184 protein-coding genes and 31 pseudogenes (2 of these 215 cut by a window edge) are annotated in these 230,686 nt (G+C 59.7%); 123 read left to right on the top strand and 92 right to left on the bottom strand.

The window, feature by feature from the left end:
- Positions 1–702 (top strand): annotated as a pseudogene (locus RW095_RS38115) (M3 family metallopeptidase) (its annotated part extends 63 nt beyond the left edge of the window); the annotation flags it as partial.
- Positions 703–738: 36 nt separating this feature from the next.
- On the opposite strand, the pseudogene RW095_RS38120 reads toward RW095_RS38115, so the two are convergent.
- Positions 739–2,006: pseudogene (locus RW095_RS38120) on the bottom strand (amidohydrolase family protein).
- A 571-nt stretch (positions 2,007–2,577) separates the two neighbouring features.
- Between RW095_RS38120 and RW095_RS38125 the strand changes: the two are divergent.
- Positions 2,578–3,936, top strand: a complete 1,359-nt coding sequence (locus RW095_RS38125; RefSeq protein ID WP_317020824.1) for an O-antigen ligase family protein — start codon at positions 2,578–2,580, stop codon at positions 3,934–3,936.
- Here the strand turns inward: RW095_RS38125 and RW095_RS38130 are convergent.
- Positions 3,898–5,136: a hypothetical protein gene (locus RW095_RS38130; protein ID WP_317020825.1), complete on the bottom strand. Its 1,239-nt coding sequence runs from the start codon at positions 5,134–5,136 to the stop codon at positions 3,898–3,900. The two genes, RW095_RS38125 and RW095_RS38130, sit on opposite strands and share 39 nt — an antisense overlap.
- A 141-nt stretch (positions 5,137–5,277) precedes the next feature.
- Entirely contained in the window at positions 5,278–5,547 is a 270-nt protein-coding gene (locus RW095_RS38135) for a tyrosine-type recombinase/integrase (RefSeq protein ID WP_317022813.1), read from the bottom strand.
- Positions 5,548–6,104: 557 nt separating this feature from the next.
- Here RW095_RS38135 and RW095_RS38140 point away from each other — a divergent pair.
- A pseudogene (locus RW095_RS38140) lies at positions 6,105–6,368 on the top strand (transposase); the annotation flags it as partial.
- Positions 6,369–6,498: 130 nt separating this feature from the next.
- A pseudogene (locus RW095_RS38145) lies at positions 6,499–7,182 on the top strand (galactose oxidase-like domain-containing protein); the annotation flags it as partial.
- A 65-nt stretch (positions 7,183–7,247) separates the two neighbouring features.
- On the opposite strand, the gene RW095_RS38150 reads toward RW095_RS38145, so the two are convergent.
- From RW095_RS38150 to RW095_RS38165, 3 genes are all read right to left on the bottom strand, one after another.
- Positions 7,248–7,883 carry an FMN-binding negative transcriptional regulator gene (locus tag RW095_RS38150; RefSeq protein ID WP_317022815.1) on the bottom strand — a complete coding sequence of 212 codons (636 nt, stop codon included), beginning with the start codon at positions 7,881–7,883 and terminating at the stop codon, positions 7,248–7,250.
- Positions 7,884–8,337: 454 nt separating this feature from the next.
- Complete coding sequence (locus tag RW095_RS38160; protein ID WP_394365176.1) at positions 8,338–9,774, bottom strand: hypothetical protein; 1,437 nt, start codon at positions 9,772–9,774, stop codon at positions 8,338–8,340.
- A 195-nt stretch (positions 9,775–9,969) separates the two neighbouring features.
- Positions 9,970–11,448 carry a hypothetical protein gene (locus RW095_RS38165; RefSeq protein ID WP_317020827.1) on the bottom strand — a complete coding sequence of 493 codons (1,479 nt, stop codon included), beginning with the start codon at positions 11,446–11,448 and terminating at the stop codon, positions 9,970–9,972.
- A 355-nt stretch (positions 11,449–11,803) separates the two neighbouring features.
- Here RW095_RS38165 and RW095_RS38170 point away from each other — a divergent pair, with 355 nt between their 5' ends.
- On the top strand, positions 11,804–12,172 hold the full coding sequence (locus RW095_RS38170; protein ID WP_317020828.1) for a hypothetical protein: 369 nt from the start codon (positions 11,804–11,806) through the stop codon (positions 12,170–12,172).
- A 189-nt stretch (positions 12,173–12,361) separates the two neighbouring features.
- The gene (locus tag RW095_RS38175) at positions 12,362–13,777 is read left to right on the top strand and encodes a UbiA family prenyltransferase (RefSeq protein ID WP_317020829.1); all 1,416 of its coding nucleotides are present in this window, start codon (positions 12,362–12,364) and stop codon (positions 13,775–13,777) included.
- 1,303 nt (positions 13,778–15,080) lie between these two features.
- Here the strand turns inward: RW095_RS38175 and RW095_RS38180 are convergent.
- The 5 genes and pseudogenes from RW095_RS38180 to RW095_RS38205 all read right to left on the bottom strand — a co-directional run bounded on the left by RW095_RS38180 (position 15,081) and on the right by RW095_RS38205 (position 19,930).
- A complete protein-coding gene (locus tag RW095_RS38180) occupies positions 15,081–15,296 on the bottom strand; it encodes a hypothetical protein (RefSeq protein WP_317020830.1) in 216 nt (71 codons plus the stop codon).
- A 94-nt stretch (positions 15,297–15,390) separates the two neighbouring features.
- Positions 15,391–15,699 carry a DUF4148 domain-containing protein gene (locus tag RW095_RS38185; RefSeq protein ID WP_317022816.1) on the bottom strand — a complete coding sequence of 103 codons (309 nt, stop codon included), beginning with the start codon at positions 15,697–15,699 and terminating at the stop codon, positions 15,391–15,393.
- A 174-nt stretch (positions 15,700–15,873) separates the two neighbouring features.
- Positions 15,874–16,197: a DUF4148 domain-containing protein gene (locus RW095_RS38190; protein ID WP_317020831.1), complete on the bottom strand. Its 324-nt coding sequence runs from the start codon at positions 16,195–16,197 to the stop codon at positions 15,874–15,876.
- A gap of 537 nt (positions 16,198–16,734) precedes the next feature.
- Positions 16,735–18,497: pseudogene (locus RW095_RS41790) on the bottom strand (IS91 family transposase).
- Positions 18,498–18,610: 113 nt separating this feature from the next.
- Positions 18,611–19,930 carry a sigma-54 interaction domain-containing protein gene (locus RW095_RS38205; RefSeq protein WP_394365177.1) on the bottom strand — a complete coding sequence of 440 codons (1,320 nt, stop codon included), beginning with the start codon at positions 19,928–19,930 and terminating at the stop codon, positions 18,611–18,613.
- 385 nt (positions 19,931–20,315) lie between these two features.
- Here RW095_RS38205 and RW095_RS38210 point away from each other — a divergent pair, with 385 nt between their 5' ends.
- From RW095_RS38210 to RW095_RS38230, 5 genes and pseudogenes are all read left to right on the top strand, one after another.
- Positions 20,316–21,182 carry an MBL fold metallo-hydrolase gene (locus tag RW095_RS38210; RefSeq protein ID WP_317022818.1) on the top strand — a complete coding sequence of 289 codons (867 nt, stop codon included), beginning with the start codon at positions 20,316–20,318 and terminating at the stop codon, positions 21,180–21,182.
- A gap of 39 nt (positions 21,183–21,221) precedes the next feature.
- Positions 21,222–22,889, top strand: a complete 1,668-nt coding sequence (locus RW095_RS38215) for a TIGR01244 family sulfur transferase (protein WP_317020833.1) — start codon at positions 21,222–21,224, stop codon at positions 22,887–22,889.
- 32 nt (positions 22,890–22,921) lie between these two features.
- Positions 22,922–23,706: pseudogene (locus RW095_RS38220) on the top strand (sulfite exporter TauE/SafE family protein).
- A gap of 283 nt (positions 23,707–23,989) precedes the next feature.
- Positions 23,990–24,478 carry a DsrE family protein gene (locus tag RW095_RS38225; RefSeq protein ID WP_317020834.1) on the top strand — a complete coding sequence of 163 codons (489 nt, stop codon included), beginning with the start codon at positions 23,990–23,992 and terminating at the stop codon, positions 24,476–24,478.
- A gap of 380 nt (positions 24,479–24,858) precedes the next feature.
- Positions 24,859–25,485 (top strand): tyrosine-type recombinase/integrase, encoded by a 627-nt coding sequence (locus RW095_RS38230; protein ID WP_317020835.1) that lies wholly within the window; start codon positions 24,859–24,861, stop codon positions 25,483–25,485.
- Positions 25,486–25,594: 109 nt separating this feature from the next.
- Here the strand turns inward: RW095_RS38230 and RW095_RS38235 are convergent, their stop codons facing one another.
- A complete protein-coding gene (locus tag RW095_RS38235) occupies positions 25,595–25,780 on the bottom strand; it encodes a hypothetical protein (protein WP_449406543.1) in 186 nt (61 codons plus the stop codon).
- Positions 25,781–25,847: 67 nt separating this feature from the next.
- On the opposite strand from RW095_RS38235, the gene RW095_RS38240 reads away from it, so the two are divergent.
- Positions 25,848–26,546: a transporter gene (locus tag RW095_RS38240; protein WP_394365231.1), complete on the top strand. Its 699-nt coding sequence runs from the start codon at positions 25,848–25,850 to the stop codon at positions 26,544–26,546.
- Positions 26,547–27,143: 597 nt separating this feature from the next.
- Here RW095_RS38240 and RW095_RS38245 read toward each other — a convergent pair.
- Entirely contained in the window at positions 27,144–27,497 is a 354-nt protein-coding gene (locus tag RW095_RS38245; RefSeq protein ID WP_317020837.1) for a hypothetical protein, read from the bottom strand.
- A gap of 124 nt (positions 27,498–27,621) precedes the next feature.
- Between RW095_RS38245 and RW095_RS38250 the strand changes: the two genes are divergently transcribed.
- The 3 genes and pseudogenes from RW095_RS38250 (at position 27,622) to RW095_RS38260 (ending at position 31,526) form a co-directional block, all read left to right on the top strand.
- Positions 27,622–27,810 carry a PliI family lysozyme inhibitor of I-type lysozyme gene (locus RW095_RS38250; RefSeq protein WP_317020838.1) on the top strand — a complete coding sequence of 63 codons (189 nt, stop codon included), beginning with the start codon at positions 27,622–27,624 and terminating at the stop codon, positions 27,808–27,810.
- A 583-nt stretch (positions 27,811–28,393) separates the two neighbouring features.
- Positions 28,394–29,780, top strand: a pseudogene (locus tag RW095_RS38255) (IS1182 family transposase).
- Positions 29,781–30,110: 330 nt separating this feature from the next.
- Positions 30,111–31,526: an IS1182 family transposase gene (locus RW095_RS38260; RefSeq protein WP_317020839.1), complete on the top strand. Its 1,416-nt coding sequence runs from the start codon at positions 30,111–30,113 to the stop codon at positions 31,524–31,526.
- Positions 31,527–31,793: 267 nt separating this feature from the next.
- On the opposite strand, the gene RW095_RS38265 is transcribed toward RW095_RS38260, so the two are convergent.
- Complete coding sequence (locus RW095_RS38265) at positions 31,794–31,976, bottom strand: hypothetical protein (protein WP_317020840.1); 183 nt, start codon at positions 31,974–31,976, stop codon at positions 31,794–31,796.
- Between the two features lie 112 nt (positions 31,977–32,088).
- A complete protein-coding gene (locus tag RW095_RS38270; RefSeq protein ID WP_317020841.1) occupies positions 32,089–32,556 on the bottom strand; it encodes a DUF4142 domain-containing protein in 468 nt (155 codons plus the stop codon).
- Positions 32,557–33,322: 766 nt separating this feature from the next.
- Here RW095_RS38270 and RW095_RS38275 point away from each other — a divergent pair.
- The 9 genes from RW095_RS38275 to RW095_RS38315 all read left to right on the top strand — a co-directional run bounded on the left by RW095_RS38275 (position 33,323) and on the right by RW095_RS38315 (position 42,441).
- Entirely contained in the window at positions 33,323–33,829 is a 507-nt protein-coding gene (locus RW095_RS38275) for a ferritin-like domain-containing protein (RefSeq protein WP_317020842.1), read from the top strand.
- A gap of 723 nt (positions 33,830–34,552) precedes the next feature.
- Positions 34,553–35,788, top strand: a complete 1,236-nt coding sequence (locus RW095_RS38280; RefSeq protein WP_317022819.1) for a DUF2252 family protein — start codon at positions 34,553–34,555, stop codon at positions 35,786–35,788.
- Between the two features lie 73 nt (positions 35,789–35,861).
- Positions 35,862–36,176: a transposase gene (locus RW095_RS38285; protein WP_317016305.1), complete on the top strand. Its 315-nt coding sequence runs from the start codon at positions 35,862–35,864 to the stop codon at positions 36,174–36,176.
- A complete protein-coding gene (locus tag RW095_RS38290) occupies positions 36,173–36,832 on the top strand; it encodes an IS3 family transposase (protein WP_317020843.1) in 660 nt (219 codons plus the stop codon). Before RW095_RS38285 ends, RW095_RS38290 begins: the two co-directional genes overlap by 4 nt.
- Before the next feature lie 300 nt (positions 36,833–37,132).
- Entirely contained in the window at positions 37,133–38,767 is a 1,635-nt protein-coding gene (gene istA / locus RW095_RS38295) for an IS21 family transposase (protein WP_317020844.1), read from the top strand.
- Positions 38,764–39,534 (top strand): IS21-like element helper ATPase IstB, encoded by a 771-nt coding sequence (gene istB, locus RW095_RS38300; RefSeq protein ID WP_317020845.1) that lies wholly within the window; start codon positions 38,764–38,766, stop codon positions 39,532–39,534. Before istA (RW095_RS38295) ends, istB (RW095_RS38300) begins: the two co-directional genes overlap by 4 nt.
- 119 nt (positions 39,535–39,653) lie before the next feature.
- Positions 39,654–40,739, top strand: a complete 1,086-nt coding sequence (locus RW095_RS38305) for an IS110 family RNA-guided transposase (RefSeq protein ID WP_317020846.1) — start codon at positions 39,654–39,656, stop codon at positions 40,737–40,739.
- 322 nt (positions 40,740–41,061) lie between these two features.
- Entirely contained in the window at positions 41,062–42,111 is a 1,050-nt protein-coding gene (locus RW095_RS38310; protein WP_317014819.1) for an IS110 family RNA-guided transposase, read from the top strand.
- Positions 42,112–42,129: 18 nt separating this feature from the next.
- Positions 42,130–42,441 (top strand): IS3 family transposase, encoded by a 312-nt coding sequence (locus RW095_RS38315; RefSeq protein ID WP_317020847.1) that lies wholly within the window; start codon positions 42,130–42,132, stop codon positions 42,439–42,441.
- Between the two features lie 555 nt (positions 42,442–42,996).
- Here RW095_RS38315 and RW095_RS38320 read toward each other — a convergent pair.
- A complete protein-coding gene (locus tag RW095_RS38320) occupies positions 42,997–43,482 on the bottom strand; it encodes a ferritin-like domain-containing protein (protein WP_317020848.1) in 486 nt (161 codons plus the stop codon).
- A 362-nt stretch (positions 43,483–43,844) separates the two neighbouring features.
- Between RW095_RS38320 and RW095_RS38325 the strand changes: the two genes are divergently transcribed.
- The 5 genes and pseudogenes from RW095_RS38325 (at position 43,845) to RW095_RS38340 (ending at position 47,116) form a co-directional block, all read left to right on the top strand.
- Positions 43,845–44,084: a DUF6723 family protein gene (locus RW095_RS38325; RefSeq protein WP_317022820.1), complete on the top strand. Its 240-nt coding sequence runs from the start codon at positions 43,845–43,847 to the stop codon at positions 44,082–44,084.
- Between the two features lie 284 nt (positions 44,085–44,368).
- The gene (locus RW095_RS38330; RefSeq protein ID WP_317020849.1) at positions 44,369–44,650 is read left to right on the top strand and encodes a DUF6566 family protein; all 282 of its coding nucleotides are present in this window, start codon (positions 44,369–44,371) and stop codon (positions 44,648–44,650) included.
- 78 nt (positions 44,651–44,728) lie between these two features.
- Positions 44,729–44,890, top strand: coding sequence for a ParB-like protein (locus tag RW095_RS41615; RefSeq protein ID WP_394365178.1), 162 nt, complete (start codon positions 44,729–44,731; stop codon positions 44,888–44,890).
- Positions 44,891–45,556: 666 nt separating this feature from the next.
- Positions 45,557–45,661 (top strand): annotated as a pseudogene (locus tag RW095_RS38335) (response regulator); the annotation flags it as partial.
- 336 nt (positions 45,662–45,997) lie between these two features.
- Positions 45,998–47,116 (top strand): sensor histidine kinase, encoded by a 1,119-nt coding sequence (locus RW095_RS38340; RefSeq protein ID WP_317022822.1) that lies wholly within the window; start codon positions 45,998–46,000, stop codon positions 47,114–47,116.
- Between the two features lie 316 nt (positions 47,117–47,432).
- Here RW095_RS38340 and RW095_RS38345 read toward each other — a convergent pair whose 3' ends face one another.
- Entirely contained in the window at positions 47,433–48,353 is a 921-nt protein-coding gene (locus RW095_RS38345) for a hypothetical protein (RefSeq protein ID WP_317020850.1), read from the bottom strand.
- Positions 48,354–49,243: 890 nt separating this feature from the next.
- Here RW095_RS38345 and RW095_RS38350 point away from each other — a divergent pair.
- Positions 49,244–49,696 carry a RidA family protein gene (locus RW095_RS38350; RefSeq protein ID WP_317020851.1) on the top strand — a complete coding sequence of 151 codons (453 nt, stop codon included), beginning with the start codon at positions 49,244–49,246 and terminating at the stop codon, positions 49,694–49,696.
- Between the two features lie 332 nt (positions 49,697–50,028).
- On the opposite strand, the gene RW095_RS41620 is transcribed toward RW095_RS38350, so the two are convergent.
- From RW095_RS41620 to RW095_RS38375, 6 genes and pseudogenes are all read right to left on the bottom strand, one after another.
- A complete protein-coding gene (locus tag RW095_RS41620) occupies positions 50,029–50,193 on the bottom strand; it encodes a glutathione binding-like protein (RefSeq protein ID WP_394365179.1) in 165 nt (54 codons plus the stop codon).
- Between the two features lie 25 nt (positions 50,194–50,218).
- On the bottom strand, positions 50,219–50,710 hold the full coding sequence (locus tag RW095_RS38355) for a glutathione S-transferase family protein (RefSeq protein WP_317020852.1): 492 nt from the start codon (positions 50,708–50,710) through the stop codon (positions 50,219–50,221).
- Positions 50,711–51,456: 746 nt separating this feature from the next.
- Positions 51,457–52,110, bottom strand: a pseudogene (locus RW095_RS38360) (IS110 family transposase); the annotation flags it as partial.
- A 60-nt stretch (positions 52,111–52,170) separates the two neighbouring features.
- Positions 52,171–53,306 (bottom strand): IS3 family transposase gene (locus RW095_RS38365; protein ID WP_394364999.1). Its coding sequence is split into 2 segments (ribosomal slippage): positions 52,171–53,042 and positions 53,042–53,306, totalling 1,137 coding nucleotides; the frame shifts between segments, so codons are not numbered across the junction.
- Between the two features lie 82 nt (positions 53,307–53,388).
- A pseudogene (locus tag RW095_RS38370) lies at positions 53,389–53,767 on the bottom strand (IS110 family transposase); the annotation flags it as partial.
- Positions 53,768–54,757: 990 nt separating this feature from the next.
- Positions 54,758–55,560, bottom strand: a pseudogene (locus tag RW095_RS38375) (IS5 family transposase); the annotation flags it as partial.
- 149 nt (positions 55,561–55,709) lie between these two features.
- On the opposite strand from RW095_RS38375, the pseudogene RW095_RS38380 reads away from it, so the two are divergent.
- A pseudogene (locus tag RW095_RS38380) lies at positions 55,710–56,163 on the top strand (transposase); the annotation flags it as partial.
- Positions 56,164–56,289, top strand: a pseudogene (locus RW095_RS38385) (IS5/IS1182 family transposase); the annotation flags it as partial. It lies immediately after the preceding pseudogene.
- A 7-nt stretch (positions 56,290–56,296) separates the two neighbouring features.
- On the opposite strand, the gene RW095_RS41625 reads toward RW095_RS38385, so the two are convergent.
- Positions 56,297–56,434, bottom strand: a complete 138-nt coding sequence (locus tag RW095_RS41625) for a helix-turn-helix domain-containing protein (protein ID WP_394365180.1) — start codon at positions 56,432–56,434, stop codon at positions 56,297–56,299.
- A gap of 735 nt (positions 56,435–57,169) precedes the next feature.
- Between RW095_RS41625 and RW095_RS38390 the strand changes: the two genes are divergently transcribed.
- Genes RW095_RS38390 through serC form a run of 3 tightly spaced genes read left to right on the top strand, consistent with a single transcriptional unit; the run spans position 57,170 to position 59,686 of the window.
- The gene (locus tag RW095_RS38390) at positions 57,170–57,355 is read left to right on the top strand and encodes a hypothetical protein (RefSeq protein ID WP_317020853.1); all 186 of its coding nucleotides are present in this window, start codon (positions 57,170–57,172) and stop codon (positions 57,353–57,355) included.
- On the top strand, positions 57,352–58,590 hold the full coding sequence (locus RW095_RS38395) for an ATP-grasp domain-containing protein (RefSeq protein ID WP_317020854.1): 1,239 nt from the start codon (positions 57,352–57,354) through the stop codon (positions 58,588–58,590). The genes RW095_RS38390 and RW095_RS38395 overlap by 4 nt, the downstream gene beginning before the upstream one ends.
- Position 58,591: 1 nt before the next feature.
- Entirely contained in the window at positions 58,592–59,686 is a 1,095-nt protein-coding gene (gene serC, locus RW095_RS38400; RefSeq protein WP_317020855.1) for a 3-phosphoserine/phosphohydroxythreonine transaminase, read from the top strand.
- A 131-nt stretch (positions 59,687–59,817) separates the two neighbouring features.
- On the opposite strand, the gene RW095_RS38405 is transcribed toward serC, so the two are convergent.
- From RW095_RS38405 to RW095_RS38445, 9 genes and pseudogenes are all read right to left on the bottom strand, one after another.
- Complete coding sequence (locus tag RW095_RS38405) at positions 59,818–60,066, bottom strand: hypothetical protein (protein ID WP_317020856.1); 249 nt, start codon at positions 60,064–60,066, stop codon at positions 59,818–59,820.
- Positions 60,067–61,258: 1,192 nt separating this feature from the next.
- Positions 61,259–61,411 (bottom strand): annotated as a pseudogene (locus tag RW095_RS38415) (IS3 family transposase); the annotation flags it as partial.
- Between the two features lie 174 nt (positions 61,412–61,585).
- Positions 61,586–62,470: a hypothetical protein gene (locus RW095_RS38420; RefSeq protein ID WP_317020858.1), complete on the bottom strand. Its 885-nt coding sequence runs from the start codon at positions 62,468–62,470 to the stop codon at positions 61,586–61,588.
- 186 nt (positions 62,471–62,656) lie between these two features.
- Complete coding sequence (locus RW095_RS38425) at positions 62,657–63,076, bottom strand: hypothetical protein (RefSeq protein ID WP_317020859.1); 420 nt, start codon at positions 63,074–63,076, stop codon at positions 62,657–62,659.
- A gap of 608 nt (positions 63,077–63,684) precedes the next feature.
- Positions 63,685–64,345: pseudogene (locus RW095_RS38430) on the bottom strand (rod shape-determining protein).
- Positions 64,346–64,403: 58 nt separating this feature from the next.
- Positions 64,404–64,573, bottom strand: a pseudogene (locus RW095_RS41630) (rod shape-determining protein); the annotation flags it as partial.
- 82 nt (positions 64,574–64,655) lie between these two features.
- Positions 64,656–64,862 (bottom strand): hypothetical protein, encoded by a 207-nt coding sequence (locus tag RW095_RS38435; protein WP_317020860.1) that lies wholly within the window; start codon positions 64,860–64,862, stop codon positions 64,656–64,658.
- Between the two features lie 329 nt (positions 64,863–65,191).
- Positions 65,192–65,350 (bottom strand): hypothetical protein, encoded by a 159-nt coding sequence (locus RW095_RS38440; RefSeq protein ID WP_317020861.1) that lies wholly within the window; start codon positions 65,348–65,350, stop codon positions 65,192–65,194.
- A gap of 219 nt (positions 65,351–65,569) precedes the next feature.
- Positions 65,570–65,785, bottom strand: a complete 216-nt coding sequence (locus tag RW095_RS38445) for a hypothetical protein (RefSeq protein WP_317020862.1) — start codon at positions 65,783–65,785, stop codon at positions 65,570–65,572.
- A gap of 656 nt (positions 65,786–66,441) precedes the next feature.
- On the opposite strand from RW095_RS38445, the pseudogene RW095_RS38450 reads away from it, so the two are divergent.
- The 7 genes and pseudogenes from RW095_RS38450 (at position 66,442) to RW095_RS38480 (ending at position 71,785) form a co-directional block, all read left to right on the top strand.
- Positions 66,442–66,774: pseudogene (locus RW095_RS38450) on the top strand (hypothetical protein).
- 320 nt (positions 66,775–67,094) lie between these two features.
- The gene (locus tag RW095_RS38455; protein WP_317020863.1) at positions 67,095–67,304 is read left to right on the top strand and encodes a hypothetical protein; all 210 of its coding nucleotides are present in this window, start codon (positions 67,095–67,097) and stop codon (positions 67,302–67,304) included.
- Between the two features lie 164 nt (positions 67,305–67,468).
- Positions 67,469–67,723, top strand: coding sequence for a DUF2513 domain-containing protein (locus RW095_RS38460; RefSeq protein ID WP_317020864.1), 255 nt, complete (start codon positions 67,469–67,471; stop codon positions 67,721–67,723).
- Positions 67,724–68,174: 451 nt separating this feature from the next.
- Complete coding sequence (gene tnpA, locus RW095_RS38465) at positions 68,175–68,594, top strand: IS66-like element accessory protein TnpA (protein ID WP_317020865.1); 420 nt, start codon at positions 68,175–68,177, stop codon at positions 68,592–68,594.
- A gap of 203 nt (positions 68,595–68,797) precedes the next feature.
- Entirely contained in the window at positions 68,798–70,045 is a 1,248-nt protein-coding gene (locus tag RW095_RS38470; protein ID WP_317020866.1) for a tyrosine-type recombinase/integrase, read from the top strand.
- Entirely contained in the window at positions 70,039–71,007 is a 969-nt protein-coding gene (locus tag RW095_RS38475) for a tyrosine-type recombinase/integrase (RefSeq protein WP_317020867.1), read from the top strand. Before RW095_RS38470 ends, RW095_RS38475 begins: the two co-directional genes overlap by 7 nt.
- 328 nt (positions 71,008–71,335) lie before the next feature.
- Complete coding sequence (locus RW095_RS38480; protein WP_317020868.1) at positions 71,336–71,785, top strand: hypothetical protein; 450 nt, start codon at positions 71,336–71,338, stop codon at positions 71,783–71,785.
- Between the two features lie 1,223 nt (positions 71,786–73,008).
- Here RW095_RS38480 and RW095_RS38485 read toward each other — a convergent pair.
- Positions 73,009–73,494, bottom strand: a complete 486-nt coding sequence (locus RW095_RS38485; RefSeq protein ID WP_317020869.1) for a type II toxin-antitoxin system HicB family antitoxin — start codon at positions 73,492–73,494, stop codon at positions 73,009–73,011.
- 47 nt (positions 73,495–73,541) lie between these two features.
- Complete coding sequence (locus tag RW095_RS38490; protein WP_317020870.1) at positions 73,542–73,814, bottom strand: hypothetical protein; 273 nt, start codon at positions 73,812–73,814, stop codon at positions 73,542–73,544.
- Between the two features lie 1,046 nt (positions 73,815–74,860).
- On the opposite strand from RW095_RS38490, the gene tnpA (RW095_RS38495) reads away from it, so the two are divergent.
- The 6 genes from tnpA (RW095_RS38495) to RW095_RS38520 all read left to right on the top strand — a co-directional run bounded on the left by tnpA (RW095_RS38495) (position 74,861) and on the right by RW095_RS38520 (position 80,604).
- A complete protein-coding gene (gene tnpA / locus RW095_RS38495) occupies positions 74,861–75,325 on the top strand; it encodes an IS66-like element accessory protein TnpA (protein ID WP_317020871.1) in 465 nt (154 codons plus the stop codon).
- Positions 75,326–75,716: 391 nt separating this feature from the next.
- The gene (gene istA, locus RW095_RS38500) at positions 75,717–77,228 is read left to right on the top strand and encodes an IS21 family transposase (RefSeq protein WP_449406524.1); all 1,512 of its coding nucleotides are present in this window, start codon (positions 75,717–75,719) and stop codon (positions 77,226–77,228) included.
- Complete coding sequence (gene istB / locus RW095_RS38505) at positions 77,225–78,058, top strand: IS21-like element helper ATPase IstB (RefSeq protein ID WP_317014949.1); 834 nt, start codon at positions 77,225–77,227, stop codon at positions 78,056–78,058. Before istA (RW095_RS38500) ends, istB (RW095_RS38505) begins: the two co-directional genes overlap by 4 nt.
- 190 nt (positions 78,059–78,248) lie before the next feature.
- The gene (locus RW095_RS38510) at positions 78,249–79,493 is read left to right on the top strand and encodes a tyrosine-type recombinase/integrase (RefSeq protein ID WP_317020872.1); all 1,245 of its coding nucleotides are present in this window, start codon (positions 78,249–78,251) and stop codon (positions 79,491–79,493) included.
- Positions 79,487–80,401, top strand: a complete 915-nt coding sequence (locus RW095_RS38515; RefSeq protein ID WP_317020873.1) for a tyrosine-type recombinase/integrase — start codon at positions 79,487–79,489, stop codon at positions 80,399–80,401. Before RW095_RS38510 ends, RW095_RS38515 begins: the two co-directional genes overlap by 7 nt.
- Positions 80,398–80,604, top strand: coding sequence for a site-specific integrase (locus tag RW095_RS38520; RefSeq protein ID WP_317020874.1), 207 nt, complete (start codon positions 80,398–80,400; stop codon positions 80,602–80,604). The genes RW095_RS38515 and RW095_RS38520 overlap by 4 nt, the downstream gene beginning before the upstream one ends.
- Before the next feature lie 199 nt (positions 80,605–80,803).
- Here RW095_RS38520 and RW095_RS38525 read toward each other — a convergent pair.
- Positions 80,804–82,007 (bottom strand): annotated as a pseudogene (locus RW095_RS38525) (IS3 family transposase).
- Here RW095_RS38525 and RW095_RS38530 point away from each other — a divergent pair.
- The 12 genes and pseudogenes from RW095_RS38530 to RW095_RS38585 all read left to right on the top strand — a co-directional run bounded on the left by RW095_RS38530 (position 82,006) and on the right by RW095_RS38585 (position 98,717).
- The gene (locus RW095_RS38530; protein ID WP_317020875.1) at positions 82,006–82,710 is read left to right on the top strand and encodes a tyrosine-type recombinase/integrase; all 705 of its coding nucleotides are present in this window, start codon (positions 82,006–82,008) and stop codon (positions 82,708–82,710) included. The pseudogene RW095_RS38525 and the gene RW095_RS38530 overlap by 2 nt on opposite strands.
- A 107-nt stretch (positions 82,711–82,817) precedes the next feature.
- Positions 82,818–83,105 (top strand): IS66 family insertion sequence element accessory protein TnpB, encoded by a 288-nt coding sequence (tnpB, locus tag RW095_RS38535; RefSeq protein ID WP_317022824.1) that lies wholly within the window; start codon positions 82,818–82,820, stop codon positions 83,103–83,105.
- Between the two features lie 89 nt (positions 83,106–83,194).
- A pseudogene (tnpC, locus tag RW095_RS38540) lies at positions 83,195–84,666 on the top strand (IS66 family transposase).
- A 54-nt stretch (positions 84,667–84,720) separates the two neighbouring features.
- A complete protein-coding gene (locus RW095_RS38545) occupies positions 84,721–85,977 on the top strand; it encodes a tyrosine-type recombinase/integrase (RefSeq protein WP_317020876.1) in 1,257 nt (418 codons plus the stop codon).
- A 393-nt stretch (positions 85,978–86,370) separates the two neighbouring features.
- Positions 86,371–87,480, top strand: coding sequence for a DUF2252 domain-containing protein (locus tag RW095_RS38550; RefSeq protein WP_317020877.1), 1,110 nt, complete (start codon positions 86,371–86,373; stop codon positions 87,478–87,480).
- A 66-nt stretch (positions 87,481–87,546) separates the two neighbouring features.
- Positions 87,547–88,701, top strand: a complete 1,155-nt coding sequence (locus RW095_RS38555) for an IS110 family RNA-guided transposase (protein ID WP_317020878.1) — start codon at positions 87,547–87,549, stop codon at positions 88,699–88,701.
- 457 nt (positions 88,702–89,158) lie between these two features.
- The gene (locus RW095_RS38560; protein ID WP_317020879.1) at positions 89,159–89,518 is read left to right on the top strand and encodes a DUF2252 family protein; all 360 of its coding nucleotides are present in this window, start codon (positions 89,159–89,161) and stop codon (positions 89,516–89,518) included.
- 322 nt (positions 89,519–89,840) lie between these two features.
- Positions 89,841–90,956 carry an AI-2E family transporter YdiK gene (gene ydiK, locus RW095_RS38565; protein ID WP_317020880.1) on the top strand — a complete coding sequence of 372 codons (1,116 nt, stop codon included), beginning with the start codon at positions 89,841–89,843 and terminating at the stop codon, positions 90,954–90,956.
- A 278-nt stretch (positions 90,957–91,234) separates the two neighbouring features.
- A pseudogene (locus RW095_RS38570) lies at positions 91,235–93,973 on the top strand (MGH1-like glycoside hydrolase domain-containing protein).
- A gap of 10 nt (positions 93,974–93,983) precedes the next feature.
- Positions 93,984–95,462 carry an alpha-amylase family glycosyl hydrolase gene (locus tag RW095_RS38575; protein ID WP_317020881.1) on the top strand — a complete coding sequence of 493 codons (1,479 nt, stop codon included), beginning with the start codon at positions 93,984–93,986 and terminating at the stop codon, positions 95,460–95,462.
- Positions 95,463–95,856: 394 nt separating this feature from the next.
- Positions 95,857–96,807: an EAL domain-containing protein gene (locus RW095_RS38580; RefSeq protein WP_317020882.1), complete on the top strand. Its 951-nt coding sequence runs from the start codon at positions 95,857–95,859 to the stop codon at positions 96,805–96,807.
- Positions 96,808–96,821: 14 nt separating this feature from the next.
- Complete coding sequence (locus RW095_RS38585) at positions 96,822–98,717, top strand: diguanylate cyclase (RefSeq protein WP_317020883.1); 1,896 nt, start codon at positions 96,822–96,824, stop codon at positions 98,715–98,717.
- Positions 98,718–98,731: 14 nt separating this feature from the next.
- Here RW095_RS38585 and RW095_RS38590 read toward each other — a convergent pair whose 3' ends face one another.
- Complete coding sequence (locus tag RW095_RS38590; protein ID WP_317022825.1) at positions 98,732–100,183, bottom strand: aminotransferase-like domain-containing protein; 1,452 nt, start codon at positions 100,181–100,183, stop codon at positions 98,732–98,734.
- A gap of 544 nt (positions 100,184–100,727) precedes the next feature.
- On the opposite strand from RW095_RS38590, the gene RW095_RS38595 reads away from it, so the two are divergent.
- From RW095_RS38595 to RW095_RS38620, 6 genes are all read left to right on the top strand, one after another.
- The gene (locus RW095_RS38595; RefSeq protein WP_317020884.1) at positions 100,728–101,984 is read left to right on the top strand and encodes an EAL domain-containing protein; all 1,257 of its coding nucleotides are present in this window, start codon (positions 100,728–100,730) and stop codon (positions 101,982–101,984) included.
- A 63-nt stretch (positions 101,985–102,047) separates the two neighbouring features.
- Positions 102,048–103,487 (top strand): aminotransferase-like domain-containing protein, encoded by a 1,440-nt coding sequence (locus tag RW095_RS38600; protein ID WP_317020885.1) that lies wholly within the window; start codon positions 102,048–102,050, stop codon positions 103,485–103,487.
- A gap of 392 nt (positions 103,488–103,879) precedes the next feature.
- On the top strand, positions 103,880–104,422 hold the full coding sequence (locus RW095_RS38605; RefSeq protein ID WP_317020886.1) for a tyrosine-type recombinase/integrase: 543 nt from the start codon (positions 103,880–103,882) through the stop codon (positions 104,420–104,422).
- Between the two features lie 83 nt (positions 104,423–104,505).
- Complete coding sequence (locus RW095_RS38610; RefSeq protein ID WP_317020887.1) at positions 104,506–105,414, top strand: LysR family transcriptional regulator; 909 nt, start codon at positions 104,506–104,508, stop codon at positions 105,412–105,414.
- A gap of 134 nt (positions 105,415–105,548) precedes the next feature.
- Positions 105,549–106,391 (top strand): class II aldolase/adducin family protein, encoded by an 843-nt coding sequence (locus tag RW095_RS38615; RefSeq protein ID WP_394365232.1) that lies wholly within the window; start codon positions 105,549–105,551, stop codon positions 106,389–106,391.
- Between the two features lie 84 nt (positions 106,392–106,475).
- Positions 106,476–107,780 carry an MFS transporter gene (locus RW095_RS38620; protein WP_317020888.1) on the top strand — a complete coding sequence of 435 codons (1,305 nt, stop codon included), beginning with the start codon at positions 106,476–106,478 and terminating at the stop codon, positions 107,778–107,780.
- A 382-nt stretch (positions 107,781–108,162) separates the two neighbouring features.
- Here RW095_RS38620 and RW095_RS38625 read toward each other — a convergent pair whose 3' ends face one another.
- Positions 108,163–110,658: a two-partner secretion domain-containing protein gene (locus RW095_RS38625; RefSeq protein WP_449406544.1), complete on the bottom strand. Its 2,496-nt coding sequence runs from the start codon at positions 110,656–110,658 to the stop codon at positions 108,163–108,165.
- A 388-nt stretch (positions 110,659–111,046) separates the two neighbouring features.
- Here RW095_RS38625 and RW095_RS38630 point away from each other — a divergent pair, with 388 nt between their 5' ends.
- The 4 genes and pseudogenes from RW095_RS38630 to RW095_RS38645 all read left to right on the top strand — a co-directional run.
- Positions 111,047–111,850: a hypothetical protein gene (locus RW095_RS38630; RefSeq protein WP_317020889.1), complete on the top strand. Its 804-nt coding sequence runs from the start codon at positions 111,047–111,049 to the stop codon at positions 111,848–111,850.
- A 268-nt stretch (positions 111,851–112,118) separates the two neighbouring features.
- Positions 112,119–112,640: pseudogene (locus RW095_RS38635) on the top strand (IS110 family transposase); the annotation flags it as partial.
- 125 nt (positions 112,641–112,765) lie between these two features.
- Positions 112,766–113,784, top strand: a pseudogene (locus tag RW095_RS38640) (IS110 family transposase).
- Positions 113,785–114,067: 283 nt separating this feature from the next.
- Positions 114,068–114,676 (top strand): annotated as a pseudogene (locus RW095_RS38645) (IS110 family transposase); the annotation flags it as partial.
- Positions 114,677–115,307: 631 nt separating this feature from the next.
- Here the strand turns inward: RW095_RS38645 and RW095_RS38650 are convergent.
- From RW095_RS38650 to RW095_RS38665, 4 genes and pseudogenes are all read right to left on the bottom strand, one after another.
- Positions 115,308–116,479: pseudogene (locus RW095_RS38650) on the bottom strand (IS91 family transposase).
- Positions 116,480–116,494: 15 nt separating this feature from the next.
- Positions 116,495–117,373: a tyrosine-type recombinase/integrase gene (locus tag RW095_RS38655; RefSeq protein WP_317016493.1), complete on the bottom strand. Its 879-nt coding sequence runs from the start codon at positions 117,371–117,373 to the stop codon at positions 116,495–116,497.
- Positions 117,374–117,660: 287 nt separating this feature from the next.
- Positions 117,661–119,589: an ATP-binding protein gene (locus RW095_RS38660; RefSeq protein ID WP_317020891.1), complete on the bottom strand. Its 1,929-nt coding sequence runs from the start codon at positions 119,587–119,589 to the stop codon at positions 117,661–117,663.
- A 609-nt stretch (positions 119,590–120,198) separates the two neighbouring features.
- Positions 120,199–121,329: an IS110 family RNA-guided transposase gene (locus RW095_RS38665; protein WP_317022830.1), complete on the bottom strand. Its 1,131-nt coding sequence runs from the start codon at positions 121,327–121,329 to the stop codon at positions 120,199–120,201.
- A 247-nt stretch (positions 121,330–121,576) separates the two neighbouring features.
- Here RW095_RS38665 and RW095_RS38670 point away from each other — a divergent pair, with 247 nt between their 5' ends.
- Complete coding sequence (locus RW095_RS38670; protein WP_317016493.1) at positions 121,577–122,455, top strand: tyrosine-type recombinase/integrase; 879 nt, start codon at positions 121,577–121,579, stop codon at positions 122,453–122,455.
- A gap of 15 nt (positions 122,456–122,470) precedes the next feature.
- A pseudogene (locus tag RW095_RS38675) lies at positions 122,471–123,642 on the top strand (IS91 family transposase).
- A 515-nt stretch (positions 123,643–124,157) separates the two neighbouring features.
- Here RW095_RS38675 and RW095_RS41635 read toward each other — a convergent pair.
- Positions 124,158–125,059 (bottom strand): annotated as a pseudogene (locus tag RW095_RS41635) (AAA family ATPase); the annotation flags it as partial.
- 22 nt (positions 125,060–125,081) lie between these two features.
- Positions 125,082–125,690, bottom strand: a pseudogene (locus RW095_RS38690) (integrase core domain-containing protein); the annotation flags it as partial.
- A gap of 551 nt (positions 125,691–126,241) precedes the next feature.
- Here RW095_RS38690 and groES point away from each other — a divergent pair.
- Together groES and groL are read left to right on the top strand one after the other, a co-directional pair.
- A complete protein-coding gene (gene groES, locus RW095_RS38695; protein WP_008923887.1) occupies positions 126,242–126,532 on the top strand; it encodes a co-chaperone GroES in 291 nt (96 codons plus the stop codon).
- A gap of 52 nt (positions 126,533–126,584) precedes the next feature.
- Complete coding sequence (gene groL, locus RW095_RS38700; protein WP_027801988.1) at positions 126,585–128,225, top strand: chaperonin GroEL; 1,641 nt, start codon at positions 126,585–126,587, stop codon at positions 128,223–128,225.
- Between the two features lie 196 nt (positions 128,226–128,421).
- On the opposite strand, the gene RW095_RS38705 is transcribed toward groL, so the two are convergent.
- From RW095_RS38705 to RW095_RS38720, 4 genes and pseudogenes are all read right to left on the bottom strand, one after another.
- Positions 128,422–129,369 (bottom strand): FkbM family methyltransferase, encoded by a 948-nt coding sequence (locus RW095_RS38705; protein WP_317020894.1) that lies wholly within the window; start codon positions 129,367–129,369, stop codon positions 128,422–128,424.
- Between the two features lie 750 nt (positions 129,370–130,119).
- Complete coding sequence (locus tag RW095_RS38710; protein WP_317020895.1) at positions 130,120–131,685, bottom strand: hypothetical protein; 1,566 nt, start codon at positions 131,683–131,685, stop codon at positions 130,120–130,122.
- 1,957 nt (positions 131,686–133,642) lie between these two features.
- Positions 133,643–134,250: pseudogene (cysC, locus tag RW095_RS38715) on the bottom strand (adenylyl-sulfate kinase).
- Positions 134,251–134,566: 316 nt separating this feature from the next.
- On the bottom strand, positions 134,567–135,427 hold the full coding sequence (locus tag RW095_RS38720) for a hydroxymethylpyrimidine/phosphomethylpyrimidine kinase (protein ID WP_317020896.1): 861 nt from the start codon (positions 135,425–135,427) through the stop codon (positions 134,567–134,569).
- A 286-nt stretch (positions 135,428–135,713) separates the two neighbouring features.
- Between RW095_RS38720 and RW095_RS38725 the strand changes: the two genes are divergently transcribed.
- From RW095_RS38725 to RW095_RS38755, 7 genes are all read left to right on the top strand, one after another.
- The gene (locus RW095_RS38725) at positions 135,714–135,884 is read left to right on the top strand and encodes a rubredoxin (RefSeq protein ID WP_006047743.1); all 171 of its coding nucleotides are present in this window, start codon (positions 135,714–135,716) and stop codon (positions 135,882–135,884) included.
- A 244-nt stretch (positions 135,885–136,128) separates the two neighbouring features.
- Positions 136,129–137,538 (top strand): hypothetical protein, encoded by a 1,410-nt coding sequence (locus tag RW095_RS38730; RefSeq protein WP_317020897.1) that lies wholly within the window; start codon positions 136,129–136,131, stop codon positions 137,536–137,538.
- Between the two features lie 228 nt (positions 137,539–137,766).
- Entirely contained in the window at positions 137,767–138,345 is a 579-nt protein-coding gene (locus RW095_RS38735) for a YqgE/AlgH family protein (RefSeq protein ID WP_317020898.1), read from the top strand.
- Between the two features lie 10 nt (positions 138,346–138,355).
- Positions 138,356–138,796, top strand: coding sequence for a Holliday junction resolvase RuvX (ruvX, locus tag RW095_RS38740; RefSeq protein WP_317020899.1), 441 nt, complete (start codon positions 138,356–138,358; stop codon positions 138,794–138,796).
- Positions 138,783–139,322: a bifunctional pyr operon transcriptional regulator/uracil phosphoribosyltransferase PyrR gene (gene pyrR, locus RW095_RS38745; protein ID WP_317020900.1), complete on the top strand. Its 540-nt coding sequence runs from the start codon at positions 138,783–138,785 to the stop codon at positions 139,320–139,322. Before ruvX ends, pyrR begins: the two co-directional genes overlap by 14 nt.
- A gap of 87 nt (positions 139,323–139,409) precedes the next feature.
- Complete coding sequence (locus RW095_RS38750; RefSeq protein ID WP_020069825.1) at positions 139,410–140,435, top strand: aspartate carbamoyltransferase catalytic subunit; 1,026 nt, start codon at positions 139,410–139,412, stop codon at positions 140,433–140,435.
- A gap of 93 nt (positions 140,436–140,528) precedes the next feature.
- On the top strand, positions 140,529–141,809 hold the full coding sequence (locus RW095_RS38755) for a dihydroorotase (protein ID WP_317020901.1): 1,281 nt from the start codon (positions 140,529–140,531) through the stop codon (positions 141,807–141,809).
- Between the two features lie 320 nt (positions 141,810–142,129).
- Here the strand turns inward: RW095_RS38755 and rffA are convergent, their stop codons facing one another.
- From rffA to RW095_RS38800, 9 genes are all read right to left on the bottom strand, one after another.
- The gene (gene rffA, locus RW095_RS38760) at positions 142,130–143,290 is read right to left on the bottom strand and encodes a dTDP-4-amino-4,6-dideoxygalactose transaminase (RefSeq protein WP_317020902.1); all 1,161 of its coding nucleotides are present in this window, start codon (positions 143,288–143,290) and stop codon (positions 142,130–142,132) included.
- Positions 143,291–143,455: 165 nt separating this feature from the next.
- On the bottom strand, positions 143,456–143,800 hold the full coding sequence (locus RW095_RS38765; protein ID WP_317020903.1) for a hypothetical protein: 345 nt from the start codon (positions 143,798–143,800) through the stop codon (positions 143,456–143,458).
- Positions 143,797–144,213 (bottom strand): GtrA family protein, encoded by a 417-nt coding sequence (locus RW095_RS38770; RefSeq protein ID WP_317020904.1) that lies wholly within the window; start codon positions 144,211–144,213, stop codon positions 143,797–143,799. The genes RW095_RS38765 and RW095_RS38770 overlap by 4 nt, the downstream gene beginning before the upstream one ends.
- 7 nt (positions 144,214–144,220) lie before the next feature.
- Complete coding sequence (locus RW095_RS38775; RefSeq protein ID WP_317020905.1) at positions 144,221–144,901, bottom strand: acetyltransferase; 681 nt, start codon at positions 144,899–144,901, stop codon at positions 144,221–144,223.
- Positions 144,889–145,875, bottom strand: coding sequence for a glycosyltransferase family 2 protein (locus RW095_RS38780; RefSeq protein ID WP_317020906.1), 987 nt, complete (start codon positions 145,873–145,875; stop codon positions 144,889–144,891). The genes RW095_RS38775 and RW095_RS38780 overlap by 13 nt, the downstream gene beginning before the upstream one ends.
- On the bottom strand, positions 145,875–146,564 hold the full coding sequence (locus RW095_RS38785; protein ID WP_317020907.1) for a WbqC family protein: 690 nt from the start codon (positions 146,562–146,564) through the stop codon (positions 145,875–145,877). Before RW095_RS38785 ends, RW095_RS38780 begins: the two co-directional genes overlap by 1 nt.
- The gene (locus RW095_RS38790; RefSeq protein ID WP_317020908.1) at positions 146,561–147,733 is read right to left on the bottom strand and encodes a hypothetical protein; all 1,173 of its coding nucleotides are present in this window, start codon (positions 147,731–147,733) and stop codon (positions 146,561–146,563) included. Before RW095_RS38790 ends, RW095_RS38785 begins: the two co-directional genes overlap by 4 nt.
- Positions 147,734–148,006: 273 nt before the next feature.
- Complete coding sequence (locus RW095_RS38795) at positions 148,007–149,134, bottom strand: tyrosine-type recombinase/integrase (protein WP_317020909.1); 1,128 nt, start codon at positions 149,132–149,134, stop codon at positions 148,007–148,009.
- Complete coding sequence (locus tag RW095_RS38800) at positions 149,124–149,333, bottom strand: excisionase (protein ID WP_317020910.1); 210 nt, start codon at positions 149,331–149,333, stop codon at positions 149,124–149,126. The genes RW095_RS38795 and RW095_RS38800 overlap by 11 nt, the downstream gene beginning before the upstream one ends.
- A 165-nt stretch (positions 149,334–149,498) precedes the next feature.
- Between RW095_RS38800 and RW095_RS38805 the strand changes: the two genes are divergently transcribed.
- A complete protein-coding gene (locus RW095_RS38805; protein ID WP_317022831.1) occupies positions 149,499–150,596 on the top strand; it encodes an IS5 family transposase in 1,098 nt (365 codons plus the stop codon).
- A 372-nt stretch (positions 150,597–150,968) separates the two neighbouring features.
- Here RW095_RS38805 and RW095_RS38810 read toward each other — a convergent pair whose 3' ends face one another.
- The 3 genes from RW095_RS38810 to RW095_RS38820 form a co-directional block, all read right to left on the bottom strand.
- Positions 150,969–151,997, bottom strand: a complete 1,029-nt coding sequence (locus RW095_RS38810; protein ID WP_317020911.1) for an acyltransferase family protein — start codon at positions 151,995–151,997, stop codon at positions 150,969–150,971.
- An 87-nt stretch (positions 151,998–152,084) separates the two neighbouring features.
- Positions 152,085–152,774 (bottom strand): hypothetical protein, encoded by a 690-nt coding sequence (locus RW095_RS38815; RefSeq protein WP_317020912.1) that lies wholly within the window; start codon positions 152,772–152,774, stop codon positions 152,085–152,087.
- Positions 152,775–152,776: 2 nt separating this feature from the next.
- Positions 152,777–153,076, bottom strand: coding sequence for an XRE family transcriptional regulator (locus tag RW095_RS38820; RefSeq protein WP_317020913.1), 300 nt, complete (start codon positions 153,074–153,076; stop codon positions 152,777–152,779).
- Between the two features lie 243 nt (positions 153,077–153,319).
- Between RW095_RS38820 and RW095_RS38825 the strand changes: the two genes are divergently transcribed.
- The 8 genes and pseudogenes from RW095_RS38825 (at position 153,320) to RW095_RS38865 (ending at position 157,141) form a co-directional block, all read left to right on the top strand.
- Positions 153,320–153,568: a hypothetical protein gene (locus tag RW095_RS38825; RefSeq protein WP_317020914.1), complete on the top strand. Its 249-nt coding sequence runs from the start codon at positions 153,320–153,322 to the stop codon at positions 153,566–153,568.
- Position 153,569: 1 nt separating this feature from the next.
- Positions 153,570–154,027: pseudogene (locus RW095_RS41640) on the top strand (glycoside hydrolase family 73 protein).
- Positions 154,024–154,422, top strand: a complete 399-nt coding sequence (locus tag RW095_RS38840) for a hypothetical protein (protein WP_317020916.1) — start codon at positions 154,024–154,026, stop codon at positions 154,420–154,422. Before RW095_RS41640 ends, RW095_RS38840 begins: the two are co-directional and overlap by 4 nt.
- Positions 154,423–154,479: 57 nt before the next feature.
- Positions 154,480–154,923, top strand: coding sequence for a hypothetical protein (locus RW095_RS38845; RefSeq protein ID WP_317020917.1), 444 nt, complete (start codon positions 154,480–154,482; stop codon positions 154,921–154,923).
- A complete protein-coding gene (locus tag RW095_RS38850) occupies positions 154,920–155,204 on the top strand; it encodes a hypothetical protein (protein ID WP_317020918.1) in 285 nt (94 codons plus the stop codon). The genes RW095_RS38845 and RW095_RS38850 overlap by 4 nt, the downstream gene beginning before the upstream one ends.
- Positions 155,205–155,245: 41 nt before the next feature.
- Positions 155,246–155,686: a YajG family lipoprotein gene (locus tag RW095_RS38855; RefSeq protein WP_317020919.1), complete on the top strand. Its 441-nt coding sequence runs from the start codon at positions 155,246–155,248 to the stop codon at positions 155,684–155,686.
- Positions 155,683–156,063: a DUF1353 domain-containing protein gene (locus tag RW095_RS38860; RefSeq protein WP_317020920.1), complete on the top strand. Its 381-nt coding sequence runs from the start codon at positions 155,683–155,685 to the stop codon at positions 156,061–156,063. Before RW095_RS38855 ends, RW095_RS38860 begins: the two co-directional genes overlap by 4 nt.
- Before the next feature lie 118 nt (positions 156,064–156,181).
- Complete coding sequence (locus RW095_RS38865) at positions 156,182–157,141, top strand: hypothetical protein (RefSeq protein ID WP_317020921.1); 960 nt, start codon at positions 156,182–156,184, stop codon at positions 157,139–157,141.
- A 103-nt stretch (positions 157,142–157,244) separates the two neighbouring features.
- Here the strand turns inward: RW095_RS38865 and RW095_RS38870 are convergent, their stop codons facing one another.
- Together RW095_RS38870 and imuA are read right to left on the bottom strand one after the other, a co-directional pair.
- Entirely contained in the window at positions 157,245–157,436 is a 192-nt protein-coding gene (locus RW095_RS38870) for a hypothetical protein (RefSeq protein WP_317020922.1), read from the bottom strand.
- Between the two features lie 47 nt (positions 157,437–157,483).
- Positions 157,484–158,188 (bottom strand): annotated as a pseudogene (gene imuA / locus RW095_RS41645) (translesion DNA synthesis-associated protein ImuA).
- Positions 158,189–158,410: 222 nt separating this feature from the next.
- Between imuA and RW095_RS38880 the strand changes: the two are divergent.
- Positions 158,411–159,250 (top strand): lysophospholipid acyltransferase family protein, encoded by an 840-nt coding sequence (locus RW095_RS38880; RefSeq protein ID WP_317020924.1) that lies wholly within the window; start codon positions 158,411–158,413, stop codon positions 159,248–159,250.
- A 12-nt stretch (positions 159,251–159,262) separates the two neighbouring features.
- Here RW095_RS38880 and RW095_RS38885 read toward each other — a convergent pair whose 3' ends face one another.
- The gene (locus RW095_RS38885) at positions 159,263–160,147 is read right to left on the bottom strand and encodes a symmetrical bis(5'-nucleosyl)-tetraphosphatase (RefSeq protein ID WP_317020925.1); all 885 of its coding nucleotides are present in this window, start codon (positions 160,145–160,147) and stop codon (positions 159,263–159,265) included.
- Positions 160,148–160,350: 203 nt separating this feature from the next.
- Between RW095_RS38885 and RW095_RS38890 the strand changes: the two genes are divergently transcribed.
- The 11 genes from RW095_RS38890 to RW095_RS38940 all read left to right on the top strand — a co-directional run bounded on the left by RW095_RS38890 (position 160,351) and on the right by RW095_RS38940 (position 173,274).
- Complete coding sequence (locus RW095_RS38890) at positions 160,351–161,274, top strand: GDP-mannose 4,6-dehydratase (protein WP_317020926.1); 924 nt, start codon at positions 160,351–160,353, stop codon at positions 161,272–161,274.
- Positions 161,275–161,733: 459 nt separating this feature from the next.
- On the top strand, positions 161,734–162,786 hold the full coding sequence (rfbB, locus tag RW095_RS38895; RefSeq protein ID WP_317020927.1) for a dTDP-glucose 4,6-dehydratase: 1,053 nt from the start codon (positions 161,734–161,736) through the stop codon (positions 162,784–162,786).
- Complete coding sequence (gene rfbD, locus RW095_RS38900; RefSeq protein WP_317020928.1) at positions 162,779–163,720, top strand: dTDP-4-dehydrorhamnose reductase; 942 nt, start codon at positions 162,779–162,781, stop codon at positions 163,718–163,720. Before rfbB ends, rfbD begins: the two co-directional genes overlap by 8 nt.
- Positions 163,721–163,751: 31 nt before the next feature.
- Positions 163,752–164,633: a glucose-1-phosphate thymidylyltransferase RfbA gene (gene rfbA, locus RW095_RS38905; protein WP_317020929.1), complete on the top strand. Its 882-nt coding sequence runs from the start codon at positions 163,752–163,754 to the stop codon at positions 164,631–164,633.
- Positions 164,630–165,181: a dTDP-4-dehydrorhamnose 3,5-epimerase gene (gene rfbC / locus RW095_RS38910; protein WP_317020930.1), complete on the top strand. Its 552-nt coding sequence runs from the start codon at positions 164,630–164,632 to the stop codon at positions 165,179–165,181. Before rfbA ends, rfbC begins: the two co-directional genes overlap by 4 nt.
- Positions 165,182–165,203: 22 nt before the next feature.
- Entirely contained in the window at positions 165,204–166,334 is a 1,131-nt protein-coding gene (locus RW095_RS38915) for a DegT/DnrJ/EryC1/StrS family aminotransferase (RefSeq protein WP_317020931.1), read from the top strand.
- Positions 166,331–166,840 (top strand): GNAT family N-acetyltransferase, encoded by a 510-nt coding sequence (locus RW095_RS38920; protein WP_317020932.1) that lies wholly within the window; start codon positions 166,331–166,333, stop codon positions 166,838–166,840. Before RW095_RS38915 ends, RW095_RS38920 begins: the two co-directional genes overlap by 4 nt.
- Positions 166,827–167,639 (top strand): ABC transporter permease, encoded by an 813-nt coding sequence (locus tag RW095_RS38925; protein ID WP_317020933.1) that lies wholly within the window; start codon positions 166,827–166,829, stop codon positions 167,637–167,639. Before RW095_RS38920 ends, RW095_RS38925 begins: the two co-directional genes overlap by 14 nt.
- Complete coding sequence (locus RW095_RS38930) at positions 167,636–168,388, top strand: ABC transporter ATP-binding protein (RefSeq protein ID WP_317020934.1); 753 nt, start codon at positions 167,636–167,638, stop codon at positions 168,386–168,388. Before RW095_RS38925 ends, RW095_RS38930 begins: the two co-directional genes overlap by 4 nt.
- 67 nt (positions 168,389–168,455) lie before the next feature.
- Entirely contained in the window at positions 168,456–172,289 is a 3,834-nt protein-coding gene (locus RW095_RS38935) for a glycosyltransferase (RefSeq protein WP_317020935.1), read from the top strand.
- Position 172,290: 1 nt separating this feature from the next.
- Positions 172,291–173,274, top strand: coding sequence for a glycosyltransferase family 2 protein (locus RW095_RS38940; protein WP_317020936.1), 984 nt, complete (start codon positions 172,291–172,293; stop codon positions 173,272–173,274).
- A 266-nt stretch (positions 173,275–173,540) separates the two neighbouring features.
- Here the strand turns inward: RW095_RS38940 and RW095_RS38945 are convergent, their stop codons facing one another.
- Positions 173,541–174,773 (bottom strand): glycosyltransferase family 2 protein, encoded by a 1,233-nt coding sequence (locus tag RW095_RS38945; protein ID WP_317020937.1) that lies wholly within the window; start codon positions 174,771–174,773, stop codon positions 173,541–173,543.
- Between the two features lie 2 nt (positions 174,774–174,775).
- Positions 174,776–175,375, bottom strand: a complete 600-nt coding sequence (gene pseH / locus RW095_RS38950; RefSeq protein WP_317020938.1) for a UDP-4-amino-4,6-dideoxy-N-acetyl-beta-L-altrosamine N-acetyltransferase — start codon at positions 175,373–175,375, stop codon at positions 174,776–174,778.
- Between the two features lie 798 nt (positions 175,376–176,173).
- Between pseH and RW095_RS38955 the strand changes: the two genes are divergently transcribed.
- From RW095_RS38955 to RW095_RS38975, 5 genes and pseudogenes are all read left to right on the top strand, one after another.
- Positions 176,174–177,019, top strand: coding sequence for a glycosyltransferase (locus RW095_RS38955; RefSeq protein WP_394365233.1), 846 nt, complete (start codon positions 176,174–176,176; stop codon positions 177,017–177,019).
- On the top strand, positions 177,016–177,960 hold the full coding sequence (locus RW095_RS38960; protein ID WP_317020939.1) for a UDP-glucose 4-epimerase family protein: 945 nt from the start codon (positions 177,016–177,018) through the stop codon (positions 177,958–177,960). The genes RW095_RS38955 and RW095_RS38960 overlap by 4 nt, the downstream gene beginning before the upstream one ends.
- 8 nt (positions 177,961–177,968) lie before the next feature.
- Entirely contained in the window at positions 177,969–178,991 is a 1,023-nt protein-coding gene (locus RW095_RS38965) for an MraY family glycosyltransferase (protein WP_317022834.1), read from the top strand.
- An 11-nt stretch (positions 178,992–179,002) separates the two neighbouring features.
- Entirely contained in the window at positions 179,003–180,886 is a 1,884-nt protein-coding gene (locus tag RW095_RS38970; RefSeq protein ID WP_317020940.1) for a polysaccharide biosynthesis protein, read from the top strand.
- A gap of 2,322 nt (positions 180,887–183,208) precedes the next feature.
- Positions 183,209–183,421, top strand: a pseudogene (locus RW095_RS38975) (ATP-binding protein); the annotation flags it as partial.
- Between the two features lie 515 nt (positions 183,422–183,936).
- Here the strand turns inward: RW095_RS38975 and RW095_RS38980 are convergent.
- A complete protein-coding gene (locus RW095_RS38980) occupies positions 183,937–185,070 on the bottom strand; it encodes an integrase domain-containing protein (protein ID WP_317020941.1) in 1,134 nt (377 codons plus the stop codon).
- A 780-nt stretch (positions 185,071–185,850) separates the two neighbouring features.
- Here RW095_RS38980 and RW095_RS38985 point away from each other — a divergent pair.
- A complete protein-coding gene (locus RW095_RS38985; RefSeq protein WP_317020942.1) occupies positions 185,851–186,513 on the top strand; it encodes an NERD domain-containing protein in 663 nt (220 codons plus the stop codon).
- Between the two features lie 461 nt (positions 186,514–186,974).
- Here the strand turns inward: RW095_RS38985 and RW095_RS38990 are convergent, their stop codons facing one another.
- Positions 186,975–187,811, bottom strand: a complete 837-nt coding sequence (locus tag RW095_RS38990; protein ID WP_317020943.1) for a hypothetical protein — start codon at positions 187,809–187,811, stop codon at positions 186,975–186,977.
- A 1,351-nt stretch (positions 187,812–189,162) separates the two neighbouring features.
- Here RW095_RS38990 and RW095_RS38995 point away from each other — a divergent pair.
- The gene (locus RW095_RS38995) at positions 189,163–189,870 is read left to right on the top strand and encodes a nuclease-related domain-containing protein (protein WP_317020944.1); all 708 of its coding nucleotides are present in this window, start codon (positions 189,163–189,165) and stop codon (positions 189,868–189,870) included.
- Positions 189,871–190,143: 273 nt separating this feature from the next.
- On the opposite strand, the gene RW095_RS39000 is transcribed toward RW095_RS38995, so the two are convergent.
- From RW095_RS39000 to RW095_RS39020, 5 genes are all read right to left on the bottom strand, one after another.
- Positions 190,144–190,437: an IS3 family transposase gene (locus RW095_RS39000; protein ID WP_317014817.1), complete on the bottom strand. Its 294-nt coding sequence runs from the start codon at positions 190,435–190,437 to the stop codon at positions 190,144–190,146.
- A gap of 18 nt (positions 190,438–190,455) precedes the next feature.
- The gene (locus RW095_RS39005; RefSeq protein ID WP_317014819.1) at positions 190,456–191,505 is read right to left on the bottom strand and encodes an IS110 family RNA-guided transposase; all 1,050 of its coding nucleotides are present in this window, start codon (positions 191,503–191,505) and stop codon (positions 190,456–190,458) included.
- Positions 191,506–191,827: 322 nt separating this feature from the next.
- Entirely contained in the window at positions 191,828–192,913 is a 1,086-nt protein-coding gene (locus tag RW095_RS39010) for an IS110 family RNA-guided transposase (protein ID WP_317020945.1), read from the bottom strand.
- A gap of 191 nt (positions 192,914–193,104) precedes the next feature.
- Entirely contained in the window at positions 193,105–193,764 is a 660-nt protein-coding gene (locus RW095_RS39015; protein ID WP_317020946.1) for an IS3 family transposase, read from the bottom strand.
- Complete coding sequence (locus RW095_RS39020; RefSeq protein ID WP_317016305.1) at positions 193,761–194,075, bottom strand: transposase; 315 nt, start codon at positions 194,073–194,075, stop codon at positions 193,761–193,763. Before RW095_RS39020 ends, RW095_RS39015 begins: the two co-directional genes overlap by 4 nt.
- Before the next feature lie 930 nt (positions 194,076–195,005).
- On the opposite strand from RW095_RS39020, the gene RW095_RS39025 reads away from it, so the two are divergent.
- From RW095_RS39025 to RW095_RS39050, 6 genes are all read left to right on the top strand, one after another.
- A complete protein-coding gene (locus RW095_RS39025) occupies positions 195,006–195,476 on the top strand; it encodes a hypothetical protein (protein WP_317020947.1) in 471 nt (156 codons plus the stop codon).
- 695 nt (positions 195,477–196,171) lie between these two features.
- On the top strand, positions 196,172–197,269 hold the full coding sequence (locus tag RW095_RS39030) for an integrase domain-containing protein (RefSeq protein ID WP_317020948.1): 1,098 nt from the start codon (positions 196,172–196,174) through the stop codon (positions 197,267–197,269).
- Between the two features lie 9 nt (positions 197,270–197,278).
- The gene (locus tag RW095_RS39035; protein WP_244145912.1) at positions 197,279–197,728 is read left to right on the top strand and encodes a hypothetical protein; all 450 of its coding nucleotides are present in this window, start codon (positions 197,279–197,281) and stop codon (positions 197,726–197,728) included.
- 122 nt (positions 197,729–197,850) lie between these two features.
- Positions 197,851–198,537 carry a hypothetical protein gene (locus RW095_RS39040; RefSeq protein WP_317020949.1) on the top strand — a complete coding sequence of 229 codons (687 nt, stop codon included), beginning with the start codon at positions 197,851–197,853 and terminating at the stop codon, positions 198,535–198,537.
- A 1,002-nt stretch (positions 198,538–199,539) separates the two neighbouring features.
- Positions 199,540–200,481 carry a hypothetical protein gene (locus RW095_RS39045; RefSeq protein ID WP_169740557.1) on the top strand — a complete coding sequence of 314 codons (942 nt, stop codon included), beginning with the start codon at positions 199,540–199,542 and terminating at the stop codon, positions 200,479–200,481.
- Positions 200,482–200,725: 244 nt separating this feature from the next.
- Positions 200,726–201,016: a FitA-like ribbon-helix-helix domain-containing protein gene (locus tag RW095_RS39050; RefSeq protein WP_042320191.1), complete on the top strand. Its 291-nt coding sequence runs from the start codon at positions 200,726–200,728 to the stop codon at positions 201,014–201,016.
- A gap of 385 nt (positions 201,017–201,401) precedes the next feature.
- Here RW095_RS39050 and RW095_RS39055 read toward each other — a convergent pair whose 3' ends face one another.
- Positions 201,402–202,502 carry an MraY family glycosyltransferase gene (locus tag RW095_RS39055; RefSeq protein ID WP_317020950.1) on the bottom strand — a complete coding sequence of 367 codons (1,101 nt, stop codon included), beginning with the start codon at positions 202,500–202,502 and terminating at the stop codon, positions 201,402–201,404.
- Positions 202,503–202,757: 255 nt separating this feature from the next.
- Between RW095_RS39055 and RW095_RS39060 the strand changes: the two genes are divergently transcribed.
- From RW095_RS39060 to RW095_RS39075, 4 genes are all read left to right on the top strand, one after another.
- Positions 202,758–204,389 (top strand): methyl-accepting chemotaxis protein, encoded by a 1,632-nt coding sequence (locus tag RW095_RS39060; protein WP_317020951.1) that lies wholly within the window; start codon positions 202,758–202,760, stop codon positions 204,387–204,389.
- Positions 204,390–205,138: 749 nt separating this feature from the next.
- Positions 205,139–206,077, top strand: coding sequence for a glycosyltransferase family 2 protein (locus RW095_RS39065; protein ID WP_317020952.1), 939 nt, complete (start codon positions 205,139–205,141; stop codon positions 206,075–206,077).
- A complete protein-coding gene (locus tag RW095_RS39070) occupies positions 206,074–206,460 on the top strand; it encodes a GtrA family protein (protein WP_317020953.1) in 387 nt (128 codons plus the stop codon). The genes RW095_RS39065 and RW095_RS39070 overlap by 4 nt, the downstream gene beginning before the upstream one ends.
- A 20-nt stretch (positions 206,461–206,480) precedes the next feature.
- Complete coding sequence (locus RW095_RS39075; protein ID WP_317020954.1) at positions 206,481–208,157, top strand: hypothetical protein; 1,677 nt, start codon at positions 206,481–206,483, stop codon at positions 208,155–208,157.
- A 907-nt stretch (positions 208,158–209,064) separates the two neighbouring features.
- Here RW095_RS39075 and galE read toward each other — a convergent pair.
- The 4 genes from galE to RW095_RS39095 are packed head-to-tail and all read right to left on the bottom strand — an operon-like array spanning position 209,065 to position 213,394.
- Entirely contained in the window at positions 209,065–210,087 is a 1,023-nt protein-coding gene (gene galE / locus RW095_RS39080) for a UDP-glucose 4-epimerase GalE (RefSeq protein ID WP_317020955.1), read from the bottom strand.
- Positions 210,088–210,099: 12 nt separating this feature from the next.
- A complete protein-coding gene (locus RW095_RS39085; RefSeq protein ID WP_317020956.1) occupies positions 210,100–211,248 on the bottom strand; it encodes a glycosyltransferase family 4 protein in 1,149 nt (382 codons plus the stop codon).
- A 53-nt stretch (positions 211,249–211,301) separates the two neighbouring features.
- Positions 211,302–212,135: a glycosyltransferase gene (locus tag RW095_RS39090; RefSeq protein ID WP_317020957.1), complete on the bottom strand. Its 834-nt coding sequence runs from the start codon at positions 212,133–212,135 to the stop codon at positions 211,302–211,304.
- A complete protein-coding gene (locus RW095_RS39095) occupies positions 212,132–213,394 on the bottom strand; it encodes an oligosaccharide flippase family protein (RefSeq protein WP_317022836.1) in 1,263 nt (420 codons plus the stop codon). Before RW095_RS39095 ends, RW095_RS39090 begins: the two co-directional genes overlap by 4 nt.
- Positions 213,395–213,654: 260 nt before the next feature.
- Here RW095_RS39095 and RW095_RS39100 point away from each other — a divergent pair, with 260 nt between their 5' ends.
- The 4 genes from RW095_RS39100 to waaA all read left to right on the top strand — a co-directional run bounded on the left by RW095_RS39100 (position 213,655) and on the right by waaA (position 218,680).
- Positions 213,655–215,049, top strand: a complete 1,395-nt coding sequence (locus RW095_RS39100; RefSeq protein ID WP_128585066.1) for a phosphomannomutase/phosphoglucomutase — start codon at positions 213,655–213,657, stop codon at positions 215,047–215,049.
- Positions 215,050–215,297: 248 nt separating this feature from the next.
- A complete protein-coding gene (gene waaC / locus RW095_RS39105; RefSeq protein WP_317020958.1) occupies positions 215,298–216,299 on the top strand; it encodes a lipopolysaccharide heptosyltransferase I in 1,002 nt (333 codons plus the stop codon).
- Between the two features lie 49 nt (positions 216,300–216,348).
- The gene (locus tag RW095_RS39110) at positions 216,349–217,233 is read left to right on the top strand and encodes a Kdo hydroxylase family protein (protein ID WP_128585065.1); all 885 of its coding nucleotides are present in this window, start codon (positions 216,349–216,351) and stop codon (positions 217,231–217,233) included.
- A gap of 139 nt (positions 217,234–217,372) precedes the next feature.
- On the top strand, positions 217,373–218,680 hold the full coding sequence (gene waaA / locus RW095_RS39115; protein WP_317020959.1) for a lipid IV(A) 3-deoxy-D-manno-octulosonic acid transferase: 1,308 nt from the start codon (positions 217,373–217,375) through the stop codon (positions 218,678–218,680).
- A 33-nt stretch (positions 218,681–218,713) separates the two neighbouring features.
- Here waaA and ureG read toward each other — a convergent pair whose 3' ends face one another.
- From ureG to urtB, 15 genes are all read right to left on the bottom strand, one after another.
- Positions 218,714–219,367: an urease accessory protein UreG gene (ureG, locus tag RW095_RS39120; protein ID WP_317020960.1), complete on the bottom strand. Its 654-nt coding sequence runs from the start codon at positions 219,365–219,367 to the stop codon at positions 218,714–218,716.
- 11 nt (positions 219,368–219,378) lie between these two features.
- Entirely contained in the window at positions 219,379–220,059 is a 681-nt protein-coding gene (locus RW095_RS39125) for an urease accessory protein UreF (protein ID WP_317020961.1), read from the bottom strand.
- Entirely contained in the window at positions 220,046–220,696 is a 651-nt protein-coding gene (gene ureE, locus RW095_RS39130) for an urease accessory protein UreE (protein ID WP_317020962.1), read from the bottom strand. The genes RW095_RS39125 and ureE overlap by 14 nt, the downstream gene beginning before the upstream one ends.
- Positions 220,697–220,698: 2 nt before the next feature.
- A complete protein-coding gene (gene ureC / locus RW095_RS39135) occupies positions 220,699–222,405 on the bottom strand; it encodes an urease subunit alpha (RefSeq protein WP_317020963.1) in 1,707 nt (568 codons plus the stop codon).
- Between the two features lie 55 nt (positions 222,406–222,460).
- A complete protein-coding gene (locus RW095_RS39140) occupies positions 222,461–222,766 on the bottom strand; it encodes an urease subunit beta (RefSeq protein ID WP_020065115.1) in 306 nt (101 codons plus the stop codon).
- 36 nt (positions 222,767–222,802) lie between these two features.
- A complete protein-coding gene (gene ureA, locus RW095_RS39145; RefSeq protein ID WP_006048588.1) occupies positions 222,803–223,105 on the bottom strand; it encodes an urease subunit gamma in 303 nt (100 codons plus the stop codon).
- Between the two features lie 133 nt (positions 223,106–223,238).
- A complete protein-coding gene (locus RW095_RS39150) occupies positions 223,239–224,042 on the bottom strand; it encodes a transporter substrate-binding domain-containing protein (protein WP_317020964.1) in 804 nt (267 codons plus the stop codon).
- A gap of 362 nt (positions 224,043–224,404) precedes the next feature.
- Complete coding sequence (locus RW095_RS39155; RefSeq protein ID WP_317020965.1) at positions 224,405–224,692, bottom strand: hypothetical protein; 288 nt, start codon at positions 224,690–224,692, stop codon at positions 224,405–224,407.
- Between the two features lie 11 nt (positions 224,693–224,703).
- Entirely contained in the window at positions 224,704–225,186 is a 483-nt protein-coding gene (locus tag RW095_RS39160; protein ID WP_317020966.1) for a DUF2778 domain-containing protein, read from the bottom strand.
- Between the two features lie 13 nt (positions 225,187–225,199).
- Entirely contained in the window at positions 225,200–225,673 is a 474-nt protein-coding gene (locus RW095_RS39165) for an Hcp family type VI secretion system effector (protein ID WP_317020967.1), read from the bottom strand.
- A gap of 440 nt (positions 225,674–226,113) precedes the next feature.
- A complete protein-coding gene (locus RW095_RS39170; protein WP_317020968.1) occupies positions 226,114–227,019 on the bottom strand; it encodes an urease accessory protein UreD in 906 nt (301 codons plus the stop codon).
- Positions 227,020–227,149: 130 nt separating this feature from the next.
- On the bottom strand, positions 227,150–227,842 hold the full coding sequence (urtE, locus tag RW095_RS39175; protein WP_317020969.1) for an urea ABC transporter ATP-binding subunit UrtE: 693 nt from the start codon (positions 227,840–227,842) through the stop codon (positions 227,150–227,152).
- 29 nt (positions 227,843–227,871) lie between these two features.
- The gene (gene urtD, locus RW095_RS39180; RefSeq protein WP_317020970.1) at positions 227,872–228,735 is read right to left on the bottom strand and encodes an urea ABC transporter ATP-binding protein UrtD; all 864 of its coding nucleotides are present in this window, start codon (positions 228,733–228,735) and stop codon (positions 227,872–227,874) included.
- Positions 228,732–229,925, bottom strand: a complete 1,194-nt coding sequence (urtC, locus tag RW095_RS39185) for an urea ABC transporter permease subunit UrtC (RefSeq protein WP_317020971.1) — start codon at positions 229,923–229,925, stop codon at positions 228,732–228,734. The genes urtD and urtC overlap by 4 nt, the downstream gene beginning before the upstream one ends.
- A 1-nt stretch (position 229,926) precedes the next feature.
- Positions 229,927–230,686, bottom strand: the 3' portion of a protein-coding gene (gene urtB, locus RW095_RS39190) for an urea ABC transporter permease subunit UrtB (RefSeq protein ID WP_317020972.1). Its footprint extends 887 nt past the window's final position; 760 of the gene's 1,647 nt are visible here — the last part of the coding sequence; its start codon lies off the right edge, out of view; its stop codon occupies positions 229,927–229,929.

The following is a 230,686-nucleotide window of genomic DNA, read 5'->3' on the forward strand; positions in this document are numbered from 1 at the left end:
ACGCACGACGAAGTCATCACGCTGTTCCACGAGTTTGGGCACGGGCTGCACCATATGCTGACGCGCGTCGAGGAACTCGGCGTCTCGGGCATCAACGGCGTCGAGTGGGACGCGGTCGAGTTGCCGTCGCAGTTCATGGAAAACTTCTGCTGGGAGTGGGACGTGCTCACCGACATGTCCGCGCACGTCGATACCGGCGTGCCGCTGCCGCGCGAACTCTTCGACAAGATGCTCGCCGCCAAGAACTTCCAGAGCGGTCTCGGGACGCTGCGCCAGATCGTCTTCTCGATGTTCGACATGGTGCTGCACACGTCCTACGATCCGTCCAACACCGCGCAGAACGTCAACGACCTCGCCCGCGAGATCAACGAGAAATTCCACGTCATTCCGCAAGCGCCGTTCTCGCGCTGGCCAAACACATTTAGCCATATCTTCGCGGGCGGCTATGCGGCGGGCTACTACAGCGACAAGTGGCCCGAGGTGCTCTCCGCCGATGCGTACGACGCGTTTGAAGAAGCTGCGAAGCTCGCAAACGGCTCGGTGCTGAATGCGGAAACGGGCATCCGGTACCGCCGGGAGATTCTCGAAGTTGGCGGCAGCCGTCCCGCGATGGATTCCTTCAAGGAGGCGTTCCGCGGCCGCGAGCCGAACATCGACGCGCTCTTGCGTCATAACGGCATGGCCGGACAGACGCTGCACTAAGCTCGAACCCCGGCCTAGCGCCGGGGTTTTTTGCATCTAGCGCCTGATCTTGAAGTCCACTTCCGCAGGCCGCCCCTCGAGCGTGGCGCGCGCGGCCGGGCTGCGGCTCACCACCTTGCCTCTGCGAATGACCGCCGTGCGCGCCGCGCGAAGGCGGATCGCTTCGATTGGATTTCGCGCGTCGAGCACGACGCAATCCGCGTTGCATCCGACTTCGATTCCATAGCCTTCCAGACCGAGAATCTTCGCGGGATTGACCGTCACCGCATCGAAGCAGGCGCGCATCGCATCGACGTCCGTCATCTGAGCGACGTGCAGCCCCATATGCGCGACTTCGAGCATGTCGCCGGAACCGAGGCTGTACCAAGGGTCCATCGCACAGTCGTGGCCGAACGCGACGTCGATGCCCGCTGCCATCAGTTCGGGCACGCGCGTCATGCCGCGCCGCTTCGGATACGTGTCCGAACGTCCCTGCAGCGTGATGTTGATGAGCGGATTGGCAATCGCCGCGACGCCGGCTTCGCGCATCAGCGGAATCAGTTTGCTGACGTAGTAGTTGTCCATCGAATGCATCGACGTGAGGTGCGAGCCGGTCACGCGCCCGTGCAGCCCGAGCCGATGCGTCTCGGCTGCGAGCGTTTCGATATGGCGCGACATTGGGTCGTCGGACTCGTCGCAGTGCATATCGACGCCAAGCCGCGCTCCGCCGCGAACTCGCAGAGCAGCTTCATCGATGCCGCGCCATCGGCCATCGTGCGTTCGAAGTGTGGAATACCGCCGACGACATCGACGCCCAGATCGATCGCGCGCTTCAGATTGTCGAACGCGCCCAGGCTTCGCAACACGCCGTCCTGTGGAAACGCGACCAGTTGCAAATCCAGGTACGGCTTGACGCGCCGCTTCACTTCGACGAGTGCCTCCACGGCCAGGAGACGCGGATCGCAAACGTCGACGTGCGAGCGAATCGCGAGCAGCCCACGCGCGACGGCCCAATCGCAATACTGAAGCGCGCGCTCGACAATCGCTTCCTGCGTCAACTCCGGGTTCAGCTCACCCCATAGCGTGATGCCTTCCAGCAGCGTCCCCGACGCATTCACGCGCGGCAAACCGTAGGAGAGCGTCGCGTCCATGTGAAAGTGGGCATCGACGAAAGGCGCGGTAACGAGCGAACCATGGGCGTCGATCTCGTCGCGCGCGGTCAGGCTCAGATGCGGCTCGATTGCCACGATCCGCCCTGCTTCGATGCCAATATCCACGAGTGCGGTCGAGCGAACGCGCGCGGCACGGCGAATGATGAGATCCATCTGCAAACCCTCCGACGGTGATTTCTGGCCGATTGTATCGGGCCATAAAAGCGCCGGAACCAAGAGCGGACGCGTATCGAATCGATGCGCATTCCATACGAAACGTTTGCGTTTCGAAACTGGCGCAAATGGCCGAGTGTTTGGCCGAATGACCCCAAGGACATACCTATAATCGATCTCAACAAGAAAAAGCTACGGGAAAACGAGAGCGAAAGGCGCAAATGTTGCCTGTCCAACATACGCTTGCCTTACGCGGTTCGCTTCCAGGCTTTCGCCAGGCGTTGTATCGCAACGGTCGAACGGAACGGCAGTCGCAACCGATCCGTTCGACCGCTTGTTCACCGAATTTCAATCTTGTATTTAGCGATGAACGTGACTGGCGTCGACTGCGTGCGTCCCGCTCACGCGCTCATGCATCCGGTGAGCCGTCGTTTCGATAAGGGTTCAGTAACAATCGTTTGCGCCTCGCGGGGGCGGGGCACGCACGACCCTTGAATTGGACCGCGTAGTCCACTGCACTACCTAGCGTTGCATGGAATCACAAGATCAATAAGTCACGCAGAGACCAACGATGCTTTTCATACGCAACCTCATGTCGTTCCGCAGCCTGACGATGCTCGGGCTCGTGCTGAACCTTTTCATCATGCGGCCATCGGCGCTTGGGGAGCGCTATACCGCGATCGGTGTGGCTATCGCGCCGCTGCTCGCTGCGATGTACCTCTTCCATACGCATCGGCAGAAGCGGTTCACGACGCCGGGATTGCGCGCGGAAACGACGAGCCTGCTCGTGCTCCTGGCCGTCTACTGGCTTTATGTCGCGCCGATCTCCATTGTGCACGGACGCTCGCAGCTCGACTGGACCTTCTACGAAATGGTGACGACGGCCGTCATCGTGTTGTCCTACAGCGCGGTTCTTCTCGATGTCAACGCGAACCGCCTGTTCTTCCGTCAGCTGTGCACGATCGTCGCACTTCTCGGCCTGTCGAGCGTCGTGACGGAATTGCTGACCTTCTGGATCGGCAGCAAGGACGGTCTCTATCTGTTCAGTCTGCCCATCAAGGGTTACGCGGACTACACCGAAGATCCGCGCGCCGCGACCGGAGCGATCTACTTTCCGTTGTCGATGCTCTACAGCGACTACGCATCTGGCACGGTGAAGTTCGACCGCTACTGCGCGTTCTTTCGCGAGGCAGGCATCTATCAGGCCGTCGCGTGCTTCTGCCTCGTTTACGAAGCGCTCACCCGTCGCTCGCGAATTCTGATGGCATGCATGATCGGCGGCATTCTCTGCGCGTTCTCGACACTCGGCGTCGCGCTCCTCGCGCTGTCGCTTGGGCTGCTGTTCACGCTGTCGGCAGGCTCGCGCCGGCGTCTCCTGCCGCGGCTCATCATCACGTGCGCGTTGGTGATGATGGCGTGGCCCGTCGCGCTCTATACGCCGTATATCGGCATCAAGGATAAGGCGCGCACGCACGGCGCATCGATCAGCGACCGTTCCGAGGCGATCGACCGCAGCCTCGCGAGCTTTGCCAACGAGCCGTTCGGCGTGGGCCTTTTCAGCGGCAAGGAGAAGAACGACGGCATCTCGCTGTTGGCGCAGATCAGCATGATCGGGCTGTTCGGTTTCGCTTGCCAGGTGGTGATGCTGTCGGCGTGGCGGCCGGGGACGAAGCCGAACTGGTCGAAAATGGGCGCTTGCGCGCCGCTGTTGATCACCGCGCTCTTTGCACAGCCGATCGCCGGTGCGCCAACCGTCTATGTCATCCTGCTCGCGTATTTGCCGCGACTGCGTCAGGACGCGAAGGACAGGCCGGCTGCTTTGCGTGTCGCGAGAGAGCCGGCAGGCGGCTATGCTTCGCCTGCGCGCGCGCCGTTCGTTTCCATTGCGCGTTCAGACGATCAGATTCCCCGCCTGAACACTATCGCGTGAAAGGCGCAGCGGCACGCGGCATGCCGAGATGACGTTGCCCTGCACCAGACAACGCGATACGACCGTGATGCCTTCGGCGAAGCGGTCGATCGCGTTATTAGCGATGACGGTGTCGATCGTCTCAGCATCCGGAATGAGAATGCCCGCGCTGTCGCCCGGCGCACCGCTGCCTGCGATGTGATTCCCGCTGATCACGACTTTGCGCTTCTGCAACGCGTCGCCGCTTACGCTCGCGCGCGTGCCGACCTGGATGCCGTTGTTGCGCGCGGTCACGTTCACGACGTTGCCGGTGATCGTGATGGCGCCAGTCGCGTCTTCGACGTGCAGCGTGCCGTTCGCGCTCGATACGTTGGACGACACCGTGTTCGCGACGATCGCGATGTCCGTCACGTGAGCGATGTTGAGCGGCAGGTCCATGTTCAGATCGCGCGCCGTGATGGTATTGCCCTGCACGACGACGTTCGAGCACGCGATATGCGGCGTGTTGACGCCGATCGTCGCATCGACACACACGTTCCCCGCGATATGAATATGCGATGACCCGCGACCAAGCGGCGCGCGGCGCACGTCACCCTTCATGCCGGCCTGATTGTTGATCTGCACGCCGTAAAAACAGCGTTCGAACTGGTTGTTCGTCACGAAGAGGCCCGTCAAGCCCGTGCCCATGAACCATGCGCCGAAGATGTTCGACTGCCTCGGCGTCGCGCCCGTCGTTCGACTGACGATGCAGTTGTTCTCGAAACGCTGATTGCGCGCGTCGTTGACGATGTTGAGCACGCCGTGCATGTCGGTCTTGCTCGTGTTCGACAGATCAAAGGTCACGTCGCGCACGAAGCTGCCGGTGCCGCCCCATTCGAAGGCCGCGCCGCCTTGCGCGCCGTCGATCGTCGCGATGATCGTGGCGCCGCCGCCTTCCGTGGATACACCGCGCGTGTAGATGCCGCGCGTCACGCGGTACGTCGCGCCGCACAGCGCCACGGCCGGGCCGCGTCGCTGCAGCGCGTGCTCGTAGGCCGCGTTGAGCGCGGCGGTATCGTCGGCGTGGCCGTCGCCTTTTGCGCCGAACGCGAAGGGCGTAATGATGTCGGCGTTGGTGCGTGATGTCGGCGCTGCGGCGCGTGCTCCGACGGTCATGTCGATCGCGCCGAGCGCAAGGCTTGCGTGAACGAGAAAGCGTCGGCGGCTTGGGAACGATGTCATCGGATCAGAGCGTGAGCGGCAACGATGGCCGAGTTTAGCGTCGCGCCGGGAGATCGACCGTGCGGGATCGCACACCGCCGGAAAGACGCGAAGCGCGTCTGTTCGCCGCCCCTGGCGTTATCATTCCGCTTCGATCGACCGTCACGCCATCACTTTCCGCCGTCCAATGAAAATCGCCACCTGGAACGTCAACTCCCTCAGCTTCTTCGCAAGCCGTGTAGTAGCCATGTGACGCAGGTCGTGGAAGTTGAAGTCATTAATACCTGCACGCTTTATTGCCCTCCACCACGCACAATCCACCGTATAGTCGCTGACCGGAAATACACGTTCGTCAGTACGTGGCAAGGTGCTGATTATCTCGACGGCACGACTGCTCAACGGCACAAAACGTGATCGACCATTCTTGGTAATGGGAAGGAACGCGACACGCTGTTGAAGATCAACGTCCTTTCACAGCAGAGACAACAACTCGCCACGTCGCATTGCAGTTTCCAGAGCAACCTGCACAAGCGGCACCAACACTTGTTTCTCCACATATGGCCGCTCGGACCTAATGCTCCGAGCAGTAGGTCTAATTCCTCTTGTTTGAGAATGCGACAACGACCGGGTGGCAAACGCGGCTTCTTAACAAGCTTGACGGGATTAATGACCTTCAAGCCCCACTCGCGTTGAGCGTGAGTAACCACCCCGCACAAGGTTGCCAACTCTCTACACACGCTTGCGTTCGAAGCCACCTTCAGGCGTTCGTCTCTGTAGTTTGCAAGTATGCTGGCTGTGAGATTCCGCATACTGTATTCCGCAATGGGATGCCGCATGAGTTTGCTAATGCGGAACTCTTCGCTGCGCCTGCTGCGCTTTGTTTGCTTTACGGAATCTTTATAGCGCTTTAGAAGCTCGCTGAGCTTCCCCTGAAATTTCGCGTTCCAGCAGGTCGCGTATAAACTCGACCGAAAGGAAGGAAAGACGAAATGTTCAAGGTACCGCACCAGGTGTACACGGCGGAGTTCAAGGAAGCCGCCGTGCAACGAGTCAAGGACGGGCAAGGCATAAGCGCCGTGGCCCGCGAGCTAGGCATGTCGATGCAGACTTTGCGCAACTGGCTCAAGGCTTGCGAAGCAGGCAAGCTGAACGGCCCCGGGGCGAAGGTCGTCACGGCAGAACAGATGGAACTCTCGCGCCTGCGAGCGGAAAACAAGCGCTTGCAGATGGAGCTGGAAATCGCAAAAAAAGCGGCGGCGGGTTCAACCGGTCGCTGCAACACCTTCTGGTCTAATGTCGGCCCAGGAGGACAGGTAGGTGAATCAAAAGAGAAGGTGCGGGCTATCGCCTGCGCAAAAGACGTTGCTGTGGCAAAGATGGAAAGACGGTGAATCGCTCATGTACGACGTCGGCAAGATTCTCGCTGTCGGTGGTGCGCCAAGTTATGAGCAGTCGAATGCGACTTCGAATGCCACGCTCATCGATATCAGTACCGGCACGGCGACCGCCACCGCGCTGCCTCCGATGAGCTATACGCGGGCATTCAGCAGCAGCGTTGTGTTGCCGAACGGGCAGGTCGTCGTGGTGGGCGGACAGGCGTTTGCGCAGCCTTTCTCGGACGACACTGCGGTGCTGACTCCGGAGTTGTGGGACCCGACGACGAAGGTCTTCTCGCAGCTCGCGCCGCAAGCCGTGCCGCGGACGTATCACAGCGTTGCGCTGCTGTTGGCGGATGGCCGCGTGCTGAGCGGCGGCGGTGGATTGTGTGGCGGCTGCGCGACTAACCACACAGACATTGAGATCCTCACACCGCCGTACCTGCTCAATGCGGATGGATCGGCTGCCACACGGCCGATGCTCAGTAACGTGCCGGCCGATGCACAGCTCGGTACTTCCATCGCCGTGAAAGCCAGCAATGGTGTCAAGGCATTCGCGTTGATGCGTTTGTCGTCCAACACGCATGCTGTGAACAACGAGCAGCGACGCGTGCCGTTGAGTTTCACGGTAGGCACGGCTGGCGAATTCATTCTGAAGATTCCGGCCGATCCCGGTGTTGTCGTGCCGGGCACTGGGCACGTTGCGTGCGCGTGGCCCATTGGCCGACTTGCGAAGGGCAGCGGGGCGAACATGGTTTATTGCTTATGCGGTGCGTGCTCGAGCATCGCATCGGCGATTCGATCATTGCCGTTTTCCTTCAGCGCTTCAGCCGCGCCCTCAATGTCGCAAGCGTCCTTGTTCTGGCTTAGCTTGCTCTTGCCCACGAGCCGGGTGATCTCGATCTCCAGGCCGACAATCGCTTTGAGCATGGTGTCGATATATTCGCTCGGCGCATCTCCCATTTTCCACGGGCGAGGCTGCCCCGCCTCGTGTGTGCGAGTCAGGCGCGCCACGACGCCGCGCACGTATTTTTCGTCGTCGCGAATCGTGATGCGGCCATGCGCGTGCACCACCACGTAGTTCCAGGTGGGCACCTGTCTGTGCGTTTCGTGCTTGCTCGGATACCAGGTCGGCGAAATATAGGCATCGCCCGCACGAAAGACGACGAGCACTTCATCGCCGTTGGCCACGTCCTGCCACAGCGAATTGTTCCGCGCTACGTGCGCGTGCAGGACGCCGAATTCGCCTTCTTCCGGCGCAACTTCGAACGGAATGTGATTCGCGTCCAGACCGCTCGTGCCGTGGGTAATCAGCGTGCCGAAGGGGTTCTGCGCGATGAGCGCATGGAGCACGTCTTTGCGCGCTTCGTTGAAATGGGCTGGTACGTACATGGCTGCTCCGTTGAGTTTCTGTGCGCAGTGTGCGCCGAAACTCGTTTGGCCTGTAGAGCCAGCTTCGATCAATTTCATCAGGCCAGAGCCGGAGCGTGAACGGCGTTTGTTCGACGGCCTTGCGACTGGCCTGCTCTACCGCAGCGCGCGGAACTCCCGGCACGACTGGATGCCGGTGTTGCTCGGAGACGCGGTGCGTCCCAACAATTGCGTGCCGTTCGGTGTGAACGGGAGGGCGATTCCTTGCCGGGGCGCGCTTCGCCATGTCGGTGCCGATTGCCCCCGTGGCGCCCGCCGACATCTGGCGGCGGCTCGGCAGCGGGCTTGTGCGCGAAGTGGCGGCATTCCCGCCGGTTATGACGACCCGAAGGGTACGAGGCCGTTGCGCGAGGCCATCGCTCCGCCCCTGCGCAGGTCGCGCCGGTGCGCAGCGAACGGCACAGTCGGCGGTTGCCTACGGTCGCACGACAATATAGGCGAGGTGTTTCGGCGTTCCTTTGCCACCTTGGCCATTCACACGAGTCGGAGTATTGAATCGGACGTTCAGCGCGTTACTGTCCCATTTCATTGTCACGTCCGCGGTGCGCTGAATGGAACCTGAAATTGCATCGACAACCTGTACAGACGGTTTTCCCGATGCAGGCGCTGCCAGACCGGGCACGTTCACCGTGTGCCATCCTGGTAGTGCCTCCACCTGTATGACGATTTGGTCATCAGAGCGCAAGGCGCTACCCGACGCATCCGGACTAAAGTCCAGCTTTTGCGGAAAGCGTGACAGCACGCCTCCAACGGTCTGATTCAACACGATCAGACTTTGGCCCGACACGTTGAAGGCTTGTGGCGGCCCGCGGCGTGTAAGCCGGAAGGACTCTACGCCTTCCCAGTGATACACCATCGAGACGTACTTGTCCCGGTTGTCCCAGTTCCGGTCGAGCGCCCACACGGCAAACTGAAAGAAGTAAGTCGGCAAGTAGTGAGTGTCGATCATGTAACGGTCGCCGATCTCGGTCTGCCACAAGCCACGCGCTGGCCCCCGTTTTATATAACGGTCGTAGAGATCGTCGAAAGCATTGATCCAAAGATAGTGCGTGTCGAGATAGTCGACGCAATCGAGCATCCGCTCGTTGTACTTCGGACTCTTGTACTCGAGCCACTGAATGTAAGTTTCCAGGCCGCCCTGGTCCGGCCAGCCGCCGTACACGACATACGCGCCGTGGCGGCGGATAATCCGCGCCGCGGGAATGTGGATCTTCTCGACATAGTCCTGCATCGCCTGCTCATACGGACCCTTGTCCGGGTCCCTGATACCCGTTTTAGTCACTCCATGCCAGAACGATGCCTGCGGCGAGCCGCCCGAAAGTTTCCCCGCCGCTTCATTCCATATCTGGAAAAACCGGACGTTGTACGGCGGCTTCGAGTATTTGCTAACCACGGCTTCTACATAGCGTTCCCATGGCTTCACGTCGACGGGCGCCGATTTGCTGTCGCCCCGCACGCTCGCATTCCAGAGCGCCGTATAGGCGAGTAGCAGCAGCGTGCGGATTCCATTCCGGTTGTTATGGAGGATAAGAGGCCCAAGGTCGACGTTGTTGTCATTCTCCGTCTTGTCGACACGCATTATGTCCGAGGGGCCATTGGGCTGGCCCGGTCCAACGGGTCCGCGTCCAAAGGTGAGGCCCATCTTCTTCCACATAGCCGTATCGATAGGCGAGCCGGCCCAGCCATTAGAACCCATCATGTCAGTGATTCTTGGCCCGGCAAACGGCGTTTCTGAAGCGCGGCGTGTCGCCGCGGATGCGACTGCCGGCCATAGCCCCTCCAACGACGTGCAACCAAGCGCCGCCAAAGTCCGAAGTGCGAGTCGTCTGCCATCGTTCGTCTTGTAGTGCATAAGCGTCACCTGAGGTCAAAGCTTGGAGTTGCGTCGGCACTATTGGCCGACATTCTTTTGCGATTGTGAGGATACCGTGCTGCCTGCGAATCCTGTCTAAACGGGCCAAAACTGGCGCTCTAATGGCCTAATTGGCCGAATAAAGTTCGACTGATCCGGAGATCCGTGCGAGTCCGAGCCAAGGCAACATCGACGCTACTTTTTCATAACCATTAATTCGTCAAAATTTACCATGCACCCGGGCTCCGTCGGAGAGCTTCCCGTCATAACGACGAGGTGGTCGTCACGCAGGTCCGGTTCCCAATTCATTTCAGAAGACGGCAATGCGATCTGGCGCTTGCCGCACGTCGCGCGTACCGAGGCGACTGCGTTGTTGTAGTGAGCGCCCTTCAGGGCGAGGTACCCCCCGACACTCACGAGAGCGAGGGTCGAGTTCACGAGGCCCAAAGCAATTACTACTCTGAATAACCTACGGTTTGATGAGAAGCCCGCAACCACCAGAAACGGAACGACATAGAACATTGGCACGTAGCGCGCCCACCACGATTGCGGATGACTGAGAACAAGTACCAGGGTTGCAAGCAGATATATCTTTACGGCATCGGCGTTCTTCCTTCGCCAGAAGAAGGAAGCCAGACAGGCGATCAGCATAATTCCGAAGAGCGGACCGAAGCCTGCAAAACGCATATCGGCCGTATGCATCGCGATGAATGCATCGCGCATTTGGGCCTTTGTGGGCGCGAAGATGGGCTCCGCTTCGCGGCATGAATTGCAGTTAAACGGTACGGAGAAATATGATAGGAGCAGCCTGTGCAACGGGTTCATGGCAAGAAAATGCGGCGATGCCTTCTCTTCCATCACGTCCACCTTATCCTTACCGAGAACGGGATAGAAGATGTGCTTCCCGGCAACGACGTTTTCAACGTACGGTGAGTAGCCGACGATTGCGACAGCAACGAAAGACCAGATAACCAATTGACCGAATATGCCTTGGTACCGCCGAAAGAAGCTCGACCTTTCTCCGGTCACGATTGCCACCACAATGAACACGAATATGGATATCGATGCGAAGACAGGTCCCGTCAGCTTTGATGCTATCAGGAGCACGAGCGCGCCGCCGAGCTGTGCCTTCGAGTAAGGCAAGCGCTTGATGGCAAAGAGTAGATTGACGGAGAAAATGGTCCAGCAGTAGAAATGGGACGCGTCGACGTAAAACGTAGTAATTTGTCCGATCGCAACAGGATTGTAGATGCAGGTAGCGGCTCCCACCAGTGCGAGCCTGCTCGATATGCCTGCGGTCCGAAACAACTGCATTAAAGAATAAAGCGCAGGAACGCTAAGCAATAGAGTGAACGACTTCCCGCTGTTGAAGTGCCCCGTCAGGAGTTTTGCGGTGTATGCAAAGTATTCGAAAGACTTCGGATAGTGCAGAGCCCAGAAAACGCCTCCCGGTTCTCGCGCTCCCATGACGCCATTCAACGCGTGGTCAAGCATCAAGGGCGTGGCGAGGTGGTAATTCAGGCCGTCGTAACTGAACTCTCGCAAGTGACCAAATGCCCACAACACGACCGCGATGAATAGAGCCGACAGGATTGTCGTGCGCCACTGGGCCTTCGACAGATGGCCCCATAGGATTGCGCCAACCACAATAGAGAATCCGATGATGCCGGCCATGAGTGTGCGGTCGGTACCAGTGTTATACAAGATCGCTGCGTACAGTGACGAAGCGAATACAAAGACAACAATCTGGTCACTCAATTGAGTCCAACGTATATGCTCAAAGGTGCGTTTCATTGTCGTAGACATAGAATGGCCTTCTTCCGGGATTGAAAGAATCGTGCAATGATCGACCCACGCCTGCCAGAGTCTCGAGCAACTCGATCTACCGGGCTGACGGTCCGCGCCACAAAAACGATATGACGTGCCAGTTCAGTTCTGGTGATTAAGCGTGACGCTTGTCGTGCGCGTCCCTGATGGTGTCTATCGACAGATACGGCAGTGGCGAAACAACTCTGGCCGGTGCCGGGCGATGGAATTAGGTATCCAGATCGATTTTCGTCGTCGGCATCGAGTTGCTAACGTCCGCTGGAACCATGGGTTGATTATCAGGATTTTTACTATGAGGGACAAGGCGGAAGTCGTGTTCTATGGAGATACACGTGGTGCACATCTGCGCAAACACGTCCGTAAAACGCGCCTTCCACGATATCGGCCATTATCACCACAGTTCATGCCGCCGCTTGGCGAAGACGACCCAGCCAATGCTACGCTTGACGCGTTGAGAATGAGCCTGCATGAGCGTTACGCATCGTCGCCGCTCGATAAAAGTCATCATCCATCTCCGATGCACCCTCGAGCTAAACGAAGTCGCGTTATGAGTGTGATGGCCGCCAACTGAATACCGTCGACGCTGATTCGTCAAAAAGGCGTCTTTGGCGGGCGATCTTTCATGGTGATCGTGCGATGGTGCGTTCGCCTGTCTACCTGTCGGAGGACGCCGACAATAGCCGGATATCAACGGCGAACGTTCGTCGCTTTTCTTGCCTGATCTGGTGTTGATCAGATATTGATAACGATCGAGGTGACTATGATCGCTGTTCCTCTATGCGTTGATCTGGACGGCACTTTGACCGACAGCGACCTTCTTATTGAGTCGTTCCTTGCGCTCATAAAGCAAAACCCGCTATATCTGTTTCATTGCATCGCATGGCTGCTGCGCGGCAAAGGCTATCTGAAGGCTCAGATAGCTGCGCGTGTCACTATCGACGTCTCGCTCCTTCCTTACAACGCACGCCTCGTCGAGTTTCTGAAACAGGAGCGCTCTAGCGGCCGTGATCTTTATCTATGCACTGCCAGCGATCAACGGTTCGCTGAGCAGATTGCGTCGCACTTTGGTTTCTTCAAAGGCGTGATGGCAAGCAATGAAACGCACAATCTGTCCGGCACTAATAAGGCCGGAACCTTGACGGCGGAGTTTGGTGCGCATGGTTTCGACTATTGCGGTAATGCGCGCGCCGACGTGCCCGTATGGAAGCAGTCTCGCAAAGCGATAGTTGTCGGGGGTAAGAGCATTCAGGCCGCCGCGCAACGAGCGAATCAGGCAACCGTAATTTTCGACAGCAAGCGGTCATTCATCCGGTCGTCTCTCAAGGAGATGCGTGTCTATCAGTGGGTGAAGAACTTGCTGATCTTCGTCCCGCTACTTGCGTCGCATCGCTTCATGAATGTCGATGTACTCGTTGCTGACGGGATTGCGTTTCTTTCTTTCTGCTTCTGCGCGTCATCGGTGTACCTGCTGAACGACATGCTCGATCTTGATGCGGACAGGCGCCACAGCCGCAAGCGCCGGCGCCCGTTCGCTTCTGGAGAATTGCCGCTTTTGGCTGGCATTGGCCTGATGTTCGTCCTGCTGGCGGCGTCGGCGAGCCTGGCCATCATGCTGCCGACGCGATTCCAGCTTGCGCTAGCCGCGTATGTCGCGGTGACGCTCGCCTATTCGTTGCGCCTCAAGCGCGTGATGCTGGTAGACGTTTTCGTGCTGGCTGCGCTGTACACCGCCCGCATTGTGGCCGGCGGGGCGGCCGTGGACGTCGTGCTGTCGGACTGGTTGGTCATGTTTTCGGTGATGATCTTTCTCAGTCTGGCCATGGTGAAGCGCTACACGGAACTCGACAAGCTGCAGCGTGAAGGCAAGGACTGTGCCGCGGGCCGGGGCTACTTCACTGCGGACATGAGCATGGTGCGCTCGATGGGAACGGCAGCAGGCTACGTCGCGGTACTCATACTTGCTCTTTACATGAATTCAGCTGACGTGAACGTGCTGTATAGCCATCCGCACAGGCTGTGGATCCTGTTTTGCCTGCTGCTCTTCTGGATCAGCCGCGTCTGGATGGTTGCGTTCCGCGGTCAAATGCATGATGACCCGATAGTGTTCTCCATCAAGAACCGCGGGAGCCTATCGATCATCCTGCTCTGCCTGGTAGCAGTCGTTATTGCGATCTGAAATACGCGCAAGCATGTTGCAAGGTTCTTTCTCCTGGCCGGTGTGGTCAGGAACAAGTGCCTTGCACGGGATCTCGATCCTTGTCGAGGTTCCCTCATAGGGGCAGACGACCACTCAGTTGTTATCAATTCGCTCGCGAAGAATAAGCAAGAGACATCGCGGCTCACCTCAATCGCTGTGGCAACCTTCAGGCTGCAACAAAACGGGAAGTGCAATGGGCATGGCGACGGAGCAGGCGCATCCGCAACAAGCCGCCAGGTCGCCGACCACGATCTAAATACCCGCGTCGCTAGATTTCAGCAGCTGAAAAACCACATGGGTAGGGTTCGGTACGGCAGCAATCGGCGCACGTGAGTCGGGCGGGCACGACAACAGGCTTGCCGTATTCGGCGAAATGTCCCCGGGCGCCCGCGCGGCTTGTTCGCGAGCGCAACCGCCTTGCATGCGACCGTCCGCGCAGTGAGCGGGACCGGCGGCCAGCCAAACTGTTGGTGATCAGGAGCGATGGCGGAGTGTCGTCTTCGCGGGTCGCCGAGCATATTCGACCTCAGCGTTTACCCTTGATCCAACGGCGATTGCTAATTTTTGCGAAGCGTGGCCCACAAACAGCTGACTGTTAGTGCAGAGCGTCCGCCCCCGCGGTACGACGGACCTTCTTCTAAGTCATTGTTCTGACAGGGAACTGCGTGCCGTCGCGGTGTCCCATTATGAATCGCCACCTCGAACTTGAGCGAACAATTTTCGAAGTTCAGCGAATCTTGTCGAGATTCATTCAACTTTGAACTGTTAACATGGCTGGAATAAGGCTCTTCGGGCGTGCTGCTCAGGCAAGTTTGAGCCCAAAATCGATGATCTGGAAGATCCGTGTTTGCCGGGAATGCTACTTACAGGCAGGCGAATTGTTGCCGTCTCAAAGCGTTGTTAAGTGGAAGCGAAGATCGAAAATTTCGACGATCCTATTCCTTGTGAATGGATGTTCAAAGGCGTGTTAAGGGAATACTGAATTTCAGTTGCGGCAATCCGCCTCAGCGTCGGTCAGTCGCGGGCGTCATCGTCCAGGTTAGATCTATCTACGGGACCGGACGGAGACCCGGGCGACACCGTATGGCGGACAAACTGGCATAGAAGCCGACGTTCGAATGTCCGCCAGAGAGCGCGGTCGAGTGGCTGTAGATGGCCGGTCTCTGACTGACAGCGATGGCGGCACACTCCCCCCAACAGCCATTCAAAATCCTCTATACCGGCCGTTCGCAGCCGCTCGACATCGCTGCACGTTGCCTACAATTCTGGATCGGTGGCCCACTCATACCGCACGCCGCACGGTCGCCAGCGTTACGGCGGCGCCAAGCATCAGGAGCTGCGCGCCGCGCTCGTCGCGTTCATCACGATTGGCAAATGCGACGACCGAACGTGTGCCGTCATGGGCGATAAAGCGGAGAAGGTAAGGGCGGATTGCAGAAATATGTAAGGACTGCGAGGCGTTGAAGCTACGGACCCGCGCGAGTGCGACTGACGACATGGTGACTTCCTTGAGGTTCGTTGAATTGCCACCTATTGAGGTATTCGACCTGAAACTGGCCCGCTAGCTGCCCGCGCGTCGAAATCAGCGCATATTAACGGTGGTTGTATATCGCGGTCCGGTCGGCCATCGACACGACCGGGTGCCCTGCTTCCGAAGAGCCAGCTACCGCACCGCCGTAACCACTTGCTGCGCCGTTCTGCGCAGCCGCCTTGGCTTCTGCCGCCTGGATTTCAGCCGGATAGGTAGTGTGACCGTCGCCCACGTGATAGCCAGCCTTCTCGAGCTGGACGAGCTCGGCGCGCACCTGCGCACGGGTGACAGGCGCGTTCGATAGAGCGAACGAGACGGCCGGCGCGGCCAGGGCCGACGCGAGCGCAACGGCGGAAACGAGTGATCTGATGTTCATGGTGAAACCTCCAGTTATTGGTGTTGTCGGGTGCGAAACCGTTTATTGCGTTTGGTAAGCGCCGTCGCGGTGTGGCTGAGCCGGGCCGGTGTGCCGGGTGCTCAGACTGCAATGCTCGGGCGAGATACTTTTGGCAGCCTGCCCGCGCGTCCGAAGTCAAAAGGGGCATTAAGGGTGGTTGTACATCGCGTTCCAGTCCGCCTTCGACGCTGCCGGGCGCCCTGCTTCAGGCGAACCACTGACGACACCACCGTACCCACTTGCCGCGCCGTTCTGCGCCGCCACCCTGGCTTCGGCAGCCTGGATGCCAGCCGGGTAATCCGGGCTGTTGCCCATCCCCATGGCGGGGCGCCAGCCAGCCTTTTCAAGCTGGAGGAGTTCGGCGCGCACCTGCGCGCGCGTCACCGGCCCGTTCGATTGTTGAGCGAACGAGACGGCCGGCACGGCCAGGGCCGAAGCGAGCGCAACGGCGGGAATGAGTGACCTGAGCATAGTGAAACCTCCAGTTGTTGGCCGCGAAGGACGATTGTTAAGTGCCGGGGCAGTGTGCTGCGGCGACAATCGAGGTGAGTATAAACCCGTACTATTAACAGCATATAACTAATAGTTTATATCGATTGGATAGCCTGCTTCTAAACCCATCGAGAAGGTGCCTGCGGCGAACTCCGGATATCTGATAAGGCAGAGGATTTTTAGCGAAGCGCAGACGGCGGACCACGTCCGCATTGGCACGACGTACGGGCCGGCCGTGCTTCGCTAAAAATCCTTTGAGCTAAGCCGCTCCGCCGGCGTTTGCGGCTATGGGCATTGAATCGAAAGGCCTGCATGCGATGTTCTCGACGACAGGGTTCGTGGCGCCCGGGATGAACGGCCTGCGGACCGGTTCGAGGATGGGAGATCCGCACAACGCATGGGATGAACAGACGACGCAGGGTGCCGCAGGCGGCGGTAGGCGACGTCTGGCCGAGCGTGTCCACCGGCGCCGGCGGGACGTGCTGGAACCGATGTCGTTGTCGAGCGGACCGGAATTCATCGGGGACTCGCCGGTGGTGCTCGCGGTGACGCACCTGGTAGCAGACGCTCGATGCAGAGCATGCGACCGCGCGAACAGACGGGGCAGTCGTAGAGCGACCGGCCGGTGAGTTTCGCGTAGCGGTCACGATAGTCCGGTTCGGGCGCGGTGCGGCCTTCGCGGTCCGGCTCAACGTTGAGCAGATGACGGCATGCGGTCGGCCGGGATTCGCGCAGGCGATTGCTCCGCAGCCCATAGTGGCGGATGCGTTGCAGTCCGCGCGGAAGAATGTGTAGCAGGAAGCGCCGGATGAACTCGAGCGGGGGCAACTGCATTACGCGCGGCTTGTCTGGTCTGCGATAGTCCTTCCAGCGAAACGTAACGCGAGCGTCGGTCAGGCTGACGAGGCGGTTGTTGGAGATCGCGACTCGGTGCGTATAGCGGCCGAGATAGTCGAGAACCTGTTGCGGACCGCCGAACGGCTGCTTGGCATAGACGACCCACTCGGCGTGCCGCGGACCCGTAAGGTAGCGGGCGAATTGAGCGGGCTCGGACAGATGCGTCAACGCGGAGAAGAACCGCAGTTCGCCTGTGTCGAAGGCATGCTGCAACCGCTCGAGGAACAGTCGCCGGAACAGACGCGAAAGCACGCGCACGGGCAGGAAGAAACCGGGCTTGCAGGCTACCCACCGGCGGGCGTCGGGCGTCAGCCCGCCACCGGGCACGACGCAGTGCAGATGGGGATGGCGCACCAGATTCTGGCCCCACGTGTGCAGGATCGCGATGAAACCGATGGTTGCGCCGAGATGGCGCGGATCGGCGGCGATCGTTGCAACGTTTCGGCAGTCGCCTGAAACAGGATGTCGTAGACAACCCGCTTGTTCTGGAAGCCGATCGACGCGATCTCTTGGGGAAGCGTGAAGACAACGTGGAAATACGGCACGGGCAGGAGGTCAGCCTGGCGGTCGTCGAGCCATTGCGCGCGGGCAAGCGACTGGCACTTCGGACAGTGCCGGGTACGCAGCAGCGAACAGCTCTCACAGTCAAACTGGCTCGCCCGATAGATTATCGTGTCAGCCTTCGTGACTCGCGAGCGCGGATTTCTGAACTTGCGCCGATCACTGCGTAGTGCGTGCCCGGTGGGGCAGCGATATTCATTGGCCAGTTCATCCCATTTGAACTCGCTGCTGGACAATGTATCGTCCTTGCGTGCGGTTTTATCCCAGACCGGAACATGTGGTGCAATTTCCTTCTCTTCGATCAGCCAGGCAAGCATCGCCGCTGAGCCATACGCGGTGTCGCCTGCAAGACGTCGAGATTTGAGATCATGCCGCCGCTCAACGCGGTCAATCATCGTCCTGGTTGATTCCGCTTCGTGCGACCGGTTCGTGGGCGTCGCCTCGACGTCCACGATGATCCCTGCCCGCAGGTCAATAAGATAATTAGTGGAGTAGGCGAAGAACGGCAAGCCGCCCTTCGCGGCTGTCCAGCTCGCGGCGGGATCCGTCAAAGATACCTTCTTTGGAGGCGTCGATGTCTCTACCTTCTCCGCCACTTCGGTGCTTGCCGGATTAGCTTCTTCCAACAACATGCGGATCATGAGCTCCGGATCAATCGATGGCCGTCCCATCGGACTGTAGTACGGCGCGAGATGCCGGCGTAGATCACTCAGATCCAGGAAGTGATCGATGCCTCTCAACAGGTGCTCGCGAGGGACGCGATTATCGAGGTTGAACGAGTAGAAGAGTTTGTCCTGTCCGCTGCCCAGTTGACCCATCATGACGAATCACTCCGGTCGATCGATGTCTTCCAGGATACCCAACAATCTCCACAGCGGGCGACTTTATCAACATCCTCACCAAAATGCTTGCCGCCAACATTTCCCGTCCCCTGTCACCGGCTATGCAAACTCGGGCTACCCCCACCGCCTACTCGCCTTAGCGTCTTCAATCGACGATACAGCGTGCGCTCGCTCATCCCGAGGTGGGCGGCAAGGGCGCCGCGTGTACCTGAAAAACCCTCCACCAGCCGTACAAGTTCACGATCCGTGAGCTCGCCGCGCGCCGACAGCGACGTCGGGCCCGCGTCGCTCTCCCAATGCGCCGGCATTCCCGCCACTATGTCATGCGGCAGGTGCTCGATCCGGATCACCCCATCGCCGGCCAGCAGGCACGCCCGGTCGAGCACGTTACGCAGTTCCCGAATATTGCCTGGCCAGGACCAGGCATGCAGTTTCTCGAGAGCGTCTGGCTCGACGCTGAACTTGCGGCCGGCAATAGCGCCTGCCGCACCTTGCGCGCTACCAATACGCTGCAGTATCGAATCGACGAGCAGCGCGATGTCGTCCGGCCGCTCGCGCACCGCCGGCAGGTGAATCGGAAATGCGCTGATGCGGTAGTAGAGGTCCTGGCGGAATCGACCGTCGTTGATCATTTCCCGCACCGGTTGGTGCGTCGCCGCCACCAGTCGGAAATCCGCGCGTAGGGTCTCGATGCCGCCGACCCGCCGGAACGTGCCGGATTCGATGAGGCGTAGCAGCTTGACCTGCATCGACAGCGGCACATCGCCTATCTCGTCGAGAAACAGCGTTCCCCCTTGCGCGGTCTCGACCAGACCGGGTTTGCGCGTGGCGGCGCCGGTGAACGCGCCTTTTTCATAGCCGAAGAGTTCGCTCTCGAACAGGGTCTCCGTGATGCCGGAGCAGTCGACGACGACAAAAGCGTGTTGTGCGCGCTGGCTTGCCTCATGAAGGGCACGCGCGAACAGTTCCTTGCCGGTTCCGGATTCCCCGAGCAACAGGACCGGCAGCGTCGAAGGCGCAACGCGATGCAACGCCGAGATCGCCTCGTTGAACGCCGCCGATCGACCGACCAGCCCTTCCGCGCTCGGCTTGGCGGATGCGCCGCGTACCGTGGAGAGCTTCTCGACATACGCAACCACCTCCCGCTGCGAATTAAATATCGGGCGCAACTCGACATCGACATGCTCAGGCCCGCGAGGCGTGTGATGAATGTGGAGCACGCGGTCGGGGCCACGGAGCTCAAACGCCCGCTTCATTGGACAGTGCTCGCCCGCCTGGTCGCACGGCACGTCGTAGTGATGCGAGACCTGATAGCACTTGCGGCCCACATCAGGCTGGCTGGCGACGCCGAACTGACGTTGATAAGCGGTATTGGCAGCAAGGATGCGGTACTCGGGATCGAGCACGATCATGGGTTGAGCGTCGTGCTCCAGGTACGACACGAGGGCGTCGACATGCAGCGCTTGAGGCGACCCGGCGGAGGTCTTTGCGAGGGGTGTGATGGGTATGAACGGCTTAGGGGATTTCATGGCGGCGGCTCCAGTAGACGTCACTATACGTCGACCCTGCCAAGGCTGCCATCCCTGCCACCTGACTGCCTCGAATGGCAGCCTTCAACCCCAGACGACCGCTCCACGAGCTGCGGCGACGCCCGATGGGATAGAAACGTTGATTAAAATCAAAGTGTTAGCTAATTTCATCAATTGCGAGCGACGTGGCACGGTTCTTGTTTGGACTGGCGGCCTGTTTCGCAAAATCCATTCGTTTAGGGAGAGGAAGTTGAATACCACGAGCCCCATGCTGGTCGAAGGTTTCTTCGACCCCGGTACCTGCACGGTCAGCTACCTGTTGCTGGATGTCCGCACCGGCGACTGTGCACTGATCGACAGTGTCCTCGACTATGACTCGAAGTCAGGCCGCACCTCCACGACGACAGCCGACAAGCTCATCTCTCGCGTCCACGAACTTGGCGTGAAGGTCCAGTGGCTTCTCGAAACCCACGTGCACGCCGACCATCTGTCCGCCGCGCCCTACCTCAAGGAAAGACTCGGCGGAAAGATTGCGATTGGCGCGCAGGTGACCCGCGTGCAGGACGAGTTCGGCAAGCTGTTCAACGCCGGTTCGAGATTCGCGCACGATGGCAGCCAGTTCGATCACCTGCTCTCCGACGGCGAAACATTCGTGCTCGGAGCGTTGCAGGCGCGCGCCATCCATACCCCGGGCCATACGCCGGCCTGCATGACCTATGTAGTCAGCGACGGCGCGCAGACCGCTGCCTTTGTCGGCGACACCCTGTTCATGCCCGACTACGGTACCGCGCGCTGCGACTTTCCCGGCGGCGACGCCCGTACGCTGTACCGGTCAATCAACAAGGTGTTGAGCCTGCCGGCGGACACGAAACTGTATATGTGCCACGACTACCAGCCCGGCGGTCGGCCTTTGCAGTTTGTCAGCACGGTAGCTCAGGAACGCGAACACAACGTCCATATCCGCAACGGTATCGGCGAGGAAGCTTTCGTGGCGATGCGCACCGCGCGCGACGCGACACTTAACATGCCTGTGCTGATGCTGCCGTCAGTACAGGTCAACATGCGCGCCGGACATATGCCCGATCCGGAAGATAACGGAGTGCTGTATCTCAAGATTCCCCTCAACGCAATCTGAGGCGGCGCACGTGATTCTTGGAAGCAACAGGAGAAGTAAATGGACTTCAAGAAACTGACGGCCGAACTGGCCGTGTCGCAGCAGGTTGCCGCATCCGACCTGCATGCAATCAAGGCCGCAGGCTTTCGCGCGGTCGTCTGCAATCGTCCCGACGGCGAAGGTTCCGACCAGCCGAGCTTCAGCGAGATCGAGGCGGCGGCCCGAGAGCTGGGTATCGAGGCCCATTACCTGCCCGTCGAGTCCGGCAAGGTCGGCGATGGCGACGCGGCGCAGTTCGGCGAACTGATGCAAGCACTGCCCACGCCGGTGCTCGCCTATTGCCGTACCGGGACGCGTGCCGCGACGCTGTGGGCGCTGTCCGAAGCGCCCCGCGGGACGCTGCCAGACATCGTCGCCGCAGCCAGGGCAGCAGGTTATGACCTGTCCGCGCTGGCGCGGCGTATTGCCAACGGCGGCAAGGTGCCCGTCGAAGTAGCCGTGGCCAGTCACGACATCGTGATCATCGGCGCCGGCGCCGCCGGCGTGGCGGCAGCCTCAAGCCTGCTCGCGCGCGACCGCAACCTCGACATCGCCATCATCGACCCGGCCGGCGTCCACTATTACCAGCCAGGCTGGACCATGGTCGGAGCCGGTGTGTTCGATCCTGAGACGACCGCCCGCGATATGGCCGCCGTGCTGCCGCGCCAGGTGCACTGGATCAAGGCCGCGGTGGCTGCGTTCGAGCCGGAAAAGAATGCGGTCGTACTCGAAGGATGCCGGGTGGTGAGCTACAGGCAGCTCATCGTCTGTCCAGGGCTAAAGCTCGACTGTCATGCCATCGATGGCCTGTCTGAAACACTGGGACGGAATGGAGTGACGTCCAACTATCGCTACGATCTCGCTCCCTATACCTGGCAGCTCGTGCGCGAACTCAAGGGCGGCCGCGCGTTATTCACCCAGCCACCGATGCCGATCAAATGCGCCGGGGCGCCGCAAAAGGCAATGTATCTGTCGTCGGATCACTGGCGGCGTACAGGCCGGCTCGAGCAGATCGATGTTCAGTTCTTCAACGCCGGCACGGTGTTGTTCGGCGTGGCCGACTATGTCCCGGCATTGATGGAGTACGTCAAGCGTTACGACATCGCGCTGAACTTCGGCTTCAACCTGAGTGCGATAGACGGCCCCGGCAAGCGCGCTATTTTCAGGCGCACGCTCGAGAACGGCAGCGTGGAATCGGTGACCCATGAGTTCGACATGATCCACGTGGTGCCGCCACAGAAGGCCCCGGACTTCATCCGCGTCAGCCCGCTGGCCGATAAGGCGGGCTGGATCGACGTCAACCCGGCGACGCTGCGCCACAAGACCTACTCAAATGTCTTCGCGCTCGGCGATGCCGCGAACACGCCCAATGCGAAAACAGCCGCCGCCGCGCGCAAACAGGCACCCGTCGTCGCCCACAACGTGCTTGCCGCCCTCGGGAAGGTCCGGGGCGAGGCAGCGTACGACGGTTATGGATCATGCCCGCTGACCGTCGAACGCGGCAAGATCGTGCTCGCGGAATTCCTTTATGGCGGGAAGGTCGCGCCGACGCTGCCGACCTGGCTGATCGACGGCAAGCGCCCGTCGCGCCTCGCGTGGCTACTGAAGGAGCGTATCCTGCCGCCGCTTTACTGGCAGGGGATGCTCAAGGGGCGCGAGTGGATGGCGCAGCCTGAACTCGTGGGCTAACGCAGCGTCGCCAACAACCTGTCGGATTTTTCATGCTAACTTCACTTCTCCTCGGCGCCATCGTTGGCGCGGTGCTCGGCCTGACCGGCGCCGGCGGCGGCATCCTGGCCGTTCCGGCGCTGGTGGCCGGCATGGGCTGGCCGATGCAGCAGGCGACACCGGTTGCGCTGGTTGCCGTGGCGGGCAGCGCCGCGATCGGCGCGCTTGAGGCATTCCGGCAGCGGCTCGTCCGTTACCGCGCCGCGTTGTTCATGGCCGCGGCGGGTGTGCCGCCGCCCACGCGTTGCCGCAGCGCGTCCTATTGGCGCTGTTTGCGACCGTCATGCTGGTGGTGGCCGGAAGGCTGTTATCACAAGCTTTGCGGCGCGGACACCCGGACAGCGCGGACTCGCGGTTTTGCGTCGGCCATATCAACCCGGACACCGGGCGGCTGATCTGGTCGTGGACGACTGGAGCAGCACTCGCGGCGACCGGCGCATTGACCGGACTCATGACGGGACTGCTCCGGGTGGGCGGCGGCTTCATCATCGTGCCCATGCTGCGCAAGCTGACCAACGTGTCGATGCATGGGATCGTCGCCACGTCGCTGATGGTGATCGCGCTGGTCGGCAGCGGCGGTGCCGTTGCGACGGTCCTGCACGGCGCGCCGTTGCCGCTCGACCTGACGCTGTGGTTCAGCGTGGCAACGGCCGCCGGCATGATGACCGGGCGGCTGCTCTCGCATCGTCTCTCCGCGCAGCACGTGCAGGTGGGCTTCGCGGGGGTCTTGATCTGCGTGGCGCTCGGGATGATGGTGAAGGCCGGGCTAGGCGGATGACTCTCGTTGGCCACATTTTGGCGCAACCGGCATAGACGAATGCGCTCAATCCAGTTAAATCAATTAAGAGCCGAAGACAAGCGGGTTCGATAGCGTACGGCCATCCTCGCCGGTCTGCGCTTCGATTCGGGCTTACTCAGGCGCGTCGCACGGGGGCTTTACCACCCCTGATTCCAACCGTTGTGCACCCGTAGTGAAATCGCAATCAACCATGTACAAAGTCAAAACTTTCGTAGCTACCGCAGCGCTCGCTGCGGCTTCATTGTCCGTCCATGCAGGCACGATGGATTCACCTGGCTTCTGGACGACGCCGACCGTTCACGACTACGGCAAGATGCACTTTCTGCCGAACGGTGCTTTCAAGCCGCAGCCGGGTCACACCTACAAGGTGGTCTTCTCGTTGACGCAGGGGGCCAAGAACCCCGATGAGGTGAGTCCAGCGCTTGATCACGTGGCGCGCGCCGTGAATCTCTACGTGGCGTCGGGCGTGCCGTTGAGCCGGCTTAAATTTGTCGCGGTCGCTTCTGGCTCGGCCACATCGCTGGTGCTCGACGACGCCCACTACCGTGCCCAGTTCGGAGTTCCCAACCCCAATCTGCCGTTGATCGCGGAACTGAGGAAGGACGGCATCACGATCGCGGTGTGTGGCCAGGCGATGGCGGAACACCACTTCGAGTATGACTGGATCGACACCAGGGTAACGCTTTCGTTGTCCGCGCTGACCACCGTGACAACCCTGCAGCAAGCCGGTTACGCGCTAATGCCGCTCTGACCACCCGGCGCGCTGGATGTATCAGGGGCAGCACATCGTTCGATGTCGCTGTTCCCTGAATCCGTAGTTGTTAGGTCGTCCTCGCAGCGGGGGAGCAAACGACCGTTATGGCCGATGATGCAACTTGAATCATCGGCAACCGAACGGCCGTTTGCCATGGCGGAGCGGACGCCCCAATGTCCAAATGACGATGCAGGCGAACGACGCTTCCTGGCCGATTGGGCGAAGTCACCAACGGCCGCTGATTGGCCCTCCACTTCGCAAAACTTGGATTTGACTGACTGACCGGTTCGGAGAAAGTTATCTAACCGGAGTGGGTCGAAGAGCGACCGCTGCCGGGCGCGCACAATCGATCTCCCTTCATTGAACAGGAGGTTGACATGGATACGCTTAATTCTTCAGGCACTCGTCGGGTGCCGTGGAACAAAGGAAGGCTGACTGGCCAGAAGCCGCCGTTGAAGCTGCGCGAAATTTGGGCGATTCGGACGAGGCTTCAGATGTCATCGAACGTTCGCGAACTGGCACTGTTCAATCTCGCAATCGACAGCAAGCTCCGGGCATGCGATCTGACGCGACTTCAGGTGCAGGACATCTGTATGGGAAGCCACGTGGTCTCGCGAGCGACCTTCATGCAGCAAAAAACGCAACGACCGGTGCAGTTCGAAATCACTGAGCAGACTCGGCAACGCGTCGCGGCCTGGATTTCGGCGCGGGGGCTCAAGCCCGCCGATTATTTGTTCCCGAGTCGGCTGCACGCGTCAGCGCACGTGTCGACGCGCCAGTACGCTCGCATCGTGCATCGATGGGTCGCGTCAATCGGACTGGACGATGCTGCGTACGGCACTCACACGATGCGCCGCACGAAGGCATCGTTGATCTATCGGCGCACGAAGAACCTGCGCGCAGTTCAGCTCCTCCTAGGCCATACCACGCTTGAAAGTACGGTGCGTTACCTCGGGATTGAGGTGGACGATGCGCTCGAGATGGCCGAGCAAACGCAGGTTTGACAGACCATGACCGGCGAGCGGGCGCTTGCCGGGCCACAAGGGGACATTCGGATCTATCGTCGCCTCGACGCTCAAGCGTCGCCTGCGCACCCGCAAACAGCCCTTCCTCTCAAAGTTGACCGAGGCCTCGCAAAACGCACGCGGCCATCGCTGACTCAAATTTTTGAGTCAGCGAGACCTTCGCTCCCGATAGCGACACATCTCCCACCAGGCCAGCATTGGTCATCATGATGGCATTGACGGGTGAGGTCGCCGTTGTGGTATCGAGCGAACCGTTCGCGCCGACTTTCGCCACCGCGACTCGCCCTTGTCGGCGGAGCTTGCCATGCGAGGATTGCTAAGCCCGAATCAATACTTATTCACTGGGCTATTCTCACAGCTTTGGCGTCGCGGGACATCTCGCCAGCATTGCTGTGTTGCTGCCGTATGCCAATGCAAACCTGACGGGGAATGTAGCAGGCGTGCGTGGCCAGGCTTGGCGTTCGGGGCTAGGCGATGTACGGTTCCGGATTGCCGCGAATCTGTTGGGTGGTCCCGCGCTCACGCCAGAGGAATTTGCCCAACGTAGCCCGAACACCATACTGGGTGCCAGCCTGAGCGTGGTGGCGCCGACCGGCCAATATCAGTCCGCCCGTATTATCAATGTGGGTTCGAACCGATGGGCGTTCAAACCTGAGCTCGGATTGTCCCAGCCAGTTGGCAACTGGTTTGTAGAAGGCGCCGCTGCGGTGTGGGTGTTCACCGACAATACAGACTTTTTTGGTGGCAAGCGACGAAGCCAGGCTCCGCTGGCCGTGTTCCAATGGCACGGAGGCTACACGTGGCGGCCCGGACTGTGGATTGCCGCAGACGTTACGTATCTCACGGGCGGCCGGACCAGCATCAATGGAGTCCAGAACCACGATCTGCAAAGCAGTACTCGCTATGGGATCACGTTGTCGGTTCCTCTTGCTGCACAATGGTCAACGAAACTCGCATGGTCGCGTGGGTTATCGACACGCATCGGCGGAAATTTCCAGACCGTCGCGGTCGCGCTCCAATACGGTTGGTTCGATCGCTGACTGAACGTGGAAACAGTGTTCGCCGCCATTTCAAGCCACGGCGGGCGGCTTCCCGGCTTGTGGGTGGTAGATCCACGTCGAGCTTGTCTCTGATGTCCAACAGGCGCTGGAACCAGGGGACGCATGATGATCCGTCCCGGGGCGGCGACAACCGGCCAACCACCGTGTGCGGCAGAAAAAGATTGTGTGGAGTTCATTTGGATATTCAGATTGGCTTCACGTCCTTCTCCGCCGACTGCGCGAACGACACATCTATCGCGCAAATCGTCGCCTCGGGCGTGCGCGACGCACTCACGGTTTTGGCAGAGGGAACCTTGCCAGATTAGCAGCTCAAGCGATGCCCTGTGTGCTTGTCCTGTTAGCGGATTCGCCGATCAAGTGTCCACAGCGGCGGCGGCGGTAATGGCCGTTGACACTCACATCACTGCCGTTGAGGTGGTCCGGGGCCGATAACCGGAGAGGTCCGGTACGGCCGACCGCCGAGGACAGCACCCCCGCCCAGGAGCGGACGTTGGTCCATGCTTTCATGCTGACATTCGAGCGTCGGCTCCGTCCCGGCCTGCGGTCACCGCCGGCCGTGCCGCGAGGCGACCGCGATCAGTATCCGGGCGGCGGCGGAACTGGCGTGTACACCACGCCGCTGCTCCCATATCCTGCAGCGTACCAGGTCGTGCCGCACTTATAGTACGTCGCCTCCTTAACGGCGACGGGGGCTACGTTGCACGGCGGCGCGACGGGTGCGGGTGTGGGCGCAGGCGAAGCGACGACGACGGTGGTAGTGGGCGCGGGTGGCGGTGTGGTTGCGGCAGCGGCCGCACCGACCACCATTGCCCCGGCCACAAATCCGGCCGCCGCAGAGCCGCTGTCCCAGTCCGAGTTGGAGCAGTTGTTGCAATTGCCATTGTAGTTGTTCTGCACGTTGGTCACGTTCGTAGCACGCGTGTTCTGCATCTCCTTAGCGGTGGATTGACGCGCGCTCTGATTTTGGCTGCTCGTTTGTGCCGCCGCGGTCTGTCGCGCGCTCTGGTTCTGGCTCGACGTAGCCTGGCGCTGCGCCTGGTTCCCGCCAACATCCTTGATCGTCAAAATCCGATCAGTGGGCAGCGGCGGCTATGTGAGCGCGCGCGCCTACGTTGTTAACAAGAATGGCATTCATCCGGTGGCCACGGTAGGCGACCAGCAACCGCAAACCGATGTTGTGGCTGCTCTGAAAAAGCAACTGGCGACGAGATCGAAGTCACGCGCCGGCTTATCGACCAACTGAAAAGATGGGACCGGTCACAAGGCGAAGACGATCTGACGCATGCTGACTATAAGTCTCGCTAGAAAAACGTCGTCGAACGGCACACATGAATGGCTTGCAGGTTTCGGCAAACTGCGTGTCCGCTTCGTGGCAACCGTCACGCCCAAGTGACAGCATGACAGCGAACCCCGGACTATCTATAGGGTCCACTCCGGTCCCAGGCCTCGCTCGTAGCGGTCATTCGCTGAGCGCGGGACACGACGCGTTGCGGATGAGCTATAACGGCCGAGTACCAGCCAACCTAGCTGACGAGCGAACGGCCGTTGTATCTTGATACTGTTGAAAAAGTCGCTGGTCGTCTATTTCATGAGGTTTTTAGGGGTCCTCTTACCCTTGCCTGACATGTGGCAGCGGTCTGTAGACCGATCTGAGAGGTCGATTTTCGCGAAGGAGAACTGATAAAACGACGCGGCGACTTTTTCAACAGTATCTCTTGGAAACGGCCATTGAGACAGTGCCGGGTCGAAGGGCTCTTGTGGGTCGAGCTTGTGTGAAAACACGTCGATCGCCTAAACTGGATTAACTCATTCAGCTGGGTGACCGGATGAAGCGATTCATAGAAGGTGAAGATCGCAAGCAGGTGACGCTGCTTCCAGAATGCCTCGATGACTTTGTTGTTGAGGACAATCCGGTAAGGATTATGGAGGCATTTGTTGAAGAGCTTGATCTTGCATCATTGGGCTTCGATGGCGCAACGCCGTCGGTTACAGGTCGCCCGTCCTATCATCCAGCGGTGCTCCTGAAGATCTATATCTTTTGAGTTGATGTGGCTCACGGGCCGACTGGCGCCGGACTTCAAGACCATAGCCGACTTCCGTCGTGACAACGGTACCGGCATTCGCAACGTGTGTCGCCGCTTCGTGGTGCTTTGCCGTGAGCTGAAGCTGTTCTCGCAAGCGCTGGTCGCCATTGACGGCAGCAAGTTCAAGGCAGTCAATACGCGGGATCGCAACTTCACCGAGGGTAAAGTCGACAAGCGCCAGAGGCAGATCGAAGAGAGTATCCAGCGGTATCTGACCGCGCTGGAGACTGCCGATCGTACGCAACCCGCGGAGCTCGAAGCGAAGACGGCCCGATTGCAGGATAAGATCGCGCGCTTGCGCGAGCAGATGCGGAACCTTGATCAGATCAAGGAGCAGCTCAAGACGCAGCCTGACGGGCAACTCTCGATGACCGATCCGGACGCGCGCTCCATGGCAACGAGCGGCAAAGGCTCGGGAATGGTGGGCTACAACGTACAGGTGGCCGTTGACGCCAAGCACCATCTTATCGTGGCTCACGAGGTCACAAACTCTGGCAGTGACCGGGCGCAGCTGAGCCCCATGGCAAAAGCTGCGCGTGACGCGATGGGCAAGACAAGGCTGCGGGCGGTCGCCGATCGTGGTTACTACACCCGAACTCAGATCAAGGAGTGCGCCGATGCGGGGATTGCGGTCATGCGGCCGAAGCCGACAACGTCAGGTGCGAAATACCATGGCCGGTTCGACAAGGCAGACTTCATCTACATTGCGCGGGACGACGAATACCAATGTCCAGCTGGAGAGCGGGCAATTTACCGATACACCAGCGAGGAACACGGGATGCAGCTACATCGATACTGGAGCAGCGCCTGTTCGCAATGCCAAATGAAGTCACAGTGCACTCCCAGCGGACAACGACGGATAAGTCGATGGGAGCATGAGTCGGTGCTGGAGGCAGTTCAACGTCGGCTCGACAAGACGCCCGACGCGATGAGAGTGCGCAGGCGAACCGTCGAACATGTCTTTGGAACGTTCAAGCACTGGATGGGCTACACGCACTTCCTGACGCGCAGGTTGCCTAACGTAGGTACCGAGATGAGTCTGAACGTACTCGCCTACAATCTCGCTCGAGTGCTGAGAATTCTAGGTTTCAACAAGACGATGAAGGCAATGCGGCTGGTGGGTGCGTGAGCACCTCGTGGGTCCTAAACAAAGCCATTAAGCTTCTCTAGAACGCACCGGAGACGCTCACCCTCGTCGTCGCCGTGATGGCCGCAAAGGCAGCCAAACGAGCCGCTGGGGGCGCGGGCACGCCGCATTGTAATTTCATCGGGTTTCCACACAACCTGGGTCGGTTTGGTGCGTTCGCCGTCGGCCCGGGGACGGCCAGGAAGCGACATTCGCCGGCACCGACGCTCGGACATCGGGACGTCGGTTCCACGCAGATTGTGTTGAAAAAGTCGCCCGTGGTTCGGAATGTTCGGTATCCTGGAAGACATCGATCGGCGGGAGTGATTCGTCATGATGGGTCAACTGGGCAGTGGACAGGACAAACTCTTCTATTCGTTCAACCTTGATAGTCACGTCCCTCGCGAACACCTGTTGAGAGGCATTGATCACTTCCTCGACCTTCGCGATCTGCGCCAGCATCTCGCGCCGTTCTACAGTCCAATGGGACGGCCGTCGATTGATCCGGAGCTCATGATCCGCATGTTGATTGTGGGCTACTGCTTCGGCATCCGGTCCGAACGCAGGTTATGCGAGGAGGTCCATTTGAACCTTGCATATCGGTGGTTCTGTCGACTGGGTCTGGAGGACGTCGTACCCGAACACTCGACCTTCTCCAAGAACCGCCACGGTCGCTTCCGCGATAGCGATGTGTTACGCCATGTGTTCGAGTCGGTGCTGGGTCGCTGCATGTCCGAGGGGCTCGTAAAGGGTGAAGGTTTCGCGATTGACGCAAGCATGATCAGGGCCGATGCAAGCCCTGCACGCGGTGTCCCAGGTACTGAGCCCATCAACTGGGGTTGCGTCAAGGACCAAAGCCGCGCAGTACGGGAATATCTAAAGGTATTAGAGGAAGCGAATCCGGCCGGCGCAGACGCGGTCGAGGAGGCAGAGACATCGACACCTCCAAAGAGAATATCCCTGACCGATCCCGCTGCGAGCTGGACAGCCGCCAAGGGTAGCCCGGCGTTCTTCGCCTACTCGACCAATTATCTGATTGACCTGCAGGCAGGGATCATCGTTGACGTCGAGGCGACGCCCGCGAACCGCTCGCACGAAGTGGAATCAACCAGGACGATGATTGATCGCGTTGAGCGGCGGCACGATCTCAAACCCCGACGTCTTGCAGGCGACACCGCGTATGGCTCGGCAGCGATGCTTGCCTGGATGATCGACGAGAAGGAAATTGCACCACATGTTGCGGTCTGGGACAAAACGACGCGCAAGGACAACACATTGTCCAACAGCGAGTTCCAATGGGATGAACTGGCCAATGAATATCGCTGTCCCACCGGTCACACCCTACGCAGTGATCGGCGCAAGTTCAGAGATCCGCGCTCGCGCGTCACGAAGGCTGGCACGATCATCTATCGGGCAAGCCAGTTCGACTGCGAAAGCTGTTCGATGAAGGATCGCTGCTGTCCGAATACACCATTCCGCAAGATCGCCCGCAGCATCCATGAAGCTGCGCGTGACGAAACGAGGCATATTGCGAAAACGCCTGAATACAAGCGATCTTGCCGTGAGCGAAAGAAGGTGGAAATGCTCTTTGCCGATCTCAAACGCATTCTGAAGTTGGACCGTCTGCGCCTGCGGGGTCCAAGCGGCGCCCATGATGAATTCCTGATGGCGGCGACTGCGCAAAACCTGCGAAGAATGGCCAAGCGTTTCATGTCACGAAGCAAGCAGATGAACCAGGCAGTGGCATGACGAGAAACGAGGATCGTTGCCTCGCACAGGTTCGCCGCTTCGCCGATCGCCACAACTCGAAAACATGCCGCCAACTCCGGCGTCTCCGACAAAAACAAGACTTTTTCAACACAATCCGCAGGAAGCGGCCATTCGGTTCTCTGTACAGCTTGTGCCCGGGTCGCCTCTTGCGGTCCGGGATGAACGCGCGCGCCAAACCGCGCGTGCGCGTTCGCATTGCTGAAAACAGCTAGCGGAGTGCCAAGCGGCTCTTCCCGGCATCGAGCGCTAACGCGGCCCGTGCCGTTGCTTTGCGCCGCCGCCAGCGCCGTGGTCCTTGCCGGCCTTAGTATGATTCGCCGCGTGCTGTCCGCTGCCCGGCTTGCCGGTGGGCGTCGTTGCGGGCTTGCCAGAGTTTGCTTCGGCCTTGGCCTCCTGCTCGGTGCGATTATCGGGGGGCGCGGTTTTCATAATTGATCCTCCATTCGCTCATGGCGCGGTAACGATCCAGTGACGTGCGAGCCGCACACGTCGCCTGTCCAAAAAAGAGCAAGCGCCGTGTCGGGAGCGGCGCTTCGGTAAGTCACTTCGACGAAGACACGGCGGGCGTTTGCGCCAGCTCGGCTGCACGTTGCAAATGTTCCTTGCCGACTGGCACACCTCGCGCCGCGAATGCCTTGACGTCCGGGTCCTCGCCCTGCGCGGCCTCGCTGGCGTAGAGAGAGTTACCCATCCGATGAATGTGCAGTTGCGAGATCACATATTCGCGATCGAATTGCACCCTGGATAAATGCGACAGTTTCGAGTAGAGGGTGTGATTCGCGGGGTCCATCGCTTTCACAAGTCGGACGTGTTTCGCGTCCGCGAGTTGAGTGAGTTCGGCGTTGATCCGCGTATGTTCGGCGACCATGTGCTCGCCGAACGAGCGGACTTCCGGCGAACTGCCTCGGGTCGCTGCCAATTGACCTAGGTCGATTTCAGCGGTTGCGACGCACGCCGCCGTCAGCATGAACTGCTGATCCGTCGGCGCGACTTCGGCGCCAGACTGCATCAGGCGACACCCCGCTGCGGGGAGCGCGGTCGCACAACACAGCGCGACAAAGACGAAGAGCCGGCTTCGCGGCGCGTGGCGCGAGGTGCTGTGCGCCGGGGTTGAAGTGCAGCTAGCGCTGTCCATGCGATTCATTTCTGGCATCTCCCGGGTGCAACCGCCTGCGATGCCTAGGCAGCGGTCGTTGCTCGTCGAAGGCGATGGCTGGCTTCCCTCGCCCGCTCGATACGCGGCGCCTGGCCGCAAGTCCATCTGCACGACTTGCCGAGCATGGTGTATGCCTGACGCGTACGGCGATCCCGTTGAGACGCGCCGCGCACACAGCCCCGTTGAGCTTGGACGTGTTCCGTCTCGTACCAGACGTTGACCTCGCGCAGCGCCACCCCTAGACCGGACGGGTATTAAGGATCGAAGCGCTATCCCGGGTAACAGGCAGCGGTGCGGAGCGCCGCCAGCTCCTCATCGTGTGCGCACGCGTGGCGGGCGCCCTTGTTGCGCAGATCGGCGAGATTGCAGCACTGCCGGCGCTCAGCTGCCGTTCCGTGATTTGCTGCACGCCGCTCGTGGCGCAATCGGCGAGCGAGGGCACCAACGGCGCAAGCAGCTCATGCCACGCCGGATCCATTCATTTTTTCAGCTATAGCGCTAAGTCAAGGCGTCGCCGACAGCTGTCCCCTGGAACCGCGACGCCTTTGCGCGGCATGGCTATTGCGCAGGGAAGAACACGCGCATAGAAGCGCGGTTCCCTCTTATCAGGAGCACATTCATGACCGAACCTGCTGAACACCTACTTGACTGGCTGCGCGACGCTCATGCAATGGAGCAGCAGGCGGAGCAGATGCTTCGCGCGCAGTCTGGAAGGCTCGAACACTATCCGGAACTGAAGGCACGTATTGATCAGCACCTGGAAGAAACGCTCGGCCAGCAAAAAATCGTCGCGGAATGCATTGAGCGTCTCGGCGGCTCGACGTCCGTCATAAAGGATCTGACCGGCAAGATCATGGCGTTTGGTCAAGCCCTAGGCGGCATGACGCAGACCGACGAAGTGGTGAAGGGCGCGAACATGAGCTATGTCTTCGAGAATCTGGAGATCGCATCCTACACGGCGCTCATCGCCGCCGCCGACCGTTGCGGTGATATGGCGACCAAGGCCGCGTGCGAACGTATCCTGCCACAGGAGCACGCGATGGCGCAGTGGCTGCTGGAACATATCCCGATGATCACCGCGCAGTATCTGGAGCGCTCTGCCGCAGGCATGCAGGCAAAGAAATAACCATCATGCGTGGCGCCCAATGGTACGCGCGGTGCTCCCGTTTCGAACCCGGCGTGATTCGCACAGACGCGAGGCTTGATGACGACGCGCCGTCGTCGCCGCAACAGGCCGGCGCGAACCTGCGCTGAGGCTCGCAGCAGCGACCGTTGTTCAACGCGCCCGCATTCCCGGCGGTCCGCGGGACGACGCAACTTGCGCGGCGTCCGCGAAGGAGCTGTTCGGCTGACCACCAAAGTTCGGGCCATGCAGGGAACGCCAGACGTGCGTACGCTGGATGCGCTCCGCTTTCCGCAGGGGCACCGACGGGTGTAAACACCGCCTGGTCAAGAAGTACTGCGGGTAGCTAATTGAATTTCTTACGTGGAGCTAGTCATGCGAACCGTCTCGTCAAATGGAACAGTCTCGGCCCGTCGAAATCCCGTTGACTGGATCACCGGTGTACTCGTTATTGCAGGTGCGCTTATGTCAGCGGTCCTAAGCGTCGACTCGCCTTGACAGTTACCATACCAGGGCAAAAGCGCAAGCGGGCGCCATCGGTCCAACACGACCGATGCCGACAGCGCTTTTGATGGTCGGTCTCCGGCGGGACGGCTCGGACTAACGACAGATTGTCGCCCGTCCGTTGCAGGTACGCTGGCGATTGCCCCGCGGGCTAGTGACGGCCTGGCACGATTCAAGCTCCATTCTCCACACCGGGCTGTTCGTTGTATGGAGGAGGACGCAGTGACAAAGAGATCAGCCAGATCCCCGCGCTATCCAGCGCCTGACCAGAGGCAGCCCGTGCTCGAGGAGATCCAGAGACAGAAAATGGCGCGCTCGCCACACGCGTATGAACGGGGCACTGCCGCCCACTTTTATGCGTGGGTAGAAAGCCGCTCCGCTGGGACACTGCCCGACGGTCCGCCTGTATGGATCTGCGGTGACTGCCACGTCGGCAACCTGGGACCGGTCGCGGATGCCGACGGCGACGTTGCCGTCCATGTCCGCGATCTGGATCAGAGCGTGATCGGCAACCCGGTGCACGACCTGCTCCGTCTGGGCTTGTCATTGGCGACTGCCGCGCGCAGTTCCGATTTGCCAGGGGTAATCACCAGCCGCATAGCGGGCGCATTGCTCGACGGGTACGAACAGGCGTTCGACGACTCGCGCAGTGACGAGACAAGTCGCACACATCGGCCGAAAGTGGTGAGGATCGCCATGGAAGAAGCGCTGCACCGCTCGCGGCGTCAGCTCGCACGGCAGAACATCGACCATGTCAAACCCTTTATCCCGCTCGGTAAGCGCTTTTGGCCATTGTCAGACAACGAGAAGCTGGCCATCCAGGCGTTGCTGGAGTCCGAAAGTCCAACGCTCATTCGCACTGTGCTGAGTAAGCAGCTGAACGCAGAACCTGCGATACGTGTCCTCGACAGTGCGTACTGGGTGAAGGGGTGCAGTTCTCTCGGCCGGCGCCGCTTTGCAGTGCTGCTTGACGTCGGCGGCGCCTGTTCCGCTGGCGGCCCGCCATGCCTTATCGACATCAAGGAAGCGGTAGCGGCCATGGCGCCGATAGCTACCGGGCATCATATGCCTCGTGACAATGAAAGACGAGTGGTCGAAGGTGCGCGGCACTTAACGCCCTCACTCGGCGACCGCATGATACCGGCGCGGCTTGACGGCTGCGCCGTGGTCGTGCGCGAGCTAATGCCTCAGGATCTGAAGTTCGCGGCAGAACGGCTTTCCGAGTTAGACGCCGTCCGATCAGCACATTTTCTCGCCATTGTTATCGGTCAGGCGCACGCGGGACAGATGGATGCAGGCACTCGCAAAGCGTGGCTCGCGGAACTGCGAATGCGCCGACAAAAATCTTCCGATGCGCCATCGTGGCTGTGGCAGAGCATCGTGGAATTGCTAGTGAAGCACGAAGCAGAATATCTCGAACATTGCCGGCGCTATGCCCTTAAGAGACCGTTGTCGTAAGCGGGAAACCAGGAACAACTGAAGTTGACCCGTGAAAACGGACACCTATTCTTTTTGAAGAGGAGGTGTCGAAATGGGCAAGACTCGTACACCGTACCCGGCGGAGTTCCGGGCGCATATGGTGGAATTGGTCAAGGCCGGGCGTACACCGCAGGAGCTCGCGCTGGAGTTCGAACCGACGGCACAGACCATCGTCAACTGGTGCGCGCAGGCTGAGCGTGATGCTGGCGTACGGCATGACGGGCTGACCACGGCTGAACGGCAGGAACTGACGCGTCTGCGCCGTGAGAATCGCCAGTTAAAAATGGAGCGCGACATTCTCTCGCAGGCTGCGGCCTGGTTCGCGAGAGAGACGGGAGCCGTGCCACCGAAGGGTACGGATTCATGAAAGCGAACCGGGCCCGCTGGCCCATTGCCAGGATGGCACGGCTGCTCGGGGTCTCGACGAGCGGTTTCTACGCGTGGCTGGTACGCGAGCCATCGCAGCAAGCATCCAGCGATGCGCTGCTGCTGGCGCGCATCCGTACGCTGCATGCGAGCTCGCGCGGGACGTATCGCGCGCCACGTATCCACGCGCAGCTCGCACGCGAAGGCATGCACGTGGGACGCAAGCGGGTGGCGCGGCTCATGCGCATGGCAGGGTTGTGTGGGGCCAGCCGGCGGCGCTGGCCACGAACCACGCGGCAACGTGCGGGGGCACGGCGCGCACCCGACCTGGTACGCCGGCACTTCAGCGCTGATGCGATGAACGTGCTGTGGGTTGCAGATGCCACCTACATCCCGACTGACGAGGGCTTTCTGTATCTGGCCGTGGTGCTCGAGGTGTTCAGCCGGCGCATCGTTGGCTGGGCGATGTCCAATCATCTGTATACGGAACTGATGCTGCGAGCGCTGGACATGGCATTGCAGCAGCGCCACCACGATGGGGTGATTCTGCATTCGGACAGTAAGAATACGGGTACCAGATGTTTCCGGGCAGTCACCGTTTCGAAAGAGGGGCTTTCGGGAGAGGTCTGGTGCCGTAGAGCGTTCCGGGCGACCTGACCCACATTCCGATCGACTGAATGTCTTTCCCTGGACCCGTCGGTCCTCTGGAACTGCCGAACGGCGAGGTTTCACCTCGTCGATACGTGTGACTCAAGAAGGGCCTGACGCCCTGTCACTTTACTGTCTTGTCCAGGTACTCGATGCCGGTGAGATCCCGGGCGGTCACCCAAATTCCTCCGGGTGTGGTCACTTCAAACTCCCCCACCTTCCGGTCCGATCTGAGCAAGCCGACGTCGCCGATCGCACCACGTAGCAGGACGTTATTTTTACCTCCTTGGCCAGCCCGGGAGGTGGGAGTTGAACGTCTTGAAGCCGCATCAGCAAAGTACGGTGTTCACGTTGCTGGAACTCAACAAGAGCCAGCGCGAGATTCATCGGATCACTGGAATCGACCGCAAGACGATCCGCCGCTACACGGCGATCTTCGCTGCACGCGCAACTGCGTCCGCAAATTCCCCCATCCCCGCGACCATCGGCTTGGGCCCCTCAGATCAAACTCCTCCACTCCCGCGACCACCGGCTTTTCAGGCCGCGCCTGCCGAAACGCATAGCTTCAATTTTGCCCGCTCGTTGTGCGAGCCGCACCGGAAATGGATCGAAGAACAGGTTCGTCTGCAGCGAAACGCCCAGGCTATCTATCAGGATCTTGTCGACGAGTTCTCGTTTGCTGCGAGCTATGAGAGCGTCAAACGGTTCGTGCGCGCGCTGCGACACATCGATCCCGCGCAATTTGACCGGCTCGATTTCCTGCCCGGCGAGGAGGCCCAGGTTGACTATGGCGAGGGCGCTCCGACCCGCGATCCGAAGACTGGACGCTATCGGCGACCACGGCTATTCGTGATGACGTTGCGCTATTCGCGCCACAGTTTCCGGCGGGTTGTCTGGAAATCCGGGCAGGAGGTGTGGGCGCGACTGCACGAAGAAGCGTTCCGCTATTTCGGTGGCTGTGTTCAGTACGTCGTCCTCGATAACCTCAAGGAAGGGGTTATTACGCCGGACCTGTACGAGCCGGAGATCAATCATCTTTACGCCGCGATGCTCGAGCACTATGGTGTCGTCGCTGACCCTGCACGCATTCGGGATCCGAACCGCAAGGGTACGGTCGAGAACGCGATCCAGCATACGCAGGGCACCGCACTGCGTGGCAGGAGTTTCGACTCAATCGAAGAGCAGAACGCGTTCCTCGTGCGCTGGGAGGCGAACTGGGCATCGAAGCGCTTGCATGGGCGCGCCCGCCGTCAGGTCGAGTCGATGTTCGAGGAGGAGAAGCCGCACTTGCGGGCATTGCCCCCGACTGGATTCCGCTACTTCAAACAGGTGGTTCGCACTGTCTCCGACGACACTACCGTTCGCATCGACCACAGCTGGTACGCGGCCCGTCCTGCCGCGATTGGCAGCACCGTGCTGGTGCGCATCTTCGATTCAACCATTGAAGTTCGCGATCGGCAGACACAAGCGCTGCTACGCATTCACCCGCGCTTCACCGAGCCCGGTCAATTGCTACTATCCGAGGACGAGCGTCCGTTCAACCCGTCCCGGCAAACGGCCTTCCTGCTCTCAGCTGCAGGGGACATCGGGCCGCAAACGAAGGCACTCTGCCAGAGGATGTTTGACGCCCAGGGACGCGTTGGCCAGCGGGGTATGTGGGGCATCGTCGGTCTCGCGAAGAGATACCCCACCCGCATCGTTGAACAAGCCTGCGGCCAGGCACTGCAGTATCACCTTCAATCCTACAAACAGGTTCGCAAGCTGGTCGAGCGACTGTTCGAGCATGCGCTGGAACAGCTTGATCAGGCGCCCCAGTTCGCTTTGCCTCTTACCCAGGATCACGCGCTAATCCGTCCAGCGGCCGAATACGGCGAACTGTTCAGTCTCGGCGCGCGACAGCAACTCAACCCATTGTCGGTGAACAACGGAGAGACCAACGAATGACCATGTCGATGCCCGAAATCGAGCGTTCGCTCAAACAGCTCCACCTGTCTGGCGTGCGCGACACGCTGGAGACCCGCGTATTGCAGGCGCAGGCGGCAAATCAACCGTTCCTCGAAACCTTCTCGATCATTCTGCAGGACGAGCTGGACCGTCGCCAGTCCCGGCTGATCGAACGTCGGCATAAGCAGTCCGGCCTTGACGAGAAGCTCACGTTCGCCGAGTTTGACTGGACATTCAATCCGAAACTCCCGCGTCAGGCGTGTCTGGAGTTGCGAACGCTGAAGTTCGTTTCTGCTGGCGAGAATGCACTTCTCATCGGCAAACCTGGCACGGGCAAATCGCACGTCGCGAAGGCCGTCGCCAACCAGGCCGTGATGCAGGGCTATAAGGTCCAGTATCTCGAGACCGACGACTTCTTTGCGCGTTTCAGCCTGAGCGAACCCGACCAGCAGGAGAAACGTCTGCGCAACATTCTCGACTGCGATCTGCTGATTCTGGACGACCTGTTTCTGTCACGATCGATTCCGGATGCCGCTGGTGCTCTACTGCAAACCCTCGTTCATCAACGATACAAAATACGCCGCAGCACCATCGTCACGTCCAACCGCGTTGTCCAGGACTGGGGTGCCTACCTCGGTGATAACACCATGAGCAGCACCATTCTCGACCGACTCATGCACCATTGCCACTCGCTTGAATTCGACGGCCGAAGTTACCGCCTGAAGGAGGCTGCTGAAACCCTTGCGCGCAAAACTAAAGCGAGCTAAAAAACAACCTTGTCCTGCTGTCGGGTGGAGGAGTTTGCGCGACCACAAGTGGGGGAGTTTGAAGTGACCATCCGGGGGTGAGATCGCCCATATCCTATCGGCAACCGGAGCGAGGCTGTATGAAAGAAGAACAGGCTACTGCTGGCCGTCGCAGCATCGTAGGCGGCGTTGATACGCATAAGGATCTGCATTTCGCGGCTGTGGTTGACGAACATGATCGCCTTCTCGGCAGCGAATGCTTCCCAACCACGCGGCACGGCTACAAGCAGATGTTGCTTTGGATGCGCTCATTCGGTGAGCTTGTCCGGGTCGGCGTCGAGTGCACCGGGAGCTACGGCGCGGGCTTACTGCGCTACCTGCAGCAGGCCCATGTAACCGTGCTGGAGGTAACCGCACCGGATAAGAGCGACCGGCGCAAACGTGGCAAGGACGACACGCTGGACGCCTACAACGCGGCTCACGCTGCCTTCGCCGGCGTGCGTACCGTCACGCCCAAGACGCGCGATGGCATGATTGAGTCGCTACGCGTTCTGAAAGTCTGCCGGAAGACGGCCATTTCGGCGCGTCGCGTCGCTTTACAGCTGATCCACAGTACCATCATCAGCGCGCCCGATGAATTACGTGAATCACTACGCGCGATGACACGAATGCAGCTCATCCAAACATTGGCTGCGTGGCGTCCGGATCTGTCCGACTATCGGAACCTGACCTCTGCTTGCCGAATTGCACTGAAGTCACTGGGACGTCGGTATCTGGACTTGCACGACGAGATTGCCGACCCCGACGTCATGATCGCAACGCTCGTGGACGAACTCGCCCCCGATCTTGTCTCGCGAAATTCGATTGGTTACGAGTCGGCTTCGCAACTGTTATTGACCGCAGGCGATAACAGCGACCGGCTTCAGTCAGAGGCCAGCTTCGCCGCCCTTTGTGGCGTGAGCCCCGTCCCGGCGTCCTCCGGTAAGGTGACGCGACATCGGTTAAATCGCGGTGGGGATCGCGCAGCCAACAGCGCCTTGCACATCATTGCCATCGGTCGCTTGAGAACCGACGCTCGCACAAAGGCCTACGTCGCCAAACGTGTCGGCGAGGGGCATTCGAAACTTGAAGCAATCCGCTGCCTCAAGCGCTATATCGCGCGGGAGGTCTACTACGTAATCCAGCAACGCAACCGCCAGATCACGCAGGCTCAAATTACCGCTTGATCTTTAGAAGGGCGTCCAGGGCTGTCAGTACACGTCCATTGCCTTCGGCCGACGTTGTCGCGAGGCCGGCGTGCAACCGTCAATGGGGACCGCCGGCGACGCCTATGACACTCAGTCCAAAATACGCCTTGAACGTCGTTCCGATCCGACCCAGCCTATGATTGGCCGCGCTGCCTTCGCGTTGACCTGTCGATTGGATTCGACGTTCCCCGAGCGTTGCCGAGCCCAGCGTCTGTGACCTGATAGGAGCTTCGTATTGCGCCGTGAGTGTCCTGTCCTGCGATTGGGGTTGGCGATGCGTTCACCCACAAGGAAGACACGAATGGAACAAGTGGAAGTGATTTTAGGCGTTGATACCCATCTGGATGTTCATGTTGGAGCCGTCATCAATCAGACGGGAAAACTGCTCGGAACCCTCACTGTTTCGGCAAGTGCAAGCGGATACCTGGATCTGCTCATCTGGGCGCAATCGTTCGGCGTGCTTCGTCGCGCCGGCGTAGAAGGGACCGGCACGTATGGCGCCGGGCTGACGCGCGTCCTGCTGGATCATGAGATTGAAGTCCGGGAGGTAAATCGGCCGGACCGCGCGGATCGCAGGTTTCGAGGCAAATCCGATACCACCGACGCCGAAAGCGCTGCACGCGCCGTGCTTTCAGGCAAGGCCGCAGCGATCCCGAAAGACAAATCGGGCGCTGCTGAGGCTATGCGCGCTGTCACCGTCTCACGGCGAAGTGCTGTTAAGGCGAAAACCCAAGCCATCAATCAGCTGAGAAGCTTGCTCGTCAGCGCACCTCAAGACATTCGCGAGCGCCTTTCGAGCACAAAGATCGCCGAATGCGTTGCGAACTGCGCTCGCGTCAGGTCGCTGGGCAACACTCCTATGTTGCAGACTCTGGCCATCACGCTTCGCTTGCTGGCGAAGCGGTGGATGGCTTTGGAGGATGAACTGAAGGCGCTTGATGCAATGTTGGAGAAGCTTACCAACCAGTACGCTCGTCGGCTTAGGGGGCGCTTCGGTGTCGGACCTCACACCGCCGCGATACTCGTTACTGTTGCGGGCGACAACCCTGAACGACTAAAAAATGAAGCGTCTCTCGCAGCGCTTTGCGGAACGAGCCCTCTCCAGGCGTCATCTGGTAAAACAGTACGGCATCGACTGAATCGCGGGGGAAACCGTTCTGCAAACAACGCGCTATGGACAATAGCGATGGTCCGCATGCGCAGTGACCCGAGAACCAAAGCGTACGTGCAACGTCGCACCCATCAGGGTATGTCGAAGAAAGAAATTCACCGCTGCTTGAAGCGGTACATAGTCAGAGAACTCTATCCTCTCATTCTCGCCGATCTAGCGGATTCCAAAGCCTTCGCTTGACATAGGAGCGTCAACGCGATGTGTGAGTCGTTCTTCGGCACGCTCGAGGCAGAGCTGCTATCGCGCGAACACCTTGCAACTCATGAGCAGGCGCGTCGGCGCGTGTTCTCGTTCCTGGAAGGTTGGTACAACGTACGCCGCCTGCACAGCAGCATCGGGTATTGCTCGCCGCTCGAATTCGAAAACCTGCATGCGCCGCATCAGCCCTCGCCACAGCGCGGGTTGCCTACCGCCGGGCAGCGTCAGGGTCGAGAGAAGCGACCCGCCGCCCGGCCGTGGACAACCCGCGAGTCAACCCTTAACGGAGGCCAGACCAAATCGAATCGCTGACTACAAATCTGTCCGTCAAACCGGGTCAACCTCAAACAACGCGCTTGCCAGTTTCCGACGTTCTGGTTGCAACGGACTCTCGAACTTTTCCCGAATCACCAGCATGCCCGGAAAAAAATGGCCTGCCAAAGGTAGGCCGCACGCCTTCAGGGGCGCTAACCGGTGCGCGGGAGCCATCGCGCACCGTTCCCATCGCGCTGATGCAAGCTCAGCCCGAGTAAGATCTTCGGGTGGCGACCCACTTCATCGGCCATCCGCAGTTTGCTCTATTCATCACCTGCTTCCTGCCCTGGTTTGCCCGGCAGACTAGCCAGACACCGCTGCAGCCTGACTTCGACGAGTGACCCTATCTCCGCCAAGCGGTAGCCCAGAGCTGACACTGCGCCTGACGAAGGCGCCGATAGTCTGCTCGTTCGCGACAGGTCGCTCCAACCCTCCACCTCGAGAACGGCTAATCCCTCCGTCGATCTGATGAGTGCTTCCGCTTGGACGATCCCAGAGGGGGTAAGCGAAACCAGTGTCAGCCGCACCACGACGGGCTCACTCAAGATGTCCTTACCGTTTTGCATCGTCGCGGCCCTCAGCAGACCGCGACACATAGGCGGCGACAGTATCCGGAAGGTGCTCCAGCAGCCACCGCCCCATCTCGACTTCCCGAGGAAGGATCTGCTCACAGATCTTCCTGGTTTCATCGTCGCCCGCAGCGTGCGCCGCAGCGATCAGCGCAGTATAGGCGGCGATTTCCGTGTGTTCGAACACAAATCCCCTCATCGCGCCTTTCACAACCTCATCGCTCATGGTCATTCCGCCGACCGCCTGACCGAAGGCAACTATCTCGCCCGTCATGCCCTTGATCAGCGATGGGCCGGTGCCAAGGCGCGTCAGGCAATGCTCAAGCAGTGCCTGCTGCTCCAACGTTTCCTGCAGATGCTGCTCAATACGCGCGCGCACGTCGGGGTAGTTTTCCAGGCGGGACGCCTGAGCCTTGAGCATTGTCTCGGCCTGCTTTTCCATCGCATACGCGTCGCGCAACCAGTCCACGAGATGTGCGTTTGGGTTTGCCATGGGGACCTCTCACAACCGCATCGCGCGCGGCCTGCGCGCTCTGGCTCAGGCCAGCGCTTCCGGAAAGCGCGCAACGGCCGTTCCTGCCTGCCTACGGCAGCCGGGTAGGCAAGCGCATGAGAATGCTTATCGCAAATATGGCTGTGCGCGAAGCGTCGCGGTATTTGGAAAAGGCGCCCGTCGGCCTGGCGCCGTGCCACGGGGTCAACCACTGGTTACACTGTCACTGTAAAACGTACGTTACCGCGTGCGTCGCCTTCCGTGACGCAAGCAATCACCTGAGGAGGCGGCATATCATGGCCAGGCCCCGTCTGAAATTCCCCGTTGCTGCGGGCGCCATGGACGCTATAGGCGATCCGGGCGCTGGCTACCGCATTTATCCTGGCTATCAGCGTACGCCGGCGGGACGATACGTCGGTACGCTTAAGGTCGTCAGATTAAGAGATAGCAAGCTGCTTTATCCATTCGACGGTGTAGCGGAGATAGGGCCCTGCAGCACTGGCAGCGAGGCGCGCCGGGCAGCCGAGCGGATTGGCGTTAACGTGGTGTTGGCCGACGCCAGAAGCCCCGAGCCGTGACGTGGATGCATGTACAGGACAACCTCCTGGCAGCGGTCCACCCGTCCCTCGCTTCTAACCGTGCACGTTCATTCTACAGCGAAGAACCGTGTTCCCCTCACTGAACAGACCGAGAGTGTCCGACCTCTCTTACCTTTCTGCGTGCGGGGAAAGGACCGGTGCGGTACGCCAGCCCAGAAGCGCAGTGATACGCGTCTAGAGTTTGCTTCGCACGCCCCTGCTACGGCATGGGCCTTGCGCAAAGAATGTGCAGGACTGTGCGGGGGACCTGCGGCAGAAGCGATATGGAAAACTCACGTACAAAGCAGGCGTCCCTTCAAGCCGATTACTGCGGTTACTTCATTTCATCCACGGCACAGCAAAACGAATCAGGCGCATGGGTTCCGCGCGTTGAGGTAACGCTGCGCGGACGGCCCATTACTTTGAGCCCCGAGTGCCCGAATCTGGCGCAGCCTACCGGCGAGGAGGCGGTGCGTAAGGCGCTGGCTTGGGCGCGTCACCGCATTGATGGTCGCGAGCTGCCAGTGTCGGACAACCGCAACAGACTGCTAAGCAAAAAGCAGTGAAAGTCGGAATGCACTGCCATCGCGAAAACGGATGAAATATGAACCGCCTGCCGTTGTCGATGCTCAGGCCGATCCAGGATGGAGTCGAACGACCGGGTGCATCGATTCGACGAAGACGGGAAGCGTTGCGACGTCGGGGAACATCGGCTGAACGTCAGCGACATGGTTGATGACCCATATCACAGCCTCGCCGCAATTGCGCGCCGCGCGAGGGCCTATCGCAAACCGCAATGCGCTTAGTGGCAGCTTCGTGTGATCCGAATTCTGCGGACCCGGGTACTGTTCACCGGAAAAGGGCCACCGCGTGGCCTCTTCACTGGCTTTGCTGCGGTCCATCAAGGTCGCAGGAAGCGGTGATGCGCGAAAAGTGTCGAGATACGTCAGATGCCGACGCCTTTAATGTCCGGCGGCGACATGGTTACGGACTGAGCTTTTGCATGCCCGATCCGTAGCCTATCGACCGCGATGATGCGAGTGGCTCTTAACTTTAGTGGCAAGTGTCAGCGCGAGACTGATCGATCGGGCCACTGCCGCCGGGTCTGGCAGGAGCCAAGCCGGCGCCGCGGTGGCCTGATGGGTCGGTCACGTTTGTCGGTGGATGCTGACCTGCGGGCGCACTGGCGCCTCGCTGGCAGGCAGTTTCATTTGGCCCGCTGTCGGGTTCTGGAGAATCTCCCAATCGCCGGTCTAACGCACGATTCCCTGCCGCGGCGCTTTCCTCACCGTAAGCACCGGCTCGTGCTGGCATGCCGCATGCACAACGTCGCACACGGGAGGTTACTCGTGGTGCCGTTGTCAGATCTAGTGTCCCGAACGCCCGGCCCATGGTCCGATCGCCGCGTTGCATTGAACGGCGACTGTCTGCGGCTGCTCGTCGTGGACGACAACTGCAACGCCGCGCTGGCCATGGCCGCCTACCTGAGTGCGGAAGCAGTCGAGGCTCGCGCGGTGTTCGGCGGTCTGGAGGCGATCGACATGGTGCGCGAGTGGACGCCTCACGTCATTCTGATGGATATTACGATGCCGCATTGCGACGGTTACCAGGCAACTCATGCACTGCGCCAGGACCCCGTGTACCGGCCAGGTTGTCATCATCGCTCATACGGCACGGGACGAAACCGAGGTGCGCCGCCACCAGGTCATGGGCGACGAATTCGACGGCTACGCGCAGAAAGGGTGGCCGCCGGCCCAACTACTCGCGCTGGTCCGGATCCTTGCAGCCTGAGCTGGCGCATTGCAGGAATTGAGATATCGGGCTGGTGCGTAGAATCGACGGAAAATGCAGCTCGTGTTCACGCGGTCCAGTCTACTGCGGCGGCCGGCGCTACAAGCTTACTGGAGATAGCAATGGGCCTTTCCGACTTTATCGAAGCTGACCTTCGCGGCCTGATCGAGGACTGGGCCGACTGTGCGCTCGCCCTCACCCAGGAGGGTAGTCAGCTCACGCGGCGCGAGCTGCGCAATTCGGCGGCGGACATCCTGATGTCGGTTGCGGCGGATATGCGTGAGGCGCAAAACCCGGCGCAGCAACAGACCAAATCGCGCGGCGAGAAGAATACTGGACACTCGGCTTTCGGCGATGTCGCGCATCGGCATGCGGACGATCGCCTGTCCCACGGTTTCAGCATCAACGATGTGGTTTCCGAATTCCGTGCGCTGCGCGCCACAGTGTTGCGTCGCTGGCAGAAGACGTCACCCAGCGGGGCCACTGCGTTCCAGGAGATGATCCGTTTCAACGAGGCGATCGATCAGGTGCTGGCCGAATCGGTACGGCACTATGCATGGCGCACCGAGCGTATCCGTGACCTGTTTGCAGGGGTGCTGGCCCACGACCTGCGCTCTCCGCTGGGCGCGATTCTGAACTCGGGTGAGGTGCTGCTGCATGACGACAATCTGTCTCCGGCCGGCGTGAAGGCGGTGGCCTTCGTCCAGCGGGGCGCGATGCGGATGAAGCAGATGATCGACGATCTGCTCATTTTTACACGCACGCGCCTAGGCGACGCACTGCCAGTCAGCTTTACACCGCAGGACATGGGGCGAATCTGCAACGATGCGATCGACGAAGTGCGCGCTTCATTTCCCAACGCGCAGATTGAACTGCGCCTTAAGGGCGAACTTGGAGGCAGATGGGACGGCAGCCGGCTCGGGCAACTGGTGGTCAACCTGGTGACAAACGCGGTTCGCTACGGATCCGGAACTGTTGTCGTCGAAGCCGGCGCTTTCGATGGACAGATGACGCTCGCGGTGTCCAACGAGGGCGACCCCATCCCGGAGCAGGCCCTGTCCACACTGTTCGACCCGCTGACACGCGCGCGCATGCCCAACCGAAGCGGGACGGCTGCGGGCATGGGCCTGGGCCTGTACATCTGCCGCTCCATTGCCCGCGCGCATCAGGGAACAATCGGAGTTACCTCGTCCCGAAGCGGAACCTGCTTTACCGTCTGCCTGCCGTGTTCGCCAGCATGATGCCGACCCCCGTACGATGTTGTCGATGCCGCAGAGGAGGAGAGCTTCTTTTATAACGCTCGTTCGTTTAGGTCGTTATTAGCGCGGCCACGTCAAAAAAGTGACGCTCGTACGTCCGTTCTGGCACAAATGCTTGCTCGCGGAACTAACGTCAAGTTTGTCCGGAGCGCTGGGAAGCTCTAGGTAAGCCGGCACCGGGCGACGTGACGGCGCCAGCTCGAGGTGCCAGTTCGGCCGTGCGAACTCAAACACGCGAGTAAAGCTTGCCAAGTGGCCTGGTCGAGTGACGGGTCCGCGCGTTTCCTGGGAAAATGCATTAAAAGCGGCCGCCCGTTTGTAGCGCCCATGCAGCTGGAGGCGCAGATTCGCAACGCCCTGCGCCGTATTGGGAACACAGTTGGAGCAAACCGGGGACGCTGTCTGGTGGGACAGTCGTAAACCGGCCCCTCATCGGACGCTGGACGCCTTCGTCAGACAATGCGTCATAGGGGTAAGCGGCATCTCTCAAATTCACTGCCAGCCGTTCCACTGCGCATCTCAAAACAGCGGACCGCTCGCTCGAGGGGTGCAATCGACACAAGACCTTCATAACCCGATTGCGCTCTCTCGCTAAATGCGCCGAAAGCAGGAGCATCTGCTGGAAAACGAAGAACAGCGGCGCCCGGGAGTCCTCGGGGAGCCGGGTAAGAAGCGGCAGAAAGGGCCTAGGCCCGGTCATGTTCGCCGCGCCGACCATCACGCAGGCAAGGCGTGCCCACTCACGCTCCGAAAGACCGAGCACCGCGCCCTCCGGGATTCCCGACGCCAGTTCAACGACCTCCGTGAAGCCCTTCGCTCCCTTGGCTCGATTCGCTTTGACGCACATCACCATAAGGTTGCCGGGCGCATAGGCGCCATCATTGTTGATCCTATCGACCGACCAGTCACTCTCGGTCAAGGCAGCATGTGTCATGGCGATCAATGTGATCGGACACATCGTGCAGTCGATCCTTTTCAGGTAGGCAGGAGTGACTTCCTGGTCGAGAATGCGGTGGCGCCGAAATGCGTTCAGACGAAGTTGCAACCATTTCGACACGAAGCGATCGGGAACATGCTGCGGAACTCGAAAATTCTCACGTCCAGCACGGTATCCAGGAAGTACACTTCGCTCGCTGGACGCGCGGTCCAATCCACGGCCGAATCGAGCGAAATCCCAACCGATGTCAAATCCGGTTTCCGCAACACTGACAGTTTGCATCGGGTTGCCCCCCGCGACTAGTCGCCCAAGAAAAAAACGCATGCGTTCCCGCGGGCCCCGCGTGATGATGACAGTAACCGTGCCCCGCCATCGTGGGCCGCGGGGCGCATTGCCGCGCTTCACTAATACGCTCGAAACGACTTCGGGACAGCCGCTAGCGCGTTGGTGGCAAGAACAACTCTCTCTCCGGTTCGTCAACTGCTCTCGTCACAATGGCGAACTTCTACGCCGCTCCAGCAATGGGGTGGCTCTTCTATGCCCCCAGCGAACGACTGTTGCACTCGATCGAGGGACGCCCATGGCAGTCGTGCTGACTGGCCGAAGCGGGTCGGCATGCGGCAATCGGCTCTGCGAACTCATCGCCGGAAAGCGGCCGTTGGTTATTCACCGCCCGAGAACAGCCAGTCGTCAACCCGCACTGCCCACCCTGACCCGCCGTTCGGGCTTGGCCGGGCGCTACGGCCGGTTTCATGGTGCAACGGTCATACACCTGCAGGAGAGAGCGACGACTGCGAAAGCCGGCGACTTTTCGCGCAGCATCGTAAGTTCGGCGTCCGTCCGGTCCCACTAGCTTTCCTTCTCAAGTCTTTATATGGCGTCGGTCGTGGACTAAAAAGGCGTAGACGCCCTACATAAAGACTTGTAGCAGAGACCTGCATCTCGACGTATGCCCTATGCTTTGACAGTCCGGTGTCGTAAAAATGAAATGACGCTCTTCATATCATTTGTGGGTCACGGCCGCTGAAATCTCGGACGACACGGAGGGGCGTCGTCCGATTATCCGGGAGCGACCAGACGGTATTGGCGGCACTCCCCGATCGACGGGAATCTGCCGGGATTGGCGCCAATGGCTCTATGTTCTGTGCATTCCCAACACTAGGAGCGCGATCATGGTCAACATCCGTACCCGAGCAGCTGTACTCATGTGCTTGGCAGGATCCCTCCTCGCCGGTTGCGCCGCGCCAGAGAGTCACCTTACGAAGCGGGAGGTCGTCTTGCCTTCCGGGACGACTCCGGGAGCTAGTCCGTATTCGCCAGGTCTGCGCGTCGGTAACACCATCTATATTTCCGGGCAGATTGCCGGCGAGGCAGGACCCGACATCCGTCCTCAAACTGAACTAGCCCTCAAAAAAGTCCAGGCCATTATCGAGGCCGCTGGAGCAACGATGGCCAGTATCGACAAATGTACGGTGTTTCTCACGCGCCAGACGGATTTCGCGGGTATGAATGACGTCTGGCGGAACGCGTTTCCGTCGAACCCACCGGCCCGTTCAACGGTGATAGTTGCGGCCCTCGCGCGCCCGGAGTTTGTTATTGAACTGGACTGCATAGCTCATGCGTAAGCGCGGGGAGCGTTAGCTACGCCAAGCGCCGCAGCGACTCACGTACCGAACCAGGAAACGGAATCGGTTCCGATCTATAGGGCGAGGAGCCGGCTTGAGTCACGCGAAATCGGTGGCGATCGGCATTCACGTCTTCTCGCAGCGAACGTACACGTCCCAGCGTTTGCCGGCATTCTGTAGCGGCTCCAGCAAGACCAATCTCATTTCCGCCAGTTTTGCTCCGATTCGCGCCATGCATTCCTCCGAAGTCGTAACAAGCCGTTTGAATTCTCGGCCGACTTACAGAGCGCGATCAAGCCATTTCTGCGACAAATTGCCGATGTAAGCGTGACTCAGGCGCAACGTGCTAGCCATGCTATCAGGTTTGGATATCTACTCATGCGCTGTGCGACCTCCTGAGTCTTCATGAGCAGGTCAAGCTGACAGGAGACCGAAATATCTGCAATCGACTTCGCGTCACCGGCCAGCCATGTGCCGTCATTAAGGAGGGTCTCCATTGAAGCTAGATGCGCGTCAAGCCTGTCAAGGACCTGGGATAAGGATTGCCGGCCGAGGCCTTCGTTGCGGAGTTTTTCTACGATACATTTTTCTGACGACAATCCCGACCGGAATGCGCTCCCAGCTCGGCCGTCCCAAACATAGGCTTTCAATATGCTCTGCGAGTGCGACAGGATCACCCATTCGCAATGTGGCCATGGCATACCAAAAGAGCGACTCGTCGGCCCAGTCTTCGATAATCATCGCCATTGCCCGAGACCGGGGATCTGTCGGTACCACCGAAGGTACCGGCACACGGGTTTCGAGGAAAGCAAGAATGTCCGTGCTGTCCTGTATACGTTCGCCCTCATAGTCAAGCACGGGCAATTGGCCGACAGCCGAAAGTGCCGCTGCCCGGCGCCCGAGCAAACCATTGTAATTAACCACTGAGAATTCGATTCCCTTGTGGCTCATGACCTTTCGGACCTTCGCGCAGAACGGAGACCTTTCCCATTGGTGCAAAATGACAGCCGGCATCAGCGAATTCTCCTTCGCCGCTCGAAGTTGGTTCGAGCGACGCAAGACCGCATCGAGCCATTCCGGCTCCTGTGGGCGCACGACCTATTTGAAAATCAGTATAGGCAGGCACGCCTCGGACGAAGACGATATCAAAGTGATCTGACGAATTTCGTCGGACGCGGCGGCTACCGGGGATGTACTGTCTAACACTGCACGGGCAGACGCAACTATCGGACAGCAGATAGTGGAGGATCGTTGCCGACGTTGACTGTTCCCGGTTAGTCAACGCTTGTTTGTCAAACGAATGGCCATCTGGCGATGCCGAGCTGACGTCCAAATGTCCGAGCGACGACAGGGGCGAATGACTCTTCTTGGGCCGGGTTGAGGCGGAGCCACCCGCAATTCGTTTGCCGGAAAACGGTCATTGACTAAGGGCAGATAAGTCCTCGGCCAGCCGAACTGGACGACGACCTCGACCGTCCCTTCATGGCCGATACTGTTGAAAATCTATGGCCACCCCCATTTTTGCAACCCGGATCTTTGATGTAGTGGTTGGCTTGCCTAAATCTATCCGGCGTCTTTGAGGGAAAAGGGTTCCCGCGCCACGATGAGAGCCGCGCCTGACGATCCTGAAAAAGTCGTCGACTTCCAGAGTCAATTCAACAGGCAGGTTGTTCGTCGGGCCGTTATGCCGTTCACGTCATCAAATTGCAACAGTCGCAAAACCAGATGGGTGTCCGTGATGCAAAATGGAGACCAGAGTGTCAAACGGGTGTCACAGGCCCTCTCGCGTCGAATGTAGTGTTGCGGGTCGCCAGCGCCCAGGCGGTTCGGGCAAACTTGTTCGCCAGTGCGCAGGCGACCACATTTGAATGCCGTCGTCCCCGCAGTGTACGAACCCAATCGGCGAGCGGCCCGCTTTGGCGATCGAGTCGCTGCATGTAGACGCGGGCACACTGGACCAACAATCGCCGGATATTCTTGTCTCCCCGTTTGCTGATTCCGAGCAGATTTGCCTTGCCGCCAGTGCTGTACTGGCGCGGTACCAGGCCGATCGACGCGGCAAAGTCCCGACTGCTCCCGTACTGCTTGCCGTCACCCATTTCAGCGGCCAGTACGCTCGCGGTGATCGGACCGACACCGGGAATCGACAGGAGACGCTGGCCGAGGTCGTCGTCGTCGAGCTGGCGAACCAACTCCCGTTCGATCACGCTGATCTGTTCGCTGAGGTACTTGAAGTGCGCATGCAGGTGCTCGAGGATCACGACCAGACGCGGTGGCAGCGTGTGTTCGGCCAGCACTGTGGAAAGGTGCGTGATGACGGCCCGGCCAACCGGGAGGCTGACACCGAACTCAAGCAGGAAGCCATGCATCTGATTGCTGGTCTTCACCCGATCGCGCACGAGTGACTCACGTACCCAGAGGTGGCCCCGTTCGTTCGGACAGTTTTTTCGATTTTTAAGTGGAACGCTGGGTGGTCACGCTGCCAATTTAATCGCGGGCAGCATCGCGAAGTAAGCTTCATCCGGGGTCTTGTTCGATAGACTTGAATGAGGCCTTTGCTGGTTGTACCACGTCAGGTAATTAGCGATGGACTTCCGTGCCTGGCCGACGGACTCATAGGCGTTCAAATATATCTCTTCGTACTTCACGCTGCGCCACAGCCGTTCGATAAAAACGTTGTCCCGCCAACTTCCCTTGCCATCCATCGACAAGGCGATTCCGCGCGAGAGGACCGCGTCGGTGAAGACGGTACTGGTGAATTGGCTGCCTTGATCGGTGTTGACGATCTCAGGCAATCCATATTTCGCGAATGCTTCTTCAAGCGCTGCCACCGCATGTTCAGCTTCCATCGTGATCGCGACTCGGTGCGCTAAAACACGGCGGCTGGCCCAATCGATCACAGCAGTGAGATACACGAAGCCGTGTGCCATAGGCACGTATGTTGTGTCCAATGCGTACACCTGGTTGCTACGCTCGATCTTCCGATTGCGCAGCAGGTATGGCCAGATCTTGTGAGCCAGATGTTTGCGGCTCAAGTTCGGCTTGCGATATAGCGCTTCGATGCCCATTTTGCGCATCAACGTGCCGACGTGCTTGCGTCCGACCACTATGCCCTCTCGCTTGAGCAGGCGCATCAACATGCGCGCGCCGGCAAACGGGTGCTCCAGGTGCAACTCGTCGATGCGGCGCATGAGCGCCAGATCCGCGGCACTGACCGGGCTCGGCGCGTAGTACGCACTGGATCGGCTGATGCCGACCAGCTTGACCTGCCGGGAAACCGGCAGGGGGTGAGCACGATCAATCATTTCTTTGCGCTCAGCAGGCCTGCCTTGCCGAGCGCGCCGGACAAAAAATCATTCTCCAGCGCCAATTGGCCGATCTTCGCGTGCAACGTCTTCAGGTCCACCGGCGGCTCATTGACGGGCGCGCCCGCCGCGCCGAACACATCGGCCGCTCGTTCTTGCAACTGCCGCTTCCATTCTGTGATCTGGTTCGGATGAACCTCAAACTGCTGCGCCAATTCTGCCAGCGTACGCTCGCCGCGTACGGCTGCCAGTGCCACCTTCGCCTTGAACGCCGCTGAGTGCGTGCGCCGGGTTCTCTTCGTCATCGTCTGGTTTCCTTTGTAGGCATTATGCCCATTTCAGAACCCAGCGATTCCACCTAACCGACTGTCCAGATCTCCGGGGCCACCTCTCCCGGTGCAAGGCCGACAGAGTTTGCTGGGATTCTGTCTTGGGCGTCACGAATCGCATGGACGGGCGCGAAGCGGCTTCGCAGATTGCCTCGGCGTCCACGAAATCATTCTTGTTGCTCTTGACGAACGGACGCACGAACTGAGGCGAGATCAGTTTGATGTGGTGTCCAAGCGTTGCAAGCTTGCGGGCCATGTAGTGCGCGCCGGCACAGGGCTTCCATGACCGCGGTGCACGGTTGCAACGTGGCAAAGAATTCGATCAGTTGCTTTCGGCCCACCTTCCTGCGGAATACGGCTTTACCGTGCCGATCCTGTCCGTGAAGGTGAAAGGAGTGCTTGCCCAGATCAATCCCAACCAGCGTGACTTCTTGCATGATAGCTTCTCCGCGTGAGGAAATACTCCGCAAGCGTAACCCGCTCGTGAGGCGGGGGTGGCCATCTCATTAAGAGGCGTTAACAGGTGCGACGCGTGTCGCCGTCCGCCGGACGTAAATCGGCAATGCAATGGATGGCAAAGCTCTTCTCTGCCTTGTCACATTCAACAACCTGAATATCGGAGTTTGAAGCCGTGACCTGCTGTACGACCAGCAGTTGCCTACCCGGACGTGCGCGACTGGTAACGGTCGGGTTCGAAGCTTCGGGGACAACGTACCCGCCCTACGGGCGATTCACTCGGGTGACCGGGAAGGAATCGACACTGCCAGCAGCCGCGCGGTGTCGGGGCCAGGCAAGTTCCGCATGCACAACGTAAGTGAACTGTTGCAAACCTCGTTAGCTTCGAGGAGCCAAAGCTGCTGAGAGGCTCTGACCAAAACGGTGAATGGCCGGTTACATCCCTTTGTTATGGATGTACGTCGTCAAGGCGCCATCGGGGGATAGACAGGTGCTAAACGGATAGGCCCGGGAATACTCGGGTCGGTAGGGATGGGAACGCGGGAACCCCGATTTCTCGCCGATGCTCCAGTTCGCTGGAACGGCGGCAGGTGGACCGTGAGGAACACTGTTGAGGAAGCGGGATTGAGAATGCGCAAGAAGCGAAGGGTTGCCTGTAACGGGTGACATAGGGGTTCAAGATTTGCCCCGACCTGAAAGGGTGCTGACGTGCGCGTGGTGTGGCTGTCGTTGACCTGCATCAGGGGTTCGCCAAAGGGAAGCTTGAGAGAGACCGGTAGGGCTACGGTTCAGCGCCCTTGTCCCGCCTGCGGGACGAATTGACGATGCGACGTCAGCGAAGGTTGTGTTCATACAGACACAGCCGGCATCAGTGAGATGCTTCGTGCCGTGCTCGAGCCGTATGCGGGGAAACTCGCACGTACGGTTCTTCGGGGGCCGCGTTTCCGAGAGGGAACGCGGCTACCCTCTAATGACTTTTGCAGATGTTGCCAGCATATGATGCAGCAGGCGATTTTCATGAAGGCTTCGTGGATGGAAGCGAGGCGCTCGAAGCGAATACGCAGTCGGCGAAAGTTGTGAAGCCACGAAATGGTCCGCTCCACGACCCAGCGTGTTTTGCCTAGACCGCTACCATGAGGCTGACCGCGCCGAGCGATTTCGGTTGCAATGCCGGCTGCGTGTAATGGACGTCGATATTTGTCGTGGTCGTAGCCTCTGTCGCCCTGAACGACCCGAGGCTTCGATAGCGGTCTGCCACGCTTGCCGCTTATGGGCGGGATAGCCTCGACCAGAGCATGGAGTTGAGTGACGTCATTGCGGTTGGCGCCGGTGAGTATCACCGCGAGCGGGATGCCCTGCGCCTCGGTGATGAGATGGTGCTTTGAACCGGGTCGCGCGCGGTCTGTGGGATTCGGTCCTGTTTTTGACCTGAGCCCACAGCGCGGATTGAAGAGGAATCGACGATGACGCGGGACCAGTCGATTTGGTCGGCTGCGCGCAATCGCGCCAGCAGCACCTCGTGCAACTGCTCCCAGACGCCGGCGGCCTGCCAGTCACGCAAACGACGCCAGCAACTCATGCCGCTGCCGCAGCCCATCTCGCGAGGCAGTAGGTCCCAACGCAGGCCCGTCTGTAAGACGAAGAGGATGCCCGTGAGCACCGCACGATTGTCGAGCGGCTTGCGCCCTGGATAACGGGTTCGCCGTAGCTTGGGAGGGGGCAGCAACGGTTCGATGAGTGCCCACAGTTCGTCGTCGAGTATCGGCTTGGCCATATCCTTTTCGTCGTCGAAACAATGAAAAGGTTAACAGGATTCATCGGGTGTAAACAGCCCCTTCGCTCATTTTGTTAAAGGTTCTAAGTCGCCGTCGATGCGGAATGTTGAGTATCCTGGGAGACATCAAGCGACGGGAGTGAATCGTCATGATGGGTCAACTGGATAGCGGACAGGACAAGCTCTTCTACTCGTTCAACCTCGACAACCACGTCCCGCAATCGCACCTGTTAAGAGGCATCGACCACTTCCTTGATCTACGAGATCTACGCCAGTACCTTGCACCGTTCTACAGCCCGATGGGTCGTCCTCGGTTGACCCGGAACTCATGGTCCGCATGTTGATCGTGGGTTATTGCTTTGGCGTCCGGTCCGAACGACGTCTATGTGAAGAGGTCCATTTGAATCTCGCATACCGGTGGTTCTGCCGACTGGGCTTGGAGGATGCCGTACCAGAGCATTCGACGTTCTCAAAGAATCGTCACGGGCGGTTTCGCGATAGCGACTGTTGCGTCACGTGTTCGAGTCTGTGCTGAGTCGCTGTATGGATGAGGGGCTCGTCAAGGGCGAAGGATTCGCAATTGACGCAAGCATCATCAAGGCGGTCGAACGATTTTTCAATCGCATCAAACATTTTCGTCGCGTCTCCACTCGATACGACAAGCTCGCGGGCAACTATCTCGCATTCGCGACACTAGGCAGCCCCTTTGGGCCACTGGTGAGAATGTGAACAGAACCTAGCAGATCGACTGCATTGTCGCGAAGCTTCGCGCCTCCCCCGATAGAACCTCCGATAGCTTGGTCCTGGCGAACGGGCGATTCGGCTCCTTCATCAATATCTTCAGCAAGGCAAACTCGCGCGGCCGCAGGAGCAATGGCCTGTCGCCCTTAAAAGCCGTCTTCCCCTCGTCATCCAGCTGCAGCGCGCCGTGACGATAGACCGTCGATCAAGGGTGCTCATTGTCCAGTCTACTCATCCGTAAAAAGAGCTCTTCGAAATCGATCGGCTTGACGATGTGCTCTAACGGTTAATCCAGACCGTGCCGGTTCTAATTAAATGCAACGGAGATTGCAACGGTGCCAATTCAATTAGTCCGCCCGACGCAGGCGCGGACAACACCTAAGCAAGCCGCTCCACGCGCAAGAAGTGGCCGCAAGGTGCCGGGTACTGTACGCCGCCTTCAAGGGCGCATCGTGACCAAATGAGGTGTGGGCACTTTTCGTGGACTTGTGCACAAGAATCCCCTTTGACTAGCTGTACGCAGCGCGGTACCACATCATCCCTCGTTCCGGGTATCGGCTGGGAGCCAGACGTCTGCAGTGCCTGCGCTGCCGCTCCCGGGAAGAAGCACAAAATGACGAAACGGTAATCTCGTAGACAAGGCCGCGTAATCCAGCAATTGCAATAATCGCCGTGGCGCTCGGTTCGGAGCACGCCAGGGGAAAGGAAGTGAACCCGGCCGACGTTAGAGAATTCGTTACCTCGGCAAGAGAATTCGCAATATCTAGCTTCCACCGTATCTGTTGCAAGCGCGCGGTAGCCCATCGCGCGATGATCGCCTCGCTCTGGACAGTGCGAAGGTCAAGCCTTTAATCGATGGAAATTCAACATGGTACTGAAGCAGCGAGCGAACCGCGTTGAACTTGCGCTGGTCGTCGACAACTCGACGCAATTGCCCGAATGTGGAACAACAACGGAGCGGCACATTCCTGAAGGCTGGTTTGACGAAGAAGTCGGCTACGTCGGCGGGACGCCCGCGCGAACCGTCGTTTTTTCGAATGCCGCTGGACAATGAGTGACACCGGCTCGATGAATCACCAGCTACTGGGGGTGAGCACGCTGCTCCGGGCGGCCGCGGCCGGCGAGGACCTGACACCGGTTGGGATGAGTCTGCTCGAGTACGTCCAGCAACACGACCACCCTTATGCGTTACTCGATTTGTCACTTGTTCTGGAGATGAAATACCAGCAGTCGGCTGCGCTCGCGGTTCAACAGCAGGCGTTGCAGATGCGCCGCCTCTACCGGCTGAAGAACGCAAATCCCGGTTCTCCGCCGTTGAGGCTGTTGGTGCTGAAGGCGCCTGGCGATCTAATGGCGAATACTCCATTCGAATGTTTGCTTGAAAACGCGGACTTACAGATAGACGTTCTATACGTTGACGCGCAGACTGAGCCTAATCTGGATGTGCCGGACCACGATGTAATGTTTGTCGCCGCGTGTGCGTCGGACGACAACGCTCGCGCTCTCTCGCAGATCGCATTGCTGGCAAGCGGTACCGACCGTCGCGTGCTGAACCGGCCGGAAGGCGTTGCCTGTACGGCGCGGGAAGCCGCGTATAGGCTGCTGGGCGGAGTGACTGGCATCAGCATGGCGCCCACGATACGCATTTCCCGTGCGCGCGTTATGGAGTTGTTGCGGGGCGGCCCTGGGCTTTCGCAAGTCAGCGAGATCAATTACCCGTTGATCATCCGGCCCGTTGGCTCGCATGCGGGGCGAGCGTTGGCGAGAGTTTCCGATACGCCTGAACTGATGGCATACCTGAACGCTTCGGAGGACAAGGAATACTACCTGGCGCCTTTCGTCGACTATCGCAGTGCCGACGGCCTGTTCCGCAAATATCGGATCGTGATGATAGAAGGAACCGCGTACTTGTGCCATATGGGAATTTCCGTGCATTGGATGGTGCACTACCCGTACACGGAAATGATCGACCACCCCGACCGGCGCGAAGAGGAGGAACGTTTTATGGCGACCTTCGATTCAGACTTTGCCGTGCGTCATCGCGACGCGTTCGGACAAGTGGCTGAGCTGACGGGGCTGGACTATGTCGGATTCGATTGCGCCGAAACCAGTGACGGAAAACTGCTGATCTTTGAAATTGCCACCGGCATGGTGGTCCACGATATGGATGACGCGGTCGTGTTTCCCTACAAGCTTCCTCAGATACGCCGGGTATGCGATGCGTTCCATCAGATGCTGTGCCGCGCAGCACGCGCTCCCGGCCTGCAATCCAGTCCAATCCAGACCTGACATGACTCCCAATGTACTGAATTTCTCTGGCGGACCGGGCGCTCTGCCGGAGACGGTTCTTGAGCAGGCCCGCGAGGCCATCGTTGCGCTACCAGAGACTGGCGTTTCCGTACTCGGCATGAGTCATCGGTCGGAGTGGTTCCGCTCTATACTTGCGGAAGCAGAGCAAAATCTGCGTGCGCTGCTCGGACTTTCCGATGGATATGCGATCACCTTCCTGCAGGGCGGGAGTAGCCTGCAGTTTGCGATGATTCCAATGAACTTCGCCACCGCTGCATTCGCGCCGCCCGAATATGTGAGCTCCGGCTACTGGAGCGACAGAGCGACCTCCGAGGCGGCAAAGGTGACTGCCACAAACGTGGCATGGGACGGCCGCGCGACGGGCTACCGGTGCTTGCCCGATCTCGACGAACTCGACGTTCACGGCTCGGCGGCCTATCTGCACTATGTGTCGAATGAAACGGTGGAGGGTCTGCAGTTTCCCAATTGCGAAAGGAGGCCCAATGTGCCGCTGATTGCCGACATGTCGTCGGACTTTCTGTCGCGGCCGCTGCGCCCGGATTTGTACTCGATGATGTACGCGCATGCGCAGAAGAACCTTGGGCCTGCCGGGGTCACGGTGGCAGTGCTAGAGCGTTCGCTGCTGGAACGTATTCCTGATGGCCTGCCTGCCATTCTGGACTTCCGCACGCATATCTCGCACGGTTCCAATTTCAACACACCGCCCGTTTTCGCCATCTACGTTCTGACGCTGGTGACCCGTTGGCTGCGCTTCGAGGTTGGTGGCCTGGATGCGATGCAAGCCGTCAATATGGAAAAAGCGCGGCGTCTATATGGCGCGCTCGACTGCCTTGACGGTGTCGTCTCGATACACGCTGCGAGCGCCTGGCGATCGCAGATGAATGTGGCGTTCACTTTCGGGGATTCGCGGCTCGATAACGCGTTCATCGCCACAGCGCGCGAACGCGGCATAGTCGGTCTCGAGGGGCATCGTTCAATTGGCGGCTTGCGGGCGTCGCTGTACAACGCAGTGACACCAAATGCCGTAGACGTCCTAGCCGACGCTTTAGTGGAATTCGGCGCGCGGCGTACCTGAGCGAACGATTCTGCTGGAGGTGGCGATGCCACCTGGGAGCGATTCAAAGCAATGGCCGAGAATCTATTGAAGCGAGCGCCGTGCAATTGCCCAATTCGGGATCTGATCCGCTTTGCCGGAGGTCATTCACTTCAAGCTGCACGTTGATCATCGTTCATGGAGTGTCGCCCAGTCTGGGGCGGAAATACGCACCAGCAGCCGTCGTCATGCCGAAAGAAAAAGATCGCGTGCGAGCCGTTCGTCGCTGATGCCTCAACCAGCACGTAACGTCTCCGGTCTTCACGCATGTATCCAAACCGGAGGACGCGGATTTGGGCTTGTGGAGCAGGCGCCAGCCACTTGTCCACCAAATAGCGCAGAGACTTCTCGGCCGTGTTCATCACTCTCTCCTTCGATCGCGTCGCTAAGCCGGTTAGCCACTCAGGCATTGTTTCTTGCGCACCCTGCGACGGTTGATTCAAGAGTAGGAGCGGATGCCGATTTCCGATAGTTAATGTTTCTGCGTCCGACGATAAAGTTTCGTTTATACATCGACCGTCTGACGAACGTTTCGGCGCCGCTACGCGCCATGCCACACTGCCGGACTTCGCTCGCCAGCGCGATCGTTCGACCCGGAACGTCACCTCCTTAGCAAGCCGCGGCGTCGCACGTTTCGCGTGGATAGGTATGGGTCCATATGGCTTCGATCGAAGAGCGGGCCGCTCGAGCAGCGAACGTTGCGTCCGTGCTTCGACCGGTTGTCAACGGTGTGCTCTCCCGAAAACAGGCTGAGCGAGCAGCACAGCTTTTAGGCCTTCACGGCACCACCGTATATCGCCTGCGTCGGCGTTTCCTCGCAGATCCGGTCGCCAGCGCCTTGGAGCCAAGGCAGCCGGGTAGGGCGACCGGGGGCAGACTGGACGCCGCCGTCGAATGCGTCATCGACGAGGCCGTGCACGAATGGCTCCCCGATCAGCGGCACCTTGCGCATCCTGCAACTGATCTTGTACTTGAGGTGAAACGTCGCTGCAGCGTTGCAGGTCTGTCGCCTCCAAGCAGGTCGACGATAGCTCGACGGTGGCTCTCATATCGCGAGCAGGATGCTTTGGCACGAGCTGCCATCCCTGACGCCGCAATCGCCCCCGGCACGTTCCAGGTCCGCCATCCGTTAGACATCGTGCAGGTTGATCACACGCAAGCGGACATCCTGCTCGTTAGCGAACTGGACGGACGGATCATGGGTCGACCGTGGCTGTCTGTGGCTCTCGACGTTGCTACGAGATGTGTGCTTGGCTTTTATGTCGCAATGGAGAGGCCGGGCGCTGCGACAGTAATCTTACTTCTCTCGCGCGTAGTCCTGCGCAAAGAGCCGTGGCTCGAAAGACTAGGCGTTGAAGCTGACTGGCCAATGCGCGGTATCCCTCGGACGCTGCACCTTGATAACGCGGCGGAATTCAAAAGCCGCGCGCTCCGCAGCGGATGCCGCGAGTACGGCATTGAACTCATGTACCGACTGAACCGCCCCGGGAATCGTGGAGGCTGGTTGGTTTAAGTTAATGCGGGTTCGGCGACCGGTGTTGCAAGTTGCCGATACTAGTTTGCCTCAGCTTCAGCAGGCGGGATGTAGCCGAGGGGTTCCATCAATCGATGATGATTGAACCAGGCCACCCATTCCAGCGCTGCTAACTCGACGGACTCCCGTGTTTTCCACGGCGCACGACGATGAATCATTTCTGCCTTGTACAAGGCTGCCGAGCTTCCGCGCGACGACCGTCGGGCCGTCCGCCGCCGCGCACTGCGATTCAGCTTTCGTGGAAATCGCGCATTGCGTTACAGCTTTAGTTGCTGACGTCGACGCGATGGTTACAACACCGATTCGCTTTGGCGGATCGCATCGCCTAGCCGTGGATGTGGCATGGGTTATGGTGCGCCGAGCAGCATGTTGTTGAGCGCCGTTTTGCTCGGGACCTCGTTCAACTCCACCATTTTGACCAGCACGCATTGCAAGATGTTGAACGTCTGCACGAGGTGCGTGGAGTTGTGCCTGGGTTTCCCGTGCGCCGCGGCCGACCGTTTGTCGTACAGGTCGAACACCTCGCGCTGACGGATCAGGCGGGCTTCTCCAGGTGGGTGGAGATACGAGGCGATCAGCACCGACACGCGGAACCTCAGTTCGGACGTCGAAGGCGAGAACAGCGCTTCGAGCGCGCCCCACAGCGACACGAGCGTGAGGGCGTGGTGCGGGACGAACGTGGACAGTTCGAACGCTTCCATGGCTAGGCGGAAATCCGCGTGAGTGGCCATCAACGCCACGGCATGGGGCCAGTATTTCCGAACCCATTCCCACCGCACCTCGTCCGCGAGCGGATTCACCAGCGCGAGTTCGATGTATTGCCGGGTCGTTTCGACCGGTGAGATGCTGATGTTCTCTTCGGTGAGTGTCGCGATCTCGGAGAGGGAATGCGTCGAGTGTACGAGGAAGCGGACGTCCGGGTCGATGACCAGCCGCAGCACGCTGGTGAGGGTGCGCGCCACCTCGTATGACGTCAGGTCGCCCGGCGGTTTGTAGCCGCTGGGTACGACCAGTTCGGTGCGAACGTCGAACGCGTCGTGGCGGGTCGTCGCTTTCCACGGTGCAGGGTGGTGCTTGCCCGGTGCCGTCGGCGGGTTGAACGCCATGGTGTACGAACTCATCAGGTGCGCGTACGTGCGCCTTAGGACGAGCCCTTGCCCGAGGTCGATCTCGTCGCTGCCGGGCGGGAGGTGCAAGCCGGCGAGCCCGGCGTAAAAGGTAGTCGCGGTCATCCGTCGATTCTAGCGTGCGTCGCGAGCAGGATGGACCGTCGAACAGGAAAGGGGCGTTGCGCCCGTTTGGCCTACCGGTCTTGCCGGGTGTCCCATACACGAAGGACCGCGATCGCGGTGGGTTCGTCCGCGTAGGGGGGAAGCAACCTCGTAATGCAGTTCGTAGCGACCGGCCAGACAATGACCTCACTCAAAGTCGACAAACCCAGGTCGATGGCACTTGTACGCAAGACACAACCGGCGGTCGTGACCGTCATCTGTCGCGAAGGTGATCCCGACAAGCCGGGCTTTTCCACCACAGATTTTCGAATCCTTCGGCGGGTCTGCGCGGCTGCGGTATGCTTTTTTCCCCTCATCGGTCAGCGCATAGCGAAAGCCGGGAACCATCCGGTGCGCTGAGCCATCGTCCTGCACCAGACCTAGCAGAGCGGCTCGACGCCCGATCTCTTTGGTGACTGATGCGTTACCGTCTTTGATCAGTATCCGCGCCCACTGATGCGCGAGATGACCGAGTTCGTCTGCGCTGCGGCCAGCTCCGCACGCAGATCGGCCCATCGCGCGATCAACGTTGGATCGGGGGTCAGAAACAGCGGGCGGTTCGTCCATCCAATGACATGCGCGCCGTTCCATTGTGTTTCACAGAGGTGGGATGCCAGAGAAAATGAAATTTTTGGCGTCAAGGTGAAAAATTATTCGCTTACGTCGTGAAAAATCCCACCCGCGCGTACCATCTGGTCGCCAGGACTGTCTCTCATCGTTTAGGGTTGGTCGACGCCTGCCAGCGAAGCGCGGTGGCGCACTCACACATTCCTGCGGCGTTGGCAGGCATCGACCAACCCTAAACGACCTGAGCCGGTCGTTGTCAGGCTCAGTGCGGCCAACAAGTGTCGTTGACGAACTGGCGCCGAGCGGCAGAAATCAGTTTGACATGCGACGCTCGCGATATCTGGAAGTCACCGGTCGCGATGCACCGAAACTTCTTGAAGATCGGCAGGTAGCAGGCTTACAGGCGACTGAATGAGCGACGCTCCGCGCTACGGCACCCGCCCCTGACATGTGTCGGGACGCGGCTCATGCAAAAATGAAGATTGAATAGGCGTGGTCGCCAAAGGCCGTCGCGTGGCGACCGCACCGCCGCTCTCATTCGTAGGCGAAGACTCCGCCGAATTTGTCCATGTGTTCGAGCGCCATGCCTGAGCCGCGCGCGACGCAGGTCAGCGGGGCGTCGGCAACGAACACTGGTAAACACCGGTCTCTTCGGCGAGCAGGTGGTCTAGATCAAGCAGTAGCGCACCACCGCCCGCGAGCATGATGCCGCGTTTGGCGATATCGGCGCCGAGTTGCGGCGGCGTTTGTTCCAGTGCGTGCTTGACCGCCGATACGATCTGGTTCAGCGGATCGGTGAGGGCCTCGAGGATCTCTCTGCTGGAGACCGTGAAGCTGCGCGGTATGCCTTCCGACATGTTGTGCCCTTTCACTTCCATTTCCTTGACTTCCCAGCCCGGGAACCCCGGAGCCGATTTCCTTCTTGATGGCTTCGGTGTCTGTTCGCCGATCAGCATGCCGTAATTGCGGCGAATATAGTTGCCGATGGCTTCATCGAACTTGTCGCCGCCGACGCGCACCGAACCCTTGTACACGATGCCGCCGAGTGAGATCACGCCGAATTCCGTCGTGCCGCCGCCGATGTCGACCACCACCCAGCCCGTCGCTTCAGACACGGGCAGACCAGCGCCGGTTGCGGCGGGCAGGGGCTCTTCGATCAGGTAGACACTGCGCACTCGCACTGTGCGCGGCTTCCCTCATTGCACGGCTTTCGACCTGGGTCGACCCGCATGGGACGCAAATAATGATGCGCGGCGATGGCGCAAACATGCGGTGCGTGCACCATCCGGATAAACTGTTTGATCATCTGCTGGGCGACGAAGTCGACGATTACGCCGTCTTTCATCGGGCGGATGGCTTCAATGTTGCCCGGCACCTTGCCAAGCATCTGCTGGGCAAGGTGCCGACAGCCTGAATGGTCTTCTCGCCGTTGGGACCGCCTTCCTGACGGATCGACACGACCGAAGGTTCATCGAGGACAATACCCTTGCCGCGCATGTAGATCAGTGTGTTTGAGATGTCGAGATCAATCGCCAGTTGAATTGCTCCGCCCGCATCGCCTTAGATCGACGAGGCCACATCACTCCTTCCCCCCGCCGTTGATCCCGCTTCCACTTCGCCATACCTGCTTGCCCCGCTCGGAGAGCTCGCCGCAACTATGCTCCGGGTCGGCCTCCGTGCCTTCTATTGCCATCTCGCCGCCAGCTTGTTCCTGCGCCTTCTGTTTCTGCTTGTGTCGCACTGCCACGGCTTCATCGTGCGACCTGCCTGCGTAGTTCAGGGTCATTTTGTCGACTCCTCCAGGAAAACAGTCTTTGCAACGTGGCAATCGGCCCAGCGCGTTTCATTTACGGGGCTACGATCCAAATTGCTTGCGTAGCCTGTTCGATACGTGGTGTTCATTGAGCCAATGGATCTCCCGCTTGCGGTGGAGGCTGTGCCTATACCGCTGCAGCGACGCACCAAACATCAGCGTCATCCCGATCAGGATGCCCCACATTGCGTACGTCATATCAGCCTTTTCAATCTGTTCTCCGTTTCCATCGCGCGACCGACTGCGAGATAGAGAAATAGCACTCGCGCGCCCCAGCGCTTCCAAGAATCACGTTGAGTCACTCAGTGCTTATGGTGCAGCCAGTCGCGAATCGGATGCGTGTCTAGCCAACGCGTAACCGGCTCGTCCTTGTGTTCTCGTCTGTACCGTGCCGCTGCGAATATCGCGACGCATAGCAGCACCACGACCCCGACTACTAAACTGATCATTGATTGGCTCATGGCAGCCTCCTTTGAGGTCAGAACCATGTTTATATTTTAGGTAACCAGAGAAATAGCGGCGCACATTCTCATTCGCCCAACCTTGTTTCGCACGCTCCTTTTGCCGCAGTTGAAGGCCGTAGTCCGGAAGCGTCGCACGATCGGGGATTTCGAATAAAAATTATTAGGCGTCGCCCCCGACTCCGCAAACTCAAGGCAGATCAGTCTTGTGCGTCGCGCTCAACGGCCGTCCGGATTGCATAGCGGCACCCCTACTCCTGGCCACTTCCTTGTGCTTTTCGCCCATTTCTTCGGCGTTATGTACTCAATCGCCTCAACGTCTCCCGCCTTGTTTTCCGGTCCGACAGGCATGCCGTCATCGGTCGCAGTCGCCGCTGATTCTCCTTGTTTCTTGCGTTCCGCCAGATCCTCTGCATTCACCAAGTCATCAGTCATTCTGTTCTCCCGCTATGAGACAGATCGGTCCGCCAATCGGCGATAACCGCGGCCTCTACAGTTGAGACAAGGCGACACATCGCACGTTCGGATTCAAGTTGTAACGCCCGTCGCGACGCGACGGGTGTCATGTACCTGCGAGAACCCGCGCGGAAGCTGGGGAGCAGGAGGATTCCATCCCAAATCGATTCTCCAGTTCATACACTGCAGACAGTGTGATGAATGTGGAGCGTGCCGGACCTGCCATCCTTTATGACCGATCGCAATTTGCATTGGTTTCGCGCGCGACCGTGAGGGGCCGAGGCCGCCTGCAGGTACCACGAAAGATGCAAAGCCATGTTCGGAGTACGTCCTGGACAGCGTCCAGCAGGAAGTCCGGTCGAAATCATTGTCGCCCCCCAACGTCCCTTCTGCGCAACGCGGTTATGCTCAAACCATGTCATCGCGTGACGTCGTCGCGCCCGGGTATCGTTTGCGCGACGCCGCCAGCCGGGCCGCAATCAGCGGCGATTGTTCAAAGCGCCCGGGCGTAAATCTGTGCCGACGGTAGCGTCCGCTCGCTGGGACGAATTGATGCGATTGGACGGATCAGTCGATGCGTAGTCCGATAGTTGAGGCCCTTTGACCACAACAGGGCTACACTCAAAGTGAGACAAATCCCGGAGCAGTATTATGGGCGACGCTGCCCCCAAAGCACCCTTCGCGGTCTTCCCTTGACTCCGGAACAGAACGCAGAAGTCAGGCACCACATAAAGAGGAAAAAGCAGCAGGGCGCGCCGTGAGAGACCACGGGGTTGGGGGCCACGCTTCGAGACATGCTGGAGCCTCCGGGCAACGACGACGAAGGACCCGGCCGCCGCCGCCGAAGAACCGAAAGCGCCACAGAACGCGCGGCAGCTTCTATTGACGAGACCATGGAACCCATTGAGGCCTGGGAAGAGCGGCATGATGCGATGGAAACCGAGGCTATGAGGGAACCCAGGCGGTGATTCCCGGATGGCGCACGCGACTGGTGTCGAGAATCACATCGTGGCACCAGTCTAATAGGGCCGCCACCTCACACCCTGAAGGCGAGTCGGTGGTCCATGAACGTTGATCGGCTGGCTTTTTCGTGAGCGGATCGATTGGCGTGAGGGATGAATCGTCGGCTGCGCGTTGACATTGTATTCGGATTGCTGATCGACGATCCAGCCGCGGAAGCGCAATCCCACGTTCACGGACAGGTACGCAAGTGCAGCCGGGAGCCCGTCCAGGCCGCAAGCACCCAGACCTCGCCACATGCTGACGCGGGATACTTGATGGAGGACATATGAGCATCACCCGGAGATTCATTTCGGAAGACAACGAAACCCAGTCTATTGATGTACCCTTTTTCGGGCTGCGGACAGAGCCAATCTCAAGGTCGGAGCCAGAGCTAGCCGGGGATGAATTCCTGTCACCGCGTGAAGCCGCTCGCGACGAGCACGAAAAGACAATCAAACATACGATGCCGGACGACCCGCACGGGGATTTCGCCTGAAGAACGCCGATCGTGGTCCCTCGGGTCGCGTTGTGCCGCGCCTCCCACGGAACTGCGCGGAAGTGCAAAGAAGTGTGCACAAGCCACACCCGGGATGCTTGCGCGGACGTCGTACCCCTTGGCGCCATCTCGATGAGTTACGCCATCTACGACAGGAGGAGATCGTGAAACGCGATATGAATCTGGCACTCGCGATATTGAAGACTCTCGAGGAAAACAAGTCCTCGCACCTTAGCGAATTTGACATTGAAGCGGCGCTCAAGAACGCGTTCGACGTTTCAAACCGGGGCGTGGGGTATCAGTTGAACCTGCTGGCGGACGCAAATCTCGTGCGCTCAATGGGTAGCGACTGGCGGCTAACCTGGGATGGCCACGAGTTTTTGAAGTCGGCGTCCCCGAATACCTTCGAAGACACCTAAAACGCGACTAGAACGCTGGAAACGGCTCCCGGTTTTCGTGGAAACAACCGAGTGCCGGGCGCCCCACTGGGGGCGCCGAAGGCAATACAGTTGGCCGAAGCGCTCCTGGTTCTTGAAGTGATGACGACCACGCAGCAACGTCGGACCATCTGGTTTTCTACCGGCCCAGTGACGGTTATTGCTGGTCCGACGGGAGCATCCACCGCTTAAACCTTGAGTTTCCTGAATATTACGAACGCAGCAAGCACAGCGTCAACTGCTGCGCTCCCAGCCCCGGGGGACCCGGCAGGACAACCCCGCCGGATCCGTTCCGTGTGCCACGCCATACCGCGCATTGGCCTGCCGTTAGCTGCGGACACACTGGCGAGTAAGCGACTCGGCACGACCGTTTCCCGGTGCTGAATATTTCGACGCATGATGGGCGTGTTCAGCTTGACGGAGACAGTCAGCCATGTCGAACGCAGCGGGGCGTACGCATCCCCATCGCACGTATGCGCAAGCATTCAAGCAGCAGGTGATCAGGGAGACATTGGAACCCGGCATGTCGGTGTCGATTGTTGCGCGACGGCACGACATCAACGCCAATGTGGTGTTTGCATGGCGCAAGGAATACCGTGAAGGCAAGCTGGTCATACCTGCACTCGAAGCTGCGCCGAGCGTGCCCAGCACGAAGCTACTGAGCGTCGACGTGATCGACTCGGCATTGGTACTGCGGCCGCCTGAGCCGGCAGTGGCGTCGCAAGCGCCGAGCGGCGTACCGATGCCGGCGCCCGTGTGCGAAATCGAGGTGGAGACCGGCAAACGGCGTGTGAGGATTCGCGGCCTGTCTGCCGAGCGCGCTGAAGCGTTCCTGCAGGAATGCCTGAAGTGATCGCGCTGCCGGCAGGTACGCGCGTTTGGCTCGTGGCCGGCGTGACAGATATGCGCTGTTATGCGGAGTTGCCGGTTATGCGCAGGCGAGATGAATTTCTGTCCCACAAGCTGGGGAGATCGCTGTTTAGGGAACTTGATTACTTTGCATAACGGGAGCCTTCTGAGGGCACCGCCATGCTGGCGGTCGAAGGAGGTTTTGCTATGGCTGCCCTGAACAATTCTTACGCGGCACAAATGCACGCCCTGACTCCAGGTGCGCTCGGATCGTACCTCGATGAGTTCGCCTCGGAACTCGCACGCAAGGGCTATACACTACTGACGATTTCCGGGTACGCCGCATCGATCGCGCATTTTGGGGGCTGGCTTGAACGCCACCATATTGCTGTTGAAGCGATCGATGACCAATGTGTACATGCTTTCTCCGCACATCGATGTCGGTGTCCGGGCGGACGCCAACATCAGTCAGTCTCTCGCAAGTATGTCGCACGTGTTGTGCTATTCATCGGGTATTTGCGGCAGCGAGGCATACTCAACCCGATCGAAGATCCCGTTCGCCCCGACGCGCCCGCTGCCCTCGGCGAATTCTGTAACTGGCTGCTCCATCATCGTGGCCTGTCCCCACGGACCATTGACCGGCATAACCGTTTGATCTGCAAGCTGCTGCCGGCGTTGGGCACCGACACGACGCGATGGGACGCTACAATCGTACGTGATGTCATCACTGCGGAAGTGAAGCGCAACAAGATTCCCAATGCCAAGTGTGTCATCTCGGCTTTGAGGATGTATCTGCGGTTTCTGGCATCGGTCAGTCTATGCCGCCCAGGCCTGGACCTCGCGGTACCGACAGTTGCACACTGGCGGCTGTCGGCGCTCACCAGGTATCTGGTGGAGGACGATATTGAACGTATCGTCGACTCATGCGATCTCGAAACAGATACCGGTGTACGCGACCACGCAATTCTGCTCCTCCTGGCCCGTCTCGGTTTGCGTGGAGGAGACATCGTAAATCTACGTCTTGACGATATTGACTGGCGCTCGGCGCAGCTTCAGCTCAGGGGTAAAAGCCGTCGGGAAGTCCGGCTCCCGTTACCGCAAGATGCGGGCGATGCATTGCTCGAGTATCTTGTGCGAGTTCGGCCTCCGGCTCCTGTCGATCAGGTGTTCCTGTGCATGAATGCGCCATGGCGACCATTCGCGACCTCTGCAACCGTGTGTTCGATCGTCGGCTTTGCGTTATGCCGTGCTGGTATTGGCGAACCTCCATCGAAGGGTGCGAATCTTCTTCGGCATTCTGTCGCGACATCAATGCTACGGGGAGGTGCCACCCTGGACGCTATCGGGACGGTCCTACGGCATCGATCATCCCAGACAACAGCCCACTACGCGAAGGTCGACGTGGTGTTGTTACGCGAGATCGCGCAGCCTTGGCCTGGGGGTGTGTCATGCTAGCTACCGTCGTCAGCCGTTATGTCGAACTGCGTCACGCTATGGGCTTCAAGTTCCACGCACAAAGCGGGCTCCTGCGAGGCTTCGCGGCATTTGCCGATGCGCGCGAAGACGGATTCATTCGAACGCAAAGCGTTATCGACTGGGCGGGACATGCGCCATCTGGCGCACAACGTCGGAATCGACTGCTCACCGTACGACGGTTCGCATTGGCCATGCAGGCGGAGGATCCGCAGCACGAATGCCCGCCAGGTGATGTATTTGGCCGTGAATCCCCCAAGCGGGGTATCCGGCACATATATTCCCGCTCCGATCTGTCCACCCTGCTGGCAGCAGCGGCACAACTTGAACCTGCTAGATCGCTGCGCCCGGCGACGTACGTCACGTTGTTCGCGCTACTGGCGGCAACAGGACTGAGAATCTCGGAGGCGCTCGCGCTGACGATCGACGACTTTACAGATGATGGGCTCCTCATCCGGGCGACCAAATTCAGCAAGAACAGGCTGGTGCCGCTTCATGAGACCACCGATCTGGCACTACGCGCCTATCTTGCCAGACGTGCGCGAGTCGGCGCCTGCGATTCGAACTTCTTTGTCTCGGCTAATGGGCATCGCCTCTGCTACGACACAGTTATGTCTGTGTTTCTAAAGCTTGTCCGTTCAAGCGGACTACGCGAAGGTCCCGGCAAACCAGGACCGCGGATTCACGATTTACGCCACACATTTGCCGTGCGATCGCTGGAACAGTGCACCGGGGACCCACGCTCTATAGCGCGACATGTGCTTGCCCTCAGCACATACCTGGGCCATGCCCACGTGGCAGACACGTACTGGTATCTACAGGGTACGCCGATCTTGACGGCACAGATTGCCGCCGCCGGCGAAGTTCTGTTCGCCCAAGCACAGATTCGATCTTTCCAATCTGGCCATCCTGTTCAAACTCTCGCTCGGCCTGTCGCCGTGTAAATCCTATGGCGCGCCCAGCGGTGGGCGCTACGCTGCAACCGCTCTGAGCGGCAATCTGCATCCGACCGAGGGCTATGTTCTGTGTCCGGCCCTGCCTGGCTTGTCCGTGGCGTCTACCACTACCTGAGCCAGGGCCAGGACCATTTCCTTGAACATCCTGCGGCAGTGGTGGATGGCTGAGCGCCGAGGCATTCCCGGACTCTGAGTGGTGTTCTGGTCGACATAAGCTCGATCCACTGGCGCGAGGCGTGGAAATACAGCATACCCGGCGCTACTGGCAGCGCTCGGCTGGAGGACGCTACTGGTGGAGGCGGCTGCCGACCATGCAATGGCCAACACTTGCGTGGTCGATGCGCGCCGCCCCGCCTGCGCCAGAAATGGAAGGAAACGGATTCAGCGAATTGAATCGGCAAACTACACACGGCGGATGTCACAAAGAAAGCGCCTCCGAATTGCGCGCAGCAAAACTGCCGGCATCGGCATCGTTTCCCGATTTACGCCTATCCGAATGCCCCCCGGTGAATTCATCGAAGGCGAGATGCAGGCACACGGCTTTATGCAGGGCATCGCGCTTTGCCAGCAGTATTGGCTTCCGGTGTTCGATCATGCTCAGGGCCAGCAATGGCTGCGCCCATTGTCACTGCTCGGTGTGGATGCAACTGAACATCACCCTATCGGGGAGCCGGTCCAGCAGATCGATACCACGGCGAAAGAACGGCATATGTCGGGATCTGCGTCCCTCGCGCTCGCTGCCCGCGCACGAAATGGCAAACGGTAATTGATGATAGTCCGCCCAATAGACGAGTCATCGTCGGTTGCGGCCCGCTTTTACAACTATTTTCTGAACGGAATCGCGTTTCCCGAGTCAAACTTGAAATACAGCGAATAGCCGCGCGGCGCCGCGGTTATCTTTGCAGTACAACCGAATTCGTAACGAACCGACATCAATCCGAGAACAACCGCGTCGAGGCCAGGCAGCGATCCAGCGGCGCGCACAGCAGTTTGAGCATGGCAAGCGCAAGCAGGCCGAAGCTCAAAACGACGGCGCCGAACATACATCTCAAACGCCCAATGCGCCTCAAACCACGGGACAGCGCGTCTGATAAGCGTCAGACGCGAGACTGCTGAAGAGCAGTCAGCAGAAGCCGGCCAAGCGCCGGCTTTTTTTGTCTGGAGGCGTGCGAGAAAAATGCCGGGAGCCGAAACGGAGCGGGGTGACTACAGGCGACCGGGAGCGAGAAAGCTGAGGTCCCTTACATCGATCGCGGCTTGGCCGGCGAACTCCGCTACGAAATAGGGCCAGCGACGGGAAAACGGTCCGCCCCGGATCTTGATACGCTCGCCGGGCGCCGCCACACCGGGAAGTTTGACGTGTCCTTCGAATCAAAACCAGACGTCGAACATGTCCTTCGATGTGGATACCAAATCAATGTGAAATTCGAAACCGCGATACTCGATTGTTCGTTGCATGAGGACATCCAGCCTCGCACCGCGATATGGCGGGTCGATCAATGGCCGACCGGTTTTTCTGGGTCGTTGCGTTAAGACGCCCGAGAATGAGTTTAGGCCGCCAATGCCGACGGCCGATGCAGGACGAGTTTTAGCGTTTGGCGAAGGCAGGCTTTAACGCGCCCCGTGCCGTTTTGCGCCTGGATTGAGCATCCGTGGCCAGCTTCCATTTGGAGCACGCAGCTCCGAGGACAAAGACGTTTGCCCCTTTCCGCAGCCCAATGACATTAGCGCGCCTCGTGGATTCAAAGAGGCCAGCGTTTCGCCGGCCTTTCCCGCGCTAGTCGTGAGTCGACGAACTGGCGTTTCGTTTGACGCGCCAAAATCCACTAGATAATGCGACCGCCAACAGCGAGCCACTTCCGGGCTTCTCTTATCCACTGTTTGGGTGCTCTTTGCGGGATACGGACTGGCATCGCCGGTACTACCGGCACACCACCATCGGCGCGGGTCTCCTGCAGAGCGCGCCACCTCCTGCTTTCTTCCAGTTCTTCAAGGTTGACTTGATCGTCGATCATAATTTGATCCTAATATTGAGATAAAACCCTTTGTCAGGGACGAAGGCGTCTGCGCAATTCGCGACGCTCGGTTCTCTTCCAGTTCGTGCATCGCCGCCCGCGAAAAGAAGGCAGCCCGCGTCATATGATGTTCCGTTGCCGCCGCGTCGACGCGATCAAGCAGGGTGTCGAGAATGTTAAACCGGAGTTCGACGGCTGTCGAAGACACGCGTGCCAGATCGATATCGACGAACACCCAAAGTCCCTCGCCGCCATCCGCTCTGAGAGCGCGTAGCTCTGTGTCACTGGATGGTGCGGAAATTGGCTGATCACTACCGTCATATGCCTGCTCGATGACCCGCTGCGCGTTGAGTTCGATTTCTGCGCGGGAGCTTCCGATCAGGTCGACTCGCGGAAAATCGGGAAAATGCGCATGCAGCTGGGTACTGCTGATGCGATTGATATAAAGCGGATATTTCATGACAGGGCTCAATTTTTCCAACGGACGGAAAGGTGTACGTGCGCGGCTCACAACTGCGCCGGTTGAATTTTGCCGTCGATAATGTCCTTGCCATATTGCAACGCAAGGTTCAGTGCATCGACGGATAGAGCGGGATCGCTTCCTGCAAACTGCACCGCATAGCGCCGTGTCCCGGCATTGGAAGACGGTCCCGAATCGATCCGCACGACCGATGCAAAGCGCCTCGGCCCTTTGGCATATGGGTCCCGGTGCAGGGGGAAGACCTGGTTTGAATAGGCGCGCAGTTCGTGCCCTCTGTATTCGATGGTTGGAATAGTCATGATAATGCGTTCCTGTTAACCAGAATTTGAGCGAGTAGCGCTAGCCGCAAGCTCTGCTGCGGCAAGCCGTTTTGTCGAACTGCTATAGCGACGCAGAAATCCGCACCAACTTCCGTGAAAGTGCGGCATACGTATGGCCCTTGTTCGGATAGTTCATGGACGGCGCCACGGCTTGGGCACGCCATCTCGCCGCCACTCACGTGACGCGAACGCGAATTTCGGCGCAGAGAACGTGAGGGTGAGCCGCCCTTGGGGCATTCGAAGGCTCTGGGCTGCCTACGGACAGCCGGAAGAGCGCTAGGTTGACTTGTGTCTGCTAACCGCACAGCAACGCTTATGGACGGCGCTGCAACCGGCTTGGCGCTAGGACCCGAAGGCATTCAAGGCGCTAGCCTTTAATGAGTTGCATATCAAACAATTTTGCGGATGAACCCACTGTATACCCTCTGCAGAGGAAGTACAGCGAATCCGCCACACATAAGTAGGCGTGCTCAATTGGGGTATCAACCTCTCACCGACGCGTGACTCCGGGTAGCATGCGCCGTCGGCCGGGCCCTGGATGCCGAGCCCGGATATGTCATCAGCGAATGGCGGTTTGGGGTCAACTTTGAGACAAGCGAAAATGATCATCGAACGGCAGTAACGGGTCGGGCCCGGAAGCTCGGGCCGAGGTCGCCGGGGATGCGCGGCGCTCGAACTGCGATCTTCGGCTATCGGCCAGGTTGAGACGGTCATCGTTGCCAGCACTGCGACATCCGAGTGGCCATCGCAAACCACAACGACCGTTCCATTGCACGCGTGGGCGGGCAGGACGTGGCGGCAGAGGATAGCCTATCTGTCGAATTGCAGCTCGTGGTGATGTGTCCGTTACTTGGGGGCGGTGGATCAACCCATGCGCAGATCCCGGCCAAGGTAAGGCTCTCAACCGAATCTGCGTAGGATGGATATCGGTCAATTATTCGTAAGCGCGCGATTTCCCACACCTAGCTTCCGATGCTGAGAAGGCACACGATTGCGTCCGCAACCCAATTTTGCGGACGCAATCCATGACAGACGATGACCTGAGCTTTTTACCCCTGCGCGTGACCCGTGTTGGTGTCGGCGGCAAGCGAAGCTTCGACCCAGCGGACAAGCGACGACTAGTCGAAGCCTGTCTGCGGCCAGGCGCCTCGCTATCGGGCCTCGCCCTTAAGGCTGGCGTGAACGCCAACCAGTTGCATAAGTGGGTTCAGGCGCATGAACAGGGCCGGCCCTCAATAGTGCGTGACATGCCTGTCGTATCGTCAGCGTTTGTTCCAGTGGTCGCGATCGACGAACCTGCAACGGTCATGGCATCTGTGCCCGCGTCGCACCACAGCACCAGAGCAGAGTCATCCTGCGTTTCGCCGCGCTCAACACGACTGGCACGGTTGTCGGCCCACATGCCCAACGGCGTTAAGCTTGAACTCGAATGTTCAACAGACCACGTGGCAATCGTAAATGCGATGGTCGTCGCATTGGGAGCGCGCTGATGTTCCGCTTCGAGGCTGACCTTAGGGTCTTCCTGCATCGCGAACCGATCGATTTCCGCGCTTATGCCAAGCTCGCGACTATGCAGAGTTTTTGCAATGACGACAGGCGTCCTTTAATGTTCCCAGCCCTCCGCGGCAAGTGTCTACCCAGCTTTCTCCGCATAAATACATACTTCCCGATGCCCACCCGGGCGTTTGATGCCGCGCGTCAATCAAGATGAGAGGAGCGCGTCAGTCAGGATGAGAGAACGGGCATGGCGGCAGCGGGAACGGGCGTAGCCCGGAACCGCTGCCGCCATGCCGCGCCAGGAGGCGACCTTCACCGGGAGCTTTTTTGGTAGTCGCGGTAGATCGGGTATGAACAAACCTTCCATGCCATGGGAGGTGCGCCGTGCCCGGACGCCACGTCAACGACCACCAGATGAGGCTCTACATGAAGCACAGACTCAAGGAAGCGCCACCCGAGGCGGCTGCCCGGGCCGGGTTTAGCGTCGCCACCGCCTACCGCATCGAAGAGGATCCACGGTTGCCATCGCAGAAGAAGGCGCCGCGCGAGCGCCGGCGCGCGGATCCGTTGGCCGGGATTTTCGACGCGGAGATTGTTCCACTACTGACCTCCGCTCCAGGCATCCGGCCCGTTGCAGTATTGGAAGAGATGCTTCGGCGCCATCCGCAGCTCTCACGTGACGTGCGCCGCACACTGGAGCGGCGCATCCGCGTCTGGCGGGCACTGCATGGCGAGGAACGCGAGGTCATGTTTCGCCAGGTACATCAGCCCGGTCGGCTCGGGCTGTCCGATTTCACCGAGATGCAGGCTCTCGGCGTCACCGTGGCCGGCGCCGCGCTGGACCATCGCCTGTATCACTTCCGTCTGGCCTGCTCGGGCTTTGAACACGCTCACGTCATTCTCGGTGGCGAGAGTTATGTTGCCCTCGCCGAAGGGCTTCAGAACGCGCTCTGGGCACTTGGCGCAGCACCGCTCGAGCATCGCAGCGACAGTCTGTCGGCGGCGTTTCGCAATCTGGATCGCGATGCGCGCGACGATCTGACCACGCGTTACGAAGCCCTATGTGCTCACTACGGCATGCAGCCCACGCGCAACAACCGTGGAGTCGCACACGAGAACGGCGCCATTGAGAGTCCTCATGGTCACCTCAAGAGTGCGATCCGCGACGCGCTGCTGCTGCGCGGCAGCGTCGAGTTCATCGACCTTGCCGCTTATCGCTGCTTCATCGACGAGATCGTCAGCCGCATCAACGCGCGTAATGGCAAGCGCATCAAGGCGGAAGTGCCGTTCCTGCAGCTTCTGCCCAACACGCGCACCAGCGATTACGAGGAAACGCGTGTCTACATCACCTCCACCGGCGGTTTCGTATTGCGCAAGGTCTTCTATTCCGTTCCGTCGCGGCTGATCGGCCACCGGTTGCGGGTGCGGCTGTACGACGACCGGCTGGAACTGTTCCTGGGCGGCACGGCCCTGATGACGTTGCGGCGTGGCCGCCCAGGCACCAGCGGCAAGCATGGCCACGTCATTGACTACCGGCATGTCATTCACGCGCTGCGCCGCAAGCCGATGGCGCTGCTCAACCTTGTGTACCGCGACCAGCTGTTCCCGCGCGAGGCCTATCGGCTGACCTTCGATCGCCTGTGCGAGCAACTGTCCTCGCGCGCGGCGTGCAAGACCATGGTGGAGTTGCTGAGCCTGGCTCACGAGCGCGCCTGCGAGGCCGAGCTGGCCCATGCGCTCGAACAGAACCTGGCCGATGGTCGACTACCCGATCTGGACGAACTGCGCTCGCGTTTTGCTCCGGATCCGGCAGCTGTCCCACAAGTGCACGTACAACTGGCTTCGTTGCGCGACTACGAAGCCCTGCTTACCCTGGATCAGGAGATGACAGCATGAGCCACGATTTCGATGCTACCCGCCTGTCGCTGCTGCTCAACGATTTGCGGCTACCCGCTGTCAAACAGATCTGGCCAGCCTTCGCCGAGCGCGCCGACAAGGAGGGCTGGCCCGCGGCACGCCTGATCATGGCGCTGGCCGAACACGAGATTGCCGAACGCGATAGACGTCGTATTGAACGCCATCTGAAGGAGGCCCGGCTGCTACCGGGCAAGACGCTGGAGACCTTCGATTTCGATGCAGTGCCAATGATCTCCAAAGCACAGGTCTCGGCACTGTGTGCCGGCGATGGGTGGCTGCGCAACGGCGCCAACCTGATCATGGTCGGGACGCCTGGCGGCGGCAAGTCGCACCTGTCGTCGGCCATCGGACTGAGCCTGCTGGACAAAGGCTGGAAGGTCCTGTTCACCCGCACCTCCGACCTTGTGCAGCGGCTCCAGGTTGCACGTCGCGAGCTGGCGCTCGAAGCCGCCATCAACCGTCTGAACCGCTTCGACCTGCTCATTCTCGACGACTTTGCATACGTCACCAAGGATCAGGCCGAAACCTCCGTGTTATTCGAGCTGATCAGCGCCCGATACGAATGCCGATCCCTTCTTCTAACCGCCAACCAGCCGTTTGGTGACTGGAACAAGGTCTTCCCCGACCCCGCCATGACGCTGGCCGCGGTCGACCGGCTGGTCCATCATTCGACCATCTTCGAGATGAATGTCGAAAGCTACCGGCGGCGCACCGCCATGCAGCGCAAACAGCAGGGGCCAGGACGCCCTGCGCGCTATGCCACGCCAAACAATGTCGGCATGCCTGCGACTCCAGAGAACGAATCATGACACGCGTCGCCTGACGCACACTCTAATCCGACATTGCCCAGCGTCAATCAACGAACGCGCGTCAATCAACTTTAATCGCTTGTCAGCGTCAATCAACAACGGCATCATCAAGCTCGCCGCGACATTCTCATCCTGTTTGTCGCGCGCCTCTCATCCAGACTGTCGCGCCACACGTTTGAGGAGAAGTGCGATGGCTGATCGTTCAGCGGGCGCACCCCGCTACATGGAAGCAGGGTCACTGCAGTCGTTTGTCGAAGCATTTTCAGGCACGTTGCAGGCCTGTCGGCATTCACCATTAACGGTGGCGGGCTACACGGATTCCGCCCGTCATTTCTCTGTCTGGCTGAGACGTAGCCGGATTTCTCTCGATCAAATTGATCGAGAGACCCTTCAACGCTTTGCGCAGCATCGGTGCCGATGCCGATGTGGCGGAGGCAAGCGTCAAGTCCATGTTTCAGCTCGCTACGTGCGGCGTGTTAGTCGATTCATTTCATTCCTGGCAGAGCGCGAAGTAATTGGTATGGCGGTACTGCCTGTCTGCAAGGACATCGATCCACATATCGCCGCCTATCAACACTGGCTTCGACATCATCGTGGCATTTCGGATCGGACTATCGATCGTCATGGTCGCATGATCACACGTTTGCTCCCGCGACTTGGCAATGTGCCTGAGCAATACAATGCCAGTGTTGTCCTTCAGACGATACTCGATGAAGCGCGGGTGTCCTCGCCGGCACAGGTGAAGACGATAGCGACCGCGCTCAGGGGATACCTCCAATTTCTGACGGCAAACGGACTATGTCGTCCCAATCTCGACGACGCCGTACCGACCGTTCCGCAGTGGCATCTCTCCGCACTGCCTCGCTATCTTCCCAGCCGCAGTGTTGACCGGCTCATCGACCGCTGTGACCTGACGACACCTCATGGAATCCGTGATCGCGCAATCCTTCTTCTTTTGGCCCGTCTTGGTCTCCGAGCGGGCGACATCATCGCGATGCATATTAGCGACATTTCCTGGAAGGATGGAACGCTGCGAGTCTGTGGCAAAGGCCGACAAGAGGTGACGCTGCCATTGCCACAGGATGCCGGGGAAGCATTGCTTGAGTACCTGCTTCATGCGCGTCCCCATGTCGACGATGACGTGGTTTTCTTGCGGTCGAGGGCGCCGTATCGACGACTGCAGAGTTCAACCAATGTCTCGAATGTGGTTCGGCTTGCTCTGCGTCGGGCTGGTATTGACGATGCCCCAACCCACGGCGCCAACCTGCTTCGGCATTCTGCAGCGACCAGCATGTTACGCGCAGGCGCTTCTCTTGATGCTGTAGGGGCCGTTTTGAGGCATCGTTCTATCGATACCACGGCGCATTACGCCAAGGTGGACATCCTCATGCTGCAGCAAATCGCCCAGCCTTGGCCAGGAGGTGTGTCATGCTGAACGATGCTTTGATTCGATACATCGAGCTCCGCCGCTCACTCGGATTCAAGCTGCGCAGCCAGTATGTTTTGCTTCGCAACTTCGTGGAGTATGCGACAGCAAACGGCGACGATTTCATTCGTGCGGAGCGGGTACTGAACTGGGCGATCCTGGCACCCTCCGCGCCTCAACGGCGGAATCGATTGCTTACGGTGCGTCGATTTGCGACGGCATCACGGATGGAAGACCCGCGACATGAACTTCCGGCGGCAGATGCCATGGGACGAAGCAGGTTTCGGCGCCGGCTGCCATATATCTATCAGCCGGAGGACATCGAACGGCTCATCAGAGAAGCGTCCCTGTTGAAACCGTCAGGCACGCTCAGGCCGCTGATGTATTCAACCCTCTTTGGTCTGCTCGCCGCGACCGGCATGCGGGTTTCCGAAGCACTGTCCCTACGACTGGACGACGTGACGAGTGATGGTTTGCTCATCCGGGACACCAAGTTCCGGAAGAGCCGCCTTCTTCCTCTGCATGAGACCACCCGTCGGGCACTTGAGCGATGTCTGCTCGTGCGAGCCGGAATGAGCGTTTCGCATGACTTCTTGTTTATCTGCAATTCGGGGACACCGCTCGCATACCCGACCGTAGTCGCGACGTTCCTGAAGCTCGTAAGATCGCTGGGCTTGCGAGCGGGCCCCGGTGAACCGGGACCACACATCCATGACCTGCGGCACACCTTCGCGGTCCGCTCTCTCGAACGCTGCCAACGTGAAGGCGAGGAAGTTTCCCGACACACGGTTGCGCTGAGCACGTATCTCGGTCATGGACATGTCACAGACACGTACTGGTATCTCCAGGCCACGCCAATCCTTATGCAGCACATCGCCGAAGCGGGCGAGATATTCTATCGCGGAGGTGACGTATGACTGCAATCGAACCATATCTGAGCGCTTTCCTTCTCGAGCATCTACCGAAGGAGCGACAGGCAAGCTATCACACTTGTGAAGCGTACGCGGATAGCTTTCGACTGCTGGTGAGCTTTGCAGCGCGTCGACTGAGCACCAAGCCGTATCGACTTGAAGTTGAACAGCTTGAGGTATCGCTCATCGTCGCCTTCCTTGAACGCTAGGTTGGCCGCCATCAACGCGTTCTTCCGCTTCTTGGAGTATCGGCTACCGTCTAGTCTCGATCAGGCAAGCCGGATCCATGCAATTCCAATGAAGAAGACAGACGAGGCTCTCGTAGACTATCTGACACGCGACGAACTCAAAGCGCTTCTTGATGCGCCGGATGGACTTGCCCCTGCATGACCGGACATGCGGTCACGCTTAGGTTGGTGAATTTGCTCGCTGGCGAAACTCGCGTGGTGAGCAGTATTTCAGGGCGCTGTGCGGATGCGACTCGTTGTAGTGGTCAAACGCGACGGCCAGGTTTTGCAACGCCGTTCTCGAGTCCGGCTTGGGCATCCACGAGACGTAGTCTCTCTTCATCGTTTTGACGAAACTCTCGGCCATCCCGTTGCTCTGCGGACTTCTGACCGGCGTCATGATGGGTTTCAGGCCCACTTTTTTCGAGAACGTCAGCGTCTCCTCGGCAATGTAGCAGGAACCGTTGTCGCTGAGCCATTCGATTTCGTTGCTGGCCTTCAACGCACCATCAAAACGGTTTTCCACAGCCTGAAGCATGACATCACGCACCATGTCACCGGTATAGCCTCCAGTGGTCGCAGCCCAGCTCATGGCCTCCCGGTCGCAGCAGTCGAGTGCAAAGATGACGCGCAGCGGCGAGCCGTCGTCACAGCGGAATTCGAAGCCGTCCGAGCACCAGCGGGTATTGCTCCGGTCCACCGCGACCTTGCCGTCATGCCGGCGCGTTGACTGGGTATGGCGAGGCCGGCGTTCAAGCAGCAGACCGTGGGTATGCATGACCCGATAAACCCGTTTCGCATTAACGCGAGGCTGCCCCTGCGCGTCCGGTTTCGCCGCAGCAGGGCCCATGCGCGCCGATAGCCGTAAGTAGGTAAATCGGCAACCAGCCCCTGAAGCTCCGCGACGAGCGGCATGTCGTCACGGGCGGGCGTTTTGCGCTTGTCAACCCATTCGGCTTCGCGCTTTGATTTCACCGCAAGATTAGAGCGCGACACACCCAGGACTTCACAGACCGTCTTCATCGGTCGTCCCCCGGCAGCAATGGTGAGCGCGCAATCAATTTTTTTGCCCGGCCCTACTCCACTGCTTCGCGGAGAATCTCCACTTCCATCGTCTTCTTGCCCAGCAGTCGCTGGAGTTCACGAATCTGCTTCATCGCCTCGGCCAGGTCGGACGCCGGTACCACCTGCTCGCCGGCACTGACCGCTGACAGGCTTCCGTCCTGATAGAGCTTGCGCCAGGCGAACACCTGGTTTGCATTCACCTGATGACGACGGGCAACTCCGGAAACCGTTGCCCCGGGCTCGAAGGTCTCGCGCACTATCGCGAGCTTCTCCTCGACAGAGCGCCGACGGCGCTGTTCGGGCTGGGTCAGAACTTCAATGGGTTCCACGTTAGAACTGGGCTTAAACATAGGCGTAAGACTACCTCAAAGTTTAAGCGTTACCTCGTGTCCGGTTTTCGCGGGGGCCGGCCCACCGGACATTCGAACGCGCTCCGGCATCCGTGACCGCGCCATGCTGTACCTGACCTATGCGGCGGGACTACGCGTCTCGGAGCTGATCGGCTGCCGGATGGACCAATTGCACTGCAACGCACCGTTCAGTATCCATGTGATGGGAAAGGGAAGGCGGGAACGCGTGCTTCCACTATGGAACGAAACCGCTGCCGCATTAAAGTCGTGGTTGGCCATTCGACCACAAAGTGTGAATTCGGAGTTGTTTCTGAATGGGGCCGGCCGGGCCATGACGCGATCCGGATTCGAGTACATCCTTGCAAAGCACGTTGAAGCTGCTGCACGAAAGCAGCCCACTCTTCTCCTCAAGAAGGTGACACCCCACGTCTTGCGGCATACGTGCGCAATGCATACGCTTCAGGCAACGCGTGACGTTCGGCAGGTATCTCTATGGCTGGGCCATGCAAGTCTGCGAAGTACGGAAGTCTATCTGCGGGCCGATCCTACCCAGAAGCTCGATGCCTTGGCCGCCACAGTGGCACCTGTACTAAGACCTGGTCGCTTCAAGGCGCCAGACAAATTGCTGTCAATGCTGGCCGCGCGAGGGCGCTCAGGCGATTATGTACACTGAGTGGGTTGCAGGGTCCATAGCAGTAGCGTGATTGTTTCGATGGACTCTGCATAGTCGCGAGCTTGGCATAAGCCCGGTTATGCGGTTCACCGCATAACCGCGCAGGTATTAACAGCCTCGTGACGCCGGTCGAGCAGTCGATGCTGCTGGATCCGTTTGAGCGCGCCGTGTTTGCCTTCCACAACCGCAGACGCAACCGGATCAAGCTGCTGTTCTACGAACGGGCCGGATTCTGGTTAATGTTGCGACGTCTTGAGCAGGACCACTTCGTGTGGCCACGCCGACAGCAGGCCGTGATTGAACTGACGACCGAGCAGTTGCAATGGCTGCTGGAAGGCATCGACGTCGACGCAGTCCGTCGCCATCCGGCCCGGCGATACCGTCACGCGAGCTGAACGCCAGGCGTGACCCGTCATGACGGCTGGCCGCACCGTTACAAATTCACGTAGACCCACCGGGCGTCGCGTTGCTCTATCCTGGGAGCATGAACGAGGACGACTTCGCCCGATTGCCGCCGGCCGCCCAGGCCTATATCCGTGAACTCGAGGCACGCAACCAGCAACTGGGCGAACGGATTACCCAGCTAGAGGAGCAGTTCCGTCTCGCGCAGAGCAGGCGCTTCGCGCCCAGCAGCGAGAAGCTGCGCGATCGTTTGTTCGACGAGGCTGAGCAGACCGTCGCCGCTGAACCCAATGACGCTGACAATGCCGAGGCCCCGTTTGCACTGCCTGATACCGGCCTGCCGGATGTAGCCAACCCTGCACCGGGCAGACCAGGGCGCAAGCCATTACCGGTGCACCTGTCACGTCAGCGCATTGAATATGACCTGCCTGAAGAGCAGAAGGTCTGCCCGTGCTGCGCAAACGCGCTTCACCGCATGGGCGAAGAGGTCAGCGAACAGTTGCATATCGAGGTCAAGGCGTCGGTGTTGCAGCACGTGCGTTTCAGGTACGCGTGTCGCCACTGCGAGCGCCATGCCGAACGTACTCCGGTGATCACCGCGCCGATGCCGGCTCAGCCACTGCCGGGCAGCAATGCGAGCGCCGCGATGATCGCCACCGTCACCGCAGGCAAGTATGTCGATGGCACGCCGCTGTACCGGATGGCTCACGCGCTCGCGCGTGCGGACATTGAGGTCGGTCGCGGTACGCTGGCGAACTGGATCATCCGGCCGGCGCAACTGCACTACAGCCGTTTATATGATGCCCTGCGCACAACGCTGCTGTCGCAGCAGTTGATTCACGGTAACGAGACCACGGTGCAGGTGCTCAAGGAGCCCGGCAAGACAGCGCAGAGCACCTCATACATGTGGGTCTACCGCAGTGCCGAAGACAGCCCGGAGCCAGTCGTACTGTTCGACTATCAGCCAGGCGCGGGCAGCAATACCCTCAGGCATTCCTCGCAGGCTACGAGGGGTTGCTGATGACGGACGGATACGCCGCCTGGCGCACGCTCGAAGGTCCGACGCACTTCGGTTGCCTGGCGCATGCACGGCGGGCATTCGTAGACGCACTGAAGGGCATGAAGAAACCCGGTGGTCGCGCCGCGCAGGCGCTGGAATACTTCAAGGCGTTATATCAGGTCGAGACGCTGGCCAAAGCAGATCGGCCCGAAGGCGAGACACGTGTCGACTACACGTACCGGCTGCGTCAGCAGCACAGCGTCGCGCTGCTTGCATCCTTTAGGACGTGGCTCGACGAAATGGCTCCGCAGATCCTGCCAGAAAGCCTGCTGGGAAAGGCGGTTGCCTACACGCGCAACCAGTGGATGTATCTGAGCCGCTACGTGGATGACGGGCGCGCCGCAGTGGACAACAACGTCATTGAGCGCCTATGGATTCGAATCCATAGGCGCTCTTATCCACGTGACGGAATTATGCAGGGCTCCTCCCGAGTCCAAAGCGTATCGCGCGCTGCGCCTGCTCTGTTGCAGTGCACGGTGGGTTGGTCTTGCTGAACATAATAAATGGTGCTTTTCTGAGAGACTCTATTGTCTCAGAGGAGAGCTACCATGGGAGAGGATCAGCTCGGAGTTCGATCGTGGCGACTGCTCGAAGATAGTGTTCTTGCAGCGAGTCGTCAGGCGTATGTCGGCTACCTTCAAAGTCACGGCTATGCCCTTCACACCATCGGACATTACCTCGCCAGCGTCGCGCACTTTTCGCGCTGGCTCACCAGAAAGCGAATCAGGCTCGATCAGATCGATGAGAATCTGGTACGTCAATTCATCTTCGTGCACTTGCCAAACTGCGACTGTCTCGGGCGAAGGAAGTGCGCATTAAATTTCACGCGGGCAGCGCTCAAACATTTGCTTAAGGTGCTTCGCGCGGACGGTTGTATCCGACCACCGCCGCTTCGGTTGCCTGGCACTATCGTCGACGAGTTAAACAACCTTGACGTTTATCTTGACGAGATCCGTGGTCTTGCCGCGAGCACTCGCCGCAACCACCACGACTGCGCGTGCGACTTTCTAGTCGATCAATTTGGTGGTCACCGCATTGACATGGGTCGAATCAGACCGGCCGACGTGCTGCATTTCGTCGTCGAGAGGAGTAAGGACCACACCCCGGCGAGCGCCGGTACCATCGCAAGCAGCTTGCGCGTGTATCTGCGTTTCCGTCAGTTCAGTGGCGACCATATCGAAGGACTAATCGCCGCTGTGCCAAAGGTAGCAGTATGGTCAATGGCTCGCTTGCCCAAATTACTGACGCAAGCCCAACTCGCACAATTCCTGAGTGCTTTCGACACACAGACGGCGTCTGGCCGGCGAGATTACGCCATGGCGCGTTTGCTGGTAGATCTAGGGTTGCGCGTCGGAGAGGTGGCCGCACTGCAACTCGCTGACGTTGATTGGCATGAGGGAACGTTGCGCATCAGGGCAACCAAATGCAAGCGTACGGATCTTTTGCCGCTGCCCGTACAGACCGGGCGCGCGTTGTTCGATTACGTGCGTTTCGGTCGACCCCAGACCTCTAGTCGTGCGCTGTTCGTGCGACATCGAGCCCCGTTCGACCGGCCGGTCACCCCGGCTGTTGTATGCAGCGCGATCCGGCTGGCCTATGCCCGATGCGGTTGGCCGAGCTCGTCCATGGGTGCTCATTTACTGCGGCACACCGCAGCCAGTCGCATGCTGGGCAATGTTGCTTCTATCAAGGACATCGCGGATGTGTTGCGCCATCGCAGCATCAACACCACGATGATTTACGCAAAGGTCGATTTCCGCAGACTCGCGGCGGTGGTCTCCCCTTGGCCCGGGAGCAGATCATGAATCGCTTGTGTTCGATGACTACCCGGGTAGAGGATTATCTCTATGCCAGGCGTCAACTTGGTTTCAAGTTGAAGAGCCAGGGGACGCAACTACTTGCGTTTGCCCGGTTCGCCGAGAATGGCTGCCATCAGGGCCCTATAACGTTGGAACTTGCGTTACGCTGGGCCCGGAATTCCGACTCTGCCAAGCCAATTACCGCAGCGACTGATGCCCGAACCAGTGGACGCGTGGATGGGTCGACGTGACATATCGAGCCCGCACGATAGCTGACAGCACGAACACAATCGGCCCTGGCACGCCGTCCTGCTCTTGGTGTTCGTGCTGTCAGCTATCCTGACGATTCGTCGTGCAAAAGTACAATCCGCGCCGCGAGCCGGCCAGGAGGAGGCGAGCATGGAAACCAAGGTGAAGGCGCCTGGGAAGACGAAGACCAAAGTCAATAACGTCGCCGAGGATATCCCGGTTCTTCGCTCCCGCGCAGAGCGTCTCGCCGGCGGTCAGGCGTTGCGCGATAGGGTGCCGCGCAGCAGCCACGCCGACTGGACACCATCGACCCAGCGCCGGGATGCCATCGACATCCTGGAAGAATCGAACCAGGACCGATTGCCGGAACTGGTCCCGATCCGCTATGGCCGTATGCTCCGCAGTCCCTTCACGTTCCTGCGCGGTTCGGCCGCGCTCATGGCCCACGATCTCGCTACGACTCCAAGTACAGGTCTTCGGGTACAAGCCTGTGGAGACTGCCACCTGTTGAATTTTGGCCTGTTTGCCACCCCGGAACGCAATCTGGTCTTCGATCTGAACGACTTTGATGAAACGCTGCCGGCGCCTTGGGAATGGGACCTCGAACGGCTGGCCGTCAGTTTCGCGGTCGCAGGACGCGATAACCAGTTGCCGGATGCAGATTCCCGGACAGCCGTCCTGGAGTGCGTGCGCACATATCGGGAGCACCTGCGGGAATATTCGCGGACGAATCCGCTGGAAGTCTGGTACACCCGCCTGGACATGGAAACCCTCATTGCGATGGCACCCGATGAAAAAGTCAGAAAGACTCGCGAGCGACTGGCAGAAAAAGCCCGCCAGCGTGTTGTCGAAAACCTCTTTCCCAAGATTGCCGGCGAAGTGGCGGGGCGACGCCGCCTGGTCGATCAACCACCGCTGCTCTACCACGTCAGTGACGTGGGCTTCGAGGAACGGGTGCGTGAGGCACTCGTCGACTATCGCGAGTCGCTGTCCGATGAGCGCCGTGTCCTGCTAGATCGCTACCACCTGGAGGACTTCGCCCTGAAGGTCGTGGGTATTGGCAGCGTCGGCACCCGCTGCTTCATCGGACTGTTTTTCGACGAGGAAGACCATCCCCTGATTCTCCAGTTCAAGGAACAGCGCCGCTCGGTGCTCGAACCCTATGCGGGAAAGAGCCACTATGACAATCAAGGGCAGCGTGTCGTCATGGGACAACGGCTGATGCAGTCTTCCAGCGACATCTTTTTAGATCCTATGTAACGGGAGATTCGCCGGCGAACTGATCGATAAAATCAGTCTGTCGAACCCTGCTACAAGGAGAGCATCATGCGCACGGATCAGACGTTTACGACGGGTAGCGAGGAACAGTTGCTCGCGGTGTCACTTGAGCTGGCGGCAGCAAACTGGAAGGTCGCGCTGCACGACGGCCGGCGCGACAAGCCAGCGGTGCACACGGTGGCACAGCCGCAAGCCGCAGCCCGCCTCCAGGCCGTGCTGGCACTGATCGAAGGGCACAGGGAGAAGTGGTCGCTACCAGCCGGCGTGCGCATCGTCGTGAGCTACGAAGCCGGGCAGGACGCGTTCTGGATCTGTCGCGCGCTCCAGGCGCACGGTATCGAGTGCTATGTCGTCGATCCGGCCAGCATTCCGGTCGAACGTCACAGGCGGCGCGCGAAGACCGACCGGCTCGATGCAATCAAGCTGGTCATCAACCTGCGCGCATGGCTGCGCGGCGAGCGCGACCGTATGCACGTGGTTCACGTACCGTCGCCGCAGGATGAAGCGTCCCGTCATCTGATGCGCGATCGCGGGCAACTGCAGAAGGAGGTACTGCAGCACCACGACCGTATGCGCAAACTGCTGGTCACAGTGGGTTGCTGGCACAACGTCGACCACAAGGCTTTCGCCGGTCAGCTCGCCTGTGGCCAGGTGATGTGTCATGACGGCGCGCCGTTGCCGCCCGAATTACGGGAACGGCTGCTGCGCGAGTGTGATCGACTGGCGCTCGTCGAGCAGCAACTCGCGGTACTTGAGAAGACGCGGCAAGAGAGTCTGCCTTCGCCTGCGCGCGAGCGAATTGATCAGCTCGCGCGGCTGAAGGCTATCGGGCCAGTAGGCGCGTCGCGCCTCGCGCTCGAACTGTTCTGGCGGGAGTTCACCAACCGGCGTCAGGTAGGTGCGTGCGTCGGACTGGTGCCGCAGCCCTACAACAGTGGCGAGAGCCAGGTGGACCAAGGCATCAGCAGGCAGGGCAATCGACGGGTGCGCGCCCTGCTCGTCGAGATCGCGTGGTGCTGGCTGCGTTACCAGCCGGACAGCGCGCTGACGCAGTGGTTCAACCAACGCACGAAGGGCACTGGACCGAATCGTCGCGCGCGGCGCATTGCCATCGTCGCGGTGGCACGACGCCTCGCAATCGCGTTGTGGCGTTATCTCAAGGACGGGGTAATACCCGATGGTGCGCAGTTGAAGTCGACTTGAGCAGGCAACGTAGCGCAATAATGCAAGGTCCGAAACTCCCGTGTATTGGCGGTTTGAAGTGAACATGCCCGTAGCCATCCTGGGTTACCGACGTAACCGATGTTTTAGATGGGGCATGCTCCTGGTGGAATCCCAGCGCAACGCGCATGCAGGATGAGGCTGGCCACGCGCCAGCGGATAGAAGGTTGTGAGACGTTGGAGTCTTACGCGCGCGAAGATCGGCTTCAGACTTGGAATATTGAACGGATCGTGGCAATTGCTGACGGCGGTGGAAGTTCCCGGGAACATGCCGCGCAAACGCGTTTGCATGATTGTGAGCGCAATGACTCGCGCTTACAATCATGCGCCAGCATATCGCCATCTCACAGCGTCAAGGGTCCGCTGCGCCAGGCTTCGCCTGCCCTTGACCCCGCAACGATGTTTCGATCCGGATGGTGACACGCTTGATCGATGATTTGTGAGTCAGTTCGCGAAGGGCCTTGACAACTTCCTGCTCATAGAAGGATGGCTGCGGGGGCGGCAAGGCCATGACTTTTTTGTGCGTCAGTTGCGGGACATGAAGATGTCGGCTCCCACCGAGGAGGTCACCCCCGCGCAGATCAACCGCTATGCCGGGCTCTGCGGCTGGACCCTGGCCCGCGCCCATGCCAAGTCCGGAGATGCCACGACTATCAGTGGCTATCTGGGCAAGGCGGACGCCTTTGACGAGGCCATCGGCACGTTTGCCCTCGCTTATGCAGATCAGACGGAGCGTGACCACGCGGCGCTGGTAAAGGCGGTCCGTGCCGGCCGGCTGGAGGCTCTCGCTGAAGAGTAGCGCTGCACCACTCACACGCGACGGGCCCTTGCGCACGACCTGTCGCGGCAGCTAGACCAGTTCCACGTGCAGCCCCGGCTCAATGTTTTTTTGTAGTCGTCCTGGTCAGCTTTGCCGTTGATTCCCGCGGATCAGCCCATAGGACCAAGGTCCAATGCCGGCGGTGCTTCGAAGGTTATAGGCTGAGTAGGCGAGTCATCGGGTCTGCAGTCTGCTCACCAGCCCGACGCAAGCCTCGCCTCTGCCCATGGCTCAGACTTGTCGACGGCATGTACGCACGCCCCCGCGCAACTGCGGCTGGGTCACGTGTCGGGAGAATGACGTGAATTCGCGACCGCAAGCGGATGTTGCCCGCATCCTGCTGATCATTGTGATCTTGTCGCTGCTGATCTTCGGCAGTCTTTATATCGTCCGTCCGTTTCTGCTGGCGCTGATCTGGGCGACGATGATCGTCGTCGCCACCTGGCCCGTGATGCTCGGCATAGAAAGACGCGTCGGTGGCCGCCGCTGGATCGCCGTCACCATAATGCTGCTCGGGCTGCTGGTCGTGATCGTGCTGCCGCTCTACGGGGCGGTGTCGACGATCGCCGAGCACGGCGGCGACATTGTCGACCATGTCGATGCGCTGCCGAACTACACGCTGCCTCCCCCGCCACGCTGGTTGCATCAGGTGCCGTTGGCCGGCGAACGCCTCGCAGGCGAATGGCAGCGCCTGTCCGACGCGGGTCGTGGTGGCATCCTCGCGCAAGTGCAGCCTTACGCGCTGATCGCCGCGAAATGGCTGCTCTCGCAAGCCGGCACGGTTGGCATGCTGGTGATCCACTTGGTGCTGACTGTGATCATCGCCGGCATTCTCTATTCGCACGGTCAAGTTGCATCCAGCAGCGTGGTGCGTTTCGCGGCGCGCATCGCCGCCGAACGCGGCGCGGCGGCAGTGCGGCTCGCCGGATTGTCGATCCGCGCGGTCGCACTCGGGATCGTCGTAACGGCGGCCGCGCAAGCGGCGCTCGCCGGGCTGGGCCTGTACGCCGCCGGAATCCCCGGCGCGGGAATCCTGACCGCGCTGATCCTGATCCTCTGTCTTGCTCAGATCGGTCCGGGCCTTCCGCTGATCGGTGCCGTGGTCTGGCTGATCTATCACGACCAGCTCGTCGCGGGAATCGCGCTGGGAGTCTGGTCGGTGTTCGTCGGGCTGCTCGACAATGTGTTGCGGCCGCTGCTGATCAGGCGAGGCGTGGACCTGTCGCTGCTGCTGATCCTGACCGGGGTGATCGGCGGGGTGATCGCGTTCGGGATCGTCGGCCTGTTCATCGGGCCGGTGATACTCGCGGTGACCTCCACGCTGCTGCATGCGTGGATCAACGAGGAGGCGCCGCCAGCGCCCATCGAACCGGCGCTCACGAGCACCGGCGACCGTCTCGATGGCGAGCCGCAGTAGCACCACCGACGCGACGCGCGCGGGCCCCGCACGTGATACCGCGAGCGCGTTTGGTAACGCGCTTGACATGAATCTGCCGGCGATATGCCGTTTTCCGGGGACGTTATGAGTTTTAGTACCGTCAGGGCGTATTTTTTGAAGTCTTTAAGCAAGCAAATCGTTCAGCACCACGCATACCGATGTACCGGCGTTGCCTGAATCGCGCACGATTGGCGCTGGCGACGTGCCGGCCTGCGTTGCGTCGAGCTAACTCAATTCACCCGTAACGGAGCAAAAGCATGGGCCCTGAAATTGTCGACGTAGCGGAACAGAAGCGCCTGAATGACGCGCGTGAGGCCCAGGTGCCGTGGAAGAAGTGGGGACCTTACCTCAGCGAGCGGCAGTGGGGGACGGTACGGGAGGACTACAGTGACAACGGCGACGCCTGGAACTACTTCACCCATGACCACGCACGCTCACGCGCCTAGAGGTGGGGCGAGGACGGGCTTGGCGGACTCTGCGACGACAGGCAACGGCTGTGCTTTGCGCTTGCGTTGTGGAACGAGCGCGATCCGATCCTGAAAGAACGCCTCTTCGGCCTCACCAACAGCGAGGGTAACCATGGCGAGGACGTCAAGGAATACTACTTCTACCTCGACAGCACCCCCACCCACTCCTACATGAAGTACCTCTATAAGTACCCGCAGGGGGAATATCCCTACCGGGACCTGATCGAGACCAATCGTAGGCGGTCGCGGGAGGAGTTCGAGTACGAACTGCTGGACACAGGCGTGTTCGATGATGACCGCTATTTCGACGTGTTCGTGGAATACGCGAAGGCGGGTCCGGAAGACATCCTCCTCCGCATTTCGGTGCACAACCGCGGACCAGAGGCCGCACGGTTGCGGGTCTTGCCGACACTATGGTTCCGCAACACATGGTCGTGGGTTGGGGACAATCGCAAGCCCTCGCTGCGCGATGCGGGTCCTGGCGCCATTCAGGCCACACATCATGAGCTGGGAGAGTACTGGCTCCATTGCGATGGCGAGCCGGAGTTACTCTTCACCGAGAATGAGAGCAACGCGCAGCGTCTGTGGGATCAGCCCAACGCGTCGCCCTATGTCAAGGATGCCTTCCACGCGTACGTCATCTCGGGACAGCGCGAGGCGGTGAATCCCGCCAGGACGGGAACCAAGGCCGCGGCCCACTACGTGTGCGACATACCCGGCGGCGGCAGCGCGACCATCCGTTTGCGCCTGACGCCATCGAAACTTGAGGATGCCTTCGGCGACTTCGAGCAGACGTTCAATAGCCGCATCTCCGATGCTGACGAGTTCTACGAGCGGATTGCGCCCAGAGCGTTGACCCACGATCAGCGTCGGGTGCACCGCCAGGCGTTAGCGGGAATGCTGTGGAGCAAGCAGTACTACTACTTCGACCTTGAGCTCTGGCTACGCGAGCACCGGAGTCATCCATTGCTCGAGTCCGCGCGTCTTGACGTGCGCAATACGGAGTGGTTCCACATGTTGAACGCCGACGTGATCTCCATGCCGGACAAGTGGGAGTATCCGTGGTATGCAGCGTGGGATCTTGCCTTCCACACGGTCTCACTGGCGCTGGTTGATTTCGACTTCGCCAAGGAGCAACTACTGCTGATGCTGCGCAGCCTGTATCTCCACCCAAGCGGCCAAATTCCGGCTTATGAGTGGAACTTCAGCGACGTGAACCCGCCGGTCCATGCCGCTGCCACACTCTGGCTGTACAAATACGAGAAACAGCTGGGCCGGGCCGACCTGCGATTCCTGGAGCGCTCGTTTCAGGGGTTGATGCTCAATTTCAACTGGTGGGTCAATCGCAAGGACCCTGAGGGGCGGAACGTCTTCGCTGGCGGTTTTCTGGGTCTTGACAATATCGGTGTATTCGACCGCAGCGCGCAGCTCCCGACCGGTGGTTCGCTGGAGCAGGCGGACGGGACGGCGTGGATGGCGTTCTACTGCCAGAGCATGCTTGAGATGGCCATTATTCTGACCGAGTACGACCCGATCTACGAGGAGGTCGCCTTCAAGTTCGTCCAGCATTTCATGTGGATTGCCTACGCGATGGACCGTCGCGGCGAACATCAGGACGAGATGTGGGACGAGGAGGACGGCTTTTTCTATGATTTGCTGCGGCTCCCCGACGGCCAGACGAAGCGTTTGAAGGTAAGGTCACTGGTGGGATTGTTGCCACTATGCGCGTCGACGGTGTTCGAGGCGGATTATGTCATGCGCTATCCGAAGCTGATGGAACTGATCTCGCAGTTCCGGAAACGCTACCCCGAGCTGGTTGCCCATGTGGCTCCGACGGACGCGGGTTTCATCGGGCATCGGGAACGGAGGCTTTTATCGATCCTGAACAAGCGGAAACTCGAACGCGTGCTCAGTTACCTGCTCAACGAGAACGAGTTCCTGGGGCCACACGGCATTCGTTCGCTCTCTCGCTATCACCTCGAGCATCCTTTCGTGCTCCACGTTGATGGACAGGAGTACAAAGTGCAGTACCTGCCGGCCGAATCGAACACCGGCATGTTCGGCGGCAACTCGAACTGGCGCGGTCCCGTGTGGATGCCGGTCAATCTTCTGATCGTCCGGGCACTGGTGAATTTCTACACTTTTTTCGGCGACGACTTCAAGGTTCAATGTCCGACCGGTTCGGGGCCTCGCATGACGCTGTTCGAGGTGGCCCAGGAGCTTGTCCGTCGGCTGACGGGCACGTTCCTGCGCGATGCCGATGGGCGGCGGCCGGTCTACGGAGGAACGGATAAGTTTCAGAACGATCCGCATTGGCGCGACCTGATCCTTTTTTACGAGTACTTCCACGGTGACAATGGTGCGGGCCTTGGGGCCAGCCATCAGACAGGCTGGACGGGTCTCGTCGCCCCTCTGCTGGACCTGTTTGGGCGTGTCGACGCTCAAACCATGCTGGAAACCGAACGCGGGCGCGTGATGGAGGGCATCGTAAGGGGGCAGGTGGGCGGTAAAGAGATGGGCGAAAAGTGAAGGAGGGAATATGTTCGACCTGCGTTACCCGGCGCTGTACCAGATCAACACCCGCGTCTGGTTGACCGAGCTGTCTGGCGAGCTGGGGAGGAGCGCGACGCTGGACGATGTTCCGGATGCCGGGCTGGATCACCTTGCCGGGTTGGGCTTTGACTGGATCTGGTTACTGAGCGTCTGGCAGACCGGCCCTGCAGCGCAGGCGGTTTCGCGTGCGAATCCCGAGTGGCGTCGCGAATTTGCCGAAACGCTGCCGGACCTCGGCGACGAAGACATCGCCGGCTCCGGGTTCGCCATCCAGAGCTACACCGTTCATGGCGATCTGGGCGGCGTCGAGGCGCTGGCCCGATTGCGGCAGCGCCTGCAGCAACGCGGACTGAAGTTGATGCTCGACTTCGTTCCGAACCACATGGCTCCGGATCACGCGTGGATCGACGAGCATCCGGACTACTTTGTCGCTGGCAGTGAGACAGACGTGGTTCGTTCACCGCGCAACTACTGCCGGGTGCAAACAAAAGCCGGACCGCTGTTGCTCGCTTACGGCCGAGATCCGTACTTCGACGGCTGGCCCGACACGCTGCAGCTCAACTACGGCAACCCGGAGTTGCAGCAGGCGATGATCGGCGAGCTGGAAAGAATCGCCGGGCAATGCGACGGGGTGCGCTGTGATATGGCCATGCTGGTCTTGCCCGACGTGTTCGAACGGACCTGGGGCATCCGGGCCGAACTCTTCTGGCCGAAGGCAATCGAATCCGTGCGGCGCAAGCATCCACACTTCCGGTTCATGGCCGAGGTCTATTGGGATCTGGAAGGGACGATGCAGCAGCAAGGGTTCGATTACGCCTATGACAAACGGTTGTACGACCGCTTGCGCGACGCGTCCGGCGAGGCGGTGCGCGACCATTTGCACGCGGGGCTCGATTACCAGGACAAGCTGGCCCGCTTCCTGGAAAACCACGACGAGCCTCGGGCGGCAGCGACCTTCGCACCCGACACGTACGAGGCTGCGGCCGTCATCACGTTTCTGACACCCGGGCTGCGCTTCTTCCACCAAGGCCAGTTCGAGGGCCGCAGGAAACGCATTTCGCCGCACCTGGTCCGTGCTCCGCTGGAGCCTGTCGATGCGAGGTTGCAAAGGTTCTACGCGAACCTGATGGCTGTGCTGCGGCAACCGGTCTTTCGAGACGGCGACTGGAGCCTGCTCAAACGGATGCCGGCGTCGGAGGGCAACTGGACGTGGGATTGTTTCATCGCCTGGTCCTGGCAGCGAGCCGACGGCGAGCGGCGACTCGTTGCCGTCAACTATGCCGGCAATCAGAGCCAGTGTTATGTCCAAATCCCGTTTTCCGACCTGGGCGGCCGGACGGTGCGGCTGAAGGACATGATGGGATCGGCCGGTTTTGATCGCGACGGCGAAGACCTTATTTCGCGAGGTCTGTACCTCGATATGTCGCCATGGGGTTATCACGTCTTCGAAATAACCGAATCGTGAAGGGCGCGCCCACACGGCCCGGGATGAGAGCGCTGCAAACCCGCGCTTTGGGCGCCGATAAAACCCAGACAACTCCAACTCAACTCTGCCCGATGGACCCGACTGTGCGGAGGGCGGACGACCACCGATGGCGATGATTGTCGTGGCGCTGTTGTCAAACGCCGTCATAACGCCTTGCCAAAATCACTCACCCATTGCAGCCGGCGTCAGCGAATTGCCGCGCCGACGCCCCCCGCGTATGACGGCGGCTCTGATACGCATGTTTTGACACGTAACTGCTACTCGTTTTGGAAATGCAGTCAGGTCATAGTTCGCAACTCAGATAACCGTGCGAAAACAACTCATGCGATTTTTGCAACGCTACACAGCACGAATACGCTGGCTGCGACCTGTATTGGACGAGCATCTTGACGCGGCGGTGACTGTCGCGGTTGCGTTGAGCCTGGCTGGTTTGCTCGCGGCCAGCCTGATCGGATCTCGCGACGCCGTCGAGCTGGTTATCGCACTATCGGCTTGCTGCGCGGTTGTGTACGTTGGTTACCGTGTCCGTCCAAAAGCAAGATTGCAGCGCGCGGCGCGCATCGGTCTTCGCCGCGGGGAGTTCCATGTCGTCTATCAGCCCATCGTGGACACGCGCACGCGACACTGCGTGGGCGTGGAAGCCCTGCTCCGGTGGGGCCATCCAAAGTTCGGAGCCGGGGGCCCGGGGCTGTTCATTGGAGCGCTCGAAGGCACACGTCTGCTCAGCGCGTTGACCTGTTTCGTGCTGCGCGAGGCGAATAACGCACTGACCCAACTGCCGTTCGCTCAGGACTGGCATATATCGGTCAATATCTGCGCGTGGCATCTGCTGGAGGACCACTTTGTCGAGGATATCTGTGAGTCCGCCGGTCCGATGCTGGAGCGCCTTGTTCTGGAACTCACCGAGCGCAGCTGCGTCGAGCGTACGTCGCGGGTTGTCACGGCGCTCAGCCACATGAGGCAACGCGGCGTACGCCTGTCACTCGACGATTTCGGCACCGGCTTCAGCAATCTGGACTTACTCGCGGACTTCCGGTTCGACTACGTGAAGGTAGACCGGCGATTTCTAGCCATGCGCGGCGAAGCGCGTATCCAGTTTCTGAAGTCGGTAGCCGCGTTAGTGCATACGCTTGGTGCGAAAGTTGTTGTGGAAGGCGTCGAGAGGGCCGCAGAACACGACGTGGTACAGCGCTCGGGAATCGACCTCGCGCAGGGATACTGGTATGCGAAGCCGATGGCAGTCGATCAACTCCGTGCATTCGGGTCGGCGACGGCGTCGATAAACACGCTACAAGATGGCACCGGAACGGAGCTTAAAGCGTGAAAGACGGATGCATCATGGATGCGCAGCAACAACGACAACCAGCCAGCGCACTCCTGCCCCCAGAAAGCGACGACGATCAGTACTTTGAGCGCGTGACCAGGATCGCCGCGCGCGCGCTGAATGTACCAATGTCCGTCGTATGTCTCGACAGACTGGGCCAGCCAGAAGTCATAGGCGCAAGCGGGTGCGAACGGGACGTCGTATTGCATATGGAGACGTACTACTGCCGGACGCTCCAATGCGAGGAACCGTTCGTCGTCAGGGATGCGTTTTCTGATGCGAAGCTTGCGCAGGAACCACTGCCAACCAGCGAACTGGGGATCCGCTTTTTCGCAGGCATTGCGCTGCGTTTACCGTGCGGCAAACCCATCGGTATGCTATGCGTGATGCACTCGATGCCGCGGCGCTTCACGCGTCAACATCGCCAGATGCTGGTAGACCTGGGGCAAATGATCGAGCGCGAAGTTGGCCTGCGCAAGCTGGACAGCTTTGATCGTTTGCAGGTGCTTCAGGCGATTGACCGGCTTCAGGCACAGCACGCACTGTACGTCGAGACATTCTATCGGACACCGGTCGCTATCGCGCATATCGGAAGGGACTGGGAGTGGCGGCACGTGAATGATGCCTGCGTGAAATTCTTCGCGCACTCGCGCGCTCCGCTGACGAAAACGAAGATACTCGATCTGCTGGATGCGATCGACCGGACCAACCTTGAACAGGCCGCGCAGGCACTTAATCGTGGCCGCGGGGTCGAGGTCCTGACACTCGACGTAACTTTCCGGTTGCGCAACAAGCAAAGTAGGCCAGCGCGAGTGCAGGTGGCACTGAAGCAGGCGGGGTCGATCCGCGATGACGGCTGGCTGTTTGTCATTCACGATACCCAGGCGGAGCAACGGGAAAAGACCGCGCGCGATGCGCGGGAGGCTGCGTTGCAACGGGGAGCACATGAGGCCTCGGAAGTTCTGCGCAGGGCGCATGAGCAACTGACGACCGCCGAGCGACGATTGGGAGCCACACGGGTAGATTTGCGCGCCATCGCTGACAATCTGCCGGTGCTGGTCGCTTACGTCGACGGTGAGCAACGCTATCGGTTCGCCAACTCAACCTGTCGCGAGTGGCTGGGGTTGGACCCGGAGGAGATCGTGGGACGGCTCGCCCATGAGGTTCTCGACGCTGACCTTTTTGCTGCCATCCAGCCGTACGTCCAACGCGTGCTCAACGGCAAAAGGGTCGAGTACGAGGTCGGAGCGACGCTTAACGGGAGTCAGCGTGTCTTGCGTGGTGTGTTGGTGCCGCGTCGCGTCCACGATCAGGCGGCTGATGGATACTACCTGCTGGTGCAGGATGTGACTGAGCGAACGGCGTTGCTCGATCGCCTGCGGCATCAGGCGTTCCACGACGCGCTGACCGGCCTACCGAACAGACGCTCGTTCCTCGAGAGGCTGGATGAGGCATGCGGAGCAGGCGGCGACGGTGTGGCTGCCATCATGTTTATCGACCTGGATGGCTTCAAGGCGGTCAACGATACATACGGGCATCAGTGCGGCGACGAAGTACTGGTTGAAGCCGCGCGCCGGATCAGCCGCTGCGTGCGTGGCGAGGATCTGGTTGCGCGGCACGCCGGGGATGAGTTCACGGTACTGCTGACCGGCCCTGCAATCCATCGTGCTGCACTGGAGAAGATTGCACGCGCAATCCCGCTGACACTGAGCCCGCCCATGACGTTCGGGGCAAAAGTCGTCCAGTTATCGGCGAGTATCGGCATGCTACCGCGCGACCAGGCAGCGTCAATGAGTAGCGAAGCCCTGGTACGCGCCGCTGATGCCGCAATGTATCGTGCGAAAGTCGCAGGCAAGGCGCGTATTGTCGTGCATGCGCTTCGCGATTCACCGGCGCGCATGCCCGGTTGAGATTGACGCCCGCGTCATGAGGGCTGAACCGGGCCCGCCAGCTTTGCGCCGCAACGCGATTCATCGGCGCACAGGGCACCTAGTGTCGCGACCGCTCTATCGAGCCGCGCCGACCACGGGTAGCCATAGTTCAGACGCACATGGTGGCGAAAGGCGCCATCCGCAGAGAAGATAGGTCCGGGCGCGACGCTGATGCCACTCTTGAGCGCAGCCTGGAAGAGCTGTATCGAGTCTACGTGATCCGGTAGCGCCACCCATGTGAAATAACTGCCGTCAGACTTAGTCGCCGTCGTATTGGCTGGGAAGTACCGGCTGATCGCGTCGAGCATCTGCGATTGCTGATGGGTCAACTCGCGACGTAGTTTGTGCAGGAAACGTTCATAGCCACCGTGCTCCAGATAGTCGGCGATTGCGCGCTGCGCCGGCATGCTGGCCGATAGCGTGGTCATCCATTTCGCACGTTCCAGCCCGCCCGCAAACCTTCCGGCTGCCGCCCAGCCGATACGATATCCGGGCGCAAGGCACTTCGCGAACGATCCACAATGGATGACAAGTCCATTCCGGTCGAAGTATTTGGCCGGACGCACCGGGTCCGGGCCAAAATGCAGCTCGTTGTAGACGTCATCCTCGATGAGCGGCACGTCGTGTCTGGCGAGCAGATCAACCAGTGCCTGTTTCTTGGAATCGCCCAGTGTCACCCCGGTCGGATTGTGGAATGAGGTCATGAACCAGCAGGCGCGAACCGGATGTTGCTGCAGCGCCCGCGCGAGTGCATCCAGATCATGCCCCTCCATCGGGTCAACCGGAATCTCCACTACGTTCAGCCTCAGACGCTCGATAGCCTGCAGCGCTGCATAGAACGTCGGCTTTTCGGTCACGATCACATCGCCTGGAGCGGCGAGCAACTGGGCGCTTAGCGTCAGGGCTTCGAGTGCACCGCTTGTAATGATGATCTCGTCGACGGGCACCGTCATCCCCGCCATCAGGTACCGCAATGAAATCTGCTGGCGCAAGTCTTCGTGTCCCGGCGGCAGTGTGTCGACCATCGTCGCCAGGTCCACTGAGCGATTGACAGTCGCGCACGACTTTCCGACGCGCGCCATCGGAAACAGCGCAGGGCTCAGGAACGCAGAACCAAGTGGGACAGTCTCGGGTTGCCTGATCATCTTGAGGACCTCAAAGACAAGTTCGCCGACATTGACGGTCTTCGGGGCGGTACGCAGCGAGGTTTCGGGGCTCTGCCGCAGTAATTCTCTGGCCCTCGGTAACACGAAATAGCCTGAACGCGGGCGCGCCTTGATCATGCCCCGATTTTCGAGCAGATAGTATGCGCGAAATACCGTCGCGGGGCTCACGCCCCATGCCATGCACGCCCCGCGAATCGAAGGAATACGCGCGCCGGGTGGCAGATCACCGCGCTTGATGAGCTCGCTGATTTGGTCCGCCAACTGCTCGTACCGTTTCAACTTGTACTCCTCACAGAAAACACCATTGCGGGCGTCGGACCGCCCCACTAGCACACACACCTGAAGTCTGAGGATAGCCACTTTCCAATCTGATACGGCCATTCTTTTGCAATCTGCTTCTATTGCGGACGCACACACGCTGGCAAAGTCCGGCGCAGACAGGTTCCACTTTTTTCGATGTTTCGCCTACGCGCGGCCCGGATCGACAACGGCTTCTGAGCCGATTCCTTTTAGCGATAAATCAATGGCATTTGGGTTCCCGGTATCAACTATCAGGCGCAGCGCCTCCATCGCGCCCCGCCGTGCCTTAAGACAAGGGTTGGCAGTCGTCCTGGTCATATGCGCGGGCACCTCACTCGCTCTTGCAGGTCCGGCGGGCACTGATTCCAGTCGCATTCTTACGTTTGAACGCAACGTCTGGCAACAATTGACGGACTGGCTTGCTGGTCCACCAGCGCCCCCGATTCGCTTCGGCTCAGCCTGCGCGTCCATTGCGCAGTTGCCCGTTGTTCCCGCAGCCCTTGCCGGACCGGTCGCAGGCCCGATGCCCGTGCTGACTAACACTTGCGATTCGCTGGACGACATGCGTGCCGATGCCATCGGCACCGCTGCTGCAAGGGCCAGTTCGGGGCCAGGCGTTGTGACGCTGCTTAGGGAACTGCGGTGGCAAACCAGCAATTACGGGGCGGCAGTACGAAGCGGCTTTCTGGCGTCTGACGCAGAGGCCGGTATCGCGTCGCGGGTCGACCGGGCGGAGCAGTCGCCGGAACCACCAGCGATGTCGACCCCGGATTGCTCATTGAGTAGGAGTTGTGAAAGGCGAGCGATCTCGCCTTCGATCGACACCGACACACTCGCCTCGGTGCGGCCTTTGGCGAACACTGCTACGCAGCGCATTTCCGTATGGACCATATTGGGCTTTGTATTGTGGCCGATCCTGGTGGCCGTCCTGGTCGTTATCGTCGGTTGGGCCCTCAAAAGGTGGTTACGCTACGACAAGTCGCTGCTGCGTGCCGCGCGTGCAGGGCTGCGTCGCGGCGAGTTCCATGTTGAGTACCAACCCGTCGTTGGCGTGAGGCGGGTCAGGTGCGTCGGGGTCGACGCGTTGTTGCGATGGGACAACCAGAAGTACGGCGCGCTGGGCCCGGCTCACTATATGGAGTTCATTGAGCATAGTAGTTTGATCGGACCGATGACGCGGTTCGTTCTGTCGCGTGCCGCTCAGGAGCTGCGGGAAATCGGCGCTCCGAAATCGCTCTACCTGGGCGTTACCGCTCCCGCTTCTTACCTGGTAAGTTCCGCGTTCATCGCGAACCTCGCCGACGTTGCCTCCCTCGGTCTTCCACCGCTAATGCTAACGATCGGGGCGGGCGGCGCGAGAAAGTTCAAAAAACGTCTCATCCCGATGATGGCGCAGGCGCGTGATAAAGGAATGCGCTTTTCCCTGTCGGCCGTGCGCCCCTCTGACGGCGGACCTGAACTGCCGGGAGACATGACCTTTGAAATGGTAAAGATTGACAGGGACGTGCTGGGAATGGATCCCGATGAGCGCTCCAGACAGCTCAGTGCGTTGACGAGCATGGGCCACGAGATGGGCGCCGTGGTCGTGGTCGAAGGCATTGAGAACTCGGCGCATCACAACGTCGCGCGGGCGAGCCGTGCTGAGTTTGGTCAAGGGTTCTTCTATAGCCGTGCACTCGACGCCAGCCGGCTGAAGGTGTTTCTTGAGACCGCCAACGCCCTGTCCTCAAAGCCGGCGGGAGCCGCAACCGTGCTCGGCTGGCGGGTTCGAAATTTCTAAATGGGGCGCTCACCAGCAACCGGAGCAACGGGGGCCAGCCTAATTAATTAGCATGACATAATAATGAAGCGGTATCTCAAGCTGGCGGCGGAGTTCGAAAACCTAATTGCGAACGGTACGCTAGAGCCCGGTGTGCGGCTCCCATCCGTGCGCCGGGCGAGCAGTTCGCACCGCGTGAGCCCTTCAACCGTTTTCCAGGCTTACTACACTCTCGAACGACGGGGCCTGATTGTAGCGAAGCTTCGGTCGGGTTATTTCGTCGCAAGTCGGCCTGCGGCGATGAAATCACTAGCGATTGTTCCAAAGCGCAGTATTGACAAGGCTGATGGCGACAGCCTGATTATCCGCTTCATGAAGGCTCAACGTCGATGCGCGCATCCGGGGCTGGGCTCTTCGGAGCCAAGTGCCCAGTTGTTCCCGTTTGGCCGGATCTCGCGCTCGTTGACTGCGGCAACGCAGAGGATGGCGAGTTCCCGCAATACCTTGTCGGCGGGAAAGGCGGAAGCAGATCTGCGTCACCAAATCGCCCTACGTTACATTGTCACAGGTGTTACCGTTTCAATCGACGAGGTGGTTGTGACGAGTGGCGCGCTCGATGCACTGATACTCTGTCTGCAGGTTCTGACGCGGCCTGGGGACACCATCGCAATAGAACGGCCCGCTTTCCATGCTGTGCAAGATGCGGTTCAGCGCCTGCATCTGAAAGCCGTAGAAATCCCTGTCGATCCACACCTTGGACTTGACCTCGGCGTATTAGCGCAGGCGTTGCAGCAGCATCCGGTACGGGCTTGCTGGTTTATGACGACGCTGCACCAGCCTACCGGCGCGACGCTCTCCGATGAACGGAAGGAGGCGCTCGTAAGGTTGCTGGCAAAACATGGCGTGCCACTAATCGAGGACGACGTATTCCGTGAACTGCATTTTGGCTTGACGCCAGCATATCCGGCAAAGCGCTTCGATTCTAACGGCCTCGTGCTGCACTGCGGTTCGTTTTCGAAGAGTCTTGCGCCTGGACTGCGCCTCGGTTGGGTAGCGGCGGGGCGATACGCGGCGAGAGTTGAGCACGCGCGTTGGCTGACGATGGCCCCGGCATCTGTGCCCGTACAATGCGCAATTGCCGACTACCTTGAGCATGCGGACTACGACCAACTTCTACGCAAACTGCGCCGCGAACTGGCGTCCCTTCAGAGCCGGATGGTGGCCGCGGTCGTCAGGTACTTCCCCAAAGGGACATTAGTGGTCCGGCCGCCTGGCGGATTCTTTCTATGGGTGGAACTTCCAGAAGGAGTCGAGGCAGTGCAGTTGTTCGAGATGGCGGAAGCGCACGAAATCGCGATAGCACCCGGTGCAATCTTTTCATGCAGCCGCGAATTCCGCCGTCACATCCGGCTTAACTATGGCCGTCCGTGGACCCCCGACGTTGAAAAGGAGATCCACACTTTGGGCATGCTGGCGAGGCGAGCAATGGCTGAGCAGCAGACAGCCCGACATACTGGGCGCTAAGGAGCGGAATAAATCGGCAGATGAGGAGCCATGATTGAAGGCGATGCCGGCCGGAGCGGAGAGCATCCGGGGCCGCCTGCGCCCTGCGCCCTGCGTCTGGCGGCGATCGGGCGACGGACTGTGCAAAGGGTTTCCCTATCGCTGAAAACGAACTCGCCAGCCCGATTATTCGCCGTCGCCAAGCCGGGTTCGCGCTGACGTAGGCGCTGCGCCAGTACACCCCCAAGATTCATGTCATGCTCAACGGCCTGCCGGACGGGGAGGCGGGGACGTCCGTTGAAGCCAAAAAGCTGCCATTGACGAGTCGCGGGTCGCAAGGTCCGCTGAGGGTCGGTTATCGTCTTGGATGGTAGGTGCAGACTGGCACTCCCTTCACTTGAAAGGAGATCGTGATGGATGCGACAACCGTTGTCAGCGCGGCACGTGTGCCCTGGAATAAAGGCAAGTTGACGGGGCACAAGCCGCCGCTGAAACTGAAGGAGATCTGGGCGATCCGGATTCGTCTGCAGTTGGCCGCAAGAACGCGCGATCTTGCGATGTTCAACTTGGCCATCGACAGCAAGTTGAGAGCGTGCGACCTGACTAGGCTGCGAGTGCGTGATATCTGCCTTGGTCAGCGCGTTGCGTCACGGGCAACGGTGATGCAGCAGAAGACGCTACGGCCGGTTCAGTTCGAAATCACGGAGCTAACCCGAGATAGTGCGGAAGCCTGGATCAAGTTAGCGAGACTGTCGCCTCCCGACTTTCTGTTCCCGAGCCGTATTCACGGGTCGGCGCACCTTTCGACGCGTCAATACGCCCGCCTGGTGCATCGCTGGATAGGGTCGATCGGGCTTGACGACACGGCATACGGAACGCACACCATGCGTCGAACAAAAGCGTCGCTGATTTACCGTCGCACGAAAAATCTGCGGGCAGAAGAGCCAGGTTACTGAACGAGCCGGAGAAACCGGGCGCAGAAGGGACCGACGCCAATCCGGGTAAATTGTACGGTTGTTGCCGCACACGGATTCGAAAGATGAAAGATGAAAGATTGCTTGAGATGGGCGTCTTCAAGGCCGTGGTGGAGGCCGGGGGCTTCACCGCGGCGGCGAACTTGTTAGGGGTTAGCCAACCCTTTGTCAGCCAAAGCGTCAACAGTCTGGAGCGCAGGCTCGGCGTGCAGCTGCTGCATCGTTCAACGCGCACCCAGCGGCTGACCCATGAGGGCGAGCGCTTTCTGCTGTCCTGCAACGACATTCTCGAAAGCCTTGAGGAAGCGGAAGCGCAGGTCCGATCTAGCGAGCCGTCCGGCAATCTGCGCATTAGCGCACCTCATGCGTTTGGCATAGATCAGCTGGTGCCCGCGTTGCCCGGTTTTCTGTCGTCCTACCCGAAGGTGTCCGTGCATTTTTCCCTGTCGGATTCCAACGTCAACCTGATCGAGGACAACTTCGATGTCGCAATCCGAATGGGCCGACTGCAGGATTCCTCACTGCGCAGTCGAAAGCTTTGCGACCTGCAACGAATCGTCCTCGCGTCTCCGGGCTATCTCGCCGCGCACAGCAAACCCGTGACTCCGCTCGGCCTGTCCAGACACGCCTGCTTGACATGGGAGTCGCCGCGCGAGCATCTGAACCAGTGGCCGTTCATGATCAACGGCAGGCTCGAACGGGTCGCGGTGCAGGGTAGTTTCCGCAGTACTGACGGCACCACCCTTTTTCAGCTATGCGTGGCCGGCGTGGGCATCATGCGCCTAGCCGAGCACCTGGCACTGCCCGCGATCCGCAGAGGCGATCTGGTGCCGCTCCTCCCGGAGTACCAGGCCAAGGATGACACCGCGATCCATGTCGTCTATCTGCCCGAGCGCCAGCTGGTGCCGCGCATCCGCGCCTTTATCGACTATTTCGTCGATGTCTTCCGCGAGCCGCCCTGGCAGAAGCCATAGCGCCGGAGATTTATATGTTGGCGTAATAAATCCTATTGCCCGGCGCGCCTAGATCGGCAACCGGTGTTTCCTTATCGTTAGCGGCATGCGATCACTGCTACAAAAGGAGACACCATGAGCACCGGAAAATCGATATCAGCGCGCAGCAGGCCGAACTGCGTCGCACGATTTCCCATCCTTCGAACAATTCCATCTATCGGCCGAAGCAGGCAGCGCTGAAGTTCCCTGAACTGCCCGACTTTTCGTCCTTCGCCCAGGAGCGCCAGCACCGAAAGGAACGCCTCGTCGCCGCCTGCCGCGCTTTTGCACTGCACAATCTCGACTACGGTTTCGCCGGCCACCTCACCGTGCGCGATCCTGAGTTCCCGGAGCTGTACTGGACCAATCCGATGGCCGTGCATTTCTCCCGGGTGAAACTCTCGAACCTGATTCTGGCCGACCATACCGGCAAGGTCGTCGAAGGCGATTACGCGCTCAACCGCGCTGGCTTCGTGCTGCATGCCGCGGTGCATGAAGCCAATCCCGACATCGTTGCGATGTGCCATGCGCACACGGTCTACGGCACCGCGTTCGCGGCGCTCGGACGTCCGCTGGACCCGATCAGCCAGGATGCCGCGGCCTTCTATGAAGACCATATCGTGATTAGAGACGAGGCCGGTGCAGTCGCGGTCGAGGAAGAGGCCGGGCTGTCGGTTGCCGACTACTTCAAAAACGTCAAGGCGGCCATTCATCAGAATCACGGCCTGCTGACGGTAAGCCGCCACAGCATCGAAGCCGCCGCGTTCTGGTTCATCGCGCTGGAGCGCTGCTGTCAGCAGCAGTTGCTGGTCGAGGCTACCGGCGTCAAGCCCGTCATGGTGCCGGAGCACAGCTCGCGCTACAGCCGCGAACACGTCGGCAGCGAATACATCGGCTGGCTCCATTTCCAGCCCATTTATGACCAGCTCGTGCAGACCACGCCGGACATGTTCGACTGAACGGCCAGGATAGGCCGCCGCATACACAACAAGTCGCGTCGGCGCGACCACGGAGCGCGCCGGCGGTGATACAAGGAGACAACGATGTTGAAAACCGCTAACGGCGATGTCGTCACGCCAGCCAACACCGAGGACCGGACCTACGCCAAAGTGACATGGCGGCTGGTTCCCTTCCTTTTTCTCTGCTACGTCTTCGCTTACCTGGACCGGGTCAACGTAGGCTTTGCCAAGCTGCAGATGCTGACCGACCTCAAGTTTAGCGAAACGATCTACGGCTTGGGCGCTGGGATTTTTTTTATCGGCTATTTCATCTTTGAAGTGCCGAGCAACATCGCGCTGCATCGTTTCGGCGCGCGGAAATGGATCGCCCGCATTATGCTCAGCTGGGGCCTGCTTTCCGGTGCGATGATCTTCGTAAAGACGCCCACTGCCTTCTACGTGCTGCGCTTCCTGCTCGGCGTTGCTGAGGCCGGCTTCTTTCCGGGCATCATTCTCTACCTGACCTACTGGTATCCGTCTTCGCGCCGCGGCAAGATCACCGCAATGTTCATGACCGGGATTCCAATCGCCGGCGTGATTGGGGGTCCGCTTTCGGGCTGGATACTGAACACCTTCAGCGGCGTGCACGGCATGGCGGGCTGGCGGTGGCTGTTCCTGCTCGAAGCGCTGCCTTCCATCATCGGCGGAATTGCGGTGCTGCTCTACCTGGACGACAAGATCAGCGCGGCGAAATGGCTGAGCGCTGAAGAAAAGTCGCTGCTCGAGACGGGGCTGGCGAACGAGTCAGGGCGCATCGAGGTGCATAGTGCAAGCGGCGCATTCACCAACAGGCGCGTGTGGGTGCTATGCCTCTGCTACTTCGGCATCATCATGGGCCTCTACGGCATCAGCTTCTGGCTTCCCACGCTCATCAAGGCCTCGGGCGTAAGCGACGCTTTCAATGTCGGCCTGCTGACGATGATCCCCTACGGCGCCGCGGCCATCGCAATGGTGCTGCTGGGACGCAGTTCGGACCGGAGCAAGGAGCGGCGCTGGCATGTGGCGCTGCCGGCCGTGATCGGTGCAGTCGGCCTCGTGGCGAGCACGCTGGTGCCCCACAACGTCGCGTTGGCTGTCGTGTCCCTCACGTTTGCCACGATCGGCATTCTTGGAGCACTGTGCCAGTTCTGGTCGATCCCACCTGCATTCCTGGGAGGCGTGGCAGCGGCCGCGGGCATTGCACTGATCAATTCGGTCGGCAACCTCGCCGGCTTTGTCAGTCCCTATCTGGTCGGCTGGATCAAGGATATGACGCACAGCACCGACATGGGCCTATATTGCGTGGCAGCCTCGTTGCTCGTGGCGGCGGTCGTTGTGCTGACGATGCCCAAGGCCGTGGTCAACCGTTAAGGATAAGGTTCTGCAGCAGCCATACACCAGATGTTGAATGTACCGCTTTCACCAGCTTTCGTTCCGGCTGGTGCCCGCCGATTGACCCATGGAGCGGTTATTTACGGGCTGTTGCTGCAGGTAGCAATGACGGAGTGTACGGTGTGCGCTCTGTCTCCTTCGGTCTGGACACTGGGCCTTTCGCAGAACGTGATCCGAACTTCCCCTTCGGGTCGTTCTGCGCCGATCATCATCGGGCTCAGAACGGCCAGCTAGGGACGTTCGCCGATGCTTTTAGCGGACGTTCGAACGTCGGCTTCCGCCCAGGCAATGGACATTTCTCGCGACCTCTGTTCCATTCGTTGTAAAGCAACGTGTCAGAATGAGTGCGCCGCAGTCAGATTCAGGGCGCCAACTGCCAGCGCAGCACAGGGTGCGCTCCCCCCGGCGGGATTGCCCAGACACCTTGCGGGCCAAAATCGTACGTGGGGCCGAAGCTGGAAGGCGTGCTCATCTGCGCGGTGGTCAGACCTTGAGCGGCCGTTTCCGCGCCGTTGATTACAGTGAGCACTGCGACGTTGGCGCCAGTCGTCTGTGTGTCCCAAAAGACGTCACTCGCGATGAGAGCAGTCCCCTCACTCGAGCCGGCGATGCCAGCCCCACCGCCCGGCGCTTGCACCTTGCCGGTCGCGAACGACTGCACGATCGTGCCGAACATATTCGCCCCGACCAGTGCTCCCACGCCTTGGGCGGGGCTACTGACGGTGCCGGTCGCGTAGGACTGCGTGATCGTGCCTGCATTATTGTAGCCAACCAGTCCCCCTACCAGTCCCCCTGACGTAACGCCAAACTGTGTGGCTCCTGTTGCCTCGACGTTTCCCGATGCAAACGACTGCCGGATGACTCCGTGGTTGTCTCCGACCAGGCCACCCGTAAACCCGGAAGGCCCGGAAGGCGAGACGACGTCCGCACTGCTGGAAGAACGCGTCACGGTGCCGCCGGAGAAACCGACGAGGCCTCCAGTTGAGATTCCTCCCAGAGATACCGGCACAGGACCTACCACTCTGCCGCTGGTATGCGCCCCGGCAATGGTGCCGAGGTTGACCCCCGCCAGAATTCCAGCGTTGAGGCCGCCGACATTTCCTTGCACGCTCAGGTTGCGCACGACACCTGCTGTATCGATCACGGCGAACAGCCCTGCTTCCGGACTGATCTCAGACGAAGCCAAAATTGTTAGGTTGGAAATTGTGTGCCCCATCCCGTCGAACTGACCGGTGAAGGGATTCGGGAACATGCCGATGGGCTTATAGACGGTGCCGGGCGGCGGGCTGACATCGATGTCCTTACCGAGTGCATAGTTGCCAGCGAGATCCAGCGGGATTTGTTCCAGATCGGCGAGCGAGTTGACGAGCTTATAGCCTGTGACTTGGGTGATCAGACCGCTGTCTTGTGGCGCGGTCCATGCCTTGTTTGGAAGGATATTTCCCGCGTTGTAGCTGCCGGTCATGTCGTATAGCGCGCTGACGATGCCCATGCTGGCAGACCAGTCGATCGTGCCGTGGTTGGTTACGCTGACACCGTTGTCGATGCCCGAAGCGTCGGCGCGCAGGGTCAGATCGCCTGCGCCCTCGTTCGCGATCGTCGTGCCGGTCGTGACGGAGACATTGCGATATCCCGCAAGCGTCAGCGACGCCGGGCCCTGCCAGCGCAGGCTCGACGCGATGCCCAGGTCGCCCGTGGCGCCGTTGCCACCCGTGGTCGTGACATCGACCGAGGTGCCCGCGCCCAGGCTGCGCTGCAACGTCCGTGCGGCGGCGTCATCAATGGTCCACTCAGGAGTCGATACATTCCACTGGCCCGCGTGGACCGCGGCGTGCTTGCCGAACGCCAACTGCGCCGCCTGCGTGTCGACCGTGCCGCCGCTGCCGTCGGCATTCGTTGCCGCGATCTTGCCTTGCTGCGTGACGAGGCCGCTGTCCGCGATGAGCCAGACGTGGCCATCGCGCGTTGTCGTGCCCGTTGCGCGGACGCGCGTGCCGCCGCCCGCGAGCGCGTAGACGTTGCCGTCCGCAGCCTGCAGACTGATCTGCGCGGCCTTGATGCGTCCCTCATTGACGACGGTGCCGTGACTGCCTGCCTGCACGAACACCTGCCTGCTGCTGGCCGAGTCCTGTAACAGCACCGTCTCGCCCGCCGCCAGTTCGACCGTGCCGGTGGGCGCTTTTACCGTGCCCGCGTTGATGACTGCCTGACGCGCGATCAGGAACACATCGCCGCCGCTGGAACTGATCCTGCCGAGGTTGATCACGCTTGCGTCCGACTTGCCCGACAGCGTGAGCGCATCGCCGCCGCTCATGAAGGCGCAGTTGCAGATATCCAGCGTTGACCCGACGAAACGTCCACCCGTGCTGACGACGCCCGACGGCCCGACGAGGATGCCTTGCGGATTGATCAGATAGAGGCTGCCGGTGGCGGTGAGCTTGCCAAGAATCAATGACAGATCGCCGCCCGTTACACGGTTCAGTGTCGCGCCCGATCCGTTGTTAAAGGCGACGGTGTTGCCGTTGCCGATCGAGAAGCTGTGCCAGTCAATCACGCCGCGCGACGAGGACTGGTCAATCGTGAGCGAAGTGGTGCCGCTGCTCATCGCGCCCTGGCCCCGGACGAAGGCGCCGCCCTGAGGCAGCGGTCCTGCCGCGCGGGCCATTGGCACGCACCACGCGGCGAGCGCGAGCGGCACCCATAGCGCAAGCGGCAGCGGGCGCAGAACACGCTTCCATGCGGCAGGCCGGGACCGAGGCGCGACGAGTGCCGCGCTGGCATACGCCAGCGCAAAGCTCAACCCGTTGCGCGGTGTTGGGGGCGACTGGATCGCCAGTCTGGATGAATGACGCGACATGATCCCTCCCGACACGTGGTTCGTGGAAAGTCGTTGCCGCGGAACGCAGGTTGTGGCGACCAGGCAAGGCGCGAAAGCCGCCATACCGCAGAACACGGACTAAGTGTAGCAGCGCGTTTCGAAAGACAAACCGGTATTTGCGCATGCACCCGGTGCCTGCTGGTACCTCTTCAAGCGGGGATGTGTGTGGGTCGCAGCGGCGGCAGGAATGGCCCTTCAACCCTCGAAAGCTGCCGTTTAGCTAGTGCGGGATCCAACGGCCGGATCGGGTCGGTTTGCTGCGTTCGCCGTCGGCCTGGACTCCGTCATGGACGGTACTTCGCGCTTGCCGTGTCCTCGACAGGACACGCGACCACGTGGGACTATGCGAAGGCACTGGGAGGTTTCAATGACTGACCACGATCCGTTGCATCCATTACGTCCGCTCCTGAAGAATTGGGTCTGGGAGCATGGCCGCATCGGTACTCGCTATCTGGACTGCATCGATGGCGAAATCAAGTTTGATGAAGGTAAGAAATCGCGCTTTGCGGCCGAAAAATATGTCTATGTGCCGCTCGATAAGGACGCTGATGAGGATGCGTCTGCGGCTGGCCCTGTGATCCAGGAAGCGGGACTTGCTCGGTTCTTACGGGCAGCGCAGTCGGGCAAGCCAGAAGACGCCGGCACTGTGGCGGAAGTCCACCGTGCAGTTCAAGACTGCGTCGAACTCGGGCTCTGCAGCGCATATCAGTTGGATGCACGTGAGGCATTGGCCCGCTATGCGCAGGAGCCAATGTTCGAGGACGAAATCCGTGCGGCGGTTGTCGCTGATGTTCGGCGTATTTACGCGGCCACGCGGGGGCAACTGGCACTGTACGATTTCAGTGTGCTTTACGGCTTGCCCACGCCGCTGCTTATCAGTGAAACACCCTTCATCGACTGGCGCGTGCGCGCGAGTCCGGCGCTGCCGTTCGTATCACTTCCGCTTGGACCTTACTGCCTGTTGGTAGGCGCGGCGTCGGGCAGGAGCAGCCGCATCGGCCCGGTGGTCTGGAAGGCCGCTGCCGCACTGGGCCCGTTGAAGGACCACAACCGGAAAATTGCGGAGAACGCGCATTTGTGGCTGGTGGCGACCACTGACGACCAGCTCGTCGCTGTTCAAAGTCGCTTCGTTGCGGCCAAAAGCCCCAAGCCAGACGATGCGACCCGCTGACTGAAGTCGGGGGGAACGCACGGTCGGGAGCGGCCAAATCTGGTGCTGGTTGAGCCTCTGCGAAGCGGCAACGCTCCAATTCGGCCATCTACGGCCGTTCGTCCATTCTTGGACCGGGCGGTTGGACGTCTGCTCCTGTTAAGACACTATGACTTTCCGTGAGGCAGAGGCTGGCCCGCCGTGAGGAACAGACGCGGGTTAGCATTTCTGCCAGAGCCGCATGGTGTGGACAGCGCCACACCTGGCGATTTCCGGCACGGAGGCCAGCATGGAAAACGATAGCACGGTGTATGTGGGACTGGATGTTCACAAGGAGTCGATCACGGTCGCCTATGCGCTCGGCGCGGGCGAGGTGGAACTGCCCGGCAAGACCGGTACGACGAAGACGGATATCGATCGCCTGTGCAAGCGTCTTCAATCGAAAGCGCGACACGTACGCGTCGTCTATGAGGCAGGGCCGTGTGGCTACGGGCTTTACCGCCAACTGGTCGAGAAGGGATTCGACTGCATGGTGTGCGCACCGTCACTGATTCCAAGGAAACCCGGCGAGCGCGTCAAGACGGACCGGCGCGATGCGGTCAAGCTTGTGCGCTGCCTGCGGGCTGGGGACCTGTCAGCGGTGTGCGTGCCGACCGTCGAGGACGAGGCATTTCGCGACCTCGCCCGTGCATGGATGACGGCCAAAGACGATCTGAGGCAGGCGCGTCAGCGGCTCAAGTCGTTCCTGCTCGCACACGGTGTGCGCTATGCCGGTCACGCCGAGTGGGGACCTGCTCACCGACGCTGGGTAAGAATGAAATGAACGCGTCCCACCCGTGAATGTGAGAGCAGAGGTAAGGTGGACCCTCACGGGCCAACGGCATCGATGTGCCCAAATGGGAAATGCACGCATTTCCCGGCAACCGGAGGATCACGATGAACAGTATGGCAGTGGGCGTGACATAGCCAAGCTCGTTTTCCAGGTGCATTACGTCGATCAGGAAACTGGTGAGATCGTGAACAAACCGATCAAGCGGGCGAAGTTCCTTGAGCACTTTGCGAATCGTGCGCCGTGCCTCATCGGAATGGAAGCGTGTAGCGGTGCGCATCACTGGGCACGTCAGCTGATCAGGATGGGACATGACGTCAAACTGATACCGGCTGAATTTGCTAAGGCGTTCAACATTCGAAACAAGAGTGATGCTGCTGATGCACGCGCGATCTGGTTGGCGGTTCAGCAACCAGGCAAGCCGGTTGCGGTGAAGACGGAGACACAGCAGGCGATGTTGGCGCTGCATCGGATGCGCCAGCAACTCATCAAGTTTCGCACGATGCAGGTCAACAACCTGCGTGGATTGCTGACGGAATACGGCGAGGTGATGGGCAAGAGCCGTGCTGCGCTTGACGAGGCGATTCCAGCGGTATTGGAACGGGTTGCCGAGCGACTGCCGGCGGTTGTGATCGACTCACTTCGCGAGCAGTGGAACGGACTGACGAAACTCGATGAGCAGGTCGCGCAGATTGAGCGTCGGATGCGGGAGTGGAAAAAAGAGGACAAGGCGGTCAAGGCCATCAGCGAAATCCCGGGCGTGGGATTGCTGACCGCGACAGCAGCCGTCGCGACCATGGGCAATCCAAAGGCATTCAGTTCAGGCAGAGAGTTCGCGGCATGGACCGGTCTTGTACCCGGGCAAACGGGTTCCGGAGGTAAGGTGATCTTGCACGGCATATCGAAGCGTGGAGACACCTACCTGCGCACCCTGTTAATTCACGGCGCGCGATCGGTCCTGGAGCACGGGAAGGAGCCTGGTCCGTGGGTTGAGCAGATGCTCAGGCGCAGACCCATGAACGTCGTAGTCGTCGCTCTGGCAAACAAGATGGCACGCACAATCTGGGCGGTACTTGCTCACGACAGGCCATACTGCAAAGACTACGTCAGTGTAAAGCCCGTCTGAAAAAGTCTTCGCGAAATAGAACTTCAACGTTTCAACACAGGGTGAACGTCGAGAAAGTTGCGCAGCAATCGATTGTGATGACCAGTCAGGTAGGACCTGGGACTCGCTAAACCTGCATACTGTCTTGAGCTTCGAGCTCGTGGTAAGAATGAGGAGCGAGTCAGCGGATTTCATAGGGGCCCGCAGCGGCTGTATCGGCTGCATGAAGGCCGGATAGAGAGCTGCAACCCAGCCTGTCAGTCTGAACAAACGAAAACTGTTGCAAAACGGGACGCGTTCATAGAGCCAGTATGCGTTCGGCAGCGAATGGCAACAATTCGCGTTTGAGGAACTTCGGCGCACGATTGAAGACCGGCTCGCACAATGCCAGCGTGTTGAAGGTGCCTTGCGTGAGGCAGTGACAAACTGGCGGTTCTATCCGGCAGTCCTGGGCCTGCAGGCCATGCGCGGTGTGCAGTTCACCACGGCCGTTGGAATGCTTGCCGAACTCGGAGATCTGTCGCGCTTTGAACATCCGCGTCAATTGATGGCGTGGCTCGGCGTCACCCCGTCAGAGCACTCATCGGGTGACAAGCGACGGCAGGCAAGCATCACCAAGACCGGCAATAGCTATGCGAGAAAGTTGCTCGTCGAGGCTGCCTGGAGTTACCGGCACCCGGCACGCGTAAGTCCTGACATTCAGCGTCGGCATGAAGGCATTCCGAAGGCCATCATCGATCGTGCCTGGGACGCGCAGGTTCGACTGTGTCGCCGATACCGGAGGCTCGCCGCGCGTGGTAAGCATGCCAATACCACGGTCGTGGCCGTCGCCCGTGAACTGTCGGGTTTCATCTGGGACATCGGGCGCCTGGCGATGTCGCTCGCGTTACCCAGTAACAGACCGACAACCTGATTACACCATGGCGATCACCCCATAGATCCACGAGTTCCCAGAAGGCGGCGTAGCCCGGCTACTCGAGTAACCCGCGGCACAACCCCGCAACGGATATCACCCGGACTTGCGACTTAAGAATGCGGCAGGCTCATGAGACGGTCCACTGTAATGCGGTAACCAACCCGCGGATATCAGCATGATCCACCGTCGAGATTTACTGCTACGCCGCCCTCAGGAAATTCATTCGGGTAGGAGAGCGCTGGACACCCTACATTCCGATTGACATGGAAAGTCATATCAGCGTTGTTCGACGCCTGCCCATGTCTGCCACCGCGTGAGTACACGACGAGGCATGCGGGCAGGCGTTGGACAACGCTCGAGGGAGGAAACCGCGGAGTGGTCCAGGACGGCAGGAATATTGCGCAGCTATGGGGATTTAAGTGCTCTCATGAACTGCGGAGACTCACAATCTTCAGTCGAAGCGAGGGTTTGGTGGTCACGTAAATATTCTGCTGCATCCATGCTGCACGTCTGTAGAGGTGTCGCGAGCGCGGCAAGGTCTGCTGGTAACGACAGGCACAAGCGTCTTCTCCTGGCGCTCGTTGCCGAAGAGCCGACAGTCGGTCTGGACAGCCAGGGTGATTCGTCTTCATACGTTGCTTCGGCAAGTGGGCGGAGCGCGAATTGGGTGGCTGCGCAGGAGGATGTCGATGATGATCATCGGCGCGCCGCAATGCCGGCAGACGAACTTCGGGGCGGGAGTGCCCGGTGACGGACCTTCGCTCACAATAATGGAAGCTGGCACGTCTGGCAGCGCCCGTATCGCAGCCAGATTCTGCCGACGCACGGGATTGGCCAGCAGACCATAGTGGCGAATCCGATGGAAGCCGACAGGCAGTACATGCAGCAGGAAACGCCGCATGAATTCCCGTGGCTCAAGCGTCATCGTCTTCTGGCGTGTGCGGCCGCTGGCCCGATAGTCCTTCCATCGGAAGGTCACGCCGCGTTCGTCGAGTGCTATGAGCCGCTGATTGGAGATGGCCACGCGATGCGTGTAGCGCGACAGATACGCAAGCACCGCTTTCGGTCCCGCGAACGGGCGCTTCGCATATACGACCCATTCGCACGTACGCAGCGGCGCGAGCCACTGTGCGAAGGCAGTGGGATCGGCAAGCCCGGCGTACTCACCAAAGAAACGCAACTGGCCCCGGCGATGTGCATGGGTGAGCTCTTCCAGGAAGCGCCGCCGGAACAGCCGCGACAGCACACGTACCGGCAGGAAGAAGCCGGGCCGGCAGGCGACCCACCGCTCACCGTCTGGCGAGAGGCCTCCGCCGGCAACGATGCCGTGTACGTGAGGATGGTGCGTGAGCGCCGAGCCCCACGTGTGCAGCACGAGTGTCGCGCCGACCTGCGCGCCCAGATGCTTTGTGTCGGCGGCGATAGTGCGCAGGGTTTCGGCGGCAACGTCGAACAGCAGGCCGTAGAGCACCGCTTTGTTGTACCAGGCGATCGCGCTGATCGTGGCGGGCAATGTAAAGACGACATGGTAGTACTCGACCGGTAGCAGATCGGCCTGACGTGCTTCGAGCCAACGGTGCGCGGCGCTCGCCTGGCACTTCGGGCAATGGCGGTTACGGCAGGAGTTGTAGGCAACCTCGATCTGCTCGCAGCCGGAACAGCGCAACACGTGACCACCCAGCGCCGCGCTGCGGCACTGTTCGATCGCCGACATGACCTTCAGCTGTCCCAGACTCAGCTGTGTGCGGTCTGTCGCCACACGGGCCCATGCGCGCGGAACACGTCCGCGACTTCGGGCACGGCCGTGCGCCGCGTTCAGCCGTTGTTCTGCAGTTTCTCCAGCGGACTGATCACCTCGCGCAGCAGGTCGGTGGCGACCGGCGCATAGAGTGCTGTCGTCTCCAGCTTCTTGTGCCCCAGCAGAACCTGGATCACGCGGATGTCGACCTTCTGCTCCAGCAGGTGGGTCGCAAAGCTGTGGCGTAGGGTGTGCATCGAGACACGCTTGTTGATGTTCGCGGCTTCGGCGGCGGCATGGATGGCGCGGTTCAGCTGCCGCGTGCTGGGCGCATCGACCGGATCGAGGCCCGGAAACAGCCAGCCGCGCTCCAGCATCCGGCCCTGCGCGTGCGCCACTCGCCACCAGACACGCAGGCGTTCGAGCAGCACCGGCGAGAGCATGGCGTAACGATCCTTGCGGCCCTTGCCCTGTTCAATGCGCAGGGTCATGCGCTGGCCGTCGACGTCGCCGACCTTCAACGCCACCACTTCACTGGCGCGCAGGCCGGCACCGTAGGCGACCGATAGTGCGGTCTGGTGCTTCAGATTGCCGGTGGCGGCAATCAGGCGGCCCACTTCGTCCGGGCTGAGCACGACCGGCAGGACGCGAGGCACGCGCACGGGTTGCATGCGTGCCATCAGGTCGGGCTCGTGGAGCGTGATCCCGAAGAAGAACTTCAGTCCGGTGATCGCCGCATTGAGCGACACGGGTGACACGCCGTGGTCGACCAGATGCAACTGGTAGCGCCGCAGGTCCTCGACGGTGGCGGTGTCAGGAGAGCGTCCGGGAAAGCGCGTGAACTCGCGTACGACACGCAGATAACCGGCCTGCGTCTTCGGTGCGAGCTGACGCATGCGCATGTCGTCGGTCATGCGCTGGCGCAGCGGACTGATGGGCTGAGGTGTGTGGGTCATGACTCTGCTCCCGTTGAACGACGAGGCGGATTGCCTCGCCCTTCAACATGAAAACAGAGTCGGCTTCCTCTCCAGAACCACTAGCATTGGACCGGAGCCCCATACCGCGCGAGCCGTTTAGTCCCCCGACCCACAACGGACGGTCGGTTCGACCGAAATCGGACGCTCAGTCATTTATGGCATCGTCGACGAACCGCGTGTTCAGCCGAAAACGCGGCTTCAAACAGCGTGACGCTCATCTTCCAGGGGGGCGCGTCCGCGAGCGCTATGACTAACTGAGCGTAGCTCTAGCCATCGCGAAAGTCATCGCCGGCAAAAAGCTGCGCTATTCGAACCATATCGACTGGCTTCGCGAAATGCGCGTCAAACCCAGAATCGAGCGCCTTTTGCACGTCTTCGGGTTGAGCGTAGCCACTGATCGCAACCAGTCTCATCTTCGCAGGGAGCTTCTGCCGCAGTGTCTTTGCGACCTCATATCCGTCAATATCCGGAAGCCCGATGTCGCACAGCACCACATCAAGCTGCGTAGTTTCTGCGAGTGAGAGCGCGCTGCGTCCGTCGTAACGCACCTCAACCGTATGCCCTAACATCGCGACAATCGCCGCCAGCGAGTCGGCGGAGTCGACGTTGTCATCAACAACGAGTACGCGGCATGAGCGGGTGTTTCCTTCGTCTCTGGATGCAGCAAATTCGGGCGTTGCATAGTCGGTAGTCTGAGCCAGCGGGAGCGCGATAGTGAACTCCGCTCCGGCGCCGAGTGAGCTCATCGCCGTGACCCTGCCGCCGTGGAGCTCGATCACGCTCTTCACAAGGGCAAGTCCGAGGCCGAGTCCGCCCTCTGTGCGAGCGAGACCTTGGCTCGACTGCGTGAATGGTTCGAAGATGATTGGCAGTAGCTCGGGCGCAATGCCGATTCCGTTATCGGTGACATGAACAAGCGCGCGTTCAGCGCACTGGCGGGTCGTCACCGTTATTTGACCGCCAGCGGGCGTGAACTTCACCGCGTTCCCGAGCAGGTTGCCAATCGCCTGCGCCAGTCTCGTCTCATCACCTTCGACGACAAGCTCCTCGTCATCCACGGCGACTAAAAGTTCGAGCCCACGCCCTTGGGCCAGAGTGCGGTAATCCTCCGCCGTGCGCCTGGCCAATGCGGCCAAGTCCACATTCATGCGCTGCAGTTCGATTTTGCCTTGCGCAATCCGCGTGACGTCGAGTAGGTCGTCCACCAGATTAGTCAGATGCGTGACCTGTCGGCAAATCACTTCTCTGGCGTTCCGCGCCTGCTGCCCTGAAGGGTCGGCCCGGTCAAGGATAAAGAGAGAGTTCTGAATCGGAGCGAGCGGGTTTCGCAACTCATGCGAAAGCATCGCGAGAAATTCATCTTTCCGGCGGCTTGCATCGTGCAGGGCTCCTTCTGCCCGCTTGCGCTCAGTCACATCGCGGGTTGTACCGGCAACGGCTTCGACCTCGCCATGACGGCCCAGTACAGGCACAAAAATATAGTCGTAAATGCGTCGCCCATATGCTCCTTCGAACGGCACCTCGCCACGGACTGGTTGTTTTTTAGTTATGACCTGTTCGATCTCGCGGTCGTGCATCTCCGCATGCCAGGGCTCATAACCCAACTCCAGGCAGTTCTTGCCGATCGCCTCGTCCCATGTGCGATTCCACATGTTGAGCAAGACTTTATTGGCGTAAGTGAATCGGTGGTTCAGGTCGAGTACATACGCCAGGTCGGGAGAGTTATCCAGGAAAGTTTCATAAAGTCGGCGGCGCCGCTGCGAGTCAGCGACCAGGTCGGCAAGTTCTTCCTCTTTGCGTTTCAACTGCGCCGCGTGCTCGTATTCGCGCGTGACGTCGCGGAAGAGCACCGTAATGCCATCGTCGTGGGCAAATGAGCGAGCCTCAAACCACCTGCCGAGCGGCGCGTAGTAGTCAGTGTGCTGGCTAGGGCGTCCAGTTGCCGCCGTCTGCTGATACGCGTGATAGTAGCCGGAGTCCACAAGGTCCGGATAACATTGCCATATGTCGCGTCCGAGCAGGTTTCGCCGGTCCTGCTGCAAATATCGTTCAGCTGTATGGTTAAGATAGGTGAAGCGCCACGACCTATCTATCGACATGAATCCGTCGCTCAGGCTATCAAGCATGTCACCAAGGTGAGCTGGTCCAGGCTGTTGGACGCCGGCATCTGTCAGGCGGGGAGGACGAGAGTCCATCTATGGTTCCATTTATAGCATTCTGCTTGCATGCGCCAGCGCTTTGATATCTGGACGGACTCGCGCTCCGGTGGCTTTGAGGGGGATGATGCTGTTCCTGATACAAGTCGGTGACGACCGAACGCGACCGTGTTCCCATCGAGTGAGTCCCCAACTTCTGCATTATGCTGCTTATGACGGCCGGGTGCCGGCCACGAGTGACCGTTCGATCGTCTGAAAACCAACTCCTTAGGTTTTTCCGCTGCAAACAGGATGGCCCGGCTGATGCCAGCAAAGGCGACAAACCGAACTGTCGACGATTCATGCGTCGATGTCGAACGGCCGGTTTTGGCCGGGGGACTGATATGACTTTCCGTGTCAATCGGGACCGGTTTTCGTTTGGTAGGCACATGAATTTCCTGGGGGCGACGTAGCAGTAAGTCTCGACGGTGGATCGCACTGATATTCGCGGGTTGGGTACCGCATTACAGAGGTCCGCCCCTTGAGCCTGCCGCTATCTAAAGCCGCAAATCGAATGATGTCCGTTGCATAGTCCAACCGCGGGTTGCTCGGGTACCGGGCTACGCCGCCTTCAGGAAACTCGTCGAATCGATGTAGCAAAGCTCAGCGCTACGCCGGCTGCTCGTTTCGCGTTACGGCGAGCGACATTGCGAGCTTGCTGATGTCCCAGATGAACCCCGCAAGTTCGCGTGCGACGGCGACGACAGCGATGTTCACATTCTTGCCGCGTGCTGCCAGCTTGCGGTATCGGCGGCAGAGTCGGACCTGTGCGTCCCAGGCACGGTCAAGGATGCGTTTGGGAATGCCTTCATGTCGGCGCTGAATTTCCGGACTCACGCGTGCCGGGTATCTGTAGCTCCAGGCGGCCTCGACGAGCAGCTTTCTTGCATAGCTGTTGCCGTTCTTCGTGATGCTGCCCTGGCGCCGCCGCTCACCCGAAGAATGTTCTGAGGGCGTCACGCCCAGCCAGGCCATCAGTTGGCGGGGGTGCTCGAAGCGGGAGAGGTCCCCCAATTCGGCGAGCATGCCCACGGCGGTGATGAACTGTATGCCGCGCATGGTCTGCAGACCGAGTATGGCCGGATAAAATCGCCAGCCGACGACAGCTTCGTGCAAGGTCGCCTCGAGGCGCTCGCATTGCGCAAACCTGTCTTCAATCGTGCGACGGCACTCGTCGAAGGCCAGTTGCTGCCAGTGGTTTGGGAATGAAAATACGCTTATCCATCGGCGGTGCGCGGGACCCCAGTTGGCGCTACCTGAGTAGCGGACTCCATGCGATAGCAGGAAGGACTTCAATCGCTGGCGGGCCTGTCTGAGATCTGCTTTCGCTGCCGCCCATGCGCGCGCCAGGTCCCGGAACGCCTCATCTTGAACATCCGGCACGTGTACTGCTGACAGGTCGCCAGCGCGCAGTGCGCGTACGAGCTTGACTGCGTCGCGTCGGTCCGTCTTGACGCGCTCGCCCGGTCTCTTCGGAATCAGGGACGGCGCGCATACCACGCAGTCGAATCCTCTTTCAACGAGCTCCCTGTAGAGTCCGTAGCCACAGGGGCCGGCTTCATAGACAACGCGGACATGGCGCGCCTTCGACTGAACACGCTTGCACAATCGATCGATATCCGCCTTCATCGTTCCGATCTTGCCCAACAGTTCCACGTCGCCCATATCGATCGCGTACGCCACCGTGATCGACTCCTTGTGAACATCCAGACCGACAAACACCGTGCTATCGTGGTTCATGCTGGCCTCCGCGCTGGAAATCGCCGGGGTGTGCCCTGTGCACATCGTGCGGCTCTGGCAGTGATGCTAACCCGCGTTTGGTTCCTCACGGCGGGCCAGCCACTGAGTTACGGAAAGTCATACTGCCTAAACCGCTCGCGCGGTATGGGGCTCCGGTCCAATGCTAGTGGTTCTGGAGAGGAAGCCGACTCTGTTTTCATGTTGAAGGGCGAGGCAATCCGCCTCGTCGTTCAACGGGAGCAGAGTCATGACCCACACACCTCAGCCCATCAGTCCGCTGCGCCAGCGCATGACCGACGACATGCGCATGCGTCAGCTCGCACCGAAGACGCAGGCCGGTTATCTGCGTGTCGTACGCGAGTTCACGCGCTTTCCCGGACGCTCTCCTGACACCGCCACCGTCGAGGACCTGCGGCGCTACCAGTTGCATCTGGTCGACCACGGCGTGTCACCCGTGTCGCTCAATGCGGCGATCACCGGACTGAAGTTCTTCTTCGGGATCACGCTCCACGAGCCCGACCTGATGGCACGCATGCAACCCGTGCGCGTGCCTCGCGTCCTGCCGGTCGTGCTCAGCCCGGACGAAGTGGGCCGCCTGATTGCCGCCACCGGCAATCTGAAGCACCAGACCGCACTATCGGTCGCCTACGGTGCCGGCCTGCGCGCCAGTGAAGTGGTGGCGTTGAAGGTCGGCGACGTCGACGGCCAGCGCATGACCCTGCGCATTGAACAGGGCAAGGGCCGCAAGGATCGTTACGCCATGCTCTCGCCGGTGCTGCTCGAACGCCTGCGTGTCTGGTGGCGAGTGGCGCACGCGCAGGGCCGGATGCTGGAGCGCGGCTGGCTGTTTCCGGGCCTCGATCCGGTCGATGCGCCCAGCACGCGGCAGCTGAACCGCGCCATCCATGCCGCCGCCGAAGCCGCGAACATCAACAAGCGTGTCTCGATGCACACCCTACGCCACAGCTTTGCGACCCACCTGCTGGAGCAGAAGGTCGACATCCGCGTGATCCAGGTTCTGCTGGGGCACAAGAAGCTGGAGACGACAGCACTCTATGCGCCGGTCGCCACCGACCTGCTGCGCGAGGTGATCAGTCCGCTGGAGAAACTGCAGAACAACGGCTGAACGCGGCGCACGGCCGTGCCCGAAGTCGCGGACGTGTTCCGCGCGCATGGGCCCGTGTGGCGACAGACCGCACACAGCTGAGTCTGGGACAGCTGAAGGTCATGTCGGCGATCGAACAGTGCCGCAGCGCGGCGCTGGGTGGTCACGTGTTGCGCTGTTCCGGCTGCGAGCAGATCGAGGTTGCCTACAACTCCTGCCGTAACCGCCATTGCCCGAAGTGCCAGGCGAGCGCCGCGCACCGTTGGCTCGAAGCACGTCAGGCCGATCTGCTACCGGTCGAGTACTACCATGTCGTCTTTACATTGCCCGCCACGATCAGCGCGATCGCCTGGTACAACAAAGCGGTGCTCTACGGCCTGCTGTTCGACGTTGCCGCCGAAACCCTGCGCACTATCGCCGCCGACACAAAGCATCTGGGCGCGCAGGTCGGCGCGACACTCGTGCTGCACACGTGGGGCTCGGCGCTCACGCACCATCCTCACGTACACGGCATCGTTGCCGGCGGAGGCCTCTCGCCAGACGGTGAGCGGTGGGTCGCCTGCCGGCCCGGCTTCTTCCTGCCGGTACGTGTGCTGTCGCGGCTGTTCCGGCGGCGCTTCCTGGAAGAGCTCACCCATGCACATCGCCGGGGCCAGTTGCGTTTCTTTGGTGAGTACGCCGGGCTTGCCGATCCCACTGCCTTCGCACAGTGGCTCGCGCCGCTGCGTACGTGCGAATGGGTCGTATATGCGAAGCGCCCGTTCGCGGGACCGAAAGCGGTGCTTGCGTATCTGTCGCGCTACACGCATCGCGTGGCCATCTCCAATCAGCGGCTCATAGCACTCGACGAACGCGGCGTGACCTTCCGATGGAAGGACTATCGGGCCAGCGGCCGCACACGCCAGAAGACGATGACGCTTGAGCCACGGGAATTCATGCGGCGTTTCCTGCTGCATGTACTGCCTGTCGGCTTCCATCGGATTCGCCACTATGGTCTGCTGGCCAATCCCGTGCGTCGGCAGAATCTGGCTGCGATACGGGCGCTGCCAGACGTGCCAGCTTCCATTATTGTGAGCGAAGGTCCGTCACCGGGCACTCCCGCCCCGAAGTTCGTCTGCCGGCATTGCGGCGCGCCGATGATCATCATCGACATCCTCCTGCGCAGCCACCCAATTCGCGCTCCGCCCACTTGCCGAAGCAACGTATGAAGACGAATCACCCTGGCTGTCCAGACCGACTGTCGGCTCTTCGGCAACGAGCGCCAGGAGAAGACGCTTGTGCCTGTCGTTACCAGCAGACCTTGCCGCGCTCGCGACACCTCTACAGACGTGCAGCATGGATGCAGCAGAATATTTACGTGACCACCAAACCCTCGCTTCGACTGAAGATTGTGAGTCTCCGCAGTTCATGAGAGCACTTAAATCCCCATAGCTGCGCAATATTCCTGCCGTCCTGGACCACTCCGCGGTTTCCTCCCTCGAGCGTTGTCCAACGCCTGCCCGCATGCCTCGTCGTGTACTCACGCGGTGGCAGACATGGGCAGGCGTCGAACAACGCTTAACAATAGCACCAATTCGATGAGTGTCCCAAAGAGCGGACATTGGAAGCCGAGCGACGACTGAGGAGATTCGTCGACGCCGCAATATTTGCGGAAAGTCGGCTTAATTTGATCATGGACCTAGCTAAGCTGAGGCGCACGCGTTTCGCTCTGTCCTCGTTCAATCTAGCAGCCGACAGTGTGGTACTTAGTCCGACGGTTGTTAAAAGCAGGCATCGTCCCTTCAAGCACATTGACCACATGCCCGTTGATCGCGGGATTCTCTATCGCTCCGGCTACATAGGATATGGCGGAACCGTTCTTGCGATCGAAGCTGGACCAGATTACTTGCTCTGCATCGCAGACGACGGCCAGATTAGGATTGTGAGTGACCATGATTATCTGCCGCCGTTTCTTGGCTTCGGTGAGGACGGGTACAAGTAGACTTACTACTGTCTCGTTGTCGAGGTTCTCCTCAGGCTGGTCCAGAATGATCGGATTGCGTCCCTTATCAACCAATAGATAAAAGATCAACAGTAGCGCACCGCGCTGTCCAGGCGACAGCTGTTCAATCTGTGTCTCCTGAAATAACAACGAGTAGCGCGGCTCTAGGAACGAGAGTCCGAAAAGAAGGTCATAAACGGGATGGCCTTGAGTTTTCCGGCCAGCGCTAGCTCGCGCGCGCTGTTCGCTGCTGCGGCCTCGTCGAGTGCCTTAAACTTGACAGCAATGGATTCGAGCTGTGTCGCGGCGTCTTGCTGTTCGGACGTCAATTCGGCTGCCGGCTTCGGCGCAACGGTGGGCTTGAGTTTGTTGTGCTCGTCGATCTGACGGGTCTTGACAAGGAGGATTTCTTGTAACGCACTCTTGACGTTTGGTTGAAACTGCTCTTCAAAGGCGGTGATCTCTTGGTTAATCCTGTGGAGGTCCTTTCGAAAATCATTCAGCTGGATACGAAAGCCGCTCTCCTGCTGATCGATTAATTGATCGAAGTCGAGTGCGCCAAGTTGAATGGCTTCGCCAGCGTGAGAGAAGATGACTGCGCGAAGCTCCCTTTCGAACGCATTCGAACTGCCGCTTACGTGAGCTGTGCGATTCACAGACATCGTTTCACTCTCTTGAATGCCGTTTTCTTGGCGCGCTTGAGTTCGTGGCTCCGGTAGGAGACGCGAGTTCAAGCGCGCGCCGATGATGTTCGGCAAGGGTCTTGTCAACTCGCCATTCGCGATGCCGGATTCTCTCTCTCAGCCCGTCGTAGGCACTTTCCACCTGCTCCGCGAGAGGCGTGATTTCGCCCACTTCTGCGATGCGGTCGACGGGAGTCTTGCCGCCGAGTGAGCCGTGCGGGCGGCGCCAGTTGTAGTCGAACTGCCACTCCTCAATTCGTCGGTCAATCTCATCTTCGGTCGGGGCATGGTGGAACCAGAATTCGTTCAGGTCAGTAAGTTGTGAACGTTCTACCTTGCCATTGAGATGTGGCGAGCGTGGCGGGATCGGTCGGAATTTGATGCACTCGCTCATCAGACGCCGCTGCACTGATTCGGCGAAGAACTCGCCGCCCCTGTCGGTCTGGATACGCTGGATCGGAAACGGCATCTCTTCGATGACGCGATCAAGAAAAAGCAGCGTATTGCGGGCATTTCTACGAGGGTACACAGCCAGTACGCGGAAGCGCGAGCAGTCGTCGATGGCCGTGTACTGATATCCTTGCGTTACTTTCTCGATTGTCGTGCCCTCGTAGATCCTTCGATCAGCATGGTAGTGCTTCAAGGTAAATTCGTCTGACGGGAAAAATTTTCTGATATTGGCCTTGCGGACTGAAAGGCTGCGACGGAAAGCGAGAGCAGGGCGACGCCGGTCGCGAGATCTATTCGAATTTCGCGAGCCTGACAGAGAAGTGTTAGTTGCTCAGGGTTTTTACCTGGGACGAACCTCGGTCACCAAAACTAGTGAGCGGATGTCGCGAAGAAAGAGTCGATGCCTTGCTCAAGATACGACGATGCGGGACAGGAAAAACGTGTCCTAACTTATTGTATTTTATGAACAAGCCGTGAAATTGTGACATCCGGATGCGGGTTTCGAGTTCAAACTTAAGTGAACAAAGTTCAAAGTTGAGTGGATCTCGACAGCCCCACATCCCTTCTTGAATTTGTCACCACCCGTCCATATAATTAGCACTCGCTGCACGAGAGTGCTAACAACTTCGCCGGTTGGCTCGGCCAGCCGGGTTTTCCAAGCGTTCTTCAGTCTCAATCAAGAGAGGAGTATGTATGAACCTTCGTCCTTTGCATGATCGCGTGATCGTCAAGCGTCTGGATCAAGAAACCAAGACCGCGTCGGGCATCGTGATCCCCGAAGCCGCAGCAGAAAAGCCGGATCAGGGCGAAATCCTGGCGGTCGGCCCGGGCAAGCGTGACGACAAGGGCGCTGCAATCGCGCTCGACGTGAAGGTTGGTGACCGCGTCCTGTTCGGCAAGTACGCAGGCCAGACCGTCAAGGTCGACGGCAACGAACTGCTCGTGATGCGCGAAGAAGACATCATGGCCGTGGTGCAGAAGTAAGCGCAAGCCGCTACTTCCCCGGTTATATCCCAAGAATTCAAGGAGTTAGAAGATGGCAGCTAAAGACGTCGTATTCGGTGATTCCGCCCGTGCCAAGATGGTCGAAGGCGTGAACATCCTCGCGAACGCTGTGAAGGTCACGCTGGGTCCGAAGGGCCGCAACGTTGTCCTGGAACGCAGCTTCGGCGGCCCGACGGTCACCAAGGACGGTGTGTCGGTCGCAAAAGAGATCGAACTCAAAGACAAGCTCCAGAACATGGGCGCGCAAATGGTCAAGGAAGTGGCTTCCAAGACCAGCGACAACGCAGGTGACGGCACCACGACCGCAACGGTTCTGGCTCAGTCGATCGTCCGCGAAGGCATGAAGTACGTTGCATCGGGCATGAACCCGATGGACCTGAAGCGCGGTATCGACAAGGCTGTGACGGCCGCGATCGAAGAACTGCGCAAGATCAGCAAGCCGTGCACGACGAACAAGGAAATCGCTCAAGTTGGCGCGATTTCGGCAAACAGCGACTCGTCGATCGGTGATCGTATCGCTGAAGCAATGGACAAGGTCGGCAAGGAAGGCGTCATCACCGTCGAAGACGGCAAGTCGCTGCAAGACGAGCTGGACGTTGTCGAAGGTATGCAATTCGACCGCGGCTACCTGTCGCCGTACTTCATCAACAACCCGGACAAGCAAGTTGCGGTGCTCGAGAACCCGTTCGTGCTGCTGCACGACAAGAAGGTCTCGAACATCCGCGATCTGCTGCCGGTTCTGGAACAAGTCGCCAAGGCTGGCCGTCCGCTGCTGATCATCGCAGAAGACGTCGAAGGCGAAGCACTGGCAACGCTGGTGGTGAACAACATCCGCGGCATTCTGAAGACGGTTGCCGTGAAGGCTCCGGGCTTCGGCGACCGTCGTAAGGCCATGCTGGAAGACATCGCGATCCTGACCGGCGGCCAGGTCATCGCTGAAGAAACCGGCCTGACGCTCGAAAAGGCAACGCTGGCCGAACTGGGTCAAGCGAAGCGTATCGAAGTGGGCAAGGAAAACACGACGATCATCGACGGCGCTGGCGAAGCTGCGAACATCGAAGCGCGTGTGAAGCAGGTCCGCACGCAAATCGAAGAAGCTACGTCTGACTACGACCGTGAAAAGCTGCAAGAACGCGTTGCCAAGCTGGCAGGCGGCGTTGCAGTGATCAAGGTCGGCGCTGCGACCGAAGTCGAAATGAAGGAAAAGAAGGCACGTGTCGAAGACGCACTGCACGCAACGCGCGCAGCTGTGGAAGAAGGCATCGTTGCTGGCGGCGGCGTTGCGCTGATCCGCGCACGTACGGCGATCGCCGGCCTGAAGGGCGCTAACGCCGATCAGGACGCAGGTATCAAGATCGTCCTGCGCGCAATGGAAGAGCCGCTGCGCCAGATCGTCACGAACGGCGGCGAAGAAGCCAGCGTCGTGGTGGCGGCAGTTGCTGCTGGCCAAGGCAACTACGGCTACAACGCAGCAACCGGCGAGTACGTCGACCTGGTTGACGCTGGTGTCGTGGACCCGACGAAGGTCACGCGCACGGCCCTGCAAAACGCAGCATCGGTGGCAGGTCTCCTGCTGACGACCGACGCAGCTGTTTGCGAACTGCCGAAGGAAGACGCACCGATGCCTGGCGGCATGCCCGGCGGCATGGGCGGCATGGGCATGGACATGTAATTTGATGTCCGCTCCCCGGTTGCGCCTCGCACAGAGGTTCGACCGGGAGCCCATGGAAAAGCGCGCCGCGCGAGGTGCGCTTGCCAAAGAAAAAACCCGCAGAAATGCGGGTTTTTTTATGGTCGGGGCGTTCACAAGCTCAAAAGCTAGAATTCCGGATCGTCTACGCTCACGTCAAGACTGCTCAAACACTTCGTCACATGTGAAGGGGCGCCTGAAACCGCGGAGGAACCGCTATCAGCATCGAATAATTTCCCGGTGGAACGTCCTCGGCGGTCACCACTTTGTGCGTACGTCCCGCAAACATTTCCGTGAAGTTGAAAATGCGCCGGATAAAAGTGTTTCGTGACCCTGTCCCACTCTGATGCCAGCAGAATTTGTATCCCAGGTCTCTCAATATTGAAATTGACTCCGAATCTCCTTCTTTGAAGTCACTTTCGTGCTGCTCCAATACGATCAGCGGCCAGTGCTTCGTTATAGTGCGCAAGCCGCCCTGCAGTACCTTGGGTTCGAAACCCTCGACATCCATTTTTATGAAGCAAAGCCCTTTGTCGCGATAGTCGAGATTATCCAGCCTGTCAATCTGCACATCGACGCAGTTTGCGTCGGCATCGGCTCCGAGCTGGTCCGTGACGATGGCCGATTCGCCCATATTATCAGGCACCTCTGACAACCTGAACGTTCCTTTCTTGTCCCCAAGACCAATGTTGAATGCTTTGATCTTCTTCCGGAAACTCACATTGAATTCGAGCAAATAGAAAATCGACGGATTTGGCTCGAAGCAATACACCTCGTCGAATATGTTCGAAAAATAAAGGCTATGGTTGCCAATATTGGCACCGATATCTAGCCCGACGCCTGCACGGAAAACGTCGTGCAAAGGTTCGAGGAAGCTGAACAGCACGTCGAGCTCTTCCTGCTCGTAGACCCCGAAAACATGGATAAATCCACCGATATGTTCATTCGCGAATACGGCCATCTTGTGACCTCTCGCGCGTAGATGCTTCTCCGCAAGCCCGTTGAGCCTATGAAACGATAGCCGGTCGACTACATAACTGAAATTCCTGGCGCTAACGCGCTTCGCCAACACTTTCTTTGAAAGGAAGGGCTGCGAAGCAGGCACGGTTTGCGAATCGATATCCATTGTGACTCCAATATAGATGCAGGGCGTCTGCGTTGCCCTGCAGACTGCACGTAACACTCGCCTTCGCCGTAGTAGCCGCCTGTGCGCCGACGGTGTTCGGACACGCCCGTCACACGTCATTCGCTAATGGCCCTTTTCGGAGGATGTTAGGTGCCAGTTCGGCGAAAAAGGCCAGTGCGGCGCAAAGTCGGGCGATACAGTCGCAAAATGCTGAATAACAGCGGATTTCGCCTCAGGCGCTTGATCCGCTGCGCGTCTGTTGGCTGGTGCGCGCTGCCTGCTCAGTACGGAGGCGTTGCCTCGGCCGGGCATCGACGATATGCCAGCGCGGCCGGAATTGTCGTCGACGAGTGACAAAGACCCCCGTCCGCGTCGAAGTCAGGCTGTCGGAGGCCAGGGTCGTGCCGTATGCGACCGCGATCGCCGCTGTTGTTGTGTCTTTCTTCTAGTACACGGGGCGGCGTCCGCGATTGTGCCTGGAGCGTCGACGCGACCTGGCAAATAAGCATGATCGAAGGGGCAAGTCCGACGGTTAGCGCGCTCATAAACAGAGCATCGGGCCCTTGCCACGGTCGCCGGCCATTGCAACGGCCGTTCCGGCAAAGTAGGGAAATATGCCACCCACGGCGCTGCGGAATAACGCGCTCTAAGGGTAGCGTAGAAATGTAAACGTCGCCTCTTCGTTAGGCGAAGAGGCGACGTTCGTTTTACAGCTGGATCAGGCAGATTCGAATGCTAAGCGCTCTGCACTTAATTGTCCGGGTGGGCGGACGTGAACGCAGTGAAAGCGTTGTAGGGCTGACTGATCGGCGTACCGTTGATCATGATGCCGTAGGTGTTATTGCCGCTGTCGAGCACGTAATACATCACCGACTGGATGTTGTGCGTCTTGCGCGCCGCATAGAACTCGGTCAGCTGCGACGTGATGTAGCTCGCACGGAAGCTTTCCGTCTCTTCCGGACCCGTGTTCCATTCGGTGATCATGAACGGCACGCCATAGCGAGCCTTGCAATACGTCGGCAAGTCGAACGCCGGACCCTTACCGTCGCTGCCAATGGCGAAAATGTCGCCATACGCAGCGTAGTTGTGCCACGTGGTAATGTCCCAGCGCAACGGCTGGTGGCCGCTGGTGCCGTCGGGTTGCATTCCTTCCCACAGCGCGTCTGCCGCGCCGATGTCCGCCACGCAGAAGTTGATACCGCATTTGGCCGTTGGCTGGATCGACTTCACACCGTCGATCATGCCGCGCATTGCACCGCGCATGATCGGCCAGTTGGTGTTATTGAAGTCCACGGCCAACGCACCGGCGTACGAGAAGTCAACTACGGTGGCGTCCTGGCGCGTCAGTTCGTTGCCGCATTCGTACATCGTCACGCCATACGGCGCGAGTGCTGTGGCGATCGTCTTCGCCCCTGCCATGTTGTCCAGGTAAGCCGCAACTTCGTTCGCGTAGAGCCTGCCGTTGGCATCCGTGACGCCTTGGTTGATCAGAACGAACAGCTTGAGGCCGGCACTTTGGAAAGCCTGCGCGATCTTGGTCACTGCATAGATCTGATTCGGTTGGGCCGTGCAACCTACGCGATATGTCGTGCAGCCCATGCCCTTGACGAGCGATACGAGCTGGGCTGGGGTGTAGGTGTAGTCAAAGTGTCCGTTGACACCGTAGAACATGCCGGCAGCAGGCGCCGCAGCAATGCGCGGGTCGGACGAGGGCAGCCATTGCGCTTTCAGGTTCCGCTGGTCTACGTTCACATAGAACTGACCACCCGTGCCGCAAAGCCAGATCTTGCCGCCGTACCAGAGGACCAAGGACACGTTGTACGTGTTACCCACGGTTGCGCCGTTGCGGTAGACCACGCCATTCACAAGCGTCCATACGTCGTTCGCTCTGTCGATGATGTAGGGCGAAGCGGGCAGCGTGGTGCCTTCAGCCGACGTGCCTCCCATGCGGGGGTCGAGGGACGCGACCCATCCGGACCCGTTCCACGCGTAGTACTGGCCGCCGGTGCCGCAAGAATAGATGGTGTTACCGTAGTAACTGATCAGCGTTACGTTGTAGGTATTGCCGGCTTTCGCGCCGTTCCTGTATACCACGCCGCCTGATAGAGTCCAGACCGCGCCGGTGCTGTCTGTGATTGAGCTTGCCGGAGGAATGGCGGTGCCGTTTGCAGAAGCGGCGGCATGCGCTTTGGCCTCCGTAGCGGCCGATCCACTGCTGTTGTCGCCACCGTCTGCGCCGCCGCCACCACACGCGCTCAACAGGTAGCTTCCACCGATAGCCGCAAGGCCGCTAATAAATTGACGTCGTTTTAGCATGGTAAATAATTCCGCTGTCGAGAAAAAATCTCGATAAGAAACCCCAAATCTTTATGGCGTTTCGAGTAAATAGATGCGCGCCAATCAGGGCACGCGCTAGTTAGGTCTACTGACGGACGAGCAAATTATTTTGCTTCTTTTGAATGGAGCAGTGCCGTTCGGTAAGCTCAAGTGAAACGTTTGCTGACGCGAATATCCTTAGAGCGGATAGATCCGCGACTAATGAAGCACTCACTAGCGCGCCATTAATTACAGGCGAACGGACGCCGACCCGAAGATGGTTGACGACCCTGTCGTGTTTAAAGCAAACGTTCGCGACAAGCGTGAGCAGCTCGCTCGATTCGGTAACTTGTACAGCGATTTCTTGCAACTACGGTAGTGGGCACCCGGCTTGGCGGTCGAATGCGTTACGAGCAGTTCGACTACGCCGAAAAGCCCGCGTAGCCCTAATAAAGTCCAGACAGGAATTACTTGGCACGTTTAACGGTTGAACGGCAGCAGGGGGAAGTCATCCGTTAGGACGCCTAAAAAATTCCGAACGACATATTCCTGCACGGTGTAGACGTTGATTCCAATTCAGCATCAGGGGTCGAATGATCCGCCCACGGTGTGCCTTCCACCCTTTTTAGCGGCCCCAAGCATCCAGGACCCCTTACCGCCGGTGCTCGCAAACGTTTCACCCGAGACGCGCACTGCAGCGATCGGCAAAAAATCCGTGCTTGCTGGGCGACCGGGGTAAATAATACCCGTAAGGCGCGGAAATCTATAGTAAATTTCGCCGACGTCGGCCACATAGCAAGATCTTTTCGGCCAATTTCGCGAATCGCGAACGTCTTATGCTTTCTTCCGTTAATTACGGGATATCCCCGCTGATCTTTTCGGGACTCGACCCTTTTATAGTACTGCTTAAATGTGCGGCCGCGAGGATAGCCGTCGCCCTTGGCGTCCCCGCAACGACGGTTTTTGACTTTGTCGGAAAGCAAGGATGCCCGCGCCTCGTCCTGAACGGACATTCGATCTGGTCGTTCACCGTTGCCGCCCAATGCACTTTAAGAGGACGATACTGATCCTCGCGGAGGCCGTGATCATTCCAATCTCACGCGACGTGACGGTCATTTTGTGGCCCGGTTATTTTTCATCGTGAACTGAAGTTTTGTCGCGGGTGCTTAGGAGTTCGCAATTTTTACCGCATCAATTCAGGAGAGAATGAGCGAGGGTTTTACACCTGATTTCGATGTATGAATGCGGAAAATGGCTGGCGCAACTTGTATGTGACGATCGTCTATTGGGTGGACTGCTAATCGATTCTGGGGAACGCTGAACCTATTCCGCTTCTCGCACCCATTGACCGAGCCGACAAAGCGCGTTTCTGCGGCGCTGTCGCCGTTCGATCGCCAAATTAAATTAGCCCAAGCTTTTCGGATGAGCGTTTTATTCAAACAAGATTATGTTCGATGCGGTCAGAAAGTAGGCGGAGTTCGATGAATGTGAGAGGTTTTCTGCGCCGCCCGAAGTCAATTTAAAAGCACGCCATCGCGCGACCGTCGGTTTGTAAAGTAATGCCCGATCTCGCGACATCTTCGCAACACGTGAGCCTCTCTGTGCATTCAATGTGCCGGGCCCAATGATGGATTTGAACGGCAAGCCGCAAGACGATCTGGCATGCGGGCAGGTGACGCCTTAATGCTTTAGAAGCAACGAGAGGCTGGAATCCCCACAAATGAGCCGCATGGCGTGAGTTGCAAGCGTCGGCCGATGTATCGGCTCAATCTGGCGTCTCGGCGCGCAGAGAATGGGGCGGCATAGGAGGAGAGCATCGTCACCACGTCAGAGCTGCAAAGGTCATGACGATATAGGATCAATGCTCACTTTAAGCTCGGCGAGTCACCATCTGCCGTTCGGACTTAAGCCAACGTTAGTACTGTCGATGTCCGCAACACAGCGATTGGCGCAACATTTATGCGAGAAACGCAAGACAGTTCTCACGCAAGTACGCGACGATGTCTGCAACGCTCTCACTCGGCGTCAACGCTGCGGTGTCGATCACGAGATCCGGATCGAGCGGTACTTCATAGGGCGCTGATACGCCGGTGAACGACGCAATCTCGCCGGCCAGCGCCTTTGCGTAGAGACCTTTGGGGTCGCGACGCGCACATATTGCGAATGGTGCCGACAGGTAAGTCTCAATGAAATTGGCGGCGCCCACGATATCGCGCGCCATCGCCCGGTCGGCCTGCATCGGCGAGATGAGTGCGGTAATAACGATGATGCCTGCGTCGTTCATCAACTGGGCGACGTGTGCGACGCGGCGGATGTTTTCGTGGCGCCCCTATTGGCTGAAGTCGAGGTCGCTGCCCAAACCGTGGCGGATGTTGTCGCCGTCGAGTAGCAGGCCTGGCCTTGCGAAACGAGTTGCCGTTCGAGTTCGAACGCAATGGTCGACTTGCCTGCTCCCGGCAGGCCGGTCAGCCAGATCGTGAGAGGATTCTGACGGAGGAGTCGCATCCTGTCCGCAAGCGTGATCGCGCCGTGGATGCGTTGCGCAAGGCCGCCGGGCTGTTCCATGGTTATGTTCCAGAAGGACTTAAACGCAGTGTCAACGTTGGCGACATACGCCACGCGTCGCGGCGATGCCTCGGCGGAGTGGGTCAGTGTGACGTGGAAGCCGTCGGGCGCGGCAGGCGGCGTTAAGCGGGAGCGCTATGCAATGACAAGACGGGGCATGGCGGCATGATTCGGCGGGAACACCTCCGTGTTCCTCATAATTCGCTCAAGAAGCCTGCTACGAGCGACATAGCGATAGCAGACGCCTGGTTTGCACGAGGCGCGCCAACGCACCACACGCGCCAACCCCGCGCACGGTCACGCCGACATACATACCTCAGTGCCTCGCTTCCCCAGGCGCCGCGTCCTTGCCGGCAGTGGGCGGTGTATCGTCGTCGCTGCTACGGGCCCAGAAGAACAGGTCCGGCATATACGCGCCCATGCCCGGTCGGAACGCGGCGCGCACCGCCTGGTACAGATACTCCTGAGCCTCGCGCACGGCCTCTGCCGGTTCCTGGCCATTGGCGAGGAGTGCCGCGATGGCCGAGCCGAGCGTATCCGTCAAACCCATGATGCGATGGCTGCCGCGGTCCCACATGTCCTGGCGCAATTGGCCGTCTTCACTGAAAAGCGTATTGACCAGCCGGTGCGTGCCGGTTTCCGTCGACAAAATGTATTCACAGCCCTGCGACAGCAGATGCGAGATCGCCGCGTCGAGGCTCGGCGCTTCAGCGTCGCCGTCTGGCTGAGCGAGGGCGAGCAGTGTGGCCGAGTCGGCGACCAGCAAGGTGGTTTGTGGCGCGAGCAGGTCGGCAATGGCTTCGCGCAGTTCGTCGGCGGCGAGCACGTGCTCGTCGTCGAGTGTGAAGTCGGGGGCGAGAATCAGCGGAATATCGTCGTAATCGGCTACTACTTCGGCGATCGCGCTCACTACTTCGGCGCGCGTGCAGGCGCCCACCTTGAACGCTGCGATCGGCATGTCCTCGAGCAGCATGCGCGCCTGGGTCGCTACAACCTCTGGGTCGAGCCCGTTGACTTCGTCGCAGCTCGCCGAGTCGCGCACGGTATAGCCGGTGAGCACAGAGACGCCATGACAGCCCATGCTGGCAAGTGTCATCAGGTCGGCTTGCAGGCCAGAGCCGCCGGTAGGATCGGAGAGGCCGAAGGTGAGGACGATCGGAGGCGTGTCGCTGGGCATGAAGATGTACAAAGGGGCAGTATTTTTGGCGCGGTGAGTGCGCAAGCGGCTCAATTATGCGTCCTAAAACGGCGCAGAGGCGTTTTTTCGCATCGCGGGTGGCTTCGTTCCCGGCTTCCGGGCTAACCCGTGGCGTGACGCCGCACGCAGCGGCACTTTTCCCATCCAGCATTGCCGAAGGTCGTTGCGCAAAGGGACTGGGCGTTTTGCGATTGCTAGGCATTGGGGCGGCAACACGGTACCATCATGGCTCCTGTTTCCACGGACTTCACGACGCGATACAAGAATGGAATATCAAAGCTGGATGTGCCTGATTTGCGGCTGGATTTACGACGAAGAAGCCGGTTTGCCGGACGAGGGCATTGCGCCGGGCACGCGCTGGGAAGACGTTCCCATCAACTGGACGTGTCCCGAGTGCGGCGCGCGCAAGGAAGACTTCGAGATGGTCCAGATCTGAAGCCGAACGGCGGCCGGCGTCGCCCCGCCGAGGTGTGGCATCGCGCCGGAACGTCACCGTGCTGGCCGTGTCCCAACCGCAAGTTGACGTTGCATAGTCTGTCATGGCGCATTGGTCGTTCTGCATTTGTCCCTGTGCAGCTGTCATCGCGCATTTGTCATTGTTCAGTTGCCGGTCCGCGCGTTAGGCGCTCAGTCTGCGCGCGGCGCTCAACGGCGGCCCGCCGACTTTCCGTCGCCAACTCATGACTCTTCGATCCGCAGCACCTGTTTCCTTCGACGCATTGCCCAACCCGCGCGGCGGCGCTGTTCGCCCGGCGGAACTTGCGCTAGCCGAAGCGCTGCTGGCGTTCGAGCAGCACACCGGCTGCACCACCGCGCTGGTGCGCGCCTCGCACGCACTGCGCAGCGCGGGCTGGCTGAGTGCCACGCGTTTCGCCGACGCGCTCGTGCGCCTTTCGCCGCTGGCCGCGGGCGATCCCGCCGAGGCCGAGAATGTGCGGCCGGCGTTTGGCGCCGCGCTGCGCGACTTCCGTGCGGCGCTCGAGCGTCACAATCTGCGCGAGCTCGCCTGTTCGCCCACGCTCTTTAGTCATTACCGCGAGTTGTGTGCCGATCTCGGCGAACACACAACTGCTTCTCCGGTGGCTTTCGAAGACCTCGCGCTGACCGCGCGGCCGGTGCCGCCCGTTTCGTTTCATGCACAGTCGGCCGAGCAGTTGGCTCATCTGCGTGCGCGCTACGAACGCGCGCTGCTCCCGGTGCTGCGCTCGCAGCCGGACACCGGCAGCGTGGCGGCGCGCGCGGCCACCAACGCCGCGCTCGACGAACTCGACGCGGTGTTCACTGAACTCGCCGGTCCCGATCCCTATGACTTCTGGCGTCTTGCCAAGGCCTGCGCCCGTGCCTTGCGGGTCAGCGGACGCGCGGCGGGTGAGCCCGACGCGCGGCGTTTTTACGCGCGTTGCAATCTCGCGCTAGCCGATCATGCGCGCGGCATCGAACGCGCCCAGCGCTCGCTGGTGCGAGCTACCCTCGCGCTGCTGTGGCGCGATTACGCACTGTTCGGCGCCGCCGCTGAAGACGCCGATCAGGTCGAGGTGCTGCACGACTACGGCTTGACGGTCGATTGGCACGTCGCGGGCACGCAGGCATCGGAAATGCTTTGGGAAGCCGGAGCGGTGGAGGCGCAATCGGTCAGCGCGCACACTTCACTGACACGCGAACTTGGTGTACTGAGCGTCAACGCGCATGCGTACGAGGACTTTCTACAAACGGCCGACGCCGCGATCTCCGCGCTTGCCGAACACGCGCGGGCCGCGGACCAGCCTGAGAAGGCCGATCCGAGCGAAGCGCTCCAAGCCGGCGACGCCGCGTACCGGCTCGGGTCCGCAGCTTGCGCGCTCGGCCTCGGCCATGTCGCGCTGCTAGCCGATGCGCTGGGACTCGCGTGGCGCCGTCGCGCTCATGCCGGCGTGTCGACGCCTGCGGTGCGTGCTCACGTGATCGTCGACGCACCTGCGGCCAGTGCGCTGGAAGGCGCGGCCGAGGCATTGCGCGCCACGCTGCACAAGGTGGCGGCGGGCGTGGCGCCACCGGCCAGCGGCGCAGCGCTGAGCGCGCTTACGCGGTCGGTCGAGCAGGGCGGCGCGTAACGCGCGTCAGGAGCGCCAGGGCCGCGCAAGGAGCGCGTCAGGTAGGCAACTACGCAGGCAAGCCCGCAAGCGGGCGCGCAGGCCCAAACTGCACCGTGGCAAGGCCCGCGTGCGTGATAGAGTGCAACATGAATCGCCGTCGATGGCTCGCGGCACGCTCCATGACTCACGTCGCCGTTCCACGCTCGAAGCCCGCCATCCTGCACCGTCTTTGCTAAAATCCGAACTATGTCCAAGAGTAGCGATCGCATCAATCTGACCAACCAGTTCCTGATCGCCATGCCCAACATGGCGGATCCGACGTTTTCAGGAACGGTGGTCTACCTTTGCGATCACAGTGAGCGCGGCGCGCTCGGCCTCGTGATCAACCGGCCGACCGATATCGACCTGGAAGCGCTCTTCAGTCGCATCGACCTCAAGCTCGAAATCGAGCCTCTCCTTCATGTTCCCGTGTATTTCGGCGGCCCGGTGCAAACCGAGCGCGGCTTCGTGCTGCACGACCCGAAAGACGGCAACACCTATACGTCGTCCATGTCGGTGCCGGGCGGTCTCGAAATGACCACGTCGAAAGACGTGCTCGAGGCGGTTGCAAGCGGCACGGGTCCCGAGCGTTTCCTGCTCACGCTCGGTCACGCCGGCTGGGGCGCGGGTCAGCTTGAAGAAGAGATTTCGAAAAACGGCTGGCTGACGGTCGAGGCCGATCCGAAGATCGTGTTCGACGTGCCCGCCGAAGAGCGCCTCGAAGCCGCGCTCGCGCTGCTCGGCATTTCGCTGTCCATGCTGTCGGGCGAGGCCGGGCACGCATGAGAGGCGCCGCATGAGCCTGCCGGCCGGACGTGAGGCGACGCTGCTTGCGTTCGACTACGGTGAAAAGCGCATCGGCGTGGCGGTCGGCAATTCGCTTACGAAGAGCGCGCGGCCGCTCGTGATCGTGCAGAATCGCAGCCGCGAATACCGCTTCGCAGAGGTCGGCAAACTGATCGTCGAATGGAAGCCGGACGCGCTCGTCGTCGGCTTGCCGATGCATCCGGACGGCACGCCGCACGAAATGACGCAACTCGCCAAACGGTTTGGCAATCAATTGAACGGCCGCTTCAATTTGCCTGTCACGTGGATCGACGAGCGTTATTCGTCGGTTGAGGCAAAGTCGGGTATCCGCGAGGGCAAGGGCCGTGCCGACATGCTCGACGCCGAAGCCGCCAGCATCATCCTTCAGCAATATCTAGACGGACTTTCGGACCATCATGAGTTCCATTGACGCCGAAGCGCTTTATCGCGCGTTGCTCGACCAGATTCGCGCCGCCTATGGCGACGAGTTCGGTGCGGCACAAACCGGTGCCGAGGGCGCCGTGCTCGCCGGCATTTACAGCGGTGGTGCGTGGCTCGCCGAACGGCTCGCGCACGATCTGAAGGTGGCGAGTTTCGGCGTTGTGAATGTCGCACTGCATCGGGACGACTACGCGAAGAAAGGTCTGCATTCGCAGGCGAGCCCGACCTCGCTGCCGTTTTCCGTCGACGGCCGCCGCATCGTGCTGGTCGACGACGTGCTGTACACCGGTCGCACGATCCGCGCGGCGCTCAATGAGCTCTATGACTACGGCCGCCCGGCGGCGGTCGAACTGGCCGTGCTCGCCGATCGCGGCGGCCGCGAGTTGCCGGTGGCGGCGCGCTTCGTCGGCGGCGTGGTGGATGTGCCCGCGGACGCGACGCTGGTGCTCGCGCGCGAGCAGGGCAGCGCAGGCCAGCCGCGTTTCACTTTTCACACTGAAGCCCGCGCCGATTGAGCGCGGCATCCGGGTGCCAGTGCGCACGCACCGCGACTCGCAGCCCGCCGCACACACGTTGACGTCCGTATCTCCAGCAGGTAACTCATGAACACCGCGAACCAGGCTTCTCACGACCAAGCCGATAGCGCCACCGAGCGCTTCCGCTACGGCTTCCTGAAGGGCAACCCGCAGCTCACGAAAAACGGCGAGCTCAAGCATCTGTTGTCGATTGAAGGTTTGCCGAAGGCGATCGTCAATCACATCCTCGACACGGCGAGCCAGTTCGTCAGCGTGACGGATCGTGAGGTCAAGAAGGTCCCGCTCCTGCGCGGCAAGTCGGTCTTCAATCTGTTCTTCGAGAATTCGACGCGCACACGCACCACGTTTGAAATTGCCGCGACACGTTTGTCGGCCGACGTGCTGAATCTGAACATCAACGCTTCGTCCACGAGCAAGGGCGAATCGCTGCTCGACACGATCAACAATCTGTCGGCGATGCACGCCGACATGTTCGTCGTGCGTCATGCGTCGAGCGGCGCGCCGTATCTGATCGCCCAGCACTGCGCACCGCACGTGCACGTGATCAATGCCGGCGACGGCCGTCATGCGCACCCCACCCAGGGTCTGCTCGACATGTACACGATCCGCCACTACAAGAAGGACTTCACGAATCTGCGTGTGGCGATTGTCGGCGACATTCTGCATTCGCGAGTCGCGCGCTCGGACATTCACGCGCTGACCACGCTCGGCGTGCCGGAAGTACGCGCCATCGGCCCGCGCACGCTGCTGCCGGGCGGCCTCGAACAGATGGGTGTGCGCGTGTTCCACAACCTCGACGAAGGGCTGAAGGACGTCGACGTGATCATCATGCTGCGTCTGCAGAACGAGCGAATGAGCGGCGCGCTGTTGCCTTCGGCGCAGGAGTATTTCAAGAGCTGGGGCCTGACGCCGGAGCGGCTCGCGCTCGCCAAGCCCGATGCAATTGTGATGCACCCGGGCCCGATGAATCGCGGCGTCGAAATCGATTCGCAGGTGGCCGACGGTCCGCAATCCGTGATTCTGAATCAGGTGACGTTCGGCATTGCAGTGCGCATGGCGGTGATGGGAATCGTCGCAGGCAATAACGATTGATCCGGCAAACGCATGCGTGCGGACCCAGAACGACGCACGCGCGGCAGACAACGCAGAACCTGGCCGAATCCGGCTGAAACATTAGGGCAGCGCATGACGATTCATATTCAAGGCGGCACGCTGATCGATCCGGCAGCAGGCACGGAACAGCAGCAGGACGTTTTCATCGAGGCGGGCAAGATCGTCGCGCTCGGCAACGCGCCCGCCAATTTCGAGGCGACGCAAACCATCGACGCGCGCGGTCTGCATATCGCGCCCGGTCTCGTCGACCTGTCGGCGCGCCTGCGCGAGCCGGGCTTTGAACACAAGGCCACGCTCGAATCGGAAATGGCCGCGGCGCTCGCTGGCGGCGTGACGAGCCTCGTCTGTCCCCCGGACACCGATCCGACGCTCGACGAACCCGGTCTCGTCGAAATGCTGAAGTTCCGCGCCCGTAATCTCGATCAGGCGCATGTGTATCCGCTCGGCGCGTTGACGGTCGGCCTGAAGGGCCAGGTCATCACGGAAATGGTCGAGCTGACCGAAGCGGGTTGCATCGGTTTTTCGCAGGCCGACGCGCCGGTGGTGGATACGCAGGTGTTGATGCGCGCCCTTCAATACGCGAAAACGTATGGCTACACGGTGTGGCTGCGTCCTGTGGATGCCTATCTCGGCAAAGGCGGCGTGGCGGCGAGCGGCGCGCTGGCGTCGCGGCTCGGACTCTCCGGCGTGCCCGTCGCGGCGGAAACCATCGCGCTGCATACCATCTTCGAACTCGTGCGGGTGACGGGCGCGCGGGTGCATCTGTCGCATGTGTCGTCGGCGGCGGGCATCGCGCTCATGCGCGAGGCAAAGGCCGAGGGCTTGCCGGTCTCGTGCGACGTCACCGTGAACCATGTGCATCTGATCGACCTCGACATCGGCTACTTCGACGCGCAGTTCCGGCTCGACCCGCCGCTGCGTCAGCAGCGCGATCGCGAAGCGATCCGCGCGGGTCTCGTCGACGGCACCATCGATGCGATTTGCTCCGACCACACACCGGTCGATGACGACGAAAAACTGCTGCCCTTCGGCGAAGCCACGCCGGGCGCTACCGGCCTCGAACTGTTTCTGTCGCTAACGGTGAAGTGGGCCGACGAAGCCGGTGTGCCGCTTGCAAAGGCGCTCAACCGCATCACCGCAGCGCCGGCCGCCGTGCTCGACCTGCCAGCGGCGGGCAGCGTTGCGGTAGGCAGCGTGGCCGACCTCTGCGTGTTCGACCGTCACGCGCATTGGCGCGTCGAGCCGCGCGCACTGAAGAGCCAAGGGCATAACACGCCGTTCCTCGGTTACGAATTGCCGGCTCGCGTTCGCGCGACCATCGTGGCCGGCCGCGTCGCATTCGAGCAACGCTAACGTGCCCGGCATGGCTCACGCATTGGCCAGTCTGGATTTCGCATCGACCCGCAACGGAAAGCTCCGAATTCGGTTGTTCCGTTAGTCAGAGAGCCTTTACTGGCGTGGCTTTCCGGGCTTAGTCCGAAATCGATCCAAAATAGATCCAAAATATTAGTTTCTTCGCAGGTTTGTGGGGATGTAGGCCGCCTACCGACCCCTTTCCAGCCGTTCGATCGAATGTGCTACGAGTGACCCTCTGGAAGACGTTCATTAGCAGCAAGGAGGGCCTCATCGAAAAACAACGCATGCGGGGCCTCCTGCTTCTGCGTTGCGATTTCTTATCGGGTTTCGGCTTTTCCCTTGGCAAGGTCAATGGAGCGCAACAGCACGTGAATCACCTCGTCCTGCTCGTTACGTGTCAATCCCACCCATAATGGCAGACGGACCAGTCGCGCAGACAGCGCTTCCGTGACCGGCAGTGCGCCGTGTGCACGCCCAACGACGCGTCCGGCCGGCGCCGTGTGCAGCGGCACGTAATGGAACACCGCACCGATACCGTGCTGCTTCATGCATTGGAGCACGGTATCCCGGTCGACATCCGCCGCCAGCAGCACGTAGTACATATGCGCGTTATGCGTGCACGTGTCGGGCACGATCGGGCGGCGCACGATGCCGGCCTCCTCGGCGGACGCCAGGCGGTCGTGATAGTAGCCCCATGAAGAGAGGCGTTCGTCCCTGATTCGGTCGGCCTGCTCCAGTTGTGCCCACAAAAAAGCCGCTGTGAGTTCGCCCGGCAGAAACGACGAGCCGACTTCCTGCCACGTGTATTTGTCGACTTCCCCGCGAAAAAAGCGGCTCCGGTCGGTGCCTTTCTCACGGATGATCTCGGCGCGCAGTACATTCTCGGGCGTGTTGACGAGCAGTGCGCCGCCCTCGCCGGAGATCACGTTCTTGGTTTCGTGAAAGCTGTACGTGCCAAAATCTCCGATACTTCCGAGCGCCTTGCCACGATATGCGGACGTAACTCCTTGCGCCGCGTCCTCGATAACCAGGAGGTTGTGACGCTGCGCGATTGCGAGGATCGAATCCATTTCGCAGCCGACACCCGCGTAATGTACCGGCACGATCGCGCGTGTGCGCGGAGTGACAGCAGCCTCGATCAGACTTTCGTCGAGATTCAGCGTATCCGCGCGAATATCGACGAACACCGGAACGCCGCCTCGCAATACGAACGCATTCGCGGTCGACACGAATGTGTAGGATGGCATAATAATTTCGTCACCGGGCCCAATTCCCGCGAGCAGCGCGCTCATCTCCAGCGCCGCGGTGCATGAATGCGTGAGCAGCGCTCGCTTGGTGCCCGTGCGCTCTTCGAGCCAAGCACTACAGCGCTTTGTGTAGGCGCCGTCGCCGGCAAATTGTAGATTTGCGTGCGCGTCGGAAATGTAGCCGAGCTCCTGCCCTGTCATGTACGGCTTGTTGAACGGGATATGAATCATGTCTTCCTTGCAATTAGAAAGCGCGAGCCGCCCGCCCGGAAATCTACGCCCGCCTGTATCATCCGCGCTTCGGCCGCCATCGGCGCGCCGGGCAGACGGTTCAGCCAAGGCGTGACGCTCAACTCCGCTCCCGACGCTTCAGCTTCGCCCGCGCGACGGGTGAGTCTAGATAGCATCATCAGCGGCAGCAACACGGAGACGAATGACGTGCTGCGCACGATCGAGAATCGCGCTTCGCGCACTGCCGCAGCCCACCTCGAGAAACGAGAAGAAGTCGCTCGCATAGCTGCGCAGCGCCACGATCAGCTGGTCGCGAGCCTCGAACCAGAAGTTGCCGCATCCGAGCGCTGCCCACTCTGCGAAGTAGCTCGCCTTGAAGCCGGAGCTTTCCGCGCTCAGCGCGGGCGCATAAGCCGGCAGCCGATTCTGCAGCGTAGGCTGCCAGCCGCCCGCCGGGCAGGCCATATCGCTGGCCGCGTACAATGCGTCGCAAACGAGGCACCGTTTCACAGGTTGCTCCTTGCGGCCGGTTCGGGACGAGGAAATACGAGATATTTGAATGTGACGAATAGCAGGCCCGCTACCACAACCGTCGCTATTGCCTGCACGACACGATAGGAGAAGTGCAGACGGTCGACTAAGACCGCGAGCATCGCGTATTGCAGCAAATACCCGCACACATGCACGCCGAAGTACTTAAGCGCAGGCACTGTGATGCTGCCGCGATGTCCGAAGGTCCAGTTGCGGTTGCTCCAGAAGCCGGCGCTCGCGCCCGCTACGTAAAGCACCGTCATCGCCGCCTTGGCCTCTACGCCAAGCCAGGTGAGCAACAGGAACAGCAAGTAGCCGCCCATATTCACGGTCGCACCAACGAGACCATAGCGGAGCAGTTGGCCGATCGACGCGCGTGGATTCGATGTCATCGCCGACTCAACACTGATCGCTGATGGTCACACCTGTCGCCGGATCGAGCGTGCGCAGCAGTCGCGCTGGCGTTCCGACATAGGCGCAGAGGTCCTGCGTGTCGCGATCGATTAGCGTCTGCGCCCCGATCAGGGTATCGTCGCCGACGCGCCTGCCTTGCATTAATACGGCCGAGAATCCGATAAAGTTGCGCGCACCGATCGTGACATTGCCGCCGAGCGTCGCATTGGCCGCGATGAAATTGTGGTCGCCGATTGCGCTGTCGTGGCATGCGGTCGCGTTCGACCAGATGACATTGTTCGCGCCGAGCGTCACGCCTGGCTCGATGACGGCGCCCGGCATTACGATCACGTTATCGTGGATGACTACATCGCGCGCGATCCACGCGGCCGGATGCAGCAGATTGGCGAGAGTGTAGCCGCTGTGTTTGATCGTGTGATACACGCGTTCTCGCGCAAGCATGCTGCGGTATCCCACTGCGACGAACACCTTCGAGTCGGCGGGCGCGTAACGCTCGCACACCGCGTGCCAGCCTAGCAAAGGGATGCCATCGATTGCAGAGGGACCGGCTGGCAGATATGGTTCGTCGACCGTGAATGCCTGCACTTGCAAGCCTAAGTCGCTCGTGGCGTAGCGGCACACGAGTTGGGCGAATGGCCCCGCGCCGAAGATGATCAACCTTGCCATTCGTGCTCCCTGCGCGAATCATCGGCCGCGCGCGGCGCGCGGACGCAGTTGCCCTGATAAATGGCTCTAACGAGCGAAGTCGGTCGGCCCTTTACTTCCGAGAAGATCTTGGCGATGTAGATTCCGACTACACCGATCGAAAAAATAATGACACCACCGATTAGGAACAGCGCGGCCATCAGCGACGTCCAGCCGACAAACACGCGTCCCCAGAACAACTTTTGTAGGACGAGATAGAGGATCACCAGCGTCGCGGTGCCCGACGAAAGCAGGCCTAAGTAGAAGATGCCGGTAAGAGGCCTGCTGCTGAACGATGTGATCGCATCAGCCGCCATCACGAGTTTCTTGCGAAAGGTATAGGACGAGTTGCCGTCGTATACCTTCGTCGCGACGATGCGCTTCTGCACAAAGCCCGCGTCTTTCCAGACGGCGGGCAGGAACAGTTCGGTTTCGCCATACTGCAGCAGCGCGTCAGCATAGCTGCGCTTCATCAGCCGCGAGACGATGTCTCGGTCCGAAATCTGCACTGGCGAGAATGCGTTAAACACCTTGTAGAACAGGTCGCTGGTGAAAGCTTTCGCGAATGGCAGCGTCTTCTCTTCGAGCTGGCCGACCACCACGTCGGTTTCGCAGTCTTCGTCCATCGCTCGCCAGAAGCGTCCGAGATTCTCAGGCTCTTCCTCGAGATCAACGTCGATCACGAAAACACGCTCGCCGCCCGCGTGGCGCATGCCGCACATCAGTGCGCGATGCTGGCCGAAGTTGCGCGCAAGGTCGATTACCTTGACGCGCGGATCCGTCGCGCACAACCGGCGCGCCATCTCGAGCGAATCGTCGGGCGACGCGTCGTTAACAAACACTATCTCGAAGGACGACGTGAGCTTTTCAGCATCAGCTACGATGCGGCGATAGAACGCGTCAACATAGCGCGACGACCGGTAAAGGGTGGTGACGACGGAGAGCATTAACATCATCAGGTCTTCATAAAGGCCGCGTGCTCGGGACCCACGTTGAGCAGCAGATCGAGAATGGACACGCTGTGTTCGAACGGCGGAAAGAGCTGCGGGTATTCCGGATAACCGTCATAGCGCATCCATTCGACGCGTATGCCTGCTTCGGCAAAGCGTGCTTCGTCAAGATACTCGCGCGCTGCCGGCCCCGACAGGTAGACTGCCGCGCCCGCCTGCCGGCAAATGCTGACAAGCCGCTCAACGCGGTCGCCTTGAAGGTCGTAGTCCCGTGACGAAGTAATGCGTGTGGCGATACCCAGTTCCGCGCACACCGCGCGAATAAAAAGCGCATTTATGTCCGACAGCAGATCACACGCGCAGGCCTCGCCGTACCACGCTTCAATCGTTGGAGCGTATCGACCAAAGTAGCGAGCGCGCGCATATGTGTTCGAGATCGTTCTCCAATGCTGGGCAGCCCAGCGCCGATCGGCTATACGCGTCTCGCTGATTTTCTGTTCGAGCTGTTCCTGGCGGACCGGAATGCTTAGCCATTGCACGCCCGCCTGGGTTTTGATGCGGTTGCGATTGCGCCAGTCATTTTTGGTGTACTGCACCTCGTCGTACACAATGAACTCGTCAACCGCGCGAATCAGGTCGAAATAACCTTTCCACGGCACATAGTTCGACTGGAGGATGGCGACCTTTTTAGTCATGGTCGGTCCGCCACCGCCGGTACACCCGCCGAGCGCCGGCTCGCCCACCACGCGAGGGCCCGGCGGACAAGCACGACGAAGTAGATCACGTAGACGATACGCAGAAAGTAGAAGTAGCGGTTCTCGACGTGGGCAATCGCCATGCTGAGCGACACCGAACAGAACGCTGTGATCACCAGCACCGCGAGCCACGGCTGGCCTAAGCCGACGGACCCGAACGATACAAGCGCCACCAGCAGGAACACGATCTTCGTGCCGGTCACCTCGGCGTGTGTATAGTTGATGAATGGCGCCAGTGCGTCGGCAGGTGGCCGTCCCAAATATACCGCCCAATAGAATTTCGACAGACCGATCCAGAATTTGGTCGCGAAGTATTGGAAAGCTGGGACCTGCGTGACAAGCTTGGAGAAATATACGAATGGAACTGGCTGCATATATGCAGCCAGTTCAACGGCGGGCTGGCGGTTGGCCGGATCGAATGCGGCCATCACGCGCGTGTCGTACAGCCAAGGCACGCCCGAATGCAGATACACCCACAAAATTTGCACGAAGCCCAGCGATGCACCCGCACAGAAGCACGTGAGCGGCGGTAGTGCGGCCTTCATATCGCGCCTGCCGACGAGGGCGAGCCACAGCGGCACGGTAAATGCCGTGCCCACCGCGAAGTTCTGCTTCATCAGGACCGCGGCTCCAGCGAGTATGCCGGCCCAGAACGCCTTGGTTTTCGATGGGTTAAGTCCGTCAGCACTCAACAAACAGAAGGACAGCAGAAACAGCGCGAGACTTTGGTGGTCGGATAGCCGCACTGAAATGAAGCCGAGTGAGAACAACGTCGTCAGAATCACAAGGACGACATCTCCGACGCGTAGCGATCGCGGCACGCAGGGCGCCAGCGCGTCATTCCCGAAGCCCGAAAAACGTCGGAGAAGCGTAATTCCCGCATAGATCAGCAGCAGCAAGAACATCAGGTTCTGGAACAGAGTGATATAACTCACCAGAATTGGATCATCCGTGAACAGCAGCGGCATCGTGTAGTACAACACGATGCCGATAGGGCGATAAGCGTGATAGCAGGTCGCGCCCGCGTCTCCGCTGCCCAGGAGAAAATGCGCGCACCCGGTGGCGACATCGAGATACTGGGGCGCATCGCCGATCGAGGGAAAATCCATGCCTTTCTCAAATGGGATCTAGTGTGGTAAGTCCGAAGCGTTCAATTGTACAGCAGGCCGTGGTGGCCTCCGGGGGCTGCTGTGAGGCGAGTCTCGTACATCACAGACGAAGTGAAGGCTAAGTGCTTTCCACCGGAGGTGGCCTTCTAAGCATTCGTTGAAAACGAGAAGGCATCGAGCGTCACCAAAGTCGGGATCGCCCTGACCGCGCTTTCATGGTCGGACCGAACAAAACTTGTCACCCGAGACGGGTAATCCGCGATGAACCGAAATTCAGGCGGGTTTCACCTTGACCTCGTTCCATTCGCGACCGCGGCTATCGCGGTAGAGTGCTGTCATTTGGGCCGTCTGGTGTCCGAGCAGCGCCTGCGCGAACTCTGCACCGAATTCGTCGCCGTACAATCGCGCAGCGAGTGACCGGATCTCGTGAAACGTCGGCGGCGTCTTGCCTTCCGCCGCGACAACTTTCGCCGCGTCGCGGTAGGTCGAGAACATGGTGGAGAAGCTTCCGAGCTTCGGACTAAGCCCAGGCTTCGCGGTGCCCTTGTGCCGCACGTGGTGAATGAGGTACTTCGATACGACGTCGTCGCGGCACTCGCGGATTACGTCCTCGATCGTCAGGCCGCCGAGCGCTTTTAGCCCGGTCGACACCGGGATCTTCAGCTTCGTGCGACCTTGGCTCTTCCGCTGCTCGACCCACAGGAAACCGTCCTTGACGTCGTTGAACTGCATGCCCTTGACGTCTTCGCGGCGCTGGCCAGTGATCAGCGCGAGTATGAACGCGCGAGCTGCCCAAACGGTCTCGGGCTGCTTCTTCGCCTCTGCGACGATCGCGAGGAATTCGTCCAGCGTCAGGCGATCGCGCGACACCTCGCTCTTCGGGTTGCGCAGCGCGACGACCGGGTTCTTGCCCGGCTTGATCAGCCCCTCGGCGATCGCCTCATTGAACATGTCGATCAGACGGCTGCGAAGGCGCGATGTGTGAGAGGCGCTCACGGCTGCCGTGTTCGTCTTCAACCAATCGCCGATCTCCTTGGGCTCGATGTTCGGCACTGACTTGTTCGCGAATGGCGCGTCCCTGATGATCTTCAGGTGACCGCGCAGGATCTGCTCGCTCTTCGGGCTGTTGCCGCGCTCGCAATAAACCTCTTCGTAGCGCTTGCACCATGCCGAGAACGTCATGTCAGCACCGAGCACGCGCTGCAGCAGGCTGGTCTCGCCTTTGCGGCGCTCCAGCTCGGCATTCACGGTGCGCACCTGCGCGGCGGCAACCTTGAAGTCATAGCCGAGCCCGAACGTCTCGCCCGTCGACGGGTTGCGAAACCAGTAATAGTCGTTCCCGTTCTTGTAGAGGTTGTCCGGCCAGTCGCGCCGGGCTGCCAAACGACGCCTAGCGGCCATTTGTCATCCTTTCGATGCGCTCGGCAACGGGATCGACGTATTCAGCGTTCGGCTTGCAGAAGTACTCGCGACCGACCTTGCGCGGCACCGGCCGGATGCGCCCGTTTCGAATCCAGTTCATCAGCGTGTTGCGATGCGGCTTGTGCTCGCCGAAGATCGATTCGGCCCAGACGGACAGTGGAATCAGTTGCGCTGCCATGTGACACCCCAGTGTTTTCTCGTTGTTTCGATTACTCGTTGTGCTGCTTCGGTCATGCTAGGATTCGAGCCTTCTTAGCAGGTCGCTGAAATACCACCGAGGCGCGTCATCGCGGTGGGCCGTAGATGCGTTGATATGAGGACCTTACCCGCCCCCCTGGAGATCATGCGCGGCGCTGACACGTTTACCGAGAGTTTGTTTTCTTTTCGCAAGCTGGACGACTTCGTTCCGGCCTCGCATCCGCTGCGTGCGATTCGCGTCATGGCGAACAAAGCGCTCGCGAAGATGGATCGACTGTTTGCCGGGATGTACGAAGCCGACATAAAGGGCGGGCGGCCGAGCATCGCGCCGGAGAAATTGCTGCGAGCCATGCTCATTCAGGTGCTTTACAGCATCCGCTCGGAACGCCAGCTCATGGAGCAGGTGCAATACAACCTCCTGTTTCGCTGGTTCATTGGTCTGGCAATGGATGATGTGGTGTGGGTGCCCACGGTCTTCACGAAGAACCGCGAGCGGTTAATCAAGCACGACGCAGTGATCGAATTCTTCAACGAGGTGGTGGCCATCGCTCGGAAGAAGGATCTGCTCTCGGGCGAGCACTTCAGCGTAGACGGCACGCTGATCCAGGCGTGGGCGGGACACAAAAGCTTCGTGCGCAAGGAGGGTGACGATCAGGACAACGACGGTGGCAGTGCGGGTGACTTCAAGGGTAGCAAGCGCAGCAACGAGACGCACCAGTCGAAGACCGATTCCGATGCGCGTCTTTATCGCAAAGGCGAGACGGCCAGCGAATTGCGGTACATGGGCCATACGCTGACCGATAATCTGCACGGCCTGGTAGTCAACGCGCGCGTGACCAGTGCTGACGGGCACGCTGAACGCGAGGCGGCCAAGATCATGATCAACGATGCAAGGCAAGTGGCAGAAGACCCCAACGTGGAAATCACGCTGGGTGCGGACAAGGGTTACGACGCACAGGAATTTATCGAGGCCTGCCAGGCGATGAAAGTTACACCGCACGTTGCACAAAACACTTCGGGCCGGCGTTCAGCGGTGCCCGATACGATTGCCTCAAGCGTGGGCTACGCCATTTCGCAGCAAAAGCGCAAGTTGATCGAACAAGGTTTCGGATGGGCCAAGACCGTGGGACGCATGCGCCAGGTCATGGTGCGTGGCTTGAAGAAGGTGGACCAGATGTTCGTGTTGAACATGGCGGCCTACAACCTCGTGCGCATGCGTTCACTGGGACAAGTCCGCCCGTAGTGGCGGAAATGGCGGCAACGAGCCCAGAAATTGGCCTTAGGCCATCGAAAATGATGTTGAATCCGCGCTGAAATTTCGCAATGCGAAAAAGCTTGCAACAGAAGCTGCGTAAGCGGAGGGGTGCTGCTTCCACTGATGGGTACTTCAGCAACCTGTTAAGGGTGCGGAAAAACGCTTGATACCCACTCCAAGGCCGGGTAAGCGTGGCTTGTACGCGATCTAGGCTGCCGCCATGAAGACTTTGAAGTGGTATCCGCAGGTCGGCCAGCGCGCGGTGCGCCTGCGCGCGGTGCGCCTGCGCAAGGCAATTGCAATAGATAGAGCTGCTAGACCGCGCGCGCCGTCCAAGTTCTTGTTTCTCGCTAGCCTTATCTAGAAACTGTTTGTGATGCTTTGAGGATTGGCTTTGCGTAATCTTGTGCGCCGCCCAAAAACTGCGCGATGGAACTTATACTCGATAAATCCAAAAATCGAAGAACCGAGGTATGCGCTTATGAAGACGATGATGCATAAGACGGACGTTCTCGTTCCCGGCGCGATGCGCTTCATTGCATCTATAGTGGCCAACGCGATCGGAACGTGAACAAGGTATACGCCATACGAAAAGTTCCCCAACCGTTCTAGGGGCTTTAAGTTCAGATGCTTGATGCTGAGAACGAGTGTGGCTGCGAATGCGAAGGCGAGTACGAGGTTGCCTTGCATGGGATTGGGGTCTTTCCACATATCACCGATGCTCCAACAACCAAGGGCCGCGATCGCAAGCCAGATGCTGGGAATTCTAACGAGCGCGTCTCGATGAAGCGCGCACAAGATCCCGGATATGAAAAACACGTTCGCGGTCGAGAGCAGTACCATCGGGCCCGGAAGAAACAGCGAGATTTGGGTATATTTACTAACCCATATCAACAACATGACCCACGCGATGCACACCGTATTGATCGATCGCTTCGTCAGCTTCAAGAGCACGAGCGCATATACGAAAGCATAGAACGCAACTTCGTACATCAATGTCCAGTATGGAATCTTGTAGCTCTCGTTCCCATTCGTGGTGGGGATCAAGAACGCGGATTTAAGGGTGAAATGCCACTCGAAGTGCGGAGATGAAAGCAAGATTCCCGACAGCGCGATTGCCGCCCAGAATCCCGGGTAGATTCTGGTGGCACGGTTCAGGAGGAATTTCTTACCCTGATCCATGCAGCCAACCATTACGAACCCGGAGATCGTAAAGAAGAGCAAGACCCCGATCCGGCCATAGTCGACGCGTAGATAGGGTGCAAAATCGAGTCCGCGTGCGTAAAGGGTATACACCGTGACGTGTTGAAATACAACCAACACCGCGGCGATCGCCCGCAGGCTTTGTATGGCTCCAATTCTTTGATGCGAATGCAATGAGTCGCCCACAGGGATCATCCTTTTTTCAGCAAACGGTAATTTTACAGCAGAGGTAGTAGCTAGATCGCCAACCCGTGGGACGCGCAAATTCTTGACTCAAAACTTCACTTTCATCTCAACCGTCGTCACGTCGTTCCAGAGCGGTGGAACGCTACGGTTTTGACTGTTGAGCTTTGTAAAGTAGTGCCGGGCTGATACGCTCATCCGGCCATAGCCAACTGAAACGCCTACGACTGGCGCGACCGACCAGTAGGTGTCAGACAGGTGCAGATTCTGCGGATAGCCGCCCACCTGCCAGTTGGAAACGTCTTCCGACCATGAGTCGCGATGGATATAAGCGCCAGCCTCGGCCGCGAGCCTGACGCTGTACAGCCAGTAATAGACCTCAGCTGTCAGCGCAGCGCCTTGTGAACGACCCTCGCCAGTGAAAAAGGCTGTCGGAACGGCGACCTTCGGCGTGTATGCGTGTGTCTTCGGATCATAGTTTTCGTCCATCGGCGTGCAAGAGCACGACGCGGCGAAGCGACCAAGATTGACGTAGTCAAGGTGCCAGTCAACGCCCCAAGCGCCGCGCGTCAGCAGCGGACCTGTAAGGCCCAGCGAGAAGGTTGGCGGTTTGGCCGTGACATGCGAGCCTCCAGGGATGCCAGCTTGCTGCCAGCGGCCATCGGGCGTGTCAGCTTTGGAGAGGCCAATGCCGGCCTGAACGTGGATACCAAACGGGTGGGCAACGTAGTCGTCGATCAGATCGGCGTGTGCGGACGCGGCCGCACAGCCTAGCGACATTGCTACGGCTGTTGTTCTCCATCGTGCGCCGGGGAGTCGGAGTTCGCGTCCAAGTCGATCGCAGCGCCGATTTGGCGCATCTTTTCGAGCACTCGCTGGATGTCTTTCTCGGCGAGCGTTAGCCGGGCCGCGCCAAGGAACAACGATGCCGGTGTGACTCCCTGCGGATTGCTCTCGTTGACCAAGTCGCGCCAGCGTCGGCTGCTCGACAGACCGAGCAGTTGCGCCATCTGAGCGCCGGTAAAGCCGAGCTCTTCCTTGAGCTGCTTGAGCTGCTGAACCGTAGGCGGTTGATAGAGCATATCGAGTTTGTCCGGCGCGCGAGTGCGGGCGAAAGCAGAGTTTCATGATGGATTTCCTTTCGGAGTGACGCCGCGCGGGATGCGCTTCATCTGGTTATTAGAATAGGCGGATTCCGCCTAGCAGTCAAGCAGCCAAATAACGATCGACCACCAGCCGCCATCGAGCGGCTTTTTTCATTTCCGGGGCCGCCTTTGAACCATCCACACGCAGAGCACCAGCGGATTGCCGCTTTGGAGAGCCGGATGAACACGCTCGAGCAGGAGATCAGCGCCTATCGCGTTGAACTGTTGACAAACACGGAAGCGACGCTCCGCGTCGAGTCGAACACAAAGGAACTGGTCGAGCTGCTGAAGCTCGCCAAGTCGGGCGTCGGCTTCTTCACGGCGACAGGGCGCGTGCTCCGTCGTGTGGTTATCTGGGTCGGCCCGTTCCTCACGGTCGCTGGCGCTCTCTGGGCTCTCGCTCACGGCAAGTGGCCGTCACTGGACTGATATGAACCCGAACGACTTCATTTTCGCGATTGCGCCGGCAGCGCGCGCGAGCGCGAAGACGACGAAGATCCCCGCCTCGTTCGTCGTGGCACAGGGTGCGCTCGAATCCGGCTGGGGCACGTCCGCGCTCTCGAAACAGGCGTTCAACCTGTTCGGCGTCAAAGCGGACGTCGCATGGCACGGCGACGTGCTCACGATGGACACGCGCGAGTTCCTGAAAGGCCAATGGGTGACGGTGTCCGCGAAGTGGCGCAAATCCCGAACTGGCAGGCGTGCATCGACGATCACGCGGCTTTCCTGCTCAACAACGAGCGTTATCAGCCCGCGTTCGCAGACACGAGCGGCTCGACCTTCGCGCTCGCAATCGCAGCGGCCGGTTACGCGACCGATCCGCAATACGGGCAGAAGATTGTGTCGATCATCAAGGCGCACAACCTGTCGACACTGGACGCGTCATGAGCAAAGCGAAGATTGTCCGCGACAGCGAAGGCCGGTTCTACGGCATCAAATGGATATGTCCCGGCTGCGACGTGGATACGCGCGGCACGGGCCTCCACGTCCTTCCCGTGAACTGGCTGCCAGCCGGCGAGACCGTCGAATCTCCGCTCGTTGCTGGTAAGCCGCATTGGGGCTTCAACGGCGACCTCGATCGACCGGTATTCACACCGAGCGTGCTGAGCACGTGGGACGAATGGCAGGGAGACGGCGTGCCGCCAAAGAAGCACGTCTGTCACTCATTCGTCGGCTGTAACGGTGCACAACCCGGACAGATCACGTTCCTTGGCGACTGCACACACGATCTGAAGGGCACGACGGTCGATCTTTCCGACGCCGGAAAGCAGCCACACGAATAACCGTCGTTTACCCCTCTCACGCATAACCGCCTTCGGGCGGTTTTTTCGTTTACGGCCATGACAACCGTCGCACACGAACACGAGCAGCATGAGTCGATCGAGATCGACATCTTCTATCCGGACCACCCGCCGCGCACCGAGTCGGCGCTCTTCCGCAAGACGAAGCATCACCTGATCGCCGTGCTCGACACGCCGTGCTGGGTGTGCGGGACAAAGGAAAAGCGTGAGGTGCATCACTTCCACGCGGAATGGGCAGACGCCGACGGCATCGACTTCGACAAGATGCGCGAGTTGCATCCGGCGTTCGACTGGTCGAGCTATCGCGAGCCGAGCGATTTCATCGACTCCGAATACAACATGATGGTCCTCTGCGAAAAGCACCACCGCGGCAAGAACCACGGCATTCACCTGCTGCCGCTCCCCATCTGGATCATGCAGCGCAACCAGCGCGCCGATTTCATTTTCTCGCCCGACGAGATCAACCCGAAGGAGAAACCGTGAAGCAACAAACTTCCAGCGTCATCACTGGCGGCATCACGATCAGTGCGGCCACGCTCGAGCCAGCAGTGAGCTGGGCGCTCGCCGCGATCTTCCATGCTCCGGTGCCGGATAGCGTCTCGGCGCTCGTGACCGGCGCGCTCGCGGCGGCCGTGCATACAGGCATCAATGCTCTTCGCGCGCGCAGCGCTGCCAATGGTCATTTCGCCGCAACGGCGACGATGTTCAATCCGGCGAATGTCGTAACGCCCGCAGTCGTGGCACCCGCTGCCGCTCAGCTGTAAATCCCCGCCGCGCTCGCGGCATACCTGAAGGAAATCCCGAAATGAAAAAGATGCTGCCTGCGGCAGGCCTCGCCGCGCTCGTGTTCTTCGCTGGCTGCGCGAATGCGCCGCAGGTCGCCGGCAACTTCCAGACGCAGGTTGCGAAGGCCTGCGCAGTCGTTCAGCCGACGCTGCTGTCGGTGCAGGCGATGACGGTCAGCGACCCGGCCCAACAGGTCATCATCGGCCAAGTGGTGAAGCTCAACGGCTCGGTATGCGCCGCCAATGCATCGGTCGATCCATCCAGCGTGGTCGCGCTCGTGAATACGTCGATTCCGGCCGCTGTGCAGGTGATCGCACTGCTGCCGATCGATGAGGCTGCGAAGTCCGGTGCGCAGATCGGTCTGATGGCGTTTCAGGTCGCACTCTCCGCGGCTCTCGCGCAGTACGGCACGCCGACGACCGCCGCGCCGGCGGCCGCGTCCGGAGCCGCGACGCAATGAGCAAGTTCCTGACTTCGCTGGTGATGGAGAATGCCACCGGCATGGACGATGGGAAGTGGCGTCTGACGGCGCCGCTGATCTACGACTCGGATGTCGCGGGGAAGGTTATCGTCGTGCCGACGGGCTTTGTCACGGATCTAGCCTCGGTACCGCGCGTGCCGATCGCGTACATGCTTGCTGGCGGTACGAGCAACGAGGCATCGGTCGTCCACGACTATCTCTACACCTCTCACATCGTCGATCGCGAGACGGCAGACGCGGTGTTGCGTGAGGCATCGGCTATCACAGGCGTTCCGGCGTGGCGCCGCACGATCATGTGGGCCGCCGTGCGTGCCTTCGGCGGTTCACACTGGGATGAGAAGCCCATCTCTGCATGAAAACAGCCCACAGCCTGTATTCTGCTTTTACAGGTTGTGGGCTGTATTTTTACGCGAACTTGGCCGTAGTACAAAAGTGGTACAGTTCCCGCCTCAAAAAACTAAAGGCGGGATAGATATGACCGTTAAACTGGAGACGGTAGGCGACGCAATCGATTATATTTCGGCTAATCTTGCCCGCCCGGGCGACGCCGCTGAAGAGATTGCGGTCGAGGGAGATCTGGCAAAGCTCTCGATTCACATTGAGGGAGAAAACTATCACGGCAGTTTCCCCGGTGAGTTCGCTCGTGGACTGTGGGAGTTTCAGGAAGCGATATACAATGCCGTGGCTTTCAGCCTATATGGCGTCGAAGACATTCGGCGGCTGACTGCCGAGCAGAAGGACGATTTCAAGATCGTCTTTGAGCTTCAAAATGGGTCTCTCGACATCGCCGCGATGTTGACGACGTTTTTTGAAAAGTTCGCCGAAGGCATCTCCAAAATGGACAGCAAACATAAGGCGATTACTGTTGCGACGGTGGCTCTGATCATCGCTTCAGCATATGGCGCAGTCCAGGTCGTGGAGGCCAATGCCGATGTTAAGAAGGCCGAGGTCGAGGCGCATCTGAAGATCGACCAAGAGCACGAGCGTACAGAGCAGTTCAGGGTTATCACCCAAGCGATCGCTGGTAACAAGGTTGCCGCCCAGTTCTCGAAGGCTACGGAAGAGGGTGCCAGGTCAATTGTTAAACGCGCGCAGGGTGCCACCGAGGTGCGTGTTGGTGCTGTGACGTTCGACAAAGATGAAATTGACGAGGTTAACCAGCGTGCGGCGAAGGAAAAAGCCTCCGCTCAAATCCTAACCGACGAATTCGTCGTTGTGCGCGTGGAAACGCGCGACAGCAACATGACGAAGCTGATTCTGGCCAGCGCAAAAACTGGCGAATTCAGTGCGATCATGCAAGACGAAGAATTCGACGCCGACCAGATCAACAAGCTTTGGTCGGCCATCCGTAACCGCGAGAAGATCCAACTCGAGGTTAATGCGACCTACATCCGGAGCAATATTCGCTCAGCCCAGATCGTCAAGGTCTTGTGATCGAAGCTGCCTTCCGAGCGAGTTCCACTTCGCTTGGAACGGCTTTGGCATATCGAGAACTTTCGCGTTTGTGGCGTCGCGTGCATTAGGTCTGCGGCATCAATCACGTGCATGCACTGACGAAAGCCAGCTTTGCCCATGCAAAGGCCTCGGGGCCGATCCGCTCGACCGAGCAGCCGGTGTATGCGCAGAAGTGCTCGAAGTCGTCGAGCACCGTATGTCCAAGGTCGTTCGACTCGAGCGGCTTTGCGCCCAAGATTCCTGCCAATATCGCGTCAGGGTTTCCGAAGCACATGATCCACCTCCTAGGCTGACCCATGAGCACGGAGCGGACCCCATTTGTCAGGCGTGCACACCTTCTGGCGCGTGGATCGGTTCGACGGGGGCGGTCCCGCGGCGCACTCGGGCTCGGTTGCTGAGCAGAGTGGTTGCCGGCTTCAGGTCAATGTCGATCGTACCGTCAAATCGTGGGCCTTTGCGCTTCAGAATCTCAACCGCTGCACCAGCTTCGGAAGGCTTGACGGCGATGCGCAGGTCCGCAGGCGATGCGTCGCGCGCTTCGCTCAAATGGCGCATTACGAAGAAAAGCGATGTCGTCGACCGTGCGGCAAGAAGGAGACGGCGTAGAGAGTCGGCGCGCACGTGCTTTTACCAGAGCAACACTGCGGCGCACGTGCCGGCAGTCAGCGCCTGTTCGGCTGACCAGAGCTGATCGCGCGATTGCTGCGCGCGGACTAGGATGAGCCGCTCTGGCGAGATTCCGGCATACGCCAAGCCGTGTACCGACGGTTCAGCCGGTGGGCTGAGCAACAAGATTGGCGCCGATAATTTCGCGAGCGCTGGCGCGATCAGTCGCATTTCTCCGCACCCGTGGGTCTGCGCGAGTATTTCGATGAGTGAGCTGATCGGCCAGCCTCCGCCGGGCAATTCCGCCGATAACGACGGGTATCCGGTCTCGACTGTCGAAATCCGGCCGAGCGCCAACTGCGATGCGCGCCAGAGCGACGGGTGAATGCTTTCTGGTTGTGGGGTCGAAAGTGTGCTCATGACCGCCTCATGCACTGTACGGATATACAGTATAGACGTGCATCAGCGTGCTGTATGGATATACAGTAGAATGCATCAGCAAATCAATCCAAATCCCCTTTGCAAGTGTCTGATTTCATTAGTGCGCTATTGTGCATTTCTGGATCGATAAACACACCATCAATCGACGCCTAACCTGTTGATTTAAGGCTATATTTTGGCTTCAAACAACCTAATCCGAATATGAAGCTCGCGTTACGCAAGGCCCGTCTCATCGCGCATCTACTGCACGGCATGTGGATCGTGGCGACGCGCTTTCCGAAAGCTGACCCGGACCGGCGTCACGCGCTCAATCGCGACTGGTCGCTCAAGATGCTGCGCCTGTGCGGCATGCGGCTTGTCGTGCATAACGACGGCGCGCGGCTCGACCGCGGCGCGCTGGTCGTGGCCAATCACATCTCGTGGATCGACATCTATGTGATCAATGCGTGGCGGGCCACGCCGTTCGTGTCGAAGGCGGAGATCCGCCAATGGCCGTTGGTCGGCTGGCTCGCGCAGCAACTGGATACGGTGTTTATCCAGCGTGAGAAGCGCAGCGACGCGAAGCGGATCATGCATGAGCTGTCCGACCGTTTGAGCGCGGGCGAGCTGATGTGCGTGTTTCCGGAAGGCACGACGTCCAATGGACTCGCGCTGTTGCCGTTTCACGCGAATATGTTTCAGGCGGCGGTGTCGGCCGCCGCGCCGGTGCAGCCACTATGCATTATGTATGAAGACGCGCACGGCCGGCAGTCCACGGCGCCTGCCTATATCGACGATCTGTCGCTCGCGGACTCGCTTAACCTGCTGCTGCGAGGCGGGCCGTTGACCGCACATGTGTACGTGTGTGCGCCGCTTGCGGCGGGCGCGGACCGTCGTGCGTTGGCGGCGCAAGCGCAAGGCGTGATTGAAGCGGCGCTGCGGGAGATGCAGGGCGGCGCGGCAACAAGCGGCGCGCTCGTCGCCGAACAGGCGAAAATGTCCGCATCCGCCGAAACAATGATTGAACCCGCCGACAACCCGGCCCGCTCGCCAGGCGTCTAAGTCCCGTACCGCTTAATTGCCGCCGCTCGAGCGGCAGTTGTCGCATTGGACCTGCGTGAGTGTGCGCTCCGCGGGATTTTGCGCGAGCCGCACCGCTGACAGCTTTTCGCCCCACACGCAGCCAGAGTCGAGTCCGATCAGGTTGTCGCGCAACATCAGCCCTAGCGCCGCCCAATGGCCGAACACCACGGTCACGTCAGCAGTTTTGCGCCACGGCACGTCGAACCAGGGCATGCAGCCGGGCGGCGCGGCGTTCAGGCCGCCGCTGCTGCTAAAGTCCATCGCGCCTTCCGCATTGCAGAAGCGCACGCGCGTCAACGCGCTGCAGGTGACGCGCAGCCGTTCGATGCCTTTCAGATTCGGCGTCCACAGGCTCGGCTCGTTGCCATACAGGCCCGAGAGCGTCCCCTTCCAGTTCGGCGCGCGCAGCGCCCGCTGCAATTCGTCGGCGAGTTCGAGCGTGAGGCTTACGTCCCATTGCGGCACCACGCCCGCATGCACCATCAGCATGCCGTTCTCGTAATGCGCGATGGGTCGGTGACGGACCCATTCGAGCAGGTCGGCGGCATCGGGCGCGGAGAGAATTTCGTCGATCGTGTCGCCCTTTTTCGACTTGCGAATTCCCGCCGACACCGACAGCAGATGCAGATCGTGATTGCCGAGCACCGGCACCGCGCGATCGCCGAGCGCGATGATGTCGCGCAGCGTGGCAAGCGATTCGGCGCCGCGGTTGATCAGATCGCCCGCGAACCATAGCGGCGTGCCGGCCGGCGGCGCGGCCTTCGCGAGCAGCCGCTGGAACGGCGTGCGGCATCCTTGCAGGTCGCCGAAGGCCAGAGGCACGGGGTGCTGCTGCGAAATTGACGAAGGGGACGAAGGCGCGGTGAAGGGAGTCATCGAGGAAATGTTTGCGATTCAATACACGCGGCGGCGAACGGGGCGTGCCGCGTTAAGCAGTGCAGCAAGCGAGCGTGACATAATAGCCCGTTTGAAGCGCCGGCATCGCGCCACGCCTCGGCTACCGCTGTTGTGGCCGCATGCGGTGAACGACCGGCGCGATATTGCATCACAATAGGATGGCCCTCGTGAACGGAGAAAGCATGTCGTCTTCCCATGCGAAGCAACTCGTCCGCACGCTCGTCACCGGGGCGAGCGGCTTCACTGGCCGCTATCTGGTCGATAACCTGCTCAGTCGCGGCCATACCGTGATCGAAACCTTCGCCGGCCGCGACGAGCGGGAAACGCCCACGCGTTTGAGGCTCGATATCACCTCGCCGGAGAATTGCCGGCGCGTGATCGAAACGGCGCGGCCCGACTACATCGTTCATCTTGCTGCGATCAGCTTTGTCGGCCACGACGATCCGCTCGACTTCTACCGCGTCAACGTGATCGGCACGCTGAACCTGCTGGAGGCGTGTGCCGCGACCGGTCATACGCCGCGCAAGGTGCTGATTGCGAGCAGCGCGAATGTGTACGGCAACGTGACGAGCGACGCGATCGACGAAAGCTTTCCGCTCACGCCGGTCAATCACTACGCGGCCAGCAAGGCCGCTATGGAAACGATGGTGCACACCTGGTTCGACCGGTTGCCTATCCTGATTGTGCGTCCGTTCAACTACACGGGCCGCGGACAGGCGTCGAACTTCCTCGTACCGAAGATCGTCGAGCACTTCGCGCGGCGCGAGCCCTCTATCGAACTCGGCAATATCGACGTCGCACGGGATTTTTCCGACGTGCGCTACGTGGCTAGCGCTTACGAGGCGCTGCTCGATTCCAAGGCGGCTGGTGAGACGGTGAATGTGTGTACGGGCACGCCGTTTACGCTTCGCGACATTCTCTCGGCGGCGAGTGATTTGACCGGGCACGAGCTTGAGATTCAGGTCAACCCCGCGTTTGTACGGCATAACGATGTGAAAATGCTGGCTGGGTCGCCGGCTAAGTTGCGCTCGCTAGTACCGGGGGTTGAGGCGATTCCTTTTATGGGTACGTTGCGGTGGATGTTGGCGGCGCGGGTGGGTACTTAGCCGAATCCGGTGCGGGCAATGCTGCATCTGGCGGTAAAAATTACAAAATGATGCAGGGTTGTTCTAGTCATGAGGAATGATCGGACGTCAGGTACTGCGACTTCGAGGCGCGCTGACGTTGCACATTTGCGGGGCGTGCCAGCGCCTTGCCGGCGCCGAGTGCTTCGTGCGAGAGCGCCTAGGCTTTTTGCTACTCTTTCGAAGTTTCGGGTCGTATTAGGGCGTTTTTTTGGAAGCTGAGTGTCATATAATCTCCGCTCCCCAATCGTCAAGCCGCCCGACTGTGCCCGGCTGTGGTGCGTGTTGGCATGCTAACGACCCGCACATTCGCGCCAGCCCACCCTTGTTTCTGGCGCGGATCCGCACAGAAAAAGCGCCGGCTACTGCTGCTAGCGGTGGTGACAGACGGGCGGGCGCGCTGCTTACACTGTGGCGCAGGAATACACCTTAAGGATTTGTATGATTCTCGTAACGGGCGGCGCCGGCTTCATCGGCGCGAATTTCGTGCTGGATTGGCTAAGCGCAAACGACGAACCTGTACTTAACGTGGACAAACTCACGTATGCGGGGAATCTGGCTACGCTCAAGTCGCTTGAAGGAAGCGAGAAGCACATATTCGCCCGGGTCGACATCTGTGATCGTGCGGCAATAGACAAGCTGCTGGCTGCACATACGCCGCGAGCCGTCGTGCACTTTGCGGCTGAGAGCCATGTAGACCGTTCGATCGACGGACCGGCTGCTTTTGTGCATACGAACGTCGTCGGCACCTTCACGCTGCTCGAAGCGGTTCGCGCTTATTGGGGCAAGCTGCCCGAGGCCGAAAAGTCGGCCTTCCGTATGCTGGCCGTTTCCACGGACGAAGTGTTCGGTTCGCTTGGTCCTCAAGATCCGCAATTTTCCGAAACAACGCCGTACGCGCCGAATAGCCCTTATTCGGCGACCAAGGCAGCGTCGGATCATCTGGTGCGCGCCTACCATCACACGTATGGCCTGCCAACACTAACCACCAACTGTTCGAACAATTACGGCCCGTATCATTTCCCGGAAAAGCTGATTCCGTTGATGATCACCAACGCGCTCGCCGGTAAGTCGTTGCCGATCTACGGCGACGGGCAGAACGTGCGCGACTGGCTATACGTCACCGATCACTGCTCGGCGATTCGTCAGGTGCTCGAGCGCGGTACACCTGGTGAGACTTACAACGTCGGCGGCTGGAATGAGAAGACGAATCTCGAGGTCGTGCAGACGTTGTGCGATCTCCTCGACGAACTCAAGCCCAAGGCGGAAGGCTCGTATCGCGAGCAGATTACGTTCATCAAAGATCGTCCTGGCCATGATCGCCGCTACGCAATTGATGCTCACAAGCTTGAGCGTGAGCTTGGCTGGCGGCCGGTCGAGACGTTCGAGACGGGGTTGAAAAAGACCGTGCAGTGGTATCTCGACAATCAGTCTTGGGTGAATGATGTCACCTCTGGTGAGTACCGGAAGTGGGTAGGCCAGCACTATGCGTGATCGTGAACCGGGTTTCTCTGGGGGCGCCGACACGATTCTCGTGACGGGTGCCGGGGGGCAGCTTGGTGTCGAGTTGTGCCGCAGCCTGTCGCTGTTGGGTCGTGTCGTGGCGGTTGCGCGTGACACGTGCGACCTTGCATCGGCCGATCAGATCGTTACCACGATGCGGACGGTGAAACCGCGCGTCGTGATCAATGCGGGCGGCTACACGGCTGTCGATCTCGCGGAAACCGAAGCGGACGCGGCGTACGCCATCAATGCAGTCGCGCCGGGCTTGCTGGCGGCCGAAGCGAAGGCGCTCGGCAGTCTGATGGTCCATTATTCGACCGACTACGTTTTCGATGGGGCGAGCGAGGCACCTTATACGGAAGACGATATCACGGCGCCGTTGTCCGTCTATGGCCGGTCAAAGCTCGATGGCGAGCTAGCGATCCGCGACGCGGGTGCTGACTACTGGGTGTTTCGCACGAGTTGGGTTTTCGGCTTGCAGGGCGCTAATTTTCTGAAATCGATTGCGCGCGCCACACTGACGCGTACGTCCCTGTCGGTGGTCGCGGACCAGGTCGGTGCCCCGACGCCAGCGGCGCTGCTGGCAGATGTCACTGCGCTTGCCGTGCGCGGCTATCTGAGTGGTCCGTCGCCAATGCCTAATGGCCTTTATCACGTCGCAGCGGCGGGAGAGACGAATTGGCATCAGTACGCGTGTCGGATCGTTGAAACGCTTGCCCGTTCGGGTGTTCCGGTTGCCTTGAGCCCTGAGCGCGTCGCTCCTATCGCGTCGGCCGACTACGGCAGTCGTGCTGCACGTCCGGCCAATTCCCGGCTGGACACTTCGCGCTTGCGGGCAGCGTTAAACGTTGATCTGCCGGACTGGCAGGACGGCGTCGATCGTGTGCTTGCGCAGTTGATCGAAGGACGGCGTCTTTTCGGCTGATTGGCGTGGCGAAAACTTGAGAGATCAAATCATGAAAAGAAAGGGTATTATCCTGGCCGGAGGCTCCGGCACGCGCCTCTACCCAATCACGCGTTCGGTATCAAAGCAGTTGCTGCCGGTATACGACAAGCCAATGATCTACTACCCGCTGAGCACTTTGATGCTCGCGGGCATTCGCGACATTCTGATCATTTCGACGCCGCAGGACACGCCGCGTTTTTCCGAGCTTCTGGGTGATGGCAGCCGCTGGGGGCTCAATCTTCAGTATGAGGTTCAACCTTCGCCGGATGGGCTCGCTCAAGCGTTCGTCATTGGCAGAAAGTTTGTTGGAAATGATCCGTCGGCGCTCGTGCTTGGCGACAACATTTTCCACGGGCACGATCTGATGGGCCAGTTGCAGCGCGCCACGGCGCGCGAAACCGGTGCGACCGTCTTCGCGTACCACGTGCATGATCCTGAGCGCTATGGGGTCGTCGAGTTCGATCAGGCTTTCCGCGCCGTTTCGTTGGAAGAAAAACCGAAAGCTCCGCGCTCCAACTATGCGGTCACGGGGTTGTATTTCTACGACAACACTGTGTGTGACGTCGCCGCGGACATCAAGCCTTCCGATCGCGGCGAACTCGAGATTACGGACGTCAACCTGCACTATTTGCGCAACGCCGCTCTCAATGTAGAAATCATGGGGCGCGGCTATGCGTGGCTCGACACGGGCACGCACGATTCCTTGCAGGAAGCTGCGACCTTCATTGCAACGCTGCAAAAGCGACAAGGTTTGATGGTCGCCTGCCCGGAAGAGATCGCATTCCGCAGCCGCTGGATCTCTGTCTCTGACCTTGATGCGTTAGCCGCACCGCTCGCAAAAAATGCGTATGGCCAATACCTCTACCGGATTCTGAAGGAAACCGTTGCATGAATCTGACCGTTATCCGCACTGCGCTTCCGGAAGTCGTGACTCTGGAGCCCAAAGTGTTCGGCGACGACCGCGGCTTCTTTTTCGAAAGTTTCAATGCTCGCGAATTTTCCGAAGGTACGGGCATTGAGCGCAACTTCGTTCAGGACAATCACTCCCGTTCTGCGCGCAAGGTGTTGCGCGGGTTGCATTATCAAATCCAGCAGCCGCAGGGCAAGCTGGTTCGCGTGACGAGCGGCTTGGTTTTTGATGTCGCTGTCGATGTCCGTCGTAGTTCTCCGAACTTCGGCAAATGGGTTGGCGTCGAGTTGTCCGATCAGAATAAGCGGCAGTTATGGATTCCGGAGGGGTTCGCGCACGGTTTCGTCGTGCTGTCGGAATTTGCCGAGTTCCTGTATAAGACGACCGATTATTACGCGCCAGAGTACGAGCGCTCATTGGCGTGGAACGATCCCGTCATTGGAATTGAATGGCCGTTCGAGGGTGAGCCGCTGCTGTCGAAGAAAGATGCTTCAGCGCCTGCACTTGCCAACGCCGAATTATTTAACTAGCCCGACTCTCGAGGAGATTTTTATGGCTATTCAGTTGTTCGTACCTAATTTCCGCATCCAGGAATGCCTCGACGAGATCAAGGAATGCCTTGAGAAGGGCTGGACCGGACTGGGTTTCAAAACCAATCAGTTCGAAGAGGCATGGAAGGCTTACACGGGCCTCCCGCATGCGCACTTTCTGAGCTCCAATACGGTCGGCTTGCACCTTGCCTTCGAATTGCTCAAAACGAAACATAATTGGATCGACGGCGACGAAGTCATTACAACGCCGCTGACTTTTGTATCGTCGAACCACGCGATTCTTTATTCGCAACTGTCGCCGGTATTTGCCGATGTCGACGATTCGCTGTGCCTCGACCCCGAAAGCATCGAAGCATGCATTACCGACCGGACACGAGCCGTGATCTATGTCGGCGTGGGCGGTAACATCGGTCAGTACGAACGCGTTCTGAAGCTGTGCCGCGATCGCGGTCTGGCTCTGATTCTAGACGCTGCGCATATGTCGGGGACGCGTTTCCACGGCAAGCACGTCGGTCATGACGCCGATGTCACCGTGTTCAGCTTCCAGGCTGTCAAGAATCTGCCCACGGCAGACTCTGGCATGATCTGTTTCCGCGACGCGGAAGATGATGTGCGCGCTCGCAAGATGAGCTGGCTCGGCATCAACAAGGACACGTATGCGCGTACCGCTTCGCAAGGTGCGTACAAGTGGATGTACGACGTCGAGGAAGTGGGCTTCAAGTACCACGGCAACTCGATCATGGCTGCGATCGGCTTGGTGCAACTGAAGTATCTGGACAATGACAACTCCTACCGTCGGCAACTCGCCAACTGGTACGAGGAGTTGCTCAGCGGACATGCCAACGTGCGCCTCATCCCGATTGCCAAGGGTTGCGAATCATCGCGCCATTTGTTCCAGATTCGCGTGAAGAATCGCGATGAGTTGATGCTGGCGCTCAACGAGCATGAAATTTATCCTGGCGTTCACTATCGCGATAACACCGAATATCGGATGTATGCGCACGGCAAAGGCCAATGCCCGAAGTCGCAGCAGGCAAGCAACGAAATCCTGTCGCTACCCATGCACATGGGTGTATCGCGGAAAGATGTTGAATTGATTGCCAGTCTGGTGACTCGCTACGCTGCAGCATGAAGCAGATCTATCCGCCGTTCACGTCGGGTTCAATACGCTTGCGCCTACTGGAGGAATCGGATTTGCCGGTGACTCTCGAGTGGCGCAATCGCGACGGGGCTCGGCAGCATTTCAAAACGTCGGATGTGTTGACGTGGGCGCAGCATTACCAGTGGTTTGGCCGCTATCAGGCCAAGGCTGACGACATTGTCTTCATGGTTGAGGACTTGGCGACACGCAAGCGGGTTGGTCAAGTCGCGATCTATTCAATCGACCCGGCAAGCGGGCGCGCCGAGGTCGGGCGTTTTGTCGTTGCGCCCGAGTTCGCGGGGCAGGGTCGAATGCGCGAAGCCATTGTGGCGCTGATGCGTTTTGCTGCGAATCAGCTGTCGCTTTCTTCGGTCTACTTAGAGGTATTTGAAACCAATTTGCGCGCTCGCCGTCTTTATCGGACGCTCGGTTTTGTGGAGCAGACCGCTATTGACGGGCTTGTGATAATGGAACGGAATATCGATGATCACATATAATAGCGCCAGCGCTCGTCCGTCATTGATGGAGTTCGTGAGCGCTGCGAAACTCTGGCGCGTTTGGCTCCATATGGGGCTTCAGGACGTTAAGAGCCGTTTCAGGAGTTCCGCGCTTGGACCGGCATGGATTCTTATCAATCTCGGCGCGGTCATTGGTGCGGTCGGACTCATATATGGCCGCCTCTTTCATCAGCCGATGAATGAATTCCTTCCTTTTCTTACTTTGGGTTTGGTGATCTGGGGATTCATATCATCATCGCTAGTGGAAGGGTCAATGGCCTTCGTTGTCGCGGAAGGTTATATCAAACAGTTCCCGTTCCCGAAGATCATCTATCTTTATCGGGCGATGGTGCCGTACACAGTCGTTTTTTCGGTCGGGCTATTTGTATTCTTCGTAAGTATGGCGCTTTATCGACGTCCGATAGGCTGGGGCGCGTTATGGGCTGTACCCGGCTTCATGCTGTTCCTGATTATCAACTTCTTCCACGTGGTGATCGTGGCGCACATTGGTGTGCGTTTTCGCGACTTGCCTCATCTTCTGGGTAGCTTGATTCAGATCGCTTTTTATCTTACGCCAGTAATTTTTACGGTCACTATGCTGAAGGACCGTGGATTGGCATTTGTCTATATGTTCAACCCGTTGTATTACCTCATCGAAATCGTGCGTTATCCGTTGCTGAATAGCGAGGCTCCGCCTGCGGAAGTGAGTTACGTCGCTTTAAGCTATTGCGTCGTTGCAGGAGTGGCTGCAACCTATGTCGTGAAAAAAATGTCACAACGCATCGTGTACGTGCTATGACAGAAGACCTGAGAATCAGCCTGCGCGACGTAGGCGTGAGATTTGACGTGTCTGCGCGGCAGGATAGCCTCAAGGCGACTGTCTTGAATGCATTTCGGCCTGGCCGAACGGAAAAGCGGGAGCGCCGGATAGTTCATGCTCTCAAGGGTGTGACGCTGGATATTGAGCACGGTGAGCGTGTCGGGCTGATTGGATTGAACGGGGCGGGCAAGAGTACGATCCTGAAGGTGATGGCGGGCATCTATCCGCCGACCTCAGGTGAGGCGATGATCACCGGTCATGTGTCGGCAATGTTCGAACTGGCCACCGGTTTCGAAATGTCGCAGACTGGCTGGGACAACATTCGTATTCGTGGCATGTTGCTTGGACTCACGCCCACTCAGATCGAGGAGCGCATCCATCAAATCGCCGAGTTTTCCGAATTGGGCGAATTTCTCGATTATCCGGTTAAGACGTACTCGGCCGGTATGTTCATTCGGCTGGCTTTTTCGGTGTCGACGGCGATCAATCCCGAAATCCTCCTGCTCGATGAAGTCATGGGCGCGGGCGACGTCCAATTTGCTAACAAGGCGAAGCGGCGAATGCACGAGTTCATGGAGCAGGGAAAGATTCTGGTGTTTTCAAGTCACAGCCTCGAAATGTTGGCTTCTTTCTGCGAGCGCGTTATATGGATGCGCAAAGGTGAGATCGTGATGGACGGCCCGGCGAAGATCGTTCTTACCGAGTACGAGAGCAAAGCTGGGCAGTGAAGCTGGCGCCGTGGCGACCGCTGGATGACTCGTCCCCAATGTAGTTCGTTGCGGTGAAGGATTGTGAATGAAAGTTGAAGCGGTAATTAGAGATACTCAATGGTTCGCCGAGTCGGATAACTCGCAGCCTGATGTGTCGCTTCTATTGTATGTCGGAGGTGACGGCAAGTCGGAACTCGCACGTGCTGTCGAGTCAGTCTTGGCGCAAACGCTCAAAGCGATCCAACTGATCGTCATTGACGATACGCGCGACGCCGAAGTTTCAACTTGGCTTGCCAGCGCGCAGAAGCGCGATCCCCGCCTTGCCGTTTTGCGGCGCGCAACTGTTGCCGGCATTCCGGCCGTCGGCTGGATCGAAGCTTTGAAGCGTGCTCGCGCTTCTCTTTATGTATTGGCAAAAGAAAGCGATCGATTCCATCGCGAAGCCTTGGAGCAGATGCTGCAGGAGGCGCAACGCACACCTGAATTCATCTGTTTTGGCTATGTTGACATTGTCGAACACGATGAGTCAGGCAACGCTCGCGCTGTCAAACGCGACAAAGAGCGCGGTAAGTCGATGGTCGAATTGCGCGTGCATAACTTCATTGCGCGGAATGCGGTTTTGATTCCGCACTATGCAATCGAAGCCATCGGCTTTCTAGATCCGCACGTCATGCTGTCCCAAGCTGCCGAATGGGATTTTTGGCGCAGGCTTTCCGAGTCTTTTGAAATGAAGGCCGTCGACGTTGCAGTCGGTGTTTGCGATGCAAGCACGATTCGCGCGGAGGCAGCCGGGGTCGACCTTTGGGCGGTCGAAGAATGGATGCGCACATTCCGTAATGATCGGTTGCTGCTTGAGTTTATTGACGATTACCAGCTGGATGCACCTGATCCGACGCATGCAAAGATAACTCGTGAAGTCTGCGCCGATCTGATGCGTAGTCGACTGGGCGAGCACCGAGTCGACGGGGCCAAGGAGGTTGCAGGGTCGAATAACGAAACGGACGGTTATCTGCTTATCGTCAATGTCGCGTACGACGCCTCGACCACACTCTATTTTGACCTGCTACCGCCGCCGTTCGATCACAGAGTTCGTGTTGTTACGGTAGGGCAGAACCTGCCGCTTGAGGCGTTGGCGCGCGCAACAGCAATCATCGTCTCGCGTGCGGTACGGCCGTACGAGGCTTATCTAGACGTCGCGCGGCAGCTCGGCATTCCGACGTATTACTTTCTGGACGATAACTTGCCGATGTTGGTGGAGACTGGCGAATTGAAAATGTCCGGCGAAGATTTCCATCTCGAACCATTGCGCGAGAGTCTCAAAGTGTTCGACGGTGTGCTGCTGAGCAGTGAGCCGTTAGTGGAATACTTTCGACAGCATAATATGCATTCGCGCCTTTTTCATTATCCTGTTGTCTGCGCAGCGCCTGAGGTTATGCGCAGCAAGATCACAGTGAAGCGGACTCCCAAGGTTCCCGGTGAAATTGTCTTCGCCTTCATGGGCGGTCTGCATCGTTCGAAAGCCGTGTGGGACGTGATTCTGCCTGCGTTGGCTCAGATCGCTGGAAGCGGACAACATATTCACCTTATTGCGCCGGGCATGCTAAGTGACAGCAAAATGCTCAGCGATCTTCCGGCGTCTATGCGGGTGACATTGTTGCCATGGGATCTTGGGTACGCTTTTGCACTTCGCCGCTTTGCGCAAATGTCGCCAGACTACGTTTTGTTGGCGCCTAGCAAGACACGCAACAATGAATACAAAACGCGGCATCCTCTTCTGACTGCAAACTTCGTTGATGCGGTTGCCGTGCTGCCGAAAATTGAACCTTACCTCGATATTGTGGATGGCACGGTCGCGTTGATCGTAGATGAGCCATTTGAGCGGGAAGGGTGGCACAGGGTGTTACGCAGCATTGTTGACGGTCATGTGGACGCGACAGGCATTAAAAGCAGAAATCGAACGTTCTGCGCAACTGCATTTTCGGGTGAGCAGAACTTTAAGGTTCTTTGCGAAATAGTCAATTCGGCGGGTGGGGTGCCGTCGTGGCCATCGCAAATGCGACGCCTCAGCAAGTTGGCCGCTGGGCGGCCGCTGCCTACTTCCCGTTCGCTGGGTGGGGATGAGTCATGGCTGCGTACTATCGAGGAACTGCACGCCCTGCGTCATATGCGGCGCTACTCGTGGCGGCATCGAGTGTTCGTCAGGCCCTCGGATCTGTGGGAGCACTGCGGCCCGGCATTTTGGGCAGTACAAAAGGACGCAGTCAAGTACGGTTGGCGCCGTCCCGGCAGCACGTTGGAATTCAGCGACAGCCTGCACCGGAAGCCGACTCACGATTATCGGGTGACCTTGCCCGAGTGTACGCTTGGAGGAATATCGTTCGCCCTTGCCGTGGATGGGCCGACGGAAGGCAAGATAGTCGTCGAACTGATATCTCCAAGCGGTGAACTCACTGCCCGGGCCTCGCGGGAATTGAGTCATCTCGATTTTACCCAGCCCGTGCGGTTTGCCTTTGGCCCGCTTCGAATTGCTGGAGGTGCGGGTTGGCTCATCCGGCTCCGGTGCCGTTCGTCCATGCCGGTATATGTTTATGAATTTATCAATCGACGCCGGTTCGGCACCTCATATGCCCCGCCGACGCCATTCGCTGAGCTGATAATGTCAGATTCTGAACAGTGCCGTGAACCTGGCTCACTGCTGCAGTCCTCGCCAAACGTTTCGCAGAATGCGGACGCCTCGACTTTCATTGATATCAAGTTCGTGATCGAGGGTGACATCCCTACGAACCAGATCATTCGTCGACTGGTGTCCGAGGCCATTGGGACGCGCGGAAGAGTGGAAGCGTTGCTCTTGTCGGAATTCACGCCCGACGTCCTGTTTGATGGCGGCATAGTCATCCTCAGCCGGACCGCAAGCCCGGCGTCGCTGCCGATGATCGAGTGGATGAAGGCAGCAAGCGTCCCGTTTGTCTACTATATCGACGACAATTTCTGGGAACTCACCGGGGACACGCCATTGGCACAGTTTTACCAATGTGCACCTGTGCGTCAGACGCTCGATCGTTCGATTACGGAGGCAAAGACAGTCATCGTCAATGCGCCGCGCCTTGGCAAGTACATAACTGATCGGTACCCCGGAACACACATATCGTATTTGAACGCGCCGTTTGATTTCTCTCTGTTGGAAGGACTGCCTTCGGCAGAAGAGCACCCGAATGAAATACGGATTGGGTTCGCTGGGAGCATCACGCGAGCGGACGATTTCGTAGAGATTTTGCCGGCGCTGGCTCGTATCCGCGATCAGTACAGTCATGTTACGTTGACCTTCTTCGGGTACTGCCCTCCCGAATTGGCGAACTCCGAGCGAGTGACTCATGTACAGCAAGTCGCGAACTATGCAGAGTTCATCAGATTGAAAGCGTCGTACGCGCTCGATATCGGGCTCGCGCCGATGGCGGCATCGGCTGCGAATCTTTATAAGACCAATAACAAATATCGCGAGTATGGCGCGTTAGGGATCGCAGGCATTTACACGAATACGTCGCCCTATCTTGAGACCGTCGTTGACGGCGTGACCGGACTGCTTGTCCGCCACACGGTTGATGCCTGGTACGAAGCATTGGAGCGACTCGTGGTCGATAACGAACTTCGTAGACGCATCGCGAAAGCAGCACGGGAAGATGTGAAGAACAACTATGCCCAAAGCGAGGTAGCGAATCAGTGGCGGAAGTTTTTGCTTGATTTCGCGCGCGATAATTCAACCACATTGCCTCCCAGCAACGCTCGGTCAGCGGCTGCGATGCGAATTCAGATGCGCCGGTGGGTGAGTCAAACGAAGATCCGTGCATGGGTGCGCGTCGGGCGTGTCCGGACGCTTGCGGCAGGCATTGTGCGACGGATGAACGGTTCCCGGGGCAGGTGAAATGGTCTTTCCAAGCTCAGGCAACCTGTCCGATCCAGAGCGACCTCATGTAGTCGCGGTCATTGTCACTTTCAATCCAGACTTACCGACATTGCAGACCATGATTGAGTCGTTGCAAGCGCAGGTTTCTCGTACTGTGATTGTCGACAACGGATCGGCGGGTCATATCGCGGAGCAAATCGAACAACTTGCTCTGCGTCATGTGTGCGTGCTTGAAGCGCTTGAGGCGAATTTAGGTATCGCGGCTGCACAGAATCGCGGGCTCGCAGTTGCAGCGCGGGTCGAATCCGACCGACCGGGCCATCATCACTATGTGTTGTTTCTCGATCACGACAGCATACCTGCGTCCGGAATGGTCGAAAAACTGGTGGCAACCGACGTCAAACTCCGTCGGCAGAACGTAAGTGTCGGCGCGGTGGGACCGGTTGTGATTGACCGTCGGACGGGCACTCATGGCCGCTTTGTGCGAGCAGGCCGACTCTGGTTGAGTCGCGTGCATTGCGCGGACAACTGTTCCGAACTTGCGGTCGATTTTTTGATCTCTTCCGGTACTCTTGTCAGAGGGGACGTCTTGCAGGAGGTCGGCGGTATGAACGAGGGGTTGTTCATCGATCACGTCGATACGGACTGGTGTTTGCGCGCAAGCGCAGCCAAATATCGGCTATTTGCCGTGTGTGGTGCTCACTTGACGCATTCATTGGGCGACGAGGTCGTTAGAGTGTGGCTAGGGCGTTGGCGCGAAGTATTTGTTCATTCGCCGATCCGAGACTATTACATGTGTCGGAATACGCTGTTAATATTGAAGGCAATTCAAATGCCTTTGGCGTGGAGGCTATTTCTCATCGTGCGCCTAATTGGCTCCATTGTGTTCTTCGGACTGGGTATGGCACCGCGCTGGATAAGGTTGCGCCGTATGTTTCAAGGGCTGCTTGATGGCGTGAACGGGCGCAGCGGAGTACTCGACGTCTCCTTGCGTCCTAGGTAAGCGGCTCACCTGGCGCGACGAGCCGCCTACCGTCCTAGCATAGTCTTCGCCGGAATTGATGTTGTTGGGCTAGGCAGCGATCGGGTTGCCTCTGACCGGAAATTATCAAGCTCACTCATCGACGGTCTTCAAGAGTGGCATTGACCGTTCCCATCTCACCGAGGGGCCACCCTTGGTGAAGCGACTTGGGTCGCGGGAACTGGTCACAAAGAAGAGGAAAATCCCGTCTCACCATACCCATCGCCTTGATGCTCAGAAGTCATGCTTCAGCGCGTGGCTCGTCGACGTACTATCCGCGAGATCAAACTTCGAGCTTTCCTACACAAAACAGACTGAGACGCACTGTTTGCAAGTAGCGATGCGATGTACGCTTCCCGTTCCTCAAGTTTCGCTAATTGCATCTGAATATGCGCGGCCTGTTCGTCGAGTATGGCGCGTTGGGTTTGGATGTACTCCGACTGTTCATTAATTTTATCGTGCAGGGAGTTGATGTAGATATGCTGCTTTTCGGCATAATCAATTTGCTGGTGAATGTAAATATTCTTCTGCTCGATTTGCTTGTACGAACTCTTCGCCATGGCGGAAGACCACCATTTGAGCATTTCGGGTTGCGATGACAGTACATCTGAATACGAGGAGAAGGCATTCACACTAGCCAGTTTGGGAAGGAGGGCTTGCCGCCAGCCCTTAATCACATATTGAATGACGATCCGCAGATAGGTTTCAGTCAATTCTTCATTTAGCGAAATGTCTGCTGGGATTGAGAGAATGTCGCAATTTTCGACACAATCAGGATGCAGTTCCGCGGAACGATTGCTTGATGTGATTTTTTTCACCAAGTCAAAATCCGTGTCGTAAGAATTCCCAAGCGAGTCCGCTAATGCGACGCCGAATTCGTGGCTCAAAACCTGAGGCACGAAGAGAAATTCCACACTATCAATGGCGCGCTGCAGAAAATCCCAGTCATTATTCCGGACAAGCAGAATTCGTGGGTCATACCAGCCGATCGAATAGAAAACCTCTCGTCGTACTACGGTCGCCCCATTAGGAATGTGATTGTCCCCGGTTTTAAGCTTTGCTATGTTGACGGGTTCGCCGATAATTTTGGAGCCTGATGCAAAATGCGCTTCGCATTGCGCATACGCAATGCCCGCTGAGCTGTGCGAATCTAGCGCTGAAACCATTTCATGCAGATAATTCGGCTCCCACTCGCAGTCGTCAAACATCCAGGCGATCAGCTCTCCGCGGCTCTGACGAAATGCTTTGGCGGTGGTAAGTGCGGGCAATCCGACGTTCTCTTCGAATCGCACATGGATGACCCTGGGATCGCTGCGGCAAAACTGTTGTATCGTCTCAGCACTCCCATCGGACGATCCATCGTCGACAACGAACAACTCAAAGTCCGTAAAGGATTGATCTAGTACAGTGGTTATCGCTCGCGCAAGCTTTCCCGACTCATTTCGCCGGAATGTCGGCAGTAAAACGCTTACCTTAGGCATAACTACTGCGCCGCTCCGTGAGAATCGGATGAGTCATGCATGCGCGCAAGCATGGTTGCAAGTCTGCCCTCAGTGCGCTGGACAAAATATTCCGAATCGAGCATCGCAAGGATAATCGCGTCCGCATATTTCCCCGCCTTAAAGGCGTGATCGCGCAGAATCCCTTCCTCCCTGAATCCGAATTTCTTGTGCAACGAAATGACCTTTTCGTTTTCAACGAGAACCTCACAATACAATTTGTGAAGGTTCAAATGCTCGAAAGAATACTGAAGAATGAGCGCCTCGATTTCCGCGCCAATGCCGCCGGACCGTGCTGCAGGGTCGCCGATAATCAAGCGGCCCCATTCCGCTTTTCGATTGCGTCGGTCTATATGATAGATGCTGACTGTTCCAATCGCGATTCCGCTCAGATTGGATACTACTAGGTTTATCTCTGAGGAATCTTGAAGCTGCTTTTCAAACCAGTTTTTTTGTTGCCGGCTGGAGATTGGCAGGAATTCGTAAAAATACTCATAAACCTGCGGATCGCTACGCCAAGACGCAATAAGGGGGAGGTCGCCTTCTTCAATGGCGCGTAATTTGATTCGATTGGATTTAAGCATCTTTTACCCAGTATTGCTGGAATGATGGTCGAGCATGCATGGCGCGCGCTACTCGCGGATGTAACTGTCAGGTAATCGTTGATCAAAGGTCATTTTTGCACATTCACATCAAATGCGGCGAATTTGGGGTGGCGCGCCGCTGCGCGTCGTACCTTTCGGGGTCTTTCTGACGAAGGCCAACCGCACATATTCCGGGTACCCGTCTTGTTTTGAAAAGGGCAGAATTCTAAGCTTTGTCCCGCCAAACGGCGCGGTCAGGTTACCAGAATCCTCCCTCGCCCGGTAGGGTTAATGTGCACTGCCCAAACGCGTAAGGGGCACCTTGGGTCTGCCGTCTCGGAGTGCGCGGTACCAAGCGGGGCCACGCGTTGAGCTCTCTGAACTGAATTGGTCCTCGGTGCTGTGACGTGGTGGTCTGTACATGCCGATATTGGATCGTTGGAATCATGTCCGCGGCATCGGGCATGATGGTAGGTGGGCAAGCAAGGCTCGCTCACCCATAGGCGACTTACAGCGATAATTTCGGTAGCAGAGCTGGGCAAAGCAGCTATGATGCGTCCGGGCAAGGATGCTGTGGCGGCTTGCCGGAGCGTCGGGTGGAGGTGGTTGTGCCGGGCAATATAAGGGCATGGTTGGATTTACTCTAGTCGGCAGCCGAACGGCGTCCTCGTCCGTGCGGTTGAGCTTTGATCGTAACAGTGGAAGTTGCGGCGACATGCGAACGATGGCTGGTATGGCAGTTACTCAGATTTTCAATCTGACGCAGTTGGCGACAACGGCAACGCAATAAATTTTCCTCTGAATATGTCGTCATTACCCGTAGCATCGACCGATCTACTGTCGGTTTCCGTTGTTTTATACAAACCGGATTTGCCGAAATTGGCAATCACTTTGCGAGCTTTGTGCCACGCGTGCGAGCGATTGCGCGGGGTTCGTGCAGACAAAGGCATCAGTCTAATTCTGATCGACAACGGGCAAGTGCCCGACCTGTCGCAGTTCGCGGGCGAACTCATTGCCGCGGGGATTCGTCAGACGCTTTTGAGTGGTCATGGCAACGTGGGATATGGCCGTGGCCACAACCTCGCCTTGAGGCACATAGCGAGTCAATATCACTTGGTGCTGAATCCCGATATTGATCTGGATCCTGAGGCGCTTGTACGAGCTGTCGATTTTCTCGACGCACACCCCGAAGCGGGCTTGCTTGCCCCTTGGATTGGTGATGAGTCTGGCGAGCAACAATACCTCTGTCGGAGGGTTCCGAGTGTACTCGATCTACTCGTCCGAGGTTTCTTGCCGCAGCGCTTTCGTCGGGTATTCGCCTCCCGGATCGCTCGATATGAGATGCGCGACGTGATCGACGGAACGAATGTCGTCCGCAATCCACCAATCGTTAGCGGTTGCTTCATGTTTTTCAGAACCAATGTATTGGCTCAACTAGGTGGCTTTGATCCGCGCTATTTCTTGTATTTCGAGGACTACGATTTGAGTTTGCGTGCCCACGAAGTCGCCGAAGTTGTTTACGTACCTCTCGTGCGGGTGGTCCACTTTGGAGGCAACGCATCTCGCAAGGGATTCGCACACATTCGTATGTTCGGCGCGTCGGCAGTAAGGTTTTTCAACCGATTCGGATGGAGATGGCTATGAGCCACATCGCTGTGACCGGCGCGAACGGTTTTGTCGGTCGCGCGGTTGTCCGAGCATTGCTGGCTAGTGGGCATCAGGTGACGGCCTTCGTCCGGCGAGCCGTCGAAAATCCCGACGTAGTCAGAGAGTGCATTATGGATTCGGTGGAGTCGGCGTCGTGGCCGGCAGACGTTGTGCCCGACGCCGTGATTCACCTCGCCGCCCGCGTGCATGTCATGCGAGAAAACACGGGCGATCCGCTGGCCGCTTTCCGGGACGCGAACGTAGCGGGCGCTTTGCAGGTGGCTGAGGCCGCGCATTGCGCCGGCACACGCAGGCTCGTCTTTGTGAGCAGCATCAAGGCGGTGGGAGAGGCGGATAGCGGGCGTCCGCTGCGAGAGGATGATCCTCCGCAGCCTCAGGATCCGTACGGTATATCGAAGTTGGAGGCGGAAAGGGCGCTGACTCGGTTTGGTGAAGAGACTGGCCTGGAGGTGGTGATCGTTCGCCCGCCCCTCGTTTATGGTCCGGAAGTTCGCGCCAACTTCCTGCACTTGACGGCGGCCGTTGCCAAGGGGATTCCTTTGCCTCTGGGCACCATTACTGCCCGGCGAAGTCTCGTCTACAACGAAAACCTTGCGGACGCACTTGTACTCTGTGCGACCGACGCGCGCGCGGCAGGCGAATGTTTTCACGTAACCGATGGCGCCGACATGACTGTAGCAGAGCTTGCGCGCGCGCTTGGCTACCACTTGCACACCAAAGCCCGATTGCTGCCTGTTCCGGAATCCTGGTTGCGTGTCCTAGGAAAACTAACTCGCCGATCACCTCAGGTCGAACGGCTCATCGGGGAACTGCGCGTGGACTCGTCGCATATTCATAAGGTGCTTCAATGGCAGCCGCGATATACCGTTGATGAAGGACTGGCGGCGACCGCGAAATGGTATCGCTCGACGCATTGAGGGGAAAAATGATCGATCTTGCGAGTTCAGTAGGATTCTTGCCGGCTACTGTCGTGGTGTCGATCAGTTCGTTGGTTGCATGTTTGTTGATACTGGGCGTACTACTGAAAACCGGGGTGGCGTGGCGTCTTGCAACTGACATACCGAACGACCGCTCGCTTCACGGTCGACCCACGCCGCGTGTCGGCGGATGGGGAGTTATTCCGGTAGTGGTAACGGCCCTCATCGTTCTCGCGCCGAATCTATGGATGGCCGCTGCGGGCGCGGCCTTTCTTGCGACGGTGTCGCAGGTCGACGATCGCCGCGGATTGCCCGCGCGAGTCAGATTTGCCGCACATCTGGCCGCTGTAACTTTCTTGGTTTGGTCGCATCCGGCAGCAGTGCCGCTCTGGGCTCTGGCGGTCTTGTGGTTTTTACTGCTTTGGCTTGTCAACCTTTACAATTTTATGGACGGTGCGGACGGTCTCGCCGGTGGCATGACGCTGTTTGGCTTCTCGGGTTATGCAGTTGGCGCGGCAATCAGTGTGCATCCTCTGCCGGAACTCAGCTTGGCATCTGTTGCTGTAGCTGGCGCGGCGGCGGGTTTTTTGGTGTTCAATTTTCATCCCGCACGGGTATTCCTCGGCGATGCAGGTTCGATTCCTCTGGGGTTTCTGGCGGGCGCTGTCGGGTACTGGGGGTGGAGCGGTGGTGTATGGCCGATCTGGTTTCCGGCAATTGTCTTTTCGCCGTTCATCGGCGATGCGTCGATCACGCTCCTGCGGCGCCTCCTGCGTGGCGAGAAAATCTGGCAACCGCACCGCGAGCACTACTATCAGCGTATGGTGCGGAGTGGGGTTGGTCACGCGAGGACAGCTCTGGCGTGGTATGTCGTCATGGCAACTGGCATAATGTTTGCTCTATGTGCTCTGGGCCGCGCCGCTATCGTTCAATGGGGCATCGTCGCCGGTTGGGTGGTGGTTCTTTTTCTGGCGGGTGTGGTCGTCGATATGCGCTGGCGTCGTTTCCAGTCAACACTGTCAGACAAGTAAGGATGTCGCTGATGTTAAGAAACAAGGCCACTTGGCTGTCTTTCAGCGCGTTCCTTTTCGATCTATGCGCGGTTGCCGGATCGTGGGTTGTCGCGTATCTCCTTCGTTTTAACGGATCAATCCCGGACGACTTCCGCGCCGGCGCAGTGCGTTCCCTGCTGTGGGTTCTGCCGGTCTACGGCGTGATGTTCCGCATTTTCGGGCTGTACCGCGGCATGTGGGTATTCGCCAGCTTGCCCGATCTCGTTCGCATTTCGAAAGCCGTGATCGCCGGGGCGCTGGTTGCTATGGTCGTCTCCGTACTGGTACAACCTTCGCCGATCGTGCCACGCTCCGTTCTCGTCGTTTCACCGCTCTTCCTGTTCCTGGCCATGGGCGGATCCCGGGCCCTCTACCGGGCGACCAAGGAGTTCTATCTTTACGGTGGTCTCGTCGCCCAAGGCAAGCCGGTCGTCGTGCTCGGCGCGGGCAACGCCGGTGCGAGCCTCGCGCGTGAGTTGTCGCGGTCGAGCGAATGGCGTCTGGTCGGCCTGCTGGACGACGACGTTTCCAAGCACGGACGCGAAATCTACGGTTACAAGGTTCTCGGTTCGATCAGCGAATTGCCGCGTATGGCCGAGGAGTTGAAAACCGAGTACGCGATCATCGCTATCCCTTCGGCATCTGTGGACGTTCAGCGTCGCGTTGCGACACTTTGTGTACGCGCCGGTGTGCGCGCACTCGTGCTGCCGGCGTTGACGGCTGTCAGCCAAGGCCAAGCCTTCCTCTCCCGGGTCCGTCAGATCGACTTGGAAGACCTACTGGGCCGCGATCCGGTCATGATCGACACCGACCACGTCGAAGCGCTCCTCAAGAATCGCGTTGTCATGGTGACGGGGGCGGGCGGCTCGATCGGCTCCGAACTGTGCCGGCAGATTCTGCGCTTCGGCCCGGTTCAACTGCTAGCGTTCGACATCTCCGAGTTTTCCATCTATCGGCTCAATGAAGAGCTTTCCGATAGGTGTCCGGACGTGTCGGTGGTGCCGATCATTGGCGACGTGAAGGACTCGCTGCTGCTCGATCAGGTCATGGCGCGCTACAGCCCCCATATCGTCTTCCACGCGGCGGCTTACAAGCACGTGCCGCTCATGGAAGAGGTGAACACTTGGCAGGCCGTGCGGAACAACGTGCTCGGCACATATCGCGTGGCGCGCGCGGCGATCCGTCACGACGTCGCGCAGTTCGTGCTGATTTCCACCGACAAGGCCGTCAACCCGACCAACGTGATGGGCGCGAGCAAGCGTCTCGCGGAGATGGTATGTTCGTCGCTGCAACAGCAGGGCGCGCGGCGCACGCAGTTCGAGACCGTGCGCTTCGGCAATGTTCTCGGCAGCGCGGGCAGCGTGATCCCGAAGTTCCAGGAGCAGATCGCGCGCGGCGGTCCCGTTACGGTCACGCATCCGGAAATCACGCGTTTCTTCATGACGATTCCCGAAGCGTCGCAGCTCGTGCTGCAAGCGTCGAGCATGGGCCACGGCGGCGAGATCTTGATTCTCGACATGGGCAAGCCGGTGCGGATTGCCGACCTTGCGCACGATCTGATTCGCCTGTACGGCTTCACGGAAGAGCAGATCCGCGTCGTCTACACGGGCCTGCGTCCCGGCGAAAAGCTCTACGAAGAACTGCTCGCCGACGACGAAACCACGACGCGCACGCCGCATCCGAAGCTGCGCATCGCGCGGGCGCGCGAAGTGCCGGACAGCCTGATCGACAACTTGCTGCCGTGGCTGATGCAGCACCGCGTACCGACCGACGACGAAGTCCGCCGCGATCTGCGCCGCTGGGTCGCCGAATACCAGCCAGCGACATCGACCGCGCTGCGCAGCGTGCCTGCGCCCGTAACGCGCGTCTCATAGCTGTTTCGCGACCGCAATCGACGTGATTGATTCCCGGGGGCTAAGAAGCCAAGCGCGATGCAGAACCGAACGGCCAACTTTGAACTGGCTTTCGTGAACAGGACGAGTTGCGACAATCCTCGTCCTCTACATACAGTAAGCGCGGGTAAAGACATGTCGAGCGGTGAGGGACGTTCCGGCAGGTCCCGTCCGCATTTGTTGCGCTCAAGTCCTACAGGTGACAGAACGTCGCCTGGTAGTCGAGACACTTCACGAAAACAAGGTGAGCGAGCGTACCGATATTTGGCGCATTGTCGAAAGTCGTCGACCAGACCGCTACAAACCGGCTGCGAGCTTTCGATAAGTGCAGGCAGAAATGCCCAGAATGTGCCTCAGCGACGATGACGGCACGGAGATTTTGTGTGGCACTGCTCATGGCCAAGGTCCCGACCTACGTTCGATCGCCCGGGATATGCCAGTGCTGGCACGCGAGCGCGATGCGATCTCGCTAGCGCGACAAGAGTGTGCGAGCGGTGTTGACACCGAATTTACCTCTGGGTGTGCCTCAACGCACGGGGCATCGTCTGGATATGTCACTGCAAGCTTTCGGCTATCAGCGATTGCCGGATGGGCGTTCTATAGGATAGCTAAAAAAATCCCCATTCTTTCGTTCCACCTCTCGACACGACTGGGGTGCTCAGGACAGCATCAACCTGTGGTCTGCGCTGCATTGACTTCTGATTGGGCTCGGCAAGATGAAATCACTGAACCCGATTTCATTGAACCATGCCTTCCAAAACACTGCATTTTCTCGGTCCCGTCGCGAACGAGGGAAATGCCGAACGCAAAGACGGTCATAAGAACGTCCGCAACAACCCTCACGACAGTCTGCGCAACAACATTCGCAATCCCGGATGCGTCGCGCCTCTACCGCGTGGCCGCGTCTTTCCGTGCGATCGGTGTGTGTCTAGCTGTGCGTTGCTTCCTGCGGCTTCCGCTCAGTGTGAGGGCGTCCTCAGATGAAGCCGCGAGCGACAATTGCGCGTGAACAACACCGATTAAAGCGGCCCGCCGCACTCGCCGATGCTGAAATAGCACATCTCGAAACGGTGGTCCGGTATTTCGTTAATAGCCGCGCGGGCGACGCTACAGAATATTTCGACTTGTCTTATTGGCTCGTGCGCGTCGAAGGCATCGGTGAGCATTTTCGTCTCGTTCCCGCTCAGCAGCGACGACTCACTTGGTTGCGAACGATGCTTGTGGGCGCAGCACCCTCAAAACCGGCGGCGTGTCCGCACAAGTGCTGGGTGTGTAGCCGGTGGCTTCGGGAGGGCAGCGCGTCGGCGTCTGATACCCAACGTTGACGGCTACGCGGAGCAAGCTCATTGCAGTCTTGAAGCTGTCGTAGACAGATCGAATTGGTTTGCAGCAGCGCGGGAATAATCGCGATGCGGCTCCGGACGGAACCGCGAACATACCGCATCCGGCGTGTCTGTAGGCCATTCGGAAAGCTGTGCGATAGCGGTCATCGCGTGCATTCGCGCGTATTCGGAGGAACGTGATCGACCATTTCGGGTTCTAAGCGAACGAACCAGAGGGCACGAGTGGCGTTGAGCATGTCATCATGGCGCGCCATGGCATAGCGCAACGCCTGTACGTCTGCAGGGCGCCCCGGCATATCCGGCGGCAATCTGCCATCGGCCTGATCGACGAGCGGCGCAGCAGGTTCGAGTCGACCGCGTGCTCCAGTGCGACTGCCGCGAGTGATATGCCCGTCGCCCGGCATGCCGCAACCACTTCGGCCTTGAACTGTTCGCTGTGCTCCGCCGGCGATGGCTCTCCGTGGGAGCGCGTTCTTCGATAGTGTTCACGTGTGCGCTTATTTCCCCTTGGTGGACCCGGTACTCGCAAGCGCCAGCCGTCACTCGAGGTGAGTTGCCCGGGCGTTTACGGCCAAGGGTGTGAACGGCTGAGAATCCGACACTAAACGGCGGCGTCGATCGGACATGCGGAATGGTCATGCTCTGCTGAACGGTTTGGGTGGGGAGCGACAATGATTGCGTCACGACCGGACTTCCTGCTTGACGCTGTCCAGTTTGGGAATGGTTTGCGCGGAGAGCGAGAGGCGCTACCCGGTGCGTCGGAAGGAGCCCGTAGGGCGAGTACAGACGCACCCGACGTGGCTCGTTTCAGGAAATGGTGACGCTGAAGTCGGGATCCGGTAGAAGAAGGCTTACCGCCGAAGAAACAGGCCCGACACCGGCTCAAACCGCCAAGTTCACTCCGATGTCGAGCCCCACACACGCATGGGGCACGGGTGCCGGGCCAGTATGGCACGACCTATCACCCGTGGTCACCACAAACCGGCCGTTCGCAGAATGGTCGGAGGTATTTCCGAACGCCGCCTGCGTCGTCTCGCTGGTTGACCGGCTGGTGCATCGCGCCGAAGTCGTCGCGATCGAAGGCGAGTCCTACCGGGTGAAAGAGGCATGTGAACGGGCCGAGCAGCGCGCAAAGAAACGCAGCGCGGCACGCATGGAGAAGCAGAAATCATGAAGAGCCTGCACCTGCCTTCGGGCATCACTCACGGCCTGGACTTCCTGATCCCGGACAACTGGTCCGCAGATTAGGCGCTCGCCGTCGTGGAACTCATCGACGAACTACGCGAGCGTATCGCCTCGCACTACCAGATTCCGCTCAAGACCTGCTGCACGAACAGCGCACGCCTCCCGACAATCCTCACCCTCGCGACATCGACAATCCGTTCTGATCGCCATCACCCAACAACAGCGGCCCATAACCACCCCTGTTGTTGACGTTTCTACTCAACTTTGCGCCGCCATCTAATGGCGCTTTTACACCGCCGCTAACAAAAGGTCGGGGGGCGCCGCAAAATCCCTGCCTCATAAGTGGCAGCGTCGCGTCACTGCCGCGCAGCCCTCCGTTCGTCATCGCGGGTTGGACGACCACTTACGACAGGAGCGGTTGTGCCGGCATTAGAGCTTGCAGTTGCCATCAAGGGAAATGCGAACGGCAACCACTACTTGCAAAGAAGACAACACAGGTTCTTACTAGCGGTCCCGTTCAAGCAATCTGTAAAGAGCCTGCCGCGAAATTCCCAGATTTGCCGCGGCTTGGCTCTTGACTCCCCGCGCCTCCACGATTGCTCGCTTTGCGGCCTCCGGCGTGAGCTCGCGACTTACCCTTACTGTCGCAGCATTTCTCATCGTTAGGTAGGCATTCGACTTTGAGACGTCGCTGTGCCCCGCAGCTTGGACGACACGTTGCCTCGCTTCCCTGTGCAGCTTAGCCGAGGCGCTTTCGCGCTGTTGTTTGATTGGTGCAGGCGCGCCAGCAAGTGTCTCGTACATCTGCTGTAGAAACTGATGTCGCAGGCCGTGACTGGTTACCCCAATGCCAGAATGCCTGACGCCATGCTTTCTCAGCACGTGGTAATAGCGGTCGCGCCACTGTTGCTTGGTGTAACCATGCGGAATTGTGGTGCCGGTGTAAAGATTCGACAACTCCGCTGCTTCCTCGAGCACCGCGAGCCTGAGACCGATCGGTACAAGCCGGTCTCTGCCGCCCGGCGTGCCACGTGTGACATGCAATAACCCATCATTGCGTACAGCCTGCGCTGGTCGCAGCAGAAAGCTTTCCTCCACCCGCAAACCGAATGCCGCCTGAAGCTTTAGCTGCACCGCGACGTTGCGGTCGGTCGCAGCCACCTCTTTGATCTTCCTTTCGGCGTCAATGCCGTTTGCCACCCACGACTTATCGATTCGGGGGACGTGCGAACGCAGTAGATCGTGATTTTCCCTGTCGACATAGTCGGCGAGCGTGCCGACAAGTTTGGGCTTTCTCGTCCAGTCAGCAAGAGCTCGCAGGTACGTCAGTTTATTCTCGATGGTGCCACGCGTCAGCTTCCTATGTAACCAAAAGTTCACCAGGAACTGGACGTGCTTGTGCTTCAGTAAGTATGGAGACTGCAAGGCGAAGCCGTTTTGTCGCAGGTCCTCAAATGACTTGCCGAGCGTCATCGTTCGGCACTTCTGCGTCTGCATCGAGAGCGTTTTCGGGCTCCCCGTTGCCGCGCTATTCCCACGGTCCACATTACGTTCGAGCAGCTCTTCGAGCACCGCCTTGAAGTCAGCGGGCAGCCGGTATTTGTCCAAGGCTTCGCGCACATCAAGAATTGCAGACATCTTCACCTCGTCCGTGTGTCGGGGAGCACATCAGTGCCCGCCATCATATGGGGCCGTCGCGGCCACCGAGTCCCTGCTTACTGCGGCAATTTTCAGTCAGTCGTCCTTCGCGCCTGAGAGGCGGCAATCTGCCGCGACACAGCCTCCGCATCGGCTCAGGGTGAGTTATCGACTAACGAAAACGGCTCGTCTGGCGTGGCCGTAACCGATGTCGACGGCAGATGCCCGATACCTTCATTCACATTCTCCTGTTGGTTCAAACTGCTCGGCGTGCCGAAACTATCGTCCCGCAGCAGCCTGTTCAGAGCACTGCTGTGGCCAGCGTTGCCTGCGCGGCTTTATCACGTTGAGCCAAGGCGGTCGCAGGCTGTTGGCCGCGGCGAAGACAACACTGCTTGACCGACCAACTGTACCGATCCGATGAGGTTAATAGGGGAGCGAATGATCACTAATTTCGCCTGGCTTTCGGCGGAAGCAGCGAACATCCAAACGCGCGCGCGTTCACGTTTTGTTGCGTTGAAGAGCAGAGGCAACGGGTTACGCATCGAAGGAATTTCTTCGCTGGATGCATGGGCTCGCTGCCTCGGTCGTTCGACGTTGCCTTGACATTCCGCCACGCATGGCACGCTGAAGCTATTCAGAGTCGTCGCTGCTCAGAGACGTGTTGCCCCGCTGCGAAATGTGGCGCCCCCGAAAGCTGCGCTGCGTTCTGAGGCGAGACGAGCGGGGCGAACTCACGCTGCCGTCTACCACCCCCTTCAGTCAATCAACGGAGAACATATGGAACGGATAAAGTCGCTGCATCCTCTGGCCGGTAATAACGCAACCTCTGCCGCGGCGTTGTGGAAGGATCCCAGTGCGGCCGCTGAAGGGTGGGACGCCGATCAAGCTCCGTGGAAGGAAAAGCGCCGTCGCGTGTGTTTGCCATTAACAAACCGTATCCGATCGCTACTGGATGGGATGACCGGGGATGCATGCGTCGTTCGCCTCGGAGTGCTACTGGAGCATGCCCCTGACACGCGCAACCCGGTGACCTGGGTAGACTGCCTGGCTATATCGGCATTTGGCGTGTTTGCCATCGATCAGTACGAGTGGATCGGCAAAGTCGCGCGCTCTGCAAACGAGGAGGAGCTCCTTCTGCATGAGAGGCCCGGTGTGGTCTGCGTTCAAACCTCTCCATTGCGCAGAGCAAAGCCCGTATTACGCCATTTGCGAGGGGTACTCGGACAGTTCCTGTGTCCGGTCGAAAGCATCGCCGTCTTCGCCGACTCCGACTGCGCTCTCGATCCAACGTTGCCGGAAAACATGCTTCAAGGCGGTGAGTTACGTCATTTCATGCGCACGCGCCTAAACCGCTTTCGTTGCAGCCACTCTCGGTATCTCGATCCTCGAAGGATCGCGGCGCATCTGCAGTCGCACAGCCCGGACTGGGGCCAAGGTTGATACTTGCCCTCGTCGATGTTCACTTGCTGAGACCGTCGCCAACGGCGCGGACAGACGCGGGCAACCACTGAAGTGCGCGTCGCCTGCCGGTGGGCTCTCCTATCAGACAGTACGGGTTCACTATCCGCGAGCGCCGATGGCCCGCGTGCGCCCGACAAGCGCAACGGGACTACTCGGTCGACGGCAGCGCCGAATTCAAGCCCGAGGTCATGTTTGACGACGGTCACTCGATCTGGATGCGCATGCCCGCGAAATCGCAAAACGTGGCCGGTGCCGATGTACAGGGACCACGGCGATCGCGTCGTCGGGAATTTCATCGCCGAGCTGATTTCCTTATTTTCCAGCGGCTGGCCGACGAGAGTGTTCTCGTTTCCGTAAAGGATGAAGTGAGGGTGGTGCGTGGACGCCGGCGCGTGTCGGATTGTTCTGACCGTAGCCAAAGAAAGCCTAACGGTTGGCCTTCACTCAATGCCAAACCTGGTCTTCAGCATTTCAATCATGAACTCGAGCGCCGCTACGCTGTTAGCGTCCGACTCTTGAAGGTGCAATTCAACGATCAGGCGGCGCTTTGCATTCTTTCCTGGCGCTTTCCTAACCCTCACGTCGACGCCGGGTATATCGATACCCGCAAGGCGGTTCAGGATCAGTTGGGGTGACGGCCTACGCGGCGAGCGGCCCGCCTCGGCTGCGAGCGCGCGAACATTATTCACCCCCCGCAGCGCTATCAGCCTCACTAATTCCTTGCCGGCCGCGAAAGTCAGATTGTCACCCGGAAAAAGCATTTTCACCTCAGCTGGCAACGTCTTCTCAATGGTGATTGCCTCGCTAAGCCGGGATTGCGGTATGCCCATATGTGCCGCCGCGACGCCTTTGCTCGGGAATTTGCCTTTTAGGTAATACGCTGCAATGGCGAGCGGCGCGTTCAATCCCGGAGGGGCCGCTCGTGAGCTTACTTGGCCGCCCGATCGCAAGGCACGCAAAATATCCCTCGCGTCCATTCCAGTTGTGTCAATCTCTGCGGCGCTTGCAGCGAGCAGGCTTTCTCCGCGCTGACTTGCCAGTCTTAGGAGCGCGCGCGCGTTTCCACTGCTCAAGCCGGCTTTGTCGAACAGTCCTGTAAGCACCCTAGGCAACCGCGAGACGGCCAGAGCCTCGGCGATCCTCGGTGGCGCCAGGTTCGTCTCGAACAATCTGGACAGCTTGGCTGCTGCCTGACGATATGTGTTCCATTGCGTTCCCACGCCGGCCTTATAAATCGCTGCTAGCCTCAATGCATCGTCGACGACTTTTTCCGTCATTGAAACGTCTCAATAAAATCGTTGGGAGAAGCACAGCCAGCAAGCCACCGTCGAAGGTCTCCACCAAGAAACCGAAAGGTGCACCCATACGGTTGCTTTAGAACCCGGCCAATCGCTTCCGCGTCTGCAATCGCTACTGCGCCGTTGCACCGCGCGTTATCCGCCGCAGTTCACGGCTTTTTAACCATGGTTAATTTTTTTGCTCGCGTCGCCCGCGCAACCGACTGTTTTCAAACAGGAAAAAAGCAAGCTATCCCGTTCCAGGAATGTAAATTTGGAAAAAAATTCGGAACAGACCGTAAACGATACACCGCAGCACGCTCAACGGAACGCCGGAAGGGTGCCGATTTCGATCCTCTTTACGGCGGAGATGCCTAACCATGGTTAAAGTTTTCGAAGCCGGCGACGGAACTGCGAACTGTCGTGAGCACAAAGGCGCTCAAATCTATGTGCCTTTTCCCTCAAAACCCTTGTTAGAGATCGTTTCAATGGTACCCATTCATCAAGGGTTGCCATGCGCATTTTCAGGAACAAGCGGCAGGCCGCGCTATCCACGGCCCCCGGCATGTATGCCGAGGAAGATCCATCGAAAGTCATTTACGAGACGAGCACGCGGCTGAAGGTCGAGAGCAACCGCTGTATGCTCATTGCCTTCGCCTGTGCTGGGGTCGCAGCCGGTGCCGTCTGGACACGGCAGCCGCCGCCTTCGGACTATCCGTCGTGCCCACCGTGTTCCTTTCAGCTGTTGCCATGGCTTCACGGACCGTTTGCGGACTCAACGATCGGTAACCTTGGGAGAGGGCGCGAAATTTGTCCACAGATAGGCGTTCGCCATTCTTGCCCGGCTACCCCTGTTGCTTCGGCGACGCACTGCGTCGCATTCTTCGTGAGTCTCGACCCGCTGACCCGCCCAACCGTATGTTGCGGGGGTAGCGCCCGTCGCGACGTCGGCGCGTCAAGCGGTACGGCGGTCCGACTACCTTGGGTCCGTCGAGCTGCGGCTACTGGAACGATAGGTGTGTCGATGCGTGGAGGCGGCTCCCCTCGATCCAGAACCTTCTCGGCTGTAGTTCGTCTTTTCTACCGGTTTCGCAACGTGGACCTCTTGGTGGCGGGATTTGCGACTTCAGTCGTCGCGAACCGCGCTGCTCGTCACCATGTCGTTGCTCGCTGGTAGGACACACACCTGCTCAACGTCGTTTAAGTGCGACCCAGTATGTGAGCGATAAAGCTGTAAGTGCGTCCAGTTTGAAGCAGCTTGCCGCTGCGGCCAGCGTTTTTCTGACGATCCTTGACTTCGGCTAGAGCCCGGTACGCTGGTTTCACCCATCTAACGAAAGGAGAAACCGAAATGCTTATAGAACTGCTCGCGTTTGGCGCCACATTGCTGTGGGCGTACCAGGGCCACAATGAAGAGCTGTCCAGCGAGAAGGCTCTTTCAGGGGCGCGATGGATGGATCGTGCAGGGCGCGGCGAGGAAGGGGAACAACTCGTATCTGCTGATCTTCAGCGACACCTCGTGCGCCTGTGTGGCGACGACTGGCTGATTTTCAATGGCGTCATTCTTGTTCACGCGCCCGATAGTGCGTTTCCAACCGTCGAGATTGATCACCTGGCGATCACCCCGTTCGGCATCTTCGTGATTGAGACGAAGCACTGGGGTGGCGCGGTTACGCGTGGCGAAACCGATGCAACGTTGATCCTTTCGACGCCTGACGGGCAGCGGCACGTTCGCACTTCCCCAATGAAGCAAAATGGGCCAAAGGTTCGATTTCTCAAAAGCTTGATCCCTCCGAGGCTCTGGCTCGTTGAAGGACTTGGCGTGTTTTCCAATGACGCGACCACGCTGGCCCCTATGCTTCCAACGGCACTGCTTGAGCGCGGCGAACTTTATCGGCACTTGAGGATACGCCAGCAGCAGTTTGCGCGGACGGGAATCGCTCTACTGCCTGTGCAAAAGATCGCGGACGCGGTACTTCGGCATGCTGATACGCGAGCCGAGGCTTTCGCTGAGCATCGGCAGCGCATCCGGGACGCCCGTGCAGCCGAACATGAATGATGCTGTGACCGGTATGGGCTTCGAACGCTAGCGCAGGCAGTAAGCGCGATCATCCTCAAAGCCGATCCGTCGCCTGCAAGTCGCTTGCATCGCAGCCCTTCCTCTCCGGGGCGCGACGAGAGAAGCCTTACAGGCATGGAAAGCGAGGGGAGATCGCGCAACATGCTGCTCGACGTCTCTTGTGTCGCTGCGCCTTCATTGGCGCCGCCTCCGTGGCGGCCTGAGGTTGACCCGGTTTGACGGACAGATTTGTAGTCAGCGATTCGATTTGGTCTAGCCTCCGTTAAGGGTTGACTCGCGGGTTGTCCACGGCCGGGCGGCGGGTCGCTTCTCTCGACCCTGACGCTGCCCGGCGGTGGGCAACCCGCGCTGTGGTGAGGGCTGATGCGGCGCATGCAGGTTTTCGAATTCGAGCGGCGAGCAATACCCGATGCTGCTGTGCAGGCGGCGTACGTTGTACCAACCTTCCAGGAACGAGAACACGCGCCGACGCGCCTGCTCATGAGTTGCAAGGTGTTCGCGCGATAGCAGCTCTGCCTCGAGCGTGCCGAAGAACGACTCACACATCGCGTTGACGCTCCTATGTCAAGCGAAGGCTTTGGAATCCGCTAGATCGGCGAGAATGAGAGGATAGAGTTCTCTGACTATGTACCGCTTCAAGCAGCGGTGAATTTCTTTCTTCGACATACCCTGATGGGTGCGACGTTGCACGTACGCTTTGGTTCTCGGGTCACTGCGCATGCGGACCATCGCTATTGTCCATAGCGCGTTGTTTGCAGAACGGTTTCCCCCGCGATTCAGTCGATGCCGTACTGTTTTACCAGATGACGCCTGGAGAGGGCTCGTTCCGCAAAGCGCTGCGAGAGACGCTTCATTTTTTAGTCGTTCAGGGTTGTCGCCCGCAACAGTAACGAGTATCGCGGCGGTGTGAGGTCCGACACCGAAGCGCCCCCTAAGCCGACGAGCGTACTGGTTGGTAAGCTTCTCCAACATTGCATCAAGCGCCTTCAGTTCATCCTCCAAAGCCATCCACCGCTTCGCCAGCAAGCGAAGCGTGATGGCCAGAGTCTGCAACATAGGAGTGTTGCCCAGCGACCTGACGCGAGCGCAGTTCGCAACGCATTCGGCGATCTTTGTGCTCGAAAGGCGCTCGCGAATGTCTTGAGGTGCGCTGACGAGCAAGCTTCTCAGCTGATTGATGGCTTGGGTTTTCGCCTTAACAGCACTTCGCCGTGAGACGGTGACAGCGCGCATAGCCTCAGCAGCGCCCGATTTGTCTTTTGGGATCGCTGCGGCCTTGCCTGAAAGCACGGCGCGTGCAGCGCTTTCGGCGTCGGTGGTATCGGATTTGCCTCGAAACCTGCGATCCGCGCGGTCCGGCCGATTTACCTCCCGGACTTCAATCTCATGATCCAGCAGGACGCGCGTCAGCCCGGCGCCATACGTGCCGGTCCCTTCTACGCCGGCGCGACGAAGCACGCCGAACGATTGCGCCCAGATGAGCAGATCCAGGTATCCGCTTGCACTTGCCGAAACAGTGAGGGTTCCGAGCAGTTTTCCCGTCTGATTGATGACGGCTCCAACATGAACATCCAGATGGGTATCAACGCCTAAAATCACTTCCACTTGTTCCATTCGTGTCTTCCTTGTGGGTGAACGCATCGCCAACCCCAATCGCAGGACAGGACACTCACGGCGCAATACGAAGCTCCTATCAGGTCACAGACGCTGGGCCCGGCAACGCTCGGGGAACGTCGAATCCAATCGACAGGTCAACGCGAAGGCAGCGCGGCCAATCATAGGCTGGGTCGGATCGGAACGACGTTCAAGGCGTATTTTGGACTGAGTGTCATAGGCGTCGCCGGCGGTCCCCATTGACGGTTGCACGCCGGCCTCGCGACAACGTCGGCCGAAGGCAATGGACGTGTACTGACAGCCCTGGACGCCCTTCTAAAGATCAAGCGGTAATTTGAGCCTGCGTGATCTGGCGGTTGCGTTGCTGGATTACGTAGTAGACCTCCCGCGCGATATAGCGCTTGAGGCAGCGGATTGCTTCAAGTTTCGAATGCCCCTCGCCGACACGTTTGGCGACGTAGGCCTTTGTGCGAGCGTCGGTTCTCAAGCGACCGATGGCAATGATGTGCAAGGCGCTGTTGGCTGCGCGATCCCCACCGCGATTTAACCGATGTCGCGTCACCTTACCGGAGGACGCCGGGACGGGGCTCACGCCACAAAGGGCGGCGAAGCTGGCCTCTGACTGAAGCCGGTCGCTGTTATCGCCTGCGGTCAATAACAGTTGCGAAGCCGACTCGTAACCAATCGAATTTCGCGAGACAAGATCGGGGGCGAGTTCGTCCACGAGCGTTGCGATCATGACGTCGAGGTCGGCAATCTCGTCGTGCAACTCCAGATACCGACGTCCCAGCGACTTCAGTGCAATTCGGCAAGCAGAGGTCAGGTTCCGATAGTCCGACAGATCCGGACGCCACGCAGCCAATGTTCGGATGAGCTGCATTCGTGTCATCGCGCGTAGTGATTCACGTAATTCATCGGGCGCGCTGATGATGGTACTGTGGATCAGCTGTAAAGCGACGCGAGGCGCCGAAATGGCCGTCTTCCGGCAGACTTTCAGAACGCGTAGCGACTCAATCATGCCATCGCGCGTCTTGGGCGTGACGGTACGCACGCCGGCGAAGGCAGCGTGAGCCGCGTTGTAGGCGTCCAGCGTGTCGTCCTTGCCACGTTTGCGCCGGTCGCTCTTATCCGGTGCGGTGACCTCCAGCACGGTTACATGGGCCTGCTGCAGGTAGCGCAGTAAGCCCGCGCCGTAGCTCCCGGTGCACTCGACGCCGACCCGGACAAGCTCACCGAATGAGCGCATCCAAAGCAACATCTGCTTGTAGCCGTGCCGCGTGGTTGGGAAGCATTCGCTGCCGAGAAGGCGATCAAGTTCGTCAACCACAGCCGCGAAATGCAGATCCTTATGCGTATCAACGCCGCCTACGATGCTGCGACGGCCAGCAGTAGCCTGTTCTTCTTTCATACAGCCTCGCTCCGGTTGCCGATAGGATATGGGCGATCTCACCGGCATCGAGTACCTGGACAAGACAGTAAAGTGACAGGGCGTCAGGCCCTTCTTGAGTCACACGTATCGACGAGGTGAAACCTCGCCGTTCGGCAGTTCCAGAGGACCGACGGGTCCAGGGAAAGACATTGAGTCGATCGGAATGTGGGTCAGGTCGCCCGGAACGCTCTACGGCACCAGACCTCTCCCGAAAGCCCCTCTTTCGAAACGGTGACTGCCCGGAAACATCTGGTACCCGTATTCTTACTGTCCGAATGCAGAATCACCCCATCGTGGTGGCGCTGCTGCAATGCCATGTCCAGCGCTCGCAGCATCAGTTCCGTATAGAGATGATTGGACATCGCCCAGCCAACGATGCGCCGGCTGAACACGTCGAGCACCACGGCCAGATACAGAAAGCCCTCGTCAGTCGGGATGTAGGTGGCATCTGCAACCCACAGCACGTTCATCGCATCAGCGCTGAAGTGCCGGCGTACCAGGTTGGGTGCGCGCCGTGCCCCCGCACGTTGCCGCGTGGTTCGTGGCCAGCGCCGCCGGCTGGCCCCACACAACCCTGCCATGCGCATGAGCCGCGCCACCCGCTTGCGTCCCACGTGCATGCCTTCGCGTGCGAGCTGCGCGTGGATACGTGGCGCGCCATACGTCCCGCGCGAGCTCGCATGCAGCGTACGGATGCGCGCTAGCAGCAGCGCATCGCTGGATGCTTGCTGCGATGGCTCGCGTACCAGCCACGCGTAGAAACCGCTCGTCGAGACCCCGAGCAGCCGTGCCATCCTGGCAATGGGCCAGCGGGCCCGGTTCGCTCTCATGAATCCGTACCCTTCGGTGGCACGGCTCCCGTCTCTCTCGCGAACCAGGCCGCAGCCTGCGAGAGAATGTCGCGCTCCATTTTTAACTGGCGATTCTCACGGCGCAGACGCGTCAGTTCCTGCCGTTCAGCCGTGGTCAGCCCGTCATGCCGTACGCCAGCATCACGCTCAGCCTGCGCGCACCAGTTGACGATGGTCTGTGCCGTCGGTTCGAACTCCAGCGCGAGCTCCTGCGGTGTACGCCCGGCCTTGACCAATTCCACCATATGCGCCCGGAACTCCGCCGGGTACGGTGTACGAGTCTTGCCCATTTCGACACCTCCTCTTCAAAAAGAATAGGTGTCCGTTTTCACGGGTCAACTTCAGCCCGGATGGAACAGCGATGCCACCCAGAGCAACATCGAGCGCTGCAACGGTACATCGTACGGTCGAGATCGTGCCGTTAACCAGCGCTGCACCCATTGCCAATCAGAGGCTTCGCCCCGATTCCAACGCTTCTCACAATGCCGTCAATCCTGGCTAAGCAAAAGTGGCGGGAAGGCGAAAGGTGGCGGTAAGCAGACACCTTGAGAGACATACCGTAACCGAGATCATTCGGCGGTTAGACCCGTAACGCGTTACACGCTACGACCCTCGTCCGCGTGTGAACCGGCGAAGCGAGCGTGCTATTGAGGAATAACGAAACGGAAGTGCGCGAGTCGTTCACAGCTCTATCAACGGAAACTGCCGATAGGCCGGATAGACATGGGGAAAAGACGGGGTCACGACGCTGCCGTCGACATGAGAGAGTGCATCAGCCATGTCGGTGCTGTTCTGCGAGTGCGCGTGAGCGCTAGAGAATGCTCTCGAACGCTCATGTGATGGCTCGCCCTGCCGCCCGCAAGTGCCGGGCTCGACTGCCGAGAAAAAAGCTGCAGCGAAAGACCCCCGTTTTTCGTGAGCTTTCGCGGCCCCCATGCCCTTTCAGACCGCTATAGTCACTTCATCCCCCGCGTTTTCAACGCATCGACAAGACGAATCGAAAGATTCCTTCGAACTTCCTTTTTCTCTATCCACGATGCCAGTTGCGGCAGCCCGCCTGCCAATTCTGGTTTTTCGGCTGGACGATCAACCCGGCATTCGTCGCCGCCGGGGCTGACCTTATCTCCTTTTACAACGTAGCCGAACGGAACCTGTCCATTGGGCGATCAATGTTGTGCCGGAGATTCCCCTTGACCACCTTTTTCCTTAATGGAGCTGTCATGAAACTTGTAAATGTTGAAGTCTCTTATGAGGGTGGCACCGTATTGGCCGACCGCGTGTTGCTTGACGTCGATTCAGCGCAAGTAACCTTGCCGCCGCGGCTTGCATCCCTTATGGAGGTCCTGGATGGTTGCGATCAGATGAAATCGTTTGTCGTCGATTGCGGCGGCACGCGGTACCTGGTGAAACATGAATCAGGGCGAGGGCACTTCGTTGACTTCAGTACGCCGCGCCGCCGCGGCTTCTCTGCTGGCGCTATGCAGCTTTTTTCACCTTCGCCCGCACAACAGCGGCTCAACGGGCGCTTCGCTCATATGCTTAGCGCGATGGCGCTTATTGGAGCGTGTTTTGAGGTAGCCACCACGCACGCTTTCAACTGGCATTCTCTACTTGAACCTGTTTGTCTAGGTGTATTGTCGATCGCGCTCTTTCTAGTCGGGCATCGTTGCTTCGCTGCCCGTTGCCTTTGAGCATGCGTTGCGCCGCCGCCCAAGCGGTGCAACGCCTTATGTCCGATGCCAGTATGCGGTAACTGGCGGAGGAAAGTCTGTGGTGCCGGCTCCTTCGGGAGCCACAGCGTTAGACAATGTTCCCCTTGTGTGTGATTCCGACCTGGCGCCCTATTCTCAGGCGCGCTAGACAGGGCGCGACCAACGCCAGACGATGTTCTCATGCCAGGGCAAGCGCTCTGGCAACCGGTGGCTGCGATGTTCTGCATCGTGGCGGCTCATCTGCAGTGTGGCATCCCCAACACCGGCTCCCCTCAGAAATGCCTTGCGGCCGCCTGCAGCAATATGGCGACGTAAGCGCGGCTAATGCGATCCCGCTCTTCCACGCTGGTCGCCGGACACGTGTCTCCCTGCAGCACAGACACACGGGCCACCTGTTGCCTCCTCAGACGCCACCCCGGTGGCCGTCGCCATCCACTTCCGTTACCTCGCAAAGAAGGCCCATCCGTCACGGATCCCACAGCTCAACGCATTACCGGCCCTCACTGCGAACCAAAAGTCGACCTACGCGCGTGGCTCACCCCGGTCCAGCGCTGTCATTTCAGGCAGCCTCATCAGAGGCGACGTGCCTGACAAGAACCATCATTCCGGGGACCTGTTCGCGTCACGCGCACGCGATCAGGGGTTGGTGTGCGCGTACACCGGGGAGTCTGACGATGAGCATGATGTCAAAAGCGGTACACGATGCAGCGGTAAGCAGCAGAAAAGCGGGGGGCAGCTTCGCAACACAGCAGAACAGGCGGCTGGATACGACAGGGCTATTGCGCTTCGCCCGGCAGGTGGGCGAGATGCGTAAATCCATCACTGAGATTCCTCCATGGGTGATTCACGCCTATGCGCAATACAACATTGCCCAAGGCAAAGCAGCGGGCACGCTCGCCAATATTTTTTCGGCCATCCGTGTGACGTCTCGCCATGCGGGTCGCGACATAGACGAGATCTGCAGTAATGAAAGGCTCGAACTCGGTCGACGGGTCAGGATAGGAGCGAAGCGGGCAATGACAGCCGCGGAAGTTGACGAACTGCTCGCGCGGGCGAGAAGGTTGGATACGGGATTGGTCCACATGATCTCGCTGGCCCTTCATCTCGGCCTGCGGCGAAAGGAGGCGCTTATGTGCGCGCCGGATCTGCAGATGTGGCTTGATGGCCTATCGCGCGGTGACGCGACACTTGCCCTCATGCGGGGCTCGAAAAACGCAAGGCCACGGCAAGTGCGGATCATCGCGAGCGAACGCGAGCGAACGACCAGAGCCGTTCGTGCAGCTCTCGCCTATAGTCTCGAGCACGACCTTAAACTGGTCACAGGACGACAGAAGACGCTCAAGTCGTCGATGAATCGGATGACAGCCTTGCTTCGTCGCGCGGGCATGACGGGAACACTCAGCTTTCATTCGCTTCGCTACACCTATGCGCTCAAGAGTGCATTTGAGATGCTTGAGGCGGGAATGGCTCCCTATGAGGTTCTCGTTGAACTGAGCGAGTCACTCGGGCATGGGCCCACACGCGTGCAGATGATCCTGGCGCACTACTGTCAACCCATCAGGGACAGGTTTGAAAACCACGTGTCAGGGCATCACATCGAGGCGGAACGTCGGCGCAAGCCCTCACCGTTGCCACGTGCCCAGGCGCGTCTACTGGCGAAGCATCGACACGGCGCGTTGAGCGGCTATCCGATTGGCCGGACGGATAATTTATGGTCCACGGCAGGTGCACCGTTACCGACCTCAACCGCAGAACAAGATTTGCAACCGTGAGGAATTTCCATGTCTGAAGGTGTGCTGGCTAGTCAGGCAAAACGTCGAGCTGAAGAAATCGGATTGAATGAATTCATGCGCTCGATTGCGAGTGCCGTGTGGAGCGCGTTCGAAGGATTTTTGCCTGCGGGTTCGACATGTCTCGCGCGGCTGCAAGACGTTGACGTAGAGCTGGTCAGACGCTTCATTGCGTCGCGAGCGCAGGAGTACACCGATGTGGAAGAACTGCTGCTGGAGCTTACCTGTATGAGGTTGACGCTTTTAGCGGCGGGTTTCCATCATAGGCAACTGAGCGCGCTAACGGTTCGGGTCAAACGCGAACGGCTGCCAAATGACGCGAATGGCAAGTACCGGTTTACGAAAAAGCTGTGCAACCCCGGTTCCTGTGCTCCAGTAGCGCCTGCTACAAGTCCCCGGACTGTGCCGCGTGATGCAGCCACGGTTCGTGACATCCGATGAATTCCTTGACCTCGTTCCGCCGATCCGACTCAACGAGTCGTCTTCGCGTTCGCCTCCGTGTCGCACGTTCGTCCTTGCCCGCGAACACCGGGCGCATGACTGGTTCATTACAAGGAAAGAGCATGACAATCCACTATGACTACCGGTACGTTATCGCCTGCAGCGGCTTGCCCGAACAGTTCCGGCGGGACTTGCGCGGGCTCGCCAGCGGCAGGATCACCACAACCTACGATTACCGCACCCGGATAAAGGAAAGAGTGTCACCGGAAGCGCAATGCCGACGGATCGCTGAAATAGCTGAAGGGTTTGAGGCACTGCATAGTAGCGGCTACGCCCTGCATAGTCCGTGGGACTTCAGGGGCAAGCATCTGCAACTTCTTATAGACCGGTGGTCCGCGCAGCACATGACGCCCGGAGAGCGTGCCGAGCGGTGCGAGCACTGGTGCCAGTGTCTGCTGTGGATCCGCAAGCGGCAGCTCATTAGCTTGCTTAACGCTTGGATAAGGACACGGACCTCGCCGCGCGAGAACGACAGTCGTCGTTGTACGCATGTAGTTGGCTATGTGCGGCCTGCCATCCCTATACTCACGCGCGAAAAAGTCTTGGAGGTTCTGACCGAACAGCGCGGCAGTCTGCGGAGGGCCGCGCGCGCTTTAGGGACAACCACGCATTCGATCTGTGAGGTCCTGCGCGAAGGTCGGTCGCCCGAAACGCAGCTTCCGCCCGGGCTGACCATCTTGCCCGGAGGTTCACTCCCTGTAGCAGGCGATTGTCGTGCAGCACCCGCACACGTCAACATTGTCGTGTGATGACGCCAAAAAGGGAGTTTGGTCGGGGGGCTGGCTACAACAGGAGCACTAGTTACTGCGACATGAGGTGCCGAAGGCATAGAGGTATCGGGGCTTCTCGGGCGTCCTCACGTACATAACGACGCGTGAGCGACGCCAGCCAGCAGATGTCCGGTTGAAATTTGCGAATTCTGGCTGATTGGCTTGCTTTTCGGATTTCGCAAATCACTTCATTTTGCTTGAGAGATCATGAGGTTACGGAACATCGGCCGCAACGTTAGGACCCGTAACGCGTAATCGATGTTTTCTGGATATCGGCTGAGCGCGGAGCGATGTGGCGAACTGCGTGGCAGGAATGGGTCAACTTCGCACGCGAAGACGGCCGGACGATTCGGGCGAGAGCGTTAGCGCTACCACGATTCTTGCAACGGCAGGTCGAGTTTGACGCTCCGTCCTTGAGCTGGGAACGCTGCTGAACGTCGGAATCGCCTGCGCTGGCCGCGGTGCAGAAGGGGCGGAAACGCACCAACGCCGCGCCCGCATGGCTGGATTTTTCGCGCGCAGGTCGCTTGCGTTGTCGCGCCACGCTCCCCTGTTGCGCCACCTTGGTGGACCCCAGTTGTGATAAGCGGCAGTTCAACGCATATCGACAGGCAAACAACCTTCTCCCGTCAGAAAAGACAGGTCACCTTCGTGCCAGGCGAGCGGCGCGCCGCGCATACCGTTTGATCCCGGCGAAAGAGGCTATTTCTTGGAAGATGAGACAACGACGCGAGAAGGATCTGACACTTGCGGCTCTATCGAACGTCCTCCTTGGGATCGCCCGCGGGCGGGTTCTCGGTCGTTCGCGCGGCGAGCTGCCTGGAGCGCGCACGGGTGGTTGTCTATGAAGCTGTTACGTTCACAGAAGGCCCCCCGATTCCGCCGAACCCGCGTATCGTATAGGCTCGCAGACGATCAGGCTCGCGACACTATTCATTCGAGACAGATGTTATGCCGCATGACAATGAGTTGATCCGGATAATGAAAGCAGTCCGCAAGTGCTTTCTGATTGTGCACCTGTACAAGGACGGGCTTGCTCGAGGTGAGTGGACCACGCAGAAAGGCGCCCTTGAGGCGCTCGGAATCAGCGCGGCGGAGCTGTCGTTAGCACTTCGGCTTGACGCACTGCCGGCAGAAATCGTAGATCTGTTTGAGTCTCCCGGTGCGATAACGCCGTATGCAGTGCGGGTGATTAGCGAAACCATCGCAAAGGATGGTCTAGAAGCCGTGACGCAGCGGGCCAAGCCACATCTGACCGCTGGCAACAAGTTCTCGACAAGGGTGGCCCTGGCGACGTTGAAAGGAAATCTGGCTGCGACTACGCGCGCTCTCAGGGGAAAGAAAACCGCCAAGAACGCCGTTCCGGAGGGCGCGCCCGCGTCGCCGCGAAATCTTTCGGATCGGTATCATATCGGCGTCCTCGAAGGTAGATGGACCAATTACAGTGGCTGCGCCCGGGAGCTAAAGATTTCTCGAAAAATCGTTCGCGACGCAGTTTGCATCGAAGCGCTCATGCTTAAGATGCCTTGCGCTCCGGGCCTAATTGAGGTCAGTTTCACCAGCGGCCGCAAGTTTCTGGCGCTTGAAAAGCAGTGGGGGCGGGAAATGCTCGTGCAGCGCCTGACGCGCCTTACCTCGCACATGCGAGAAGCTTCAAGCGACCATCTAATTCGCGCGCTTGTCGGCGCGAACGTGCAACCAGCTGACCTTAGTCGTATTCGTATCAGGAAGGGCCGTGGCAGAAACCGACTTATCATCGAGTGCAACCACGCAAGCTTTCTGTACATGTATCGCCGTCAGTTCGAGCAGGCAATGCAGCAGGTGCTAAAGAGGCTGACAGAAAGTGCTGAAGGTAACGACCTTGCTCGAATGCTATTCGCATCTCAGCAGTTCAAGAATGCATCTTCCCTAGGTCGTGTGTGAGCTCAGTAAGTGGTGCATGGCTTTGCCTTATCATTGACGTATAAGCTAGATGCTAGCGATGATCGTGAGCGGCGTCATCTTGACAAGGACGAAGCGTAGACTGCTGGTCGCTCAAGCGCAGCCGCTCGACTGGCACTCGCGCAGTCGGAGTGCAATTGATCGCGCGCCGGCCGGCCCTGCTATCACTGCGTGGACTTCACACGCAAGATCTTATTGCGAAGACCGACGAAGTGTGGGGTGATTCATGGCGAATCTGCTGTTGAGAAATGTAGACGATCAACTTGTCCAGAGCTTGAGGCAGCGAGCCGCAGCGCGTGGGCGCAGCGCAGAAGCCGAGCACCGCGAGATCTTGGCAAAAGCATTGAGCGCGTCTCAGCGCAAGACATTCGCCGAAGCGTTGATGAGCATCCCGAACGTCGGTGTGGAAGCTGATTTCGCGCGTATTCAAGGTTGGGACGGCGGGAGTGTATCCGGGCGAGAGCAAGGTCACCAGGGCGGTTCGCAAGCGGGACCGCGCGGACAAGGGCGCGACTGACTCTCTTTCGGAAGGCGGTGCAGGATGACATCGACCGGTACATCCCGTTGCCGACGATTGATGACTGCGGGCAGGCGTAGGAATGCGTTACCGGTCCAGCGTCACAGGATCACTGTTTTTGTTGACTGTTTAGTACGAGGGTTAGCGAAATGCGTTGGACGCTTCCGTTCTCCTTAAAGCCACGACTTTTGGCTCTGACGATGATGGTTAGGAAGTTGTTGCGCCAACTTCCTTTTTGTGTTCAAACACCCACGGTTGTTTGTCTGACTTTCAACCCGTTATAAGGAGAAAACGCGCCGAACTTCAGCTTCGGGGATTGACCGGGGTAGGAGCGCGCCCGAACGTACCCCGGCTGTACCACCGATGTGACGGGGCTGGACCCGGCTCACCGCTTCCCTTTCCTCACCACCATCCACCGGGGCGACTTGAAGCGCACGATGCTCACATAGAGCCACACATAAGTCGCCGCGAACAGCACCACAAAGCAGAAAAGATGCAGCGTATGTCGCCAGAACAACGTGGCCGGCACGACCGCAATCAGGCATAACAACCACAAGTAAGGCGACGTCAGCGAGTTGCGCCGCGTCAACTCGCGCGCGGTGCGCGTGCCGACTGCCCAACGCATCAGCCGCTTATAGACCAGCATGTGCAGATGCACGCCATCGGGAATGCCCGGCGACATTCCGCGAATGAATTTTTTCCTGTAGATCGAGAAACACGTCTCGAAGATCGGATACATGAAGAGCAGCACTGGATACCACGCGGACACATCGCGATTGCGCATCACCAGCATGATCGACAGTTCGGCAAGCATGAAGCCGATGAAATAGGCGCCGCCGTCGCCGAGAAAAATCAGCCCCGCCGGGAAGTTCCAGATGAAGAAGCCGAGCACCGCGCCCATCATCATGAACGACGCCGACAGCACGATCGGGTCGTGCACCTGAAAGGCCACATAAGCGAGCGACGCGAACATCATGAACGCCACCATCGACGCAAGGCCGTTGAAGCCGTCGATGATATTGATCGCGTTCGCAAGCGCCGCTACCGCGAGCACCGTGACCGCGCACGAGATCACCGCATACGAGAGCAAAAAGTCGAGCGGCGGCACGCTGATGCGCGTGACCGCGATGTCCAGCAGAAAATAGGCAAGCGCAGCCGCCGCCATCGTGCAGACGAGGCGCGCGAGCGGCGACACGCGTTTGGTCAGATCCTCGACGAGACCCGAGCCGAAGGCGGGCATGCCGCACGCGATCAATCCAAGAATGCCGCCCGACACTGCAGGATAGGCATAGCGCAGTTGTACGGCCGAGACGATCAGCCCGACGAGAATTCCGGTTCCGCCGATGCGCGGCACCGGGCGCACATGGAATTTCTGTACGCCGGCCAGATCGGTGTCGGTCGAAAATTTTTCATGCAGATGCGCATAGCGCACGATCAACAGCGTGATCAGCAGTGAAACGATAAAGCCGAGCGCAAAACTAAGCATGAAAGTGGGCCTGAGCGAAGACGCCGAATTATACAAACGAAACGCGAGACGCCCCGAAAAGCGCCGGGCTCGGGAGAGCCGCAATGAATCCCAGATAGTGAGGCGCAAATCGCGCGCAAACCCGCGCCAGTCATGGATTTCACCTATGTAGCGAGGGTCGCGCCGCGTCGTTAACCTGGATGCGGCGACGTGTGCGCAATGCGGGGGGATAGAACACTCGCCGCGGATCGACAAGACGACGGTTCCGGAGACCCAATGCTAAATAACATCACAATTCGTGGCGGCCTGACGCTGGTGATCAGCGTATTCGTTGCCTTTCTGCTGACCGTAATCGGCGTTGGATATGGCGCACTGAAGCTTGCCAACAATAGCCTCGACGACACGCAGCGCGGCGCGGCGGCGCTCTCGCATCTGAAGGCGAGCTCGGAGAAGCTGCTGCAAGTGCAACTTGCGCTGGGCTCTTATCAAACGCTCTTTAGCGTCGGCAAGCAAACCGACGACCTGCTGCCGGCCGCGCACAAGGTGCTGGTCGAATCGAACAAGGACTTTCGCAATTACATGGCGGGACCGTTTTCGAGCGACGCGGAGCAGAAGCTCGCGCAGAACGTCGAGCAGGCTCGCAACGCACTGGTCGATAAGGCAATCGAGCCGGAGTTCAAAGCGCTCACCGACTTCGACTTCAATACGTTCCGCAACATTCAGGGCGAGACGGCGAATGGGTTCTACACCGCGTATTCCAAAGCAATCGACGCGCTCGAACATGCGCAGACCGAGAACCAGCACCGCCAGGCCGCGACCGCCGCGCAACGCTTCCAGATAGCGACGCTGCTGTTCGCCGCAATCGGCGCGCTCGCTATCGTGATCGGCGTGGGGGCGCGCGTCGCGTTGTCGACCGCGCTCATCAAGCCGGTCAATGCCACCGTCAAGCACTTCGAGCGGATGGCCGCAGGCGATCTGACGGTGGCGACCAAAAGCCAGTCGCGCAATGAAATGGGCCAGTTGCTGAGCGCGCTGACGAAGATGCGCGACGGCCTCGTCGACACTGTGTCGCAAGTGCGCGGCAGCACGACGGCCATTACGCAGGGCGCGAATGAAATTGCCTCGGGCAACGCGGATCTGTCCGCCCGCACGGAGCAGCAAGCCGCGGCGCTTCAGCAGACGGCAGCGAGCATGGAGCAGTTGTCGGCGACCGTGAAGCAGAACGCGGACAACGCGAAGCAGGCGAACCGGCTCGCGCATGGCGCGCTCGACACGGTCACGCGTGGCGGCAAAGTGGTGTCGCGTGTCACGGAGACGATGGACGGCATCAGCGAGTCGTCGCGCAAGGTGACGGAGATCATCGGCATGATCGAGGGCATTGCGTTTCAGACCAACATTCTCGCGTTGAACGCGGCCGTGGAAGCGGCGCGTGCCGGCGAGCAGGGGCGCGGCTTCGCGGTCGTGGCGTCGGAAGTGCGCAGTCTCGCGCAGCGCTCGGGCGCGGCGGCGAAGGAGATCAAGGAACTGATCGGCGATTCGGCGGCTCAGGTCGAGCAGGGCGCGTCACTCGTGGCCGAGGCAAGCCGCACGATGAACGAGGCGATGCAGTCGGTCGAGCGGGTGACCAGCATCATGGGAGAAATCGAGGCCGCCGCGCTGGAGCAAAGCGACGGCATCGAGCAGGTCAACAAGGCCGTCTCGCAGATCGACGAAGTCACGCAGCACAATGCCGCACTCGTCGAGGAAGCGGCTGCGGCGGCCAAATCGCTGGAAGAACAGGCGGCTGTTTTGCGGGATGCGGTTGCGGTGTTTCAGGTTGGAGAAAGTCCGTCGGGAACAGGTGCTCGTGTCCGGGCGAACGTCGATTTCGGCATCACCAGTCGTGCGCTGCTACGGGAGACCGTTTAAGGTTCCATAGCGCATGGCCGACTGTAACAAACGGAGAAAGTTACAGAGATCGGGGACTTCGTGCAGCAACGCTGCACTTGTCGAATACAAGAGGCCGGACTCGCCGTCCCGCCGAATTGCGAACGATTCTGCGACTCCCGTGCGTCCGATGCAGGAAGCAATAGAGCGGCTAGGACCTCAAGCGTCGAAGAAAAAGGCCAAACATGCAGAACGACTCTCCTGAAAGTGTGGGGCCGGCGGGCCGAGTCGACCGATGAGAATCCTGTAGGCTGGCTCCAGCATGTAGCCGATGCGATGAGCGTGTTCCATGTCGGATGACGCCCGCCAAAACCGTTCGCTTATGCGAGCATGCATTTTGGACGATTGGACGCGCGACCAGTCGAGACGGGCTGCTCGTCGGCGATTTACGCGACCAGGTCGATCGGCCACCACTAACCCGGCGCTCGGGCAGACGATGCACGACCTATAAGAGCGACCGGAAGTATCGCAGGACGCTCTCTCGCTCTGGAAGATAGAACCTTCGTTTCCTTACTGGAATGCGATCCACGCTCGCCATGCTGGGCACCATGAGTAAAGCCTGCTCGTGGCTCAATTCGTCACGGTTCAATTTCGTTGCGCTCAGCGAAACTCGATTAAAATAGACCACTTACTTGGCGAGTCATCCGCTCAATCCGCGTCATCCGCGACCGCCTATGCCGCTGCGGAACGCGTGGTCGCGGGCCGTAACCCGAGCACTTCTCCATCACAGAATGTCCGCACAGACTGCACATCGCATTGCCATTCTCATCCCTTGCCTTAACGAAGCCGCAACGATCGCCGCCGTAGTGCGGGATTTCAAAGCTGTTGTGTCCGGATGTGAAGTACACGTGTTCGACAACAACTCCACCGACGCAACGGTTGAGGTGGCGAAGAATGCTGGCGCTCATGTCCGATCGGTGGCGCCGCGCGGCAAAGGAAACGTCATCCGGCGAATGTTCGCCGACGTCGAGGCAGACATCTATGTGCTCGTCGACGGTGACGACACCTATGATGCGAATGCAACGCCGGCGATGATCGACGCCCTTCTCGCGGAAGGCCTCGATATGGTCGTTGGCACTCGGCTTTCCGAAGAGCACGCTGCCTATCGATTCGGGCATCGTTTTGGGAACGTCCTCCTGACACGCTGTGTATCGTCCATCTTTGGCAGGACTTTCACAGACATGCTCTCGGGGTTCCGGGTCTTCTCGCGTCGCTATGTGAAGTCGTTTCCTGCTCACGCATCGGGCTTCGAGACAGAAACGGAACTGACCGTCCATGCGCTCGAGCTGCGCATGCCCGTAACGGAGACGGCTACGGTATACAAATCCCGCCCCGAAGGGTCAGCCAGCAAGCTCAACACTTACCGCGACGGCTTCCGGATCCTCATGACGATCGCCAGGCTCTTCAAGACAGAGAAGCCATTGGCGTTTTTCTCGCTCGGATCCGGTTTGTGCGCCCTCATTTCGATACTGCTCGCCATACCGTTGTTCGACACGTTCATCCGCACAGGTCTCGTACCACGCTTGCCGACAGCACTGATGTGCGTCGCCCTGATGCTGTTCGGCGCAATCCTGCTGGTATGCGGTATCGTCCTCGACACCGTCACCCACGGACGAGCGGAATCGAAGCGCCTCGCCTACCTGGCGATCCCTGGTCCCCGTCGGGCATGATGAATTCGCAGGTCATCCGATTCGCCATTGCAGGCGCCATCGGATTCGCGGCGGATGCTGGTGTCCTGTACTTCGCGCTTGCGTGCCGATCCGGTCCGTTCTTCGGCCGGGTAATATCGTTTCTGATCGCCGTGTGGGTTACCTGGCGGATCAATCGGCAATACACCTTCCGTGATCGGGGGCGGCGTTCCGCGTGGGCGGAATGGTGGCGCTACTTGCTGTCCATGTTGAGCGGCGCAAGCATCAATTACGCGGTGTATTCGCTCATCATCATAGGCGGGCCGCGTAGTTCATGGCTGCCGCTGATCGGGGTCGCCTGCGGATCGCTCGCAGGGATGTTCGTCAATTTCTTCGCAGCCAAATTCTGGGCCTTCCGAAATTAGGCCATACCTAACGCACCCAAATGAATACCACGACCGTGCACAACCGAATCCATTGGCTTCGAGGCCTCAGTATCAACAGCCCTCGCGCGGTGATGCATGCGTGTTGGATCGTTCCGATCATCTTTGGACTGTACTCACTTAGTAAGGGCGCTGATTCGAACTGGGACCTGCGCAACTATCACCTCTACAACGCCTTTGCATTCGTTCACGGAAAGTTATCGACCGATCTTGCTCCCGCCGGGATGCAAAGCTATTTCAATCCGCTGTTGGATGTTCCGTTTTACTTCATGGCGATGCATCTGCCCGCGATGGTCGTCGGGTTCGTGATGGGCGTCGTTCACGGGCTGAATTTCCCCCTGCTGCTCGCTATCTGCCGCGTGACGCTAAGTAATGTTCCCGAGGCGACCCGTTATCGAACGGCATTCTGGCTTGCACTCGCGGGCTGCGTCACCGCTAACTTTTTATCAGCGATCGGTAACACGATGGGTGATAACACGACGTCGCTCGCAAGTCTCGGCGCTTTGCTCATCGTGCTACACCTCTGGCCGCGACTGGGGCAGTTCCGCGTACCCGTGATCGCGACGCTGCTTCTCGCCGGTTTCGTGTCCGGGGCGGGTGCCGGACTCAAACTGACGACAGCTGTCTTTTCTGTTGCGCTATGCGGCGGCCTGCTGTTCGCGCCAGTGTCGATACCCGCGCGCCTGCGCGCGGCATTCGTGTTCGGCGTCGGCGTGCTGGCTGGCCTTGCAACAACTGGCGGTTTCTGGTTCGCCGAGCTTTGGCACCGGTACGGCAACCCGTTGTATCCGCAGTTCAGTTCTGTTTTCCCTAGTGCGCTGACCTCGCCGGTGTCAGTCGTAGACACTGGCTGGCTTCCAAAGAGCTTCCTCGAAGCGATCGTCTTTCCTTTCATTTTCTCGCTCAATCCCTACCGGGTCGGACAAGCGCGCCTGCATCAGGCGATATGGGCCGTAGCATACGCGTGTTTCTGGTGCTGGGCCCTGACCGTGGTGGTTCGAAAAGCGAAGGGCGTCGCCGCGCCGCAATTGCCAGGCCGGGGTCGGTACGTGGTCGCGTACGTCGCGATCGGATATCTGGTATGGATGAAGCTGTTTAGCATTCAGCGGTATCTCGTTGGAATCGAACTGTGCTTGCCGCTCGTCGTCCATATGTTAATAGGCCAGATGCTTACGTACCGCAGGGCGATAGGCGTCTCGAGAACGGTGCTCGTTATATGTTCGCTCATCGTGTTGATTGGCGGTGCGCGTTCGTGGGGCCACGACGCATGGAGCAAGAAGACATTCTCGATCGACCTGCCGCCGCTTCCAACGCCGGAGAGCACGACAGTATTGTTGACCTCAGGCGATCCGCCACTCGGCTGGATGGTCGCGCTCTTCCCCGAGAACGTTGCGTTCGCCGCTGTCGTGTCAGCATTTCCGCAGGCAAGGCCGGCTTACGACAATAAGGTCCACGCCATGGCTCGTGCAAGGGGAGGGCCACTGTATGCTCTGATTCCCGGATACTGGACGCATGGCGAGTACGACCAGCCCAAGAACTCAGCTCAGGTCGTTGATTCGCAAGCTGTCCTCGCGAGCTATGACTTTGTGCTCGACGCCGGCTCCTGCACACTCTATAAAGCCCACATCGGCGGGGGCACATATCCCTATCAGTGGTGCCGCGTCACCAGCATGAGATAGTCGATGAGGTGGAAGCTGAGCGACGCTGTCGATCGCCTAAGCGGTGAGGCGAGGTCAGCCTCTGGCGCCTGCGCGTCGGACGTTCAAATCGAACGCGACGGCGGGCAATCCCCGACAATCGGGCAAGCAAGGCGACGGAGTGCGGCCGATGTCTCTAGCGCTAGGCCCCCAAAGCCCTTCCCGAGTTGTCGTCAACATCGCACCGCGGTATGCGGCTGTCGAGGGTCCGACTGCTGCCTTATGCGACAGCATCAACGGCGAAGCGCCTTGTCGGCTCGTCGTTGGAGCCGGTTCGGCAAAGTTCGAACGGTCGGCGTCTTTTGTTGAGATTGCTGATACTCTGCTGCCTGATTTGCCTCAACTTTGATGCAGATGCGCAGTCTAGCAAGGACGCATCCAGTATGAGCTTCAGTCGGCAGACAGTCCCTTCCTACGCGAGACACACCGTACCACTGGTCTAACCTTGACGCGTCCGTACCAACGCCGGCGATGACAAGGCGTGCTGGAATCAATGTCCGGCTCATAGGGACTTTATCCAAGTGGTCTATTCTGGCCGTTAGCGCGAACCGCTAGACACCAGCGATAGTCGCATCGTTTCGGATTAGCAACTGCCTCGCGCACTACAGAATTCGAAAAGGTGGTCGCTCAGATCAGAACATACGGCGTCCCAAAAATGATCAGGCAGTCGGCCCGGGCGACTCTGGTCTACAGTTCATCGGATAGCGGCTTAACGAGCGCGTGGCGGCGCATTTGGGGAGGAGTAGGGAAGGAAGTCGCGCTGGCGCAGGACCGGGGGGCCGGGAAGGACCCAGAATGGAGAGCGGCGAAGCCGGAAAGCGGGACGTGAAGTGGAAAGAGGCGGACATGCCGTGTTTCACCGCATGCCCGCAACCTTCTTGCCACCGGATCAGTTAAAGCCGTCCGGATTCGCCGACTGCCACCGCCAGTGATCCGCACACATTCTTTCGATGCCGAACTCCGCGCGCCAGCCGAGCAGTTCCAATGCTGCGCGCGGATCGGCAAAGCATGACGCCACATCGCCCGGACGGCGCGCCACGATCTCATACGGCACGGGCCGCCCCGACGCCTTTTCGAACGCCTTCACGACGTCGATCACGCTGTAGCCCTGGCCTGTCCCGAGATTGACAACGAAGCTCGCGTCGCGTTTGACGAGCGCATCGAGCGCGGCCAGATGCCCGCGCGCGAGATCCACCACGTGAATATAGTCACGCACGCCGGTGCCGTCCGGCGTCTCATAGTCGCCGCCGAACACGCGCAGCTTGTCGAGCTTGCCGACCGCGACCTGCGCGACGTACGGCATCAGGTTGTTCGGAACGCCCGCCGGATCTTCGCCGATCAGCCCGCTCTCATGCGCGCCGACCGGATTGAAATAGCGCAGCGTGGCAATGCGCCACGAGGGATCGGCCACTTCGAGATCGCGCAACACCTGTTCGGCAATCAGCTTCGACTGACCATACGGGTTCGTGGCCGACAGCGGAAACGATTCGTCGATGGGCGAGCTTTTCGGCACGCCGTACACCGTCGCCGACGAACTGAACACGAACTGCTTCACGTTGCGATCGCGCATCACCCCGAGCAGCGCGAGCAGGCTGCCCACGTTGTTGCTGTAGTACTCGATCGGCTTCGCAACCGACTCGCCCACCGCTTTCAGCGCGGCAAAGTGGATTGCGCCGGTAATCGGGTGCGCGTCGAAAACACGGTTGAGCGCCGCCTCGTCGCGCGCGTCCGCTTCGTAGAACGCGACGGCGCGGCCTGCGATTCGCTCCACGCGCCGCAGCGACTCGCGGTTGCTGTTCACGAGATTGTCGATCACCACGACGTCGTAGCCACCGTTCAGCAGTTCGACGCAGGTGTGCGAACCGATGAAGCCCGCGCCGCCCGTTACCAGAATCGTGCCCTTCGTGGTCATGCTGTTGCTCCGTTAAAGTAAAACGCCTGTCATTTTTTGCACCAGGTCCTTATACGTTTCGACGACGACGCGTTCGTCGAACTCCTGCGCGACTTTCTGCCGGCCGCGTTCTGCCATGGCGCGGCGCTCGGCGCCGCTCATATCGATCATTCTGGCGAGCGCCGCGGCGAGGCTCTCCGCGCTGCGCGCTTCGCAAAGCAATCCATTGACCCCGTGCGCCACCACTTCGCGGCAGCCCGGCACGTCGGTCGTGACAATCGGCCGGCCCATCGCCGACGCTTCCATCAGCGTGCGCGGCACGCCTTCGCGATACGACGGCAAGACGACGCAATCCGCATCGGCGATAAAAGGCCGCACGTCATGCGCCTCGCCGAGATAGTCGATGATGCCTTCCCGTTCCCAGGCCGCCACTTCGTCGCGTGTGATCGCGCTCGGGTTGTCGACGCCGACTGGACCGAGCAGTTGAAAACGCGCTTGCGGATAACGTTGGCGAAGCTGCCGCGCAGCTTCCACGTATTCGCCGACGCCCTTGTCCCACAGCAAACGGCCAATCACAACGAACTTGAATTCCGCGCGCTCGGGCAGAGGCGTAAAACCGAACTGTTCGAGATCGACGCCTTCACCGTGTAACAGCCGGGCGCGTTCAGGATGCACTAACAAATTCTGTTCGACAAACGCTGTCTGATCGTCGCGATTCAAAAACCATATTTCGCGTGGGAAACGGAACGCGAAACGATACAGCTTTTTGGCCACCTGAGCGGCGCGGCTTCGCTGGATGAACACATAACCGAGGCCCGTCGTCACCGCCACCGACTGCACGCCCGCCAGCTTCGCGGCAATCGAGCCGTAGATATTCGGCTTGATCGTGTAATGAAACACCACGTGCGGGCGGATCGCGCGGTAGCGCCGGTACAGCGAGTACAACGTGCGCAGGTCGTCGCGCGGATTGGTGCCTTTGGAGGCGACCGGCAATTCGATGCAGCGGCAGCCCATTGCCGTGAGCAGGTCGAACGTGCGGTCGCGCGGCGCGAGCACCGTCACGTCGACGCCGCGTCCCACCAGCATGCGAATCAGCCCTTGCCGATACGTATAGATTGCCCAGGCGGTGTTACACACGAGTGTAATTCGCAACGCGGGCGTCGACTTGAGGGCTGGCTTCATGCGGGAACGTGCTCGGCGGTGAATGAAAGGGCGAACCAACCTGACAATGCGGATCAATGGCTCGCGCGCGGCGCGAGCAGGCTGCGTTTGACCCGCTGCAATGCGCGATACGGAGTCACGAGATGCAGCAGATTCTTGGCGAGGCCGAACCAGTCATAGGGATTCGCGACGTTGAAGTAGCGCAGTTGCAGCCGCAGCGTCGAGAGGACCTGGCGGCGGCGCCTGGTGGCGCTGATGCCGCCTTCGTTCAGTTCGTAGTAGAGGCCCAGTTCCGGCAGATTCGCGCAGTCGTGACGCTCCATCAGACGCACGAACAGATCCAGGTCTTCCGCCGACGGATACGTCGCGCGGTAATTGCCGACGGCGCGCACGGCGTCGATACGTAGCATCATGGAAGGATGCGCGAGGCATGAGCGGAAGAACCGCAGTCGACGGATCGCTGCCGGTTCGGCGGGCGGTGTCAGCATGAAAAGCGGCTTGCCCGCGCGCGTGACCACCTGCGTCCACATGCCAAGCCCGGCCACTTGCGGATGCGCTTCCATGTACGCGCGCTGCTTCGCAAGCCGTTGCGGCACGCTGCGGTCGCCCGCGTCTATACGAGCGGCATAGCGAAAGCCGCGCTGTGCAAGCGCGTCGATACCGGTTTGCAACGCACGCTCGATGCCGCCGTTCTGCGGCATGCGCAGCACTTCGATTTGCAGGTTGGCAAGCGTTGGCGCGACGATGGGCGGCGTGCTGCCGTCATCGACGATCAGAACGTGCACCAGCGCACTTTCATTGAACGACGCGAGCGTAAGATCGACGTCGGCCTGGCCGTTGTAGGCGGGCATCAGCACCGCGACGTCTTCGAGGCAGTGCGGCGGCGTGTCGACGGCGGTAAGCGTCATGGGCGCAATTTGAAACGAATGTAATAAAGATTAACCGACGCCGCTGCAAGATAACCGCATGCAAGGCCCACGAGGGCACCATAAGCGCCGAGCCGCGGAATCGCCAGCAGGTTCACGACGAACGCAACGGCTAGCGCGAGCAGCCATTTGAACAGCAACACGAATTTCGCCTGATATTTGAGAACGACCAGATTGCCGATTGCCTCGATGCCGGCGGGCACGGAGAGCCACACGGCCCAGCGGAAGATATCGATCGCGCCTTCGAAGCCCGGCCCGAACACGCGGCGAATGATAAAGCCGGCGAGCAGATCGAGCACCACGGCGCCCGCGATCATCAACGCGGCGGTCATCGCGGTAAGACGCCACACGTTACGGCGCAACTGCGCGGCCTGCTGCACACGATAGACGAACGCGGGCGCGATGGTCTGCGCGAGCATCAGTGCGAGCGTGATCCAGTTTTCGTTCAACTGCTGCGCGGCGGAATAGCGCCCGAGATCGGCGAACGAAATGGCTCGCTCCAACATGAGCCGATCCAGTTTCAGGAACAGATACATACAGATCAGGCCGAGCCAGAACACCGTGCCCGCGCTCGCGAAGTGTTTGAAGAGCGAGCGGTCGAAATGCAACCCCAGCTTGCCGCCATGCCGACGAATGTAATAGACCACCAGTACACTGCCTATAGCCGCCGACTCCAGCGCCCACAGCCAGCCGAAGCGCGCGGGTTGCACAGCGGCGCGCACGAGCAGATAGACGAAGCCCGCCTTGATCACCGCCGTGCTCATGCTCGTGAGCAATTGCGGCTTGCTGTACGTCATGCTCTGCAGCCACGCATTGATCACGCCGACGAACGGTTCGCGAAACAGCATCGTGACGGCGAGCCCCGCGAGCATCGCGCCGACGAGCGGATCGAACAGATTGAGCGCAATGCCGAGCCACGTCAGCAGCAATGCTGCGACCGACACCGAAAAGCGCAGCACGAATGCGCTGCCGAGCACGGTGCCGAGCTGCGCGGGCGGCCGCTCGACAATGGTGGGCACGAGAATCTCCGCGCCGCATACCCAGGTGATAGGCGAAAGCACCAGCAGCAGCGTATTGGCGTATTGCCATTTGCCGAATGTGTCCGGCCCGAAGTAACGGGCGAGCATGCCGCTAATCGCAATGGCCACGCCGATCTGCGTGAGCCGTTCGAGACCGAGCCAGACAATATTGGTGAAGGCGCGCGTGACGTCGGGATTGGCGAAGCGCTTGAGCGTCAGCATCCGGTAAGTGCCCGCCAATGCGTTTGGCGCGAGTCTGCCCACCTGGCCGGCCGTCGAGGCATGGGCGGCCTTGGCAACTTTACAAATGGAGGGCGTCTAAGCATTAGAATGGTGTTACAAGGCTGGTCCGAAAAGCGCAATTATAAGTTGGAACCGGATTGCTTCCGGCAAGGGCGCAGCATCATGTGCAGTCGCTATGATTTACCGATTAAGCATGACTGCGCCGGTCAAAATTTTCCATTGCACGCAAGTGAGCCAACATGATCTCCAAATCTATCTTCAAGGCATATGACATTCGCGGCGTAATCGGCAAGACGCTCGATGCCGATGCAGCGCGTTCGATCGGCCGTGCGTTCGGCAGCGAAGTGCGTGCACAAGGCGGCGACGCCGTGGTGGTCGCACGTGACGGTCGCCTGTCGGGTCCTGAATTGATCCAGGCATTGTCCGACGGGCTGCGTGCGGCCGGCGTCGACGTGGTCAATGTCGGCATGGTGCCTACCCCGGTCGGCTACTTTGCGGCGAGCGTGCCGTTGCAACTCGAGGGCGGCGAACGGCGCGTCGATTCGTGCATCGTCGTGACCGGTAGTCACAATCCGCCGGACTACAACGGCTTCAAGATGGTGCTGCGCGGCTCCGCGATTTATGGCGAGCAGATTCTCGCGCTGCATCAACGCATCGTCGACGAAAACTTCTCCGAAGGCAGCGGCACTTACGCCGAGTACGACATTGCCGATGCGTACCTCGAGCGCATTACGAGCGACGTCAAGCTCTCGCGCCCGATCAAGATCGTGGTCGACACCGGCAATGGCGTCGCCGGCGGCCTCGCGCCGAAGCTCTTCAAGAAGCTCGGTTGCGAACTCGTGGAACTCTTTACGGAAATCGACGGCAATTTCCCGAACCATCACCCGGACCCGGCGCATCCGGAAAACCTTCAGGACGTGATTCGCGCGCTGAAGGAAACGGACGCGGAAATCGGCTTTGCCTTCGACGGCGACGGCGACCGCCTCGGCGTCGTCACCAAAGACGGCCAGATCATTTATCCGGACCGCCAACTGATGCTGTTCGCCGAAGAAGTGCTGTCGCGCAACAAGGGCGCGCAGATCATTTACGACGTGAAGTGCACCCGCAATCTCGCGAAGTGGGTGAAGGACAAGGGCGGCGAGCCGCTCATGTGGAAGACCGGCCACTCGCTCGTGAAGGCGAAGCTGCGCGAAACCGGCGCGCCGCTGGCGGGCGAGATGAGCGGCCATGTGTTCTTCAAGGACCGCTGGTACGGTTTCGACGACGGCCTGTACACCGGCGCGCGTCTGCTGGAAATCCTCACGCGTGTGGAAGACCCGAGCAAGCTGCTCAACTCGCTGCCCAACTCGAACTCCACGCCCGAACTGCAACTGAAACTCGAGGAAGGCGAGAACTTCGAACTCATTGCACGCTTGCAGCAGAACGCGCAATTCACCGGCGCCGACGAGGTCGTGAAGATCGACGGCCTGCGCGTCGAGTACCCGGACGGCTTTGGCCTCGCGCGTTCGTCGAACACCACGCCGGTCGTGGTCATGCGTTTTGAAGCCGATAACGACGCGGCACTTAAGCGCATTCAGGAAGACTTCCGCCGCGTGATTCTCGCGGAGAAAGCCGACGCAAAGCTGCCGTTCTAAACGTTCGAACGGCGGGGCGGTTCGCTCAAGTTCTTGGCGAACCGCGGCCATGGGCCAGAACGCGGCGCGGGTTTCACTTACCGCGCCGCGTTTTTTCATGCCAGTCAGCCGGGTCGCGCTAGAATTGCCGTCCTGGTGACATAACGTCTGCGTTCTGTCATCTCTCGCTGGAAGTCTCACGCGAAGCCTTAGGTTTCGTTGGGCTTCTTTCAATGCATCTTCGGGCCGGATAACCGGTTTTCCCACTCTTGAGCGTGCAAAAGATATTGATCGTGAGGGTGTCGTCTTTGGGCGACGTCGTTCACAACATGCCGGTGATCGCCGATATCCGGCGCCGTCATCCCGAGGCGCAGATCGACTGGCTCGTCGAGGAAAGCTTCGTGGGGCTCGTCGAACTCGTGACCGGCGTGCGGCGCGCGATCCCCGTGTCGCTGCGGCGCTGGCGCAAGCGCATTCTGTCGGTCGGCAACTGGCGCGAGATCGGCGCATTCCGCCGCGCGCTCGCGGCCGAGAACTACGATCTGGTGATCGACTGCCAGGGGCTCATCAAGACCGCGTGGGTCGCGAGCATGGCGCGCGGACCGCTCGTCGGCCTCGCAAATCGCACTGAGGGCGCGGGCTTCGAATGGCCGGTGCGCTTCTTTTATGACAAGCGCGTCCCGATCGAGCCGCGCACCCACGTCGTGGAGCGCACGCGGCAGCTGGTTGCAGCGGCGCTGAACGACCCGCAGCCGCAACCTACCGACGAAATCGATTTTGGCATCGACACGCGGCGCGCCGCGTTGGCGTTGTCGGCGGCGAATCTCAATCTTCCTGTGCCTTACGTGGTGTTCGTGCACGCGACCTCGCGCGCCGACAAGCAATGGCCCGATACCGCGTGGATCGAGTTGGGGCAGTCGCTCGTGCGGCGCGGCGCGTCGATCGTCTTGCCGTGGGGCAGCGAGGCCGAGCGCGCGACGAGCGAGCGTCTTGCGAAAGAGTTCGGCGCGGCGGCCATCGTGCCGCCCAAGCTGTCGTTGCCCGCGGTGGTCGGCCTGCTTGAAGGCGCGGCCGCGACAGTCGGCGTTGACACAGGTCTAGTTCACATTGCGGCGGCGCTTAAGCGGCCCACGGTCGAGTTGTACAATTTCGCGACCGCGTGGCGCACCGGCGGCTACTGGTCGCCGAACGTCGTCAATCTCGGCACGGCAGGGCAACCGCCCACGCTGCAACAGGTGAAGTCCGCGCTTGCCGGCTTCGGACTGTTGTGATTCGTCCGGTGCGCTTCGCCTCACGCATCATCCGTTTTCAAGGGCGATCATGAACGAAACCCAGATCATCGAAGTAGCGAATGCCGACTGGCACGCGCGCAACCTGTCCGTGCCGCGTGAGACGCTGCTCGCCGGCGTCGAACGCGGCAAGGTGCTGTATTTCCCGAACCTGCGTTTCGCGATTGAAGGCGGCGAGCAGGCGCTGCTCGATCCCGCGCTGGCCGATCCCAACCGCAAGAACATCAGCCTCGAACCGAATGGCGGCGCATTGCACGGCGTGGCCGGCAACGCCGTCACGCAGTCCGCGGTGCGCGCGTTGATCGCGCGATACCAGGCGAATGCGCGCACGCTCGTCGACGGGCTCTTTCCCGAATACAACGGCAAGCTGCGCGTGGCGCCCACGAGTTTGCGGCTGCATCAGGTGGAAACACGGCAAACGTCATGGCGCAAGGACGATAGCCGCTTGCATGTGGACGCGTTTCCGTCGCGGCCCAATTACGGCGAACGCATTCTGCGTGTGTTCACCAACGTCAATCCGAATGGCGTGCCGCGCGTGTGGCGAGTTGGCGAACCGTTCGAGGACATGGCCAAACGCTTTCTGCCGCACATCAAGCCGCAAATGCCTGGCGCAGCGTGGCTGCTGAATCTGTTGCACGTAACCAAATCGCCGCGCAGCGAGTACGACCATTTGATGCTCCATCTGCACGACGGCATGAAGGCCGACCTCGAATATCAGAAGACAAGCCCGCAGGAGACCCTGCCGTTTCCGCCGGGCAGCGTGTGGGTGTGCTTCTCCGATCAGACTTCGCACGCTGTGATGTCCGGTCAGTTCATGCTCGAGCAGACTTTCTTCCTGCCGGTCAAGGCAATGGTGCAACCCGAATGTGCGCCGCTCGGCATACTTGAACGCCTGAAGGGCAGGGCGCTGGTTTGAGCGCCGCCGTTCGTTCGGGCTCGCGAGACTTTGTGCACCGTCGCGCGCCGGTGCCTGACTATGCGGTCATGCGAGGTCCATTGCATCGGCACTGTATTCGCGAGCTGCACACTGTGCGGTTGCATCATGCGGAGCGCCGATGCTGAGGGCAATCTATAACGCGCTCTGGTGGATCATCGCGCCGGTCGCCGTGCTGCGTCTGCTGATTCGTTCGCGCAAGGAGCGCGGTTATCGTCAACATATCGGCGAGCGCTTCGGCTACGTTCGCGGACGTTTGCCCGAAGACAACGCGCCGTTGATCTGGGTGCATGCGGTGTCGGTCGGTGAGACGCGTGCCGCGCAACCGCTGATCGAGGCGCTCATCAAAGCGCGTCCGGACGCACGCATTCTGTTGACTCACATGACGCCGAGCGGCCGCGCGACCGGCGAGCAGATTTTCGGCGACCGCGTGTTGCGCAGCTATCTGCCGTACGACATGCCGCACGCGGTGCGGCGCTTTTTGCGCGCGTGGCGGCCGTCGCTCGGTCTGGTAATGGAAACCGAGGTGTGGCCCACGCTGATCGACGAGTGCAGGCGCGCCGACGTGCAACTGGTGTTGACCAACGCGCGGATGTCAGCGCGCTCATATAAGCGCGCGGCGAAATTCGGCGGCGCGACAAAAGATGTGTTCGGCGGCTTTGCGCGCGTGCTGGCGCAGAGTCCATCGGACGCGGAACGGTTGACCGCGCTTGGCGCGCGCAACGTCGCGGTACTGGGCAATCTTAAGTTCGACATGAGCACGCCGCCCGAACTGGCGGCGCGCGGTCATGCGTGGCGCGCGGCAATCGGCGCGCGCCCGGTGTGGGTCGCGGCAAGTACACGCGAAGGCGAAGAGGAACTCGTGTTGCAAGCGTTCGCGGCCCTCGGCGTTGAAGGTGCGCTGTTGATTCTCGTGCCGCGCCATCCGCAGCGCTTTAACGAAGTTGCGGCGCTCGTCGAGAAAGCCGGGCTGCGACTCGCGCGACGTTCGACGTGGGCGCCCGATGCGAAAGTTGCGTCAGCGGCTGCGAGCAGCGGTGTGCCTGCATTGCCGGCGGACGTGAATGTGCTGCTCGGCGATTCGATGGGCGAACTGGGCGCTTATTATGCGGCCTCGGACCTCGCGTTTATCGGCGGCAGTCTGTTGCCGCTCGGCGGACAGAATCTGATCGAAGCCTGCGCGGTGGGCGTGCCCGTGCTGATCGGGCCGCACGTGTTCAACTTTACGCAGGCCACGGCCGATGCAGTCGCCGCAGGCGCGGCGGTGCAGGTGCAGGATCCGGCCGATCTGGCGCGAGCGCTGCGCGAACTCTTCAACGACAAGGCGCGGCGGCTCATGATGGGCGGCGCGGCCTCGGCGTTTGCCGCGCGTCATCGCGGGGCGACCGCGCGTACCGTGGATGTATTGATGGCGGTGTTGCCGGAGTGAGGGCAGTGCTGGGCAGACTCAGCGCGTCAGCACTCAAACCTTCAACAACCCCTTTCGCTCGATAAACCGCACCACGTCGCCCAATCCATCGAGCGCCTTCAGATTACACATCACAAAAGGCCGCTCGCCGCGCATTTTCTTCGCGTCGGAAGCCATCACGTCGAGGTTCGCGCCGACCATCGGCGCGAGGTCCGTCTTGTTGATCACGAGCAGATCGGACTTCGTAATGCCCGGGCCGCCCTTGCGCGGGATTTTCTCGCCGCCTGCCACGTCGATCACGTAAATCGTCAGGTCCGACAGTTCCGGGCTGAAGGTCGCCGCGAGGTTATCGCCGCCCGATTCGATAAAGACAATGTCCGCATCCGGAAAACGCGTGAGCATGCGGTCGACAGCTTCGAGGTTGATCGACGCGTCCTCGCGAATCGCGGTATGCGGACAGCCGCCCGTCTCGACACCCATGATCCGCTCGGCCGGCAACGCGCCCGCCACCGTCAACAGGCGCTGATCTTCTTTCGTATAGATGTCGTTGGTGATCGCGACCAGGTCGTACTGTTCGCGCATCGCCTTGCAAAGCATTTCGAGCAACGTTGTCTTGCCCGAGCCGACCGGACCGCCGACGCCCACGCGCAGCGGCGGCAGTTTCTTCGTACGGACGGACGAGTGAGCGGGATGATGAGGTGCGTTCATGATGGATCGTTTTATGAGCGAAAAAGTCGCGAATATTGCGACTCGTGACGCGCCGACAGAATGCCGAGTTGCGGCGCGAAGGTATTGATGTTTTCCGGCGACGTGGCTAAAGCGCGCTTGACCGCAGCATCGATCGGCTCGCGCAACGCGACGATGATGCGTTGCCCCGCCAGTTGGCCCAATGGCACGGCTTTTAATGCGGCGGCGGCCTGGTTCTCGACCCAGCTAAATGCGTACGCGGCGAGAGCGGCGTCGACGGCGGCATCGTGCGCATACGCTGCGAAGGCGAACGCCGTGGGTTGTGCGAGCGGCGTCATAGAGGCCAGCGTCGCGCGCCGTGCCGCATCGCCCCATTCGAGCGATGCGCACAACTGCCGCAACGACCAGCCCATCTGTTCGGTTTCACGCCGCAATTCGGCCGACTCGCGGCTCGCGAGGAACTCGCTATTCGCTTGCGCGAGGCCAGCAGCGTCGTGTGTGCGCCAGCGCTCTATCTGGTGCGCGAGAAACGGCAGTTCGCCATGCGCGAGCACATCGGTGAGGCCGCTCGCGATCCAGGCGCGAGCCGAATCGGCATCGGTGATCAGTTGCGCTTCGATCGCCGCTTCGAGACCTTGGGAGTAGCTGAAGGCGCCGATGGGCAGCGCCGGCGACGCAAGGTGCAAAAGCGCGGTGAGTTCAGCGATGCGCATGGTGATGGTGATGCGCGTGGCCGCAAGATTCGTCGTGGACGTGGCCTTCCTGCTCGTGATCGTGCGCGTGCGTGTGCCCGTGGCCATGCCCGTGGTCATGATCATGCGAATGCTCATGCCCATGATGCTCGCCGAACACCTGCTGCGCCAATGCATAGTCTTCGGCGAACGTTTCGTCGTGGCCATGCTTATGGCCGCCGCCGTACGCGCCGGACTCCGGCTGAAACGGCATTGAAACCTGATCGACCGTCGCGCCGATACGCTTCAGCATATCGGCCAGCACCGGATCGTATTCGAGCTTCAGATAATCCGCGCCGACTTCCACCGGCGTATGGCGATTGCCCAGGTGGTACGCGGCACGCGTGAGCGTCAACGTGTCTTTCGCACGGACCACCAGCACCGTTTCCGGCGCGGCGACTACTCGCACGAGACCGCCATCGTCTGCGACCAGCACATCGCCATCGCGCAGCACGGTGCCGCGTGGCAGCAGCACGGCGACTTCTTCGCCGCTATCGAGCGTGGCCGCAAGGCGGCTCTTGCGACGCTCGTCGAAAGCGAGCGTCAGCGTCGGCGCGCGCTTTACAAGCACCGGCGCGAGTTTGAGATGCGGTGCAACCAGTTTGTCAAGTGTGCGCATGGTCAGAACAGAAAATAGCGTTGCGCCATCGGCAAGATAGTCGCGGGTTCGCAGGTCAGCAGTTGACCGTCGGCGATCACCTGATAGGTTTCCGGATCGACGCTGATCGACGGGCGCCACGCGTTGTGGATCATGTCCGCCTTCGTGATGTTGCGGCAGTTCTTCACGGCCACGATACGCTTGTTCAGGCCATAGCGCTCGGCGACGCCTGCATCGGCGGCGAGTTGCGAAACGAAAGTCAGCGACGTGCGTCCGAGCGCACCGCCACGCGTGGCGAACATCTCGCGATAATGCACCGGCTGCGGCGTTGGAATCGACGCGTTCGGATCGCCCATCTGCGCCATTGCGATCATGCCGCCTTTGAGGATCAACGACGGTTTGATGCCGAAAAACGCCGGTTCCCAAAACACGAGATCGGCCCATTTGCCGGGCTCGATAGAACCGACTTCATGCGCGATGCCGTGCGTGATTGCCGGGTTGATCGTGTACTTGGCGACATAACGCTTCGCGCGGAAATTGTCGTGACGTGCGGTGTCCTCGGGCAGCGCGCCGCGTTGCACTTTCATCTTGTGCGCGGTCTGCCACGTGCGAATAATCACTTCGCCCACGCGGCCCATCGCCTGCGAATCCGACGACAGCATCGAGAGCGCGCCGAGATCGTGCAGGATGTCTTCCGCGGCGATGGTCTCGCGGCGAATGCGCGATTCGGCGAACGCAATGTCTTCCGCAATCGACGGGTCCAGGTGATGACACACCATCAGCATGTCGAGATGCTCTTCAAGCGTGTTGACGGTGTAGGGCCGCGTCGGATTCGTCGAAGAAGGCAGCACGTTCGCTTCGCCGCATACCTTGATGATGTCGGGCGCGTGGCCGCCGCCTGCGCCTTCCGTGTGATACGTATGTATCGTGCGGCCTTTGAACGCAGCCACGGTCGCTTCGACGAAACCCGCTTCGTTCAGCGTATCCGTGTGAATGGCGACCTGCGTGTCGGTGTCGTCGGCGACGGACAGACAGTTGTCGATTGCGGCCGGCGTCGTGCCCCAGTCTTCGTGCAGCTTCAGGCCGATCGCGCCCGCCGTGATCTGTTCGAGCGCGGGCTGCGGCTGGCTCACGTTGCCTTTGCCGAGGAAGCCGAGGTTCATCGGATAGCCGTCTGCCGCTTGCAGCATGCGTTCGAGATGCCACGGACCCGGCGTGCAGGTGGTTGCATTGGTGCCGGTTGCCGGACCGGTGCCGCCGCCGAGCATCGTCGTCACGCCGCTGGCGAGCGCTTCTTCGATCTGCTGCGGACTGATGAAGTGAATATGCGTGTCGATGCCGCCCGCCGTGACGATCAGCCCTTCGCCCGCGATCACCTCCGTGGATGCGCCGATTGCGATCGTGACGTTCGGCTGAATGTCGGGATTGCCCGCCTTGCCGATAGCGGCGATGCGGCCGTTCTTGATGCCGATGTCGGCCTTCACGATGCCCCAATGATCGAGAATTACCGCGTTGGTCACAACGGTATCGACAACGTCGGCATGCACGCGCTGCGACTGGCCCATGCCGTCGCGAATCACCTTGCCGCCACCGAACTTCACTTCTTCGCCGTACGTGGTGAAGTCGCGCTCCACTTGGATCAGCAACTCGGTGTCGGCGAGACGCACGCGGTCGCCGGTGGTGGGGCCGAACATTTCCGCGTATGCGCGGCGGCCAATGCGTAAGGTCATGATGTCAGTCCGGAAATGAGCAGGGCGGTTCAAGCGGATGAGCGCACGCGGCCCGTCACAGCTTGCCCATCACCTTGCCGTTGAAGCCATAGACGATGCGCTCGCCCGCCAGTTCGACGAGTTCGACGGTGCGCTCCTGGCCGGGCTCGAAACGCACGGCGGTGCCCGCAGCGATGTTCAGCCTGAAGCCGCGTGCGGCCTCCCGGTCGAAGGCGAGTGCGTCGTTCACTTCGTAGAAGTGGTAATGCGAGCCGATCTGCACCGGCCGGTCGCCGGTATTCGACACGAGCACCGTCACGGTGGCGCGGCCCGCGTTGAGTTCGTGTTCGCCGTCGTCGGTGATGAGTTCGCCGGGAATCATGGGCGTGCCTTGATAGGTTTAGCGGGATTCAGCGGATCAGGGAATCGGATGATGAACGGTGACGAGCTTCGTGCCGTCGGGGAAGGTGGCTTCGACCTGGATGTCGGGGATCATCTCGGGCACGCCTTCCATGACGTCGTCGCGAGTGAGCAGCGTCGTGCCGTAGTGCATGACCTCGGCGACGGTCTTGCCGTCGCGTGCCGCTTCCATCAGCGCGGCGGTGATGAAGGCGACCGCTTCCGGATAATTCAGTTTGAGGCCGCGTGCGCGGCGCCGTTCGGCAAGCAGCGCGGCGGTGAAGATCAGCAGCTTGTCCTTCTCGCGAGGTGTCAGCTTCATCGAATGAGTGCGGTGGGTTGCGCCCGATCCGAAAGGATCAGGCTGCGACAATGATATGCGTTGCGGGCCGCCGATGCGACCCATGCAGTGCCGGACAAAACAGCGACGCTATCAAGCCCGGCTAACGACGCGCTTACAGATCCGCAGGCAACGCTGCGCCGAACCACTTCTTCGACATCGTGTTGAGCGTGCCGTCCTGCTTTGCTTGCGCGATGGCGGCGTTCACCTTCTGCTGCAGGCGCGGTTCGTTCCTGTTCATGCCGACGAAACACGGCGAGTTCTTGATGACGAACTTCGGCTCTGGACGGCGCGGCGGATTCTTCGCGAGGATCGCGGCGGCGACGATGTTGCCCGCAGCGATCAACTGAACCTGGCCCGACAGGAACGCGGCGATGGTCGCGTTGTTGTCCTCGAAGCGTTTGATCGTGGCGTTGGGCGCCATTTGCGTGAGACCGAGTTCCTCGAGCGCGCCGCGCGTCGCGCCGACCGTCTTGCCGGTCAGATCGGCGGGGCCGCTGACCTTGATGTCGGCGGGACCGAACACGCCCTGATAGTACGGCGCGTAGGCGTTGGAGAAGTCGATCACTTTTTCGCGGTCGGGCGTCTTGCCGAGCGACGAAATCACCAGATCGACCTTGTTCGTTTGCAGATAGGGAATGCGGTTCGCGCTGTTGACGGGCACCAGTTCGAGCTTCACGTTCATCGACTTCGCGAGCAGCGCGGCGGTGTCGATGTCATAGCCCTGCGGCTTCATGTCGGGGCCGACCGAACCGAACGGCGGATAGTCTTCGGGCACGGCGACCTTGAGCACGCCTGCCTTGGCGATGTTATCGAGTGTGTCGGCGTGAGCCGCGGGGGCGGTGATCGCGAGCAGGGGCGAGACGATCAGTGCGGCGACGACGGTACGGCGCGTGGAACGGAGCGTGAGTCGGTTCATTTGTAGTAGCTGTGGTGGTGGCGGGCAGGCGGCTGGCGTCGAGGAAGCGGCAGCGTCGGCCGCTAGCAACGCAAGGTGTGTGCCATCGTGGTGCGGCGGGGGCTGGTGGGGAGGTTTGTGGGCCAGTGCACCATGCGAGGGCTCGCGTAAGCGCCGAGTTGGTGCGGGCGTGTCTTACGCGGTGAAAGTATGGTGACCAGTTTCCGTTGCATCGCATTGCCGCGCGGATGGGGCGAACGTTGAACGAGCAATGAGTCGTTGAACGACGCGGGCGTTCCAGTTGACTGATAGGAGCACCCGGTCATGTGGGTGCTCCTATGGTCGAGTCTGTTCCGACGCGTGCGCTCTTTGCCTCGCAATAACTACGGCCCTCTTTTGAGCAATAACGCGCGTGCTCCGATGTAGCAAAGAAAGATAAGCGCGCCGACGAGCAGGGCAGCTATTGCCCAGTAGAGAAGCAAGGCGAGCACTTCCATATCGTCCGGGTTCGCCAGATCACTACGCCCTACGACCTCCAGGCAGAAGCGGATGAACATATCGACGGAATCGGGCATGTTACCCGGAAACATGTCATCGATGTGGTACGTCAGCCGCCATCCGCCGGCGAGGGATATTGCGATCCAGACGACGTATCGTAATAGCTTGGCCACGAGCCTTTTTCTCATTTCACCTCAACCGTTCCATAAGCTCTCAGCGCGGTACCGGGCACTGGTACGGTTAACCCGCGCGACCGAATGAATTTTTGAAGCCTGTCAAATTCGTGCGGACTGGCTACGGTGATGCACCCTTCGCTCAGTTGCATCCTTCCTGTTGGATGTAGCCGGAAGTTGCCTCGCTTGATGCCATTAATGTTGGTCGTGTCCCCCGATATTGGGTTCCACAGCATGAACCATTCATGTCTGTCAGTTGAGACGTTCCCATGCGCGCTCCACCAATCGCGTATAAAGCCCAGGAACCCGCCGGACCGGCGGTCCACGAGGTAGTACGTTCCTTTTGGAAGTGGCCCGACGTTTTCCATAGCTGTGTCATCCGGGTTGTCTCGGCCATGGCCGGTACCGGAAAAGGCCGTAACGGGCGCGGTTCCCTCACACGTAAGTGTGGAAGTCGTTTTGCCGTTAAGAACAAAAATGCATTTGACCGGCATCGCTTCGCCCCCGTCACGTTGTCATGTTGTCCTTGATGTACAACGTCGCAGTCACCGCACCGCCGCTTCCTCCGGCCTCGTTTTGCACTAAGTACTCGTATTTCATAGTTGAAAAAGAAAGGCGAATTTCCTCATGGCAAACATCACCGCCGCCCACAGGTTCAATCTGGGTAACGACTACGTCGTACATCGCGATCTTCAGGTATTCGAATGGGAGCCCCCCGGCCTTTCGCATAGTCAGTTTGACTTGGTCAATATGCTTGCCGGTGAAGTACTTCGCCAGATTCGGGCTGGCGCGATCTAGCTGGTGCGTGAACTCCAGATCGGAAACAGTAGCTTTACCCGCACCGCCGCCGGAGCCGGACAGCATTGTCGATTGCTGCGAAACCTTCCAGCGCCAGCCGATCACGTCGATTTCGTTCAGATGCGAAGCATCCTGCGACTCGCCGTCAATGCCGTTGATTTTGATGAATATGTCCTGTGCCATAGGGGGACTCGAAAGTGATGGGAATGGGACGTGCGGTGTCAGGGGCTTATGCTCAAACGGTGCACACATCCCGCGATCCATTCCGAAGAATCCCAGACGATTTGGGTATCAGGACAATCCGAAAAAGACGCCCGCCCTGTGATAATTCGTCAAGCTTTGTCTGATAGAGGGCGTAAAAAACGCCCAAGGCGGGCGTCAATGTCAGCGGGGGAAGATGGAAAACAGTCAGTCGCCGGCCGTCTCAGTATTGATCGTCCAGGCCGTGCCAATCAACGGATCGGCCGTGTGCGGTGCTGAGACAGCGACGAAAAATCGAGGATGTCTGTGCCTCTAAGGCTGAGCGCAGGAGCAACACTGCAAATGGCGCCGGGCAGAGGGGCACGTCTGGCATGCCACGCTATTGCATGGAAACGTCGGTGAAAAAAGCACAGAGCCGAAACCTACGTCGCCCAAATCCTCAAAGGCACCGCCTCGACCCCATGCACGACAGGCCGCAACTGCATCCAGCATTGCGTCAAAGCGCGCTGCAACGTCTCCATGGATCGCGAAACAGCTCGCACGAGCAATACTCCGCTCGTCACGCACGAAGCGGCCGCGCGCAGCGAATCGTCGAATGGAAGCTGTGCGGTCAGCGCTTCAGCGAGCGCGTCGTCGCAAGCCGCGCCAACCGCCCAAAGCGTCCCATAAGCGGGAAATCCGCCGAGCCCTTGCGCCGCATCGCGCAGCGGATCCTCGGCGCGAAGAGCCGCACGTTCGAGCCATAAGAACTCGCCGTTAGCGCGCACGATCCGCGACACGGCCCGCAAGCTCCCCGCCGACCACCGCTCGCCTGCGGCCTGCCGCCCAAGCTGCGTCGCATCCCAGCCAATCGCGGTAGCGCCTTCTTCGAGCGTCAGTGAGAAATCGAGCATCGCATTCGCATGGTCGAACACGATATTGTTTTGCGGCAGCCAGTCGAGCTTCGCATTCTCGGCAACGTGCACGGCGATAGTCTGCCGCGCGGCGCGTCCATTGGATTTGTACCACTTGGTCGCGCCAGGCGTCGTCATCACCGCATGCGCATGAGCACCGACATTCACGTCGATATCGAGTTGATCGCCGCCCGCGACGCCGCCGGGCGGATGCACGATCACTGCATGACAAACGCTCTGACCTTCCGGATATAACGGCCGTTGCACACGCAGCGGCCCATCGTGCAGCCGATGCTGCAGGGCAGTGCGCTCGCCATGCCTGACGAACCCAAGTTCGAGACGCGCTCGCCAATGCGCATGCGCACCGCTCTGCGCCTGGGGTTGCGCCTGAGATTGCACAGTAGCGAGCGTGACGTGATTTTCGTGAAGCGACATGCGAATGAACGTGCGATCGAGGTGTCAGGACAGAGCGTGCGGCAAGCCGCGACTTGCGCCACAGAACGTGCGCCGCAGAACATGCGCCACAAGACGCGCCGAGCATAGCACGCCTGCCAGCGCTCACGACTCACACGGCGATCAGCGCACGCACGCCGTCGGCGTCCATATTGACGCCTTCTCCGCCCGCGACGATCTCGCCGCGGCTCATCACCCAATAGCGATCGGCGATGTCCTTTGCGAAGTCGTAATACTGCTCGACGAGCAACACGGTCATGCCCATCTCTTCAACAAGCTGACGCAGCGTGCGCCCAATGTCCTGAATGATCGACGGCTGAATGCCCTCGGTGGGTTCATCGAGAATCAGCAGTTGCGGATCGCTCATCAGCGCGCGGCCAATCGCGAGTTGCTGTTGCTGACCGCCCGACAGATCGCCGCCGCGACGGCTGCGCATGTCCTTCAGTACTGGAAACAACTCGTAGATACGATCGGGGATTTTCTTCGGCGCTTTCTTGCTAGCCGCGCCCACCAGCAGATTTTCTTCGACGGTCAGGCGCGGAAAGATATCGCGTCCCTGCGGCACATACGCGAGCCCTTTCTCGACGCGCGAATAAGTCGGCAGCTTCGTGATCGGCGCGCCGCGCCAGGCGATGGAACCGCTCTTCGTCTGCACGACGCCCATCAGGCAGCGCAGCAGCGTGGTCTTTCCCACGCCGTTGCGTCCGAGCAGCACGGTGAGCTTGCCGTCAGGCACGGTCAGCTTCACGTCGCGAAGAATGTGGCTGCCGCCGTAGTACTGGTTCAGGTTTTCTACTTCAAGCATGTCGTTCGACCCTTTGATTCACGGCCCACTCATCGACCGAGATATGACTCGATCACCGTCTCGTCGCGTTTCACTTCGTCGAGCGTGCCGTGCGCGAGCACGCGCCCTTCGGCCATCACCGTGACCTTGCCCGTATCGCCCGACAGAGCTTTCACGAACTCCATGTCGTGTTCGACGACCATCATCGAGCACGTGCCGCGCAGGTGATTGAGAAGGTCGGCCAACTGCATCGTCTCGTCGTCGGTCATGCCGGCGGCGGGTTCGTCGAGTAGCAGCAGCGCAGGTTGCTGCATCAGCAACATACCGATTTCCAGCCGCTGCTTCTGTCCATGCGAGAGTTCGCCGGCAAGGCGCCGCGCCTCGGTTTCCAGACCGATGAGGACGAGCGTTTCTTCGATGCGTGCTTGCGCTTCGCGATCGAGCCGCGCGCGCAACGACGCAAGCCATCCCTTGTCGGTCTTCATGGCGAGCTCGAGGTTTTCCCACACGGGATGCTGCTCGAAAACGGTCGGCTTCTGGAACTTGCGTCCAATGCCGGCACGCGCAATGGACGGCTCGTTCATCCGCGTGAGGTCGATGGACTGGCCGAGAAACACCTTGCCCGAATCAGGCCCGGTCTTGCCGGTGATCACGTCCATCATCGTCGTCTTGCCTGCGCCGTTCGGTCCGATGATGCAACGCAATTCGCCGGCGTCGATAGAAAGCGTCAGCGCATTCAACGCACGGAAGCCGTCGAAGCTCACGGTCACGTCTTCGAGATACAGGATCGTGCCGTGGGAAACGTCGATCTCGCCGGGCACGACGACGTGCCCCATGCTCGCGACGCCGCTCAACGCGTGTTCGGAAGGGTGTTCGGGCAAAGCCAGATCGGGAACCATCGGGTTTTCGTTCATGAGCGGTTCCTCTTGCGCGTCACGAGTTCGACCAATCCCATGATGCCGTTCGGCAGAAACAGCGGGACCAGCACGAAAATCAGACCGAGAAAGAACAGCCAGTATTCAGGGAAGTTTGCCGTGAAGAAGCTCTTCGCGCCGTTCACCGCGAACGCGCCGACAATCGGCCCAATCAACGTGCCGCGTCCGCCCACGGCCACCCAGATGGCCATTTCGATCGAATTGCCAGGCGACATCTCACCCGGATTGATAATGCCGACTTGTGGCACGTACAACGCGCCCGCAATGCCGCACAACACGGCGGACACGGTCCACACGAAGAGCTTGTACGCGAGCGGACTGTAGCCGAGGAACATCAGGCGCGTCTCGCCGTCGCGCACGGCGGTGACGACGCGGCCGAGCTTCGAGGTGACGATCGCCCGCGCGCCGAGGAACGCGACGATCAGCACGGCAAACGTGATCAGCAGCAGGGCAGTGCGCGTGCCGGGATGCGTGATCGGAAAGCCGCCGATGCGCTTGAAATCCGTGAAGCCGTTATTGCCGCCGAAGCCCGTCTCGTTGCGATAGAAGAGCAGCATTGCAGCGAACGTCATCGCCTGTGTGATGATCGACAGATACACGCCCTTCACGCGCGAGCGGAACGTGAAGAAGCCGAACACCCAGGCCACCACCGCGGGAACCAGCACGACGAGCAGCAGCGCATAGCTTAGATGCTGCGTGCCTTGCCAATACCACGGCAGTTGATGCCAGTCGAGGAACACCATGAAGTCGGGCAGATCGCTGCCGTACTTGCCGTCGTGGCCGATTGCGCGCATCAGGTACATGCCGATCGCGTAGCCGCCGAGTGCGAAGAAGAGCGCGTGCCCGAGACTCAGAATGCCGCAATAACCCCACACCAGATCGAGCGCGAGCGCCGCGATCGCGTAGCACATGAACTTGCCGGTGATCGTCGTCGCGTAAGCGGACAGGTGCAGCGGACTCGCTTCCGGCACCACTAGCGTGGCGAACGGCACGCCGAAGCCGAACACGACGATCAGCGCGATCAGCGCAAGCCATGCGCGGCGCGACAGCAACGCTGGGCGCGGCGGCAAGCCGAGGGCGAAGCCCGACTGCGCGACGCGGCCGGCTGAGTTGCCGCCCGTTGCACCGACATGACCCGACGCGCTCGAAGAGGAAGTTGCAGATGTCATCTCATGCCTCCGCGCTACGGCCCTTGAGGGCAAACATGCCCTGCGGACGCTTCTGGATGAACAGCACGATCAGCACGAGCACCGCGATCTTCGCGAGCACGGCGCCCCAGAACGGCTCAATCGCCTTGCTCACGAGTCCGAGCCCGAAGCCGCCGATCACAGTGCCCGCCAGTTGACCCACGCCACCGAGCACGACCGCCATGAACGAATCGATGATGTAGCTTTGCCCGAGGTCCGGCCCGACATTGCCGATCTGCGACAACGCGCAGCCGCCGAGTCCCGCAATGCCGGCGCCGAACGCGAACGCATACGAGTCGACCCGCGCGGTCTTCACGCCGACGCATGCAGCCATGCGGCGGTTTTGAGTGACGGCGCGCACGAAAAGTCCAAGGCGCGTCTTCGTCAACACGGCCCATGCAATGCCGACGACGATCAGCGAAAACGCGAGAATCGCGAGGCGGTTGTACGGAAGGATCAGGTTCGCCAGCACGGTCACGCCGCCGCTCATCCACGAAGGATTGACCACCTGAACGTTCTGCGCGCCGAACAGCATGCGCGTTGCCTGAATCAGGATCAGGCTGATGCCGAAGGTGGTCAGCAGCGTTTCGAGCGGACGGCCATACAGATGCTTGAGCACGAGCCGCTCGATTACGATGCCGACGAGCGCCGCCGCCACGAACGACGCGGGCACCGCGACGAGCGGATACCAGTCGAACGCGCCGGGTGCGAAGCGCTGAAAGAGGTTCTGCACGACATATGTG

Origin of the sequence: Paraburkholderia kirstenboschensis (assembly GCF_032806925.1) — a bacterium.
GTDB lineage: Bacteria > Pseudomonadota > Gammaproteobacteria > Burkholderiales > Burkholderiaceae > Paraburkholderia > Paraburkholderia kirstenboschensis.

Excerpts from the sequence above, each read along its gene's own strand:
- RW095_RS38125 (WP_317020824.1), top strand. The coding sequence starts at position 2,578 with ATGCTTTTCATACGCAACCTCATGTCGTTCCGCAGCCTGACGATGCTC.
- RW095_RS38130 (WP_317020825.1), bottom strand. The coding sequence starts at position 5,136 with ATGACATCGTTCCCAAGCCGCCGACGCTTTCTCGTTCACGCAAGCCTT.
- RW095_RS38150 (WP_317022815.1), bottom strand. The coding sequence starts at position 7,883 with ATGTACGTACCAGCCCATTTCAACGAAGCGCGCAAAGACGTGCTCCAT.
- RW095_RS38160 (WP_394365176.1), bottom strand. The coding sequence starts at position 9,774 with ATGCACTACAAGACGAACGATGGCAGACGACTCGCACTTCGGACTTTG.
- RW095_RS38165 (WP_317020827.1), bottom strand. The coding sequence starts at position 11,448 with ATGGCCGGCATCATCGGATTCTCTATTGTGGTTGGCGCAATCCTATGG.
- RW095_RS38170 (WP_317020828.1), top strand. The coding sequence starts at position 11,804 with ATGGAATTAGGTATCCAGATCGATTTTCGTCGTCGGCATCGAGTTGCT.
- RW095_RS38175 (WP_317020829.1), top strand. The coding sequence starts at position 12,362 with ATGATCGCTGTTCCTCTATGCGTTGATCTGGACGGCACTTTGACCGAC.
- RW095_RS38180 (WP_317020830.1), bottom strand. The coding sequence starts at position 15,296 with ATGTCGTCAGTCGCACTCGCGCGGGTCCGTAGCTTCAACGCCTCGCAG.
- RW095_RS38190 (WP_317020831.1), bottom strand. The coding sequence starts at position 16,197 with ATGCTCAGGTCACTCATTCCCGCCGTTGCGCTCGCTTCGGCCCTGGCC.
- RW095_RS38205 (WP_394365177.1), bottom strand. The coding sequence starts at position 19,930 with ATGATCGTGCTCGATCCCGAGTACCGCATCCTTGCTGCCAATACCGCT.
- RW095_RS38210 (WP_317022818.1), top strand. The coding sequence starts at position 20,316 with ATGCTGGTCGAAGGTTTCTTCGACCCCGGTACCTGCACGGTCAGCTAC.
- RW095_RS38215 (WP_317020833.1), top strand. The coding sequence starts at position 21,222 with ATGGACTTCAAGAAACTGACGGCCGAACTGGCCGTGTCGCAGCAGGTT.
- RW095_RS38225 (WP_317020834.1), top strand. The coding sequence starts at position 23,990 with ATGGATTCACCTGGCTTCTGGACGACGCCGACCGTTCACGACTACGGC.
- RW095_RS38230 (WP_317020835.1), top strand. The coding sequence starts at position 24,859 with ATGGATACGCTTAATTCTTCAGGCACTCGTCGGGTGCCGTGGAACAAA.
- RW095_RS38245 (WP_317020837.1), bottom strand. The coding sequence starts at position 27,497 with ATGCAGAACACGCGTGCTACGAACGTGACCAACGTGCAGAACAACTAC.
- RW095_RS38260 (WP_317020839.1), top strand. The coding sequence starts at position 30,111 with ATGATGGGTCAACTGGGCAGTGGACAGGACAAACTCTTCTATTCGTTC.
- RW095_RS38265 (WP_317020840.1), bottom strand. The coding sequence starts at position 31,976 with ATGAAAACCGCGCCCCCCGATAATCGCACCGAGCAGGAGGCCAAGGCC.
- RW095_RS38270 (WP_317020841.1), bottom strand. The coding sequence starts at position 32,556 with ATGCAGTCTGGCGCCGAAGTCGCGCCGACGGATCAGCAGTTCATGCTG.
- RW095_RS38275 (WP_317020842.1), top strand. The coding sequence starts at position 33,323 with ATGACCGAACCTGCTGAACACCTACTTGACTGGCTGCGCGACGCTCAT.
- RW095_RS38285 (WP_317016305.1), top strand. The coding sequence starts at position 35,862 with ATGGGCAAGACTCGTACACCGTACCCGGCGGAGTTCCGGGCGCATATG.
- RW095_RS38290 (WP_317020843.1), top strand. The coding sequence starts at position 36,173 with ATGAAAGCGAACCGGGCCCGCTGGCCCATTGCCAGGATGGCACGGCTG.
- istB (WP_317020845.1), top strand. The coding sequence starts at position 38,764 with ATGACCATGTCGATGCCCGAAATCGAGCGTTCGCTCAAACAGCTCCAC.
- RW095_RS38305 (WP_317020846.1), top strand. The coding sequence starts at position 39,654 with ATGAAAGAAGAACAGGCTACTGCTGGCCGTCGCAGCATCGTAGGCGGC.
- RW095_RS38310 (WP_317014819.1), top strand. The coding sequence starts at position 41,062 with ATGGAACAAGTGGAAGTGATTTTAGGCGTTGATACCCATCTGGATGTT.
- RW095_RS38315 (WP_317020847.1), top strand. The coding sequence starts at position 42,130 with ATGTGTGAGTCGTTCTTCGGCACGCTCGAGGCAGAGCTGCTATCGCGC.
- RW095_RS38325 (WP_317022820.1), top strand. The coding sequence starts at position 43,845 with ATGGACGCTATAGGCGATCCGGGCGCTGGCTACCGCATTTATCCTGGC.
- RW095_RS38330 (WP_317020849.1), top strand. The coding sequence starts at position 44,369 with ATGGAAAACTCACGTACAAAGCAGGCGTCCCTTCAAGCCGATTACTGC.
- RW095_RS41615 (WP_394365178.1), top strand. The coding sequence starts at position 44,729 with ATGGAGTCGAACGACCGGGTGCATCGATTCGACGAAGACGGGAAGCGT.
- RW095_RS38340 (WP_317022822.1), top strand. The coding sequence starts at position 45,998 with ATGGGCCTTTCCGACTTTATCGAAGCTGACCTTCGCGGCCTGATCGAG.
- RW095_RS38345 (WP_317020850.1), bottom strand. The coding sequence starts at position 48,353 with ATGCAAACTGTCAGTGTTGCGGAAACCGGATTTGACATCGGTTGGGAT.
- RW095_RS38350 (WP_317020851.1), top strand. The coding sequence starts at position 49,244 with ATGGTCAACATCCGTACCCGAGCAGCTGTACTCATGTGCTTGGCAGGA.
- RW095_RS41620 (WP_394365179.1), bottom strand. The coding sequence starts at position 50,193 with ATGGAGACCCTCCTTAATGACGGCACATGGCTGGCCGGTGACGCGAAG.
- RW095_RS38355 (WP_317020852.1), bottom strand. The coding sequence starts at position 50,710 with ATGCCGGCTGTCATTTTGCACCAATGGGAAAGGTCTCCGTTCTGCGCG.
- RW095_RS38390 (WP_317020853.1), top strand. The coding sequence starts at position 57,170 with ATGGTACTGAAGCAGCGAGCGAACCGCGTTGAACTTGCGCTGGTCGTC.
- RW095_RS38395 (WP_317020854.1), top strand. The coding sequence starts at position 57,352 with ATGAGTGACACCGGCTCGATGAATCACCAGCTACTGGGGGTGAGCACG.
- serC (WP_317020855.1), top strand. The coding sequence starts at position 58,592 with ATGACTCCCAATGTACTGAATTTCTCTGGCGGACCGGGCGCTCTGCCG.
- RW095_RS38405 (WP_317020856.1), bottom strand. The coding sequence starts at position 60,066 with ATGAACACGGCCGAGAAGTCTCTGCGCTATTTGGTGGACAAGTGGCTG.
- RW095_RS38420 (WP_317020858.1), bottom strand. The coding sequence starts at position 62,470 with ATGACCGCGACTACCTTTTACGCCGGGCTCGCCGGCTTGCACCTCCCG.
- RW095_RS38425 (WP_317020859.1), bottom strand. The coding sequence starts at position 63,076 with ATGGACGAACCGCCCGCTGTTTCTGACCCCCGATCCAACGTTGATCGC.
- RW095_RS38435 (WP_317020860.1), bottom strand. The coding sequence starts at position 64,862 with ATGACCCTGAACTACGCAGGCAGGTCGCACGATGAAGCCGTGGCAGTG.
- RW095_RS38440 (WP_317020861.1), bottom strand. The coding sequence starts at position 65,350 with ATGAGCCAATCAATGATCAGTTTAGTAGTCGGGGTCGTGGTGCTGCTA.
- RW095_RS38445 (WP_317020862.1), bottom strand. The coding sequence starts at position 65,785 with ATGACTGATGACTTGGTGAATGCAGAGGATCTGGCGGAACGCAAGAAA.
- RW095_RS38455 (WP_317020863.1), top strand. The coding sequence starts at position 67,095 with ATGAGCATCACCCGGAGATTCATTTCGGAAGACAACGAAACCCAGTCT.
- tnpA (WP_317020865.1), top strand. The coding sequence starts at position 68,175 with ATGTCGAACGCAGCGGGGCGTACGCATCCCCATCGCACGTATGCGCAA.
- RW095_RS38470 (WP_317020866.1), top strand. The coding sequence starts at position 68,798 with ATGGCTGCCCTGAACAATTCTTACGCGGCACAAATGCACGCCCTGACT.
- RW095_RS38475 (WP_317020867.1), top strand. The coding sequence starts at position 70,039 with ATGCTAGCTACCGTCGTCAGCCGTTATGTCGAACTGCGTCACGCTATG.
- RW095_RS38480 (WP_317020868.1), top strand. The coding sequence starts at position 71,336 with ATGGCCAACACTTGCGTGGTCGATGCGCGCCGCCCCGCCTGCGCCAGA.
- RW095_RS38485 (WP_317020869.1), bottom strand. The coding sequence starts at position 73,494 with ATGAAATATCCGCTTTATATCAATCGCATCAGCAGTACCCAGCTGCAT.
- RW095_RS38490 (WP_317020870.1), bottom strand. The coding sequence starts at position 73,814 with ATGACTATTCCAACCATCGAATACAGAGGGCACGAACTGCGCGCCTAT.
- tnpA (WP_317020871.1), top strand. The coding sequence starts at position 74,861 with ATGACAGACGATGACCTGAGCTTTTTACCCCTGCGCGTGACCCGTGTT.
- istB (WP_317014949.1), top strand. The coding sequence starts at position 77,225 with ATGAGCCACGATTTCGATGCTACCCGCCTGTCGCTGCTGCTCAACGAT.
- RW095_RS38510 (WP_317020872.1), top strand. The coding sequence starts at position 78,249 with ATGGCTGATCGTTCAGCGGGCGCACCCCGCTACATGGAAGCAGGGTCA.
- RW095_RS38515 (WP_317020873.1), top strand. The coding sequence starts at position 79,487 with ATGCTGAACGATGCTTTGATTCGATACATCGAGCTCCGCCGCTCACTC.
- RW095_RS38520 (WP_317020874.1), top strand. The coding sequence starts at position 80,398 with ATGACTGCAATCGAACCATATCTGAGCGCTTTCCTTCTCGAGCATCTA.
- RW095_RS38530 (WP_317020875.1), top strand. The coding sequence starts at position 82,006 with ATGGGTTCCACGTTAGAACTGGGCTTAAACATAGGCGTAAGACTACCT.
- RW095_RS38545 (WP_317020876.1), top strand. The coding sequence starts at position 84,721 with ATGGGAGAGGATCAGCTCGGAGTTCGATCGTGGCGACTGCTCGAAGAT.
- RW095_RS38550 (WP_317020877.1), top strand. The coding sequence starts at position 86,371 with ATGGAAACCAAGGTGAAGGCGCCTGGGAAGACGAAGACCAAAGTCAAT.
- RW095_RS38555 (WP_317020878.1), top strand. The coding sequence starts at position 87,547 with ATGCGCACGGATCAGACGTTTACGACGGGTAGCGAGGAACAGTTGCTC.
- RW095_RS38575 (WP_317020881.1), top strand. The coding sequence starts at position 93,984 with ATGTTCGACCTGCGTTACCCGGCGCTGTACCAGATCAACACCCGCGTC.
- RW095_RS38585 (WP_317020883.1), top strand. The coding sequence starts at position 96,822 with ATGGATGCGCAGCAACAACGACAACCAGCCAGCGCACTCCTGCCCCCA.
- RW095_RS38595 (WP_317020884.1), top strand. The coding sequence starts at position 100,728 with ATGCCCGTGCTGACTAACACTTGCGATTCGCTGGACGACATGCGTGCC.
- RW095_RS38600 (WP_317020885.1), top strand. The coding sequence starts at position 102,048 with ATGAAGCGGTATCTCAAGCTGGCGGCGGAGTTCGAAAACCTAATTGCG.
- RW095_RS38605 (WP_317020886.1), top strand. The coding sequence starts at position 103,880 with ATGGATGCGACAACCGTTGTCAGCGCGGCACGTGTGCCCTGGAATAAA.
- RW095_RS38610 (WP_317020887.1), top strand. The coding sequence starts at position 104,506 with ATGAAAGATGAAAGATTGCTTGAGATGGGCGTCTTCAAGGCCGTGGTG.
- RW095_RS38620 (WP_317020888.1), top strand. The coding sequence starts at position 106,476 with ATGTTGAAAACCGCTAACGGCGATGTCGTCACGCCAGCCAACACCGAG.
- RW095_RS38625 (WP_449406544.1), bottom strand. The coding sequence starts at position 110,658 with ATGTCGCGTCATTCATCCAGACTGGCGATCCAGTCGCCCCCAACACCG.
- RW095_RS38630 (WP_317020889.1), top strand. The coding sequence starts at position 111,047 with ATGACTGACCACGATCCGTTGCATCCATTACGTCCGCTCCTGAAGAAT.
- RW095_RS38655 (WP_317016493.1), bottom strand. The coding sequence starts at position 117,373 with ATGACCCACACACCTCAGCCCATCAGTCCGCTGCGCCAGCGCATGACC.
- RW095_RS38660 (WP_317020891.1), bottom strand. The coding sequence starts at position 119,589 with ATGGACTCTCGTCCTCCCCGCCTGACAGATGCCGGCGTCCAACAGCCT.
- RW095_RS38665 (WP_317022830.1), bottom strand. The coding sequence starts at position 121,329 with ATGAACCACGATAGCACGGTGTTTGTCGGTCTGGATGTTCACAAGGAG.
- RW095_RS38670 (WP_317016493.1), top strand. The coding sequence starts at position 121,577 with ATGACCCACACACCTCAGCCCATCAGTCCGCTGCGCCAGCGCATGACC.
- groES (WP_008923887.1), top strand. The coding sequence starts at position 126,242 with ATGAACCTTCGTCCTTTGCATGATCGCGTGATCGTCAAGCGTCTGGAT.
- groL (WP_027801988.1), top strand. The coding sequence starts at position 126,585 with ATGGCAGCTAAAGACGTCGTATTCGGTGATTCCGCCCGTGCCAAGATG.
- RW095_RS38705 (WP_317020894.1), bottom strand. The coding sequence starts at position 129,369 with ATGGATATCGATTCGCAAACCGTGCCTGCTTCGCAGCCCTTCCTTTCA.
- RW095_RS38710 (WP_317020895.1), bottom strand. The coding sequence starts at position 131,685 with ATGCTAAAACGACGTCAATTTATTAGCGGCCTTGCGGCTATCGGTGGA.
- RW095_RS38720 (WP_317020896.1), bottom strand. The coding sequence starts at position 135,427 with ATGCCCAGCGACACGCCTCCGATCGTCCTCACCTTCGGCCTCTCCGAT.
- RW095_RS38725 (WP_006047743.1), top strand. The coding sequence starts at position 135,714 with ATGGAATATCAAAGCTGGATGTGCCTGATTTGCGGCTGGATTTACGAC.
- RW095_RS38730 (WP_317020897.1), top strand. The coding sequence starts at position 136,129 with ATGACTCTTCGATCCGCAGCACCTGTTTCCTTCGACGCATTGCCCAAC.
- RW095_RS38735 (WP_317020898.1), top strand. The coding sequence starts at position 137,767 with ATGTCCAAGAGTAGCGATCGCATCAATCTGACCAACCAGTTCCTGATC.
- ruvX (WP_317020899.1), top strand. The coding sequence starts at position 138,356 with ATGAGCCTGCCGGCCGGACGTGAGGCGACGCTGCTTGCGTTCGACTAC.
- pyrR (WP_317020900.1), top strand. The coding sequence starts at position 138,783 with ATGAGTTCCATTGACGCCGAAGCGCTTTATCGCGCGTTGCTCGACCAG.
- RW095_RS38750 (WP_020069825.1), top strand. The coding sequence starts at position 139,410 with ATGAACACCGCGAACCAGGCTTCTCACGACCAAGCCGATAGCGCCACC.
- RW095_RS38755 (WP_317020901.1), top strand. The coding sequence starts at position 140,529 with ATGACGATTCATATTCAAGGCGGCACGCTGATCGATCCGGCAGCAGGC.
- rffA (WP_317020902.1), bottom strand. The coding sequence starts at position 143,290 with ATGATTCATATCCCGTTCAACAAGCCGTACATGACAGGGCAGGAGCTC.
- RW095_RS38770 (WP_317020904.1), bottom strand. The coding sequence starts at position 144,213 with ATGACATCGAATCCACGCGCGTCGATCGGCCAACTGCTCCGCTATGGT.
- RW095_RS38775 (WP_317020905.1), bottom strand. The coding sequence starts at position 144,901 with ATGGCAAGGTTGATCATCTTCGGCGCGGGGCCATTCGCCCAACTCGTG.
- RW095_RS38780 (WP_317020906.1), bottom strand. The coding sequence starts at position 145,875 with ATGATGTTAATGCTCTCCGTCGTCACCACCCTTTACCGGTCGTCGCGC.
- RW095_RS38785 (WP_317020907.1), bottom strand. The coding sequence starts at position 146,564 with ATGACTAAAAAGGTCGCCATCCTCCAGTCGAACTATGTGCCGTGGAAA.
- RW095_RS38790 (WP_317020908.1), bottom strand. The coding sequence starts at position 147,733 with ATGGATTTTCCCTCGATCGGCGATGCGCCCCAGTATCTCGATGTCGCC.
- RW095_RS38795 (WP_317020909.1), bottom strand. The coding sequence starts at position 149,134 with ATGGCCGCTAGGCGTCGTTTGGCAGCCCGGCGCGACTGGCCGGACAAC.
- RW095_RS38800 (WP_317020910.1), bottom strand. The coding sequence starts at position 149,333 with ATGGCAGCGCAACTGATTCCACTGTCCGTCTGGGCCGAATCGATCTTC.
- RW095_RS38805 (WP_317022831.1), top strand. The coding sequence starts at position 149,499 with ATGCGCGGCGCTGACACGTTTACCGAGAGTTTGTTTTCTTTTCGCAAG.
- RW095_RS38815 (WP_317020912.1), bottom strand. The coding sequence starts at position 152,774 with ATGTCGCTAGGCTGTGCGGCCGCGTCCGCACACGCCGATCTGATCGAC.
- RW095_RS38820 (WP_317020913.1), bottom strand. The coding sequence starts at position 153,076 with ATGCTCTATCAACCGCCTACGGTTCAGCAGCTCAAGCAGCTCAAGGAA.
- RW095_RS38825 (WP_317020914.1), top strand. The coding sequence starts at position 153,320 with ATGAACACGCTCGAGCAGGAGATCAGCGCCTATCGCGTTGAACTGTTG.
- RW095_RS38840 (WP_317020916.1), top strand. The coding sequence starts at position 154,024 with ATGAGCAAAGCGAAGATTGTCCGCGACAGCGAAGGCCGGTTCTACGGC.
- RW095_RS38845 (WP_317020917.1), top strand. The coding sequence starts at position 154,480 with ATGACAACCGTCGCACACGAACACGAGCAGCATGAGTCGATCGAGATC.
- RW095_RS38855 (WP_317020919.1), top strand. The coding sequence starts at position 155,246 with ATGAAAAAGATGCTGCCTGCGGCAGGCCTCGCCGCGCTCGTGTTCTTC.
- RW095_RS38860 (WP_317020920.1), top strand. The coding sequence starts at position 155,683 with ATGAGCAAGTTCCTGACTTCGCTGGTGATGGAGAATGCCACCGGCATG.
- RW095_RS38865 (WP_317020921.1), top strand. The coding sequence starts at position 156,182 with ATGACCGTTAAACTGGAGACGGTAGGCGACGCAATCGATTATATTTCG.
- RW095_RS38870 (WP_317020922.1), bottom strand. The coding sequence starts at position 157,436 with ATGTGCTTCGGAAACCCTGACGCGATATTGGCAGGAATCTTGGGCGCA.
- RW095_RS38880 (WP_317020924.1), top strand. The coding sequence starts at position 158,411 with ATGAAGCTCGCGTTACGCAAGGCCCGTCTCATCGCGCATCTACTGCAC.
- RW095_RS38885 (WP_317020925.1), bottom strand. The coding sequence starts at position 160,147 with ATGACTCCCTTCACCGCGCCTTCGTCCCCTTCGTCAATTTCGCAGCAG.
- RW095_RS38890 (WP_317020926.1), top strand. The coding sequence starts at position 160,351 with ATGTCGTCTTCCCATGCGAAGCAACTCGTCCGCACGCTCGTCACCGGG.
- rfbB (WP_317020927.1), top strand. The coding sequence starts at position 161,734 with ATGATTCTCGTAACGGGCGGCGCCGGCTTCATCGGCGCGAATTTCGTG.
- rfbD (WP_317020928.1), top strand. The coding sequence starts at position 162,779 with ATGCGTGATCGTGAACCGGGTTTCTCTGGGGGCGCCGACACGATTCTC.
- rfbA (WP_317020929.1), top strand. The coding sequence starts at position 163,752 with ATGAAAAGAAAGGGTATTATCCTGGCCGGAGGCTCCGGCACGCGCCTC.
- rfbC (WP_317020930.1), top strand. The coding sequence starts at position 164,630 with ATGAATCTGACCGTTATCCGCACTGCGCTTCCGGAAGTCGTGACTCTG.
- RW095_RS38915 (WP_317020931.1), top strand. The coding sequence starts at position 165,204 with ATGGCTATTCAGTTGTTCGTACCTAATTTCCGCATCCAGGAATGCCTC.
- RW095_RS38920 (WP_317020932.1), top strand. The coding sequence starts at position 166,331 with ATGAAGCAGATCTATCCGCCGTTCACGTCGGGTTCAATACGCTTGCGC.
- RW095_RS38925 (WP_317020933.1), top strand. The coding sequence starts at position 166,827 with ATGATCACATATAATAGCGCCAGCGCTCGTCCGTCATTGATGGAGTTC.
- RW095_RS38930 (WP_317020934.1), top strand. The coding sequence starts at position 167,636 with ATGACAGAAGACCTGAGAATCAGCCTGCGCGACGTAGGCGTGAGATTT.
- RW095_RS38935 (WP_317020935.1), top strand. The coding sequence starts at position 168,456 with ATGAAAGTTGAAGCGGTAATTAGAGATACTCAATGGTTCGCCGAGTCG.
- RW095_RS38940 (WP_317020936.1), top strand. The coding sequence starts at position 172,291 with ATGGTCTTTCCAAGCTCAGGCAACCTGTCCGATCCAGAGCGACCTCAT.
- RW095_RS38945 (WP_317020937.1), bottom strand. The coding sequence starts at position 174,773 with ATGCCTAAGGTAAGCGTTTTACTGCCGACATTCCGGCGAAATGAGTCG.
- pseH (WP_317020938.1), bottom strand. The coding sequence starts at position 175,375 with ATGCTTAAATCCAATCGAATCAAATTACGCGCCATTGAAGAAGGCGAC.
- RW095_RS38960 (WP_317020939.1), top strand. The coding sequence starts at position 177,016 with ATGAGCCACATCGCTGTGACCGGCGCGAACGGTTTTGTCGGTCGCGCG.
- RW095_RS38965 (WP_317022834.1), top strand. The coding sequence starts at position 177,969 with ATGATCGATCTTGCGAGTTCAGTAGGATTCTTGCCGGCTACTGTCGTG.
- RW095_RS38970 (WP_317020940.1), top strand. The coding sequence starts at position 179,003 with ATGTTAAGAAACAAGGCCACTTGGCTGTCTTTCAGCGCGTTCCTTTTC.
- RW095_RS38980 (WP_317020941.1), bottom strand. The coding sequence starts at position 185,070 with ATGTCTGCAATTCTTGATGTGCGCGAAGCCTTGGACAAATACCGGCTG.
- RW095_RS38985 (WP_317020942.1), top strand. The coding sequence starts at position 185,851 with ATGGAACGGATAAAGTCGCTGCATCCTCTGGCCGGTAATAACGCAACC.
- RW095_RS38990 (WP_317020943.1), bottom strand. The coding sequence starts at position 187,811 with ATGACGGAAAAAGTCGTCGACGATGCATTGAGGCTAGCAGCGATTTAT.
- RW095_RS38995 (WP_317020944.1), top strand. The coding sequence starts at position 189,163 with ATGCTTATAGAACTGCTCGCGTTTGGCGCCACATTGCTGTGGGCGTAC.
- RW095_RS39000 (WP_317014817.1), bottom strand. The coding sequence starts at position 190,437 with ATGTGTGAGTCGTTCTTCGGCACGCTCGAGGCAGAGCTGCTATCGCGC.
- RW095_RS39005 (WP_317014819.1), bottom strand. The coding sequence starts at position 191,505 with ATGGAACAAGTGGAAGTGATTTTAGGCGTTGATACCCATCTGGATGTT.
- RW095_RS39010 (WP_317020945.1), bottom strand. The coding sequence starts at position 192,913 with ATGAAAGAAGAACAGGCTACTGCTGGCCGTCGCAGCATCGTAGGCGGC.
- RW095_RS39015 (WP_317020946.1), bottom strand. The coding sequence starts at position 193,764 with ATGAGAGCGAACCGGGCCCGCTGGCCCATTGCCAGGATGGCACGGCTG.
- RW095_RS39020 (WP_317016305.1), bottom strand. The coding sequence starts at position 194,075 with ATGGGCAAGACTCGTACACCGTACCCGGCGGAGTTCCGGGCGCATATG.
- RW095_RS39025 (WP_317020947.1), top strand. The coding sequence starts at position 195,006 with ATGAAACTTGTAAATGTTGAAGTCTCTTATGAGGGTGGCACCGTATTG.
- RW095_RS39030 (WP_317020948.1), top strand. The coding sequence starts at position 196,172 with ATGAGCATGATGTCAAAAGCGGTACACGATGCAGCGGTAAGCAGCAGA.
- RW095_RS39035 (WP_244145912.1), top strand. The coding sequence starts at position 197,279 with ATGTCTGAAGGTGTGCTGGCTAGTCAGGCAAAACGTCGAGCTGAAGAA.
- RW095_RS39040 (WP_317020949.1), top strand. The coding sequence starts at position 197,851 with ATGACAATCCACTATGACTACCGGTACGTTATCGCCTGCAGCGGCTTG.
- RW095_RS39045 (WP_169740557.1), top strand. The coding sequence starts at position 199,540 with ATGAAAGCAGTCCGCAAGTGCTTTCTGATTGTGCACCTGTACAAGGAC.
- RW095_RS39050 (WP_042320191.1), top strand. The coding sequence starts at position 200,726 with ATGGCGAATCTGCTGTTGAGAAATGTAGACGATCAACTTGTCCAGAGC.
- RW095_RS39055 (WP_317020950.1), bottom strand. The coding sequence starts at position 202,502 with ATGCTTAGTTTTGCGCTCGGCTTTATCGTTTCACTGCTGATCACGCTG.
- RW095_RS39060 (WP_317020951.1), top strand. The coding sequence starts at position 202,758 with ATGCTAAATAACATCACAATTCGTGGCGGCCTGACGCTGGTGATCAGC.
- RW095_RS39065 (WP_317020952.1), top strand. The coding sequence starts at position 205,139 with ATGTCCGCACAGACTGCACATCGCATTGCCATTCTCATCCCTTGCCTT.
- RW095_RS39070 (WP_317020953.1), top strand. The coding sequence starts at position 206,074 with ATGATGAATTCGCAGGTCATCCGATTCGCCATTGCAGGCGCCATCGGA.
- RW095_RS39075 (WP_317020954.1), top strand. The coding sequence starts at position 206,481 with ATGAATACCACGACCGTGCACAACCGAATCCATTGGCTTCGAGGCCTC.
- galE (WP_317020955.1), bottom strand. The coding sequence starts at position 210,087 with ATGACCACGAAGGGCACGATTCTGGTAACGGGCGGCGCGGGCTTCATC.
- RW095_RS39085 (WP_317020956.1), bottom strand. The coding sequence starts at position 211,248 with ATGAAGCCAGCCCTCAAGTCGACGCCCGCGTTGCGAATTACACTCGTG.
- RW095_RS39090 (WP_317020957.1), bottom strand. The coding sequence starts at position 212,135 with ATGACGCTTACCGCCGTCGACACGCCGCCGCACTGCCTCGAAGACGTC.
- RW095_RS39095 (WP_317022836.1), bottom strand. The coding sequence starts at position 213,394 with ATGCTGACGCTCAAGCGCTTCGCCAATCCCGACGTCACGCGCGCCTTC.
- RW095_RS39100 (WP_128585066.1), top strand. The coding sequence starts at position 213,655 with ATGATCTCCAAATCTATCTTCAAGGCATATGACATTCGCGGCGTAATC.
- RW095_RS39110 (WP_128585065.1), top strand. The coding sequence starts at position 216,349 with ATGAACGAAACCCAGATCATCGAAGTAGCGAATGCCGACTGGCACGCG.
- waaA (WP_317020959.1), top strand. The coding sequence starts at position 217,373 with ATGCTGAGGGCAATCTATAACGCGCTCTGGTGGATCATCGCGCCGGTC.
- ureG (WP_317020960.1), bottom strand. The coding sequence starts at position 219,367 with ATGAACGCACCTCATCATCCCGCTCACTCGTCCGTCCGTACGAAGAAA.
- RW095_RS39125 (WP_317020961.1), bottom strand. The coding sequence starts at position 220,059 with ATGCGCATCGCTGAACTCACCGCGCTTTTGCACCTTGCGTCGCCGGCG.
- ureE (WP_317020962.1), bottom strand. The coding sequence starts at position 220,696 with ATGCGCACACTTGACAAACTGGTTGCACCGCATCTCAAACTCGCGCCG.
- ureC (WP_317020963.1), bottom strand. The coding sequence starts at position 222,405 with ATGACCTTACGCATTGGCCGCCGCGCATACGCGGAAATGTTCGGCCCC.
- RW095_RS39140 (WP_020065115.1), bottom strand. The coding sequence starts at position 222,766 with ATGATTCCCGGCGAACTCATCACCGACGACGGCGAACACGAACTCAAC.
- ureA (WP_006048588.1), bottom strand. The coding sequence starts at position 223,105 with ATGAAGCTGACACCTCGCGAGAAGGACAAGCTGCTGATCTTCACCGCC.
- RW095_RS39150 (WP_317020964.1), bottom strand. The coding sequence starts at position 224,042 with ATGAACCGACTCACGCTCCGTTCCACGCGCCGTACCGTCGTCGCCGCA.
- RW095_RS39160 (WP_317020966.1), bottom strand. The coding sequence starts at position 225,186 with ATGCCGGTCAAATGCATTTTTGTTCTTAACGGCAAAACGACTTCCACA.
- RW095_RS39165 (WP_317020967.1), bottom strand. The coding sequence starts at position 225,673 with ATGGCACAGGACATATTCATCAAAATCAACGGCATTGACGGCGAGTCG.
- RW095_RS39170 (WP_317020968.1), bottom strand. The coding sequence starts at position 227,019 with ATGTCGCTTCACGAAAATCACGTCACGCTCGCTACTGTGCAATCTCAG.
- urtE (WP_317020969.1), bottom strand. The coding sequence starts at position 227,842 with ATGCTTGAAGTAGAAAACCTGAACCAGTACTACGGCGGCAGCCACATT.
- urtD (WP_317020970.1), bottom strand. The coding sequence starts at position 228,735 with ATGAACGAAAACCCGATGGTTCCCGATCTGGCTTTGCCCGAACACCCT.
- urtC (WP_317020971.1), bottom strand. The coding sequence starts at position 229,925 with ATGACATCTGCAACTTCCTCTTCGAGCGCGTCGGGTCATGTCGGTGCA.